Source organism: Avibacterium sp. 20-132 (assembly GCF_023611925.1).
Classification (GTDB): Bacteria; Pseudomonadota; Gammaproteobacteria; order Enterobacterales; family Pasteurellaceae; genus Avibacterium.
Genome location: NZ_CP091456.1, coordinates 1,265,584 through 1,496,269, shown reverse-complemented (window position 1 = coordinate 1,496,269; position 230,686 = coordinate 1,265,584). Strand labels below are relative to the sequence as shown.

Here is a 230,686-nt window from a genome sequence, read left to right as displayed (position 1 = left end):
CAATAATACGATTGACCATATACACATAATCTTTCGCCAGCTGTTCGAGATCAAAGCCACGCGCTTGATAAGCTTGGCGTTTTTCTTCAGAACATAGTTCGCCCCAGCTTGTGTCATCTAATTGCAAGTTGCGACAGCCCAACGCATAGAATTTTTGCATTGCACGAATATAAGCCTCAGCAATATCATCAAGTAGCTGTTGATTATTGTTTTTATAACGCTCAATGGGGTGATACGCCGTTTCCCGCACCGTACAAATTAAATGTAGCATTGACGGTGATGGAATGGTGAATTTCACAGGATAATCCCCTGCAATTTGCTGTAAAGAACGGTAATGTTCAAGGAATGGATGATGATCGGAAAAACCAATTTTATCGACAATTTTCAACGTTTTAGGACGAACATTATGGTGTTTAAATTGAACAGAAAATTTTTCTGCTTCAACTTCTTCCACGCCTTCTAAAGCACTTAAAAAATCCAAATGCCAAAAAGTACGACGAAATTCGCCATCAGTTACCGCAGGCAAGCCTACTGCTTTTTGTTTTGCCACCAAATTGGCAATTTCTTTGTCTTCCACTTCGCTCAGATCTGCACAAGAAATATCACCACAGCTACATTGTTGGCGTGCTTGTTTTAAGCTTTCAGGACGTAAAAAACTTCCCACAATATCAAAACGATAAGGGGCATTATCTCGAAGTTGTGCATTAGGAAATAGTTTGCTCATAATCACTCTCTTTTAGTTATAGTTAGATAGGAAGCAACGATTTTAACAAAAAATTCACACATATCCTAAAAAATGCGAAAAAAACCACCGCACTTATAAAACGAAAAAATTCTTACGATCGGGATCGCAAAACTGCGGTTAATTTTCCACGATGGCAGAAAAGTCGCTTAATATCCGAACAAGTTTTTATATGGGAGAAAAATGATGTCTTATATTATGTGTAGTTTGTTCACCTTATTCACACTCTGGTCACTTTTTGCTTATGCCAATCCACCTGATTTAATGTTGCTTGGTACTTACCATAATCAAAACGTGCAAGGTTGGGTGATGAGCGAAAAATTAGACGGCATCAGAGGATATTGGGATGGTAAGCAGCTTTTTACAAGGCAGAATAAAATCCTCACACCGCCTGCTTATTTTATTAAAGATTTTCCTCCTTTTGCTATTGATGGTGAACTGTTTAGTCAGCGTAATGAATTTGAGCAAATTTCCTCCATTGTGCGTTCACAAAAAGACAAAGGCTGGGAAAAATTAAAGCTCTATGTATTTGATGTCCCCAATGCCAAGGGCAATCTATTTGAACGCTTAGCAGTGTTAGAAAATTATCTGGCACGGCATCCTAGCCAACATATTGAAATTATTAAACAAATTCCCATTAAGGATTATTCTCAAGTACAAGATTTTCTGCACCAAGTAGAACAAAATCAAGGAGAAGGTTTGGTGTTGCGTAATCCTAATGCCCCTTATGAAAAGAAACGTAGCAACCAAATATTGAAATTAAAGACCTCACTTGATGAAGAATGTGAAGTGATTGCACATCATAAAGGTAAGGGGCAATTTGTCGATAAGCTCGGTGCCATTACCTGTAAAAATCAGCGCGGCGAATTCCGTATCGGGTCAGGTTTTAAATTGACAGATAGAGAAAATCCTCCACCCATCGGTTCAATCATTACCTATAAATATCGTGGTTTAACGCAAAAAGGGTTGCCGAGATTTGCCACTTATTGGCGGAAGAAAGAATAAAAAAATCCCCTTAAAATCAAGGGGATTAATAAAGTGCGGTGGAAATTAAGCCAAAATTTTATCTAATTCTGCGCTCACTTCTTCCACTTTTTGGGTACCGTCTAAGCGGAAATATTTCGTATTCCCCGCTTTAGCTTCTGCTTGGTAGTAATCCACCAGTGGCTTGGTGGTATTGTGATACACTTTCAAGCGATCTAATACCGTTTCAGGCTTATCATCAGCACGAATAATTAACGCTTCGCCTGTCACATCGTCTTTTCCTTCCACTTTTGGTGGGTTATACACAATATGGTAAGTACGCCCTGACGCTTGGTGAACACGGCGACCGCTCATACGTTCTACGATGACTTCATCTGGCACATCAAATTCCAGCACATAATCAATGCTAATACCCGCACTTTTTAAGGCATCAGCTTGTGGAATGGTGCGTGGGAAGCCGTCTAATAAAAAGCCTTTTGCACAATCATCTTGCGCAACACGTTCTTTTACTAAAGAAATAATTAAATCATCTGGCACAAGTTGCCCTGCATCCATTAAGGTTTTCGCTTGTTTACCTAATTCCGTCCCCGCTTTAATCGCCGCACGCAACATATCACCGGTTGAAATTTGCGGAATACCAAATTTGTTCATAATGAATTGTGCTTGCGTCCCCTTACCAGCACCGGGTGCACCTAAAAGAATAATTTTCATAGTAACCTCATTTTTAGAAAAATTTGCCTTACCATACCGTTAATAACGTTAAAACTCAATACTCAACAAATGATGAACATTAAATTTGTACTATTTAATGAAAAATTAAGCAAAAAATGACCGCACTTTCACTTTAGTTCACTTCATCAATGTTGATTTGTTTAATTTGTTCCAAATGTTGTGGTGATTTACGGTATTTATCTAGCCATAATAAAAAATTAGCATAGACAGTTCCTGCCACAGAATGCCACACGCAAGCAACGGCACAAACCACCGCAGATTCTGGAATGGTTGGGAAGAATTTCATACTTAAGCCCGTGGCTAACCCTGCATTTTGCACGCCAACTTCCAAGGAAATGGTTTTCTTTTTGGCTAAGCTCATACCAAATAATTTCCCTGCGGAATAACCTAGCGCATAGCCAATCACATTATGTAGCACAATACAAAGTAAGATCATTAAACCTGACTGTAAAAAATAATTGCCATAAACGGCCACAACGCCTCCCACAATAAAGGCAAAATTTATCACCGCAACGCCGGGCATTAAGGCTTTAATATCTTGGAACCATTGTTTACGATGTAAAGTAATATTTAAAATTGACCCCACTGCCACAGGTAATACCGTAACCAAAAGCATAAATTTGAACATTGCCCAAGCATTCATTTCTACGCTTTGCCCAACAAGGTAGTTAAGTAACAAGGGTGTCATTACTGGTGCAAGCAAGGTTGAAACCGTGGTCATTCCCACTGAAAATGCCACGTCGCCTTTACATAAAAAAGTCATAATGTTAGATGCCACGCCACCGGGGCAAGATCCCACAAGCACTAAACCAAGTGTCAAGGCAGGCGAAAGGTCAAAACTTTTTGCAATGGCAATCGCGACAAAAGGCATAACGGTATATTGCACAAAGGTGCCAATTAAAATATCCAAAGGGCGTTGCGCAAGCACCTGATAATCTTGCTTACCTAAGGTCATTCCCATTGAAAGCATAATAATACTGATAATAAAAACTTGTGTATCGCCTTTGACCCAAGTAAATAAACTCGGTTGATAAAAGGTAATCAGTGATAGCACAATAATAAAAAGTGCGGTGAATTTTGCTAATAAAAAACTGAGCTTCTTCAAAAATTGCATTACTTTCTCCTACATTTCTCTATCAATAAACGCGCTAGCTCCCCTCATTCCAAGGGGCAACTTTGACTAAGCATAACATACCGGGGATTGCCAGCCAGAAACAAAGCCAGAAATAATCATAGTAGCCTAGCCAATCGATCAATGCCCCTGCTTGGGTATTGAGCGTAGCCCTTGGTAATGCGGCAAGGCTGGTGAATAAGGCAAGCTGAGTGGCGGTGTAAAGTGGGTTGGTTTCCCTTGCCATAAAGGCAACAAAGGCAGCGGTACCTAAGCCGATGCCGATATATTCCGCCGCCACAACAAGGGAAAGCGACCACAAGGCACGGCTATCTACAAGCTCAAAAGGCCCTTGTTTAGCTAGCCACGCAAAGCCAAGAATGGTGATAATTTGCACAAAGCCAAATAACCATAAGGCACGGTTAATACCGACTTTCAGCATTAAAATTCCACCTAAAATGCTCGCGATGACCATTGGCCATAAAGAAGCGTTTTTCACGACCAAGCCAATCTGCGTTTTGCTAAATCCCATATCTAAATAAAAAGGTGAAATTAACGCCGTTGCCATACTGTCGCCCAATTTATACAGAAAAATAAACGCTAAGATCCCTAAGGCAGACCAGACGCCTTTGCGTTGAAAAAATTCACTAAAAGGGTCAATCACACTTTCTTTTAAAGTGCGGTGCTTTTTGAGTGTGATGTTAGGTTCTGTACTTAAAAATAGACACATTAAAATCCCCGGCAACATAAACATCGCGGTGATAATAAATACCGTTTGCCACGGAAAATGATCAGCCAAAATTAGTGAAAGCGAACCGGGAACAAGCCCAGCTATACGGTAAGCATTAACGTGAATAGAATTACCTAAACCTAATTCCTTATCAGTTAAAATTTCTCGTCGATACGCATCTAGCACAATGTCTTGCGTAGCAGAAAAAAACGCACAAAGCACACCCAAGGCTGCAATCAAACTCAACCCAGCCTGCTTGCTTGGATCTAAAAAGCCAAATAATGCAAGACTGATTAATAATAAAATTTGTGAAATAAACATCCAGCCACGACGACGTCCTAAGAAAGGCGGCACAAAACGATCGAGCAACGGCGCCCAAATAAATTTCCACGAGAACGGAAGCATCATCAGGGTGAAATAGCCTAAGGTTTTAAGATCCACATTTTCTGCACGCAACCAAATAGGTAATAAAGACACAAGAACATAAAGAGGCAAGCCTGAGCTAAATCCGGTAAATAGACAGATCAGCATATTACGGCTGAAAATTTGTGAAAATAAGTGAATTTGTGTAGTCATAGCCATCGAGTGCGGGGTATTTTTCAAACAAATTGTGCTGTAAGTTTCCTTACAGCACAATGATATTAAGGATTAATCACGGTACCCTTGAGGGTTCTTTTTCTGCCAATTCCACGTATCCTGCATCATTTCCGTTAAGCCACGTTCTGCTTTCCAGCCTAATTCTTTTGCGGCAAGCGATGGATCGGAATAACAAGTCGCAATATCCCCCGGACGGCGCGCCACTAACTGATAAGGAATGTGAATATTATTGGCTTGTTCAAAGGCATTCACCATATCTAACACAGAATAACCTGTGCCTGTACCAAGGTTATAGATGTGTAATCCTGCATCGTTTTGGTGACGATCTAAGGCTTTCAAATGCCCAACGGCAAGATCCACAACGTGAATATAATCGCGTACCCCTGTGCCATCGTGCGTGTCGTAATCGCTACCGAATACAGAAAGTTGCGGTAATTTACCAATTGCCACTTGGCTAATATAAGGCAATAAATTATTTGGAATACCTGTTGGATCTTCACCAATTAGCCCGCTGTGGTGCGCCCCTACTGGGTTGAAATAACGCAAAATAGTAAAACTAAATTTGTCTTCTGCTTTAGCAACATCCGTTAAAATTTGTTCCACCATTAATTTGGATGTGCCGTAAGGATTGGTTGTGCCGCCTACTTTGCACTGTTCGGTGATTGGCACAATTTCAGGATCGCCATAGACGGTTGCCGATGAGCTAAAGACCAAATTCCACACACCTGCCTTACGCATTTCATCGACTAAGACTAACGAGCCAGTGACATTATTCATATAATATTCAATCGGTTTACGAACGCTTTCGCCCACTGCTTTCAAACCAGCAAAATGAATCACCGCGTCAATGTGATTCTCCGCAAAGATTTGCTGCAACATTGCCCGATCTAACACATCGCCTTGATAGAATTTCACCGCTTTGCCTGTGATTTCCTCAACACGCTGCAAGGATTTCGCCGAAGAATTGGATAAATTATCCAGTACCACCACGTCTTTTCCCACATTTAATAATTCTACAACAGTATGAGAGCCAATGTAGCCCGCACCGCCAGTGACTAAAATCGCCATTTTTTCCTCACTTAGGTTATTTGTATTATTTGACGGCATTATAAACCATTTGTAAAACAAGCCCAAAAACTTCCGCAAAAATCACCGCACTTTCTATCAAGCAAACGTTTACTATTCTTTTCTTTTCTGTAAAATAGCGCCATTTTTATTTCAACAAGGCTTTTTATTTTAACTTCATTAACGAAAGGAAATTTATGTTCGCAGAAAAACTTTTTGAGATCACCAAACGTGGCTCAACGGTACGCCAAGAAATTATTGCTGGTCTCACCACTTTCTTGGCAATGGTGTATTCCGTGATTGTAGTACCAAATATGTTGAGTGCCGCCGGCTTCCCACCAGAAAGCGTATTTATCGCCACTTGCTTGGTATCAGGCTTAGGCTCAATTCTGATTGGCTTATGGGCAAACGCCCCAATGGCAATTGGTTGCGCCATTTCATTAACCGCCTTTACGGCATTCAGCCTTGTACTAGGGCAAGGCGTGAGCGTTCCTGTTGCACTGGGTGCAGTATTTTTTATGGGGCTTGTTTTTACCTTAATCTCTGCAACAGGCATTCGTGCGTGGATTTTACGCAACTTGCCTGCAAGCATTGCGCAAGGTGCGGGAATTGGGATTGGTTTATTTTTATTATTAATCGCAGCCAATGGCGTGGGGATTGTGGTTGGCAACCAAGCTGGTTTGCCGGTAAAACTCGGTGATTTCACCACCTTCCCTGTGCTAATTTCCCTTGCGGGGTTAGCGGCAATCATCGGCTTAGAAAAAATGCAAATCAAAGGCGGCATTTTGTGGGTAATTATTGCTATCACGCTTATCGGTTTAGTGATTGATCCAAATGTAAAATTTAGTGGTGAATTATTCAAAATCCCCACTTTTGGTGAACAATCCTTATTCCTTGAGCTGGATTTAATGGGCGCATTACAACCTGCGATCTTGCCCGTTGTTTTTGCCTTAGTAATGACCGCCGTTTTTGATGCCACTGGCACAATCCGTGCCGTAGCAGGGCAAGCAAACTTGTTAGATAAAGACGGGCAAATCATCAATGGCGGCAAAGCCCTCACTTCAGATTCAGTGAGTAGCTTATTTTCAGGCTTATTTGGAACAGCGCCAGCAGCGGTATATATTGAATCCGCCGCTGGTACCGCAGCGGGCGGTAAAACAGGGATCAGTGCGATTGTTGTGGGTCTCTTATTCCTTTTAATGCTCTTTTTCCAACCCCTTGCCAGCCTTGTGCCTAGCTACGCCACGGCACCTGCGTTAATGTATGTCGGCTTGCTAATGTTAAGCAACGTAAACAAATTAGATTTTTCTGATTTTATTGGTGCGATGAGCGGTTTAGTTTGTGCGGTATTTATTGTACTAACTGCAAATATCGTAACAGGCATTATGCTAGGTTTTGCCACACTGGTGATCGGACGAATTATCAGCGGTGAAGTGAAAAAACTGAATATCGGTACGGTATTAATCGCCGTGGCATTATTAGCCTTCTATTTAGGTGGCTGGAATATTTAATCTCTCACTAAAAAGAAGTGCGGTGGAAATTTTTCGATTTTTCCACCGCACTTAAATTTACACATCTTACCCGTTTAATTGACTTCCACCGGCTTTACAATCTCACTTGGGTAGCAGCCGAGTATTTTAAGATAATTACTGTATTCTCTTAACTCCTCTAGCGCTTGTTGTACGGCAGGATTATGGATATTCGCATCAATTTCCAAATAGAACATTTCATCCCAAGGCTGACCATAAATCGGACGAGATTCTAACTTCGTCATATTAATATTGTGCTTTTTAAATACCAATAACGCGTCCACCAATGACCCCGCTTGTCGTTTATTGGTTGTCATCAGCAATAAGGTTTTTGCCTGAATTTGAGGCGATACCGCAACAGGTGCTTTCGCTAATACAATAAACCTTGTAATGTTATTTTCTTGGTTGGCAATGTTGTTTTTGAGTACACGCAAGCCGTACAGATGACCGCCATCTTCATTACCTAACGCAGCAATATTTGGCTTGTTCAGGCTCGCTACAAGCTGCATTGCGTGAGAGCTACTTTCGCAATATTCAATATGCACACGGTCAAGGCGACGAATAAATTGACTACATTGTTGAATGACTTGCGGGTGGCTGTATAACGTGTCAATTTGACTTAATTCCCCCTGCTCTGTGGCTAATACACAATGTTTTATCGGATACGCTAATTCTCCGATTAAAGAAAGATCCGTATGTTGCAATAAATCGTAAACTTCATTAATTGAGCCTGATGTGGTGTTCTCTAGCGGTAAAATGCCGTAATCCGCCTCGCCATTTTGCACTTTTTCAAAGACTTGCTCAAAAGAACTACAACTTAGTTCAATAAATGGCTTTTGATAGCGTGTTGCGTAACTACGCGCCGCAAGGTGAGAATAAGAACCGCGTTTGCCTAAGAATGCAATATGGCTATTTTGCTCACGCTGTTCATTGAGTTTCTTTTGTAGATAAGCTTGTTGAGTGAGTACAGAATCTTCAATAATTTTTTGGAAAATTTGCGTAATATATTGCGGATCAAGCTGATAATTTTGTGTTTCTGCAAACTGAATCAGCTCTTGTAATAATTGCTGTTCACGTTCTACATCACGCAACGCTTTTTGTGTGATTTCCTTACTACGCACAACATCATAAGCTAAACGATGACGTTCCGAAAGCAGTTTTAATAAACTGCGGTCAATTTGAGTGATCTGTTGTCTGATTTCTGCTAAATCCAATGCCATTTTATTCTCTCGGTTATGGGGAATGGAGGTAGGATAAACAAGATTGTTAAGGAGATCAAATGAATATCGTATTAATCATAAGGAAATAATGAGGCTTTTTAATGAATAAGGGTTAACACTAATGAATTAATATTAAAAGTCAGAAAAAAGAAGTGCGGTGCTTTTTACACAAAAAAACTAAATCATTTTCACCGCACTTTATTTTATAGTTAAATAGTTTGCGTTTTATCAAATGCAAGCATTATCTTGCCAATATGCGTTCCTTTATCCATTTCTTGGTGTGCCTGTTTAACCTCTTTAAAATCAAACAATTGATGAATAATGGGTTTGCCAATTTGCTCGTTTTCTAATTGATGCCACACATTCTCTTTTAACGATTGTGCGATTTCAGCTTTTTCTTCCTTGGTGCGACTACGCATTGTTGAACCTGTAATATGGACACGCTTTAACGCGATTTGCAATAAATCCACGTTTGATGCCACTGCTCCGCCCATAAAGCCGATCAAAAATAATCTGCCATTTTGTTTTAAGCAATCTAAATTGCGTTGGAAATAACTGGCACCAACCACATCTAAAATAGCATCAACACCGCCTGCCTGTTTGATGACTTCTGCAAAATCTTGCGTTTTATAATTAATCGCAACCGCACCGTATTGTTCAACAATAGTACATTTTTCTGTATTACCTACGGTTGCGTAGGTTTTGATACCAAGACTTTTGGCAATCGCTAAGGCAGTTAAGCCAATACCACTTGTCCCACCGTGAACCAATAAGTGTTCTCCAGCTTTAACCTGTTGTTGCATAAATAAATTTACCCATACAGTAAACAATGTTTCAGGCAAAGCAGCCGCCTCTACTAAAGAATAATTTTTCGGAATAGGCAAAGCTTGACTGGCTGGTACGAGACAATATTCCGCATAAGCGCCGCCATCAGTTAAGGCACAAATCTTATCACCTAGCTGAAATCCACTTACGCCTTCGCCAATGGCAACGACCGTACCTGAAAGCTCTAACCCCATAATGGGGGTTACCCCTTTCGGCATTGGGTACAATCCTTGACGCTGCATAATATCAGGGCGATTTACCCCAGCGTAAGCCACTTTCACTAACAGTTCACCCGCTCGTGGTGTTGGAATGGTAGCTTGTTGAATAAATAAAACGTCGGGTGCTCCCGCTTCTCGCATCGCAATTTGTTGCATTGTCATCCTTTATTCCTTAATTTAGAACTCCTGTACAGTGGGGCGAACAGTAATTTCATTCACCGCCACATTATCTGGCTGTTCCACCGCATAAGCAATGGCTCGCGCAATAGAACTAGCAGGAATTTCGTGAGCAGCATAAAATTTTTGTACACGCTCACGAGACTCAGGGTCACTACTGCTGAATTTTAGCTCACTTTCAATCGCACCGGGGTAAAGGGTGGTAACACGAATATTATGCCCCGCCATTTCAGCACGCAAACCTTCGCTAATGGCTTTCACCGCAAATTTTGTTGCACTATATACTGTGCCGCCACCTGATGATACTTTCAAGCCCGCGACTGAGGATAAATTGATAATATGCCCCGCATTCTGGCTTAACATTGTCGGTAACACAGCGGCAATACCATAGAGTACGCCTTTAATATTGACATCAATCATTCGATCCCATTCATCCACTTTTAACGCACTCATTACCGCTCCCGGCATAATACCTGCGTTGTTAATTAGCACATCAATACGACCAAATTCCTGTAATGCGGTTTGTGCTAGTTTTTCTACCTCTTCACGTTTTGATACATCCATTTGCACCACAACAGCTTGTCCACCTTGTTGTTTAATGTGCGTTGCTAACTTTTGTAAGCGTTCTAAGCGTCTTGCACCTAAAACTACTTTCGCACCTAAAGCGGCTAGATGGCGAGCCGTTTCCTCACCTAAGCCACTTGATGCACCTGTAATTAATACGACTTTATCTTGAATGTTGTTGTTCATTATCGTTCCTTTGTTTGGCTTAATTTATTGATAAAACAGAAATAGAAAAAGAGCGGTGAAAATTTCCTCAATTTTTACACCGCTCTTTTAAAAATTATTTCACTGCTTTCAATAATTCATCAGCAGCTAAAATCCCTAAATTATTTGATGCCAATGGGCTATCACCAGTAAGCAATTTACGATCTTTATGAACTTGTCCTGTGATGCCTTCATTCATAATTTTCACACCTAATTTAGCTAAATTTTCACCCACTAACCATTGTAATTTACCCGGCATATAACCAATTGCTTGGTTTGCACCTTCATCTAATGCATCAGGGAAAACACAAAGCTCATAGCCTTTAAATGGAAAATCTTCTGCTTTTTCGCCGACACCTGCTGCTAACAAAGAAGCTGGTCCGTGACATAAAGTAATCACGTGTTTATCTTTCGCTAATGCCCAATCTAATACTTTCTTCACCTCTTTACTGTGTGGCACCCCAGCTAATACACCGTGACCTCCCGGAATAAATACGGCGATATAAGGTGAATTTTCAGCCAATACCTCAGGTAAAATCTCTTCTAATTTTTTTGGATTTACTAATTTTGGCAAATATTGATTATATAAATCCATAACGGCTTTATCTTCTTCTGGCATTGCCCAAATTTCTAATTTCACAGGGTTACCTGATAACGTTGCCACATCAATTTCAAAACCAGCGTGGTGCATATGCAACATCGGTAATAACATTTCAACGGGGTGGTTACCTGTTGAGAATAATTTGCCGTTTTGCATTTCAATATAGCGCTCATCAGTACCAATCATTAATACTTTGTGTTTACCGCCCGTATATGGTTTATCGAATTTGAAGCCATCGAAGTCCGTTTTTTTGCTGGTATATTGGGTTAAAGAATATTCTGATGGGAAGAATGCATTGTGTTCAGCGCGATCTGCTACTGGATTTTTACTTAAATCTGTCATTATTTACTCTCCAAAAGTATTTATATTGTATAAAGTTCACAATGAAAAACCGTTTTAGCGTTTTTTCTGGCGTGCATTTTACCCCTAGATAATTGGGTTGAAAAGGAATAAAATTGGAATAGACTATTCGCAAAAAAGGAATAATATGAATAAACTTGATGCGCTTCGTTATTTTAGTGTCGCGAGTGAAACCTTAAATTTTCGTGAAACGGCACAACGGCTTGCCGTATCGCCACAAGTGGTAACACGCATAATAGCCGAGCTAGAAAATCTGCTAGGCGAACCCTTATTTCAACGTAATACACGTAGCATTAAACTGACAGAATTTGGCGAACAATTTCTCCCTCAAGCACAACAATTATTAGCAGATAGCGAACGATTGTTTTCTTCACAAAAAATTAATGATAAAGCAATGCAAGGCATTGTGAGAATTACCCTGCCACCAATGCCTTATAACGATCAACTTTTGTATGAATTATTGCTTGCCCTCGAGCCTTATCCTGATTTGGTAATTGATTGGCGTGTATCCTTAGATAAGCTAAAAACGATTGATGATCAAATTGATATTGGGTTGCGCGTATGCCTTGAACCAGAACAAGATTGGATTGCTCATCACATCTTTACTATACAAGAAAAAATTGTCGCTTCGCCAAAATTATTACAGCGTTTAGGAACACCTGAAAATCTGCAAGATCTTGCATTAAACTATCCACTCAGCGGTTTGATCAACCCCAAACTTAAACGTATTTGGCACTGGCAAATTAACTCTCAACAACATTTTATTCCAACCCACCCAAAATTTTTGGCTTCTGATATGTATAGTGAATTACAATCTGCCTTAGTTGGACGCACTTGCTCGCAGTTAATTGATATTTTATGCCAACCTTATATTGAGCAAGGAAAATTAGTAGAGCTTTTCCCTGAAATAGAAAAACAAAAATGGCAACTTTATTTATATCGACCTTATCAAAGTGTGGTGAGTGAGCGAGTATTATTTGTTTTTGAAAAATTAAGTACTATTTTAAAAAGTATTGTCCATCAGATAGAAATGAAAAAAAGCAAATAAAATAAAAAGTGCGGTAAAAAATAAAGCCATATTTTTCAATATGGCTTTATTCCTTTTAATATTTAGATAAATACTTGATTTGGTGCGAGATAACCTTGTGGTACTTGCTGTTTATCTTCAAAGGTAACAAACTCCCACGCCTCTTGATCTTCAAGCAAGGCTCTTAATAATTTATTATTTAAACCGTGTCCTGATTTATAGGCTTTGAAATCGCCAATGATGTTATAACCACACATATATAAATCACCAATCGCATCTAACATTTTATGACGAACGAGTTCATCTTTAAAACGTAAACCATCTTCATTTAAAATGCGATAATCATCAAGCACGATCGCGTTATCTAGGCTACCACCGAGTGCTAAACCTTGTGATTGTAAATATTCGATGTCTTTCATAAAACCAAAGGTTCTTGCACGGCTAATCTGTTGCACGAATGCTTGAGCTGAAAAATCCATCACATAATTACGCACATCTTTGCTAATCGCTGGATGATTAAAATCAATGGTGAAATCCAGACGGAAACCATTATAAGGTTTAAATTCTGCCCATTTATCACCATCTTCTACGCGAATTGGCTTTTTCACGCGAATAAATTTTTTCGCGGCATTTTGTTCTTCAATACCAGCATCTAATAAAAGATAAATAAATGGGCTAGCACTACCGTCCATAATTGGAATCTCAGGTGCGTCCACCTCAATAATCACATTATCAATCCCTAATCCTGCTAATGCGGCATTTAAATGCTCAACCGTGGAAATTCTAATTCCTTCTTCATTTATCAAGCAGGTACAAAGCATCGTATCACGCACTGCATTGGCGTTGGCAGGGAAAGTTACTGGCGGATTTAAATCCGTACGGCAATAAATAACACCGGTATTTGCCATTGCTGGGCGTAAAGTTAGTGTGACTTTGTTTCCACTATGTAACCCAACACCCGTTACTTTAATACTTTGTTTTAAGGTTCTTTGTTTAATCATAATATTTCCTAAATCCATTGAATAACAATAAGATTTATTCCTTTATTTATCTTCCGGTTTACGCATAAAACTGTTCGCATTCACTAAGCCTTCTTCTCTTTTAAGTGAATTTAAACGATCAGTAATTGGCGTATCTAAAATATTTCTATGTGTTAAATCAGCAGGACGATTTGGCATTTGCCCCACTTGTGAATTATGCGTCTGATAGCCTGTTGCTTGCTGTTGTCCAAATGGTTCTTGATTAACTTTTTGCATTGGCTGACCTAATGGTACGGTACGTGGTGCAATTTTAATATCTGGTGCATCAATATCACCAATCCCCGTTGCGACAATGGTTACACGGATTTCATTCGACATATCTGGTACTAACGTTGTTCCTACCACAACCGTTGCCTCTTCTGATGCAAAGGCTTTAATCGTATCCCCCACTATGGTAAATTCATCTAAGGTTAAATCAAATCCAGCAGTGACATTAACTAACACGCCTCTTGCCCCAGATAAATCCACATCTTCCAATAATGGGCTAGCAACCGCTTCCTGTGCAGCTTTCTCTGCACGTCCATCACCCGCTTCACCTTCAACCACACCAGATCCCATCATCGCGCGCCCCATTTCAGACATTACGGTACGAACGTCTGCAAAGTCCACGTTAATTAAGCCGGGAGAAGTAATCATATCGGAAATACCCGTTACTGCATTACGGAGAATATCATTTGCAGCAGCAAAGGCATTTACTAAACTGATGTTTTTACCTAATACTTTTAATAATTTTTCATTTGGAATGATAATCAAAGAATCAACGTGTTTAGAAAGCTCTTTAATTCCCATTTCGGCAAATTGCATACGCTTTGGACCTTCGAATGCGAAAGGCTTGGTTACTACAGCAACAGTAAGGATACCCAAGTCTTTTGCGATTTGCGCAACAATTGGAGCGGCACCTGTTCCTGTACCACCGCCCATACCTGCGGCAATAAATACCATATCCGCCCCTTCAAGCATTGCACGAATCGCCTCTTGATCATCTTCTGCGGCTTTACGACCAACATTTGGATTAGCACCTGCTCCCAGTCCTTTGGTTGTTGAACCACCAATTTGAACGGTTTGTTGTACTTTGCTTTTACGCAAGGCTTGTGCATCAGTATTTACCGCATAGAAAATAATTCTATCGTGTTCGTCATTTGCAGTTGGGAAAGCTAATTCATCAGCCCCCACTAATGTGCCGCCAATATCGTTTTTTATCATATTAGCAACCATATGATCCACAGCGTTACCGCCACCACCGCCAACGCCAACGACTTTAATAAGTGCGCCGTTCATATCACCAAGATCATAATCCACTGGTTCAAACATAGTTATTCTCCGTTAATGCCAGGGTTTTGCTGGCACAAAATTAAAACCTAAATTGCTCTTATTGTAGATGAAAAATGCAAATTCTCAAAATTCAGACCGCACTTTATTAATAAAAATTCCAAAAAAATAATAAAAGAAACCAAAAAATCGTAAATTTTTCACCGCACTCTATTTTAGGCAACAAAATGTTTTTCAGCAAAACTCAATACGAACTCAACCGCTTCACGATCCATTTGTGCAAATGCCTCATTCAAAGGCTGATGATTTAGTACTGAGATCAAGTTATTATTATCTAATACCTTAAGCGTTGTAGCTAATTTTTCCACTTTGCTGATCGCAATTTCTGCATTTACACTACGTTTGCTTCCTTCAAAATCAAAAGGCTTCACTACCACTGCTGCCAATGGGATTTTAATCTCATTAAGACTCTCTACAATCGCAGGAATCACCATTGAGGATGTGTTACCACCAGCAGCTGAAACTAAGATAACCAAATCACTATTACCAACCATTTGGCGTAATTTTTCTTCTACTTGTTGAGCAACTAATGTTTCTTGATTTAACTCATCACTTAGCAGCAAGCTATCTTGTGCCTTGCTCGTATTGAGTACATCTTTATCGTTATCTATAGCATAAAAAGCAAACTCATTGCTATGGGGGGAACTAATGAACGTATCGTCTTGAGCATTTTTTTGCATTTTATCCATAATCATCTGGAGTTTTTTTGTACCATAACTTCCAACACCCAGCACACTAATCAATAATTTATCACCCACTTTTCTTTCCTCTCAGCTTAAATAAAAATTGATTAAAATTCAGACCGCACTTTATTCATAATTTTTTTCACCCCAGCCCAAGCAGCGCCTAAAAAGCTTTCTCCTGAGCCATATTGATCATTAATAGGGCTTTCATCTTCATCATTATGATTATACTGTAACAAACCAACAACGGTAGAATATTGGGGTTTATTTACATAATCCGTTAGCCCAGTTATATTTAATGGGCTACCGACACGTACTTGCATTCCAAATACTTTAGTGGCACATTGTTTTAAATCTTCAATTTGTGCGCCCCCACCGGTAATCACAACACCAGCAATTAATTCAAACTTCATTTGTTTGCTTTCAAGTTCATACTGCAATTGGTTTAATTCTTGGCGAACTAAGCCGAGTAATTCTTCATAACGCGCTGAGGTGGCAACAGATAATTGTTCTTTGGTTAGCACGCGTGGCGCTCGTCCGCCAATTCCCGCTACTTCAATCCGTTTTTCTGGGTGTGAAGAAGGGGGATTCCACGCACTGCTATAATTCACTTTGATCCGTTCAGCTTCTGTTCTTGATGTTTCACAAGCATAAGCAATATCATCGGTAACACGATTTCCTGCATAAGGAATGACTTTACTAAAACGTAATGCCCCATTAGTGTAAACGACAATATCCATTGTGCCTGCACCAAAATCAATTAAGCAAACACCAAGATCTTTCTCATCTTCGGTTAACACAGAGCAACCTGATGCAACGCCTGAATAAACGATTTTATCCACTTTTAATTTACAACGCTCTACGGCTTTTTTAAGGTTGTTTTGCCAATCTTGGTGACAAGCAATCAAATGCGCTTGCGCTTTTAAACGTACACCTTGTAAACCAAGGGGATCTTTAATATTTACCTGCTTATCTACCGCATATTCTTGTGGAATAATGTGCAATAAGGAAAGCCCTTCGCCCATTCTCACTGAGCTAGCAGTGTGCATTGCGGAATCAATTTCATCTTGCGTAACTTCTCCTTCGGCAATAGGAACAAAGCCACTTTCATTCAGACTTTGGATGTGATCGCCCGTAATTGCTAAAGTAACGCTCATAATCTGGCAATCTGCCACTGATTCGGCTGCCTCAATCGCACGTTGAATAGAGGTCACCACTGCATTGAGATCAGTAATGCTGCCTTTATCAATCCCTTTAGAAGGGCAACTTCCTACACCTAAGATATTTACTACGCCGTCTGGCAACACTTCACCCACAACAGCGACAACTTTAGAAGTACCGACTTCCAATCCGACAATCGTTTTTGATTCCACAATCTTTGCCATTTTCTAACTTCTTATCAGGTAAAATTATTCATTTATATCAATCATTCCTATTGCTGCCCCTACTTTATAGCGTAGATCAACATAGGATAACTTTTTATTTTCAGGAACTTCAATTTGCGGATAAATAGTAGCAAAACGATCAAGTTTGCTTTTCCATTCTCCGCGTCCTAATTTTAATAATACGCCATTATCAAGTTCTAATTGCCAAGCTTCGCGATCATCAATTGCAACAGATTTTAACGTTAAGCCTTTTGTTTTAAGATCTTGATAAATCTTTTTCCACGCATCCAGTACGACTAGACTTTGATAATCAGGCCCTGCTAAATGCGGTAAGTTTTTATCTTGCAACTTATCCATTGGCAATTTAAACACCACGCCATCACTAGATAAAAATTCATTATCGTTCCAAACTGCGACAGGTGTATACTCACTCACTAAAATATTAAGGCGATCAGGCCAAATTTTTCTCACTACGGCTTGTTTGACCCAAGGCATTTTTTGAATTTGCTCACGAACTAAACTTACATCTTGTCCAAAAAAACCTTTAAGATCGCCCATTTTTATCAGCATATCACGCACATCTTCATCGGTGGTGAATGCTGGCGTTCCTACCAGATTAAAAGCACTAATTGGACGATCATCTAATTTTTCCAGCCAGTTTTGCCAATTTGAGTAAACATAAAACAGTAACCCTAGACATAATAGCACAATTAATGGCTTGACCTGCATAAAAAAGCGAGATCTTGGCTCCCCCGTGCGTATGCTTTGTATCGCTTTATGCCGCCATAACTTCATTAAACACTCAGCTCCAAAATTTTCTCTACTAACTGTTCAAAAGAATAACCAACGCTCGCCGCTGATTTCGGGAATAAACTATGGCTCGTCATTCCCGGGTTAGTGTTGACTTCCACTAAGCGGAATTGCCCTTCACCGTCCATCATTACATCAATACGGCTCCACCCACGGCAACCTACTGCATCATAAGCACGCTTGACTAATTGACGTAATTCCTGTTCACGCTCATCAGTTAAACCGGCTGGACAAAAATATTGCGTATTATCAGAAACATATTTTGCTTCATAATCATAAAATTCGCCTTCAGGAACAATTTTAATGGCAGGTAGCACTTCATTGTCTAAAACAGGCACAGTAAATTCATCGCCAGCAAGCCATTCTTCAATCAAAATCGTCTCATCAAAACCTAACGCAAATTCCACCGCACTTTGTAATTCATCAAGATGATTGACTTTCTTTAAACCTACACTTGACCCCTCCAACGAAGGTTTCACCATTAATGGCAGACCTAATTTTTCGACAACAGCGGCAGGATTTAGTTCAGAGACTGTTGATTTCGTTACGATTTCCATATTCGCCACAGGTAAACCAAAGGCTTTCCACAGCATCTTAGTACGCATTTTATCCATTGTTAAAGCGGATGCCATTACCCCACAGCCAGTGTAAGGAAGACCTATTTGCTCAAGCAATCCTTGCATTGTGCCATCTTCGCCACCACGTCCGTGTAAAATATTAAATACGCGATCAAATCCTTGTTGTTTTAATTCCGCCACGGGAAACGTTTTAGGATCAATTGGGTGAGCATCATAACCTAGACTTTTTAAGGCATTAAGCACCGCTTCACCGGAATTAAGCGATACTTCACGCTCTGCAGAAGTTCCCCCAAGTAATACGGCAATTTTTTCTTGTTTTAATGTTTTCTTCATACTGCTTCCAATTAATTTTCTGCCCAATTTGTTGCTAATTGACGGGATAACTTACTCACATTACCCGCCCCTTGCGCCAAAATCAGATCTCCATCTTGAATCACCTGATCTAAGATTTCCGCAAGACTTTCCTGTTCAGCGACAAAAATCGGATCGACTTTACCTAAATTACGAATCGAACGACATAATGAACGACTATCAGCTCCTGCAATAGGGGCTTCACCTGCAGCATACACATCAAGCATTAATAGCACATCCACTTGCGATAATACTTGTACGAAATCATCAAACAGATCTCGAGTACGCGAATAACGATGAGGTTGGAAAATCATCACAATTCGCTTATTTTCCCAACCTTTTTTCGCTGCTTCAATGGTTACGCCCACTTCAGTCGGATGATGTCCATAATCGTCCACTAACATTACTTTTCCATTTGGACGAATAAATTGACCAAGCTGATCAAAACGACGTCCTGCCCCTTGGAAATCGGCTAAGGCGGCTAAAATAGCCTCATTGCTAATCCCTTCTTCTTTTGCCACGGCAAAGGCTGCCGTTGCATTTAACGCATTATGTTTACCCGGGACGTTAAGCAATACATTCACCCGTTCACCTTGCGGTGTAACAACCGTGTAATGGCCTTGAAAACCTGTTTGCTGATAATCTTCAATGCGATAATCGGCATTTTCATTAAAGCCATAAGTGATCACCTGACGCCCCACTTTTGGAATAAGTTCAAGTAACACAGGATCATCTGCACACATTACCGCTAAGCCATAAAACGGTAAATTATGTAAGAAATTGACATAGGTTTGTTTCATTTCTTCAAAATCACCGTGATAGGTTTCCATATGGTCGGGTTCAATATTTGTTACCACAGAAACCATTGGCTGTAAGTGTAAAAAAGAGGCATCACTTTCATCTGCTTCAGCGATTAAATAACGGCTTGCCCCTAAATGTGCATTTGTCCCTGCTGATTTCACTAATCCGCCATTTACAAAGGTAGGATCAAGCCCTGCTTGTGCATAAATCATTGAAATCATTGCTGTTGTTGTGGTTTTTCCGTGTGTTCCTGCAATAGCAATGCCGTGACGGAATCGCATAATCTCCGCTAACATTTGCGCACGTTGAATAACGGGAATGCGGTTATTATGCGCTTCCACAACCTCAACATTATCTTCTTTAATCGCACTGGATACCACCACCACGCTGGCGCCATCTACATTAGCGGGTTGGTGAGAAAAATAAATTTTTGCCCCCAATGCACTTAGGCGTTGAGTTACCGCATTTTCCGCAATATCAGATCCTGTTACTTGATAGCCTTCATTTAATAATACTTCCGCGATACCGCCCATTCCCGCACCACCAATACCGACAAAATGAATTTGTTTCACGCGACGCATTTCTGGCACGGTTTGTCTTACTCGTTTTTGAAATTCTTTCATTGCTCTGCCTCTTGCTTTTATTCTTATTTTGCCACCGCCATAATCACCTCGGCCACCTGCTGAGCAGATTGAGGTGTGGCCATTGCTTTGGCTTTTTCTGCCATTGTTAATAATTGGCTACGATCAAATTGGTTCAACATCTCAATAAGTGCTTCTGCGCTGAGATCTTTTTGTTCAATAATTTTGGCTGCGCCCACATCAGCTAAATATTTTGCATTCAAATATTGCTGTCTATCTTTATGTTGGAATGGCACAAAAATCGCAGGTGTCCCGACAGCCGCAAGTTCACACACGGTTAAAGCACCGGAACGGCAAATAACAATATCTGCCCAGCCATAGGCCTCCGCCATATCATCAATAAAATCAGTTACTTGTACATCAGCCCCTGGCGGATAAAGTGCGGTGATTTTTTCTGACATATTTGCCCCAACTTGGTGACGAACGGTCAATTTATCCCCTAATGCCTCCACCACTTTTGGTAAAGTGAGATTTAATACGCGTGCGCCTTGACTTCCCCCCACCACAAGCACATTTAATTTTCCTGAACGCGCGGCAAAACGCTCGGCGGGGCTTGGCATTGCAAATAAAGATTGGCGAACAGGGTTGCCCACGACTTCAGTATTCGGGAAAGTGTTAGGAAAGGCTTGCAATACGCGCGTTGCAATTTTAGCCAGCCAAGAATTGGTCAATCCCGCCACCGCATTTTGTTCGTGTAACACAATGGGAACCGCACACAATTTTGCTGCCACCCCACCCGGGCCAGAAACATACCCTCCCATACCAAGCACGGCACTAGGCTGATAATCTTGAATAATTTTTTTCGCTTGGAAAATTGCCCGCACAATTTTAAATGGCGCGGCAAGTAAGGCTTTTATTCCTTTACCTCGCAAACCAGAAATTTGAATAAATTTAATCGGGATACCGTGCTTCGGCAATAATTGGGCTTCCATACGATCTTGCGTACCAAGCCAACAGATCTGCCAACCTTGTTGCTGTAAATATTGTGCAACCGCAATAGCTGGGAAAACGTGTCCGCCAGTCCCCCCCGCCATCACCAATAAACGTTTTTTTTGTTGTGCCACAATTTATCCTTTTGTCTTAATCATCACGCAAGCGTGCGTGTCCACTTCGCATCAGTCGATTTTCGTGATCAATGCGCAATAAAATGCCGATACACACCGACATAATAATCAAACTTGATCCCCCATAACTTACCAAGGGGAAGGTTAATCCTTTGGTCGGTAATAAACCTAATGCCATTCCTAAATTCACAAAGCCTTGGAAGAAAATCCAAAAACTGATACCGAAGGCGAAAAACCCTTTGAAACGTTGCTCTAGTTGTAATGATTCTCGCCCAATTTTCATTGCCCTAAACACCAATAATGCTAACAATGCAATGACAAATAAAATGCCGATTAAACCAAATTCTTCTCCGACTACCGCCATCACAAAGTCAGTATGGGCTTCGGGTAAATATTCTAATTTCTGAATGGAGTTTCCTAATCCTTCACCTGTAATTTCGCCTCGACCAAATGCCATTAATGAGTTTGAAAGCTGAAATCCCGTACCATAAGGGTCTTTGAAGGGATCGGAAAACCCCGTTAAACGTTTAAAGCGGTAAGCTGATGAAATCGCTAGCCATAATACAAGCAATACGCCAGAACAACCCAACGCTAAGAATTGCCAGAGATTTGCTCCGACAATCCAAAGCAAGCCAAAAGTAATCACAAATAATACAACGGTACTTCCTAAATCGGGTTGCAACAATAATAAAGCGCCCAATACTCCCATTACAATGAATGGCTTGAAAGCACTGAGTTTGCGGCTGCGCACTTCATCGTAACGACGGGTAAAATAGCTCGCCAAAAAACAAGTGAGCGCCAACTTCGCAAATTCAGCGGGTTGGAAATTAAAGAAAATCATTGGAATCCAGCGTCTCGCACCGTTAATTCTTGACCCAATCCCCGGAATAAGCACCATTACGAGCAAAATGATTGCGATCCAAAAAATATAGCCATAATATTTTTCCCAAAATGTCATTGGAATATTTAAGACGGTGTAGCAAGCAAAAATAGACAACACCACATAAATGGCATCACGTTTTGCAAAATAAAAAGAATCATTGAATAATCTCGCCCCCACAGGAATAGATGCTGAGGATACGGCGATCAATCCAATCACGAGCAAACTCACAAACAACCATAATAATGCTCTATCGTAGAGCAAATTATTTGGTGTGATTCTTAACTGGGCTTTTAACTTTTCAATAAACTGCATTGATGATTCTCTAACTTAGTTTCGCTAAACGAGTAAATTCCTCACCGCGTTTTTCAAACGAGGCAAATTGATCAAGACTCGCGCAAGCAGGGGAAAGTAACACCATATCGCCCTCTTTTAGTTTTGCACGAAAATCCTCTATCGCCTGTTCCATTGTGTCAAATAAATGACTTTGCGTAGAAAGTTGTGCCAGTTTTACACCATCTTGCCCAAAGCAATAACATTCAATATGCGGTTGATTAATAAGCGCAGCGAGTTCAGAAAAATCAGCCCCTTTGCCGTCTCCACCGAGCAATAAATAAAGTTTGCCCGCCACTTGCAAGCCAGTGAGTGCGGCAACGGTGCTACCGACATTAGTGGCTTTGGAATCGTTAATCCAACGTACCCCCTGTGCCAAATGAGCTAATTGAAAGCGGTGATCTAAACCGGTAAACTCACGCAGTGCGGTGCAAATTCCTTGCAAATTTATCCCCGCACTTTGTGCAAGGGCAATGGCAGCAAGCGCATTCATATAATTATGGCGACCTGTCAATCTGATTTCATCGCAAGGTAATATCACCTCATCATATGCCATTAAATATTGTTTACCGTTTTCTGTTTTTAACCAATAATCCGCATTATGTTCGGCGAAACTGACTTGTTTTCTCGCTCGCAAGCTCCCTTCTTGTTGAGTGAGTGGATCTTCGGCGTTAATTACTGCAGTTTGGCAATGATGATAAATTTTTAACTTTGCTTGGCGATAATCTTCTAAATCCACATAGCGATTCATATGATCTTCACTCACATTCAGCACTGTGGCAGCAACGGCTTTTAAGCTATAAGTGGTTTCTAGTTGAAAGCTTGATAGCTCCAACACATAAATATCGTGATGTTGTTCAAGTAAAGAAAGGGCTGGGATACCAATATTACCGCCCATTCCCACTTTCAAGCCCGCTGCTTTCGCCATTTCAGCTACCAGTGTGGTAACGGTACTTTTTCCATTTGAACCGGTAATCGCAATAATCGGTTTATCTGCGGCACGGCAGAACAATTCAATATCGCCCACCACTTCAACGCCAGCTTGAAGTGCGGTGTAAATTTCTGGTGTTTTTACTGCAAGCCCGGGGCTTATCACAATCATATCGCTTTCCAGCAACCATTGTGAGTTCAGGCTCCCTGTATGCACGAGGACATTTTTCCCCAACTGCTCTACACCAGCAGGTGATTGGCGGGTATCCATCACTCGAACCTTTGCTCCTTGAGCAAGTAAATATTCCACACAAGATAGACCGGTTTTCCCCAAGCCAACCACACAGATATTTTTATCTTGATATTGATTCATTGTTTGCTTTCACCCTTTTCTAACGTAATTTCAACGTAACCAAGCCAAGTAATACAAGCATTAAGGAAATAATCCAAAAGCGGATAATCACACGCGGCTCAGGCCAGCCTTTTAATTCAAAATGGTGATGAATGGGTGCCATACGAAAAATACGTTGTTTACGCAGTTTGTAAGAACCCACTTGCAAAATCACTGACAGCGTTTCCATCACAAAAACCCCGCCCATAATCACTAATAGAAATTCTTGTCGCACAAGCACTGCAACCACGCCTAATGCGCCACCTAGCGCAAGTGATCCCACATCGCCCATAAAAACTTGTGCTGGGTAAGTATTAAACCAAAGGAAACCTAATCCCGCCCCAACAATCGCAGTACAAAACACAACCAATTCAGAAGTATATTTTATGTGCGGAATATACAAATAATTCGCCCATTCTATGTTACCCGTTGCCCACGCAATCAAGGCAAATGCCCCAGCAACAAATACCGTTGGCATAATGGCAAGCCCATCTAAGCCATCGGTTAAATTTACCGCATTACTTGTACCAACAATAACAAAATAGGCTAACACAACATAGAATAAGCCAAGCTGTGGCATCACTTCTTTAAAAAATGGCACAACAAGGCGTGTTGCATCAGTATCTTTGCCGACTGCATACATACCAAACACTGCCACTAAGGCAATCGCAGAAAGCCAAAAATATTTCCAGCGTGCAATTAAGCCGTCTGTATTTTTGCGGGTGATCTTACGGTAATCATCCACAAACCCCACCACACCATAGCCGAGCAAAACAAGTAAGCTAAACCAGATATAAGGATTGGCTAAATTCGCCCAAAGTAATGTACTGACGGTAATGGCGAATAAAATCATAATCCCCCCCATCGTTGGGGTACCTTTTTTGCTTAAATGGCTTTCTGGCCCGTCATTACGCACTTCTTGCCCAAATTTTAGAATTTGTAAGCGGCGGATCACTTTTGGTCCAATCCATAAAGAAATTAACAATGCCGTTAATAATGCCAAGATCGCACGTACGGTAATATAAGAAATAACATTAAAACCACTCTGGTATTGTTGCAGATATTCTGCGAGCCAAACTAACATTGAAAGCTATCCTTTAATAATTCAATCACATTTTCTAATTGCATTCGGCGAGAGCCTTTGGCTAACACCACGACAGATTGATTTTGTGCTAATTTTTCTTTAACTAATTCAGTAACAAAATCAGCTAATTGATTTTGTTGAGAAAAATGCGTTCCGCCACATTGGGCTGAAATTACGGCACTTTCCTTACCATAACTTGCGACAAAATCTAATTGTGCGGCTTGTGCAGCCTCTGCCACTTGCTGATGACAAAACTGACTATTTTCGCCTAATTCTGCCATATCGCCAACAATTAAAATGCGAAAAGCGGGATATTTTTGTAACACTTGAATCGCCGATTGCAAAGAATCCACATTGGCGTTGTATGTATCATCAAGTAACAATAAATTTTTGCAAGGCTGAATGGGGAATAAACGCCCTTTCACTTTTGTCCCTGTTGCCAAACCTCGTTGCACATCAGAAAGCGTTGCCCCCACATTCATTGCCAAAGCAGCAGCGGCTAAGGCATTACTGATATTATGTTCACCTAAATAAGGTAACTGAATTGCAATATCCCCTTGCGGACTGTGTAAGACAAATTGCGATCCTTGCTCGTTGAGCTGAATTTCTGTGGCATAAAAATCAGCTTGTGAATTTGTTAAAGAAAACGACCGCACTTGGTGATCGGCGATATTCTTTTGCCAATCAGATAAATAATTGCAATCTAAATTAATTAACGCAATGCCTTGCGGTGCTAAGCCTTGATAAATTTCCCCTTTGGCTTGTGCTACCCCAGCAAGGCTACGAAAACCTTCTAAATGTGCGGCGGCAACATTATTGACCATTGCTACATTAGGACGCACTAATTCGGTGGTGTAAGCAATTTCACCAAGATGATTCGCACCTAATTCGATCACCGCAAATTTATGTTGTGGCGTAAGACGTAATAGGGTTAATGGCACGCCAATATCGTTATTAAAATTACCGTTGGTAAATAAAACCTGAGAAAAATCCCCCGCACTTTGTTGCAAAATGGCAGCCGTCATTTCTTTTACCGTGGTCTTGCCTGATGATCCTGTTATTGCCACAGTTAAAGGGTTAATTTCTGCTTTTAACCATTTGCCCAATTGTCCTAAAGCAAGGCGAGTATCAGCCACAATGATCTGTGGTACGTTAATTTCACATAGGTGATCCACAATCACCGCCAATGCCCCTTGTTCTACGGCATTGGCTAAATATTGATGGCCATCAAATCGCTCACCTTTCAAGGCAAAGAATACGCCTTGTGGATTGGCTTGACGGGTATCCGTGCTGATATTTTCAATCACCACACCACTTTCACCAGAAAGTGTGCCATTGAGAATATTCGCCAATTGTTGTGTCGTTAATTTAATCATTTTGTTTCACTAAAATATTGTTTTACTGTGGCTTGATCGGAAAATGGCAATTTGCTTGTGCCAATAATTTGATAATCTTCGTGGCCTTTACCCGCAATCAGCACCACATCTTGTGGTTGCGCCATTGTAAGTGCTTGTCTAATTGCTTGATCACGCTGATGAATAATCTTCACCTTGGTTAAATCAACAAATCCAGCTTGAATGTCTTGAATAATTTTCGTTGCATCTTCAGTGCGTGGGTTGTCATCAGTAACAATCACGAAATCAGCAAACTGTTCTGCAACGTGTGCCATTTGTGGACGTTTGCCCGTATCTCGATCGCCACCGCAACCAAAAACACAGTAAAGCACGCCATCACAATGTAAGCGTGCGGCTTGCAACGCTTTTTCTAACGCATCTGGCGTGTGGGCATAATCCACAATAGCGGTTGCTTGGTTTGGGGCATTCAAACGCTCCATTCGCCCACAAACGCCCCGTAATTTTGCCACACTTTGGCAAAGTTCGGTTAAGGAATAACCTAAAGCAAGGAGGCTTGCAAAAGCGAATAATAAATTGCTGACATTAAATGCACCGATCAATGGGCTATGTAATTCCCCCTTGCCCCAACTGGACGCAAAATGAATGACCGCGCCTTGATGATGAAATTGGATTTGCTCTGCTTTTAACCATTGTTGATGCGTTGGTTGATAATCAGCTTTTACACTTACTGCAATGGCATTCGGCAATGCCTGCAACCATTGTGCACCAACGGGATCATCAGCATTAATCACTTTATGCTGAGTCGCTAATTCGCTGAATAAACGATATTTCGCCGCTGCATAATTTTCCATTGTATGATGATAATCAAGATGATCACGGCTCAGATTGGTAAAAATCGCCACAGCAAATTGCAAAGCTTCAACACGATGTTGTACTAAGCCGTGTGAAGATACTTCAATCGCTGCAAAATCTGCCCCAGCTTGCACAAAATGATCCAACGCAGATTGAATTTCAATGGCTGAACCGGTGGTGTTTGTCGCTTCCTTTATTTGCCCAAGCACCCCATTCCCAATCGTCCCCATTACCGCGCTGCGATGCCCAAGCAAGTTCGCCCACTGCGCCAAAAGCTGAGCTACCGTGGTTTTACCATTCGTGCCTGTTACACCGACTAATGTTAAATGATGAGAAGGATCATCATAAAATTGCCCTGCAAGATGAGATAAATGTGATGCTAACTCATAATAAGCGATAAGCGGAATACCTTGTTCCATTTTGACGGCTAAATGTTGTTGCGGAAAATCTGCCTCAAAAAGCACCGCACTTGCGCCATTGGCAATAGCTTGTGGAATATAATTTCTGCCGTCTGTTTGATGCCCTTTTATCGCAACGAAAAGACAGCCAGTCTTTACAGAGCGGCTGTCTAAGGTCATTTCGGTCAGCTCAACCTCTTGAGGCAAATGGTTTATCCCCAAAAGTGCGGTGAGTTTTTTCATTCTTTTTTCCTCTACCAGAAGCTAGTTGGTTTTTTCATCTTTTTTCTGATCACTTAAACGAACAGTGCGTTTTGCGACTTTTTGTTGCGCGATGCCATCCGGCGTAACATTATTCATTCGTAGTGCATATCCCATAATATTTGAGAATAATGGGGCAGAAACCGCACCACCATAATATTGTCCTGCTTTTGGTTCATTAATCAGTACAATCAAGGCATAACGGGGATCAGAAATTGGGGCAATGCCTGCGGTATAAGCAATATATTTATCCACATAGCGACCTTTCTCCAGTTTTTTTGCCGTCCCTGTTTTAATCCCGACACGATAACCTTCTACCATTGCGCGTTTATTTTTAATTGCCACTTTTTCCATCATATTGACCACTTCACGGGTAATTTTTTCGGAAAACACACGCTGACCAATCACTGGCGGATCAACCTTAGTAATGGAAAGTGGACGATAAATCCCAAAGCTTCCTAACGTTACGTAAGCACGCGCAATTTGTAGTGGTGTCGCATTTATCCCATAACCATAAGCCACGTTAGCGCGTTCAATATCTGCCCAGCGTTTACGACTTGCATTTAAAATGCCTGATTGTTCACCAATCAACCCTAACTCTGTTGGCTTCCCTAACCCCGCATTTTGGTAGGTTTCCATTAATGCACTCGGTGGCATACGCAAAGCTAAACGACTTACCCCTCGGTTACTGGAATTTTCGAGAATTTCATCAAGGGTTTGGCGATCTCTAGGGGCAACGTCTTTCACTTCGTGTCCATTTAACACCAAAGGCCCTGTATTAATCACTTCGTTACGCCCTACCACACCGTTTTGAAGTGCGGTCAAAACAACGAAAGGTTTTACTGTCGAACCGGGTTCAAAGGTGTCTGTAATCGCTCGGTTTCGCATTAAATCTGCTTTCACACCAACACGGTTATTTGGGTTATAGGAAGGGGCATTGACCATCGCTAACACTTCACCAGTGCGAATATCCACTAATACTGCGGTACCTGATTCCGCCTTATTCTCTGCCACCGCTTTTTTGATTTCACGGTAAACCATTGATTGCAGTTTTTCATCAATACTCAAGGTAACGTCGTGGGCATCATATTTTTTTACATCTGCAATGTCTTCTACAACGTGTCCAAATTTATCCTTGCGGTAAGTACGAGAACCCGATTTTCCCACCAATAACGCGTTAAAACTTTTCTCAATCCCTTCAATGCCTTCACCATCAATATTGGTATAACCAATTAAATGAGCTGTCTCCTCGACTCTAGGATAAAAACGGCGAGCCTCTGTTTTCAGTACAACGCCTTTAATTTTTAGTTGCTTAACATAATCCGCGACGGTTGGTGAAACCTGACGAGATAAATACACGAAACGCGAAGAAGGATCTTTTTCCACGCGTTTAACTAACTGGCTATAAGAAACACCGAGGGCTTTGGCTAAGGCTTGCCAACGATCTTTATCCTGTAACGAATTCTCTTCAAACACAAATTTTGCGTCAGCCACCACGGAATACATTGGCACGCTTACAGAAAGTAATTGTCCATTACGATCTAAAATTGAACCTCGAACTGAAAGCACCTGTTGTGTTCGCACTGAACGCTTATCTGCCTCATCAGCAAGGGGATCCGCATTTACCACTTGCACATAAGCCGCTCGGGCAATCAATGCAGTTAACAAAAGCATAGTGAAAAAAACAGCAACACGAAAACGTATCAGCAAAAAACTACTATCGTAAGAAATTTTAGGTTTATTGCGTTTAATCGCACTGCCTGTGCTAGTGCTACGCTTTGCTTTATTATTTTTCTTAATCATCCTTGCCCCTCAAATTATTCTAATAATAAAATTTCTTGTTCTGGCGAGATATGTTGCATTTGTAATTTCCCAGTTGCAATCGCCTCAACACGAGTATTATCACTTTGGGTTGCTTCTTCTAACTTTAAGTTTAAAAATTCATTTTCTAAGGCTTGGTGTTGTAGTACTAATTCGCCTTTTTCTGCAATCAGCCCACGCGTTTGGTGAGTAATCCAAATTGTGCTTAGCGCACTCACAATCACTAATGCCATTAACGCCATCAAGAGTTTGTTTGAGGCAAAAAGATCCTCGACAATAATGCTACGCAATGGATAGCGTTCTGAATTTTCAATCATTTTTATACCCTCTCCGCAATGCGCAGTACTGCACTCCTAGAGCGTGCATTTTGTGCAATTTCTTGTTCTGTTGGCATAATTGCTTTACCAATGGTTTTTAAGGTTTGACTACGCTGAATTTGATCTTCGCGCAATGGAAGGCCTTTTGGTAAACTTTCCCCCTTACTTTGCTTACGCATAAAATGCTTCACCATACGATCTTCTAGGGAATGGAAACTGATGATTGACAAACGTCCTTGTGGCGCTAACACTTGTAAAGCCCCGGTTAAAACACGCTCTAGCTCTTCGAATTCGGCATTAATAAAAATACGAATTGCCTGAAAACTGCGTGTTGCAGGATGTTTATGTTTATCCTTAAAAGGTACTGATTGAGCGATTAATTCAGCTAATTGCAAGGTACGATGCAGTGGCTCTGTGCCATTTTGACGTGCGTTTTTATTATAATTAACAATAGCTTGCGCAATACGCTTAGCGAACCGCTCTTCACCAAAGGTTTTCAGTACCCAAGCAAGATCTTGCTCTGAAACCTGTTGTAACCACTCTGCCGCTGATAAACCTTGCGTAGTATCCATTCGCATATCAAGTGGCCCATCTTTCATAAAGCTAAAACCGCGTTCTGCTTCATCTAATTGCGGTGAAGAAACGCCAAGGTCGAGCAAAATCCCATCAATTTTCCCAACTAAACCGAGTTTCTCGCAGATCTCAGGGATCGCTGAGAAACTCTGATGCTCAATCTGAAAACGCGGATCTTGAATTTGCTGTGCTGCTGCAATGGCGCGAGGATCGCGATCAATGGCTATTAATCTGCCATCTTGTGATAAGCGAGATAAGATCAGACGAGAATGACCACCACGCCCAAAGGTACCATCAATATAGATGCCTTTTTCTTTCAATGCCAAGCCGTCCACCGCTTCATTCAATAAAACGGTAAAATGTTCAGGTGAAGAAAAAAGGTTCTGCGCGTTCATAACTCGTTGTAAAATAATAAAAAATTAAATATTAAAATGAGATAATGCGGTGTACTCAAGTACACCGCTTATCTCTGCTAGTGCCGCTGCGCTTGCTGGAAGTTCATCTTCTCTTATAACGACAGCGTAATTAATTCAGGGGATTGAGCAAGCTGCCCACTTGCACCGAGGGCCATATCTTGTTGAATTTGAGCTTGCCATTCTACATCGCTCCAAATTTCAAATTTATTTAACTGACCCACTAACATTGTGCTTTTTTCCAGTTTTGCGTGCTGGCGTAATGGCGCGCTAATCAAAATTCGCCCTACGCTGTCAAGCTCACATTCCGTAGCATAACCGAGCATCACACGCTGTAAACTGCGTTGCACAGGATCAAAATTCGACAAACTTAATAACTTTTGCTCAACAATTTCCCATTCATCTAGAGGATAAAGTAGCAAGCAAGGTTGGCGAATATCTACCGTGCAAACCATTTGACCATTATTTTTTTCTAGGATCTCTGCGCGATAACGGGTAGGAATGGCAAGCCGTCCCTTTGAATCCAAATTTACCGATGATGCGCCACGAAACATTGTTTGAGATCTCTTGGTTAAAAATAAGTGCGGTTGTTTTTTACAGATTTTTTGCAGTTTTTACCACAAAACACCACTTTTTACCACTTATGCGTAAGTTTAGTATTAGTTTGACTAAGTTGCAAGCAATTTGATCCTGCCTTATGTAAAGATTTGTCTATTTCAGGCAAAAAGAAAGCCATTTGAGAAAGCCCCAAATGGCATTGTAAAAAATGCAAGATCGCGATCGGATCTTAAGAATTGGTTTTCTGATCCTTTTCTACTTTTTTCGGTGGTTCATCATCAAATTTCACCACCGGCACACAACTACGACAAGCCCCTTGATCAACCCCCAATTCTTTGCAAAATTCGCTATATTTATCCCATAATCTGCGTAACACGCCTTTTGGCTGATTATCCATTTTTCCTCCTATATCGCTATTGTTCCTTGGTGTGATTTATCTCTTATCATAAAAGAATTTTTTGCTTTTGCAATAACCGTTTTATTTCTTCCCGACAACCTTGCAACCATTTTTTTTTACCGGTTAAAGGCAACATTTTCATTTCACAATAATGCGCTAACAATGGCATATTTTGTGGGCTAACTTGTGCAAGTAAACGCTGAATAGCTGGTACTGTGCTGGCAAGATTTCGCTGATAATAAGCAAAATAATATAATGCTTTCTTATCTGCTTCCGTTAATTTCTTATCCTGTTCTACACTTATAAATTGCGCTGCTAAAGGATGAAAAGATAGCCCAATATTACGCTGAAATGCTAGCACCAATTCGTTACAAAACTGTTTTCCTACCACACTCTTTCCTTTTAGTGCTATTGCGGTATAACAACCGCTACTCGCCTCTTTATGCTCGCCTAAATAAACCAGCTCAAAACCACATTTTTGCCAAAAATAAGCTAATTCTGCTGAATAACCAAAACTTACAGAAAGAAAATCGCTCTCACTATGCGCTATCACTTGTGAAATTAATCTCGTACCGATCCCTTGATGTTGCCATTTTGGTTGTACCGCAATGCGTGAAATGCGGGTAGAAGTCAGTTTACAGGCGGCTTCATTCAAACTAGCTTGACACAATATTTGCGCCACTAAATTCCCTTTTGGACGACGAATACCTTGCATTATTCCTTCAAGCACAGCCCTATCTTGCATTCCGCCTTCCTGCAATAACCAAACCGCCCCTAACAAATCGTCCTTTGCTTTCGCCAATAAAAATTGCTGATCTTTACCATCAAGTAAACGCCGTAAATCAGTGGGAGAGGTTTTGTAATGCGCAAGAGTAAGCAAGCCATAGAGCGCTTGATATTGCGCTTGTTGGAAAAGGCTCAAGCTATTATGCCAATAAAACTGTAACGCTGAATTTGGTTGGAAATTTGGCTGTACTAAGTTGTTTTCTGCCTCTAATAAAAGAAGATCAGCAATAAAAGGCTCAATAAGATCATCTTCACGCCAGCGTAACGGCGTGTTTAGCTCAAAATGTTGCAAAGTGCGGTGATTTTTTTGCATAAATTTAAACAAAAAACCACGTCCTGTTCCTTCATAGCTTTGGATTGTCGTCGTGCATAAAATCGCGTGAAAATGAGAGGTTAGCTGCATTAATAACGGCAGAGGGATCATTGCGGCTTCATCAATAATCAGCCAATATTGGGTAAATTTATCTGGATTTTGTTGTACTTGCTGAGCGAGATCATCTGGGGCAATAAAAGGCAAATCCTTCTGGGCAAAATCTTGTAAAATTTGCACCGCACTTTTATTCGGTGCGGTGAGAATAACCTTGTCTAAATGAGTAGCAAATAATCCCGCCAATGCCGATTTTCCTCGTCCACGTTTGGCGGTGATGACATTGATCTCTTTTGGTTGATCCAATAACCGCTGTAAAATATGTTGTTGATCTTGGGTAGCTGAATAAACCAGTTCTACCACTTCGCTCACTGGCTTATAGGGCTCTGGTAAAAATAACGCGTTATTGTGCTGCTGGTAAACAGGAAAACCATACTCTCGCACTTTTTGTTGCATAAATTGTACAAAATTTGGCGTGGGAATACCTTGTGGAACCCCGCTCCAACGTAGGCTATCTAAATCAATTTGGGTGGCTAAATGTTGCCAATGATGACACAATATATAAAGCTGTCCGTCTGCTTGTAGGGTGCCAGCTGCAATCGCAAGCGTATCCAAATTTAGGCTTTGTCTAGCATCATAAATAATCAGCGAATGTTCACGTCCAAGCTGATTTTTCGCTTTACTAAAAGGAATTAACTTAATCTTTTCAATGGCGAAAAGTGCGCTAGAATTTTCATCGAAAAAAAGCACCGCACTTTGCGTTTCAAAGCGTTCTAAATAAGAGAATAACGGAGAAAGTTGTGCCTGTAACCACTCATTTTCTCCAACCAAGAAACAAAGCTGACGGGGTTGCAAGGCTAGCCTTTTTCCATTAAATAAGGATCGGCAAAGCCCAATTCTTGCATTATTTCCGTTTCAAGGCTTTCCATTTCTTCTGCCTCATCATCTTCAATATGATCATAACCAAGTAAATGCAAACAACCGTGAACCACCATATGCGCCCAGTGAGCCATTAAAGGTTTGTCCTGTTCTTTGGCTTCACGTTCCACCACTTGACGGCAAATCACTAAATCGCCGAGCAATGGCAATTCCACTTCTTCAGGACATTCAAAAGGAAAAGAAAGCACGTTAGTGGGATAATCTTTGCCACGATAAGTAGCGTTTAACATTTGGCTTTCGGCTTCGTCCACCACACGAATGGTGATCTCTGGTTGTAGGTTTTCTGCTTGTACTGCCGCCGTTGCCCATTGTTGAAATTGCTGTTCTGTCGGCAAATTTTCTAGCTCTTGTGAGGCAATTTGTAAATCAACGATCACATCTTTCATTCTGTTTCTTCTCGTTCTAAAGCTTGTTGTTTGGATTGTTCTTGCTGACGCTGTAAGGTGCGTTCTTGGCGGCGAATTTCTTCTTGTTCGTCCCATTTATCATACGCCTGTACCACTTTAGCGACCACTGGATGACGCACAATATCTTTACTATCAAAATAATTAAAGCTCAATTCCGGCACATTTTCTAGCACTTCAATGGCGTGGCGTAAGCCTGATTTTTGGCTACGTGGCAAATCAATTTGCGTAATATCGCCCGTAATTACCGCTTTAGAATTAAACCCAATACGGGTTAAAAACATTTTCATCTGCTCTGTTGTGGTGTTTTGGCTTTCGTCTAAAATAATAAAACTATCATTTAGCGTACGTCCACGCATATAGGCAAGCGGTGCAATTTCAATGACATTGCGTTCCATTAACTTTTGTACTTTTTCAAAGCCTAACATCTCAAACAAGGCATCATAGAGCGGTCGTAAATATGGCTCAATTTTTTGCCCTAAATCGCCGGGTAAAAACCCCAATTTTTCCCCAGCTTCCACTGCTGGACGAGTGAGCAAAATACGGCGAACTTCTTGTCGTTCTAAGGCTTCTACCGCCGCTGCGACAGCTAAGAATGTTTTTCCGGTTCCAGCAGGCCCAATCCCAAAGCTAATGTCGTAACGTAAAATATTATGCAAATACTGAATTTGATTTGCGCCACGCGGTTTAATCAAACCACGTTTTGTTTTAATGGTGGTTTGATACACTTTTGGCACCGCATTCTGCTCTGCTAGCTCCGTATCTTCTTGTAATAATATTCGATTTTCCTGAATAGCTAAATGCACATCAGACAAATCAATTTCTTTCACTACGCCACGTACTGGAGCGGTTTCCAAATACAAGGCTTGGATCAATGTCGCTACTTTATCTAATAATTTAGCGTGGTGAGATTTAGGGTGAGAATCTTTCGATTTTAGCGTAAAAGTAAAATTACGCCGTGCAATATCTAAGAAAAATTCTTTTTCAATTAACTGGATATTTTCATCAAATGTCCCACACAGTGCCTGTAAACGGGCATTATCTTGCGGTTCAAGGGTAAAAGTTTCACTTATTTCGTTTATTGGATTGGACAAATTGTGTTCCTTTCTATTTTTGTTTTTCAGGTTACAGCCAACATCATTTGATTGTTAGTTGGCATATTATCACGTTTTAAATACAGGCTCTAATGCTCTTTGAGAAATTCTCGCTTTATAGAAATGCGAGAGATCTCTCATTTTTAATCGAAAGTAAAGATGATTCTGTGAAGAGCATCACGAAGTAAAATGTTATTGATTTACTTCATTACGGAGTGAAAATATCATCTGGTTTGAGCTATTTTCTCTTCCACTCAAAATAAGGATGCCCTATGAAAAAAACAACATTGGCAGCTTTAATCTCTTCGTGCTTTATCAGCCAATATGCCATGGCGAGTAGCGAAGGAATCTTAGATTTCAAATCCAATACTGAACTTTTCAAACCGCTTAATATCACGGAAACCTTTGCTAAAAATGACGTATTCAATTTAGAAAATGGTTCATTAACTTTTGGTTTTAAAACTAATGGTGGTGATAATGTTTATTCTCTCTTAGGCGCCTCAACATTAGGCGGGCCTGCAAACCACTACATTAATTTCTATATGTTAAGGAAACAGGGTACGGATACCTTTGGCTTGGAGTTAAGAAATAATAACCACTATCTAATTCAAAATGCTTTACTTGCTGCCAATGTCAATAATCAAAATAAAGATTATCAAACGATTACTTACACTTTTGATAAAACAAATAATCAAATTAAAATTTATGTCAATGGTGAATTAAAGCAAACACACAATAATTCTAAATTTTTCAAAGATATTGAAAATTTAAATATTGCTTATTTAGGGAAAACCCCAAGAAGTACTGGTAATGAAATGCAGTTTAGTGGAAACATTTATTCTGCTGGAGTGACCGAACACGTCTTGTCAGAAGAAAAAATTAAAGCGTTACACCAAGAATTAGCAGATACTTATCACCGAAACGAAATTGAAAATGTGGATAAATATCGTGCTTCAGGCGCAATGCTAACGGAAAAAAACGCCCTCTTTCAACCCAATCAAGATGACGCAAGAAACTATCGTATTCCCTCTTTACTCACCACACAAAATGGCGTTGTGATTGCAGCAATTGATAAACGTTGGCAACATTCTGCGGACTGGGGAAATATTGATACCGCAATCCGCCGCAGTTTTGATGGTGGTTTAACTTGGCAAAAAAGCCAAACCGTGATTGACCTTGCTAGTCAGTCTTATGGTGATCAAAATTCCGCATTCTTAATCGATCCTCTTATGGTGCAAGATAAACGCAATGGACGTGTCTTTATGATTGTAGATATGTTTCCTGAAACACGCGGTTTCTTTGGGATCAAAAATCAAAATGCAGAAGGCTCAGGTTATAAAAATATTAATGGGAAATATTATCAATTATTAACTGATGAATATAATAATCGTTATACCATTCGTGAAAACGGTATTGTTTATAATGATAAAAATAAACCAACTGATTATCGTGTAGTAATTAATGGCAATCCTGAACTGGCATTTAAAGATCTTGGTGATTTATATCAAGGTAATACACGCTTAGGCAATATTTATTTACAGACTAAAAATCCAGATAATGACAGCGCACCACTTAAATCAACCATCACCAGCAATTTATGGCTAACTTATAGTGGTAATGATGGTGAAACTTGGTCTAATCCTGTCAATATTAATGCTCAAGTAAAAGCGGATTGGATGCGTTTTATGGGAACAGGTCCAGGAACAGGAATTCAACTGAAAGATGGTTCTTTAGTAATGCCTGTTTACTATACGAATAATAACAATAAACAAGCGGCTGCTGTCATCATCAGTAAAGACGGCGGAAAAACTTGGGAACGTGGCGAATCACCAATTGATAGCCGATTTGCAGCACAAGGCGGATCCCGTCTTCTTGACGGTACTTACGGTTATGAAATTACCGAATCCCAAGTGATTGAGTTAGACAATGGACAATTAAAACTCTTTTCCCGTGTCACACCACATAATCGTGTTCATATTTCCACTAGCTATGACGGTGGTTACACTTGGGAAAAAGAGGCTATTTTAGACGATGTGCTATTAGAACCTTATTGTCAACTTTCAGTGATTAAATATTCCAAACGAATTAATGGCAAAGAACATATCCTTTTTGCCAACCCACACTCAAACAAACGCGCCAATGGGAAAGTCTGGCTCGGAGAAGTGCAAGAAGATGGCTCTATCGAATGGAAATATACCACCACGATTACACCAAACAATTATGCTTATAGCAGCTTAACGGAATTACCAAACGGAGATATTGGATTACTCTATGAAGGTGCAGAAGGTAAAATCGAATTTGTGCGTTTAAATATTCAAGAGCTTGTATGGCAAAATAATATCCTACACCGAGATAAACGAAATACGCCATTTGAATATGATCGTAATAGCACGGTGGCGGAAACGTTCTATAAAATTGGTGATGGAGAAATAATTAAAATTGGTGAAGGAATTAATCCGGCTAAAATCATTGTTAATGAAGGCACCTTAGGTTTAAAACAGCAGGAAAAAGATGGTAAAGTTCAAGCCTATTCTGAAATCATTGTAAATCCTGAAGGTACAGTCAAATTATATGGAGAAAACCAAATTAAATCCGAAAGCCTCAGCTTGAATAAAGGCACATTTGACTTAAATGGAAATAATTTCACCATCGCAAATGGCGATGATAACGGGCTGCAAGCTAGAACAATTAACGGTAATATTATAAACAGCAATACAAGCAAAACCAGCACACTCAACTATTTACAATCTGGAATAAGAAAAATTAAGGGTGAAATACTCGGTGATGAGCAGGGTAAATTAAATTTTTCTTATAAACCGACCGCACTTAATAATAACCAACTGACCTTAGAAACGAATTCGACATTAAATGAACTTAACATCAATCAAGGTAAAATAATTTATGCCTCAAACACGTCACATTTAACGCATAATGCAAATTTAGCAAATAATGCAACATTAAGCATAAAAGATAATGTGATTGCTCGTTTTAATACAATTACACTTGATGACACAAGCCAAATTAATGCCGACATTAACACCAACCAAACAAGCCATTTATTTGCTGATACACAAGGCACAGGTACACTCAGCAAAAATGGAGATGGAACATTATATTTAATTGGACAACTCAATCACACAGGAAAAACTTTGTTAAATCAAGGGGTAACTATTTTAGAGGGAGAATTAAATCATTCTCCATTATATATCCAAGAAAATGCGAGTTTAATGGGAAATGGCGTAATTCATTCACATACGTATTGGAAAACCAATGCCCACATTATGCCAAATAATACCCCACAATTAAATCACACGACAAACGGAGATAAATCCACCAATACTGATTTCCAACCTAAAACACTCTCCTTTGCAGATGTAAACAATGAAGGCGCGGTTATTACGTTAAATGTAGATAACGTTTCCGAAGATATGACAAAATGGCGCTCTGATCAGGTTCTGATTAATGGTGATTTAACTACCACACAAGCAATTCCAGTGAACATTAACTTACGTAATAGCCATATTGGTCGCTCAGATACCAATGAAAATAATCGTTATGATGCGAATGAGGGGATCTCGCTAATTCAAGTAAAAGGAGAAACCAGTCGTATTGATGCCTTCAACTTGGCTAAAGTGGTTCACAATGATGAAAGCCATATTCATCGCTATGCCTTAGTCAGCATTGAAAAAGGTGCGACTACGGCAAGTGAAAATCACTTTGGTACAAATAATAATGATTTCTACGATTATCGATTGCAAACCTTATTAGTTAATGAAAAAGGCGAAACACTATCACCAATCATAAAAGCATCTCAAAAACCACCAAAAGGGGTAATAACTAAACCTGATCACACCACAACACCTACTTTGCCAACGGCAAGTACTAATACGGCAGTAACACCGTCTGCAAATCAAAATGAGGAATTAACAGGAAGAACAGCAACCTATCGCGCTGCACTAAATAGTCAAGTCCCTGCCTATTTGATAACTAATTTAGCTTTGCTAGAGCATAGTTATATGCAGACTCAAACCTTTACACAGAACATTACGCAAGACACAAAAAACTTCTATGTTTTACAGCAACATCGTAAAGCTTCTTATGATAGCAATCTTGGCTTTACTGATTATGGATATGGATACAAATCCACTACGAACAGCACGTTATTTGGGGGAAAACTTGATCTCAATGATAAACACCCTCTTCACTTAGGGCTTGCGTTGAGTAAATTCTCAATCGAACCAAAAACCACAAAAATTGAAGGAAGCAGCTCTGCAAAATACAAGTCTGTCGGCTTATTGTTCACATTAGAAAATAAACTTACTGAGCAAAGCTATATTAATATCAGTGGAAACTATCAATATGTAAGAGGTAAAATTTCGACTTCACAACATAAAGATTTAGCTAAAGTGAGAGGTCATTCCTGGGGGATTGGAACAGAAATGGGTTATCATTTCTTATTAAATGAAATCCGTTTAACGCCAATTATGGCTTTACAATACCAACGTAGTAAAGCCAAGATTGAAGATCATACTTTCAGTTGGAATATTAATAATGATCGACAAGCTATTTTCACTCAACAAATCGGTGGTGAAATTGCGTGGAAATTATTAAAGTTCCGTGCGATGTATGAACACAATACAGGAAATACCCCAACTTTAACCCTCAATGATGGAACAACCCAGCAATATAAAACGGGTAAATTAGGTAACGCATTATTATTCTCTGCCAGTGCAGGTTATGATATTACGCAAAATCTAAATATCAGTGCACAAATTAGCCATAGAACATCGCTTTCTGATTATGGGCTAAAACAAACTTATTTTGCGGGTAAATTAACCTATCGTTTCTAATAGACTAACCTCTGAAGTGAGAGAAAAGCTATCATTTCTCTCACTTTTTTTATTTATCCATCCGTTTCCCTAATACTCGTTCTACCTCAGCTAAATCTGTTATTCCTTCTTTTACTTTCTCCAATCCACTTTCTCGTAGGGAAGCATAATCCGTTTGATAGGAACGTTCCCCATTATAAAAGTGCGGTTGTAAAAATTGGTAAATGCCACTGCGCCCTTTATAGCCTTGATAGCAATCGCAATCTTTAGTCAAATGATGACATTTCTTTCGTACCAATCGCTGTGCAATAACAAGCAATAGACTATTGTCAATTTCGTGCTGTTGGATACCAAGTTGCAACAAACGAGAGATCGCTGAATGTGCATCATTCGTATGCAATGTAGAAAGTACTAAATGCCCTGTTTGTGCGGCACGCAAGGCAATTGAAGCACTTTCTGCATCACGAATTTCACCAAGCATAATGATATCGGGGTCTTGCCTTAAAAAAGTGCGTAATAGGCGATTAAAGTCAAGCCCAATTTGGGGATTAATTTGTGTTTGGATAATGCCCGGTAGCTCGATTTCAATGGGATCTTCTGCGGTGAGAATATGTTTTTCTGACTGATTTAACCACTCAAGTGCGGTATAAAGGGTGATACTTTTTCCGCTCCCTGTTGGGCCTGTAACCAAAATCAAACCTTGGGGTTGAGAAAGTGCTTGCTGTAACGTTTGCTGCTGTACACTAGTCATACCTAATTCAGAGAAGTCAAAATTTACTGGCTTATTTTTTTGTAATCGGAGTACAGCTTTTTCTCCTTGATGCGTTGGTAAAGTAGATAAACGAAAATCTAATACATCAGAAAAAGTAGTTTTAAAATGAAAACGTCCATCTTGTGGTAGACGCGTTTCACTAATATCTAATTTCGCCAGTAGCTTCAAACGTGAAATTAACCGCTTTGCTAAGGTTTTAGGTAACGCCTGTTGACATTGCAAAACCCCATCAATTCTAAAACGAACTTGTAACGCCATTACTTGAGGTTCAAGATGAATATCAGAAGCATTGTGTTGTAATGCAAGTTCAAAAAGATGATCTAGTTGCCTGATGACCGGCTCATCTAGCTCTGCTTGATTTTGCTCCATTTCTTCATTATTTACGACATAAAAACTAGATACATCTTCTACATTATGATTCTGTACTTGTGGCGTAAGTTTTTGCAATATTGCTTTTAGCTGAGCATTGTCTAACAGTATAGGCTCAATGAGTTTTCCAGTTAAAAAGGAAAATACTTCACATGCCGAGATATTTTTTAAATCATCAATAGCAAGCCATAGCGTTTGTAAATCTTCTTGAATAGGGCAAGCAAAATAACGTAATAAAATTTCCTTATTTTGTTTATTCTTTTGCCATAACTTTGGTGATAATCTAAATTCTTCCCCATTATTAGATATAACTAAAATCTCTTCTTCTCGAATTTGTTCTTCAACACTCATCATTAGCCTTAAATATTATTGACAGAAACCTGCTGGAAATAAGTCTGCTGATGAACCACAGTCAACAGTCCAAGAAATTCCCGAACTTACATCACCATCAACAGTAAGTGTATAACTGATTTCTTCTAAAGCTCCTTGCCCCGTTACTGTTATAACGCCACTCTTCACATCAATTGATTTAACCTTTCCTTTATTTTCTAATTTATTCTGAATACCATTTGTACCAGCATTACAATGTTGTTTTTCACCTGTATTATAAATACATAGTTCCACATCTGCTCTGTAGGGGGCGGCAGCTTGTAGTAATTCGGAAATTGCCGCTTTTTTGGTATAATTTTGATACGATGGAATTGCAATAGTTGCCAAAATTGCAATAATAGCAATAACAATCATTAGCTCAATAAGGGTGAATCCTTTCTTATTAATACGTATTACGCTGGATCTTTGCATAACATCTCTCCTATATAAGTTTTATTAAAGTTAACGTAAAATTAAGATAAAATATGGATAATCAATAACCTCTGTGAATAAGTGTGGCTCAAATTAAAAATAAAGCCAAAAAGCACCGCACTTTTTCTCGATCACGATCGCAAAAAATATATGAAATCAACATATTCCATTAATCAATCAGGCTGGTTGGCCAACCAAAAACATTGTCCTTCTCCCCATTGTGATTTACGTCCCGATCCACAAGATATTTCCTTGCTCGTCATTCATTACATCAGCTTGCCCCCCGAGCAATTTGGTGGAAATTACATTGATGCGTTTTTCCAAGGGCGTTTAGATCCTGCTATTCACCCCTATTTTGACGAAATTAAAGATCTTCGCGTTTCAGCACATTGCTTAATTAATCGTGAGGGGAAAATAACGCAATATGTCAGTTTCAATGATCGCGCTTGGCACGCAGGTGTCTCTTGCTTTCAAGGACGTGAAAAATGTAACGATTTCGCCATTGGCATTGAATTAGAAGGGAGTAACAATCAGCCATTCACCGAACAGCAATATGCCACGCTGACAAAACTCACACAAAGCATAATGCAACACTATCCCAAAATAGGAAAAGATCGCATTGTGGGGCATAGCGATATTTCCCCCGGAAGAAAAATCGATCCGGGTCAATATTTTGATTGGGAAAAATATTTAACTTGCCTATAACATAAGTGCGGTGGAAATTTTTCGATTTTTCCACCGCACTGTATTCCACTTTAACAATATATTGCCTAATGAGAATGCCCTAAATACCGTCCGACCATTACCGCTTTTATTATCCCCCCACCACTGCGTAAAATGAACACACTTAAAATGGCACTGGCAACAATATCTAACCACTGAATTTGCCATAACCACGCGCTCACCCCTGTAATAATAGCGATGACAGAGCCAAATAAATCTGCCAAGACGTGTAAATAAGCCGCACGAATATTTAAGTTTTCTTGATCGCTTTTCAGCATTAACCACGCCACAATGATATTCACCAACAATCCCATAACTGCCACACCTAGCATTGGTAACGCATTTATAAATAAGGGATTTTTCCAGCGTTCAATAGCTTCAAGTAAAATCCAAATCGCCACCACCATTAAAGAAATTCCATTAAATAGGGCGAAATATTTTTGTGTTTTATGGGGGAAAAATAATGCGATAAAAGCCAGTAATAAGGAAAGGCTATCATTTGCCATATGGCCTGCATCCGCCATTAACGTTAGGCTATTAAAATAATAGCCGCCCAAAAATTCAATCACCATATAAGCGGTGATAATAACAAAGCTAAAGGCTAAAATGCGCTGGTTTTGCCAGCCCTGCTCGTGATTGTGGTGCATAAATGTTCCTAGAGAAAATTTGCCATAGTATAAAGTTTAACGGGTGGTTAAGGTCAAGTCTTATGAAAAAAACGAGAGAAAAGCACCTCACTTTTGTCTTTGATTAATTAATAACCACTCTTTTTATCCGCTGTAATTCACAATATAACAACGCTTCTTTTTTATCTATCTTTTTGATTTTAAATAATTTTATTATTCTAAACCAATACAGACACACCAAGTTTACTATTTAATTCCCACCTATTCTGCATAAAACCACAATTTTATCCACAAAAATACTGAATAACTCACAGCTTGAGAGAAGAAATGGGGTTAAAATCCTGATAAAAATACAGTGTGATTTTTTTCTAGGCGAGAATTGTAATAAAATAATGCGATCTCGGATCTCAACTTTAGATCTTAATAAGATGCAATGATCTTCTTTAATTTACTTTGAAATAAGGATTTTGTTATCTTTATACACAAATAATTTAATATTACTCCCTCACTTTTCACAAGGTTATACACAGCCTTGTGGTTTTTATTCAATTTATTAACAGATGATAACGATTTCATATTTGTAAAATTCTCATAGAAAAGCGGCTTAATGCTTGTTTTCGGTTGTTAAAACCTTAAGTTTGTGAAACAATTCACCAATTCAGAATTTAAAATAGTTAAAATGAAGGTAAACGATAGTGATCGATTTCGATGGCTACCGTCCGAATGTAGGAATTGTCATTTGCAATCGTAAAGGTCAGGTTTTGTGGGCGAAACGCTATGGGCAAAACTCGTGGCAGTTTCCACAAGGCGGTATAAATGATAATGAAACGCCTGAACAAGCAATGTATCGTGAGCTTTTTGAAGAAGTGGGTTTAACTCGTAAAGATGTTAAATTACTTTATGTATCAAAACAATGGCTTCGCTATAAACTTCCTAAACGCTTATTACGCTACGACAGCAAGCCAATGTGCATTGGACAAAAACAGCGTTGGTTCTTATTACAATTAGTCTCGGACGAAAAAGATATTAATATGCAAACCACCAAATCGCCAGAATTTGATGGTTGGCGTTGGGTGAATTTTTGGTATCCTGTGCGTCAGGTTGTTCCTTTTAAAAAAGAAGTGTACCGCAAAGCGATGAAAGAATTTGCGGGGGTATTGTTTAATCCGAAAAATCAGCCAAATGCGGCGCCTCAAGAGCAGAAAACTTCACTCACACATTCTGCAACTAATACACCGAACAAACATTCTGGCAAAAAATATTCATCAGGCAAATATTATAAGCGTTCATTTCATCGAACAAGGGGAGCATAATGCTGAGTTTTTTTCTTATTTGTTTAATTGTCGGCTGTGTGGTCGGCTTTTTAGCAGGCTTATTTGGCATTGGAGGCGGACTGATTATTGTCCCGGTATTGGTTTATTTATTGCCAATGGTTGATGTGCCTAGTGAGCTTTTGATGTCCACAGCATTAGGTACTTCTTTTGCCACGATTGTGGTAACTGGATTTTCTTCCGCACAACGCCATCAAAAACTCGGCAATATTGTATGGAATGCGGTAAAAGTGCTAGCGCCTGTGATTATGGTAACCACGTTTATTTCAGGGCTTTTTGTAGGTCATTTAGATAAAAGCATTTCGAGCAAATTATTCGCCTGTTTGGTGGTGTATCTTGCATTGAAAATGTTGCTTTCCATTAAACCAAAAGAAGCGAAAAAAACATTAACCACGACTTCTTCTGTCATTGGCGGTATCTTGATTGGCATTGCCTCTAGCATTGCTGGCATTGGCGGTGGTGGCTTTATTGTGCCATTCCTTAATGCGCGTGGGATCGAGATGAAAAAAGCCATTGGTTCATCTGCATTCTGTGGAATGTTACTGGGTCTCTCTGGAATGCTAAGTTTTATCGTGGGTGGCTGGGGACAACCGAATATCCCAAGCTATTCATTAGGTTATGTGTATTTACCCGCTGTCGTGGCAATTACTGCAACGTCATTTTTTACCTCTAAATTAGGGGCAAGCACCACGGATAAATTGCCTGTAAAAACCCTAAAACGTTATTTTGCTGTATTATTGATTGTGATTGCTATCAATATGATTATGAAATAAAAGGAAATATATGAATTCTAGTTTTATCCCTTTTCCTCACTTTGATCCTGTGATTTTTCAGTTAGGTCCTGTTGCCTTGCGTTGGTACGGATTAATGTATTTAATCGGTTTTGTCTTCGCACGTTGGCTTGCAGTTCGCCGAGCCAATCGCCCAAATAGTGGCTGGACAACAGAACAAGTGGACAACCTCTTATTTAACGGCTTTCTTGGTGTATTCCTAGGTGGGCGTATCGGTTATGTGCTGTTCTATCAATTTGATTATTTCTTACAAGATCCGATGTATTTAATTCGTGTCTGGGAAGGGGGAATGTCTTTCCACGGCGGATTAATTGGTGTGATTTTAGCTATGTTTATCACCGCCAAATTACAACACCGTGGCTTTTGGGCAACGGCAGATTTTGTTGCACCGCTTATTCCTTTTGGTTTAGGAATGGGGCGAATTGGTAACTTTATCAATGATGAACTTTGGGGACGTGTAACAGACGTACCTTGGGCAGTGTTATTCCCCTCTGGCGGTTATTTACCTCGCCACCCTTCACAACTTTATGAAGCCGTGTTAGAGGGTCTCGTGCTATTTGTCATTCTTAATCTGTTTATCAAAAAACCACGCCCTACGGGATCAGTGGCAGGATTATTTTTAGTCGGTTATGGCACATTCCGTTTCATTATTGAATATTTTCGTGAACCTGATGCACAGCTTGGCTTATTCTTCCAACAGCACATTTCAATGGGGCAAATTCTCTCATTGCCAATGATTCTGCTGGGGGCATTGATTATGCTGATCGCTTATAAAAGTGCGGTGAAAAAATAGGGGAAATTTATAATGCGTCAATATTTAGATTTATGCCAAAACATTATTGATAACGGCACTTGGGTAGAAAATGAACGGACAGGAAAACGTTGTTTAACCCTGATTAATGCAGATCTCACTTATAATGTCGCGGACAATGAATTTCCTTTAATCACTACCCGAAAAAGTTACTGGAAAGCCGCAATTGCAGAATTTTTAGGCTACATTCGTGGCTATGACAACGCCGCTGATTTCCGTAAGCTTGGCACTAAAACGTGGGATGCCAATGCAAATGAAAATCAAGCGTGGTTGAATAACCCACACCGTAAAGGCACTGATGATATGGGGCGCGTTTATGGTGTACAAGGACGTGCTTGGCGTAAACCGAATGGTGAAACCCTCGACCAATTGCGTAAAGTGGTGAATGATTTAACCAAAGGGCTAGACGATCGTGGCGAAATCATCACCTTTTACAATCCCGGAGAAATTGAGCTAGGCTGTTTGCGTCCTTGTATGCACACCCACACCTTTTCTTTACTTGGCGATACCCTTTATTTAACCAGCTATCAACGTTCTTGCGATGTGCCATTAGGGTTAAATTTCAACCAAATTCAAGTGTTTACTTTCTTGGCATTAATGGCTCAAATTACTGGGAAAAAAGCAGGAATGGCGTATCATAAAATCGTCAATGCACATATTTATGAAGATCAGCTTGAGCTAATGCAAAATGTACAACTCAAACGAGAGCCATTGCCTCTACCAAAATTAGAAATTAATCCTGACATCAAAACCCTTGAAGATCTCGAAACTTGGGTAACAATGGAGGATTTCAAGGTTATTGGCTATGAATCTCACCCTGCGATTAAATATCCTTTCTCGGTGTAAGCATAAAAAATAATAAAATGAAAAACTTCCACAAAAAGCACCGCACTTTATGTTACCAATCAGCCAATTTGTGGCTGATTTTTCACACGAATTAAATATTGAGGGAATAAAAGTGCGGTCAGATTTTGATGAAAAAATGATGCGTTACGCCCTAAGCCTTGCTGATAAAGCAGAAGCCTTAGGGGAAATTCCTGTAGGTGCGGTGTTAGTTGATGATGAAGGAAATATTGTGGCAGAAGGCTGGAATCTATCTATTCTTCAGCACGATCCCACCGCCCACGCAGAAATTGTCGCACTCCGCCAAGCAGGACAAGTGCAACAAAACTACCGCTTACTCAATACCACCCTGTACGTTACCCTGGAGCCTTGCACAATGTGTGCAGGCGCAATTTTACATAGCCGAATTAAGCGTTTAGTATTCGGCGCTTATGATCTAAAAACAGGGGCAGTAGGTTCGCGTTTTCACTTTTTTGATGATTATAAAATGAATCACAATCTTGAAATTACTGGCGGTGTACTGCAAGAAGAATGTAGCCAAAAACTTAGCGAATTTTTCCGCAAAAGGCGTGAACAGAAAAAGCAGCAAAAGCTGACGCAAAAAAATTCCCTTCAAATTTAGACCAAAAAAATAGGCGATACACTCGCCTATTTTTATGAGACTTATTGCATTTGATTGATTACGCAGCCACCATCACCATTGCAGGGCGAATCACTCTACCATTCAGCAAATAGCCTTTTTGTAGTACAGTGGTGATTTGATTGCTTTCAAAACCTTCTGCCGGCTGCATTGAAATGGCTTGGTGTAAATCGGGATTAAAGGTTTCTCCCACCGTCCCAACCGCTTCTACGCCAAAACGTGCTACTGTTGCCAACAATCCTTTTAAGGTTAATTCCACACCATCTAACACGCCTTTTAAACTCTCGTCTTCCGTGCTAACTGGGGTTGCCAAGGCTCGCTCAAGATTATCAATGGTTTCAAGCAAATCTTTGGCAAATTTTTCTAAAGCAAATTTGTGTGCTTTTTCCACATCTTGTTCGGCACGACGGCGAATATTATCAATTTCTGCACGGCTACGTAATAGAATATCTTGCTCTTTCTTCGCCGTTTCAACAAGTTGCTCTTCAAGTTCTTGAACACGGGCTATGGCTTCTTCTAACGCATCACCTTCAAGATTTTCAGCATTTTCTTGTTGTTGTGCTGTTTCTTGCACATTCTCCGCCTGTTCTACTTGTTCTTGTTTTACTTCTGTTTTTTCCACTTGTTGTTCTTGTTCTGACATCGTTTTCTCCATCTGTTCAAAAATTTGCGTTATTGTAACAAAAAACGTAAAAATTGACAGTTGCTAAACTTGGCTAGCCACTGACATAGTTTATGTGTAATATAGCCATAAATTTCTTGAATTCAAGTGCGGTCTGTTTTCCGCATAAAAATAAATATGATGTCCACAACCCATTTAATCGACAACAAAAGTTTGCATAATTCCTTCCATACCATCGGATTGGTGGGGCGTCCGCGCAATGATGTAAATTTGCAAATGCACAAAAATTTATTTCAATGGCTTTTAGAAAAAGGCTATCAAGTACTTGTGGAAAAAAGTGTGGGCGAGCGTTTAGGCTTACCTATTCAACATCTTGCAGAATTAGATGAGATTGGTACACAGGCGCAATTAGCCATTGTTATCGGTGGTGATGGCAATATGCTTGGGCGAGCAAGAATCTTAGCTAAATATGATATTGCTTTAATTGGTATTAACCGAGGTAATTTAGGCTTTCTCACGGATATTGATCCGAAAAATGCCTATGCCCAACTTGAGGCTTGCTTAGATCGTGGTGAATTTTTTGTGGAAGAACGCTTTTTATTAGAAACTGCCATTGAACGAGACGGACAAATTATTGCCACCAGCAATGCAGTAAATGAAGCGGTGATTCACCCTGCCAAAATTGCGCATATGATCGATTTCCACGTTTATATTGATGATAAATTGGCCTTTTCACAGCGTTCTGATGGCTTAATTATTTCTACACCGACAGGCTCAACGGCCTATTCGCTTTCCGCTGGTGGCCCGATTCTTACTCCACAACTTAATGCAATCGCGCTGGTACCAATGTTTCCACACACCCTTTCTTCTCGCCCTTTGGTCATTGATGGCGAAAGCAAAATCTCTATTCGTTTTGCAGACTACAACACCCCGCAATTAGAAGCGGGTTGCGATAGTCAAGTCGCGCTGCCGCTCACCCCTGATGACGTGGTACATATTTATAAAAGCAAACATAAACTGCGTTTACTTCACTTAAAAAGTTATAATTATTACAATGTGTTAAGCACAAAATTGGGCTGGTTGAGAAATTCCGCGTAAAAAATTTGCATAAACCCCTTTACTGTATATAAAATCAGTTATAAACTGATATATATACAGTTAAACAGGAGTGTATTATGCTTACTCAACTTACGATTAATAATTTTGCGATTGTTCATCACCTTGATATTGAATTTGCGCAGGGAATGTCTGTCATTACTGGTGAAACGGGGGCAGGTAAATCTATTGCCATTGATGCCCTTGGCGTATGCTTAGGACAACGTACAGAAAGCGCGATGTTACGTGAAGGGCAAAACCGTGCAGATATTTGTGCCACATTCCAGATTGAACCAAACAGCCCCGCTGATGAATGGCTTAAAATTCAAGAATTGCAAGATGAAGATAATCCAGAAAACTGTATTTTACGTCGAGTAATCAACGCTGATGGACGTTCCAAAGGCTTTATTAATAGCATTCCTGTCTCTGCTAGCCAACTCAAAGAACTAGGGCAATATTTAATTCAAGTCAATGGACAACATTCCTCACAACGTTTGCTAAAAAATGACTATCAGCTCACCTTATTAGATGACTATTGCGCGCATACTGATCTGCTTACCAAGGTACAAAAGCAATATCGTCAATGGAAAGCGTTGCAACAACAAGTCGCGAATTTCCAACAAAAATGTGCCGAAAATGAGGCGAAAAAACAACTACTACAATATCAAGTTGAAGAGCTTGATGAATTTAATTTACAAGAAAATGAATTTAGTGAGCTAGAGGAAGAATATAACCGACTTGCTAACAGCAAAGAACTCACTGCACTTTCTCAATCTGTCTTAAATTTATTAAGTGAGAATGATGAACTGAATGTGGATAGCTTGCTCTATCGTGCGGTGCAAAATTTAGAAGAACTACACAGCCTTGATCCGCACTACAATGATGCACTCACAATGTTACAAGAAGCGTTGATCCAAGTACAGGAAGCAAGCTCTGAGATCCAACATTTATCCTGCAACATTGACCCCGATCCGTATCGTTTACAGGAAGTGGAAAGCCGAATGAGCCAAGCACTACAACTTGCACGTAAACACAATGTAAAAGCGGAAGAATTGGTTGCATTGCATCAATCTTTAAGACAAGAACTCCATCAGCTTGTAGATTTTGCTGACAGCGAAGATGTACTGATTGAACAAGAAAAAGCGGCTTATGCACAGTTGTTAGCAAATGCACAGACCTTGAGTGCAAGCCGTCAAAAAGGGGCTGAAAAACTCTCAGCACAAGTGACTAAAGGCATTAAACAACTGGCAATGGAAAATGCCGAATTCTCTATTAGTGTGGTACAGGCGGAAAGTAAACTGACTGCCCAAGGTATGGATCAGGTGCAATTTATTCTACAAGCAAACCTCGGACAATCCGCTCAACCATTGGCAAAAGTGGCATCGGGTGGTGAGCTTTCACGTATCGCCTTGGTGTTACAAGTGCTGACCTCTGATAAATCCGCGATACCAACCCTCATTTTTGATGAAATTGATGTAGGAATCAGTGGTGCAACCGCAAGCGTAGTGGGAAAATTATTACGCAAATTAGGCAAAAAATGCCAAGTGATTTGCGTTACCCACTTACCACAAGTCGCCTGTTGTGGGCATCAACATTTTTCTGTCGAAAAACAAACCATTGATGGAAAAACGGAAACAAAAATGACCGCACTTTCCCAGCAACAACGTGTGAAAGCCTTAGCTAAATTGCTTGGCTCAACCAAAGTCACTGAAAGTGCCTTAGCAAACGCAGAAGAAATGCTCCGTTTAATTGCCTAAATTTCTCTAAAGCCTTTCGCGTTCCGCGAAAGGTTATTGCAAGCTATTTTTGAAATGATGACGTAAAAAATCTGTTTCTTTTACTTTTTCTAGGCACTGTTTATGACGTTTCTGGCTCTATCTAAGTAATCGGGTTACTCGAGCTAGGCAAATAGGGAAAAATTGCTGACAACGCTCACCTAGATGATTTTTAGTAGATAGGGTTATCATTTAAAAAATAAAAAGAACCTTCGCGATTTAGCTAAGGTTCTTTAGCTCATTTGAAAATACTTAATCAAACCATTAGTCAATTTCTTCGTTTTTTTCCACCGCACTTTTAATTGTAAGTCTGACTTCGGCAGAAATCATCTGCGCAAGAATTTCACTGAGTTCATCAAGCAAGGAGGCATTCACTTGATTGTTGTCATCAAAATAACCATATTGTTTTAGATTTCCAACAAACGCAGAAAACACGGCTTTATCAAAAAACTCTGGAGCATTAATACCGTGCAGCACAGATAAACGTTGTGCCACAGATTGGCTTTCTTTTTCTAATGTGGCTCGAGAAATCGTTGGATCATTTTGTAGAATGCTTACCGTAATGTAATAACGCTGCAAAATTTCTCTCACGCCCGATGACCAAAGCTGTAACATTCTGACTTGAGGTTTGTGGATCGCGAGCAAATTCTCATTGCATTGAATAATATTTTGCCGTTGCAATTCCTGAATAATATTTTCGACATAATCTTTTAATTCACCATCGCTGAAATGTAAAAATAATTCACCACGCAAGAACGGATAAATTTTTTCAACCGCCTCAAGGACGAGATCTTTTTGCATTGCACCATAGTGCAACACAATGCTCGCCACCAGAGAAGGCAAGGCGAATAAATGCTGAATATTGTTGCGATAATAAGTCATCAACACCGCTGAATTACGCTCTAAACGAATGATTTCGCCAAAATTATCTTTTTCAACCAAGACGCCCACACGATCTAAATTTAAAACGTGATCGAGCATTTCTTCTGGTGTTTCGCTTGGCACAATGACATCATCAGAATAAGGGACATTCTGTAAAAATTGTTGATAACTTGCCAACTGCTCTAATAACTGTTTCCGCGTTAATGCACGCTGGCGAGATGATAGCAATGCAGTTCCTGTTAAATTCATCGCATTGACTGCGGCGGCATTATTAATATTCACCATAACTTGGTTTGACACCGCATCAACGGCTTTATTAAACCATTGTGAACGCTCATCGTCTAAATGCAATTCTTTCCATTCTGGAAAATGTTGGTTCAAATAACTGCTTAATACGATTGGCTCACCAAAATTCACATAGCCTTTACCTAAATTACGCAATTTTTTAATGACGCGTAATACAAGCCCTGCATTTTCTTTCTCTTTTGCCGCACCACGCAATTCTTTGGCATACGTATCCACTTCCAAAACGTGTTCGTAGCCCACATAAACAGGCACGACAGAAATAGGACGTGTTTGGCGTTGTTGTAATGCTTGCAAGGTCATCGACATCATCCCCGTTTTAGGGGCAAGTAAACGTCCGGTGCGCGAACGCCCCCCTTCAATAAAATATTCAACCGAATAACCACGATGGAATAATTCTGCTAAATACTCACGGAAAATCGTTGAATAGAGGCGATTGCCTTTGAAGGTTCGGCGAATAAAAAATGCCCCTCCTCGGCGGAACATAGCCCCCACAGGCCAGAAATTAAGATTAATTCCCGCTGCAATATGTGGTGTAACCAAGCCCTGATGATATAACACATAAGAAAGTAACAAATAGTCAATATGACTACGGTGGCAAGGCACATAAACAATTTCGTGACCTTCAAGTGCCAGCTTGCGTACCCGATCCGCGTGTTGCACATCAATCCCTTGATAAAGTTTATTCCATAGCCAACGTAAGAAACGATCTGCTACACGTAACCCTTCATAGCTCACATTTGCAGCAATTTCATCTAAAATTTTATACGCCTCTTTTTGTGCTTTTTCAATGGGCATTTTCTTACTTTTTGCTTCATCTTCAATAGCTTTGAGAATCGCCGGAGATTGCAGCAATTTATTAAACATCGCTTGGCGATTTGGCAAACGTGGTCCTGTTGCAGAAATACGTTGTTTAGAAAAATGAATTTTAGCAACGCGCGCTAATTTCGCCGCAATTTTTTCATCTGAACCGTGTTCATTCACCATATAACGTAGCGAAACCGCTTGTGAAAAACGCACAAACGTATCACGCCCAAACCAAATTGCTGCTGCAAATTTTTGAAGACCATTTAATAAACGTAAATTTGGCAACCCTGATTTATTTTCGTGTCCCGGTGAACGTCCCCATAATACCGAAACAGGAATAAGCTGCACATCAAGATCCAAGAAAGTGCGGTGTAATTCTAGGTATTTATTAAAAATTGTGATGGTTTCCTTTTTTGCCCCTTTAGATTTAAAAATGCGACGCCCTTCATCTAAAAACACAAAACGAGGTAACGAAATACCGCCAATTTCATTTTTCTCGAAAGGATCAGGCAAGCCAACATTTAAGCAATTTTTGCGGAAAATCACTAAATCCGTTTGCGAGGTGTAAGGCAGCACATACACAATAGGTTGCTGCACATTTAAAGCTAATTCTTCAATAGGATGATGAGGAATCGGATTATTTTTAACTAATACAGAAAGGGGGAATTCTAATAATTTTCTATATAAATTAAGCATACTTGCCATATAAATTCCGTAATTTATTTATCCAGATAAAAAGTTACGCCATCTTACCACAAATTTTTGGCATTTTTTTTTCAATTTAGCCTGATATAAATTAATTAAAGCAAAAATTTCGTACAAATCTAACAAAAATCAAACAAATATCACAGAGAAAATAAAAGAAGATTGCAACAATTCTCTTTCTGTATATAATACCAGTAAATATGGATATAAAAACAGGGGAGATATATGACAATGATGAAAGCCCTCACAGCCCGTCAGCAAGAAGTTTATGACCTATTAAAACGGCATTTGGAAACCACCGGAATGCCGCCCACCCGTGCGGAAATTTCTCGTGAATTGGGATTTCGATCACCGAATGCGGCGGAAGAGCATCTAAAAGCCCTTGCAAGAAAAGGGGTAATTGAAATTATTCCCGGTGCATCGCGCGGTATTCGGTTACTGCTTGAAGAAAATGCAGAAGAAGAGCCTGAAGGCTTACCACTCATCGGACGCGTAGCCGCAGGCGAACCGATTTTAGCCGAACAACATATTGAAGGCACTTATAAAGTTGATGCCAATATGTTCAAACCGCAAGCGGATTTCTTACTAAAAGTGTATGGTCAATCAATGAAAGATATCGGTATTTTAGACGGTGATCTCCTCGCGGTACATAGCACCAAAGATGTGCGAAATGGGCAAGTGATCGTCGCAAGAATTGAAGATGAAGTTACTGTAAAACGCCTTGAACGCAAAGGCTCAATGGTTTATCTTCACGCCGAAAATGAAGAATTTGCCCCAATTGTCGTCGATCTCACACAAACAGAAAGTTTTGAGATTGAAGGTATTGCAGTGGGGATTATTCGTAATAATGCGTGGATGTAACTTATTTACGTTCTAGCCATTAAACATTAAAAAAATTACACCGCACTTTGATTTACCCATCTCGGTTCACGATAGCGTTCACTGTATAAGTTATCTTGAAGCTTTACGGTTAATCTCTGTTACGCTTTTAAAAAGTGCGGTTGTTTTTTTCTAAATTTGTTTGGGATAATTCACCATTTTCATCCACATTAAAAAATTTACCGTTTGCGCCTAATATTTCCTCATAAAATAACCTCATTTTCCCTTGTGCTTTTTCATTAATCCTGTATAATTGCACGCCTTACAGCTACATCATCATTTTCGTTCCTTGCTTCCGCAAGATTGGTAGCTGGTCTTACAGTCGGAGGCTGATTAACCCGTAAGGAGCAGTAATGCGTCACTACGAAATCGTGTTTATGGTTCATCCGGACCAAAGCGAACAAGTACCAGCGATGATTGAGCGCTATACCAATTCTATTAAAGAAGCGGGCGGTCAAATCCATCGTTTAGAAGATTGGGGTCGCCGTCAATTAGCTTACCCAATTAACAAATTACACAAAGCACATTATGTGCTAATGAATGTAGAAGCGCCTCAAGAAGTCATCGACGAGCTAGAAACAACATTCCGTTACAATGATGCAGTTCTTCGTAACGCAATTATTCGTACTAAGCACGCCGTAACAGAAGCGTCCCCAATGGTTAAAGCACGCGAAGAGCGTAAACCTTTAGCTGAAGTTGAAAACAACGATTTTGAGGATGCTGAAGAGTAATTCAAAAATTGATAATCGCTTCTCATTAATAGGGCAAGTCAGCGACTTTCCTAAGCGAAGCAAAAGCCCTAACGGAATTGAACATTGTCGTTTTTATTTGGAACACCGTTCCGAACAGCAAGAGGCAGGATTACCTCGCCAAGCTTGGTGCAAAATCGCCGTTCAAGTTAGTGGTCATCAGTTAATTGCAAAAACTCAAAGCATTACGGTCGGCAGTAACTTATTGATAGTGGGGTTTATTACTTCACATAAATCAGCAAATGGTTTAAGTCAATTAGTATTACACGCCGAGCAAATCGAATTTATAGATTAGGAGACTAGCCAAATGGCACGTTATTTCCGTCGTCGTAAGTTCTGCCGCTTTACAGCGGAAAACGTTCAAGAAATCGATTACAAAGATATCGCAACGTTAAAGAACTATATTTCAGAGAGCGGCAAAATTGTTCCAAGCCGTATTACCGGTACTCGTGCGAAGTATCAACGTCAATTAGCTCGTGCAATTAAACGCGCGCGTTTCTTAGCGTTACTTCCGTACACTGATAATCAGTAATTAAGGAGAATACGGTAATGCAAGTAATTCTTTTAGATAAAGTTGTTCACCTTGGTAATGTTGGTGATCAAGTTAATGTTAAATCTGGTTATGCTCGTAACTTCTTAATCCCACAAGGGAAAGCGGTTATGGCAACCAAAGCTAACGTTGAATATTTTGAAGCACGTCGTGCAGAATTAGAAGAAAAAGCAGCAAAAGCACTTGTGGCAGCAATGGATCGCGCAGAGCGTCTTGAAGCCCTTGAGTCTGTAACTATCGCAAGTAAAGCGGGTGATGAAGGCCGTTTATTCGGTTCTATCGGTACTCGTGATATTGCTGATGCTATCACAGCTCGTGGTGTTGAAGTTGCGAAAAGTGAAGTTCGTTTACCAAACGGATTAATCCGTACTACAGGTGAACACGAAGTACGCTTCCAACTTCACGGTGAAGTATTCGCAAACTTACGTCTTATCGTAGTTGCTGAATAATCGCCGCTTTTTATAAGATAAAAAACCCAGCTAATGCTGGGTTTTGTTTTTAAAAGTCAGTTATCGCGTTATTCGCTTATAGATACAAATAATAAAAATCGCTTTGCCTAAAATATCTCCAATTCTTTCCTTGCTTTCCCTTTCCTGCAATGTCAAACTTACAGCAATCTATGCCACATAAGGAAATCATTATGGCTAAAAAAATAACAAAAAAAACCACCGCACTTTCCGATCCGAATTATCAACAAGAATTAAAAAAATACAGTAATCCTGTACCAAGTCGTGAATTTATTCTCAACATCATTCGTGAACATAATGCGCCAATGTCAAAAGAGGAATTATTTTCCGTTTTAGCTATTCGCGATGAAGAACGCCAAGAGGCAATGCGTCGCCGTTTACGAGCAATGGAAAACGAGGGGCAACTTATTTTTACTAAGCGTAAGCGCTATGCCTTGCCAGAAAAATTAGACTTAATCAAAGGAATGGTGATTGGGCATAAAGAAGGTTATGGCTTTTTACAAGTGGAAGGTGTAAAGCAAGATTTATTCATTCCAAATGGACAGATGAAACAGGTAATGCACGGCGATTATGTTCTTGCCCAGCCAAGCGGTTTTGAGCGTAAAGGACGTCAAGAAGTGCGTATTGTGCGTTTATTGGAAGGGCGTAAAAAACATATTGTCGGACGCTTCTTTTTAGAAGAAGGCATTGGCTATGTTGTCCCCGATGATAGCCGTATCAATTATGATATTTTAATCCCTAATGAATATCGCCACGGTGCGCGAATGGGGCAAGTTGTCGTGGTTGAACTCAAACCACGCACTGCAATGTTCACCCGTCCAGTGGGGATGATTATTGAAGTACTAGGCGAAAATATGGCAAAAGGAATGGAAACCGAAATTGCTATTCGCAATCACGATATTCCCCACGTTTTCCCAAGTGCGGTGCAAAAACAAGTCAAAAAATTCACTGAAGAAGTGCCAGAAGCCGCCAAAAAAGGACGGGTTGATTTACGCCAACTTCCTTTGGTTACGATTGATGGGGAAGATGCACGAGATTTTGATGATGCCGTGTATTGCCAACGTAACGCAAAAGGCGGTTGGAAACTTTGGGTTGCAATTGCGGATGTGAGTTACTATGTTCGCCTGCGTACTGCATTAGATAATGAAGCCTATAATCGAGGCAATTCCGTGTATTTCCCAAATCGTGTTGTGCCAATGTTGCCAGAAGTCCTATCTAATGGCTTATGTTCGCTCAATCCACAAGTTGATCGTCTATGTATGGTGTGTGAACTGTCTATTTCTGCCAAAGGAAAAATGACCGATTATCGTTTTTACGAAGCGGTGATGAATTCTCACGCCCGTTTAACCTACACTAAAGTTGCGCGTATTTTAGACGGTGATGAAGAATTACAACAGCGTTATGAACCTCTTGTTCCTCATTTGCAAGAATTACACCATTTGTATCAAGCCTTAGTAAAAGCCCGTCAGCAACGCGGTGCAATTGATTTTGACACGATAGAAAGTAAATTTATTTTCAATGAAATGGGACGCATTGAGCGCATTGAACCCGTAGTACGTAATGATGCCCATAAAATCATCGAAGAATGTATGATTTTAGCTAATATCGCCGCGGCAAATTTTATGGAAACGCATAATGAACCCGCATTATATCGTATTCATGCTGGTCCGAGTGAAGAAAAGCTGAGCGCTTTCCGTGCTTATTTAGTCGAACAAGGATTAAGTTTGGGTGGTGGAGCAAAACCGACAACAGAAGATTATGCCAAATTGCTCGTGCAAGTGAAAGAACGCCCCGACCACGAACTTATCCAAACTATGTTACTACGATCCTTGAGCCAAGCCATTTATTCCCCTGATAATATTGGGCATTTTGGCTTAGCCTTGACGCAATATGCGCATTTCACCTCGCCAATTCGCCGCTATCCGGATTTAACCTTACATCGTGGAATCAAATATTTACTGGCTAAATTACAAGGTTCAAAACGTAAAACCACGGATTCTGGTGGTTATCATTATGCACTTGATGAAATGGATAACCTAGGTGAACATTGTTCAATGACTGAACGCCGTGCCGATGATGCAACCAGAGAAGTAGCAGATTGGCTCAAATGTGAATATATGCAAGATCACGTTGGCGAAGCATTTAGTGGCGTGATTTCTGTGGTAACCGGCTTTGGCTTATTTGTGCGTTTAGATGAATTATTCATTGATGGGCTTGTGCATATTTCAACCTTAGATAATGATTATTACCAATTTGATGTAAATCGCCAGCAATTAATCGGCGAAAACAGTGGGCGAATTTACCGCCTAGGCGATAAGGTTACTATTCGTGTAGAGGCGGTTAGCCTTGAGCAACGACAAGTGGATTTCTCACTCATTAGCACTGAACGTAAACCTCGACGAGAAGGAAAAACAGCCAAAGATAAAGCGAAAAAAGGCTTTCGTTATGCAGAAAGTGCGAAAAAGCAAAAAGAGAAATCGGCGAAAAAATCGAAAAATCGAAAAATCAAAGTGCGGTGAAAAAATCAGCCATTTCTGCCAAGAAAAATAAACGTAAATCGCCCCGCACTCAGTAAAAATGAGTTTGCGAAAAACTGGCGGAAGGAAGACAAACAAGCGTATAATTCCGCCTTATTTTATCTATCAATGTAAAGGATAACAATGTCTGAAAATATTTATGGAATCCACGCAGTTAATGCTTTTTTGGCAAATGCTCCTGAACGAATTATTGAAGTTTATGTGCTAAAAGGGCGTGAAGATAAACGCTTACAGCCCGTTCTCAATGCGCTTTATGAGCTTGGTATTTCTGTTCAATTTCTTAACCGTGAAACCCTTGATAAAAAAGCGAATGGTGAAGTACATCAAGGGATCATCGCCCGTGTACAACCTACAAAAGAATTAAATGAAAATGATCTCGATCGCATTTTACGTGATCAACCAACACCGCTTGTCTTGGTTTTAGATGGGGTTACCGATCCGCATAATCTCGGCGCTTGCTTGCGAACAGCTGATGCGGCTGGTGTATGTGCCGTGATCGTACCAAAAGATAAATCTGCCCAGCTTAATGCTACGGCACGCAAAGTGGCTTGCGGTGCTGCGGAAGTTGTTCCCCTTATTCGGGTGACCAATCTCGCTCGTACACTAAGAGAATTACAACAAAATTATAATATGTGGGTGATTGGCACGGCAGGTGAGGCAACAGAAACCTTGTATCAAACAAAACTGACGGGGTCACTGGCTTTGGTGATGGGCGCAGAGGGGGACGGAATGCGTCGCTTAACCCGTGAAACCTGCGATCAATTGGTGAGTATTCCAATGGCGGGATCGGTTTCTTCCTTGAATGTTTCCGTTGCGACGGGCGTTTGTTTATTTGAAATTGCGCGACAACGTTTAGCAGGCTAACAATGAAAAAATCAGTCTTCACCCTTTTTATCAGCTTGATGACGGCTTGCACTTGGCATACCGCCACAACGCCTATTCCAGCCCAATTTGCTGGGGCAGATTATGTATTATCGGATAAAGATGCACAACGCTGGGTTGCCGCAAGTCGCCAAGCAGAACAATGTATTTACCCGAATTTAACTCGCATTCAACAAACCCATTTTAGTAAAGAAGATGCTTATATCCACGCGCAATATGTGTTCTTCTATCCGTTAGAAAATATCATCGGTGAAGATTATCTTAAAATCATTCAAGATGATGAAAAAGCAATGGGTTATGCGCAATATCAGTTCAAAAAATTCAAACAAACTGAGTTTGAACCTTTAACTCAAGCTGAATGCAATGTGTTACGTCTTAAAGCACACGATGATTTAGCGGTTGTGAAAGGGCAATATAAAAGCGGTATGGCAGAAGTCAACAAAGAAGAAGATAGCAAAGCAAGCAACGGCGTTGCCACTAATGATAATAAATTCTTCTTTGATATTATTAAGTGGGGCGCGACGCTACTGCTATAAAAATGCGTAAAATTTACACCGCACTTTATTTTGGGTAATACGCTAAACACAAAGAAAAAGGCGAGAAATGCTAGCCAAAATCATTGCTGACTAAAAAGAGCGGAGATTTTCCGCTCTTTTTTCTTGAATAGAAAATTATGATAAAAACTTCGCTTTCAATGCTTTTGCCACAGCAATTTGTTGTTCAGTGGCTTTGGCTGTCATTGGTTCGCGACAATAACCTGCATCCACGCCTTCCAATTTAAGTAATTCTTTAATGGTGAGGTATAAGCCATTTGCTAAAATACCTTCAATCAGATCATTGGTAACCTGTTGAATTTCACGCGCTTCGGCAAGTTTGCCAGCTTGAGTTAATTCAAAAATTTGTCTTGCTCGGATACCGTTTACATTAAATGTACTACCAATTGCACCATCCACGCCAAGAGCAGCGGCAGGTAACATCATTTCATCAAAGCCTGCCCAGATAAGATGATCGGGATAGGCTTTTTTCAAGCGTTCTAAGAGATAGAAATCACCTGCGGTGAATTTCACCCCTAATACTTTTGGATTTTTATAAAGTTCCCCAAATTGTTCCACGCCAATGTTTACACCCGTCAAGAATGGAATGGAATAAACGATCATATTATTGCCCGTTTCCTCAATAATGGTATCGTAATAATGTTTGATTTCCGCAAAACTAAATTTGTAATAGAACGGGGTTACCGCAGATAAACAGTCATAACCAAGTTCGGTGGCATATTTACCTAATTCTACGGCTTCGTGTAAATTCACGCTGCCTACTTGAGCAATCAATGCCACTTGGTCTTTTGCCTCATCTTTGGCAATGCGGAAAATTTCCTTTTTCTCAGCAGTGGAAATCATAAAGTTTTCCCCTGTGCTACCGCCCACATACAAGCCATCGACTTTCATTTTATCAATGTTATGGCGAATAATTTCACGCAACCCTTTTTCATTGATTGAGCCGTCTTCGTTATAAGACACAAGCAATGCGCTAAAAATGCCTTTTAAATTTTTCATTGGTTTCTCCTAAACTGATTTATTTGATCCGCTGTTCTAAAATCACATTCACGGTTTTTTGCTTCATTTCTGTTGCATTTTCTTCTTCGGCTTGCACGATCAAGGCATAAATTAAATCTAACACAAAGAGTTGTGCAATTTTTGTTCCGATAGAATCTCCTTGTAGCTGCCCCTGTCTATGCCCGTTAATGAGGACATAATCGGCAACTTGCGTAATTGGTGAGCGTAAATTGTGGGTTAATGCGACAGTGGTTGCTCCATTTTTTTTCGCAATACTCAATGATTGTGTGGTTTCTTTGGAATAGCCTGAATGGCTAATGCCAATGACCACATCCTCTTTATTCATTAAAGCCGCTTGCATATACATAAAATGATTATTACTAATTGCATCAACCTGTAAACCAATACGCATTAACTTATGTTTCGTATCTTCCGCAGTAAGCCCTGAAGAGCCAACACCAAATAGAAACACGCGTTTTGCTTGTCGCATTGCCAACACCACTTGTTCTAGCTGCTTTACATCAAGTAAATTAATGGTTTCTTTAATCACATTATTTATAGAATTATGTAATTTTTCTGCGATGCTTTGCGTATCATCATTTTTGCTAATATCGCTTTCTAACAACGAATTTGGCTGTTTTTCTTTAGTTGCCAATTCAATAGAAAGCTGTAATTTGAAGTCTGTAAACCCTTTGAAGCCGAGAGTTCGACAAAAACGAATAAAGGTCGCCTCGCCCACATCAAACTGTTGTGAAATTTCTGCTAATGAAAATTGGCTTAACAAATGTGGAGAAGATAAGATCGTAGTCGCAATTTTCTTCTCCGTTTTTGTCAGGCTGTTATACAACGCCCCAATGGTATCCAGAATATTCCCACTTGTTGCAACCATAAAACTTCTCCCTGTGTTTGTTTAACTCACTAACGCCACTGGTACTTTTACCACTAATTTTTTAATAAATTGCCCATTCTCCCCTGCAATACACCCCGGTTTATGAGGTTCATAAGGGAAAAATACGGCAAACATTTTTGACAATAAATGCACCGCACTTTTATTTGGAATATCAGGCGTTAGTTGATAATCATCTGCCTCGTTATACTCATTATAAGTACTCAGATCAGGCTCATTGACGCCATATTCAATCACTTCATTACCGCTGATTAGCAGTTGAATATCGATGTATTTATGATGAAGTTCTGCTTGTTTACTGTCGCTTGGTGTGGTGTCAAATTCCATCACATTCATATAAATTTGATCCGTAAGATCGTGGCGTCCAATCGTTAATTTTGCCAGATCCATCCGTCTTAATTGATGACAAATTTCTGCCAGCACCATTGGTAAACCTCTGGCAAAGTCATCACGGGTTAAATCACCTAAAATCATTGTATTCTCCTCATTTTATTCTTTATATTGTTGAGTAAGCCAATAAGCCGCCCCTAATAAACCAGCATCAGCCCCCGATCTCGCGGGTTCGACAGGGCATTGATAAAAAGCGGGCATTGCCTGTAAATATTGTTGAACTAAGGGTAAATAGCCTTCCGCCAAGCCTACACTCCCCCCCAACACCACTTTTTGAATGTCTAGGCTAATCACCATATCGGCAATTAAATTGGCAATCGCTCGTGCGGAGCGTTGCACAAGTGCGGTGGCTTTTTCATCATTTTTTCTAAAGCGTTCAAATACTTCTTTGGGGGAACAAGGTTCCGTCCATTGAGAGGCAACTGCTTCAATGGCTCGTCCAGAAGCAATAGCCTCCACGCAGCCTTGACGCCCACAACCGCACATTGGCCCATTAGGATCAGCAAGGCTATGCCCAATATGCCCTGCAATGCCATTCACCCCAGTGGTTAATTCGCCATTTAGAATAATTCCACCGCCGACACCCGTGGAGACGGTAATAAATAAGAAATTTTGCACCGCACTTTTATTTTGAGCCTGATCTTGTAATTGGTATTCGGCACACACCGCCGCTTGTACATCGTTCAGTAATCCGATCGGCTTGTCAGTATAACGCGCAATGCAATCTTTCAATGGAAAATTCGCTAATCCCCCTAAATTTTTCGGGTTAAGTGCGGTCAGTACACCACGATTAATAATCCCTGTGGATGCCACTGCCACTGCATCAAACTGCCCAGCATACTGGGTAATTAATGTTTTTAACGCCTGCGTCATTCCTTGTGCAGACTGATCTTGCGGAGTGCTAATTTGCTGGCGCTGGGAAATGACGCCATTTTCCACCAATGCGGCTGCAATTTTTGTGCCACCAATGTCTAATGCCAAACAACGCATATACCATCCTTGTTCTGGTTAGGATTTTGCTGATTTCACCGCACTGGCAAACCAACTCACAATATGTTCTAAACGCGTGAGCGCCGATCCTACGGTTACCACATCCGCCCCTATTTCAATGGCTTTTTTCGCCAATTCTGGGCTGTTATAGCGCCCTTCTGCCATCACATAGCAGCCTGCCGCCTTAAGATCTTTCACCAGTTGATAATCTGGCTCATCAGGAACTTCACCACCGGTATAGCCCGACATTGTACTGCCCACAATATCAAAGCCTAATTGCTGGCAATATAATCCTTCTTCCAAGTTCGAGCAATCCGCCATCGCCAAGCAGCCTAATTCTTTAATTTTTTTCACCGCACTTTCAAGTGCTACTGGACGAGAACGCAATGTGCCATCCACCGCAATAATGTCAGCCCCCGCCAGAGCCAGATCTTCAATATCTTGCAAAAATGGGGTGATTCGCACAGGGCTATCAGGCAAATCGCGTTTTACAATCCCAATAATGGGCTTATCCACTACGGGACGAGTTGCTTTTAGATTTTCGATTCCTTCAATTCGCAATCCCGCTGCACCGCCTTGTACAGAAGCTTGTGCCATTGCTGCCACAATTTCAGGCTTATCCATAGGGCCATCATCAACGGGTTGACAAGAGGCAATAAGCCCATAGCGAATCTGATCTAGCACATCTTGATGTGATAATTTTGACATAGAAACTCCAAGATATTTTTAAGAAAGGAAGTTAATTTTCGCTGGGTGCTAGGATAGACCTCTGAAAATAAAATACAAGAAAAATAGTTCAAAAGTGAGATCTAGATCTCAAACTGGAGTAAAATTTCATAAAACAATTTGAAAAAACGCCATTAGCCTTGTATTTTAAAAGGGAAATACCGTTTTTGCTAAAAATGATGTTGTTCTCATCTTAAACAAAAATCAGGATTATCTTGAAATATTACTTCATTAAAACTTGAGAACGAAAGCATTACAAAGCAAATCCGTTTCACATTTCATTATAGACAAATATCACAATGTTTAGTTGGACATCTTTGGAGTTCCTATGAAATATTTCAATAAATTAGAAGAATGGGTGGGGGGTGTTTTATTCCTCACCATTTTTATCATTCTTCTTGCCCAAATCATCGCCCGCCAAGTGTTTGACTCTCCATTTATTTGGAGTGAGGAACTGGCGCGTTTACTCTTTGTTTATGTTGCTATGTTTGGCATTAGTATGGCAACGCGTGCGCAACAGCACGTTTATATCGACTTTCTCACCAATTTAATGCCAGAGAAAGCACGAAAAGCAATAAACTCATTTGTTCAACTAATTATTTTTGCTTGTATTTTCTTATTTATCTATTTAGGTTTTAAAGTCTTTTTAGATGCCAGTTTTGAAATTGTTTCCTTGCAGATTTCGGAAAAATGGCTTTATGCGCCCTTGCCATTCATTTCAATGTTAGTGTTTATCCGCTTTCTGCAAGCGCAAAGCGAGAATTACAAAAATCAACTTAGCTATTTGCCTGCCACTTTGTATATTATTCTTGCTTTGCTCCTGTTTATCATTTTAATGACCCACCCAGAATGGTTTAAAGCCTTACGCATTAGTAACTATATCAAGCTAGGTAGCAATGCCGTGTATGTCTGCTTGATTGTGTGGCTTGTCATTATGTTTCTTGGTACACCTGTGGGTTGGTCGTTGTTTATTGTTACCATTTTATATTTTGCAATGACGCGCTGGAATGTCGTTAATTCTGCCTCCTCAAAATTAGTCGATAGCCTAAACAGCTTCCCACTGCTTTCTGTCCCCTTCTTTATCCTAACGGGAATCTTGATGAATACAGGGGGAATTACCGAGCGAATTTTTAACTTTGCGAAAGCCTTGCTAGGGCATTATTCTGGCGGTATGGGACACGTAAATATCGGCGCAAGTTTAATTTTCTCTGGAATGTCAGGTTCAGCACTTGCCGATGCTGGGGGATTGGGTCAGCTTGAAATTAAAGCGATGCGTGATGCAGGTTATGACGATGATATTTGTGGTGGGATCACCGCAGCATCTTGTATTATTGGGCCTCTCGTGCCGCCAAGTATTGCGATGATTATTTATGGCGTCATCGCCAATGAATCTATTGCTAAACTCTTTGTAGCAGGCTTCGTACCCGGTGTGTTACTAACCATTGCATTAATGGCGATGAACTATGCCATTGCGAAAAAACGCCATTATCCGAGAACGCCAAAAGCCTCATTGCAACAACGTTGTGAAGCATTCAAAAAAGCGATTTGGGCGATCTTAACCCCCATTCTCATTATTGGCGGTATTTTCTCTGGCTTATTCACACCAACAGAAGCTGCGGTGATCGCCGCTGCCTACTCCATTATTATTGGAATGTTTGTTTACCGTGAACTCACATTAAAAATGGTGTTCAAAAGTTGCGTTGAAGCAATGGCAATCACAGGGGTGACTGCCTTAATGGTAATGACGGTAACTTTCTTTGGCGATATGATCGCCCGTGAACAAGTGGCAATGCGTATTGCCGATCTCTTTATGGCAGTGGCAGACACACCAACAATGGTGCTAATTATGATCAACTTGCTACTATTATTCTTGGGAATGTTTATTGATGCCCTCGCACTGCAATTCTTAGTGCTACCAATGCTCATTCCAATTGCCGTACATTTTGGTATTGATCTCGTGTTCTTTGGGGTAATGACCACATTAAATATGATGGTGGGGATTTTAACGCCGCCAATGGGAATGGCATTATTCGTGGTCGCTCGTGTGGGTAATATGCCAGTGAGTACGGTAACCAAAGGGGTATTACCGTTCTTAATCCCCGTGTTTACCACCTTGGTGCTTATCACCATCTTCCCACAAATTATCACCTTTATTCCAAATCTGTTAATGCCATAACAGAAAGGAAAAAACAAAGTGCGGGTGAAAATTCACCCGCTTTTTTATCACGAAAAATGTCTTAAAAAACTACCGCACATTAATTTCTAGAGAAACTTTTTACAAAAAAATGGAGTATCATTTCATACCCTAACATATTCCAACACATTTAAACTTAAGTGAATTCAAGATAAAAGCGGTTAAAAAGTTTTTTAATCTTTTTTCAATTTTGTGATATAGCTCTCAGTAATGAAATATTACTTCATTTATTATATAGCCATTAGGTCGTTCCCTCCGTTATTTGGTCTCGTCGTATCCCCAAAGAGAATACGCCCTAACCATTTAGATTGAAATGTTCTACTCTGCAAATCAATGAAAGGAGAATTGCAATGAAATTAAATAAACTTGCTCTTGCTACATTATGTTTAGGTCTATCTACTTCGGTGTTTGCCGCAGACTATAACCTAAAATTTGGTATGGTTGCTGGTACAAGCTCCAATGAATACAAAGCGGTTGAGTTCTTTGCGAAAGAAGTAAAAGACAAATCTCAAGGTAAAATTGAAGTAGCAATTTTCCCAAGCGCTCAACTTGGTGATGACCGTGTAATGCTTAAGCAACTTAAAGATGGTGCATTAGACTTCACGCTCGCAGAATCTGCACGTTTCCAAATTTTCTACCCAGAAGCAGAGGTATTCGCACTGCCTTATATGTTGAAAAACTTTGATGTGGCGAAAAAAGCGGTGTTAGAAACCAACTTTGGTAAAAACTTATTCGCTAAAATTAATAAAGAATTAGGCGTAAGTGTACTTTCTATCGGTTATAACGGTACGCGTCAAACCACGTCAAACCGCCCAATTAATAGCATTGCAGATATGAAAGGCTTAAAACTGCGCGTGCCAAATGCCGCAACAAACCTTGCTTTCGCTAAATATGTCGGTGCAACGCCAACACCAATGGCGTTCTCTGAGGTGTATCTTGCACTACAAACTAATGCGGTAGATGGGCAAGAAAACCCATTACCAACCATTCAAGCGCAAAAATTCTATGAAGTACAAAAATACTTAGCATTAACTAACCACATTTTAAACGATCAACTTTACGTTATCAGTAATGAAACCCTTGATGAATTACCTGATGATTTAAAAGCGGTAGTAAAAGAAGCCGCACTTAAAGCAGCCGATTATCACACTAAATTATTTGTGGACGGTGAAAATGACTTAATTGCTTTCTTTAAAGAAAAAGGCGTAACGGTCACACAACCCGATCTTGCCCCCTTCAAAGCGGCATTACAACCGTACTATGATGAATATTTGAAAAAGAATGGTGAAGTTGGAAAACAAGCTGTAAAAGAAATCTCTGAGTTAGCTAAATAAGCGGTTTGCTTGCTCACTTTAAGCAATAACCTTAACGACAAGAGGTCAATATGAAAAAAACAGCATTACACAGTGCATTATTTGCAGCAATTGCAATGACAGCTTTTGCTACACAAGCAAGCCAATATCCTGATTTGCCAGTCGGGATTAAAAGTGGAACAGGGGCATTAATTGGCGATACCGTTTATGTTGGTTTAGGAACAGGGGGAGATAAATTTTATTCTCTTAACCTAAAAGAGAAAAATGCTAAATGGCAAGAATTACCTGCTTTCCCCGGTGGAAAACGTAATCAACCCGTTTCTGCGGGCGTAGAGGGCAAGCTCTATGTATTTGGCGGTTTTCAAGATACGGATGTAGCAAAAAATCAAGTGATTAATGATGCTTATCGCTATGATCCAGAAACAAACTCGTGGACAAAATTGCAAACCCGTTCCCCACGCTCTGCAGTAGGGGCAAGTGTTGCTGAAACTAACGGTAAAATTTATTTTGTCGGCGGCATTAACCAAGAAATTTGGAATGGGCTTTTCCAAGATATTGCTGCCGCAGGTGGCGATAAAGACAAAGAAAAAGCCATTTTTGATCCTTATTTCAATTTACGCGTACAAGATTTCTTCTTCTCACCAGAAATTGTCAGCTATGAGCCAGCTACTAACACGTGGCGTAATGAAGGCATTTTCCCCTACTCAGGACGAGCAGGAGCTGCGGTGGCAATTAAGGATAACAAACTTCTTGTTGTAAACGGAGAAGTAAAAGCAGGATTGCGAACCCAAACCACGGAGCTTGGTACGATCGGTAAAAATGGAGTGACTTGGAAAAAATTGGGTGATTTACCAACACCGAAAGGGCAAAAACAACAAGAAGGGATTGCGGGCGCAATGGGGGGCTACAGTTACGGTAACTATATTGTAACAGGTGGGGCAAACTTCCCGGGCGCACGTGCAAATTATCAAAATGGTATCAACGATGCACACCGCACTGGTGGGTTGAAAAAAACGTGGCATAGTGATGTTTATGCACTCAATGCCAAAAAAGGGACTTGGAAAATCATTGGTAACTTGCCAGAACCAATTGGTTATGGCGTGAGTGTAAGCTATGACAACAAAGTGCTATTAATCGGTGGTGAAGGTCAAGGAGGAAAAGCCCTCACCTCAGTTCAAACAATGAGTTATGATGGAAAAAAACTGGTTGTTGAATAACACAGACCGATAAATGTAAGACAAGGCCCCGCTTGCGGGGCTTTTTTCATAAAATGTGAAAAAATTACACCGCACTTAATCCTATCCATTTCTACAAATTTTACGCATTTCAAGGTAAACTATGGCAATTTTTACTGAACGAGAAAAATTATGCGTTTATTAATTTTTATTTTGGCGGGGTTTGCCTTACTTTTTCAATATGATTTTTGGTTTGGAAAAAACGGCTATGTAGATTATAAAAATACAGAAAAAGAAATTGCCTTGCGCCAACAAGAAAATGAAAAACTATCCCAACGTAATCAAGCGATTGCGGCTGAAATTAAAGATCTCAAAGAAGGCGTGGATGCCATTGAAGAGCGTGCCAGATTACAACACGAGATGGTAAAACATAACGAAACCTTTTATCGTATAGTAAAAGAGCATAAATGATGAAATCATTACCACGTGAAATTATCGCTGTTGTCCCTGCTGCAGGGATCGGCAGCCGTATGCAGGCAGATAAACCAAAGCAATATTTAACCATTCAGGGAAAAACGATTCTCGAACATACGCTTGATGTATTAATTCACTACCCTGCAATTAACCACATTATTGTTGCGGTAACCCCAAGTGATCCGTATTTAGCGGAAATTGATTTACTCAATCATTCAAAGATTCAGCTTGTTGAGGGAGGAAAAACACGCGCAGAGTCGGTACTAAATGGCTTGCAGCACATTGAAAGCAAAGCAAACACTTGGGTTATGGTACACGATGCGGCACGTCCTTGTCTTACTCATCAAGATCTGGATAAATTATTACAAATCAATGATAACAATGGGGCAATTTTAGCGATTCCTGCCGTGGATACGATCAAACGCACAAATTCAACCTTACAAATTCAACAAACGGAAGATCGCTCACAACTTTGGCTTGCGCAAACGCCCCAATTTTTTCCTGCTCAAACACTCAAACACGGCTTGCAACAAGCCTTAGCCAATCATCTCTCTATTACTGATGAAGCCTCTGCGATGGAATTGATGGGCTTTCAGCCTCATCTTGTAGCAGGCAGAAGTGATAATCTCAAAATCACTCGCCCTGAAGATTTGGCACTGGCGGAATTTTATTTAAGCAGAAGAAAACCCATTTCTTAAATTATCGCCAAAAATAAAGGGCAATGTTTGCTTTGCCCTTTTACTAAAAATCCCGATTATTTCAACCGCGCTTTTGCCTCTGCAATGGCTTCGGCAACACGCAATGGGGATACCCCGCCTTTAGCACAACGTTTATCAAGGCAAGATTGTAACGAGAGGATGTCATACACATCATCACTGATCACATCGCTGAATTGACGGAACTCTGCTAAGCTCAGATCTTCTAAACCTTTGTGAACACTAATTGCATAAACCACAGTTTCTCCAACAATATGGTGAGAATCACGGAATGGTACGCCTTTAGCAACCAGATAATCCGCTAATTCCGTGGCATTAGAATACCCTTTCAATGCCGCCTCACGTGTACGTTCAACATTGACTTTAATGTCATCTAATACAAAGGTCGCCATATCTAAGCAATCTTGCCAAGTATCTAACGCATCAAAAATGCCTTCTTTGTCTTCTTGCATATCTTTGTTATAGGCAAGCGGTAAGCCTTTTAGGGTCATTAACATTCCTGTTAAAGCGCCCATCACGCGCCCTGCTTTTCCACGGATTAATTCACAGGCATCGGGGTTTTTCTTTTGTGGCATTAATGAGGAACCTGAAGTAACGCGATCAGAAAGTTCAACAAAATCTGCTTCACCGCTATTGAAGATAATCATATCTTCGGCAAAACGAGAAAGATGCGCCATGCTTAACGAAGCAGTCGAAAGCAATTCGATAATATGATCACGATCAGACACACTGTCTAGGCTGTTACGAGTGGCACTTGCAAAGCCAAGATCCTGTGCTAATTTTTCACGATCTATGGCATAGGCTGTTCCCGCCAATGCGCCACTACCAAGTGGGCAAGTATTCATTCGTTGGTAAGCATCAGATAAGCGAGAATAATCACGTTCTAACATTTCCACATAAGCCATACACCAATGTGCAAAGGTAATCGGTTGAGCGCGTTGTAAATGGGTATAACCCGGCATTACTGCGTGTTGATTGTTTTCTGCGGTATCCACTAATTTAGTTTGCAAGGCACGAATAGAATATTGCAGCTCCGTAACACGTTGCTTACACCACATTTTTATATCTAATGCCACTTGATCATTACGGCTACGCCCAGTGTGTAATTTTTTACCTAAATTCCCAACTTTATTGATCAGCTTACTTTCTACCCAACTGTGGATATCTTCCGCATCATCTTGCAAAATACCCTGTAAATTTGACCGCACTTCAATTAAAAGCGCATTTAATGCTTGTTCTAATTGTTGTTGCTCTTGCTGGCTTAATACGCCAACACTGACCAAGGCTTTTGACCAACCAATTGAACCTTCAATATCTTGTTCGGCAAGGCGATAGTCAAAACGTAATGAATCATTAAAATCTTTAAAACGTTTATCCGCGGCTTGTGTAAAACGTCCACCCCAAAGTGCCATAGTTTATCCTTATCTTTTTGATTTTTATCATTAAAAATGTAGAGGCGAACGTAAATGTTCGCCCATACCAAATTGCTTTACGCTTAAGGTAAAATTCTGGTGCCGATTATCTCACCTGCAAAAAGTGCGGTCAATTTTTCTGGATATTTCCAGTTGGCAATATCCACTCCCGTGTTAAGTATTTTTGCTGCCTCCAATGCGGCATTGACCTTAACGATCATTCCGTCTGTAATCACACCTTGCTGAATAAGCTGTTGAATTTGCTCGCTATTAAGCTGTGGTAGGCGTTGTTTATTGGCATCTAAAACCCCATCCACATCAGAAAGCATCACCAGATCGCCCCCCATTAATGCCGCAATCGCCGTTGCTGCTTGATCCGCATTCACGTTCATTAAACGCCCTTGCGCATCTACCGCAATAGAACTAATAATAGGCAAAAATGCCTCGCTTAATAATGTATGTAATAGTTGCGGATTATTGGGAAATACGTTCGCAACGTGTCCTAATTCAACATCAATTTGTTTCGCGCTTGTTAATTGCCCATCCGCTAAACAAAGCCCAACAGGATTAAGATTAAATTTCGTCGCTTGCGCCAACAATGTTTTATTTGCAATCCCCGCCAGTGCGCCTACAATAATTTCAATTTGATCAGAAGGGGTAACCCTTAACCCATTTTTCTTCTTGACTGGCAACCCAAGACGTTGCATTAATTCATCAACGATACAACCACCACCGTGTACAATAAGCAGAGGACGAGCAAAATTTTGCTGATAATTTGCTAATGCGGTGAATAAATTTTCCATTGCTTGTGGCGTATCTAACAGCACACCACCTAATTTAATCACTAAAGGTTTCATTCTTTTTTCCACTAAATCAAGCCTAAGGTTTCTGTTAAACCATAACGAATATTAGCACATTGTACCGCTTGTGCTGCTGCACCTTTGAGTAAGTTATCTTCTGCGCCAACAATGATGATATAACCGTTTTGAGTGGCAAATCCAATATCACAATAAGGCGTAAATTCTACGGACTTAATACTTGGTAATCCTTGTTTATAAACACGCACCAGTGGTCGATTCGCATAATATTGCTGATAAGCGTCGTGAATTTGAGCGTCTGTTACATTTGCGTTTAATTTTGCGGTGATTGTCGCCAAAATACCGCGTTTAAAATTGCCGAGATGTGGCGTAAAAATGACATTTGTGCCTAAATGCGTGGCAATTTCAGGCTGATGCCGATGGTTAAATACGCCATAAGCATTTAAGCTCACCTCACAAAAACTGTTCGTCAGTGAAGCTTTACGCCCCGCTCCGCTTACCCCACTCACCGCATTGATAATTGGCAATTGATTGAGATCTAATAAATTATTTTCAATCAACGGTTTTAAGCTCAGTTGTGAAACCGTTGGATAACAACCTGCCACCGCCACTAAATCGGTTTGTGCAATGGCGCGATCATTCCATTCCGCTAACCCATAAACCGCTTTTTCTAATAATTCAGGATGGCGATGTTCAAAGCCATAATATTGTGGATAAAATTCTGCGTTGTTTACGCGAAATGCGCCGGATAAATCAAAGACTTTACATTGATTTTGCAAGAAAATTGGCGCAAGATCGTGGCTCACTTCGTGTGCGGTGGCTAAAAATACCAGATCATTTTCTTGGGCAAGTGCGGTTAAATTTTCCCCCAAAGGTTGTAACGGTAAATCCACAATATGCTTAAGCTGTGGATAAATATCGGAAATGGCTTTATGTGCATCTTGGCTTTGCGCAGAAACATATAATCCATTAAGTTGAAATGCGGGGTGCAACGTTAAAATACGAGCCAGTTCAGCCCCAGTGTAGCCACTTGCACCAATAATGATGGCTTTTTGCATAGAACACATAGAAAATTTGCCTCATAGAAAAAGATAACCCTTGATTAATTATGCTATTGTTATGCATAATTAATCAAAAATCAATCTTTAATTTAATACAGGATAAACTTAATGAAAAAATTGCCTACTTTTCTTGAAATGTATTCTCAGCTTATTGCCTTGCCTACCATCAGTAGCGTAGAAGCAGAATTTGACCAATCAAATAAAACGTTAATTGAACTTCTTGCCACTTGGCTTAATGAGTTAGGTTTTAAAACGAACATTATCCCCGTGCAGGGCAGCCGAGAAAAATTCAATTTACTAGCCACTTATGGCGAAGGAGAAGGGGGACTGCTCCTTGCAGGACATACAGATACCGTACCTTTCGATGAAGGACGCTGGCATTTTGATCCTTTCAAACTCACCGAAAAAGACGGTAAATTTTACGGCTTAGGCACAGCAGATATGAAAGGGTTCTTCGCGTTCGTATTAGAAACCTTACGCCATATTGATCTCTCTAAACTAAACAAACCATTACGCATTCTCGCCACCGCCGATGAAGAAACTACCCTACTTGGGGCAAGAACGTTCAGCCAACACAGCCATATCCGCCCAGATTGTGCGATTATTGGCGAACCAACATCATTAAAACCCGTTCGCGCGCACAAAGGACATATTGGGCAAGCAGTAAGAATTACAGGTAAAACAGGGCATTCGAGCGATCCAGATAAGGGCATTAACGCCATTGAATTAATGCACGAAGCAACAGGCTATTTAATGGAGATACGTAACGAGTTAAAGGAAAAATATCATCATTCCGCCTTTGCCATTCCTTATCCGACAATGAATTTTGGTGCAATCCACGGGGGGGATGCAGTAAATCGTATTTGTGCATGCTGCGAATTGCATTTCGACATCCGCCCCTTACCACAAATGCGTCTAGAAGATCTCAATGAAATGTTACAAGAAAAACTTCGCCCAATGTTTGAAAAATGGGGCGATCTGATTTCACTCCGCGCCTTGCATGAACCCACCCCGGGTTATGAATGCGAACACAGCGCCCAAATTGTCCAAGTGGTGGAAAAATTACTTGGCGAAAAATGCGAAGCGGTGAACTACTGCACCGAAGCCCCTTTTATTCAACAACTCTGCCCAACCTTGGTGCTTGGACCGGGTTCAATCGAACAAGCCCACCAGCCAGATGAATACCTATGTGCAGAATTTATTAAACCAACGAATGAATTATTGAGTAAGTTGATTAAGCATTTTTGTTAAAACGTTATCTATAATTGGATTAATTTAGAAATGGCGGGCGTTACTTCGCTTTGTCAATGCGAATGATAAAGCGCTTTACCTTAAACAGCTATCCATTTAAGTGATAACGCGTAAAAAAGCATTCCAGTCCTTCTTAGCCACATAGTTGTGGCTATCTCTTAACTCAGTCATCGGATCAGTTCACCCGCAACTATTCAATAAACAACTTGTCTAACAATCAAACAATATATAAATCTTGTCATTTAATTTTAGAATAAAATGACGGCGCCTCCCTCACTTTATTATTTATATTGTCTGCGGTGTGTTGCCTTATCTTAAACATCAAACAGGCTCCCTTTCAGCTTAGGAGGATAATAGCATGAAAAAGCAGATATTAACTGAAAACGATGTAACGCCAGAAGATGTATTTTTAAACCGCAGAAAATTCTTGATTGGCGTTGGTGCAGTAAGTGGGAATATGATACTCCCAAATACAAGTATTGCTAACCCTGTAATAGATAGACGAAAGCCTCTTAATGCGATTAAAGATACACCGAATACATTACCATTGACGCCAGAAAATAAAGTCATCGGTTATAACAACTTCTATGAATTTGGTGTTGATAAAGGCTCCCCTGCGCAATACGCGAAAAATTTTAAAACGGATCCTTGGAAAGTTGAAATTACGGGTGAGGTACAAACTCCATTAACTTTAGATTTGGATGATCTTTATCATCGTTATCCACTACAAGAACGCATTTATCGATTTCGTTGTGTTGAAGCCTGGGCAATGGTGATTCCTTGGATAGGCTTTGAATTAAAAGCCTTACTTAATGATGTCAATCCCACCAGTAATGCCAAGTATGTTATATTTGAAACCCTATATGATCCTGAACAAATGCCGGGACAAAAAAATTATTTTTTCGGGGGAGGAATTGAATATCCTTATATTGAAGGATTAACCATCGCAGAAGCGATGCACCCTCTAACTTTACTTTCCGTTGGATTATATGGAAAAACGCTTTCTCCCCAAAGTGGTGCGCCAATTCGCCTTGTTGTGCCGTGGAAATACGGCTTTAAGAGTATAAAATCCATTGTAAAAATTCGTCTCAGTGCCACGCGTCCGCTAACAACTTGGAACAAGCTTGCTCCTCAAGAATATGGTTTTTATGCGAATGTTAATCCAAATGTCCCTCATCCCCGTTGGTCACAAGCGAGTGAACGCATTATCGGTCGTGGTGGATTATTTGATAATAAGCGCCAACCTACTTTACTGTTTAATGGCTATGATGAAGTCGCTTCACTTTATAATGGGTTAGATTTAAAGGTGAATTACTAATGAAGCAAATCCATCTTATCGCTCACCTTTGTGCCTCTTCTCCCCTACTATGGTTGGTTTATGAGTTAGGTATCAATAATGGTGAATCTTTTGGCGCAGATCCTACTAAAGAGCTTATTCATTTTCTTGGCTGGATTTCATTAAGTTTATTTCTAGCATTATTTCTTTTCCGTCTTATCATTCAATTATTAGGGAGAAAATCACTTTCTCCCATACATAAAATAATCGGTTTATGGGCTATTGGGTGGGCATTTTTGCATATTCTTGCCTATTTATACCTAGAATTAGGTTTCAATATGGAATTATTCCTCAGCGAGATCCTCACTCATCCTTATTTATGGGTTGGCGTCACTGCGCTTTTATTATTCTGCGTTAGTACTACTGTGATGCTACCTGCACTTCGTCAATACTTAAAACAAAAAACGTTTATCCTTCACCAGTTTAATTATCTTGCATTAGGGTGTGCATCAATCCATTATTACTGGTCAACGAAAAGCTATAACCTCAATGCCATCATTTACTTACTCTTTGCTTTCTCTATTGTGGCTTATTTTCTCTATCAACGAAGACCACTAATAACTATGAGAGAAAAAAATAGGACTGGGAAGAATTAACCTATATGGCTTTCCTCGCCACGACTAACGGCACATTATAGCTATTTAAATTTATCATCAATGCGTTTAAGAAAAATCAACACCTCATAATGCGCAGTATGAGGAAACATATCAAAAAGTTGAATTTTTTGAGCTTGATAGCGAGATAATTCGCGCAAATCTTTGCCCATTGAAACGGCATTGCAACTGGAATACAAAATAAAGTGCGGTTGTAATTTGTTGAGAAATTGCGCTAGTTCTTTGCCGATGCCACGGCGTGGCGGATTGACGATCAGCAAATCTGGTCTTTCATTTTGTACTAAGGCGAAATTTGCTGCATCTAAGGATTGAAACTTCACTTGGATTAAGCCCAATTTTTCTGCTGATGAGCTGGCGCTTGCAATAGCTGATGGAGAGATTTCAATACCCGTTAATTGCACATTTCGCCCTTTTTCTTGCAAGATCGCCGCACAATGTAAGCCAAAGCCACCTGCGCCGCAAAACAGATCCCAGATGTTGCTAATGGGAAGATTTTTAATCCATTGCTGTGCCGTGCCGTATAAGCTTTCTGCTACCTTAGGATTGGTTTGGAAAAAGCCTTGTGGACGAATAAATAAAGGAATTTGGTTAAAATTTTCTTCTAATTGTTTTTGTTCTGTGAGAAAAATTTCTTCCTCACCTTCTAAAATTGCCGCGTGTTTGGGTTGAATATTTAAACTCACCACTTTTATTTGCGGTAAATTTGCTAATAACTGTGGTAATTCTCGTTGAATTAACGCAAGTTTTGCCGTTGAACGTAACACAAAACGCAACATTAATGTGCCGTTAATTTGGCTTTCAGTGAGTAAGATGTATTTCAGCTCACCTTTGCGTTTCGTAATGTGATAAGGCACTAAACCGGCTCGTCCGATAAAGATTTTTAATTGATGAAAAATATGCGCAAAATGAGAAGGATAGAGTAAACAGTCTGATAAATCTACCGCACTTTGTGGATCATTAGGATTGCTAAGAATGCCTAAAATCGGGCGTTCCACTGAACCACTTACCACCATTTTGGCTTTATTACGAAAACCTTGCTGCGCAGAGGGATAAGTTGGTAGCCATTCAAGCTGTGAAAGATCAAGCCCAACAAGTTGTTGAACTAAATGGGCTTTTTTTTCATCAAGCTGCTGTGAATAGGGCATTTCAAGCCATTGGCAAGAACGGCATTGCCCCGCGATAAAGTGCGGACAAACAGGCATTACTGACATTTAAGCTCTCGCTAACCAATCTTGTTGAAGTGCGGTCAATTTTTGCTGATTTTCTTTCCAACGCGTTGAGTTTTCAAGGGTTTTCCAATCTAATTGACTACGTTTAAATAAACTTTGTAAACGTTGTTGGCGAAGTGCATATTGTTCCGTGGTTTCTTGCGGTTGGAAATGATCAAGAACTTGGATTACACCTTCACGTTCATTACATAGTAGTAATAAATCACAACCCGCATTCAATGATTGCTGACAACGTGCAACAAAATCACCCATAAAACCTGCGCCTTTCATACCTAAATCATCAGAAAAAATCGCACCGTTAAAACCAAGCTGATGACGTAAAATTGTTTGCAACCAATAAGCTGAACCACTTGCAGGCTGACTATCGCATTGGCTATAAATCACGTGTGCTGGCATTACGGCATCAAGCAAATTTTGTGCAATAAGCTGTTTAAAGGGTTGAATATCTTGCGCAAAAATTTGCGCTTGTGGACGTTCATCATAAGGGGTTTCTAAATGGCTATCAGCGATCACGCGTCCATGACCGGGGAAATGTTTGCCTGTGCTTGCCATACCCGCTTGTTTCATACCTTGAATAAACGCTGTAGCTAGGCGAAGTGTTGGATCGATTTCAGCGTGAAAACTACGATCACCAATAGCACGGCATTGATGACCTAAATCCAGCACTGGGGCAAAACTTAAGTCAATATCCAGTGCGGTCATTTCTGCTGCCATTTGCCAACCCGCTTGGTGCGCGAATTCTTGTTGTTGTGCGGTATGGCTGATAAGTTCGGCAAACGCTTGCATTGCGGGAAGCTGGGTAAAGCCTTCACGAAATCGTTGTACCCGTCCGCCTTCTTGATCTACCGTAATCAATAAGGGTTTCTTCACTTTTTGCCGTAAGGTGGCGACAAGATGTTGAATTTGTTCACGATCATAAAAATTACGTGTAAACAAAATCACGCCAGCAACCAATGGATGTGCAAGTAATTCTAATTCTTCTTGGCTAACTTCTTGTCCAGTAAGATCGATAAGTAAAGCTGACATTGAAATCCTTATTGCAATTTATTCAAACGAAGGTATAAGCGGTAATTAACGCTTTGTTGTGTTGGTGGAACAGGGGTTAAATTGGTTTGTTGGTTTGGTTGTAGAAGCAAGCTAGAAGGCGAATGTAAATTCGGTTCTTCCCCTTGTGTTACGCCATTTTTGTCATACCAAAAGAAATAATAAGCGACATCAAGCTGATGTGGGCTAGTATTCTTTAGCCAAACATTATTATCGCGCAACTTTGTCTCAATCAACGGCGCTAAATTTGCTTCTACATTTAAGATCGGATCATTCTCGCTTACAATATTTTGCGAGGGCGTTGAGCCACAAGCTGCAAGCAGTAGGCTTAATCCGCATAGAACAAATAGTTTTTTCATTATTTTGCCAACATTTTTCCTAAAGATTCACCACCAAGTAAGTGCATATGTAAATGATACACTTCTTGTCCACCGTGTTTGTTACAATTGACGATAAGGCGATACCCATCTTCCGCAATGCCTTCTTGCTGCGCCAATTTAGCCGCCACGGTAAATAAACGCCCTAATGTCAGCTCATCTTGCTCAGTTACTTCGTTCACTGTTGGGATTAATTTATTTGGAATAATCAAAATATGCGTAGGCGCTTGGGGGGAAATATCACGAAATGCCGTTACTCGCTCATCTTGATAGAGGATATTTGCTGGAATTTCTTTACGAATAATTTTGCTGAAAATGGTTTCTTCTGCCATAGCAATTCCTTATATTTTAAAGGGATATTGAGAGATAAATACAATCCTTATTGTACGCTTTTTATCCGCATATTGATTGATATTTTGCGGTATATAAAGTGCGGTTATTTTTATCAGAAAAGTTCTAAAATAGCAATTTGCAATCCATTTGTTAAATTTATGTTAATGCAAAACTTGTTTTTTATTTCAATATGTTACACAAATGTAAATAAATTTGATCTTGAACAAATTTTATAAAAAATAAACTTTTTTTTAGTTTTAAGTTACGGGTTTATACCTTAGAATAGGGACAGTTAATTTTTGTAGGGTGTGTGATGAAAACAGAAAACTCCGTCAGCTTTATGGCAACGCCAACAGAAATGGCGCAATTAGCCGAAAATATCGCGACCTATAAAGCGACTAAAAATCAATTCTATTCTTTTCTTTCCGCAATTTCTGCAGGCGCATTTATTGCCCTTGCTTTTGTTTTTTATACAACAACACAAACCGGTCTCTCCAATGTGTCTTGGGGTTTAGCCAAGCTCGTAGGTGGTTTAGTTTTCTCTGTTGGGGTGATTATGGTGGTTGTCTGTGGCTCGGAATTGTTTACTTCATCAACAATGACGCTGGTTGCACGTGCAGGGCAACGCATTAATACAATTCAAATGTTACGCAACTGGATTGCCGTTTATACTGGTAATTTTTTAGGTGCTATCGTCATCGCTGGACTTATTTGGTTTGCTGGGCAAACAATGGCTGTGAATGGACAATGGGGGTTAACCATTCTAAAAACCGCACAGCATAAGATTCATCATAGTTGGTTTGAAGCCTTTAGTTTAGGTATTTTGTGTAACATTATGGTATGTATTGCAGTTTGGATGAGCTATGCCGGAAAAACCTTGACTGATAAAGCATTCATTATGATCTTGCCAATTGGCTTATTTGTTTCTTCTGGTTTTGAACATAGTGTAGCGAATATGTTTATGATTCCCCTTGGTATCATTACAGCGCACTGCAGTTCTGTGGAATTTTGGCAAGCTATCGGGTTGAATGCCGAGCAATTTGCTGATTTAGATGTATATCATTTTGTCGTAAAAAATCTTATCCCTGTTACGCTTGGTAATATTGTTGGTGGCGGGGTATGTATTGCATTAATGCAGTGGTTTACTAATAAACCACATTCACATTAGTTTGGCGTAAGAGCGGTTGTTTTTTTCATCGTTTTTACATAATTAAATTTTATTTACGTTAAAGGAAAATAGTAATGACTCAATTAACTGAAGCGCAACAAAAAGCGTGGGAAGGATTTACCCCAGGCGATTGGCAAACAGAAGTCAATGTACGTGACTTTATCCAAAAAAACTATACCCCTTATGAAGGTGATGAATCATTCCTTGCTGGTGCGACTGAAGCAACAACCAAATTATGGAATGAAGTAATGGAAAAAATTAAGGTTGAGAACAAAACTCACGAACCTTATGACATTGATACAGATACTCCATCAACAATTACTTCACATAAACCGGGTTATATCGATCAAAATTTAGAAAAAATTGTGGGTTTACAAACAGATGCCCCATTAAAACGTGCCATTATGCCTTATGGTGGAATTAAAATGGTAAAAGGCTCTTGCCAAGTTTACCGTCGCGAATTAAAACCTGAAATTGAACATATCTTTACGGAATATCGTAAAACCCATAACCAAGGGGTATTTGATGTTTATACACCAGATATTTTACGTTGCCGTAAATCAGGTGTTATCACTGGATTACCAGATGCTTATGGTCGTGGTCGTATTATCGGGGATTATCGTCGCTTAGCACTTTATGGTGCGGATTTCTTGATGAAAGATAAATTTAAACAATTTAATTCATTACAAGAAAAATTAGAACGTGGTGAAGATATTCAAGCTACTATTCAACTACGTGAAGAAATTGCAGAACAACACCGTGCATTAGGTAAAATTAAAGAAATGGCGGCGTCTTACGGTTTTGATGTATCTAACCCAGCAACGAATGCACAAGAAGCCGTACAATGGACCTATTTTGCCTACCTTGCTGCAGTAAAATCACAAAATGGTGCCGCGATGTCTTTCGGTCGTGTATCAAGCTTCTTAGATATTTATATTGAACGTGATCTAAAAGCAGGAAAAATTACTGAACAAGAAGCACAAGAATTAATTGATCATCTTGTCATGAAATTACGTATGGTGCGTTTCTTACGTACACCAGAATACGATCAATTATTCTCTGGTGACCCAATGTGGGCAACCGAAACATTAGCTGGTATGGGCTTAGATGGTCGTACATTAGTAACCAAAAACAGCTTCCGTATCTTGCACACACTTTATACAATGGGACCTTCACCAGAACCAAACTTAACCATTCTTTGGTCTGAACAATTACCAGAAGCATTCAAACGCTATTGTGCTAAAGTGTCTATTGATACTTCTTCTGTCCAATACGAAAATGATGATCTGATGCGTCCAGACTTCAATAGTGATGATTATGCGATTGCTTGTTGTGTAAGCCCAATGGTCGTTGGTAAACAAATGCAATTCTTTGGTGCGCGTGCAAACCTTGCAAAAACCTTATTATACGCAATCAATGGTGGTATTGATGAAAAATCAGGTATGCAAGTTGGCCCTAAAACAGCACCAATTACTGATGAAGTGTTAGATTTCGATACCGTAATGGCGCGTATGGACAGCTTTATGGATTGGTTAGCAACGCAATACGTTACCGCATTGAACATTATTCACTTTATGCACGATAAATATGCTTATGAAGCAGCCTTAATGGCGTTCCACGATCGTGATGTATTCCGTACAATGGCTTGTGGTATTGCAGGGCTTTCTGTTGCAGCAGACTCTTTAGCCGCAATTAAATATGCTAAAGTGAAACCTGTGCGTGGGGATATTAAAGATAAAGACGGTAATGTGGTTGCCTCTAATGTGGCGATTGATTTTGAAATTGAAGGCGAATATCCACAATTCGGTAACAACGATAGCCGCGTTGATGATTTAGCAGTTGATCTTGTTGAGCGCTTTATGAAAAAAATTCAAACGCATCATACTTACCGCAATGCAACTCCAACACAATCCGTGCTTACTATTACGTCTAACGTGGTTTATGGTAAGAAAACAGGTAATACACCTGATGGTCGTCGTGCAGGTGCGCCATTTGGACCGGGTGCAAACCCAATGCACGGACGCGATCAAAAAGGTGCAGTAGCGTCATTAACTTCTGTGGCGAAACTTCCATTTGCTTATGCGAAAGATGGTATTTCTTACACCTTCTCAATCGTACCAAATGCATTAGGTAAAGATTACGAAGCACAAAAACGTAATCTTGCAGGCTTAATGGATGGTTACTTCCACCACGAAGCCACTGTTGAAGGGGGACAACATTTAAACGTGAACGTAATGAACCGTGAAATGTTGTTAGACGCAATGGAAAATCCAGAAAAATATCCGCAATTAACCATTCGTGTTTCTGGTTATGCTGTGCGTTTTAACTCTTTAACGAAAGAACAACAACAAGATGTAATTACACGTACATTTACACAATCAATGTAATTTAAATCTTTCTAGGGTAAATGGTCGGTATCAATATATACCGACCATTTTTATGTTTTATTTCATCAAAAACTATGCGTCAATACTTATATTCTTTATATAACGATTTATGCATTGCAATAAAAGAACTGCCAAGAGAACTAAATTGGCTCACCATTAAATATCAATATTATCTCAGAATAGCTATTTTATTTGGCATATTCATTTTTCTAATGACCGCCAAACCTAAAAAGCCTATTGATCTTAGTTTATTACTGCTAACAATTGTGATTTGTCTATCTTATTGCTATTTAGACAATAAGCAATTCGTTGATAAATGTAAAACAACGTTTAATAATAAACCGCTTGTTTTTATTATTTCAACGCCTTACCTCATTTATATTAACTGTGTCGTCTCAGAAGAGGTTTGTGTTAGAACTGGCTTCACAATTAGCTTCTTTCACACCTCTACTCAGGTATTATTTATCCTGATCAGTGGCATTATCTTATTTTTATTTATTGTATCGGCATTAATGGGGATACTTGCGGTGTACTATCAAATTTCTTTATGGCGAAATCTGATTTGGCTAGATAAAAGTGCGCAGAAAAAACAAAAATTATGCTACCAGTTACTAATGAGTTTGATTGCAATAAAATTTATTTTTGCCGTATCTTGCAACTATAAACCCATTATCGGTCAATTTTATTATTTAACCTTTGAGCAAGCATTGGTAAAAACCAGTTTTAACGCAATACTCAATAAACATTGCTTAAATAATGCAGACTTATACCATAAATATGGTAACAATATTCGGTTTGCTATTATTGATAGCCATATTATTTCTGTCGCAATCCCCAATAACAACGGACGATATGAATTTAAAACAGATTTTTGTGAAAGAGTGAAATCTTATAACTAATGAGGCTAAATAGCTAAAAATAGTTGTGAGATAAAATTTATTTGCGATAATAAGTGCGGTAGTTTTTTTGCAAAAATTTATCCCTCACTCATTAGGAGATCTTATGAAAACAATGAAATTGGCACTCTCTATGCTTACGCTTTCATCCATACTTGCGCTCACAGCTTGTTCTTCATCGCAACAAAATGCAGAACAACAACTACAAGAGCAAGCCGTATTAGGCTTGAATTGGGTGCAACAATCAGGTGAATATCAAGCACTGACTCATCAAGCTTTCAATATGGCGAAACTTGTCTTTGATCAAGCTAAGGCTGCAAAAGGTAAGAAAAAAGCGGTTGTCGTTGATCTTGATGAAACAATGATGGATAACAGTGCCTATGCAGGCTGGCAGATACAAACAGGTACAGGCTTCAATGGTGATGATTGGACTCGTTGGGTAAATGCACGAGAAACCGCAGCTGTACCGGGAGCGGTAGAATTTAATAACTATGTTAATAGCCACAACGGTAAAGTATTCTACGTTTCTAACCGCAAAGATGCTACAGAAAAAGCGGCAACATTAGATGACCTTAAAACGCTTGGCTTCATCGGTGCGAGTGAAGAGGTTCTCTATTTGAAAAAAGATAAATCTAGCAAATCAGCACGCTTTGCTGAAATTGAAAAATTAGGTTATGACATCGTACTTTATGTTGGTGATAATTTAAATGATTTTGGTGATGCCACTTACCACAAATCTAATGCAGAACGCCGTGCATTTGTACAACAACATAGCAAACAATTTGGTAAAAAATTTATTATGCTACCAAATCCAAACTATGGTGACTGGGAAGGCGGTTTAGCCAAAGATTATTACAAAGGTGATAATCAAAGCCGTGTAAAAATTCGCCATAATGCGATAAAAGCTTGGAGCGGAAAATAACTTTTTTCCTTAATATTACGCTATAATACCCAATCTGCCTCATCGTGAGGCAGATTAATTTCTATTTAATCCTTTTCGCAAAGCCTTAAATAGAAATTAACGATTTTACATTCTCTAACAAAGGAACATTATGTCAGTTTTAGCTCGCTATCATTCTTATGAATCTTGCGGAACCGTTGATGGCCCGGGGATTCGTTTCATCCTGTTTTTGCAAGGGTGCTTAATGCGTTGCAAATATTGCCACAACCGTGACACTTGGGATCTACACGGTGGTAAAGAAATTTCCGTAGAAGAACTGATGAAAGAAGTCGTCACTTATCGCCATTTTATGAATGCTTCTGGTGGTGGCGTTACCGCCTCAGGAGGAGAAGCTGTATTGCAAGCGGAATTTGTACGGGATTGGTTTCGCGCCTGTAAAAAAGAAGGTATTCACACTTGTTTAGACACCAACGGGTTTGTTCGCCATTATGATCATATTATTGATGAATTACTTGATGTGACGGATTTAGTGTTGTTAGATCTCAAAGAACTCAATGATCGCATTCACCAAAATCTTATCGGTGTTCCCAATAAACGTACCCTTGAGTTTGCGAAATATTTGCAAAAACGCAATCAAAAAGTTTGGATTCGCTACGTGGTTGTCCCCGGTTGGACGGATAGCGATGAAGATGTCCATCTACTCGGCAACTTTATCAAAGATATGGATAATATTGAAAAAGTGGAGCTTCTGCCTTACCACCGATTAGGGGCGCATAAATGGGAAGCAATGGGGGAAAAATACGAACTAGAAGAGGTAAAACCACCAACAAAAGAATCGCTTGAACACATCAAGCAAATCTTAGAAAGTTATGGGCATAAAGTGAATTATTAATAAGGAAGATTATCCTTCCTCCTCCCCTTGTATTTCTTACCTATGCGGGCGGAATGTATTTTGTTCCTCCCGCTGGATTATTCTCTTTCCCGCCTCTCTTTCTTCTCCCCATAAGGATATTGGCAAGCCTTATTGCCATTTGTAGCCTTTGGCAATTTCATCAAGCTAAAACAACCATAAGCCCACTGGCAACGGAAAAAACCTCCCGTCTTATCACAAAAGGCATTTACGCATACAGCCCTAACCCAATGTACCTTAGCTTATGACTGGTGTCGTTAAGCCAGTTTTTGAGGCTAGGAAAAGGATTGGCAATTTTAGAACCTATTTGCTTTATTATAATTATAAATCAGTTCCAAATTAAGTAGGAAGAACGAGTATTATTACCACTTTTGGGCAAGCCATATCAACAATATTGCCAACGAGTTAGGCTCTCGATATAACTAAAGAAAGTGCGGTGTTTTTTTACTATTTTTTTCTACGCAAAAATTGTTTCAGCTTTTCTTTCGGCAAGCGGTAGAACATTAACGCCAGAAAAATTAACCCACAACCTAATGCCTTATGTGATGTAAGCGGTTCGTGAAAAATCATCATACTTAAAAAAAGTGTCCACACTGGCTCAAGCAACATAATTAATGCCGCATTCCCTACACTGGAATACTTCTGACCAAGGGTTTGCAATAAAAAACGAAAATTGGTTGCAATCAGCACACTGGCTGCCAGCCAGCCCCAAGTTTCATTCGGAATATCCTCTCGCCAAGTTTCCATAAAAATCGAATACAAGCCACATAAAATACCAACCATTGCTAGCTGAATGGTGGTGAGAGACAACACAGGAATATGGCGAACATAATGATGATTAAGCACAAAATAAGTCGCGGCTAGCAGTGAAGTGAGTAAATACAAGCTATTCTCTGAAGAAAGATTAAACCCATTATCACCTAAAGCAAGAAAATACAAGCCTGAAATCGCAATGGGCAAGCTGAGCCAAAAACGAGATTGCGGCTTTTGTTTGAACAGCAGCCAAGCGAGCAACGGCGCAATTAACATTGATAAACTGGTGAGAAATGCCCCTTCACCAAAATTGGTATTATTGGTAATCGCCAAAATCCAAACACCAAGAAAAACCGCAAAAACGCCCCCAATTAGCAAGGCATTAAGCACCTGCCGATGACTCAAACGGCGTAAATGAGGATAAGCAAAAGGCAGGAAAACCAACGCAGCAAGAAAAAATCGCAAGCCGATAAATCCCACCGAGGGCAAGGCATCAATAGCATATTTTGAAAAGAACCAGCCAATGGCAGCAGAAATGGTCACAAATAAAAGGATAATTTCCCCACGATAACGTTCTAGCATTGTTGTTCCTTATAAATAGCACGCCATTACCACAGCATTTTCTCGTCTGCCGTCTAACGTCGGATAATAATTTTTGCGAATATCCACTTCGTTAAAGCCGCATTGTCGATAAAGCTTTTGCGCGATTTCATTGGATTGACGTACTTCCAACCATAATGTCAAAATGCCCTGCTCGCGCAATTTATCGATTAAAGAATGCAATAATTGCTTTCCTAAGCCTTGCCCTTGATAAGCAGGATCAATGGCAAGATTGAACAAGGTAGCTTCATCAACCACTTTCTGACAAATGGCAAAGCCGATAATATGCTGCTCTTTCTCTAATTTTAAATTGAAATAGCGTTCACCTTGATTATTTTTTAATGTCCCTAAAGACCAAGGCACAAGATGCGCTTGCTGTTCGATCGAAAATAATCGATCAAAATCTTGTGATTGAATCGGTGAGATCTTTATCATTATGGATTAATTCCTTGAATTTGCTGCCATAATTGACGCTTTTCTTGCGGGCTTGCCATCAAGGTTTCCCAATTTGGCGATAGCCATTGGCTCAAGGCTTTTTGACAATACGGCAAAGTGCGGTGGATTTTTTCTGAATTTTCACTTAATAGCCAATAATGTACTTCGTGGCTGACGTGCAAATGCGGAATAAAATCAAAATGAATCGTTAAATATTCATTTTGCTTCACATCTAAGCTACGCAAAATATCCTGTAATAACGCAATAGGGGGATTTTCAGCCTCACTAATGATCACCAACCGTACCCGCTCATCAATAGGAATATTAACTACACCTTGCAAGCTTTCAGGGCGAACCAGTTGCCATTGGGAAAGCCCCATTTCTTGTAACAGAAGTTGATGCCGTTTCATTATGTTACCGTTCATTAAGAAAATTGCTGTATTGTAAACATTTAGAAAGGCTTCATCAAATAAAGCTAAACGATTTCAGCATAAAAAATGCGGTGGAAAACCACCGCACTGACAATAAAACATTGATTAATTAGAATTCGTAACGAAGACCCACTTTTAAGCCATATTGGTTTACTTTGGTATCTTCCCAAGAACCTAGGCGGTTATACTCAACCCCAGCGTTCAAAGTAAGATTAGAATCTAAATCATAAGAAACCCCAGCTAATGCACCGTAACCAAATTTAGTTTGAGTTTTTTCTTCAAATGCGCCAGGGAGAGAATTTTCGATACGGAAGATGTTGGTTGCTAAACGTACTCCAACATAAGGTTTTACAGTAAGATTAAGATCTAAATCGTAAAAACCAGAAAGACCAAATCCATAGCCTTTTGCACTAATATACTCACCATTAGAAGAATCTGAAGTTTTTCCGTAATGAGTATAATCAGCTGCAAAGCGCCAATCATTCAATTTATACCCTACAGAAATTCTAGGTTCAAATTTATTTTTATCTAAAGCAGAATATTCTGTGAATTTAAGTTTTGAATAACCTAAATCCCCTTGTACATACCAATTTGCATTGGCTGCTGATGAAATAGCTAAAGCACTCATTGCTACTGCTAATGCTAAGAATTTTTTCATATTATCCTCCAATAAAGGTGTTAAAAACTGCTTGATTCTAGCATAGTTTTTAACTCACGGTAAATGAATTAAGGGCTGTTTACATTCGCGGCAAAAATACACCGCACTTTGCTTTTGCACTTTATTATGACGACGTACGCTGAGATTGTGAGTGCGACAACCGCAGCGATAAGCAAAGGTTTTACCTTGCACGTTTTTAATATCTAAATGATGATAAATTTCAGCAGGTTGCTGAAAAACCGTTTCCATCACAGCTTTCCATTCTTTACCGTGTGGCGCTACTCGCCCAAAAACGTGATAAACAATTAAATGTGCCAATTCGTGAGGGACAATTTGCTGCAAAAAATATTCGGGATTTTCCAGTAGTAACGTGCGGTTAAAACGGATTTCGTTTTTCTGCAAATATGCCACGCCTGCTTTCACACCTCGTAACTGATAGTTTATTTCAGGCATTGGGAAAGCACGTTGAAAATACCTTTCTGCAAGTAATAGATAATGGCGTAATTGACGCAATATTTGCATATTAAGTATGCGTAATGAAGGATCTGTCTCTGACATAAATCAAAAATCTAATTCTATACTTATTCAGGAGATTAAACTGACATATTTTTTACATTAGGTAATTCATCCATATGCCTAGTAATGACTAGGCAAGCTTATTTTATGAATACTAATTTAAACTACTTTTCTATTAGTTATTCCAAATCACCTGAAACTTTTAGCTGTGCTTATTACAATCATTTAATTTTTAAATGAGATCTTCATTATAATTCAATTATCTAAAGATATTTCTTGTTTGCTCTAAACGTTTAAATTGACTGATTAATAACACCGCTAGTAATAAACTATAAAATGCAAAAATTACGATAATCCATTGCGCCATTGAAAAACCTAAAAATGACCACGTAATATCTGCACAAGATCCGGTTGGGTTAAATATATAAGGTAGCCAGCGATCCAAAGGCAATGTCTGTGGAAACTCCGCCATATAAGAACATTGATTCCAAGGCGCAGGATGAAGTTGATAATCAACGTGTTTGATTGCCAGTAATAAGCCTTTTACCGCACTCCCCAAGCCCACTAATAATGCCAATACGCGCAAAATGAGTGAGCGAGGGTAAAGCAAGCCAATTAATGCTGAAAATGTAATGCCAAGCAATGCAACACGCTCATAAATACACATCACGCAAGGCGCTAATCCCATTCCGTGTTGAAAATAAAGTGCGGTGCTTTCTAAGGCGATTGTTGAGATCAATAAAAGCAACCAACCGCCACGATTTAGCGATAACTGTTTGAAATATTTCAGCATTTTAAATCCTTCTTATACTGGAGTAACTAATCCTAGTTGAGTTAAAAACTGTGTTAATGTAGGCAATAAAAATTCTACTGCAGCTAATCCAACTAAAGATAGCACAATTGTATAAGGTAGCGCCATATAAACCATTCTTCCGTAAGACAAACGAATTAACGGCGCAAGCGAGGATGTGAGCAAGAATAAAAATGCGGCTTGTCCGTTTGGTGTTGCGACAGATGGCAAGTTTGTCCCCGTGTTAATCGCCACAGCAAGTAATTCAAATTGTTGTGGTGAAATAATATGTTGTTCCAACGCTGCTTTTGCTTCATTAATATAGACCGTTGCGACAAAGACATTATCTGAAATTGCAGACAATACTCCATTAAAAATATAGAACAGCATTAACTGAACATTTTCGGAGGCAGAGAGTACAAAATGAATAATCGGTGCGAAAAGGTGTTGATCAACAATAACAGCCACCACCGAGAAAAATACCACAAGCAAGGCTGTAAAAGGTAACGATTCTTGGAATGCCTTACCCAATGCGTGTTCACTCGTAATACCACAAGCGGAAGTACATAAAATGATGACACTTAAACCTATTAATCCTACTGCGGCAAGATGGAAAGCCAGCCCAACGACAAGCCAAATTCCCACAAGGGCCTGAATAATAAGTTTAATGCGTTCTTGATTGTTCATTTTACGTTGGCGATTACGATCAAATTTTGCCAACACGCCCCAAACTTTACGTGGAAGTTTTGCACCGTAACCAAATAAGTGAAATTTTTCGACAGCAATACAAGTTAATACACCACAGATTAAGATTGGAATCGTAACAGGCGTCATTCTGAAGAAGAATTCACCAAAACCCCATTTCGCTTGTTCGGCAATAATTAAATTTTGTGGTTCTCCCACCATTGTCATTACACCACCTAACGCCGTTCCCACCGCAGCGTGCATCATTAAGCTACGTAAAAAGGCACGAAATTCTTCCAAGGTGTCTTTACGATTACCAATATGTTTATCATCATTAATATCATCAGAATCATCAAAGTGTTTCCCTGAAGCCACTTTATGATAAACACCATAAAACCCCATTCCCACACTAATAATCACTGCAACAACAGTTAGCGCATCTAAAAAAGCAGAAAGAAATGCCGCACTTAAGCTAAATGAAAGCGATAAAACCAATTTAGAGCGAATATTGAGTAGCAACTTAGTAAAAATAAAAAGTAGCAGTTGCTTCATAAAATAAATGCCAGCCACCATAAACATTAAGAGCAAAATCACTTCAAAATTTGCCATAATTTCTGCCTTAACGTGTTCAGGGCGAGTCATTCCAATCATTACCGCTTCAATGGCTAATAGCCCGCCGGGTTGTAACGGATAACATTTTAACGCCATTGCAAGGGTTAAAATAAATTCAGCCACTAACACCCAGCCTGCAATAAATGGGCTAACACAAAAAAACAAAATTGGATTTAAAACTAAAAATCCAACGATGGCTAATTTGTACCAGTCAGGACTTGAACCAAGAAAATTTTTTAGAAATGCTTGATAATAGTTCATATTACGACCTTTACCTTAAAATGAAAAAATACAACTGTGCCAATTGTAATATATCCACCTTTCAAGGATAATAACAAATCTCTATTTTGTTATCTATGTCACAAATTTTTCAAAAAATAATTGCGCAAAAGTATGAATAATCATCAGTCGCTTCTTAAAGCCCAAAGCCCAGCGGGATTAGCTGAGGAATATATTGTAAAAAGCATTTGGAATAACCATTTTCCGCCGGGTTCTGATCTACCCGCAGAACGGGAATTAGCCGAAAAAATCGGGGTAACCAGAACGACATTGCGAGAAGTGTTGCAACGCCTTGCCCGTGATGGTTGGCTAAGTATTCAGCACGGCAAGCCAACCCGCGTGAATAACGTATGGGAAACCGCCGGACCAAATATCATCAGCACACTCATTCAACTCGATAAATCCACGATTCCTGTGATTATTACCAATGTTGTTTCATTACGTACAAAAATGGGCGAACAGTATATCCCTGAAGCCATTCAAACCGATCCCGTGACTTCATTAAAATTATTTGAAAATCTACCGCACTTGGCAGACACGCCACAGGCGTACGCTGAATTTGACTATCATTTATACCGCGCGTTTACCTTTGTCGCAAACAAACCTGTCTATGGTTTAATTTTAAATAGCTTTAAAGATCTCTACCACCAAGTGGCCTCTTTATTCTTTTCTGAAGCAAAATCGCGTCAATTCACGATGCAATTTTACCAAGCTCTGCGCAAAAGTTGTGAGCAAAGCAATGTTGAACTGGCTATTCAATGCCTCGCTGAAAACCGCGAACGTAGTAGCAGCATTTGGAAAGCAATGCTACATCACTTACCCGAGGATTTTGGCGAATAAAACAATTTAAGGGGAAAACGCCAGCCGCGAACTGGCGTTTAAATTGATAGATTACTGACGATAATTAGCTAGAAAACGTCCTAATCGCCCAAGCGCATCTTCAATTTGATTTACATAAGGCAAGGTAACAATGCGGAAGTGATCCGGGGAATGCCAGTTAAAACCGCGTCCGTGTACTAATAGCACTTTCTCTTGACGCAACAAATCCAGCACCATTTTTTCATCATCGTAAATATTGAATTTTTTCACATCAATTTTGGGGAACATATAAAGCGCGCCCATTGGTTTCACGCAACTCACTCCCGGAATTTGATTAATCAGTTCATAGGCTTTATTGCGTTGTTCTAATAAGCGCCCACCGGGCAGAATAAATTCATTAATGCTTTGATAGCCCCCTAATGCGGTTTGAATGGCGTGTTGCATTGGGTGATTTGCACATAAACGCATTGAAGCGAGCATATCTAGCCCTTCAATATAACCTTTTGCGTGCTGTTTCGGGCCATTTAAAATCATCCAGCCTTGACGGAAACCTGCAACGCGATAAGATTTAGACAACCCATTAAAGGTAATGGTTAATAAATCCGGCGCAAGTGCCGCAATATGATGATGAACCGCATCGTCATACAAAATTTTGTCATAAATTTCATCGGCAAAAATAATCAATTTATGTTCACGAGCAATATCCACAATACCTTGCAATAAGTCTTTGCTATACACCGCCCCCGTTGGATTATTTGGGTTGATAATCACAATAGCCTTAGTTCGAGAGGTAATTTTGCTTTTAATATCAGCTAAATCAGGAAACCAATCTGCCTGTTCATCACATAAATAATGCACCGCTTTTCCGCCCGCTAACGTAGCAGCAGCTGTCCATAATGGGTAATCAGGCATCGGGATCAACACTTCATCATCATTATTCAATAAGGCTTGCATTGACATCATAATCAGCTCAGACACGCCATTACCGATATAAACATCATTCACATTTGCGCCCTGAATGCCTTTTGATTGGTAATATTGCACAATGGCTTTACGTGCAGAATATAACCCTTTGGAATCACAATAACCTTGTGCTGAGGTCAGATTACGCAAAATATCCACCAAAATTTCATCTGGGGCTTCAAAACCAAAAGGCGCAGGATTGCCGATATTTAATTTTAAGATTTTATGTCCATCTTCTTCTAAACGTAGCGCCTCTTTATGCACTGGCCCACGAATATCGTAACAAACGTGTTCTAACTTGCTTGATTTAGGAAAGGTTGTCATTGTTATTATCCTTTTGGTTGCAATATCAATAATGTTGCGTGCGGTTATCATTTGGGGTAAAAAATTGCCGATAAAAATCGGCTTATTTTTTACCGCACTTTACGCTTATTTTACAAAGATGAAAAGATTTTATAAAAAATTTTCATAAAGTGCGGTAGAATTAGCCCTTATTTTTAACTGATTTTTTTGCCAAAAACAACGCTTTTTAAATGGATAATTTACGCACAATAAAACAACAGCTTTTGGCGCAACTCCGCCCTTCTCTGCTTGAACATAAGAAGATCGCTTGTGTGCAGGCAGAAATGGTTACGAACCTCAATTTATTAAGCTGGCTAAAAGCGCAAAAAACCTATCCGCAGTTTTACCTTAATTTCCGTGATAGCAAGCAAGTTGTCGCCGCTATCGGACAAGTGCGGTGCTTTTGGGAATTAAATCTGGCACAAACTTTTATACAAGAAAACCATTATCCCTTAGTGGGCGGTGTGCAATTTTATGGTGACAGCCAATTTTTCTTGCCGCGTTTGTATTTGCAACAGCAAGAAAATAAGCTAAAAATTCAACTATTCATCGATCAAACAAAAGATTTTGCACAAGAATACCAAGCCTGCTTAAACGCATTAGAAACTTTTGAAAAAAGCAACGCACTTTGTCCAATTCAACAATCCATTCATTTTGGGCAAAAACGGGCAGCACAAGCACAATGGTGTGAATGGGTAGAACAAGGTTTACAGCAGATTAAGCAAGGCTTACTAAATAAAATTGTATTGGCGAATGAAACACTTTTCCACTCAGAAGGAAAACTGAACGCCTATGATTTTTTGGCTGAAAGTGAACGCTATAATTTCGGTTGCTATCATTTTCTATTTGCTGAAACGGAAGAATGTATTTTTATTGGCTCAAGCCCTGAACGCCTGTATCAACGGCAAGGCACACAACTGCAAACCGAAGCATTGGCGGGGACAGCCTTAGTGGGCGAAAATGCACAAGAAACCGCACAACAAGCCCAATGGCTTCTGCAAGATAAAAAAAATATTTATGAAAATCAACTCGTTGTTGATGACATTAAGCAACACCTTGCACCTTATAGCCAATATATTGAGGTTTCGCCCTTAGGTCTGAAAACCTTGCGCCAAGTGCAACATTTAAGACGTAAAATTTCTGCACAGATTTCCCCCGAATATGGTGATAACCTTTTCTTAAATGCCATTCATCCTACCGCGGCGGTAGCTGGCTTAGGACGAAATGAAGCCATCGCATTTTTACGTCAAACGGAAACCTTTGACCGCCGTTGGTATGCAGGAACATTAGGCGTAATGCAAAAAGAATGGGCAGAATTCTGCGTGGCGATTCGCTCAGCGTTCATTGAGCAAGAACAAATTCGCGTTTTTGCCGGTGCGGGGATTGTTGAAGGCTCTATTCCCTTGTTAGAATGGCAAGAAATTGAGCGTAAAGCCTTAGGATTAATTTCTTTATTACAAGAATAAACATAGAAAGAACGAACAAAATCAATGGAGAACCCTATGTCAGTGAGTGTATTTAATCGTTGTTGGTCAAAAGTGATCTTGGAAACCCTGATTCGTCAAGGGGTTAGCCATTTTTGCATTGCACCTGGTTCTCGTTCTACCCCACTCACGTTAGAAGCCGCTCGCCTTGAACAAGGTGGCAAAGCCAAATGCCATACCCATTTTGATGAGCGTGGTTTGGGTTTTCTCGCCCTTGGTTTAGCTAAAGCAAATAAAAAGCCTGTGGCGATTATTGTAACTTCTGGCACGGCAGTGGCAAATCTTTATCCCGCGGTGATTGAAGCGCGCCAAAGTGGGGTAAATCTCATTGTATTGAGTGCCGATCGCCCGCCTGAATTATTGGAGTGCGGTGCAAATCAAGCCATTTTACAGCACAACATTTTTGCTGATTATCCTGTCGCAACAATAAATTTACCTCGTCCTAGCCAAGATTATTCACCTAACTGGCTGATTTCGCTTGTGGAACAGGCTTGTTATCGACAAAGCCAGCACGCTGGTGTCGTACATATTAATATGCCATTTGCTGAGCCGTTATATGAAGCCAATGCAGAGCAAATTGATCAACATCCTTGGCTTATGCCAATTCAGCGTTGGTTAAGCCAAAACAAACCGTGGCATAACCATCAAGCCCCACAAAAAGAAGTGGTAATGCACGAACATTGGGATCATTGGCGTACAAAACGTGGGATTATTTTGGTTGGAAAACTCCCCACAGAGCAAGCTATGGGCATTCGCACTTGGGCTGAAACGCAAGGCTGGATTATGCTCACAGATATTCAATCTGGCGTTGAGCCAACCCTACCTTATGCGGATATTTGGCTGGCAAATCAAACCGTTAAACAAAAATTGCTTGAAGCAGATATTGTGTTGCAATTTGGCTCGCACTTTATTAGCAAACGTATAAATCAATTTATGGCGGCCTTTAAAGGGGAATATTGGATCATTGAACCTTCAGATAATTCGGTTGATCCAAACCATCACGCACACACCCGTTTTAATGGAAAAATTCATCATTGGCTACGCGCCCATCCCCCTTTACGCCAGAAACCTTGGCTATTAGAGCCAATCGCACTGGCTAAGTTCTGTGCCAGCTTTGTGGAACAGCAAGTGGGCGGTAATTTGAATGAGGCCTCTTTAGCTCACCATTTAGAGCGTTTATTACCCAATAATGGACTGCTCTTTTTGGGCAACAGCCTCTTTGTACGCTTGGTTGATGCCCTAACTAAATTGCCAGAAGGCTACCCGGTGTACACCAACCGTGGCGCAAGTGGCATTGACGGCTTACTTGCCACCGCAACAGGCTTAAGTTTAGGTTCAAACCAGCCTGTGGTAGCAATGCTTGGAGATACTTCCGCCCTCTATGATCTCAATTCTTTGGCCTTGCTCAAAAAGGTGAATCAGCCAACCATTATTTTTGTGATCAATAATAATGGCGGCGCAATTTTCGATATGCTGCCTGTGGATGCGGAAATGAAAAATAAATTCTATCGTATGCCGCATAATTTAGAATTTTCTCACGCGGCGTCAATGTTTGATCTCAAATATGCACGTCCTTACACTTGGGCGGATCTCAGCTCCGTGCTTAAACAAGCTTATTTCCGCCGCGAAGCCACCTTAATCGAAATTAAGGTGAACAATAGCGATGGCAGTAATATTTATAAACGTCTGATTGAACAAATTAGCCACGCTGTTATTGGCGCTTAAATAAGAAGCTTAAGTAATGGCAAAACCCCATTTAGTTTTTCTGCACGGTTTACTTGGTACAAAGGCGGATTGGCAAAAAATCATCGAAAAACTACCGCACTTTTCCTGTCTCGCTCTTGATCTCCCCTTACACGGGGAGAATAAACATATTAACGTGACAGATTTTGACAACGCAGCAAAAATACTCGCTCAACAAATTCAAAGTGCGGTGCAAAATCAGCCCTATTTTTTAATAGGTTATTCACTAGGTGGACGGCTTGCTCTTTACTATGCCTTACAAGCCGAAGTAGAAAAAGGTGATTTACAAGGGTTGATTTTAGAGGGGGCAAATTTAGGGCTAACCTCCGAGCAAGAACGCCAACAACGCTGGCAAAATGATTGTGATTGGGCTGAACGTTTTGCCACTCAGCCAGCTCATCAGGTATTAGAAGATTGGTATCAACAACCCGTGTTTGCCCACTTAACCGCTGAAAAACGGCAGGCCTTGATCAAACTTCGCCAAGCTAATTGTGGTGAAAATATTGCTCAAATGCTTAAAGCCACTTCTCTTGCCAAACAACCTGATTTTCGCTCACAAGTGCGGTCAAATTCCTTGCCAATTTTTTATCTTTGCGGTGAAAAGGATGTCAAATTCTGTCAAATGGCGGTGGAAAACCAACTCAACTTACATTTCATTCCCAATGCAGGACATAATGCTCATCAAGAAAATCCACAGGCTTTTTCGCAATGTTTGGCACACATTCTCGCTAAAATTCATTCTATTTAAGTGAAAAGCTCAGTATTTATAAGATGTTAAGTAAGCACTAGGTTGGAAAAATGCTGATTAATACGAAAATCTAATGACAAATTTGTATGGATAAATCCGCCAGTTTTTCCCATACATCATCACTAAATTCAAGTTTTACCAAACGTTCTAATTCGGCGAGCTGTTGAATAATTTCATACAGTTTACGATAGTTTAAGCGTTGAATCGCTTGTAAGAAAAGTGGGCGACGTGTTTGCCAAATTTTGAGTTGATCAAATTTTTCACGCAATTTCGCCGTAGAAAGCCCTTGATCAATATTGCTCATTCCTTGTTGTGGTTGAGTGAGTGTCAAAAGGGTTATTAACTCACGTTGCAAGGTACGCAATAAAATTACAGGCTGAATTTCCTCACCACGCAACCCAGCTAAAATTCGTCTGGCACGCTGGCTTTTTCCCTCAAGTAAGGCATCAACCCATTGAAATACGGTAAACACGGAGGATTGTTCCACCACATTTTGCACGCGAGATAAGGTGATTTTATCCTTTGGATAAAGCAATGCCAGTAGCTGCAAGGTCTGTTTTAAGGCAAGAAGATTATTTTCGTAGCTATAACACAAAAGCTGGATTGCCTCTGGCTCAATAAAGATTTCTAAGGTTTTACTACGCCCGACAATCCAACGAGGTAGTTGTTCAATACTTGGTGTTTGACAATTTACGAGAGAAAATTGCGGATCAAACTGACTGGCTTGCACAAACCAATCTTGTTTTTCCATTGGTTTGGTGAGTTTTGCCATTTGCAAAATGAGTAGCACATCTTGATTTAACAAACTTATTAATTCAGCGATACGCTTTTGTAAAAGTGCGGTGAGATTTTCAGGAAAATTTAACACTAAAATTTGACGACTGAAAAATAATCCCATTGATTGCACTTGTTCGTTTAAGGCGATCCAATCGGTGCTATTATCAATAGTCATTTCATTTTTTTCATCAAAGTCTTGCTGTTTTGCCGTTGTGCAAATGAGATCCTTGCTTTCTTGTAAAAGCAAAGGATCTTGCCCCACTAAACAATAAATTGATGCTAACTTTTTATCTAGCGAGGCACTGAGCTGATCGGCAAACAGACGTTGCATTATTGGCTTTTCACCTGCTGTTTTAACGCCACCATTTTGCTGATAAGTTGGCGCGCTGCTTGCTCACGCATATCATTCCAAATTACCTCTTTTTCCGCCGATTTAGCTAATGCTGCACGTGAGTTATCAAAGAAAGTGCGGGTTACTTGCGTATTAATTGGATAACGTTGCTTGTTTTTAAGCTGAATGTTCGCCTCCACTTGTAACACTAATACTTTTTCAGCCTCACGTCCTTGCTTGAAAATAGATGCCACTTCACTGTTCTCACGCACATTATTTAAGCGAAATACCACCACATCGCCTTGCTCAACAAGTTGGATATTATTGGCTCTTAACTGCTTACGCATTGCAATCGTCATCGCATCATAAGGATCACGGCTTTCTAGACGCAATGTTCTTAGTTCTTGCGGAATCAATTCGCCATTTTGGAAATGAAAACCACAAGCCGTGAGTAATGCGACAGCACTGACGAGAGATAATTTTTTAAGTAAGTTCAACATTTGATTTTCTCTTAATAATTCGCCCCACCTAATGCGTGGGGCATAGGATCATTTCGCTACAAAGCTAAATAACTTACCGGGTACATAGATGGTTTTCACAATGTTTAGACCATCTAAGAATTTTTGTACATTCGGATCAGCAAGCGCAATGTCTTTAATCACCTCTTCTGTCATATCCGCAGGCACAGTAATTTTAGCGCGCACTTTACCATTAACTTGCACCACCACCAGTTTTTCGTCATCAATCATTGCTTGCTCATCGGCTTTCACCCAAGGAGCAAAGTCAATCGCCTCTTGATTTCCAAGCTCTTTCCATAATTGGAAACAAATGTGCGGAGTGATCGGATAAAGCATTTTAACGACCGCATTTAACGCTTCAGCCATTACCGTACGATCTTGTTCATCTTCTAATGGGGCTCTGGTTAATTTGTTCATTAACTCCATCACCGCAGCAATCGCCGTGTTAAAGGTTTGACGACGACCGATATCATCGCTCACTTTCGCAATAGTTTTATGCACATCACGGCGTAAGGCTTTTTGAGCGTTAGAAAGTGCGGTTGGATTTAGCGCCGTTTTTGCAGGATTTTTACTGTACTCAAAGACTAAATTCCATAAACGGCGTAAGAAACGGTTTGCCCCTTCCACGCCAGATTCTTGCCATTCTAAGGTCATTTCAGCAGGGGAAGCAAACATCATAAATAAGCGCACGGTATCCGCACCGTATTTTTCCACCATTTCTTGTGGGTCAATACCGTTGTTTTTCGATTTTGACATTTTTGTCATTCCGCTGTGGACTAACTCGCGTCCTTCATCATCAATGGCACGGATAATGCGTCCTTTCTCATCGCGTTCAAGGGTTACTTTAGTTGGTGATACCCAAATGCGCTCGTTGGTGTCACTGGTGTAATAGAACGCATCAGCTAATACCATTCCTTGGCACAATAATTTGTTTGCTGGCTCGTCAGAGTTTACTAAGCCCGCATCACGTAATAATTTGTGGAAGAAGCGGAAGTAAAGCAAGTGCATTGTGGCGTGTTCGATCCCACCGATATATTGATCCACAGGTAGCCAGTAATTGGCTTCTTCTGGGTTGAGCATTGCTTGGTGGAAATCTGGGCAAGTGTAACGCGCGTAATACCACGAAGATTCCATAAAGGTGTCAAACGTGTCGGTTTCTTTCAATGCGGGTTGTCCGTTATAAGTGGTTTTTGCCCAATTTGGATCCGCTTTGATCGGGCTGCGCACACCGTCCATTACCACATCTTCAGGTAACACGATCGGTAAATCAACCAATGGAGCAGGCACAACTTCACCGTTTTCCAGTGTTAGCATTGGAATTGGTGCGCCCCAATAACGTTGGCGTGATACCCCCCAATCGCGTAAGCGATAATTCACTTGACGCTTGCCCACACCCATTTGTTCTAATTTATCCGCAATCCCTTTGAATGCAGCATCAAAACCTAAACCATCAAATTCTGCTGAATTAATCAAAATACCGTGTTCAGTATAAGCCTGCTGTGATAAATCTAACGGGCTACCGTCTTCTGGCGTGATAACAGGGTAAAGCGGTAAATCATATTTTTTAGCAAATTCATAATCACGCTCATCGTGCGCTGGTACGGCCATTACCGCCCCTGTGCCATAGTGCATTAACACAAAATTCGCGACCCAAACAGGCACTAATTTCCCTGTAATCGGGTGAATGGCGTGAATGCCCGTTGCCATTCCTTTTTTCTCCATTGTGGCAAGCTCTGCTTCCGCCACTTTCGTGTTTTTGGCTTCTTGAATAAATTGGGCAAGTGCGGGGGTATTTTGTGCTGCTTTTTCCGCTAATGGGTGTGCTGCGGCAACAGCCAGATACGACACACCATAGAACGTATCTGGACGTGTCGTATAAACCGTTACGGTTTCATCAGAATTTTCAATATTAAAGGTTATTTCTACCCCTTCTGAACGACCGATCCAGTTACGCTGCATCGTTTTCACCATATCAGGCCATTCTGGCAGTTGATCTAAACCGCCCAATAATTGCTCAGCATAGTCAGTAATCTTAATAAACCATTGTGGGATCTCTTTTTGTTCCACAGGGGTATCACAACGCCAGCAACGCCCTTCGTGAACTTGCTCATTAGCAAGCACAGTTTCATCATTCGGACACCAGTTTACGCTAGAGGTTTTTTTATACACTAAGCCTTTGCGGTAAAGCTCCGTGAAGAACCATTGCTCCCATTTATAATATTCAGGTTTACAAGTGGCAATTTCACGATCCCAGTCAAAACCGAAGCCCAAAATTTTGAGCTGATTTTTCATATATTCAATATTTTCGTAGGTCCATTTGGCAGGCGCGGTTTTATTTTTCACCGCTGCTCCTTCCGCAGGTAAACCAAATGCATCCCACCCCATTGGCTGTAACACATTTTTACCGTTCATTCGCTGGTAACGAGAAATGACATCACCAATGGTATAATTACGAACGTGCCCCATATGCAAGCGACCAGATGGATAAGGGAACATTGAAAGGCAATAATATTTCTCTTTACTCGGATCTTGCACCGCTTTAAATGTCTTATTTTCAGCCCAATATTTCTGCACTTCACTCTCAATCAAATCAGGGCGATATTGTTCTTGCATAATGTTACCTTCAAAAAATTATCAAAAAATTGACCGCACTTTTCCCCCTTTACCAGAGGCGATTTTAGCGGTATAGATGAATAAGAAAATGTGGTATAGGATAGCGTAAAATAAGGGAAATTGATAGAACTTTAAATACGCCTATTGCTTTAGGTTTTATGGAGAGAATCAAGAAAATTGATTAAATTGCGTTTTTGATCATTACTCAAATGCCCCCAATGATAATCTAGGCGCATTTTTAGGGCGTCATTCCGAATAGGGACATATTCATCTTGCAAAGAAAAAGTGAGATTTTCTGATTTTACATCTGCAAAGAACCAACTAATCGGGGTATTCAAAATCACGGCAATATTCACAAGATGCGAAACATTAATCTTAGTTACGCCACGTTCATAGCGTGAAAATTGTTGCTGAGAAACGCCAATCTGTTCAGCCAGATTTTCAGCTGTAAAGCCCACTTCTTTCCGTCTTTGTTGAATTTTTCTACCAATCGCGGCATCAACCTCAGCAGCAATAAATTTGCTCATTCTTTTCTCCGTAGCTTAATACTCTTTGAATGATATTTTTTGCCATTTATACGCTTGAGTTTATATCTTTGATGTTGTATATTTTTACTTATACTCATTAAAAGAGTATTTGAGGATTTAATTTAACTATTAGGAGAACAATATTATGAAAAAAGTTTTAATGACATTAATGATTTTAATGGCAACGAGTTGTGCAATGCATCCCTATCCTCCTATGCCAGAAGAACAATGGTATAAACAAGGAATAAGCCAAGAAGAAGTCAGAACTAGCAAGGCAAAGTGTATTTATGACGTAGGGATGAATAAAGTTGCTCCAACAGAAAAAGATATATTAATCATCAGCTGTATGCAGGCAAAAGGATTCATATGGGGAGTATCTCCAGATGACAAAGAAAAATGGGAACGGAAAGTGGAAATGCTTAAAAAGCAAGGTTATAAGCTATTTTGAGGTAGGAATATCATTAACTAATATGTCCCCAGCATCTTTATTATTTTATTAATAATGATAAATTTTTTGGAGAAAAAATGGATAAACTTATTTTACTGCTATTGGGGTGCACTTTATTAATTACATCTTGTGCAACACAGGATAAAACTCCCCATAGCGAGAAGTTCGTTACTATTGATGGTAGCACCATAAATATCTATTATGGTGTGGGTAAACCAGGATATGAACTACAAAAGCCAACCCCCTCACAAGATAATCTTCGAGTCATAACAAGAGGACATACTGCTGGTAAGGTGGCGATTAATAGTACTCTAGGGGTGATTTTATGCAATCCATTTTCTTTATTGCACTGTAATTGGACAGATCTTGGTTTTTCAAAAGAAGAACTTGAAGGAAGCATAACTAAGATTCCCAATATAAGCCATAGTTATGCCTATCCTAAATATATTGAAGCAATAAAACAAAATATTCGCTTCTCGACTACTCAAGATTATTCACCCACCCCAATTTATTTTTACGTAAAGCCTAATTATCTTGTCTACGATGATCAATACTTTAAATTAAAAGTAGGATTTGAAATTTATTTGAACCATTCTCGAGTTGATGGGGCTTTTAAATGTGAGGAAGAGAAAACAGGTATTACTTATGAAGAATGGATTGCTAATGATTATACTTTAGCAATAAATGAGGGAAAGAAATTGATAGATAAATGTTTCCAACGTCTAGATAAAAATCATTTTGAGCATTTACGCAACTTGATGGAACAAAAGAGAAAAGAGTTTTTATAATATAAAAATAAATTGAACGTTTCTTTTCTGAGAAAATGTATCTAAAAGAGGGAGCGTTCATATTTTATTTAGTGATTTATTCGCTAAAGGTGCTTTCAAAATAATAATATATATTTTGTTAAAGTTATATTGATTTCAAATGACATTTTTCATACAACGGCAGTAAATCTTGAATAGTTTGTACGATAAATTCCACCGCATCAATGTGATCTAATTCAGCTTTTTCAATATTTTTTCCTATACAGAAAAAATCTTCATCATTGTTGAGTAAAAAATCCTGTGCAGAAAGCGACCGCACTTTGCGGAAATCGGCGTATTCGCTTTCATCACCACGCCAAAAATCAAAATCGGCATACTGTGCTTGATCCAACTGTTCAACCCATTGGTTGTATTGTTGCACATTGATTTGCGAGCGATCAGCGCGGTAGCAATGCCAATCAAGACTCACTTGTAAACGGCGACGATTTAAGATAACCGATAAAATCGCTGCAGAATTTTTGTTAAATTCATATTTAAAATAAGCAAAAAAATGCGCCCGCACTTGCCACCCGTTACACCATTTTTCAATATGAGGTTCAGCAAAAGGTGCGCCAAGCTGTTGTGCCACTCGTAAGATGGCGGTCTTCCATAAATTCCAGTCCCGTTTGTAATCCGCTTTAATTTGTGGGATTTGTTCAGGGCAAAATTTTTTCATTTGTGCGAACTGAAAAAAAGGCAAATTAAATAGATCGCAACTGGCAGAGGTAATCAGTTTTGCTTTCATTTTTTAGGTATATTGTTTCATTGCTGGTTGAGTAAAATAACGCTTATCTTCCCAGCGTAGCATTGTCATTCGATTGCCCCACACGCAGCCGGTATCAAGGGCATAAATATTAGCTGGCGTAGGCGTATCCACTAAACTTGCCCAATGGCCAAAGACGATATTTTGTGTTTTAAACAACGGATTATTAAGCCTAAACCAAGGTGTCAGTTCAGCGGGGGCTTCATCAACAGGGGCTTTGCAATCAAAGTCAAGGCGGTGATCATAATAGCAAAAACGCATACGGGTAAACACATTAATAATGTAACGTAAACGGTCGATACCGTGCAAATCAGGCGACCAGCGATCTGGCTGGTTATCATACATTTGCGCGATCATTGCATAATAATCACCGTGACGTAGCACTTGTTCCACTTCGCTAGCACAAGCTTTCGCGGTGTCAAGATCCCAATCAGGTGAAATGCCGGCATGAGTAAGCAAGAAATTGGCTTGCTCATTATGAATAAGTAAGGGTTGCTGGCGAAGCCAGTCAATCAACTCGTGAAAATCAGGGGCGTTGAAAATGGCATCCACACGATCTTTGCGCTTCACTTGCTTAATTCCAAGTGCGGTAGAAATTAAATGCAAATCGTGATTGCCTAGCACAGTGTGAGCCGCCTTGCCAAGCGATTTGACTAAACGCAAACATTCGAGCGATTTATCCCCTCGCGCCACCAAATCACCAACCAAATAAAGGATATCTTGGCTTGGATCAAACTTTACCTTTTCCAGCAAAGCGTGCAGTTCATCATAACAGCCTTGCAGATCGCCGACTAAATAAGTTGCCATTGTCTATTCCACTTCACTCTGTTCATTTTCCAGCACGGGATTATCACACAGCCAGTTTGCCAATCTTACATAATCGGCAATGGAGAGATTTTCCGCTCGTGCGTTCAAATCAATACCAAGTGCGGTGAGATGTTCTGCAGAAAATAATGTAGAGAGCGCATTGCGCAAGGTTTTTCGACGTTGATTGAAGGCTTGCGTACAAACACGGTTGAGCCAATATAAATCCTTCACTGGGTGTGGCAACGTGCTATGCGGAATTAAACGAACCACCGCAGAATCCACTTTTGGTGCAGGCTTAAATGCGCTCGGCGGTACTTCCAATACAGGCATTACTTGGCAAAAATATTGCGCCATAATGGTTAAACGGCCATAAGCCTTGCTATTTGGTGCAGCACAAAGGCGTTTTACTACTTCTTTTTGTAGCATAAAATGCATATCTTGAATTTGTTCGCAATAGTTGAACAAATGGAACATTAATGGCGTTGAAATGTTATAAGGAAGATTGCCGAAAATACGTAATTTCTGATTTTTTTCTGCCAGTTTTTCATCTTGATAAAGCTGAGCAAAATCAAACTGCATTGCATCTGCTTCGATCACATTCAATTTTTGGTGTAAAAAGGGATGATGGCGTAAACGTTCAGCCAGATCGCGATCTAACTCAACCACCGTTAAACGTTCAACACGTTCCGCCACAGGTTCTGTTAATGCCCCTAAACCGGGACCGATTTCCACCAAATATTGATCTGGCTGTGGATAAATAGCTGCCACAATACTTTGAATAATATTATCATCGGATAAAAAGTTTTGCCCAAAACGCTTACGGGCGGTATGACCTAAATGTTTTCTTGAATTCATAATGATTGATACTGTTAAAAAAGACGCACTATTATAAAACAAAAATCCCAGCATGGGGGCTGGGATTTTACGATTGATTAGTTGAAATATTTTATATCTGCTGTTTTTCGTAATGCTTTTACCCAATCTTTAGAAGCAAATTCAATTTGTTGATTAACAAGTTGCTGATAGGCTTTTTGCATATAAGCTGCCTGAGTCCTATCGCCTTTACGAGTATCCGTTACTTCTAAAATATGCCAACCAAATTCAGTTTTAAATGGATTAGAAATAACGCCTTTTTTACTTTTTACAATAGTTTTCGCAAAAGGCTCAACATAGGCTTCGGGAAAAGCAAAGCCTAAATTTCCACCATTTGCACCAGATAAATAATCTTTTGAATAATTAAATGCTGCCTCAGCAAAGCTAGTCTTACCCGATAGGATTTCAGCGCGTACTTGTGCCAATTTAGCTTTAGCTTGTGAATCATTTAAAAGTGGGTTTAATTTCAATAAGATATGACGAACTTGATATTCAGTTCCCATAACTTTCTTTTCAGTACCATTCGCTTTTGCTTGTTCAAGTAATTTTAAGCCAAGAGCTTGAACTTCTTCGCGAGAAACATTAATACTTTTACCAATTGCTTGATTTCTAACTTGCGACATTAATAATTGATCAGCAATTTGACGACGATATTGATCATAATTAATACCCTGATAATCTAGTGCATCTAATAATTGACCAAAAGTTAAGCCATTCTGCGCTGCAATGCTTTCAATGACTTGATCAACTTGTGCATTAGTAATTTTTATCCCTGACTCTTGCACCGCTTGTCTAGTTAAAATCTGATCAATAATCATATCTAACGCATTCTGATAATTTGCTTTATTATTTGCTTTCTTACCAATGACAGATTTGACTTGGCTTTCTAATATTGGTGCGCCATTGACTGTTGCCACAACTCGTTCCACTGCATTCGCATTACTCACAATAGCTAGCATACCTACTACGCTAAATAAAAAAGCTTTTATATTAAATTTTTTCATAGATTTCCAGTATCAAATTAGTTACATAATTATTTTATTACTACTTTAGAGCTTAAATGATAAAAAAGGTTCCATATTTAATAGTAATTAAACAGATAAAATGATTCTACCTATTTTTACCTAATAATGCTACTTCATAACATTGATCAAACTTCATTGTGCGCACTTGCACTTTTTCTGTGCGACTGGTTGGCACATTTTTGCCCACATAATCCGCACGAATGGGTAATTCACGGTGTCCGCGATCAACAAAAATAACTAATTCCACTTTTGCTGCACGTCCAAAATCAATTAACGCATCTAATGCGGCCCGAATGGTTCGCCCGGTAAATAAGACATCATCGACTAAAATCACGATTTTATTTTGAATGCTGACATAATTTGATGCACCGCTATAAACGGGCGATTGACTTTGTGGCTCAACATATTCTAAATCATCGCGATAAAAAGTAATATCCAAATCAAGGGAAGGGACTTCTTTCCCCGTTAAATCATTAATTTTACGCTTAATTAATTCTGCGATCTCTGCCCCACGGCGTTTAATGCCGACGATCACTAAGTCATCAAGATGTTGATGTTTTTCTATGATCTCGTGTGAAATCCGAGAAATGGTTCGCATAAATCGATCTTCATCAATAAGAATTTTTTCTGCCATTTATAAATCCTAGGTTGTGATAAATTTTTTCGCTACTATACCAAAAACTCACAAAAAAATGACCGCACTTAATAAAATTCTTTCTCGCTCAACATAACGAAAAAGCACAAACGGGCGTTTGTGCTTTGTATCGTTAATCGATGGCATACCCTGCATTCGGCAAGCGCTTGCCATCTAAATAAGCCTTGCCAGCCTCAAGCGTTAACCGATCGGTAACAAACCATTTAATCACCAAAGGATAAATTTGTTGCTCTTGATATTTCACTCGCTGCTCAATATCAGCCACTTCATCATCAGGAAAAATCGGCACTTTCGCTTGTAGCACAATTGCCCCGCCATCTACCTCTTCATTGACAAAATGCACCGTTGTGCCGTGTTCTTGTTCGCCCGCCTCTAAAGCTCGCTGATAAGTATGTAAACCGGGGTATTTCGGTAACAATGAAGGATGAATATTGAGAATTTTACCTGCAAAACGTTGGGTAAATTCAGCAGTCAAAATTTTCATATATCCAGCTAGGACAATCAAATCCGCCCCTAATGTGGCGATATAATCACCAATAGCCTGATCCATTTGCTTATTATCTGCATAATCTTTTCGCTCAAAAAGTGCGGTAGGAATTTCAGCCATTTTTGCCCGTTGTAACCCATAAGCCGTTGCTTTATTAGAAATGACAGCACAGATTTGTGCGGGGATATCGCCAACCTTGCAGGCATCAATAATGCTTTGCAAGGTTTGCCCCTCACCAGAAATGAATACAGCGATCTTTTTCATTAACGAATAATAACCTGCTGTTCACCTTCACTTAGGCTTTCAATATGCCCAATCTGCCACGCCGTTTCGCCCGCTTGGTGTAATAATGCTAAAGCGGTTTCCACTTGATCTTGTGGCAAGGCAATGATCATTCCCACACCACAATTGAAAGTGCGGTACATTTCATAACGTTCAATATTGCCCTGTTCTTGTAGCCAGTTGAAAATAGCAGGCCATTGCCAGCTTGATTCATCAATCACCGCTTTCACATTATGTGGTAACACGCGTGGAATATTTTCCCAAAAACCACCGCCTGTTAAGTGAGAAATGGCGTGAACAGACACGTGTTTGATTAATTGCAAAATGGATTTTACATAAATTTTTGTTGGCGCTAACACTTGATCGGCGAAAGGTTTTCCGTCTAATTGTGCCGTAGCTGGCTCAATGCCTGAACGTTCGATTACTTTACGGATTAATGAATAGCCATTGGAATGCGCCCCACTTGAGCCTAATGCGATTAAGGCATCGCCCACTTTCACCCGACTACCGTCAATAATTTCAGATTTTTCTACGACACCGACGCAGAACCCCGCCAAATCATAATCACCTTGATGATACATACCTGGCATTTCAGCAGTTTCACCGCCGACTAAGGCACAACCTGCTTGCTCACAACCATTTGCGATACCTTTAATCACACTCGCTGCCACATCAACGTCTAATTTACCTGTGGCATAATAATCAAGGAAAAATAGTGGTTCAGCGCCTTGCACCACTAAATCATTCACGCACATCGCTACCAAGTCAATGCCAATGGTATCGTGTTTATTCAAATCAATGGCAAGGCGTAATTTTGTCCCAACACCATCTGTGCCTGACACCAAAATTGGCTCTTTATATTTACTTGGCAATGCACAAAGAGCGCCAAAGCCACCCAATCCCCCCATCACTTCTGGACGCGTAGTGCGTTTTACATCGGCTTTAATTTTTTCCACTAACGCATTGCCAGCGTTAATATCGACACCTGCATCTTTGTAACTTAATGATTGTTTGCTCACGATTTTTTCCTATATGACTTGAGTTACTAAAAATCGCGCGTATTGTATCACGCCTACGCAATCGTTTGCGATAAATTTTCTCTTGTCTCATTATTTTCATTCTTTAGACGCATTTTGATTTGTGCAACAGCTCACAAAATTGGCTTTTTTTGTTAGAAATTGCCCCCCAAATATGCAAGAATAATTTTAACCTAATCAACATGCATTCTTCCTCAGAATGTAAGGAGGTCAAAATGAGAAAATTAGGTTTATCACTGAGTGTAATGCTACTCGCTGCTTGTTCTGCCACCCCAACTTCACCTCCTCCCGAAGTCAAACTCGTGCTACCAACCTTAACCAAAGCGGGCTATTTCAAGTTAGCACCGAATGCCGAATATTATGTGGATACCCAATCGGTTTGGGTGGATAACGAAGACAAACATTTAATTCATTTTGATGTCGTGATTAATTCAGATAAAGGCTTATTCGTGTATAAAGACCGTCCTGAACTTTACGCGCGATCCGTGCGTCAATATAAAATACTCAACTGCGACACTTATCGTCTGACACAAGTTAGAACAGATTATTACAGTGAATTTTGGGGCGATGGTATCCGCGCAGCGCTACGCAAACAACAACGGCATACGGTAAAATTGCAAAAAAATTCCACCCTTTATGTATTGGGTCAAGTGATGTGCGCCAATATGTATCGAAAATGGTAAATGAAAAAACAGGCTCACTAAAATAGAAAAAACGAGAAGAAAAAAAGTGCGGTGCAAATTTTCAGCATTTTTGCACCGCACTTCTTATTTAAGCATTACGGGCGTTTAATCAAACGCTTACGCATTTTTATATTGATCATTTCAACCACAACAGAAAAGCCCATCGCGAAATAGATATAGCCTTTTGGAATATGGAAATCTAAGCCTTCGCCAATTAATGCTACGCCCACTAAAATCAAGAATGAAAGCGCTAGCACTTTTAGCGTTGGGTGAGCTTCCACAAAATCGCCAATCGGTTTTGCCGCAAGCATCATCACTCCCACAGCAATAATGATCGCTAAAATCATTACGCCAACTTGACTTGCCATTCCCACTGCGGTGATCACGGAATCAAGGGAAAACACAATATCTAAAATGGCAATTTGAATGAGTACGCTGAAAAAATTCACTTTTTTCACCGCACTTTGTTCTTCTTCCTCTTCTGGCGTCATTGCGTGGTGAATTTCGTGGGTACTTTTGGCAACGAGGAACAATCCCCCTAAAATTAAAATGAGATCTCGTCCTAAAATTGATTGTGAAAATACCTCAAATAATGGGGTGGTTAATTTCATCAGCCAAGAAAGGGAAAGCAGTAATAAAATACGCGTTGCCATTGCTAAGCCTAACCCAATCAAGCGTCCAGATTGGCGTTGTTGTGCTGGTAAACGTCCAACTAAAATGCTGATAAAAATGATGTTATCAATGCCTAACACAATTTCTAATGCAGTTAGGGTAAATAAGGCCACCCACGCCTCTGGGCTGGCAATCCAATCAAACATAATCCGTTCCTTAAAGAAAGTAGAGATAAAGCGAGCAATAATATAGATTTCTCACTTTAATGCAAAGGGAAATCAGCTATTTCGCTGAAATTGTTGCAAGATTTCGTGTGTGAAATTTTTGCGTAAATAAAAACCGAGTGGCAAGGTGTCAATCATCTCACCGTTTCGCCCAATGCCTTTCGTGAGCGATTTCCGATTTGCGCCTTTAGGACGAAGTTGTAACACTTCACCCAGACGTGCGGTAATTTCATCAAGGCGGCCAAATACGATATATTCCATTAATTCTTCCCAATCTTGTTGTAAGCGTTGTTCTTGTTCATAAGAAGGTTGCCACAAAATAGGCTGTCCGATATGACGCTCAGCAAGAGGAATATTGCGTTCGCCTTCAATGGGTATCCACAGCACTTTAGATAATTTATGCCGAACGTGGGAAGATTGCCACGTAATGCCACTATTTTGCACTAGTGGGGCAAGGCTGACAAAGGTGGTTTCTAAAGGTTTGCCCTGACGGTCAATGGGAATGGTTTTAAGTTCAATGCCAAGGTGGGCAAAATCTTGTTCTGCTTTGCTTCCTGCGGTTGCGCCTAAGGCGCTTTCCAGCAACATACCTACCCAGCCTTTATCCCGTTTCAAATTGGCTGGCACAGCAATATTCAGCCCTTTGGCAACTTCACCAAAGGTGAGACCAGCGAGAGATTGCGCGAGGGAAAGAAGGGCTTGTTCGGAGTGCGGACTATTCGGACTATTCATAAAGTGCGGTACTTTTTTATCTGGTTTTTACTTAGCTTTGATACTTTTTCAATAATTTTTGTTTGACGTATTCCACGCCTTTATCCACATAAGCAATATTTTCTAACTGTAATAAATAGCGTTTGGCTGGTAATCCACCACCAAACCCTGTTAGCTGACGTGTTTTACCTAACACACGATGACAAGGAATGATAATGCTAATTGGGTTACTCCCCACAGCACCGCCTACCGCTCGCACCGCTTTAGGGTTATTAATGTGATGGGCTAACTCGCCATAACTTGAGGTTTCGCCATAAGGAATTTGGCACAATTGTTGCCAAATGCGTTGCTGAAAGGGCGTACCTTGTGGATTAAGCGGAATATCCGCAAAGGTTTCTTTTTCGCCATTGAAATAACGTGTTAGCGCCGCTGAAACCTGAGTAAAGAGCGGGTGATTTTCTCGCAAAATCCATTTTGGATTTGGGGCAATTTGCTCGGCTTCAAAATCCAAATTGGTCAATTTATTATCTTGGCTAATCATTAATAATCGCCCTATCGGGGAATGATAATAACAATAGTAGATTTCAGGCATTGGTGAGTTCTCTAAAAATCATATAAAAAAAGACCGCACTTGCATTTTATACAGAAAATGTAGGGCGATAGTTAGCAATTTTTACTTTGTCTAAACGTTGCTGAAAACGTGCATTATGCTTCAACTCCCACAAATCTAAGTTGTGTTGTAAATTAATCCAAAACTCAGGACTCGTTCCAAAAGCCTTTGCCAATTTAACCGCCATTTCTAAGGTCACTTTAGAATGATTATTTACCAAGCTACTTGCAGTATTACGATGAACATCAAGAATTTCAGCAAGATCACTAATTTTAAGATTAAGTGGGTGTAAAAATTCCTCTTGCAAGACTTCCCCTACTGATGTGGGTTTACGCTGTGTTGAGAACATCATTTCTCCTTATAAATCATAACGATGAGGATCAAGATAAAGCTGAGAAAGTTCGCCATTATCAAAATGAAAAATCAGACGATATTGTTTATTAACCCGAATAGAATAGCGTTTATTTTCTTTAGGCTCTAGTAACTCAAGACGATTTGCAGGCGGAACGCGTAAATCATTCAAATTTTCTGCTGCATTTATCATATCTAATTTTCTCGCTAATACTTTTGCTAAATTTGCAGGAATTTTGCTATGCAATTCTCCATACTGAAAAAAACGATAAAGATAATCGTCTTTAAAATGCTTAGCCGTTAAATTAAACACTTTATTTGCTCTGTTTATCCCTTATTATGAAAAATATTCTAAAGAATTAAATTGCACAGCACAAGTATGCAATTTAAGAAAAAGCCTATCCGATTGGATAGGCTTATTATAATGAAATTTGCGTAAATGCCTAGTTTCTCAAATTAGAAGCTGTAATTTACGTTTAAACCATAAAGGTTAGCACTGGATTTTGAACGATAGTCGGCTTTAACTTTAACTTCAACTAAACCACCACCAAGGCTTTGTGTTTCGGTGAAGTTTACTTTCTTACCACGTAGGTGAGCAAAACCGAAATCCACAGAAAGATTTGGGGTAAATTTATAGGTTGCCCCTAAGCTGTACCAAGTGCGATCTGTATCAGGAATTGAAGCACTTGCGTGTTCTGTTGGTGCAGCGGCTTCATCATAAGCAATCCCTGCGCGTAAAGTTAATTGGTCATTAACAAGATAACTTACCCCTAAAGCTACGCGTGTATTATCGCGGTATCTTTCTTCCTTATGAAGTGCAAGATCCCCATTACGAGAGCCTGCTGGCACACTGTCATAGGTGGCGTGTAAATTCTTTAAACGGCTCCATTCTGTATATTTGTAACTATAATGCACAGCGAAAGCATCTGTTAATTGGTGGAAACCTGAAATTTCCCAATATCCCGGTAAATTTAATGTTAATGATCCTGCACCAACATAAGGCTTAACCCCATAAGGCATATAACTTACCGCATTACGATCTTTAAACTCAATATCAATTTTTGAATGATATGCCACACCAATACGGTTTCTTTCATTAAATTCATAAACAAGACCAGCATTCCAACCAAAGCCCCAAGCACTTCTATCTTCAAGGTGAGTAAGAACTGTACCTTTCTCAACGCCTGCACCAACTTGTGCCGCCATTGGCGCATAAGGGCTAGGACTTGCTGCAACAGCATTTAGTGCATCATCTAAAATCCCTGCTGTGCGTTCAACTTCAGCTTTAGCATAAATAGCATTTAACCCCGCACCAATACTAAATCCTTCGCTAACACGGTAAGCACCACTTAAATTTAAGTTAATTGCGCTTAAATCAGTTTTTCCACCAAAAACACCCGCACTATAATCGCTACCATATTCACTTCTTAAACCAAAGTTTACATTCATTCCTCCACCAATTGCGAACTTATCATTAATTGGTGAGACGAAATACATATTCGGTACTAATGAACCTGGTACAACATCGTTATTATCCGCAGATTGTGGACGAGTAACTGGACGTCCTCCTGCTGTGGCTGTTACTGTGCCATCAACACGAATTTTAGAATCCACATAAACGCCACCAGCACTAAATTGGTTGGTTTTAAATAATGTCATTAACGCTGGGTTGGTCGCTACCACAGAAGCATTATCAGCAATCGCGGCTTCACCCGCATAAGCTCGCCCTAAGCCAGAACTTGACACTTCTGCTAATTGGAATGCTGCTGCTTGTGCGCCGCCTGCAACAGCTAATAATGCAGAAGAAAGTAATGTTCTTGAAAAAATTGTTGTTTTAGTCATTTGTAACCTTTTTTCGATTAAATTGATAAAAATTGATTAAAAAAGCCGTTGGATTGTAAAGAAAGCCCCCCACTAGTGCAAACAAATTTGGGCAAACTAATCAGAGTTCAGACCAGTTGAGAAATCTAAAAAGAAAACAAAGGGATGATAAGTGACAACATCGTAATAAACGTTGAGAGTGTATAGAAAACAGAAATAAAAATACCCAGTTTAACTGGGCATTGCGAAATTTCGGACTATTAGAAAAAAGACCACAACAAAATGGCTAATAACTGCGGCGAGAGTATTCGCAAGAACATTACTAAAGGATAGACCGTTGCATAAGAAAGCGCCGCGACCCCACTATCTTCTTTAATCGCATTGGCAAAGGCTAGCGCTGGCGGATCCGTCATTGAGCCTGCAAGCAAACCGCATAAAGACAAGTAATTCAGTTTTAGATATAAGCGAGCAAATAGCCCTACCGCCATTAATGGGAAAAATGTGATGATAATGCCATACCCCATCCATTCAAGCCCTGAGCCGTTCACTAGGGTATCCACAAAATTACCGCCTGATTTCAGCCCGACTACCGCTAAAAACAGCACAATACCAATTTCTCTTAAGGCAAGGTTTGCACTTGGTGGCATAAACCAGTAAAGTTTTCCAATGCTGCCTATTCTTGCCAAAATCAAGGCAACAACAAGTGGCCCACCTGCAAGCCCAAGTTTTAACGCCACAGAAAGCCCCGGAATATAAAAAGGAATTGACCCCACCAGCACGCCTAAACCAATACCAATAAACACTGGCAGCATTTGTACCTGTTGCAATTTTTGTTGTGCATTCCCAATAAGGGCAATGGCATTATCAATTACATCTGTTCGTCCGACAATATGTAATACGTCCCCAAATTGAAGTGTAGTATCCGCACTAGGAACTAGCTCTACCCCTGCACGGTTTAAGCGAGAAATTACCACGCCATATTTTTGATGAATACCAAGTGATTTTATTTTCTTTCCTAGAACTTTCTCATTTGTTACAACGATACGTTCAGAGCGTAAATCCCCTGTCAGAGTTGAACGTGGCACATCAATGGCTTCACCAATGACTAACTTCATTTTATGCAGGACGTGAACATCACCGACTAAATGCAAAATATCATCAAGAAGAATTTCCGTATCGGCACTTGGCACACTCACATTCTCGCCACGTTTTAAACGAGAACAAACCACATCCTCACTTTCAAATCCGGGAATTTCAATTAAGGTTAAGCCATTTAAATTCTGATTTGTAACCCGAATATTCATTGAGCGTAAACTGTCTTTATCTTGCCCACTTTCACGTTGGAAATTTGCCTCTTCTTCCTCTACTTTTATCTTAAAAAATAACCGCACTAACCACATTGTGAGTAAAATCCCACAAATCCCAAAAGGATAGGCCACTGCATATGCCATCCCCATATTACTTGTGGTATGGCTCATTCCCAATTCAGCAAGAATTTGTTGCCCAGCCCCCAATGATGGCGTATTTGTAACTGCGCCAGAATAGATCCCCAAAATAATATCAAGTGGAACCTCAGCCGCTTTATATAATACAACCACACTGGCTGCCCCAAGCAACACGATCAATACGGCTAATCCATTGAGCTTTAAGCCAGATTCTCGCAATGAAGCAAAAAAACCGGGACCGACTTGAATCCCAATTGTATAAACGAAAAGAATTAACCCAAATTCTTGAATAAAATGTAACGTATGTGCATCTAAGTGCACGCCATATTGGTTGGTAAAATGGGCAACAATAATTCCCCCAAACAAAACACCTCCAATACCTAACCCAACGCCACGAACTTTGAAATGCCCGATCCATAATCCGACGACCGCAACAAGGGCTAAAATGCTAATCGTCACCGCAATATCACTCATCACAACCTCGATAATTTCATTTAACTAAAAAAATTATAGCAACCTCTAAACAGAAAGAATGGATTAAAGTCTAAAAGTTTAATCTACATCACATTTTTCTTGCGTGCGGACTAAATTTCTTTAACAATCTTTGAACAAATTTTTAATTCTGCACTCTAAACAAAGACGATTTAACCTTTTATTTTCACATATTTACTCGGACGGTATTATGAATTGGTCAGAAGAATTACTCAGTTCATTTTTATGGATAATTCAAAGTCTTGTTATTACAAGCATCGCATTTTCTATTATTTTAGCCATTTTGGTGAAAACAACCCGTTGGGCAAGACAATTTTGGCTCATCACCCAAACTTACCTTTCGCCGAAACAGCATTTAAAACCACTCTGTTATTTTTGGGTGATTATTTTCTTTAATTTGCTTGCGGTACGGTTAGATATTCTCTTTTCTAACTGGTATAACGCAATGTATAGCGCCTTACAAGAAATGAATGCAAACGTATTTTGGCAACAAATGATCATTTTTTCTTTGCTCGCGACGGTACACGTTTTAAACGTCTTGTTTACCTATTACCTTTCGCAACGTTTTAAAATTCAATGGCGAACTTGGCTTAATCAACAATATCTCAACCAATGGACAGCAAACCAAGCCTATTACAAAACCTTGCACGGCACTAGCCAACTAGACAACCCCGATCAGCGAATTCAGCAGGATATTGACTCTTATGTGACCAGCTCGCTTGGCTTTGCCACTGGCGTCATTTCCTCAACCGTATCACTGGTTGCCTTTACCGCAATTTTATGGGATTTATCCGGTCCAATGGTGATCGCAGGCTATGAAATCCCACATATGATGGTCTTTCTGGTTTTTGTTTATGTGCTAATTACGAGTCTTATCGCTTTTAAAATTGGACGACCATTAATAAAACTTAACTTTGCCAATGAAAAGCTTAACGCGAACTACCGCTATTCCCTCATTCGTTTAAAAGAATATGCCGAAAGCATCGCCTTTTATCGTGGTGAAAAAATGGAAAGCCATATTTTATTTAAACAATTTAACAACATTATTAGCAATATCTGGCAATTGGTTTATCGAATGCTAAAACTGTCCGGATTTAATCTTGCGGTATCGCAAGTTTCCGTTATTTTTCCTTTTATCATTCAAGCGACACGTTACTTTAGTGGACAAATTAAATTAGGGGATTTAATGCAAACTTCACAAGCGTTCGGTAAAGTGCAAGAAGCCCTTTCTTTTTATCGAAATTCTTATGATGACTTTACCGCTTATCGTGCAGTACTTGATCGTTTAACGGGTTTCCACAGTGCGCTCCATTCTATTAATCACAACACAAATGTGGAAATAGAAAATAGCGATGGCGAAGTGATTTTTCAACATTTAACGATTAAACGCCCTGATAATCAAAGCCTGATTGAAAAACTTAATCTCACTCTCCCTTTAGGAAGTCGCCTACTTATTCAAGGTCCTTCTGGCTCAGGAAAAACAACCCTATTACGCACCATAGCCGGACTTTGGCCATATTCTGAAGGCAAAATATATTGCCCGCAAACACAGGCATTGTTCCTCTCACAAAAACCGTATTTACCGCAAGGTCGGTTAATTGATGCGCTTTATTATCCTACGCTTGCACCTCAAGAACCGGATTTATCCCATATTCAACAAATTATGCAACAGGTCAATTTAGGTCATTTAAGCGATAAACTTGAACAACAAAAAGATTGGACGCGTGTACTTTCTCTCGGCGAACAACAACGCCTTGCTTTTGCGCGTTTATTTTTACATAAACCACAGGTTGCCTTCCTTGACGAAGCCACCGCAAGTATGGACGAAGGATTGGAAGAAGCAATGTATCAATTATTAGATAGCATATTGCCAAATACCACTATAATTAGTGTAGGGCATCGTTCTACCTTACTGAAACATCACGCATTGCATTTACAAATTCAGCCAGACAAAAGCTGGCGTTTATGCTAACTAATAAAAAATCAGAATAAACAAAAGTGCGGTGTAAAAATAGGAAGTTTTTACACCGCACTTAGCTTTTTATTTAATCTTATTAACTAATTACAACTAGGTTTGCCTGTTTTATGATTAATTGCGCCATTTTGAATAAGCAGTTTTTGCATTTCAGGTAAATTACGCTCACAGGCATAAGACAAGGCACTTTGGTTATAAGAAAACATTGATGGCTCTTTTGTGGTGGTCACTAAATTCACATTTGCTCCCTGAGAAATAAGGAATTTTACTGTTTCCAAGCGGTTATTGCTGGCTGCAACCATCAGCAAGGTTTCACCATCACTTTCAATACTTTGATCGTTTAAATCTACAGGGCTTAAATTCCCATAGATTTTTTTCACTATATGGGTATTTTTGCCTAATACAGCTGATTTCAGCACGTTATAAACATCACCTGAATCAGTAGCAAAAAGGCTTGCACCTTGTGAGATTAAATATTCTACAATATCTTCATAACCAATAAATGCAGCCCAACCAAGCGCGGTTTGCCCAAGGCTTCCTGTATCTTTTACCTCAAGATCTTGCCCTTTTTCAACCATCGCTTTAATTTCAGCTAAATTACCTTGTTTGACGGCATCAAACCAGTGTGCATTTTCACCTTTAGAGGGTTCTGTATAGAAAATACGCCACGCAAGCTTATTTGGATTCGCAATATCGTGCATTTCTTCTGCACTAAAACGAAATGCGGAGGTATAAGGCTTCGCCTGTTCATTTTCTGTTGCAGAGGCGAACATTGATATGCCAAGGGTTAAGGTAAAAGTAAAAAGTTGGGTTAATTTTTTCATTATCTTCTCTCTAATAAAGTAGGGAGCAAGCATTATAAAGAGAAGTGCGGTGTAAAAACAGGGAATTTTTTCACCGCACTTAAGAATGGTTTTACTGAATACTAAATCGTAATGGCACACTTGCCGAGGAGCTAACACTTGCGGGTTTTGGTCCAATAGAACGCGCGCGTTTTACGGCATCAAGGGCGGCATTATCAAGATCATTATTCCCTGATGATTTTGCTAATTGTACATTATTCAATGAACCATCATTTGCGATGGTGAAACTAACAGTAACGATTCCCTGTTTTCGCATCATTTTGGCGCGTTGCGGATAACGTTGCTGACGCTCAATTTCCTTCCTTATGGCACTAAGATAGGCTTTGGCTTCATCTGAACTGGTTCCTTTCCCAACTAAATTCGGATTAGTTACCGTTGCTTTGCCTAGGCTCGTTGCATTGGAGGTGATCTTCGCCGCTGAATTAATATTACGATCGCCTTTTTCTAATTCTTTATTTGCCAACGGTTTTTCTTTTGGTTTTTGCTTTGGCTTCTCTTTTGGGATTTTTTTTGGCTTTTCCTTTTTAACCTCTTTTTCCTTTGGTTTTTCAGGCTTTGGCGGTTCTGGTTTCACAATAGGATCAGGCACGCTTTCTTTCACTTCTGGTTCTGGCTCTATTGGCTGTGGCTCTGGTGTCACTTCAGGCTCTTCCACGGTCATTCCCATTAGCATTTCCATTGAAATGCTATTATCAATGATTTCTGCCTGATAACCATTTGCCGTGCCATCATCTCGTATTGCATAAAGAATTGCCCCAATAAGCATTACGTGGAACAGCAAAGAAAAGAAAAAACCAAACCAAGAACGATGTTTATTTGCCATTTAGTTGCCTTTCTCTTTCATTGTTACAATGGCAACATTTTTGATGTTATTCTTCGCCATTAAATCCGTGAGGCTAACAAAATCTTGGAAGGTTGCTTTCGCATCGACTTTTAGGGTAACTTTTTGATCTTTCGCCCAGCTTGCGACTTCTTTTTCCATTTGGGCGAGATCCGTAGGTTTATCGTTAAAAAAGATTTCCCCTGTTTCGGTAACCGTTAATAATTTAGCCAAATCGTCCGACTTAAATGCGACGGTACTGCTTGCTTTTGGCACATTGACTTGGATTTTTCCTTGAGAAATAAAAGACGCGGTAATTAATACAATCGCCAGCAACACTAACATAATGTCAATGAAAGGGATAATATTGATTTCATCAAACTTTTTCACATTATGCCCCTAGATTTTTTTGTCCGTTTAAGGCTTTCCATTTCAAGCGATTCACTTCTACTTTGCGTTGTAAACCGTTGTAAAACACCATTGATGGAATGGCAACTAAAATCCCTACGGCAGTGGCTTTGAGCGCAAGAGAAAGATTAAGCATAATGGCGGCTGCATCAATATCTCCCCCTGAATTTCCCAATTCATAGAAGGTTAATAGAATACCGATAACTGTGCCAAGCAAGCCGACATAAGGGGCATTCGATCCAATAGTGGAAATAATAGTGAGATTACGGTTGAGATCGATGTCTAATTCGTGAATATTGGTGTAGTGTGAAACATTCACACGGCTCAAAAAGATAAAACGTTCAATGACGAACCATACCATCATAAAGCTCATTAAGCCGAGTAACCCTAAAATAATGTAATCAATATAATGTTGTAAAAATGCGAATAATTGTGGCATTGGGAAATCCTTAACGCTGACGTTAAATAAAACTGAGGCAAACTGCCCTTAATTGTTATTGAGAATGAATTTCAATTAGGTTGCAAATTGTAACAAATTAAAAATTTTCGGTCAAAGTGCGAATAAAAAATGCGGTGAAAAATCACCGCACTTGTTAAACAGATTAGAATGTGTAATTTACATTCATTCTAAAGTCGCGTCCAGCGCCCGTTAAACTATTTACCCCTGCACGCTGGCTATGGCTTTTGTAGTTTTTGTTGAATACATTATCAACTGCAACGTTAATCGTGAGATTTTCATTGGCTTCCCAGCTCGCATAAAGATCATTTACGCCATAACCCGGTTGTTTCACACTTGTGCTTCCACCTGAACCACGGCTCGGTGTTCCTGTTTCGCCCTCAACAAAACGTCCTTTCCAACCGATAATTAAGTTTGGATTAGCGAATTTGTACGACACTTCGGTTGTCCAAGTACGCCCTGTTGCCACAGCAAATACTGTATTATCCGCCACATTACCATAAACTTCAGGTTTACTTTCTGCCACACCTGCGCGTAGTGTTAAGCCCGCGTGTTTATAAGCAGCGGATAGTTCATAACCTTGGTTACGCAATAATGCGCCATTATAAATAACCTTATAAATAACATTATCAATAACATTATTTTTCAATGACATCGCATCTTTTACTTTTTGCCAGAAGTAACTTCCACTTAGTGAAATACGATCATTTAAATCATAATTGAAACCAATTTCTGCATTGCGTGCTTTTTCTGCACGGATATTGCTATCGATTCCAATTGTGCCAGAACCAGCAATCATTACCTCATATAAACGAGGGCTACGGGTTGCATAGTTCAAACTGGTGTTCAAGCTTAAATCATCAGAAACTTGCCAAATTAAGCCCGCACTTGGGTTGAAATGCCCTTTGCTTGCCTTAGAGCCATTTGACGCTTTAAAGTTAAAGTAATCATAACGCGCCCCTGTTGTTAAGATGACAGGTCCCATTCCCCAAATGCCTTCTACATACACACCGAGATCGTCTTTGCGTTGATTATGCGCACCTGCGGCAAGTTGATTTGGTTTTCCTACTTGTTTACGATAATTTACGCCGTATTTCACTAGGTGATTTTCACCAATGGCGCTGTCTAAATTTAAGTTAGCTCCCGCAGTGAGAATTTGGGTTTTACTGCTTCCTTCTTCACGTACACGTTTTGTATGATAAACATTGGCTTTCGCTTCGGTAACAAAGCCCATATTCTTACCTGTCCACTCCAAATTGGTGGTATCTTGCGTAGTGGTACGGTAACGTGGGTTATTATTCTCTTCATTCACCACATAATTCCCATTACCATCTAATACATAGTATGCGTTCTTCCCACTTCTATCTTTGCCGGCATAAACGTTACTTAATTGATAGCCTTTATTGATTTGTGCTGAAGATAAGTTTGCCGCAGAAACATAAGAATTAGAAAAATCAAATTCTTCACGCAATGCACGCACACCATAGTAACGTTCTTGGCGATGGCTTAGTACCACACGTTGATTTTCAGTAATATCCCAACCCAATTTAGCCAATAAGCCACGCTCACCTAGTGCGCTGTTTTGTACGATATCTGATCCATTAAGATTTTTATAATCTTTACCGCCTTTATAGTTTTCTTTGTGATTCCAGTTACCTGAAACTAACGCATCAAATGCCCCTACTTTGCCATATACACTCGCGCCTTGCGTATAACCTTTATTGCTACGCACGCCGCCGGTAAGTTTAAACCCAAAATCTTGCCCTTCTCTTAATAAATCTTGCGCATCAACAGTTGTTGCAATAATTGAGCCACTGGTTGCACCAATCCCAGCACTGGCAGAACCCGCTCCTTTTTGTACATCAATACGTTTAATTAAGGCTGGATCCAATAAGAAACGGCCTTCGTGGTGGAAGGATTGGGTATCTGAATAAGTATTGTCCACTTTGAAATCAATTTGATCTTGCCCCATTCCACGAATTGTTACCCATTGCGATGTTCCGCCATTTCCACCACCAAAATTAATCGCAGGCTCATTAAATAACAAACCACGTAAATCCGTTTCCGTACTACGCTCCATTTGTTTTAGGGTAACGACATTGGTTTTGCTTTTCGCCCCGGTATTTTCAGTAACAACATCAATCACACCTAAGGTTTCCGCTTGCACCGCCGTTGCCACAAGTGTTGCGAGAGGTAAAAGAACAAATTTTGCTTTCTTCATAATGAACTTCCTTTATTACACATTATTAAAATATTGAGAATTATTATCGTTTTTTTTTGCATCTTTAGTCAATCGTCAGAAATGGAAAAAAGCAAATTTTTATCTACCAACGATAAAATATTTAAAAATAAGGAAAAACTTATAAAAAAAACACCGCACTTTTATAAATAAATTAGATAACATTTAAAAATAAAAAGTAAATGCAAGGCAAAAGAAAAAGACGAAAGGCAATTCACCTTTCGTCTTTCTGCTTTTATGATAAGAAAACGCGTTTAGTTTGGCTGTGTTGCTGATGAAATCTTTTCTACTCTCGCTTGTTTCACCATATTATCTGCGACTTCTAAAATCGTGATTTTTAAGCCGTTAATTTCACATTCTGTTCCTTCATCAGGAATTTCTTCTAAATGCTCTAAAATAAGTCCATTGAAGGTTCGGGCTTCATCGGTATCCAAATGCCAGTCAAATAATTTATTTAAATCCCTGATATTTGCTGATCCTTCAATAATCATTGAGCCATCTGATTGCTGGGTAACTTCTTCATCAATGGAAGGGGCGGTAGAAGTGGTAAATTCACCCACAATTTCTTCCAAAATATCTTCCAATGTCACCAAGCCTTTGATATCGCCATACTCATCAACCACTAAACCTATACGTTCTTTTTTATTACGGAAGTTGACTAATTGTGCATTTAATGGCGTGCCTTCAGGGATAAAATAGGCCTCATCAACTGCTCGAATTAATGTCTCTTTACTAAATTCATTTTTATCTAACATTAAACGATATGCTTCACGCACACGTAAAATACCTAACACATTTTCGTCCATACTTTCTTTGTATAGCACGATTTTACTGTGTGCCGAGTGATTGAGCTGACGCATAATGGCTTTCCAATCATCGTCAATGTTGATCCCGCCAATATCGTTGCGTGGCACCATAATATCGTCCACCGTCACTTTTTCTAAATCCAAAATAGAAAGCAACATTTCTTGGTGAGCGGAAGGAATGAAATGCCCTGATTGATTCACAATAGCACGTAGCTCTTCCGTGCTTAATGAACTGACTTTTTGTTCATTTTTAACACGGAATAATTTCATCAGGCCACGAATAATCAGGTTCATTAAGAACACGATTGGGCTAAAAATTTTCAGCAATGGCGTAAGAATATGACTTGATAAAAATGCCACTTTTTCGGGGTAAAGTGCTGCAATGGTTTTGGGGAAAATTTCAGCGAAAATCAGCATTGCAAAAGTTAATGCCCCAGTGGCAATCGCCACCCCCATATCGCCATACAAACGCATTCCAATAATGGTTGCAATCGCGGAAGCGGAAATATTAACGAGGTTATTACAAATTAAAATAAGGCTAAGTAGAATATCGGTTTTCTTGAGTAATTTTTCTGCCTTTTTTGCGCCTTTATGTCCCTTTTCAGCAAGGAACCGCATTCGATAACGATTGGCAGAAAGTAAGCCCGTTTCTGAGCTAGAAAAATAAGCGGATAAAATCAGTAAAATAATTAACGTGATAAATAATGTACTAAGGGGGATACTATCCAAAATCAAATCCTTTTATCAAACCATCGTTCTTGGGCGCTCAAATTAAAGCCCTAGCCCAAACGCAACACGACTGCCAAAATAAGCAATTGAGAGCAAAATCATACCCGAAATACTATAAATAATCACCTTTTTTCCACGCCAGTGCCATTTCCAATGCCCAATTAAAGCAATGGCTAACACAACCCACGCTAAAAAAGAAAAAATCGCTTTTTGTACATTTTGCATACCAAAAAAGTCGGGTAAATACACCGCGCCAGAGATTAATGTTAAAGTCAGTAAGAACTCACCACTTAACATCAAACGGAAAAAATGCCGCTCTACCGTCATTAATGGCGGAATAATAGGCGATAATGCTAATTTTTTACTTTTTAAGTTCCTATCAATCCACCACAATTGAACGGCATATAAGGTCGCAATAAAACATACCGCATAAGCCAATAAGGCCAAACCGATATGTAAAAATAAGCCCACATTATGGATTAAATGTTGCACAAGTGCGATAGGTAAAAATGTCTGTAAAATCAAATTAATTATCGCCAAACAATACACAATAGGTAATAAGAACCACAGGGTATTCACTCGAAAACCAAGCGCAAAGGTTGCCAAAGCAGCCACAATTACACTTAGCAGAGAACTAATATCCATCAGGGTAAATTGTTGGGCATTCGCTAAATGAGAAAACAGGGGGACAAGACTAATGCAATGTGCCACAACTGCCAAAAGTGCGGTGCAAAAAAACAATGTTTTATTCGGTTTTTTCGTTTGTTCTCCCGAGTGTGCTTTTAATAACATTGGGGTAATGAACAAAATACTGATTATGTATAAAAAAATCGAAAATATGGCAAACCACATTTTTACTCACCTTAAAGCCAAATCAAGAATTATTTTTATTCTAGCCTTGCCGCACTAAAATCGCTATAAATTTCTTGCAAATGATGAAAATCTGTGGGATTTCAGTATAATTGGCACAATTTATTTCATTTCATTCCACTCAAATTTAGGAAAAACGATGTTTGAAAACCTTTCTGATCGTCTCTCGAAAACCCTGCGTAACATTACGGGGAAAGGACGTTTAACCGAAGATAATATTAAAGATACCCTGCGTGAAGTGCGTATGGCATTGCTTGAAGCAGATGTTGCTTTACCCGTCGTGCGTGAATTTATTAATAAAGTCAAAGAACGTGCTATCGGTGAAGAAGTCAATCGTAGCTTAACGCCGGGACAAGAATTTCTCAAAATTGTGCAATCTGAGCTTGAAAAAGCAATGGGTGAAGCCAATGAGAGCCTCAACCTTGCGACTCAACCGCCTGCGGTGATTTTAATGGCAGGTTTGCAAGGGGCGGGGAAAACCACGAGCGTAGGTAAGCTCGCTAAATTCTTACGTGAACGTCAGAAGAAAAAAGTGATGGTGGTCTCGGCGGACGTCTATCGCCCAGCCGCGATCAAACAACTTGAAACCCTTGCGCAAGCCGTTGGGGTAGATTTCTTCCCGTCTAATAGCCAACAAAACCCCGTAGAAATTGTGCAAGCCGCCCTTGCTGATGCTAAACTCAAATTCTACGATGTGTTGATTGTGGATACCGCGGGTCGTTTGCACGTTGATAGTGAAATGATGGAAGAAATCCAAAAAATTCACACCGCACTTAACCCAGTGGAAACCCTTTTCACCGTCGACGCAATGACCGGACAAGATGCCGCAAATACTGCAAAAGCCTTTAATGAAGCGCTACCGCTTACAGGGGTTATTCTTACCAAAGTAGACGGCGATGCTCGTGGCGGTGCGGCCCTTTCTATTCGCCAAATCACTGGCAAACCAATTAAATTCTTAGGGGTTGGGGAAAAAACAGAAGCCCTCGAACCATTCCACCCTGATCGTGTTGCTTCACGCATTTTAGGAATGGGGGACGTACTTTCGCTAATTGAAGATCTACAACGCTCAGTGGATCAAGAAAAAGCGGAAAAAATGGCAAAAAAATTCCAAAAAGGCGATGATTTCACATTGGAAGATTTCCGTGATCAGCTTATTGAAATGAAAAAAATGGGCGGAATGATGACAATGCTGGAAAAATTACCGGGTGCGAAAAACCTGCCTGATCACATCAAAAATCAAGTTGATGACAAAATGTTTATTAAAATGGAAGCCATCATCAATTCAATGACCTTAAAAGAGCGAGCTAAACCTGAAATCATCAAAGGTTCACGCCGCCGCCGTATCGCCTTAGGCTCTGGCACACAAGTGCAAGACGTGAATAAATTACTGAAACAATTTGATGAAATGCAACGTATGATGAAAAAAATGCGTAAAGGTGGAATGGCAAAAATGATGCGTGGAATGAAAGGAATGATGGGCGGAATGGGCGGTTTAGGCGGCCTTGGCAATATGTTCAAACGCTAATTAATCGTAAAAAACGGAAGAAATAACCGCGCTTTCAAAGTGCGGTTATTTTTTATTAGAAATTTTATTGTGCAGATAATTTCTTACGTTCTAATGCAATTACTCCTCGATGAGTCATATAACAACAAAAAATACAAGCGACAACAGCAAATATTAGAAGATAGAACCCATAATCCCATCCATAATGTTTTGCTACAAATCCGATCAATGCTGTACCACTAAAGCTGCCTAACACATAGCTTAAAAATCCTCTTAAGCCTGTAGCTGAACCTGCTGCAAAACTCGGCACTAATTCAATCGTTTGTAAAGAACTAAGGAACATTGGCACATAGATTAAGCAGCCAATAATTCCAGCCCCTAATGTTACCGTACCTAAAGTTTCTCCTCCCCAGTAGATAAACATAGCCATACCAACACCAACGAGGCAGATAATAGATAATGGCATACGTCTTCCCTTAAAAAACGAATCGGTCAAATAACCAGCAAATAAAGTAGAAATAATCGCAGACCATTCAAAAATCGCAAAAGCAATTCCCATATCTTTTTTGCTAAATCCTTTAGTTTCCAATAAATAAAGTGGTAGCCACGTTAGTACACCAAACCGAATCATATAAGTAAATACATCAATAAAAGAGACAAACCAAACATTTTTATCATTTAACACATAATTTTTAAGAATTTGCCATGACGATAAATGCTGATCGTCTGATTTTGTAACAACTAATTCTTCTTGATCGTTATGTAAAATTTGGTGTAATGGAGGCAATCCTTCATTGTAGGTTTTACCTGCACCAAAAAAATAAAAAATTAATGCAATGAATAATACGACTGTAACTGGCACAATAAAATTAGCTGTTTGCCAATGTTCTTGCCCCAGCCAAGCCATTGCTCCGCCTGTAATAGGCGCAACTAATCCTCCGCCTACATTATGTGAGCTATTAAAAATAGAAGTAATAAATCCTCTTGACTTACGTGGATACCAATTTGCTAGCACGACATAAGCAGGTCCTGCCCCCATTCCTTGGAATAAGCCATTTAAGCAGACTAATAGAAAAAACAACCAGAATGCAGAGCTAAATCCCATCATCAAATTAACTAATGCAGAAAGCACTAAACCTAAAATCATAAAATGTTTTGGATTGGCTTTATCCGCTAATACACTCATAAAACCTTTACTTAAGCCATAGATAACTAAAGATGTACCAGAAATTAGTCCAATCATATCTTTGTCAAAGCCTAATTCTGATTTCAAGTAAGGAGTCGATAAAATAAAATTATTACGAATAATATAATAAGCTGCGTAGCCAATAAAAATACCAAATAATGCATTCCAACGTTTACGATTATAAGTGTTTAACACGTCATTCTCTGGTATAGGTGAACCCGCTTGGGATTTTAAAAAACTCAGCATTCTTTCTCCTAAAAAAACATAAATTAAAGGAAGGATGAAAAAAGATATTTAATGACATTCCGGTATATGTCAATAAAATAAAGTTAAAATCGTGAAATGAATCACTAATTTTATTAATTTTTCTAAGAACAATCTCTTTATAAGTACTCAATATCTAGTTTTTTTGAAGTAACTCAAAGTGCGGTTATTTTTTGGTGCGTTTATTCTAACGTACCTTGCTGTCTTAAATATTCCAATACTTTTTGTGTGGCCAAAGAGCATTGTTCTTTATCTTTGTAGCTAATCCAAGCCAGTTCAGCAATTTCACTTTCAGGGCGATAATCGCCGATGAAATCGGCTTTATAGCAAAGGAGTGTTACGATGCAATCACTGTTTTTGCCATCTGCTTGAGCTGAAAATTCACCAATTCTTTCAAGACTAGATTCAATTAAGGTAATACCCAACTCTTCTTTAATTTCCCGCAACAACGCTTGTTGATCCGTTTCGCCTTGCTCTCTTTTCCCACCGGGTAGATAAAATTTTTCTTTTCCTTTGGAACGCGCCATTAATACGTGATTGTCTTTAATATATAACCAAGCTAATTTATCAATTTGCGTTTTCATTTTTTGCCTCATTGAAAATAAAAATCTGCACCTCAAACGCAGAATATTGTATTCCTGTTTAGGGTGCAGATCAAAGTACGGTGCTTTTTTACGAAGTTTTATGCAATATTATCTTTTAGCTTACGATTATCCTTTAGCTTGCGCACGTTTTACTAAAATCACAGAAAGCGTGAAAGCCACCGCGAAAGAAATAACCATTCCCACGCTATACATTGCAAGGCTGTCAGGTTTAATCGACGGAATACCTAAGAAGCCTGCCGCGCCCAGCGCTTGTGCTTTCACATTGAAGAACGCAATAAATGCACTTGATAATCCCGAACCAATCATTGCCGCTAAGAAGGCTTGACGATAGCGTAAGTTTACCCCAAACATTGCTGGCTCGGTGATGCCTAATAAGGCGGAAATCCCTGAAGGCACGGCTAAACCACGTACTTTTGGATCTTTCAATGCAAAGGCTACACCTAAACAAGCCGCCCCTTGTGCGATATTTGACATTGCAGCAATTGGGAAAATGAAAGTACCACCTGATAATGACATATTAGAAAGGAGCTGGGTTTCTACTGCAATAAAGGTTTGATGCATACCTGTAATGACGATTGGTGCATAGAATGTCCCGAAAATACCACCACCGATAAAGCCAAGTTTGTCATATAACCAAGTTAAACCAATGGTGATTAAATCCCCCGCTTCACGTCCGATTGGGCCAATCACGGTAAAGGCTAATAACCCCGCGATAAATAACGAGAACATTGGCGTAATAAGATTATCTAGATAAGACGGCACAAATTTACGGAAAGTTTTCTCTAAGGTAGCAAGAACCCACGCCGAAATTAAGGTTGGAATTACCGTGCCTTGATAGCCGACTTTTTCAATTTCTAAACCAAATACATTCCAGTGCGTGATTTTGCCTTGCGCGGCGGTCAGGGCATAGTTCCAACCATCTGCCAGTGCTGGGTGAACCAATAACATCCCCAATGCGGCGCCTAAGAACGGGTTTCCACCAAATTTGCGCGTTGCCGAAAAGCCCAGTAACACGGGCAAGAAGACGAAAGGCGCATTGGCAATAGTATTAATAAAATCAACAAGATCGGAAAGATTACTAAAGCGATCGACAACGGAATACCCCGTGATAGGCTGCCCAGAATCGCGCAGGGCTTGTGGCACATCCCAGAAGAATCCTTGTGCAGTAAGCATACTGTGGATCCCCATTAATAAACCGCCCGCGACAATGGCAGGGATAATTGGCACAAAAATATCTGCTAAGCCTTTCACCAAACGCATAATTAGCCCTTGGTTATTGTCTGAAGCTTGTTTTGCAACCTCATTTTTCGTCATATCCCCGATGTTTAATAATGTTGCCATTTCATCGTGTACTTTATTTACGGTTCCCGAACCAAAAATAATTTGATATTGTCCTGAAACAGAAAATTGACCTTTTACGCCATCAATATTTTCGATCGCTTCTTTATCAATTTTGCCTTCATCTTTGACCACAATACGTAAGCGAGTTGCACAATGGGCAAGCGCACTGATATTCTCTTTACCGCCCAACTTCTCAATAACTTGCTTGGCAATATTTGGAAAATTCATCGGTTTCTTCCTCTTGTTGATGTCGAATTAAAATTGCACAGATTCTAGCTAAAACCTTTAAGCGTGGCTAGTCTGAAATAAGAAAAATTTGAGTTAGCTCAGATAATCAACATCCATCTTAAAAATTTTATGCAGTTAGCAATTTATCTGTAGCAATTTGAGCTAAAAACCCACTACGGCTCTTATATTCTGGGTGAGTTGCCACATAACGATCAATTTTATTAATTAAACGCTTTGGCAAAGTCACATTAATTTTCTCTGTTTTTCCCATTAAATGGGTAAGATCAACATCCACCACAGTGAAAGTAAAGGCTTCGTATTCTTTATTTTTCATATGTCTTTGCAGATCTGTTGGCAGCGGAATATCTTCGCCGTCCTCGATCATTCCTTCGATATGAAAAGTAATAGCTTCTTTTGCATTCGCAAAGGCTTCTTCTAAGGTATCTCCCGCAGAAAAGCAGCCTGGCACATCAGGAACAATGACACCATAAGCGTGATTTTCATCACCCATTTCAATTCCAATTGGATATAACATTATCTACCTCTTATATCAAAAAGGGTTATTTCAACCCAGCTTGTTTTAAAATTGAATGAACAGTTTTGAGCGGTAAATCTTTTTTCGGATGGGGAATTGTTACTCGCCCTTTTTTTATAGAATGCTTAAATTGATGATGACTACCTTTCACCGCAATCAGTTGCCAGCCATCATTCTCAATTTGTTTGATTAAATTTGCACTATTCACGTTCTCTCGCCCATCTAATTAGAGTTATTATACCCCCGCCTTTCCAAATAACAACTTTTGCTATTTTTATATAAAGGTATAAGGGCTAGTCTAAAAATTAATGATCGAGAGAATCTAACCAAAAAATAAGTTTGTCCAAATCTTTCTGCCAATTTTGCGATAGTTGTTCCAAATAATTGGTGATCTCACTTTCCCAATCAGGGTTTTCGCTATGCTGGGCTTGTTCGGCGATTTGTTGGATACGTTTTAACCCCACGGCGCCTGCTGCCCCCTTTATTTTATGGGCAATATTTGCCACTTCTTTTTGATATTCAGGTTGAAGTTTGTACATTTCATAAGCAGAGAACAACTCTTTCACATAATCAGGCATCATTTGTTGGAAAAGTGCGGTGTTATTTTTTACCGTTTTTACGCCTAATAAGGCGACAAGTTCCTGTAATGTAGCCAGATCTAAGATCTCATCTTGCGCAATATCGTATTGTTTCGTGGTTTCTGGGATAGGCGAAATATCCTGATTAAAAAACTGATATAAACATTGCGTCAGTGCCTCTAAAGAAAGGGGCTTGCGTAAAATATCGTCCATTCCTTGTTGGAGATATTCTTGTTTATCGTGCATTACGTTGGCGGTAAGGGCGATCAGTGGCGGTAAATACTCATAATGATCATTTTCATATTGCTGACGTAAATACTGAGCGATTTCAAAACCCGACATATCAGGCAGTTGAATATCAATGAGTAACAAGTCATAACTATTTTGTTCAAATTTTTCAATGGCTTGCTGCCCCGTCATCGCGACATCTACCTCATAGCCTAATTTTTCCAAAACAGATTTTGCGACAATTACATTGACCTCAATATCTTCAATGAGCAAAATACGCAGTTGGCTTGGCAAATATTGCTGATAGTCTAACGGTTTACTGACAGGTTTAGCTTGGATAGTTAAGGTAAAAATTGAGCCTTTTCCCACCGCACTTTGCACGCTGAGATCGCCCCCCATTAAATTGGCAATGGTTTTGGAAACGGCTAGACCAATGCCACTGCCCGCGTGCTGATATTGGTTGGATTGCACACGATAATACATTGCAAAAATATTGGCTAATTCGCTTTCTGCAATGCCAATACCTGTATCAGAAATCGCGAAAGCAAATTGTTGTTCAGCAATTCGTGTAACTTTGAGCTTGATCACGCCTTTTTGTGTAAACTTCACCGCATTATTAATTAAATTCCATAAAATTTGACTCAATCTTGCGTTATCTAACATCAGCCATTGCGGTAAATCAGATTCATAGTCTAATTCAAATTTTAGGTGATTTTGCTCCGCCATTAAGGTGGCGAAATTGGCAATATCATTAAGAAAGGCATAAAAATCCGTTTCTTTGCGGTTCAATTCTATTTTATGCGCATCAATTTTTTCCAGATCGATAATATCGCTAAAAATATGCCCTAAAGACACCGCACTCATATTGATTGTTTTGAGATAATTTTGCTGCTCGGCGGTTAAATTACCGTCTAATAAAATACGGCTCAACCCAATAATGCCATTTAGTGGGGTGCGTAATTCGTGGCTAATGGTTGTCATTAATGCGGTTTTATTTCGGCTATTTTGTTCAAGATCATTAAGCGCAATGGATAGTTTCTTTTCTGCTACCATTCTTTCCGAGACTTCACGGCGTAAATTTTCCACTAATTTGGCTAATTCAAGGCGAGATTTTTCCAGCTTTTCCACTAACAGCGTGAAGAAATAGATCACAAAAGGGGCAGAAATCAAGCCAAATACCACAGAACGCACGACATCTGCCCAATAAACCGTTCCTACAACAAAAAGGCTTAATAGCATTTGTGTACAGAGTGCCAGTACAGCTAGCACCAGCACACCAAGCAGGGAAAACCGCACGCGCCCAAGACGGATCACCCAATCCACATAGCGTTGTGCGAAATGTTTGATATTTCTCATTTTTATGCTCTTTATCGGTAAATAGCGTGATAATTGCGATCACATTATAAAAAATAGATAAAAATTTGCCCTAAGCATCACTTAGGGCAAATCTCAATAAATAAGAAGAATAAAAATTAGCGACTACGGAAAATAATACGTCCTTTGCTTAAATCATACGGCGTCATTTCTACAGTAACTTTATCGCCTGTTAAAATACGAATATAATTTTTACGCATTTTTCCTGAAATATGTGCAGTAACTACGTGCCCATTTTCTAATTCCACACGGAACATTGTGTTTGGCAAGGTTTCTAAAATTGTGCCTTGCATTTCAATGCAATCTTCTTTAGCCATTAATTCCTCTAATATTAGTTAATAAATAAGTCAAAAAACGGGCAAATTATACTCCTATCAAGGGCATTCACCAAGTTTTTTCTAGAAATTTAGTCTAATGCACAAATTTTAATAAACTATGGTAAAATCTGCCGCCGTGAAATTCACTTCATTTTTTTATTTCAATTAAGGACATTTTATGAATATTGCGACACCACAAGCGGTGCTGGATTTTTGGTTCAGCGAGGAAAATCAACCTTTTTGGTTTGTAAAAAGTGAAGACTTTGATAATAAAATTCGTGAAAAATTTGACCGCACTTTAAAAGCGGCAGCACAAGGTGAATGCGCAAGCTGGCGCGAAAGCATTGAAGGACGCTTAGCAGAAATTATTGTATTAGATCAATTTTCTCGTAACCTATACCGCAATACCCCTGCGGCATTTGCACAAGATCCGATGGCATTAGCCTTAGCCCAAGAAGCGATTAAACAAGCTGATTTTACTCGCCTGCCAACAGTATGGCGTAAATTTATGATTATGCCTTATATGCACAGTGAATCAGCCTTTATTCACCAACAAGCAGTTGATTTATTTCGTTCGCTAAATGATGAATACACGCTGGATTTTGAGTTACGCCACAAAGCCATTATTGATAAATTTAATCGTTATCCACATCGTAATGAGATTTTAAATCGCCCATCGACAGCGGAAGAAATTGCGTTTTTAAATCAACCGAATTCCTCGTTTTAATCTGGAGTATTAAATGATTCATAAATTAATGAAAGCCCGCGATCACCACGAAGTCCATCGTGTCGCCACCACGCTTGAGCTTTATTTTGATTTAGTTTTCGTAATCGCCATTGCGGCTACCGCAAGTGGTTTACACCACGCCCTAGCTGCACATCATTTCAGTGAAGGCTTAATCCATTTTGCCATGTCGTTTTTCTGTGTGTGGTGGGCTTGGATGAACTTTACTTGGTTTGCCTCTGCTTATGACAATGATGATTTTAGTTATCGTATTGTTACAATGGTACAAATGTTCGGTGCAATTATTCTTGCCATTGGCATCAATAATGTCTTTGAACATAATGATTTTACGATGATCTTAATCGGCTATATTGTGATGCGGGTCGCGATGGCATATCAATGGTTCCGTGCAGCCAAAAGTGATCCTGAACGTCGGATAACCTGCTTGCGTTATGCCTTCGGGATTATTTTCACCCAAATTTGCTGGACTATTAGTGCATTGAATTTTCCTTATTTATTCAATAATCTCTTTCCATTCTTGGCATTATTAGAACTTTGCGTGCCAGCTTGGGCGGAAAGTGCAAATAAAACTGCTTGGCACCCACACCATATTGCTGAACGTTACGGATTATTGGTTATCATCGTATTAGGTGAAGGTATTTTAGGCGCCACCAACGCCATTACGCCATTATTCCATAGCAATGAAGCAATGCTTACTGAAGCATTCCCGCTCGGTTTGGGTATCTCTGCCCTAATGTTTTCTTTATGGTGGCTTTATTTCAAAATGCCTTGGGGTGAATTTTTACATAATGAACGTACCTTAAATAATGCGTTAGTTTATGGCTATGGACATTTATTGATTTTTATCGCGCTCACTGCATTAGGCTCAGGTCTTGAACTGTTAGCCGACGCCGTAAAAGAATTTGGCACGATGGCAGAGGTTGTTGAACACGCAAGCAATGCCCATTCTATTTCACCGCTATTTGCGATGACCGCCCTAAGCATTTGCACTGCGATTTATCTTATTGCGTTAGCCTTCTTACGCTGGTATTTAGATAAAGATACGAATTACAGCGTAATTGGTTTCGTACTTGCTATCGCAGCCACCTTCCTCGGCGTGCTATGCGTGTATTTAGGTATGCCACTGCAATGGTCAATTTGGTTCACCGTAATAGCCCCAATCGCAATGATTTCTTTCTATAAAACAAAACCGATCGGTTAAGTTTTTGCTGCCCCTCCCCTCGCTAAAAAAGTGAGCGAGGAGAGATTTAACATTTTGATTTTTCTCACACTTGTATTAGGATAACTAAATCTAATTTGGATGAGGATAATCATTATGTTAATTCACCTTTCAACACAACCTGCCAGCCCAGTCTGGGGCGAAAATGCGTTGCTGAGTTTTTCCAATGATGAAGGCACGGTTCATATCAAACAAAACTCCCCAAATTCTGACCGCACTTTAATTCAGAAAGCTGCGCGCAAATTACGTAATCAAGGTATTAAAGAGGTAGAATTAGTCGGTGAAGATTGGGATCTAGAAAACTGTTGGGCATTTTATCAAGGTTTTTATTCCGCAAAGCAAGATTACGCTATTGAATTTCCTCATTTAGATGACGAACCGCAAGCAGAACTATTTGCCCGTATTCAGTGCGGTGATTTTGTTAGAGAAATCATTAATTTACCCTCTGATGTGATCACCCCAAAAAAATTGGCTGAGCGATCTGCACAATTTATTGCCGAACTTGCTGCGGAATACGCCTGTGAAAGTGCGGTAAGTTTTGAGATTATTTCTGCGGAAGCCTTATTAGAGAAAAATTATCAAGGCATTTGGAATGTAGGCAAAGCGTCTAGCCATAAGCCTGCGATGCTACAACTGGATTTTAATCCAAGCCAAGATCCGAATGCCCCCGTTTTAGCCTGTTTAGTGGGGAAAGGCATCACATTTGACAGTGGCGGATATAGCTTAAAACCGAGTGATTCAATGTCCACAATGCGTACGGATATGGGCGGTGCAGCGTTAGTGACGGGCGCATTAGGTATGGCGATTGCAGGAGGGTTAAACCAACGGGTGAAACTCTATCTCTGCTGTGCCGAAAATATGGTAAGTGCCGAAGCGATGAAATTAGGAGATATTATCACTTATCGTAATGGCATCACTGCCGAAGTGCTAAATACCGATGCCGAAGGGCGTTTAGTACTAGCCGATGGTTTAATCGATGCCGATAAACAAAATCCGCAATTTATTATTGATTGTGCCACCTTAACGGGAGCGGCAAAAATCGCCGTAGGAAATGATTACCACTCGGTGCTTTCAATGGATAACGAACTTGTTGCCGACCTCTTTAACGCGGCACAAATCAGCAATGAGCCATTCTGGCGTTTGCCTTTTGAAGAATTCCACCGTCATCAAATTTCATCATCATTTGCGCAAATTGCCAATATCGGTACCGTGCCAGTGGGCGCTGGTGCAAGCACGGCAACGGCGTTTTTATCCTATTTCGTGAAGAATTATCAACAACATTGGTTGCATATTGATTGCTCTGCCACTTATCGTAAATCAGCCAGTGATTTATGGGCTGCGGGGGCAACAGGCATTGGTGTGCAAACACTCGCTCATTTACTCTTAAACAAAGCAAATTCATAGGAGGAAAGATGGAACGGACATTATCTATCATTAAACCGGATGCGGTAGAACGTAACTTAATTGGTAAAATTCTTAACCGTTTAGAAAGTGAAGGTTTCCGCATCATTGCAATGAAAATGGTACATTTAACCCAAACACAAGCAGAAGGTTTTTATGCGGAACATCAAGGCAAACCATTTTTTACTGATTTAGTCGATTATATGACTTCCGCCCCTGTGGTGGTTTCCGTACTAGAAAAAGAAAATGCGATTAAAAATTACCGCACTTTAATGGGGGCAACAGATCCAGAAAAAGCAGAAGAAGGGACAATACGTAAGCAATTTGCACTTAGCCAACGACAAAACTGCGTACACGGTTCTGATAGCCCTGAAAGCGCTGCCCGTGAAATTGCCTATTTCTTTGTCGAAGGGGAAATTTGCCCGAGAGCAGAATAATTTTGTTATTTCAAAACGCAAAAGAGCCAATAAAAATTGGCTCTTTTTATACGGATAAAATCGAGGAAATTAATCCAAACGTGCCGCCATTTTCAACCAGTCCGCTTTAAATTCACGGCGCATATTATTGATCGCATCAATAATATCGTGATGCACAAGCTGCTCATTTTGAATACCTACGCAGTAACCGCCTTTACCTTGTAATAACAGATCTACCGCATAAACACCCATACGAGAAGCTAAAATACGGTCAAACGCACAAGGTGTACCACCACGTTGAATATGACCTAATACTGTTGCACGCGTTTCGTGTTTAACGCGTGCTTCAATTTCTTTGGCAAGTTCATTCACATCACAGATTAATTCTGTAATCGCAATAATCGCGTGACGTTTTCCTTTGATGATACTGCGTTCAATTTGTTGAATAAGCTCTTCACGGTTAAATTCCACCTCAGAAGCCACAATATATTCACAACCACCAGCAATCCCCGCTGAAATAGTCAGATCACTACAATGTCTGCCCATAATTTCTACGATTGAAATACGTTGGTGAGAGCTTGAAGTATCACGCAAGCGGTCAATCGCTGTTACCGCCGTTTCTAATGCAGTTTGATAACCAATGGTGTAGTCTGTTCCTGCCACATCATTATCAATCGTCCCCGGGATACCAACACAAGGGAAACCGTGTTCTTCGGTGAGCAATTTTGCTCCCATATAGGAACCATCTCCCCCAATCACGACTAAGGCATCAATACCGTGTGAGCGTAAAATTTCCGCACATTTTGCCCGCACTTCAGGTTTCTTAAATTCAGGGAAACGCGCTGATCCTAAGAAAGTTCCCCCGCGGTTAATCACATCGGATACGCTATAACGCGTTAATTGCTTAATTTTATTGTTATACAACCCGTGGTAACCATCATAGATACCATACACTTCTAAACCTTCTCCTAAGGCTGAACGAACGACGCCACGGATCGCAGCATTCATTCCCGGTGCATCACCACCACTGGTTAATACGGCAATTTTTTTAATCATAATAGTCAATACCTTTATTCAAAGTTAATAATATAAAAACTGTGCGTAGCTTACACTATTCACCAAATCCGCTCTAGAAAAATTTCGTGAATTCTATCACATTTTGATTTAGGTCTAATTATTTTGCTGTAAGCTATCAGCTTGCGCCTGTTCTATTTGTACCACACTGGTCGGTTCGTGATGAATCACAATATCCACCTGTGGAAAACATTGGCGTAAACGTTGTTCAAGATGATCGGTAATTTGATGCGCTTCCACAAAAGAAAGATGATCATCTAATTCTAAATGGAATTGAATAAAACGAATCGCCCCTGAGCGGCGAGTACGCAAATCGTGAAAGCCTAAAATATTCGGTTGTGATTGGATAACCTGTTCAATTTGCTCAATTTCTGCTGGGGGTAAGGCTTGATCGAGCAACAACTGAATGGCATTGTAAAACATTTTTGCTGCATTCAATAAAATATATAACGCAATAAAAATAGCAAACACTGCATCCGCCCACAGCACGCCCCATAAGCTCAAGCCTAAAGAACATAAAATCGCCATATTCATTAGTAAATCTGTTTGATAGTGCAAACGATCCGCCTTAATCGCAGGACTATCCGTTTGTTTTATAATATGGCTTTGATAAAGTACCAGTAACAATGTTGCCACAATGGAAAACAGCGTTACCATAATACCGAGAGCGGTTTGATTTAACGGCTGTGCTGAGGTTAAACGGTAAATACCTTGTAATAAAAGGAAAATCGCACTGCCTGAAATAAACGCACTTTGAATAAGTGAGGCGAGAGATTCTGCTTTGCCGTGTCCAAAAGAATGATTATGATCTGCTGGCATTAAAGCAAAACGCAAGATCAGCATATTCATAAAAGAGGCTAATAAATCTAGCGTAGAATCTGTAATAGAAGCCAGCATACTGACAGAATCCGTTTTCCACCACGCGAAGCCTTTCACTAAAATTAATAGCAACGCGGTGAAAATCGCACAGTTTGCTGCCCGCTTCACCTGTTTGGAATAGACTTCTTGCATTAGCTATTACAACTCCAAGCGAAAGGGGTACGGTTTAATTTTTGCATTTCTTTATCAACAATATATTTTTTCAAATAACGAATTACTCTGCGATGCGCCATATTCATCAATTTGCGATCCTTGGCAATTTTCACAGAATATTGATATTGTACAAACCCACAAAATGGAATGTTTTTCCCCCGCGCCACATTTACCTGCCAATCTGGATTTTGTGCGCTAGGATCATAAATCACAAAAGCAAAAAGTTCATTTTTTCTTGTATAAATATCAAAATGTTGCACGCCAGTATTACGATAAACACGTTTACGCAAGGCAATGCGATCGGCTAAAGAAAGCTTATCCTTATTGCGGTCTTGCAACAGCTCAATGGCACTGTGCCATTGCTCAGCAGTTTCACCTTTTGGGACATAAACATAGCGCGCAATCGTACCGAGATCCTGCTGCGAAGCAAGATAATAAGTTTGCCCTCCGTGATTAATCGCTTCTGACACAGCAAGCTGCGGGGAAATGCTACACGCCGTGATACTCAGTGCGGTGAAAAAAATACCCATTTTTTTTACCGCACTTCTCTTTTCCTTAATCCATTGAATTAGCGCTTTCATTTTATTCACTCAAATCACGTTTAAACACAAATTCCTTTTCTGTTGATGAAGTGGCATCAAACCAGTAACCTGCGAGATCGAACGCTTTTAATTGTTCTACTTGGGTGAGCCGATTTTGAATAAGGTAGCGACACATCAAACCGCGCGCTTTTTTCGCATAAAAGCTGATGACTTTATATTTCCCATTTTTATTGTCTAAAAAAACTGGTTTCACAATATGTGCATTCAATTCACTTTCGTTGACGGATTTATAGTACTCATCCGAAGCAAGATTAATCAAGACATTATCCCCTTGTTGATCTAACGCGTGTTGTAGCGTCGTCGTGATAATATTGCCCCAAAAATGATATAAATCTTTGCCTTTCGGGTTGGCTAATTTCGTTCCCATTTCTAAACGGTAAGGCTGCATTAAATCTAAAGGGCGTAACAAACCATATAAGCCTGACAACATTCTCAAATGCTGTTGCGCGAATAAAATATCCTCACGAGATAAATGTTCTGCATCTAACCCCGTGTACACATCACCTTTGAAAGCAAAAATCGCTGGGCGTGAGTTTTGTTCGTGGTGAACCTTATCCCATTGGGCAAAACGAGCCACATTTAATGCGGCTAGTTTATCGCTAATTGACATTAAAGACGCCACCTCATTTGGTGCAAGCTGGCGACAAATATCAATAAGCTGTTCGCTATATTGCGTTAAATCAGGCTGAGAAACGTCAAATTTTTCTACCGCACTTTCAAAATCAAGGGTTTTAGCGGGAGAGATAATTGCTAACATAATGAAATCCTTATAAATATGCTAAACCATTAAGGGGAGCTGCCATTCAATTGGCGATAATTGATGTTGTTGTAAATAGGCATTCGCTTGAGAAAAATGCTTGCAGCCAAAAAAACCACGATGTGCCGATAAAGGTGAGGGATGGGGTGCTGTGAGAACACAGTGTTTTTGTCGATCAATAAACTGCCCCTTTTTCTGTGCGTGACTGCCCCATAAGAGAAACACAAGATTTTCTCGCTGTTCATTCAAGGCTGAAATAACACGATCAGTAAAGGTTTCCCAACCAAAGTTTGAATGGGAATGGGCTTTGCCTTGTTCCACCGTTAAAACCGTGTTCAATAATAGCACGCCTTGTTGCGCCCAGCTGACTAAATAGCCGTGCTGAGGAATTTGAAAGCCCACATCATTGGCTAATTCTTTATAAATATTCACTAACGAAGGGGGAGGCGCAACACCGGGCTTCACCGAAAAAGATAGCCCGTGCGCTTGATTTGGACCGTGGTAAGGGTCTTGCCCTAAAATCACCACTTTCACTTGATCAAATTCGGTTAATTTGAAAGCATTGAAAATCTCATTCGTTGGTGGATACACAATTTTACCCACCGCTTTTTCACGCTGGATTTGCTGTAAAATTTGCTGAAAATAAGGCTGGCTTTTCTCGCCACCAATCACATCTTTCCACGTTTTCATTTTGTTTTCCTCAGCGTTAAACTTAGAATGAGATTATAAATAACCTCCCCCCAAATTAACAGCCTCTATTTTGATTTAATTATTTAACCATTCTTTAAATAAATGTTAATTAAATGTTAAATTTAAAATAATGATTTCATTTTATTTTTGATGTATATCAATTTCACTATTTTTGTTTGGCAAATTCAATCTGATCCATATCAAAATAATTGAATTGGTCAAATTTTTTGATAAAATCCCTACCAACTTATGATTAATTAACACACAAATTTAGGAGTTCGTATGATTAAAGGTATTCAAATCACTCAAGCCGCAAATGATAACTTATTAAATTCATTTTGGTTATTAGACAGTGAAAAAGGTGAAGCACGTTGTTTATGTGCAAAAGGTGATTTCGCAGAAGATCAAATCGTAGCAGTAAGCGAATTAGGTCAAATCGAATATCGTGAATTGCCAGTAAATGTTGCCCCAACAGTAAAAGTGGAAGGTGGTCAGCACTTAAACGTGAACGTTTTACGCCGTGAAACCTTAGAAGATGCGGTGAAAAATCCTGAAAAATACCCACAATTAACAATCCGTGTTTCTGGTTACGCAGTACGTTTTAATTCATTAACACCAGAACAACAACGTGACGTAATTACTCGTACTTTCACTGAAAGTTTATAATTTATCTGATTGTAGTTTAGACGCAAAAAATCGCCCTATACTTTAGGGCGATTTTTTTCTAACTGTATTACTTTCAAATAATTTTCAAAAAACTCAAGGGAATAAAAAATCTTTTTATCCCTTTCCCCAAAAAACTTTGTTGAGATAAAATTATTTATCTCCACAAAATTTTTATTCAAAAGTAAAACAGATACGGGAGATTTTAAAATGTTCTTCTAGTGAGAAATGTTATGCATTGGCGATATTTCCACGCTAAGAACGCTCCACTTCTAATCTTTCAAACATCAGCACTTTGCTTTCTAACTTGCGTAATAATAATGTCGCAATGCCTGTGATGGCAAGGTAGATAACACCTGCAATTCCATAAATAGTGAGTGCATCATATTCTGTGCCGTAAAGTTGTCTTGCGTAACCCATAATATCCAAAATGGTAATGGTTGACGCAAGAGACGTGCCTTTAAACACCAAAATGATTTCATTGCTGTAAGAGGGCAAAGCACGTTTTAAGGCATAAGGAATTAAAATTTTGAGGGTTTGCCAACGAGTTAATCCAAGTGCCGCACAACTTTCCCACTGCCCTTTGGAGATCGCTTTGACTGCGCCATAAAATAACTGTGTAGAATAAGCCGCACTGTTTAAAGCAAGGGTGAGCATTGCACAAAACCACGCATTAGACAATAGCGCCCAAGCTGGGCTTTCTACGATCCATTGGAATTGTCCGGGGCCGTAATAAATTAAGAAAAATTGCACTAATAGCGGTGTGCCGGTGAATAAAGTGAGGAAAATATTTACCGCACTTTTTAATAGTTTATTTTCCATAGCAAGAATAAAGGTCAATGCAATGGCTAAAATAAACGCCAAAAAGAGGGCCGAAATGGTAAGCAATAAGCTTGTTGGAATGCCTTGTGCGATGGTGATGAAATAATCGTGAATCATTATTCCACTCCTCTTTCAAAACGGGTAAAGCGCCATTCAAGCTTGCGGATTAGCATTTGGCTGATTAGTGTAATCACTAAATACATCAATGCGGCAAAGCCATACCAAGTGAAGGGTTCGTGTGTTCTTGTGTTGATCAATTCAGCTTGACGCATTAAATCGTGTACCCCAATTAATGAAACTAAGGCAGTATCTTTCAATAGCACTAACCATTGATTACTCAACCCCGGTAAGGCGTGTCGCCAAACTTGTGGCATAATGATATGCAAAAAGGTGTAACCACGGCTTAAACCAAGGGCAGCGCCCGATTCCCATTGTCCTAATGGAATTGCTTTAATTGCCCCACGCAGAGACTGTGAAGCATAAGCAGCAAAAATGATAGAAAGTGCAAGCACGCCACAAAAGAACGGGCTAAGTTCTAAATATTTTCCTGTGATTAATTCCAAAACTTCGGGAATACCAAAATAAATTAAGAACACCACGAGAATTTCAGGTAAGCCGCGCAATAACGTGATCACAATAGCACTCGGTTTACGCACAGATTGCCATTTGCTCATTTCTAAGCTAACAAAAATGAGTGATAAAATAAGCCCGAAGAATAAAGAACACACCGCTAACCCTAAGGTCATTAGGGTTGCGGTGTACATTAAAGGAAGATAATCCACAAACATAGCGATTATTTAGTCATCCATTTGTCGTAAATTTTTTGGTATTCACCGTTTGCTTTAATGGCTTCGATACCTTTGTTTAAACTTTCCACTAAAGCTGTGTTAGATTTATTTACGGCGATACCTAAACCATTGTTAAAGTAACGCTTATCCGTAACACGCTCGCCCACAAAAGTTAACTCTGGATTTTTCTCGAACATATCACGCAATACATCGGTATCACCAAAGATCAAATCAATACGTCCATTTTTTAAGTCTAGAATTGCATCTTGCAAACTTGCATAAGATTTTGTTGTGTATTGTTTTGCTTCAGCGTTGGCATATTGTTGATAAGTTGTCCCATTTTGCACACCAACGGTTTTCGCTGTGGCTAAATCTGCTTTCCCTTTCACCGCGATAAAGCTTGCAGAGCTTTCATAGTAAGGCTGGCTAAATGCCACTTGCTTAGCGCGCGCTTCCGTAATATCAATGGCGGAAATTGCTGCATCAAACCCACGTCCTTTAATTAAACTTGGAATTAACGCATCAAAAGCTTGGCTTTTAAAATGGCAAGTGGCTTCAATTTCTTTACAAATTGCGTTAGCAATATCGACATCAAAGCCCACAATTTCGCCTTTTTCATTGGTTAATTCAAAGGGTGGATAGCTCGGTTCCATTGCAAAGGTAATATCTTGTGCTTGCACCATTGCGGCTGAACTTGCTAAAAGTGTAGCTAAAAGTAATTTTTTCATTGTGTAATTCCTTAATGTGAATGAGATAAGTATTGTTTAAATTGTTCCGTTTTCGGTTGGGTGAAACAGCTTGCATCCCCCATTTCAATGATATGACCTTTTTCCATATACACCACTTTGGTCGCAACTTTCTGTGCCACAGAAACTTCGTGCGTTACGATCACTTGAGTAATGCCTGTTTGTTGCAGTTCCTGAATAATTGACACCACTTGCGCGGTGATTTCAGGATCTAGTGCTGCCGTAGGTTCATCAAATAATAAAACCTGTGGTTTCATCATTAATGCGCGCGCAATCGCTACACGCTGTTGTTGCCCGCCAGAAAGATGTAATGGAAAACGCTCAGCAAATTCTTCCAAGCGTAAACGGGCAAGCAATTCAAACGCTTGTTTTTTCGCGGTTTCTTTATCCAAACCTAGTACTTTTACGGGGGCTTCAATCAAATTTTCAATCACGCTTAAATGTGGCCACAAATTGTACTGCTGAAATACCATTCCCACATCTTGACGTAATTGACGCATTTGTTTTGGGTTTGCCCTTGCCGCAGAAAGATCAAATTTATTATTGGCAATAACGAGTTCGCCTGATTTTGGCACTTCTAGCAGGTTTAAAGTACGAATCAGTGTACTTTTTCCTGCACCACTTGGCCCTAATAAAACCACGGTATCACCATCTTCCGCCGTTAAATTAATGTCAAACAGGGCTTGTGATGAACCGTAGAAAAAATTGAGATTTTTTACACTAATGGTCATTTTTGTTGTTAGCTCTACATTCAAAGTTGAAATAATATTAATATTTTTTGCATAAGTATGCAAATAAAAAGTTAAAAATTTTCACCGCACTTTTGTTTTAAGGGGAAAATTCGCTTAACTTTGTCCCGCACTTTCATCAGAAGGCCAAGAATGCACCACTGCTTTGACTAAAGTAGCAAGGGGGATCGCAAAAAACACGCCCCAGAAGCCCCATAATCCACCAAAAATAAGTACGGCAACAATGATAGTCAGTGGATTGAGGTTTACCGCTTCAGAAAATAAAAATGGCACAAGCAGGTTTCCATCTAAAATTTGACTTACCACATAAGCAGCGATTAATGACCAAAAAGTCGGCGTAATACCAAATTGCGACATCGCCACTAAAGCTACCGGAATACTCACTAACACCGCCCCCACATAAGGCACAAGGACAGAAAGCCCCACGGTAACCGCAAGCAATAAGGCATAACGCAGATCAAAAAAGAGGAAGATTGCATAAGTAATCACACCAACGACAAGAATTTCAATAATTTTGCCACGAATATAATTGGCAATTTGTTTTTGCATTTCTTGCCATACTTCATCAGCCAGTTTGCGATTGCGAGGTAAAAACCCACTGATATAAGTGAGTAATTCTTGTTTATCCTTTAATAAGAAAAATACCATTAATGGCACAAGGAAAGCATAGATGCCCAAGCTAACAAGGCTGATAATAGAAGAAATTGAAAGTTTGAGCGCCGATTCGCCAAAGCCTAAAATTTTGCTTTTCACACTGGTGAAAAAGCTGTCGATCATTTGATAATCCACTACTTCAGGATAATGTTCAGGCAAAGAAAGTAGCCAATCGTTAAGGGAATTAAACATATGTGGCAATTCACTGAACAAATTAATCGTTTGATTCACTAAGGTGGGAATGAGTACCAGCGCAATAATCAGCACAATGCTAATAAAGCCACCAAGCACAAGAAGGGTTGCCAGTAAGCGAGGGAATTTGACTTTCTCATTTAACACGCGAATAGGCATTTCCAACAAATAAGCCAATACGATCGCCACCAACAACGGCGCAAGTAAATCACTAAAAAAATAAATGGCGATAAAACCAAACAGTAAAATGGCAAGTAACGCCATCGCCTGCGGATCACTAAATCGGCGTTTGTACCAATTTTTCAACATTTCTAACATAAAGCCTCCTTTCAGTGAGAATTTGTGCCGATTATAAGGTAAAATCAGGGGGATTTATATTAGGGGCTGTTGATAATTTATTGTACATTTGAGTTATCGTTTAAAATTAGCACAATTGCAGTGGCGTCCAAAATCAAGAATGCTTTCCTTGATAAGAGCGACAGCAAAGAGTGTGCTAATCTAATACAGCCCCAAATGAATTCTCAACAGCCCCTAATAAAAGGAATTTTCTATGACCGTCAAAATTTATCACAACCCACGTTGTTCAAAAAGTCGCGAAACCCTTGCGTTATTAAAACAGCAGGGCATTGAGCCGGAAATTGAGCTTTATTTAGAAAAGCAATATTCCGTTGATTTCTTGCAACAATTAGCACAAAAGTTACAGCTAAACAGTGTGCGAGAAATGATGAGAACGAAAGATGAGTTATACCGCACATTGCATTTGGGTTCACACACCGTTACCGAAACGCAGTTACTTGAAGCAATCGCACAGCATTCCGCCTTGCTTGAACGTCCGATTGTAGTCAATGGAGAAAAAGCAAAGATTGGTCGCCCACCAGAAAGTGTTTTAGCAATTTTATAATTTCTTCGCTATAATAACGCCCGCTCCGCCATAATCATTGAGCGGGCATTATTTTTACCCATTTTATTTATTAAGAGGCAATGATGAAAAAGAAAAAATCTTTTGCGCCCGTTGCTGAGGTGCAAGGTTGCACCACCTATCAGCATAACAAAGGGACAATTCGAGATAACGCCATTCAGGCATTATTATCCGATAAATTATTTCGCCAACGCATTGAAAAGAAACGAAAAGGCAAAGGCAGCTATCAGCGTAAGGCAAAACATCAAGGGAAATATATTGAAAAGCCCGATTATCAAGTTTTTGGCAACAGAGATTTTATAATCGGGTTTTTCTTAACAAAAATAGCAAATAGAGGAAGTCATTATGTCAATCAGAACAGAATGTTTATTTAGCAACGAATGGAATGTACGCATTAGCGATCCCGGTGAAGAAGGCGCCCACAGTCATTTTTTTGAGAAAATTTATATCACCCTTGATGCCCATATTGAAGGTGAACATATCACCTATGAATTTACACGCAAAGTAGAAGATCAAGTAAACATTAATCGCACTTTCACCGAATTAAGCGAATTATTCAAATTTTTAGGCGAATACCTTGATCCCGTAGCGCTAGGATTTTTAGGGGTAAAAATAGGTCATTTAGGTGTAACGGCTTAATCTAATTAGGAACTAAAGCTAAAAAAAGAGCGATTTTTCAACCGCTCTTTCTTTTATCTAGATTTAAGCATAATACATTTCAAATTCCACTGGGTGTGGGGTCATATTTAAACGTTCTACTTCTTTACGTTTCATTGCAATAAAGGCATCCACAAATTCTTTACTGAATACGCCACCTTGGGTTAAGAAGCCATAATCTTGTTCGAGGGCGTTTAATGCTTCTTCTAACGAACCTGCAACCGCTGGAATTTCTTTTAATTCTTCTGGTGGAAGATCATAAAGGTTTTTATCCATTGCATCGCCAGGGTGAATTTTATTCACAATACCGTCTAATCCAGCCATTAATAATGCTGAGAAAGCTAAGTATGGGTTCGCCATTGGATCTGGGAAACGAGCCTCAATACGAATTGCTTTCGGGCTAGTTACCGCCGGAATACGAATTGAAGCTGAACGATTACTTGCTGAATAAGCCAATAATACAGGCGCTTCAAAGCCCGGTACTAAACGTTTATATGAGTTGGTTGAAGGATTAGTAAAGGCATTTAATGCTTTAGCGTGTTTGATAATGCCACCAATGTAGTAAAGTGCGGTTTCAGAAAGCCCTGCATATTTATCGCCTTGGAAAATATTTTTGCCGTCTTTACTTAAAGACATATTACAGTGCATACCAGATCCGTTATCGCCTGTGATTGGTTTTGGCATAAAACAGGCGGTTTTGCCGTGTTCTAATGCGACATTTTGTACGACATATTTATAAATTTGGGTTTCATCCGCTTTTAGGGTAAGTGAGTTAAATTTGGTCGCGATTTCATTTTGTCCTGCGGTCGCCACTTCGTGGTGATGTGCTTCAACGACTAATCCCATTTCTTCTAAAATCAAGCACATTTCAGAGCGAATATCGTGCGCGGTATCATTTGGCGCAACGGCACAGTAACCGCCTTTGGTTAGAGGACGATAACCATTGTTGCCCCCCTCATAGGCTTTATTCGTATTCCAAGCGCCCTCAATATCATCTACAACATAAGAATTACCATTCATTGCTGAGCCAAAACGCACATCATCAAATAAGAAAAACTCTGGTTCTGGGCCGAAAAAAACATCGTCTGCAATACCTGTTGAACGCATATAATTTTCTGCACGGATTGCAATAGAGCGTGGATCACGATCATAGCTTTGCATTGTGGTGGGTTCATAAATACTGCAGCGAAGGGATAAGGTTGGAATTTGTGCGAAGGGATCAACTACGGCGGTTTCAGCAATTGGCATTAATAACATATCCGCTTTATTAATCGCTTTCCAGCCTTCTACCGAGGAGCCGTCAAACATTTTACCATCCTCAAATAAGTCTTCATCAATGAGACTAACTGGTAAAGATACGCCGTGCTCTTTTCCTTTTATATCCGTAAAACGCAGAAGAACGAATTTAATGTCATTCTCTTCAATTAATTTAAACACATTGGCAACGACCGCTTCATTTGACATAGTGATAATCCTCATAAATATGATTGCTAGAGTTGAGATAATGGGTGTGCAATGCACGTTGGCTAAAATATCACATCACTTGCAAAATTCAAGGGGCGAGCGAGATTTTAATTTTACTCAAGTGCGGGGAAAAAATTCGACATTTTTACACCGCACTTTATAAAATGCTCTCCAAAAGACAGCACACCACTTATTTCTAATTATTCATAGCTCAAGCCGATAAAACGTTGTATAATCTGCAACCTTTTCGTGCAATCTTGCGAATAAGATTGCACATTATTCAAACATCATTATTGATAACAAAAGACTTTTCAAATGACAGATACCATTGATATTAACAAATTGCGTAACATCGCAATTATTGCTCACGTTGACCACGGAAAAACGACCCTTGTTGATAAATTATTACAACAATCAGGCACCCTTGAAGCAAGCCGTGCGGACGCAGATGAGCGTGTAATGGACTCCAACGATCTTGAGAAAGAACGTGGCATTACCATTCTTGCAAAAAATACCGCAATTAACTGGAACGATTACCGTATAAATATTGTTGATACCCCGGGACACGCTGATTTTGGCGGTGAAGTAGAACGCGTGCTTTCTATGGTGGATAGCGTATTACTCGTTGTTGATGCCTTTGACGGTCCAATGCCACAAACACGCTTTGTTACACAAAAAGCCTTTGCTCACGGGTTAAAACCCATCGTGGTGATTAATAAGGTAGATAGACCGGGCGCACGCCCTGATTGGGTGGTGGATCAAGTCTTCGATCTTTTCGTCAATCTTGGGGCAACCGATGAACAACTTGACTTTCCAATTATTTACGCCTCAGCATTAAATGGCGTAGCAGGCTTAGAACACGAAGAGCTGGCAGAAGATATGACGCCATTATTTGAAGCCATTGTAGAACACGTTGAACCACCAAAAGTCGAGCTTGATGCCCCATTCCAAATGCAAATTTCACAGCTTGATTATAGCAACTATGTAGGCGTAATTGGCATTGGGCGTATCAAACGTGGTAAAGTCAAACCAAATCAAGCAGTGACCATTATTGACAGTGAAGGTAAAACACGTAATGGCAAAATTGGTCAAGTATTAGGGCATTTAGGCTTACAACGCTATGAAGAAGATCTTGCGCAAGCGGGCGACATTGTAGCAATTACAGGATTAGGTGAACTCAATATTTCCGACACCATTTGCGATGTGAACAATGTAGAAGCCTTACCAGCATTAAGTGTTGATGAGCCGACGGTAACAATGTTCTTCTGCGTAAACACCTCGCCATTCTGTGGAAAAGAAGGGAAATTTGTTACCTCTCGCCAAATCTTAGAACGCTTAAACAAAGAGCTTGTACATAATGTGGCATTGCGTGTAGAAGAGACCCAAAACCCTGATGAATTCCGTGTTTCAGGGCGTGGTGAATTGCACCTTTCTGTGTTAATTGAAAATATGCGCCGTGAAGGCTATGAGCTTGCGGTATCTCGTCCAAAAGTTATCTTTAAAGAAGAAGACGGTCGTAAACAAGAGCCATTCGAGCAAGTTACCATTGATATTGAAGAACAACATCAAGGTGCAGTAATGGAAGCCTTAGGTATCCGTAAAGGTGAAGTGAAAGATATGATCCCAGACGGCAAAGGACGTACCCGTTTAGAATATATTATTCCAAGCCGTGGTTTAATTGGTTTCCGCAATGAATTTATGACGATGACCTCAGGAACAGGGCTACTCTATTCCACATTCAGCCATTATGATGACGTAAAAGCCGGTGAAATCGGTCAGCGTAAAAATGGTGTATTGATTTCAAATGGTACAGGGAAAGCCCTTGCTTATGCACTATGGGGCTTACAAGAGCGTGGTAAACTGATGATCGATCACGGTGTGGAAGTGTATGAAGGTCAAATTATTGGTATTCACAGCCGCTCAAACGATCTCACAGTAAACTGCTTACAAGGGAAGAAACTCACCAATATGCGTGCTTCAGGAAAAGATGATGCGATCGCCTTAACCACACCAGTACGTTTCTCTCTTGAGCAAGCCATTGAGTTTATTGATGATGATGAATTAGTGGAAGTAACGCCAACTTCAGTACGTATTCGTAAAAAATTACTGACTGAAATGGAACGCAAGCGTGCTAGCCGTACCACAACCAGTACGAGTACGCATTAATTCCATTATTCTTAAGCAAAAAAGTGCGGTGTTTTTTTACAAATTTTCCACCGCACTTTTTATCGTAAACCTTGCTGTTCCCTTTACTTTAGCCTAGTTTTATTAAGTCAGTCTTCGCAAAAGTTCAAACTAACGTTACACAAAAAAGCCGAATGAAAATCCATTCGACTTTTAATACAGTATAAGCTAAATAACTAAGTGCTAAGCAAGATCATCAATCACTACATACACTTTGGTAGTCGGTCCGTGAACGCCCACCACTTTTACTAACTCAATATCTGCTGTGGAACTTGGGCCTGAAATGATATTCACACAAGAAGGCATTCTTTCCCCTAACACGGCTTTATCGTGCAGAATTTTAGCAAGTTGTGCGACGCGAGGTAAAACAAGGCTTTTTCGTACTACCACAATGGATTTTTCAGGCAATAAACTTACTGAACGGCCTTTATCTTTACCTGAAAATAACACAATCCCCCCTGACTCAGCTAAGCCATATTCTGCATAAGCAATACCGATATTCGCTTGTTCTGCGTGTTTTAGGTTTTCTTCGCCATTTTGTGGTAGCCAGACCGTAGTGTCGTAATGTGCTTGTACCGCTTGAGTAATACCAAGTTGCACTAAACGCTCATCTCCCGTGAGAATAACTGGCCCACCACCATATTTTTCACACACAGAAAGCACCGCACTTTGTATTTCTGCTTCATTTGTTTCAATCACATCAACCATCATCGCTTTTGCTGATTCGATAAATGCTTGGCATAAAGCTTGCGGGTTAAGATCAGTTAAACGTGTAGTGGCATAATCATTCAGCGGTGCAGGCATTGGTTCTGGCACAAGCTGGCGTGGACGCCCCATTTTTTCCGCAAGTTTGTTCAGAAAGTTTTCTCTATTTTGTACGTCCATTATTTTGCCTCTCTTTTGTTAAACCATTCACGGAAACTTTCGCCATCTGCACTTGGTAGATCGCGTGCTTTTGTCCATTCTGCTAATGCCCCAAATTCAAGCGGTGCTTTACCATTTTTGATGAACTTACTGGCAACTTTCGCCCCAACATTCACGCCCACTTTCCATAACGTTGGGTGGGAATTTGCAAAATTGAAGCCAAAGATAGATAAACGCTCTGCTGCAGGCGTCATACCACTTTGAGCAATATGCTCACGGTGTTTTAGGATAAGCTGTGCCAATGGAATTTTCACTGGGCAAACGGAATTACAAGCTGTGCATAACGAGCAGGCGTATGGCAGTTCTTTAAAATCTTCATAACCGCCTAGTAATGGGGAAATGACTGATCCGATTGGTCCCGGATAAATTGAGCCATAACCGTGTCCACCAATTTGGCGATATGCTGGGCAAGTATTTAAACAGGCTCCACAACGGATACAACGTAATACCTCTTTAAATTCACTTTCAAGAATTTTTGAACGGCCATTATCCACGATAACTAAGTGGAATTCTTCAGGGCCATCTGTTTCCCCCGTAAGACGCGGACCTGTTAGCCAAGTGTTATAGCCGGTTAGTTTTGCACCGACTGCACTTCTGGCAAGCATTGTGATTAAAACATCCACTTCCTCAAAGGTAGGCGCAATACGTTCCATTCCCATCACGGCAATGTGCGTTTTCGGTACCGTGGTGGCAAGACGCAAGTTTCCTTCGTTGGTGACCAAGCAAAGGCTGCCCGTTTCTGGCACGGCAAAGTTACATCCACTCACACCGATGTCCGCCTCTAAGAAATCTTGGCGGATTTTTTCACGAATAAATAAGGTCATTGCTTCTGGCGTTTCTGGCCCGTCATAGCCTAATTTTTCGTGTAAATCTTTACGGATTTGGTGGCGATCTTTGTGGATGGCTGGCACCACAATATGAGAAGGACGATCTCCGGCGATTTGTAGGATATATTCGCCTAAATCTGTTTCCACCACTTTAATGCCTTCGGCTTCAAGCACTTCATTCATACCGATTTCTTCGGTAACCATTGATTTGGATTTGACAATTTTCTTGGCATTTTTCTCAAGGGCAACTTGACGGATATAATTGGTTGCATCTTCTGCCGTTTCAGCAAAATACACTTTTCCACCATTTTCGCTCACTTTTTCGCTTAATTGATATAAATAAGCATCAAGATTAGCTAAAACGTGGTTACGAATATGTTTTGCCTCATCACGCCATTCTTCCCAATGGCCCAGTTCGTCCACCATTTTTTGGCGATTTGTGCCAATACGTTCTTGCGCCATAACAATGGCTTTTCGCATAATGTCGTTGTGAATTTCATTATCCACACGTTTTTTAAATGCAAGATTACTGGTTTTTAATGACATCTTATTTTTCCTCCTGCATTAATACTTCGGCAATGTGCATCACTTTCACCTTTTTGCCTTCACGGCTTAAACGTCCGCCTATATTGAGCAAACAACTCACATCTGCACCGATTAAATAGTCTGGCTCAACCTCAGTAATATGCGCCACTTTTTCTGTAACCATTTCGCCAGAAATTTCTGCCATTTTGACGGAAAACGTTCCACCGAAACCACAGCAAGTGCTTTGATTATGAATTGGCAATAATTCTAGCCCTTTCACATTTTGTAATAAGGTTAAAGGTTCGTTCACAATGCCTAATTTACGGCTTAAACTACAAGAAGGGTGATAAACTGCTTTTCCCGTTAATCTCGCACCCACATTGGTTACGCCTAATTTATTAACGATAAAATCCGTTAAATCATAAAAACGATCAGACACTTTCTGCGCGCGTTCAGCCCACTCAACCTCACCAAAACGGTTAAAATATTCAGGATAATTTTTAATTGCGTAAACACAAGAACCGGCAGGGGCAACGATAGGGTAATCATTCACTTCAAAGGTCTCTACCAAGTTTTTCATTCCTGCTAAGGCTTGTTTGGTATAACCACTGTTAATCGCAGGCTGTCCACAGCACCCTTGTTTTTCAAGGAAAACAATATGACAGCCCAATTTTTCTAGTAATAATACTGTATTTTTTGCAACGCCGGCTTTCACAACATCAGCGATACAAGTAACGTAAAAATTTACGTTCATAAATTACTCCAACATAATCAAATAGAAATGAAGAAATCAGGCAAAGTTGCCTCTGCCTGATTTGTAATAATTCGCACTAAACGTTAAAGAAAAGTGGAATAATAAATAATGCAACAAGTGCGGCAATGATACCATAAACAATCATTGGTATAATGGTTTTCTTAATGATCGTGCCTTCTTGTTTATCAATATTTAATACTGAGCTTACCGCAACGATATTATTAATACATACCATATTCCCCATTGCGCCGCCCACAGATTGTAAGGCAAGCACAAGGGTGGCTGACAAGCCCGTAATTTCTGCTGTGGAAAGTTGAACACTACCAAAGGTCAGGTTAGAAACCGTATTTGAGCCAGAGAAGAATGCCCCTACCGCGCCTAAGTAAGAAGCAAATAATGTCCAGTATTCCCCTGTGGCTTCAGCGAAACTTCGACCGATAATTTTCACCATTGAATTATCGCCACCCACAAGCATTAAATTCACCATAATTAATGCCCCAACGAGTGCTAAAAATGGATTGCGAGTTTGTCTTAAGCTTCCCATAAAAATCTCTTTGGTTTTACTTGCCGACAATGAAAATAATGGGATAGAAATTAATACGGTTACCACAAATGGAATTAATGCTGGCACATAAAGCAATTTATAGCTTGCATTAACTGATGTGCCAAAAATGTGTTTTAAGCTGAAAATCAAGCCGTGGCTAATTTCAAATAAACCTAATGAGCCTAATTGCACGCTAAGCCAAGTTGTCGCATCGTTCATCATTGCTTTGAATGGTAATTGTTGCAAACGTGTTACAATCAAAATCGCAATGAGTAACCCTGTTGGCAATAAGGCTTTTACCACTTGCCCCATACTTACTGCATTGTCGTCAAGGTTATTTTCCACTTTTGCTAAACCGATGCCTTTATTCGCCACGAATACAGACACCAACAAGCCAATTGCCCCACCCACTAATGATGGAAATTCATAATTCACTTGTGCTAATAAGAAATAAGGCACCACACAAGCAAAAATACTGATATAAATAAACACAAGATTTTTACGAATTTCACTCCAGCCGACAATTAAACGTAATGCCATTAATGGAATAATTAATGCCGCAAAAGAATGAATTAATGCTGACATTGAACCAATTTCTAAAATTTGCCCTTCATTAAGGTGTAAAGGCCCAAATCCAAACCAAGTTGGCGTACCTACCGCCCCGAAAGAAACGGGAACCGAGTTCATAATTAAGGCTAACATCGCCACTTTTAATGGCGGAAAACCTAGTCCCACTAAAATTGGGGCAGCAATTGCGGCGGGTGTTCCGAAACCACTAGCTCCTTCAATCATAAACGCGAATGCCCAACCGATAATCATAATTTGTGCAACAGGGTTTGGATTAATGTTTCCCAACCATTTACGTAATGTATTCGTTACCCCTGAGGTTTCAGAAAAACGATTAAATAAAATTGCCCCGAAAATCACCGTAATTGGCGTTTGAACCGCCACCAATGCCGCAGTAATATTGGCACTCACAGTGGCAATATCTGTACCGAAGAAAATAAATTGAATAATTAATACCACTACCGCAATCCACGGCAAAGCAACATAAGATGGCAACGCATTACGTTTTACCATTAAATAAATTAATAAAACAATAGGAAAAATACTCAAAAAAAGAGCCATACAAACTACTCCATCAATAATTAATTTTATGACTTAACTGGGTCGCCATTCTATGCTGATTTAATCGATTTAGTAAAATATTTGTTAAGAAATTATGACAGCGATCACAAAAAATTTTAACATTTTGCTAAAAATACTTCCTTCTAGTTAGCCTTTAACCTATCCAATAAGCCATTTCTCATTCAGGGTAAAATCCGCTATAATTAGCCAATTTTGCAAAAAACTTGTTATTTTTTCACCGCACTTTGTTTTTGCCGTGAAAATTTGCCCTAACGAAGATAGAGGTTTTTTATGACAACTCCTGTTGTTGCCCTTGTGGGTCGCCCAAATGTGGGGAAATCCACCTTATTTAATCGCCTAACACGTACTCGTGATGCCCTTGTTGCCGACTTCCCGGGGCTAACACGCGATCGTAAATATGGTCAAGCCAATATTGCTGGTTATGATTTTATCGTGATCGATACGGGCGGTATTGACGGTACCGAAGAAGGCGTTGAAGAAAAAATGGCTGAGCAATCCTTACTTGCCATTGAAGAAGCTGACATTGTATTGTTTCTTGTTGATGCACGTGCTGGACTAACTTCTGCCGATATTGGCATCGCCCAATATTTACGCCAACGTCAAAATAAAACCACCGTGCTGGTTGCCAATAAAACTGACGGTATTGATGCCGATTCACATTGTGCTGAATTTTATCAGCTTGGGCTAGGCGAAATTGTACAAATCGCCGCTTCACAAGGGCGTGGCGTGAACGCGTTAATGGAACAAGTGCTTGCCCCCCTTGCTGAACAGAATGCGGAAAAAGAAGCAGCGCAAAACCAAAGTGCGGTGAAAAATAACGAAGAAAACCAAGAAGATGAATGGGATCACGAGTTTGATTTCAACAACGAAGAAGATAGCCAGCTTTTAGATGAAGCCCTTGAGGAGGAAGAAGAAAGCGAGCAAGAGCAAAATATCAAAATTGCTATTGTAGGGCGTCCTAACGTGGGTAAATCTACCCTCACGAACCGTATTTTAGGTGAAGATCGCGTCGTGGTTTACGATCTCCCCGGTACAACACGAGATAGCATTTCTATTCCGATGGAACGTGATGGTCAGCATTACACGATCATCGACACCGCTGGGGTACGTAAACGGGGAAAGGTGCATTTAACGGTAGAAAAATTCTCTGTAATCAAAACCTTACAAGCAATTCAAGAAGCCAATGTGGTACTACTCACCATTGATGCGCGTGAAGGGATTTCCGACCAAGACCTTTCCTTACTTGGCTTTATCTTAAATGCTGGGCGTTCTTTAGTTATCGTGGTAAACAAGTGGGACGGTTTAGATCAAGAGGTTAAAGATCATGTAAAATCAGAATTAGATCGTCGCCTAGATTTTATTGATTTTGCAAGAATTCACTTTATTTCCGCATTACACGGTAGCGGTGTGGGTAATCTCTTTGATTCCATTAAAGAGGCTTATGCTTGCGCCACGCAAAAAATGACCACCTCAATGCTCACTCGTATCCTACAAATGGCAACTGATGAACATCAACCGCCGATGATGAGTGGTCGCCGAATCAAATTAAAATACGCTCATCCGGGTGGCTATAATCCGCCAATTATTGTGGTACACGGCAACCAAATTGATCGCCTGCCAGATAGCTATAAACGTTATTTATCAAACTATTATCGTCGCAGTCTAAAAATCATTGGCTCACCAATTCGCTTACTGTTCCAAGAAGGCAGTAACCCATTTGCAGGGAAACGCAATAAATTGACTCCAAATCAGTTGCGTAAGCGTAAACGTTTGATGAAATTTATAAAAAAATCAAAGAAATAATTAAAATAAAAGGCGATCAACCATCGCCTTTTTTATTACCTACAGAAAAATGAGCTATTTTTCCACCGCACTTAATTATTGCGTTATCTGGATTGGCAAATAACGATAACGTAAATGAATAAATAAAAATAACAGTATGCTAAATAATGCCAGTATTCCACCAACCACGCCGATATAAGATAATCCCAAATGTTGCATCACTTGATTCCCTAATAATGCGCCGCCACCAATGCCGATATTATAAATCCCTGAAAATATTGCCATTGCGACATCTGTTGCATCGGGAGCAAGTTGTAAAATACGGATCTGTAAACTTAATCCAATCCCTGCAATACCTATTCCCCATAATAAAATTAGTGGATAGGTAAAGGCAGAATGCTGTTTTAATAATAGCAATGAAAACAAGGAAAGGCTTAAACTTACCATTGCAATAAGTAAAAATTTTGCGGGCCCAAAGCGATGAAAGCGACCAAATAAAAAACTTGCGATCATTCCAGCACAACCAAACAGCAATAAAATCAGGGTCGTTTCTGTTGGCGCAATAGTCACTTCTTGGATCATAAAAGGTTCAACATAGCTATATGCGGTGAAATGAGCTGAAATCACAATGGCGGTAAGAACAAATAATCCGACTAAGAGTGGACGTTTAAATAAAATCGGAACACTTTTCAATGAACCGGCATTTTTACTCACTAAGTGCGGTAATAATTTATAGAGAAAAATCAATACGATAAATGCCACCACGCCAATCACGCCAAAGGTGGTTCGCCAACCCAGCCATTGTCCAATAATACGCCCTAAAGGTAAACCTAACACCATTGCTAATGCACTGCCCATTGCTAACAAACCGAGCGCTTGTGCTTTTTTATCTTTCGGTGCAAGGCGTACTGTAAGCGAGGCGGTAATTGCCCAGAACACGGAATGAGAGATTGCAATGCCAATGCGAGAAATCAGCAATACGTGAAAATTCCACGCCACACAGGACAGTATGTGGCTCAAGATAAACAGAATAAATAGTTTAATCAGCAAGCTACGCCGTTCTAGCTTTGCGGTTAGTAACATAAAGGGCAAGGAAAGTAGGGAAACAATCCACGCATAAATGGTGATCATCAGCCCAGTTTGGCTGACGGGCATTTGGAAACTTTTCGCGATATCCGATAATAGTGCCACTGGGATAAACTCGGTGGTGTTAAAAATAAACGCGGAAAACGCCATGCAAATAACGCGCCATAATTTTACACGGCGAACAATTTTGGGAGATAACATTGTTAATTGGGGTTAGCAAAAAAAGGGGGCTATTTTAGCATAGAAGTTTGGTTTTTTCTCAATGGGAAAAATGTTGTTTTAACAAATTCCTTAATTGGTTTTTCCAATTATCTATTGATTTAATTTCATACTGTGGTGATGTGCAGTTTCCAAAGAAATGTAAAGGTAGTTTTATTGATTGATATTTTTTCTCTTGCAATCCTAGATTAAGTAAGAAATCACATTGTTGATTCACAGGAGACATAACTCCTTCACCCACCAATCGAAAATAGCCACTCTCTAGCTGTAAATCTTTCCATTGTATTTGTTGAGGCTCCCAATGCAAGTTTGCTTTTAATTGTGTAAAGTCAGTGTGCATATTTTGTAACGCTTGCTCGTCAAAATTAATTGGAAATCGTTGTGCAATAATCGCTAATAGATTAAGATTTTTTACTTTGCCATTGGTAACGATAGCCTTAAGGTTTCCTTCCGTCATGCTATGCTGATTAAAAAATAATTTTCCTTCTAATTGAGCTATCCCTGTTGCCACACTAGGAAGTTGTAACACATTGAGCCATTGTTCAAATAATACATTCTGTGCAATAAATTCTAGATGTGATGGCATCTGTGAAAAATAAAAATTAAACTTTCCCTGTGATAAAAGATCGGCTTGTCCGTAAATAAAATGCGGTTGAAAAGCTAGCTGAATTTTTCCTTTTGAAAACAACGTATTATTTACTGTTAAATGGTTAAAGCTTAAGAGATAACGCTCCTCTTCTAAGCTCAAACGAGCTTTTGTATTGCTAAAAGTAAATGCTTTCACATTAGCATATAATGGTTGTGCAAATTGCCATTGTCCTTGTAAAGCAGAAAATATCAAATAACCTTTTTCTACCTGAAGTTTTCCTTGCAATTTCAGGTCGCTAGCTTCTTTTTTTGCTAAAACAATAATTTCCATACTTTTTGATTGCGACAAATTGGGAATTTCATTGCGTTCCCATAATGGCGATAAATCGGAAATATCTTGCAAAGAAAGTGCGGTATTTTTTAAAGTTAAATTAATATTTTGCCCTGAAAAAGAAGAGAATTGGCCGTTTGATATCTGAATTTGATTAAACTCAATATTCCCCCCAAACAATGCCGTAAAATTAATATCTAGCACTATTTTTTCGATAGAAAATGCTTGTTTTTGCTCAGAATGGATTTGATAAAGAGATAATTGAATAGGAAAAATATGGTTTTCTATTTTTCCGATATGGATTTTATTATGTTCAAGATGAGCAAGCAATTTGTCGCTTAGACGGGCATACTGTTGCCATAAAAGAAAGCAAAACCCAATACATATTAACAACGCAACAATGAGTATTGCTTTCTTTTTCATTGCTTATTTATCCTTATCAATACGGCTGGCTACCGCATTTTGCTGATCCTTATATTTCGCATCTTGACGGCGATTATAAGGACGGGCAGCCTCACCACTTAGCACTTCAAAACTTAATGCGCCAATCACCATTTTTGGACGCAGTGCTAAAGGCAATTTACCTGAATTATAAAATTCCAACACGATTCGCCCATTCCAACCCGGATCAATGCGATGTGCTGTAACGTGAACCATCAATCCTAGACGAGCAAGGGAAGAGCGTCCATCTAGCCAACCGATAATATTTGCGGGCAAAGATACGGCTTCAAAAGTGGTCGCAAGGGCAAGTTCCCCCGGGTGAAGAAAGAATGCCTCACCGTCATCAATGAGAATTTCATCACTCATCACCGCTTCAAGCTGGGCGGAAACCTCTTCTTTTTTGCCACTTAAATCAATATAAGGCGCTGTATGCTCACGAAATACACGGAAAGAATTGCCTAAGCGTACATCAACGGTTGCACCATTGATTTTGTCATTATCTGGGCGTGGCGTTAAGCTGATAATACCTTGCTCTAAATAACGTTCAATGTCAGTATCACATAATCTCATTGTTATCCCCTATTTGCCTTTCAGTAGATGCAAAATCTGTGCTTTTAACATATTGATTGCAATACGGTTTTTCCCACCACGAGGAACAACAATATCCGCATATTGTTTCGACGGTTCAATAAATTGCAAGAACATTGGACGAACCGTTGCTCGGTATTGATCCACGACCGATTGTAAAGAACGACCACGTTCTTCCATATCGCGTTTTAAACGACGGATAAAACAAATATCTAATGGTGCATCAACAAACACAGAAATGCTCGCCTCTTGGCGAATGCGTTCATCTGTGAGCAACAAAATCCCTTCTAAAATAATCACTTTCTTTGGTTTGAAATGGGTGGTCTCACCAGTACGCGTGTGTTCTACATAGCTATAAACGGGAATATCTACCGCCTTGCCTGCTTTTAATGCGCGCAAATGTTGCAATAATAAATCACGATCCATTGAATTTGGGTGGTCGTAATTGGTTTTAATGCGCTCTTCAAAAGCAAGGTGGGTTTGATCTTTGTAGTAGCTATCTTCGGAAATGATGCCAATGTCTTCGCAACTGAGTTCATCACGAAGTTCTTTATGAATGGTCGAAGCAATAAGGCTTTTTCCTGATGCGGAAGCCCCTGCAATAGCAATAATAATGCAATCTTGATCTGACATAATAGGATTCAATTAAGCGAATGAGTAATTTGCGAATTATAAAGAAAAAATTCACTTTTTGATAATAGTTTCCCCCTTTTAATGAAATAAAACGAAAGAAATCTTCTATTTTGTGATATTGCTCACAGCATTTTTTATCCCATTCAGATAGGATTAACCGCATTTAATTAAGATTAATCAATAAGATAGCCGATTTTCTCGACAAACCATAAGGAGTACGACAATGAAAGGTAACGCAATTTCCACCGCACTTGCCACGTCAGCCTTAATATTCAGTGTGCAAGCACAAGCCAAAGGACGCTTAGTGGTATATTGTAGCGCAACGAATGAAATGTGTGAGGCTGAAACCCAAGCCTTCGGTCAAAAATATGATGTTAAAACCTCTTTTATCCGTAATGGTTCAGGCAGCACCTTTGCCAAAATTGAAGCCGAGAAGAAAAATCCTCAAGCGGACGTATGGTACGGTGGTACGCTTGATCCGCAATCTCAAGCAGGAGAACTTAGTTTATTAGAAGCCTATCGTTCACCTAATGTCGAGCAAATTATGCCAAAATTCCAAGATCCCGCGAAAGTCAAAGGGAATTATACCTCTGCGATTTATATGGGTATTTTAGGTTTTGGTGTGAATACTGAACGCTTGAAAAAATTAGGCATCAAAGATGTCCCTAAATGCTGGAAAGACTTGACCGATCCTCGCTTAAAAGGTGAAATTCAAGTGGCTGACCCACAAAGCTCAGGTACGGCTTACACGGCAATTGCGACCTTTGTACAATTATGGGGAGAAGATCAAACTTTCAATTTCTTTAAACAACTTCATCCGAACATCTCCCAATATACCAAATCAGGCATCACACCTTCACGCAATACGGCAAGAGGCGAAACCACCGTAGGGATAGGATTCTTACACGACTATGCCCTTGAAAAACAACAAGGTGCGCCAATTGAATTAGTTGTCCCTTGCGAAGGAACAGGCTACGAACTAGGCGGTGTGAGTATCTTAAAAGGTGCGCGCAACTTGGATAATGCGAAATTATTTGTGGATTGGGCCTTGTCGAAAGAAGGTCAAGAATTAGCCTGGAAAAAAGGGCGTGCTTTCCAAACCCTCACGAATATCACCGCAGAACAATCCCCTACGGCGTTTGATCCAACTAAACTTAATTTAATCAATTATGATTTTGAAAAATACGGTGCCTCCGAAGAACGCAAACGCCTAATTAACAAATGGGTGAATGAAGTGAAATTAGCGCAGTAAGCGATAAAGCAGACAACCGCCTTTATTCTCCTAAAAGTTTTTGTTATAACAAGAAACTCTAAGTCATCTCTTATGGAAAGATTATGAATAAATTGGTACAGATGTTTAATTGTAGCCTATTTTGGATTTTGCTCGCGCTGTTGGGTTTTATCTGTTTGCCTTCGATGGCGTTGTATTATGGCTTAGCAGAATCTACTGCGGATGAAATTTATGAAGCAATGGGCTGGGCAAGCTTTAATTTAAGTTGGTTTTGGTTTGCATCATTAGCATTCGTACCCATCTTTTCAGCTGTTTTCAAAGGAAAAGGCGAACGGCAACAGGGCATTGCCGAATTTATGGCAGTTTTGGCAATTTTCCTATTCGTATTTATTTCTGCCACCATAGAAAAATTCAATCTCGGCTATGCTATTTTTATTCTAATGTTAAGCCTTATTGCTCTTGCAACTCAAAGTTTAGCAAAAATGAAGGTGATGCAAGGGGATAAATTTATCATCGCCTCGCTAATTAGCATTGTCTTGCTGATTTTCTTTTTTATTGTTTATCCAACTTTGGCAATTTTTGTCTCAATGTTTTATGACAATGGGGACTTTGTGCCAAGCCAAGTGATCAGCATTATCGAAAAACCTTATATTATTCGGATTATCGGTAACTCGCTCAGTGTGGCAATCACGGTGGGGGTTTTCGCGACATTATTTGGTTTAATTTTCGCTCTTTATACGACACGTATTGCGAAACGCACCGCAGTCATCGGAAAAATTTTCTCCATTTTGCCTATTGTTACCCCGCCTTTCGTGGTAGGGTTAGGCGTAACCTTAATGCTTGGGCGTTCAGGTTATGTGACTGAATTTTTGGTAGAATATTTTGGCTTTAGTAGCAACTGGTTATATGGGTTTACCGGGATTATCATTGCTCACACCCTCGCGCTGACACCTATGGCATTTATGATTTTAGAAGGTGCGCTAAAATCTATTCATCCCTCTATTGAAGAAGCAGCTTACACGCTACGCTCGAATCGCTACCAAGCCTTTTTTAATATTATTTTTCCCCTACTCAAACCTGCACTCGCCAATGCGTTTTTAGTGGTCGCAATCCAATCCTTGGCGGATTTTAGTACCCCACTTGTATTGGGCGGTAGTTTTGATGTGATTTCTTCACAAATTTATTTCTATATTGCTGGTTCACAGTTAGATTATGCTTCAGCAAGTACTTTAGGAAGTCTCTTATTAATTTTTTCCTTAGGTATTTTTATTATCCAATATTTATGGATAGGTAATCGTTCATACGTTACGGTTTCGGGTAAATCTTATCGTGGCGATGTGCAAGATTTACCGAGTGCGATGAAATTTTTCATTATTTTTACCCTTGCTTTCTGGGTACTGTTTAATGCGGTGTTATACGGCAGTATTTTCTACGGCAGTTTCACAATGAACTGGGGAGTGGATTACACCTTCACCTTTAAACACTATCTCACCTTGTTTGGACAAGGCTTTAGTGACGGTGCTTGGCCATCACTTATTCATACAGTGATTTTTGCCGCCACCGCAGCCCCAATCACCGCAATTTTTGGTTTGCTGATTGCCTACATTACGGTACGCCGTGATTTTAAAGGTAAGAAAACCCTTGAGTTTTTAACCTTACTTTGTTTTGCCGTTCCCGGAACCGTGGCAGGGGTTTCCTATATTCTTGCCTTTAACAATGCCCCAATTTACCTTACAGGAACGAGCATTATCATTGTGCTATCAATGGTTATGCGTAATATGCCTGTGGGTATGCGCGCCGCTGTGGCAGGCTTAGGACAGCTTGATAAATCCCTTGATGAAGCATCACTTTCCTTAAAAGGAAGCTCATTAAAAACCATTTGGTATATTGTCTTTCCATTACTTAAACCCGCCTTATTATCTGCGTTAGTAACGAGTTTCGTACGAGCAATGACCACCGTCAGTGCGATCGTATTCTTAGTGACCGCAGATACAAGAGTGGCGACCTCTTATATTTTGAACCGTGTAGAAGATGGCGAATACGGTGTAGCCATTGCTTATGGCTCAATTTTAATCGTAGTAATGATGGCGATTATCTTGTTATTTGATTGGTTAGTGGGCGATACACGCATTGCACGTTCTAAAGCGAAAAAAATGAATTAATTAGGTTGTCAAAATGAAGAATAATGATTTTTTAGTATTAAAAAATGTCACCAAATCCTTTGGTAACGCGGTGGTGATCGATGATCTTAATCTTTCCATAAAACAAGGCTCAATGGTTACCTTACTTGGCCCTTCGGGCTGTGGCAAAACCACCGTGCTACGCCTTGTCGCGGGGTTGGAAAGCCCAACCTCAGGGCAGATTTTTATTGATGGCGAAGATGTAACCAAATCTTCCATTCAAAACCGTGATATTTGTATCGTGTTTCAATCCTACGCGCTGTTCCCGCATATGTCTATTGGCGATAATGTGGGCTACGGTTTGCGTATGCAAGGCGTCGGATCGGCTGAGCGCAAACAACGTGTAAAAGAAGCGTTGGAATTGGTCGATTTAGCCGGCTTTGAAGATCGTTATGTGGATCAAATCTCGGGCGGTCAGCAGCAACGCGTTGCCTTAGCTCGCGCCCTCGTATTAAAGCCGAAAGTGCTATTATTTGATGAACCACTGAGCAATCTTGATGCGAATTTACGCCGTAGTATGCGTGAAAAAATCCGCGAACTGCAACAACGCCTTGGCATTACCTCCCTTTATGTGACTCACGATCAAAGCGAAGCTTTTGCGGTGTCAGATGAAGTGATCGTAATGCACAAGGGGAAAATTATGCAAAAAGCGTCTGCGAAAGAACTTTATCAACACCCTAACTCATTATTTTTAGCGAATTTTATGGGGGAAAGTAGCATTTTTGACGGAAGACTTGAAAACGGCAAAATCACCGTCAATCAATATGCATTTTCCTTACCCAATGTGCAATCTTTCGGTTTAGCTGACGGGGAATGCTTAGTCGGTATTCGCCCTGAAGCAGTACGTCTTTCGCAACAAGGAGAGGCAACACAACGCTGTGAAATTCAAAGTGCGGTATATATGGGTAATCACTGGGAAATTGTCGCACTATGGGGCGAGAAGCCGTTACTCATTAATTGCCAGCCAGATAGTTTTGATCCCACCATCAGCCAAGCCTATGTGCATTTTGCTGACTATGGTGTGTTCTTACTGAAAAAAGAAACGTAGCGCAAGGAATCACTCGCAAAACCAAAGTGCGGTGGAAAATTTGAAATATTTCTACCGCACTTTATCTTAATAATAAACAGAATAAACTTTAAATTTATTCGTTTTGGCTAACACTTGGTGCGAACCAAAATGCTGATCCAATAAATCCGCATAAGGTAAGAAAGCATTTGCCACAATGCGCAGCTCTCCCCCTTCGTTTAAATGCCATTTAGCTTGTGAAATAAGTTCTGACACGGCACGAAATGCGGTATCCACCCCATCGTGGAAAGGCGGATTAGAAATGATCAAATCAAATTTTCCTTCAATTTGAGAAAAGACATCATTTGCAAAAATCTCTGCCTGCAAATTATTTTCTAAGAAAGTCCGCTGGGCTGAAGCAACCGCTAAAGCGTGAATGTCCGTCATTGTCAGTGCAACCGTTGGATTATGCTGCTTAATATAGCTCCCGATTACCCCTGCTCCACAGCCCATATCTAGCACACGACCTTGAATTGGGTGATCTAATGTAGAAATCAATAACGCCGTTCCCACATCTAACTCCGTTGCACTAAACACCCCAGGTAAACTGAAAATGGTCAGATCACCCAATTGAGCGTGCTGATAGGATTTCCAATATTTCGCTAAATCAAAGTGCGGTGATTTTTTCAAACAAAAATGATAAAGCCCACAACGTCTTGCACTATCAATCTTGCCAATTTCACCAAACGGAGAAAGCATTTTTTCCGCTGAACGCACACCGCTACGATTTTCGCCAATAATCAATACTTCTTGCTCAGGTGGGCATTGTGATAAAAGCTGCATTAATTGCAACTGATTTTCTTGTTTGTTTTTTGTCCAGTAATAAACAATAAGATCCACGGTCGGCACAAAATCGACGGAAAAATCCACCACACTTTTGTTTTTTGCATAATCAAAATACCACGTCCAACAATGCACCGATTTTGCGCTGCTGCATAATTGTTGTGGAAAATCATCATTCAACGCCCCAGTAAATAATACATTTCGATTTTCAAATAAAGAAAGATGGCGTTCTAGCACTTGGCTTTCAGGTGAAATCACGGTTTTATCCTATTCATAAAAATATCAATAAAATCCTGCTTTTATAAAAGCAAGAATGAGGTTTCTCAATTCTATAATGCGAAATCAGACAAGACAATCATCTCTTTGCAAATAAAATTTCTCGCTGCATTTGACTTTGCCGACGATTAAATTTGATATTTAGTCTTATCCCCAATATCAAAATGTAATGGCATTCGCCATTTTTGAATGGCAAGCAGTGCAAAAAGCAATGCAGAAATCACCGATAACCCATTGAGAAGTAAGGAATAATTTAAGACTTTCGCAAGCCACAATAAGGCGAGAAAGAGAGGTTGCAAATTTAATCCAAAAATACGAAAACAAAAATACTCTTTAAATGACAACCCACCCAGTGTCAGCAACGCGCCGCCTATTGCTAATTGTGGCATTCCAACTAAATGGCATAACAATGCTGTCCAAGTGGCAAATTGCAATAGAAAACGGATATTTTTCAGATAGATATGCAATGATGAGGCACAACATAACGCCGCACAGAGTAAGCCTAAATAGGCAATTTCTGGAAAATAAGGTAACAGTGCCGTCATTATTGCTGCTAAGACAAAACCGCAACGATAAATGATGACCGTAAAATAATCACACCAATCCATCGGTGATTGAATATGTGGATCAGCCATTCGTTTCTCCTTGTTTACGATATTGATTTGGCGAAATGCCATAATATTGCTTGAAGACGCGACTAAAATAAGCCTCTGACTGATAGCCTATATCTAAAGCAATAGTCAGAATGTTTTTCTGCGTCGTTTTGAGTAACATTGATGCCTGTTGCATACGAACTTGAGCCAGAAATTTTCCCGGCGTAATCGCCATTTTCTTTTGAAAAACGCGAATAAAATTGGCGCGCGACATATTCGCAATTTTCGCGAGATTTCCCATATTCCAATTCTGCTCAGGCTGCTGCAAAATTGCACGCACCGCGACGGATAAACGTTTATCTTGCAATACCGCAAGTAGCCCCATTTTGCTTTCGTGTTTTTCAATATAATCGCGTAAAATGTAAGAAAACAGCACAGATGAAAGGGCATTAATAATCGATCTGCCAGCAAATTGTGTATCCCCTTCTGCCTCAAAACGGAATAATGCCATAAGTTGTTCAATTGGTGTTTGATATATCGAAAAATGCAAAATATGCGGCAGAATTTTGAATAAAATAGACTGTTTATCATAATAAAACGCCCCACAGAACATTTCAAAATCACTTTTATCTAAGCCATTACTTGCCCTTTGAAATAAGCCATTTTCACGCTTTTCAATTGACGCTGGTGTCTTTTCTGCAAATTGTCGGCTTTGAATATAGTGCAAATCACCCTCCGGTAAAAAGAAAATATCCCCGGCTTTTAGGAAAATTTTTTCTTTATTTACAATCACTTCACATTCGCCCTGCACGATAATATGGAAAACGCCCATATTTTGTGCCGCACTTGGCTGAACTGATTGCCACTCACCTTGAAATAAACAATGGGTATGAATTTCCCCTTTAATCTGCGCCAACTCAATTAAATGATCTAAAATATCCAATATTTTTACCTCACGATTATTAAGCAATCATCATAAAGTATTTTGTTAGACTTTTTAACCACAAATTGAGATGATTTTACAAGATAGCCCGAATAAATCATCTCATAATAACACAAGCTAAACAGAGATGATTTGATTAAATAGGAGTAAACAATGTTTAAAGACTGGAAACAAGAAAAGACCCACGTTAAGCAATCTTTCGGCGAACTTGGTAAAAAATATCCGAAAATGTTACAGGCATACGGTGCATTATCAAGTGCAATGGAAGCCTCAGCACTAGATGCTAAAACACGTGAACTCATCGCCCTTGCGGTTGCTGTTACCACACGTTGCGAAAGTTGCATTGCAGTACACGCAGATGAAGCAGTCAAAGCAGGTGCGACGGAAGAAGAAGTTGCTGCAGCATTAGCCACCGCCATCGCCCTTAACGCGGGTGCTGCTTATACTTATTCATTAAGAGCCTTAGAAGCATTTAACGTTAATAAATAGTCAATAAAAAAACCTAGTATTATTGCTAGGTTTTTTACCATAAAGGCGTTAGCTCGTTCCCCCCACCGTAATTTGTTCGATTTTTAATGCGGGCTGACCAACCCCAACAGGAACACTTTGCCCCTCTTTTCCACATACGCCAATGCCGTGGTCGATTTCTACGCTGTCGGCGACCATTGAAATATTTTGCATCACGTCAATACCACTACCAATTAGCGTTGCCCCTTTCACGGGTTTCGTAATTTTGCCATTTTCGATCAAATAAGCTTCCGAAGTTGAGAACACAAATTTTCCTGAAGTGATATCCACTTGCCCTCCACCAAAGTGCGGTGCAAAAATCCCACGATCTACGGAAGCTATAAGATCATCAAATTTACTTTTACCAGCTAGCATATAAGTGTTGGTCATTCTTGGCATAGGTAAATGGGCATAACTTTCACGGCGACCATTGCCCGTAGGGGCAACGCCCATTAAACGCGCATTCATTTTATCTTGCATATAGCCTTGCAAAATCCCCTCTTTAATCAATACGTTACATTGGCTTGGTACCCCCTCATCATCAATGGTGAGCGAACCTCGGCGATTTGGCAGTGTACCATCATCAACAATGGTGCAAAGTGGGGAAGTGACTAATTCACCAATTTTTCCAGTAAACAAAGAGCTTTCTTTTCGATTGAAATCGCCTTCTAAACCGTGTCCGACTGCTTCGTGCAATAGCACACCGGGCCAACCAGCGCCAAGCACAACGGGCATTAATCCAGCGGGGGCTGGAATGGCGTTAAGATTGACTAAGGCTTGACGGACTGCCTCTTTTGCAAACGCCACTGCGCGCATTTCACCGTTATCTATCTCAAAAAACCAATCTAACCCAAAACGCCCCCCACAACCTGCACTACCACGTTCACGCTTGCCATTTTCTTCAACTAATACAGAAATAGACAAACGCACTAAAGGGCGAATATCCGCGGCTAATGTGCCATCTGTTGCGGCAATAAGCACTTCTTCATAAATGGCACTTAAACTAGCGGAAACTTTGGTGACGCGCGGATCAGCCGAACGCGCAGTACGATCCACCAGATGCAATAATTCAATTTTCTTTTCTTTGCTTAGGCTTTCCAGTGGATTAATCGCTGCATAGCGATGCACTGCAGAAACTGACATAAACTGCTGTGGCAAAATAAAACTTTGCTGCATAGGCTGAGCGATGCCTTTCACTGCGTTGGCACATTGTTGTAAACTTGCTAAGTTGATTTGATCGGCATAGGCAAAACCTGTTTTCTCGCCACTCACTGCACGCACGCCTACCCCGCGATCAATATGAAAACCGCCTTCTTTAATAATACCGTCTTCTAACACCCAGCTTTCATCTTGGCTAAGTTGGAAATATAAATCGGCATAATCAATATTGCGGTGATCCATAAGGTTAAAGACATTTATTAAATCTTGCGTCGCCAACTGGCTTGGCGTAAGTAGGGATTGGGTTACTTTGTTTAGCATTGTTTTCTCTTATAAAGATAGGGGCGGACAAAACTGAGCGCCATTGTGTTGAAAAAAATTCTAATATTCAGACCGCACTTCATAAGCAAAGTGCGGTGCTTTTTAGTGAAGTTTTACATTACCACAACATCAAATTGTTCCTGATGGTAAAAAACCTCGGTCTTAATTTGAATTTGTTTACCCAAAAAGACTTCTAATTCTGCAATTAATCCGTGGCTTTCTTCATTAATTAAATAGTCTGCAACTGCTCTTGAGGCATATACGACAAATTTTTCGCTATCAAAAAGATGATGCACGCGGATAATTTCACGCATAATTTCGTAACAAATGGTTTCTACGGTTTTCACTCGTCCACGTCCGCTACATTCGGGACATTCATCACATAAAACGTGTTCTAGGCTCTCACGAGTTCGTTTGCGTGTCATTTCCACTAAACCGAGCTGGGTGAAACCATTTACACTGGTTTTGACGCGATCTTTCGCTAAGGCTTCTTGCAACGATTCCAATACACGAGTTTGATGCTCTTCTGACTGCATATCAATAAAATCAATGATGATAATGCCCCCCAGATTGCGCAGTTGAAGCTGTTGGGCGATCGCTTTGGTTGCTTCAATATTGGTATTAAAAATCGTTTCTTCAAGGTTACGATGCCCTACGAATGCCCCCGTATTAATATCAATGGTGGTCATTGCTTCCGTTTGCTCAATGATAAGATAACCGCCCGATTTCAAATTAACGCGCTTATCTAATGCGGTATGAATGGCATTTTCTACTCCATACACATCAAATAGTGGTTGATTGCCAGAATGAAGTACTAATTTTTCTGTTAAACTCGGGATAAATTCTTCGGTAAATTCTTTCACTTCATTGAAACAAAGATTAGAATCAATGCGGATTTTTTCTAGATCGACGCCGATAAAATCGCGCAAAATACGTTGCGGAAGCGCAAGTTCACCATAAAGCATTGAACGTGTTGGGTATTTTGCACGGCGTTCCATTACTTTACGCCATAAGCGTTTTAAAAATTCTGCATCTTGTAAAAGTTCTTCTTCCTTTGCGCCTTCCGCCGCGGTACGGATAATAAAACCACCTAATTCATCACAAAAAGGCAATACCAGATCTTTTAATCGCGCACGTTCTTCTTCACTTTCAATACGTTGCGACACGCCAACGTGGCTGTTTTCTGGCATAAACACGAGGTAGCGAGAAGGCAGAGTAATATCCGTAGTCAGTCTTGCTCCTTTTGTGCCAAGGGGATCTTTCACCACCTGCACCACAATATCTTGCCCTTCACGCACTAGCTCTGCAATATCTTTCACGATAAACTGTTTTTTCTCGTTTTCATCCACACATTCTGTGTGTGAAACAATGTCAGAGGCGTGCAAAAAGGCTGCCTTCTCCAAACCAATATCCACAAAAGCCGATTGCATTCCCGGCAATACTCGGGTTACACGACCTTTATAAATATTGCCAACAATGCCACGTTTAGCTTGCCGTTCTATATGTACTTCTTTCAAGATTCCTGTATCTACAAGGGCAATACGCGTTTCACTCGGCGTTACATTAACTAATAATTCTACGGTTTCCATATTAATCTTGTTTGCTTGTTTTTCTGTTGGCTAGTCTAACGAAAAGGGAAATAGAATAACAGTACCAAATCAGGTAAAATATGACCTTTCTCAAATTTTAACCTTTTCTTTTGGAATGTTCCGTTTATAAATTATGATCGATTTTCGTCCTTTTTACCAACAAATTGCCACAAGCCCACTTTCAGCTTGGCTTGAAACGCTCCCCGCTCAACTTAAACAATGGGAAAAACAAACCCACGGCGATTATACCAAGTGGGCAAAAATTGTGGATTTTCTACCTGATTTACACGCCAACCAAATTAATTTAAAAAGTGCGGTGCAATCTGAGGGCGATTTTGAACTTAGCGCAGGCGAGCGTCAGCGCATTGTGTATCATCTTAAGCAATTAATGCCTTGGCGCAAAGGGCCTTATCACCTTTTTGGTATTCATATTGATTGCGAATGGCGTTCTGATTTCAAATGGGATCGCGTGCTACCTCACCTTGCACCATTAAAAGATCGCTTAATTTTAGATGTGGGCTGTGGCAGCGGCTATCATATGTGGCGAATGCTAGGTGAAGGTGCCAAAATGGTGGTAGGCATTGATCCAACAGAACTCTTTTTATGCCAATTTGAGGCTGTGCGTAAATTGTTAAATAATGATCGCCGAGCCAATTTAATTCCCCTTGGTATTGAACAAATGCAACCTTTAGGGGTATTTGATACCGTGTTTTCAATGGGGGTGTTGTATCATCGCAAATCCCCTTTTGAGCATTTCGCTCAATTGAAAAATCAGCTGAGGGCAGGTGGGGAATTAGTACTTGAAACGTTAGTCATTGATGGTGATGAAAACACCGTACTTGTACCGCAAGATCGTTACGCAAAAATGAAAAACGTCTATTTTATTCCTTCTGTCAATGCCTTGATTTTATGGCTAGAAAAGAGTGGATTTCACAATGTGCGTTGTGTTGATGTGGCCGTAACCCGCCTTGAAGAACAACGTAAAACCGAATGGCTAGAAAACGAAAGCCTGATTGATTTCCTTGATCCACAAGATCACAGCAAAACGATTGAAGGCTATCCCGCCCCAAAAAGAGCGGTGATTTTGGCGAATAAATAATGAATGAAAAAAGCACTGCACTTACAAAATCGCTCAAATATGACTTATTTGAGCGATTTTGATATTCTTTCTTAAGAATATAAGCTATTCATTCTCAGTGATGCTTATCTGCTTTTATTCCCTAAAAAAACAAAAAACGCCACTGAGTTCCCTCAATGGCGTTCTTCTCTCATTCAAAACCTGGCGGTGCCCTACTCTCACATGGGAAACTCCCACACTACCATCGGCGTTACAGCGTTTCACTTCTAAGTTCGGCATGGATTTAGGTGGGTCCACTGCACTAACGCCGCCAAGATAATTCTTTCGCTTATCTAAAGCTTATCTCTCTTATCTACAGACTTCAAAGCATTCCGCTCTAAAATCTCTACTCTCTCAATCAAAAACAAGCCAAAACCCTTGAGTGTTGTATAGTTAAGCCTCTCGGGCAATTAGTACTGGTTAGCTCAACGACTCACATCGCTTACACACCCAGCCTATCTACGTCTTAGTCTCAAACAACCCTTACCAACTTAAAGTCGGGGAGAACTCATCTTAAGGCAAGTTTCGTGCTTAGATGCTTTCAGCACTTATCTCTTCCGCATTTAGCTACCCAGCAGTGCCTCTGGCGAGACAACTGGTACACCAGTGATGCGTCCACTCCGGTCCTCTCGTACTAGGAGCAGCCCCTCTCAATTCTCCAACGCCCACGGCAGATAGGGACCGAACTGTCTCACGACGTTCTAAACCCAGCTCGCGTACCACTTTAAATGGCGAACAGCCATACCCTTGGGACCTACTTCAGCCCCAGGATGTGATGAGCCGACATCGAGGTGCCAAACACCGCCGTCGATATGAACTCTTGGGCGGTATCAGCCTGTTATCCCCGGAGTACCTTTTATCCGTTGAGCGATGGCCCTTCCATTCAGAACCACCGGATCACTATGACCTGCTTTCGCACCTGCTCGACTTGTCTGTCTCGCAGTTAAGCTTGCTTATACCATTGCACTAACCTGACGATGTCCGACCGTCATTAGCAAACCTTCGTGCTCCTCCGTTACCCTTTGGGAGGAGACCGCCCCAGTCAAACTACCCACCAGACACTGTCCGAACACCCGTTTCAGGCGCTTCGTTAGAACATCAAACGTTAAAGGGTGGTATTTCAACAACGACTCCACGATAACTGGCGTTACCGCTTCATAGTCTCCCACCTATCCTACACATCAAAATTCAAGGTTCAGTGTCAAGCTATAGTAAAGGTTCACGGGGTCTTTCCGTCTAGCCGCGGGTACACCGCATCTTCACGGCGATTTCAATTTCACTGAGTCTCGGGTGGAGACAGCCTGGCCATCATTATGCCATTCGTGCAGGTCGGAACTTACCCGACAAGGAATTTCGCTACCTTAGGACCGTTATAGTTACGGCCGCCGTTTACTGGGGCTTCGATCAGGAGCTTCTCTTTCGATTACACCATCAATTAACCTTCCAGCACCGGGCAGGCATCACACCCTATACGTCCACTTTCGTGTTTGCAGAGTGCTGTGTTTTTAATAAACAGTTGCAGCCAGCTGGTATCTTCGACTGGTTCATGCTCCATTCGCAAAGAACTTCACACTACGCCAGCGCACCTTCTCCCGAAGTTACGGTGCTATTTTGCCTAGTTCCTTCACCCGAGTTCTCTCAAGCGCCTGAGTATTCTCTACCTGACCACCTGTGTCGGTTTTCAGTACGGTTTAGTAAAGCCTGAAGCTTAGTGGCTTTTCCTGGAAGTGTGGTATCAGTTACTTCAGCTCCGTAGAGCCTCGTCATCATCTCTCTGTGTTGACAGTAGACCGGATTTGCCTAGTCTACCCACCTACCAACTTAAACGTACATTTCCAACAGTACGCTAACCTAACCTTCTCCGTCCCCACATCGCAGCTTTACCAAGTACGGGAATATTAACCCGTTTCCCATCGACTACGCTTTTCAGCCTCGCCTTAGGGGCCGACTCACCCTGCCCCGATTAACGTTGGACAGGAACCCTTGGTCTTCCGGCGAACGGGTTTTTCACCCGTTTTATCGTTACTTATGTCAGCATTCGCACTTGTGATACGTCCAGCAAACCTCTCAATTCACCTTCTTCCGCTTACACAACGCTCCCCTACCCAACAATCTTTCGATTGATGCCGCAGCTTCGGTACTATATTTTAGCCCCGTTACATCTTCCGCGCAGGCCGACTCGACTAGTGAGCTATTACGCTTTCTTTAAATGGTGGCTGCTTCTAAGCCAACATCCTAGCTGTCTAAGCCTTCCCACTTCGTTTCCCACTTAATATAGATTTTGGGACCTTAGCTGGCGGTCTGGGTTGTTTCCCTCTCCACGACGGACGTTAGCACCCGCCGTGTGTCTCCTGTGCAGTACTCTTTGGTATTCGGAGTTTGCATCGGTTTGGTAACCCGGGATGGGCCCCTAGCCGAAACAGTGCTCTACCCCCAAAGGTATTCACACAAGGCTCTACCTAAATAGATTTCGGGGAGAACCAGCTATCTCCCGGTTTGATTGGCCTTTCACCCCCAGCCACAGGTCATCCGCTAATTTTTCAACATTAGTCGGTTCGGTCCTCCAGTTAGTGTTACCCAACCTTCAACCTGCCCATGGCTAGATCACCGGGTTTCGGGTCTATACCTTGCAACTCATCGCCCAGTTAAGACTCGGTTTCCCTTCGGCTCCCTTATTCAGTTAACCTCGCTACAAAATATAAGTCGCTGACCCATTATACAAAAGGTACGCAGTCACCCCAAAGGGCTCCCACTGCTTGTACGTACAGGGTTTCAGGTTCTATTTCACTCCCCTCACCGGGGTTCTTTTCGCCTTTCCTTCACAGTACTGGTTCACTATCGGTCAATCAGGAGTATTTAGCCTTGGAGGATGGTCCCCCCATCTTCAAACAGGATTCCTCGTGTCCCGCCCTACTTCTCGTAAGCTTAGTACCACACGCGATTTTTTAGATACGGGGCTATCACCCTGTTTCGCTTGACTTCCCAGTCAATTCTCCTAAATCACTTGCTATCACTTACTGGCTACTCCGCTTTCGCTCGCCGCTACTCACAGAATCTCGGTTGATTTCTTTTCCTCGGGGTACTTAGATGTTTCAGTTCTCCCGGTTCGCCTTGTTTACCTAGTTTATTCAGTAAACAATGATAGGTTCTTCACCTATCGGGTTTCCCCATTCGGACATCGTGGGTTAAACGCTTCTTATCAACTCACCCACGCTTTTCGCAGATTAGCACGTCCTTCTTCGCCTCTGATTGCCAAGGCATCCGCCCTGTACGCTTTCTCACTTAACTATACAACCTCAAGGATTTTTTCCTTAAAGCTATCATCGTCATTCGTTGAGAATCGCTTACTTGCTTTTGTTCAAGTAAGTCTTCTTCTACTCAGACTTCTTCAATTCAGTGATAAACTTTATCCTTTATCACCGGCTTGAAAGTCTCTTCAGTTTTCAGCTTGTTTTTACATTGTTAAAGAGCAAATAGGATAATACTGATTTTGTGTACTATCATTACTAAATTCTCTGACTAAAATCTATCTTAAGTACACTTACTTAAGACAATCTAAAAGAACTTACTAATGATTTACATCTCATTAAATGATTTGGTGGAGATAAGCGGGATCGAACCGCTGACCTCCTGCGTGCAAGGCAGGCGCTCTCCCAGCTGAGCTATATCCCCAATCATTTCTTCTTCATCACTTGAGTGGTGGGTCTGAGTGGACTTGAACCACCGACCTCACCCTTATCAGGGGTGCGCTCTAACCACCTGAGCTACAGACCCTCAAGGATTCGGGTATTCCTTTGCTTCTCATTGTCTAACATCAATCAACCAATCTGTGTGAACATTCGTCTTCTCTTCGGTAAGGAGGTGATCCAACCGCAGGTTCCCCTACGGTTACCTTGTTACGACTTCACCCCAGTCATGAATCATACCGTGGTAAACGCCCCCCTCTCGGTTAAGCTATCTACTTCTGGTACAACCCACTCCCATGGTGTGACGGGCGGTGTGTACAAGGCCCGGGAACGTATTCACCGCGACATTCTGATTCGCGATTACTAGCGATTCCGACTTCATGGAGTCGAGTTGCAGACTCCAATCCGGACTTAGATGCACTTTCTGAGATTCGCTCACCCTCGCAGGCTCGCTTCCCTCTGTATGCACCATTGTAGCACGTGTGTAGCCCTACTCGTAAGGGCCATGATGACTTGACGTCATCCCCACCTTCCTCCAGTTTATCACTGGCAGTCTCCTTTGAGTTCCCATCTCTACATGCTGGCAACAAAGGATAAGGGTTGCGCTCGTTGCGGGACTTAACCCAACATTTCACAACACGAGCTGACGACAGCCATGCAGCACCTGTCTCAAAGCTCCCGAAGGCACAAACTCATCTCTGAGTTCTTCTTTGGATGTCAAGAGTAGGTAAGGTTCTTCGCGTTGCATCGAATTAAACCACATGCTCCACCGCTTGTGCGGGCCCCCGTCAATTCATTTGAGTTTTAACCTTGCGGCCGTACTCCCCAGGCGGTCGATTTATCACGTTAGCTACGGGCGCCAAGCTCAAAGCTCAACCCCCAAATCGACAGCGTTTACAGCGTGGACTACCAGGGTATCTAATCCTGTTTGCTCCCCACGCTTTCGCACATGAGCGTCAGTATCTCCCCAAGGGGCTGCCTTCGCCTTCGGTATTCCTCCACATCTCTACGCATTTCACCGCTACACGTGGAATTCTACCCCTCCCTAGAGTACTCTAGTAAACCAGTCTGAAATGCAATTCCCAAGTTAAGCTCGGGGATTTCACATCTCACTTAATTTACCGCCTGCGTGCCCTTTACGCCCAGTTATTCCGATTAACGCTCGCACCCTCCGTATTACCGCGGCTGCTGGCACGGAGTTAGCCGGTGCTTCTTCTGTGACTAACGTCAAATCAACGTGCTATTAACACGTCCACCTTCCTCATCACCGAAAGAACTTTACAACCCGAAGGCCTTCTTCATTCACGCGGCATGGCTGCGTCAGGGTTCCCCCCATTGCGCAATATTCCCCACTGCTGCCTCCCGTAGGAGTCTGGGCCGTGTCTCAGTCCCAGTGTGGCTGGTCATCCTCTCAGACCAGCTAGAGATCGCAGGCTTGGTAGGCCTTTACCCCACCAACTACCTAATCCCACTTGGGCTCACCTTATGGCTAGTGGCCTTGCGGTCCCACTACTTTAATCCTCAGATATTACGCGGTGTTAGCCATCGTTTCCAATGGTTATCCCCCTCCATAAAACAGATTCCCAAGCATTACTCACCCGTCCGCCACTCGTCAGCATCGAAAGCAAGCTTTCAACCCGTTACCGTTCGACTTGCATGTGTTAAGCCTGCCGCCAGCGTTCAATCTGAGCCATGATCAAACTCTTCAGTTTAATCTCGCTCAATGAATACATAACGTTATATTCTATTTGAATTTTAAGTTAAGCATCATTGATTTCTAAATTTTAAATCTTTTTGAAAATCAACGAATGCCCACACAGATTGTCTGATTGATTGTTAAAGAGCAAAAAAGAACGACGCGATTTGTATCATCTTCAGTTCTACAACGTCGCGTCGTTGTGTTCGGCGTATTATAGACATCTCGAAAATCTTTGCAAGTGTTTTTTTGTAAAAAATAATAAAAAAACACAAAAATGATGACAACTGATTATTTTAAAATCACACTGATGATTTCTTCTGCAAAGTGCGGTGAAAATTTAGTTAATTTTTATACCGCACTTAATTATTGGCGATTTATCTAAAATAAGCGTGCGTAAGCTTGAAAAGCCAAATTGTTTAAATACCTTTAATAAAGAAGGCTGTTCTTTACTTTCTTTTGTACAATACACCAAATTCTGTTTGACTGTTTTTTGCGTTGGTTCTCCAAGCAAATCCTTGACTCGTTTAGCAATTGCTTTACTTGGATCTAAAAAATATTTCACCTGTGGTAAACAGGCTTTTAGTTCTGCTTTTAGGAATGGGAAATGGGTACAACCTAAAATCACCGTATCTAATGATAAATTCCGTTGCCATTCTTTGACTTCAAATAAAAGTTTTATGGGATCAATGGGATTTCCTTGTAATTTTTCTTCTGCCATTTTCACCAATTCCGTGCTTCCTAGCTTTTCAACAGAACAATGCATTGCGTAATCTTGAATCAGCTTATCTACATAAGGCCGTTTTACTGTACCTTTAGTGGCAAGTAATCCGATAATCCCTGTTTCTGTTTGCTGGGCAGCAGGTTTTACTGCCGGTACTGTACCAACAACTGGGCAAGAAAATTTTTCTCGTAATGCTGGCAAAACGACTGTGCTTGCGGTATTACAAGCTATCACAATTAAATCAATCGGATGTTGTTGCGAAATTTTCTGACAAATCAAGACACAACGTTCAATAATCGCCTGCTCTTCTTTTTCAGAATAAGGAAAAAATGCGTTGTCTAAACAATAAAGGTAATGGCAATAAGGCAAAAGTGTTTTAACTTCACGATATACACTCAAGCCCCCAATGCCAGAATCAAAAAATAAAATGGTAGGCGGATCAGATAAGGTTGTCATTTATTATTAAAAAGCAATTTAAGTTGAGGTGATCTTATACCTTAGTATAGGATATCTCAAGGTAAAGTTTACGCATTGGAATAAATGGTTTTCTCGTCAAGCCAACGCTGAATCAAGGCGTCCGAAAGTTGTGGATATTTGTGAATTATTTCTCTGGCATACTGCTGAACCATTGGGATCATTTTGCGATCGCGCATTAAATTTGCCACTTTAAATTCGGCTACCCCTGTTTGTTTTGTTCCCAACACTTCCCCCGGCCCACGGATTTCAAGATCTTTTTCTGAAATATAAAAACCGTCTTGACTTTCACGTAACACTTGCAGACGTTTTTTTGATACCTTTCCTAATGGTGGTTTATACATTAGTACACAAAACGAGGCCGTACTTCCCCGCCCTACACGTCCACGCAGTTGGTGGAGTTGAGATAAGCCAAGCCGTTCAGCATTTTCGATAATCATCAAACTTGCATTAGGTACATCAACCCCGACCTCAATCACCGTTGTGGCCACAAGAACATCTAGCTCTGCTGCTTTAAAACTTGCCATAATGTCTTGCTTTTCTGTCGGCTTCATTCGTCCATGAACTAAACCAATGCGTAAATTAGGTAAAGCGCTTGTCAGATCTTGCCAAATTGCTTCTGCGGCTTGCGCCTCTAAGACTTCACTTTCATCAATAAGCGTACAAACCCAATATGCTTGACGTTTTTCATTCACACAAGCCTGATACACGCGCGCAACAATTTCAGCACGGCGTTCTTCTGAAATCGCAACCGTTGTAATGGGCGTTCTTCCCGGTGGCAATTCATCAATAATAGAGGTATCCAAATCAGCATAAACTGTCATCGCTAAGGTGCGCGGAATCGGGGTTGCTGTCATTATCAGTTGATGTGGATAATTTCCTGATTTTTCACCTTTTTCCCGTAACATTAAACGCTGATGTACGCCAAATCGGTGCTGTTCATCAATAATCACTAAAGCGAGATCATTAAATTCTACATCCTGCTGAAATAAGGCGTGCGTACCAACAATCATCTGCACTTCACCTGATTTCATCTGTTCTAATACGGTTTGGCGTGCCTTACCTTTCACTTTTCCAGCAAGCCAACCGACCTTGATACCGAAAGGCTCAAGCCAATGTTGAAAATTGACAAAATGCTGTTCAGCCAAAATTTCCGTCGGTGCCATTAATGCCACTTGCCTTTGGTTATCAATTGCGACGAGTGCGGATAACGCTGCAACCAAGGTTTTCCCTGATCCCACATCACCTTGCACCAATCGCATCATTGGATAAGGCTTTTGTAAATCTTGCTCAATATCCTGCACAACACGATGTTGTGCATTAGTTGGGGTAAATGGCAAACGCTGTAAAAAGTGCTGTTTTAGATCCGTTTGATAGTGCAAGGGCAAAGCAAAAAATTGCTGAATATTTGACCGCACTTTTTGCATTGCTAAATTATGAGCTAATAATTCTTCAAAAATTAATCGCACTTGCGCTGGGTGCTGTCCCTTTTCGAGCATTTCCAGCGAAACATCGGGTGGCGGACGATGCAAAAATCGGATCGCCTCTTTCAAACTGTATGGATAAGGATTAAATTCATCAGGCAGAATTTCTGGCAACTGGATTTTATCTAACAACGCCAGCGCTTGATCGGTAAGTTTTCGTAAAGCGTTTTGCTTTAAACCTTCAGTAGTAGAATAAATGGGGGTAAGCGTTTCTGCCATAACTAAAGGAGCATCATCACGAATAATTTGATATTCAGGGTGATGAATTTCCGCCATAAAACGACCACGCTTAATTTCACCGAAGGCTTTTACCCGTGTTCCTACCTGAAAACTGTTACGCATTGCAACGTTAAAATTGAAAAAACGTAAAGTTAATTTTGATGTGCCATCAGACACCACGACGATTAGAATTGGGCGACGTCCAAACTGCACTTCACAGAGCTGAACTGTCGCACTGATCGTCGCATATTGCTCAGGACGAAGATCAATAATAGGCGTAATGCGTGTACGATCTTCATAACGAGTCGGTAAATGAAAGAGAAGATCTTGTAGATTATTAATACCAATTCGGCTTAATTTCGCCGAAACTGCCGCTCCCACGCCTGATAGAGTAGTAAGCGGTACAGCCCCAAGAATATCTGTTGTCATTAGCGATTAATATTACGTTCAATACTGACAAAACCCGGCGTTGTCTTGATTTTTCGCATAATTTGGCTTAAATGATGGGTATCTTTTGCGGTAAGCAATACGACAATTTGATATAAACGTCCGTCTTGCTCTTCCGTCCAAATGCTATGAATATTACTGTCCATTGCGGAAATATTCGATGTCAAATTAGGCAACGCCCCTTGCTGATTAATCATTTCAATGCGTAATTCTGTTTCGAAATCGACTTTATTCTCACTATTTTCCCAAGTAACAGGTGTATAATGCTCTTTATTTTCTTCATGATTACGCAAATTTGCACAAGCTTCATGATGTACAACAAGTCCTTTGCCGGGACTCGCATAAGCCATAATTGGATCGCCCGGAATAGGATGGCAACATTGTGCGAATGTTGTTAATAAATTTTCTGAACCATTAATGGCAAAAATGCTTTTATTATTACTTAGATCGCCATCGGTATCAATTTCAATGCTTTCACCAAGTAAACGATAGGCAATGACTGCACTCATCTGATTGCCTAAGCCAATTTCAGCTAATAAATCCTCAAAACGATTAAGTTTAAGTTCATTTAGCAACGTATTAATACGTTGTGGTGAAATCTGTTCTAATTTATGTGGCAATAAGGCATTCGTGAGCTGACGTTTACCTAATAGAATAGCGGTATCTGAACGCATATTTTTCAAGGCATGACGAATATTAGAACGTGCTTTTGCGGTAACCACAAAATTAAGCCAAGCCACATCAGGACGCGCATTTAACGCGGTGATAATTTCTATTGTTTGTCCTGATTGTAACGGTTGAGAGAGTGGGTAAGGTTTGCGATCAACATTTACTGCGACACACGCATTACCAATATCAGAATGAACCGCATAGGCAAAATCAACTGCTGTTGCCCCTACAGGCAATTCAACAATGCGTCCTTTCGGGGTAAAGACATAAATTTCTTTCGGGAAAAATTCTGATTTTACGCTTTCAATAAATTCAAAAGAATTCCCCGCACTTTGTTGCAATTCGATCAGGCTTTGTAACCAACGTTGTGCGCGAATTTGTGCCGTGGTGCTATCATTCTTACCGCCTTGTTTATATGCCCAATGAGCAGCCACCCCCATTTCTGCCATTTGATCCATTTCTTCTGTACGAATCTGCACTTCCACCGGCACGCCGTGTGGACCAATCATAGAAGTATGTAAGGATTGATAGCCATTTGCTTTCGGCACAGCAATATAATCTTTCACTCGACCGGGACGTGGCTTATATAAGCTGTGCATTTGTCCTAGCACACGGTAGCAAGTATCGACATCTTTCACTACCGCACGGAAAGCATAAATGTCCATAATGGAATGAAATTGCTGATCTTTGAGGCGCATTTTTTGGTAAATGGCATAAAGGTGTTTTTCTCGCCCAAAGACGCGTGCATCAATACCCACATCCCCCAGACGTCCTTTAATTTCATCGGAAATCCGCTCAATCATATCTTTGCGGTTACCACGCGCAATTTTTATTACTTTTTGTAATACCGCATAACGCTGCGGGTGCATCGCTTCAAAACCGAGATCTTCTAGCTCATTTTTAATATGTTCTATCCCTAAACGATGAGCAAGAGGAGCGTAAATTTCAAGGGTTTCTTTCGCAATCCTACGCCGTTTATCCGGGCGTAATGCGCCAAGTGTGCGCATATTATGGGTGCGATCAGCCAATTTAATAAGCACAACACGAATATCTCGTGTCATTGCCAAGATCATTTTACGGAAGTTCTCTACTTGCGCCTCTTGGCGGGTGCGAAATTTGAGTTTATCTAATTTAGAAACACCTTCTACAATTTCAGCAACACTCGTACCAAATTCAGCTTCAAGCTGAGCCTCGGTATAAGGTGTATCTTCAATCACATCATGCAACAACGCTGCCATCACCGCTTCGTGATCTAAACGCATTTCCGCAATAATGGAGGCCACCGCAACAGGGTGTGTGATGTAGGGCTCACCGCTAGAGCGAGACTGTCCTTCGTGCGCATCTCTTGCGATAATATATGCACGTCTTACTAATTCAATTTGTTCAGCAGGCAAGTAGCCGCGAATAATATGCTCTAAACGTTCAAATAAGTACAAAGGACACCTAACTTTTTATTCAAATTTTATTGCGAAGGATAAAAATAAAACAAAAAACTACCGCACTTTTATCGCTTATGAAGATAATAAAGATACTGCGTGATGTTCTGTTGCCTCTTGCTCTAAGGCATCTTGACGCTCGTGCGCATTCATAATTTCATTATTGATCAAGCCTTTCTCAATCTCACGCAATGCAATGACTGTTGGCTTGTCATTGTCTTCTGGCACCAAAGGTTGGCGAATATGCAATTGTAATTCTCTTGCACGGCGTGCTGCGGTTAAAATTAAATCAAAACGGTTACCAATTTGTTCTACCGCATCTTGCACTGTTACACGAGCCATAAATTTACTCCAATCAGTTAAACTTCTTCAATAAATAAAAGGGATCTAATGATACTAAAATGTCAATTATTTTGCCAGTAATTGATGAATTAAAGCGATATTTTGCGTTTGTTGATAGCTTTTGGTTAAACATTCGGCGCGTAAAATATGCTGTAAATCTGCCACAGCTTGTTCAAAATTATCATTAATAATCACATAATCATATTCATCATAATGAGATATTTCACTGGTGGCTTTTGCCATTCGATCGGCAATCACTTCTGCGCTATCCTGTCCACGTCCAATTAAACGGCGCTCTAATTCACTCACAGAAGGAGGCAAAATAAAAATACTTTTTACACTCGGTAATTTGGCACGAATTTGTTGCGCCCCTTGCCAATCAATATCTAAAAAAACATCAATGCCTTGCGCCAAACTTTTTTCAATCGTTGGTAAGGAGGTGCCATAATAATTTCCGCCAAATACGTTGGCATATTCTAAGAATAAATCTTGTTCAATTAAATGCTCAAATTCCGCTTTACTCACAAAATGATAATGCACGCCATCCACTTCGCCTGGGCGTGGTGAGCGGGTGGTATGGGAAACAGAAACCATCATTTTACGCCCTGTTTCTTTTGCTAATAATGCGGCGATTAAAGATGATTTTCCCGCACCACTTGGGGCAGAAATAATATAAAGGTTACCTTGGCTCATTGTTTATCCTCAATTTTCATCAAATTATGCTCATTATGCCGATAAATCAGAAAAAAATCATTAGGGGCAGGGGATATTTTTCGTGATAACTGCGTTGAATGTGGTTCATTTAGCATAACTCAACTTCGCCACTTTCGCCTTGCTCTCACAAAAATAGCCCCCCGCTCAACGGCGAAATAAATTATCAACAATCCCTAAAAGTGCGGTGTTTTTTTACTTAATATTGACAAAATAAAAACAAGCTAACTGGCTGATCCGCAAAGTTTTGATGTAGATCACAAATGTTTTACGGTTTTCTTGCGAGTTAGTTTCACCCTATCTAAAAAGCGTGCTATAATCCGCAGCGAACGGAAAATAGAAATTCTTTCTATGCACCGTAACCCTTTTGTTTAACTTAAATTATAGGTGAAAAACTTATGGCAATTAAAATTGGTATCAATGGTTTTGGCCGTATCGGTCGTATCGTATTCCGTGCAGCACAACAACGTGATGACATCGAAGTAGTAGGTATCAACGATTTAATCGACGTTGAATATATGGCATATATGCTAAAATATGATTCAACTCACGGTCGTTTTGATGGCACAGTTGAAGTAAAAGATGGCCATTTAGTGGTAAACGGTAAAACTATCCGTGTTACCTCTGAGCGCGATCCTGCAAACTTAAAATGGAACGAAATTGGTGTTGATATTGCTGTTGAAGCAACAGGTATCTTCTTAACTGATGAAACTGCTCGTAAACACATTGAAGCGGGTGCGAAAAAAGTTGTATTAACCGGTCCATCTAAAGATGCGACACCAATGTTTGTAAACGGCGTAAACTTTGATACTTATGCAGGTCAAGATATCGTTTCAAACGCCTCTTGTACAACAAACTGTTTAGCACCATTAGCGAAAGTAATCAACGACAAATGGGGAATCAAAGACGGTTTAATGACCACTGTTCACGCAACCACAGCAACCCAAAAAACAGTTGATGGCCCTTCAGCGAAAGACTGGCGTGGTGGTCGTGGTGCGGCTCAAAACATCATTCCATCTTCAACAGGTGCAGCAAAAGCAGTAGGTAAAGTTATTCCTGAGTTAAACGGTAAATTAACAGGTATGGCATTCCGTGTTCCAACACCAAATGTTTCTGTTGTTGATTTAACTGTAAACCTTGAAAAACCAGCAACTTACGCTGAGATCTGTGCAGAAATCAAACGTGCTTCTGAAAACGAATTAAAAGGCGTTTTAGGCTACACTGAAGATGCAGTAGTATCAACAGACTTCAACGGTTGTGCATTAACTTCTGTATTTGATGCAGAAGCAGGTATCGCATTAACTGATACTTTCGTTAAATTAGTATCTTGGTACGATAACGAAACAGGTTATTCAAACAAAGTATTAGACTTAGTAGCTCATATTCACAACTACAAAGGCTAATTAGAAATCATTTAAAATTAAGCCGCACTTTTAAAGTGCGGTTTTTTTTCACCAAATTTTTCTCGCTGATTTATTCTTGCTTCTCTCTATTTGCCTTTCTCTGGAAAAACATTTCTTTTCTTCATAGCAAAAAATGAACAACTGTTCGCTCGTTAAAACTGTTACATCGCTCACAAAATCACTGATTATCCGCATTTTTCAGCGGATTTTTCTCGCTTTTTATTGGATTAACGATTATATTTAGCCTACAACTGTACGCTAAAAAATCATAATTAGGTAAATAGGATAAAGAAGAATGACAAATACCCTTGATTTTCATTTTGTGAGCCGTTTTCAACAGCAAGCAAAAACATTAAAAAGTAACACCGCACTTCGTTATTTTGAAAATCAACAATGGCACGATATTTCTTGGGCTGACTTTCAACAGCAAGTAAACGCGCTTTCTCTTGCGCTGCTTGCTCATCATATTGATGTACAAGATAAAATTGGTATTTTTGCACACAATATGCCGCGCTGGACAGTCGCTGATATTGCCACTTTGCAAATTCGCGCTGTTACCGTGCCTATTTACGCCACAAACACCGCGCAACAAGCGGCATTTATCATTAATGATGCTGATATTAAAATTCTGTTTGTTGGCGATCAAGAACAGTACGATCAAGCCCTACAAATTGTTGCAGATTGTCCGCAGTTACAACATATTGTGGCGATGAAAGACAGCATTCAGCTGCACGATCACCCACAGGCTTGCCGTTGGGCAGACTTTGTCGCAACAGGCTCGTGCACGAATCCCGCAGAATTACAACAGCGTCTTGATGAAAAACAACTCAATGATCTATTTACCCTGATTTATACTTCTGGCACCACAGGCGAGCCAAAAGGCGTAATGTTGGATTATGCCAACCTTGCTCATCAGCTAAAAGCCCACGATCAAGCATTGAAGCCGATTACAGAACAGGACGTTTCTCTTTCTTTTCTGCCGTTCTCTCATATTTTTGAACGTGCGTGGGTGGCCTATGTGCTACACCGTGGCGCAGTGAATTGTTATATTGAAAACACCGATCAAGTGCGTGCGGCATTAAGTGAAATCCGTCCGACATTAATGTGTGCCGTACCACGTTTTTACGAAAAAATTTACACCGCTATTCACGATAAAGTGCAGCAAGCACCCAAACTTCGCCGTACGCTATTTAGCTGGGCGATGAATGTGGGGCATCGTTATTTTGATCGCAAAAGCCAAAAACTGCCTATTCCATTTGGGCTTAAACAGCAATTTTTCTTAGCGGATAAATTAGTGTTGAGCAAATTACGCCACTTGCTCGGTGGACGTATTCGTATGATGCCCTGTGGCGGTGCAAAATTAGATCCCACTATTGGGCTATTTTTCCACAGCATTGGCATTAACATTAAGCTGGGCTATGGTATGACAGAAACCACCGCTACCGTTTCTTGCTGGGAAGATGATCATTTTGAGCCAAATTCTATCGGCAAGTTAATGCCCGGCGCCGAGGTTAAAATTGGCGAAAACGATGAAATCCTAGTGCGTGGCGAGATGGTTATGCGTGGTTATTACAAAAAACCAGCGGAAACTGCTGCCGCCTTTACCGCTGATGGTTTTTTGAAAACTGGTGATGCTGGTAAATTAGATGAGCAAGGACATCTCTACATCACGGATCGCATTAAAGAGCTGATGAAAACCTCAAACGGTAAATATATTGCCCCTCAACATATTGAAGGAAAAATTGGAAAAGATAAATTTATCGAACAAATTGCCGTGATTGCTGATGCGAAAAAATATGTTTCTGCCTTGATCGTGCCTTGTTTTGCCTCTTTAGAAGAATATGCGAAAAAACTCAATATTAAATATCAAGATCGAATGGAGTTGCTCAAACATTCTGAAATTATTCAGCTTTTTGAAAAACGTTTAAATGAATTGCAAAAAGAGTTAGCAAGCTTTGAACAAATAAAAAAATTCACCTTGCTACCAGAAGCCTTTACTACCGCGATGAATGAAATTACCCCCACATTGAAACTACGTCGAAAAGTGATTTTGGAACGTTACAAAGCGCAAATTGAAGCAATGTATCAATAAGAAACCAAGTGCGGTGATTTTTCACCGCATTTTCCATTCTTTATTTCTCTTCACAACAGCAAAAACTCGCAAATTTTCCACCGCACTTTATTTTTATAAACTTTGATCTACATCAATAAAACTGACAATTTATTGAGAACAATTCTCATAAACAAAGATGCAAATTGCCTAGTAAAATCAACTTCCCCACGTCATTTCGCTCAAAAAACAAGCTAAAAAACCTTATTTTTTATCAGTTGAATTTGGTAAAAATCTATATATAGTGCTTTTCAAAACATAAAAACACAATATATAGGGGTTATACAATGAGTTCGTTTTTTGTCATCAAACGCGATAGTTCACGCGCGCAATTTGATATTCAACGCATCATCAATGCAATTCGTAAAGCAGCCTTAGCCGTTGGCATTCATAATGAGGATTATTGCCACACAATGGGACAACAGATTGCCAATGACATTTTTGCACAATATCAGCAAGACATTGATATTAACGAAATCCAACAATTGGTTGAAAATCAGTTAATGACAAGTGCTTATCCGCAAGTCGCACGGGCTTATATTGAATATCGCCACGATCGAGATTTAGCACGCGAAAAACGTAGTCAGCTCACCCAAGATATTGAAGGACTGATTGAACAAAGTAATGTGGAATTACTCAATGAAAACGCGAACAAAGATGCTAAAGTCATTCCTACGCAACGGGATTTACTTGCCGGTATTGTGGCGAAGCATTATGCAAAGCGTTATATTCTACCTCGTGATGTCGTAGAAGCGCACGAAAAAGGCGAAATCCACTACCACGATTTAGATTATGCCCCATTCTTTCCAATGTTTAATTGTATGTTGGTGGATCTCAAAGGAATGCTCACGCACGGTTTTAAAATGGGCAATGCGGAGATTGAACCACCTAAATCAATTGGCACCGCTACCGCAGTAACCGCCCAAATTATTGCACAAGTGGCGAGCCATATTTATGGCGGAACCACAATTAATCGTATTGATGAAGTACTTTCCCCTTATGTTCAGCTGAGCTATGAAAAGCATTTAAAAACCGCCCAACAATGGAATGTCCCTGAACCAGAAAATTATGCGAACGCCTTGATTGAAAAAGAATGTTTTGATGCCTTTCAATCATTGGAATATGAAGTCAATACCCTACATACCTCCAACGGACAGACCCCTTTTGTTACCTTTGGTTTCGGTTTAGGAACAAGTTGGCAAGCCCGTTTAATTCAACAAGCCATTTTGCGTAATCGTATTCGTGGCTTAGGAAAAAATCACAAAACCCCCGTCTTTCCTAAATTGGTTTTCACGATTAAAAAAGGAATAAATCAGCAAAATAACGATCCCAATTATGATATTAAACAACTGGCTTTAGAATGTGCTTCCAAACGGATGTATCCTGATATTCTTAACTATGATCAAGTGGTTAAGGTAACGGGATCATTTAAAGCACCAATGGGCTGTCGCAGTTTCTTAGGCGCTTATGAGGAAAATGGTGAGCTTATTCACGATGGGCGTAATAATCTCGGTGTGGTTAGTCTAAATTTACCGCGTATTGCACTCGAGGCTCAAGGTAATGAACAACGTTTTTACGCATTACTTGATGAACGCCTTGCTATTGCGAAAAAAGCCTTAATGACACGTATTGCACGTCTCGAAAACACCAAAGCACGGGTTGCCCCTATTCTCTATATGGAAGGGGCTTGCGGGGTTCGCTTAAATGCGGATGATAATGTCGCCACTATCTTTAAGCAAGGACGCGCTTCCATTTCCCTAGGTTATATTGGTATCCACGAAACCATTAACGCCCTTTATCAAAAAAGTCATATTTATGATGATGAATATCTACGTCAAAAAGGCATCGCTATTGTAGAATATTTAAGCAATGCTGCAAAACAATGGCAACAAGACACAGGCTATGCCTTTAGCCTTTATTCCACACCAAGTGAAAATTTATGTGATCGCTTCTGCCGCCTAGATACCAAGCAATTTGGCATCATTCAAGGGGTAACGGATAAGGGATACTACACCAACAGCTATCATCTTGACGTAGAGAAAAAGGTCAATCCCTACGATAAACTCGACTTTGAAATGCCTTATCCCCCATTAGCAAGTGGAGGCTTTATTTGTTATGGCGAATACCCAAATATTCAACACAATCTCAAAGCCTTAGAAGATGTTTGGGATTATAGCTACGACCGCGTGCCTTATTACGGGACAAACACGCCCATCGATGAATGCTATGAATGCGGTTTCACGGGCGAATTCCATTGCACCAGCAAAGGCTTTACTTGCCCTAAATGTGGTAATCACGACAGTGAAAAAGTCTCTGTTACTCGCCGTGTTTGTGGTTATCTCGGTAGCCCCGATGCACGCCCGTTTAATGCGGGTAAACAAGAAGAGGTGAAAAGAAGAGTGAAACATTTATAATTGGAGAATGGAGTGAGAATTTTGTTTAAGGTTAAATTGCTTTTTTCTTTATGATTGATAACGGATTTTGCCGTTGGCAACTTCCTTTCTTTTGCTTACCCAAAAGAAAGGAAGCAAAGAAAAGGGAACCCCGATCAAACCGCTTTTTCCTCATTCCAATAAAATTTTCTTAACGAAAAATCAGCCTGATGTTCGCTTCGCTCTCGCTCGGCGTGATTTTTCTAAAAATTTTATCTCCATTCGGGCGGTTTGGACGGGGAATGCGGTTAGGGCGAATTTTAAAGTGCAGTGGTAATTTTGAGATTTTTTACACCTCGTGAAAAATCACCGTGCTTTTCCTTTAAAAACGGAAAAATATAAAACTGTTTCCTATATCAATTTTAAATAAAATGAGTAAAAGTGAAAGAATTAACTTCCCGTGTAAATTGCCTTCATTTTTAACAAATTTTTAGAAAAGTAACGCCTGAACGCAGCGTAGCGAGTATGGGCTTACTTTTCGTTAAGAAAATTTGTTAAAAATGAAGAACAGCAATTTAGTCGGGGGCTTTTTTCTTTGCCTACTTTCTTTTGAGCAAACAAAAGAAAGTAGGTCGCTCAACGAGCGAAATCCGTTATTAATCACAAAGAAAAAATTAATTATTCAAGATAAACAATAAAATAAAATGAACTATCTCCAATATTACCCCGTTGATATCGTAAACGGTGAAGGCACACGTTGCACACTCTTTGTCAGTGGTTGCGAACACGCTTGCAAAGGTTGCTATAACCAAAAAAGCTGGTCATTTAGTGCTGGTGTGCGATTTGATAAAGCAATGGAAGATCAAATTATCCGTGATCTTCAAGATCAACGTATTAAACGGCAAGGACTCAGTTTATCAGGCGGAGATCCCCTCCACCCACGCAACGTGCCAACTTTACTCGACTTAGTCAAACGCATCAAAACAGAATGCCCTGACAAAGACATCTGGCTTTGGACAGGCTATCAACTTGCGGAACTCAATGAATTACAACGCGAAATGTTACCTTATATTGACGTACTGATTGATGGTAAATTTATTCAAGAACAAGCCAATCCCTCTTTAATATGGCGAGGATCGGCTAATCAGGTCATTTATCGCTTTAAACTGAAGTGAAATAATGAGTAAGTGTAATAAATAGTTACTATTTATACATTTAGCTAAACTACTCTATGCTCTTTAATATCAAGCTGTTCCCTTGCTTCCCTAATTGATTGATACGAACAGGCAGTCCCTCTTTCTTCTCTATCATCTTCGCAGTCTCCGCTAAATATTCTTGAAAGTGCGCTGTTTTGCGGTGCTGTTCATAGGCTTTGGCATCAGCATAAATTTCAAAAAACAGCCATTGATTTGGCGAATTTCTCTCTGTTCCTGCTGCAATTAGCCAACTCTCCTCTTCTTTTTCTATTGCAATTTGCATTTCATTTTTCACGATTTGAGCAAACTCAACTTGATACTCGGGTTTAACACGAACTTTCACCAAGTTTGTTTGCATTGCTTTGTGAGGTATAAAGGCTTCATCAGCCCAAAACTGCAAGGTTAATGGTGTAAATTTTTTATGGTCGGTCAGAATTTTTGGCGATTGCGCTAAAAAATAATGGTATTGTGGCGAATTTTTATGTATTTGATAGGCAGTTTCATCAGCATATAACTCTAGCATATAGCCTATTTGAGGATTATCTTTGGATTGTAGGGCAATCATCGCTAAAGTGCCTTTTTCATTTTTGATGGAAGTTTCAATATTATGCCGTGCCACTTGATCATAAGCGGAGTTTTGCCCCCTGACGATACCAAGCTCAAAGAAGTTCATAATCGGAACAGCCTCAACATTTAAGCTTGTAAAAAGGGTCAGTACGATGATTAATTTTTCCATTTCTTATTCCTTAAAAAAGACGGCGAAAAATCCACGTTTTCCGCTGTCTTTCATTTTATTTATAAAATCCAATTACCAAGGCTGCGTGCTTGGACCAATAGTAATTTCACTGATTGCGGTATCTTCAGGCTGGCTCAAGGCAAACAACACGGCATTTGCTACACGTTCAGCGGGAATTTCATAAGTGTCATACAGCTCACGATAGCCTTTGGAAACCTGTTCATTAGTGATGCCTGCCAGCAATTCCGACTGCACAGCGGCGGGATAAATGGTAGTGGTGCGGATATGAGTACCAGCTTGCGCTGATTCCATTCTAAGGGCTTCCATAATGGCTTTCACCGCCCATTTAGTGCCACAATACACTGCTGCGCCTGGATAAATTTTCAACCCTGCCACAGAGGAGGTAGTGATGACTTGCCCTGATTTTTGTGCTTCAAAAGTGGGCAACACGGCGGCAATACCGTTCAACACACCTTTTATATTCACGTCCACCATAGTATCCCAATTGTCTGTTTCTAAAGCCGAAAGCGGCGAATTGGGCATTAAACCCGCATTTAAAAAAATGGCATCGACTTTGCCAAAACGGTCTTTGGCAAGTTGCACAAGAGATTGATTGCTTTCAGGTTTGACTACATCAATCACTCGATAGACTGCCTCACCGCCATTTTCTGCAATTTTATCAACAATGGCTTTAAGTTTGTCTTCACGACGAGCGCCCAAAACGATTTTTGCACCGGCTTCTGCCAATTTATAGGCTGTGGCTTCACCAATGCCTGATGATGCCCCCGTGATGATAACGACTTTATCTTGAATATTGTGCATTTTTTGCTCCTATTTTAGTAACAAAATACATTGACCTTATATTAAGTGTGGTCAAATTTTATGAGATTTTTATCTCTTTTATTTTCAAACAATATAAGCATTTTATGCTACCCTCTGAAAAACTGGATTTTCCACTATTCCGCTTAATTCACCATTTCAATTAAAGCATTTGCGATAAATTTGGCAGTAAACTCACGAACCTGATAATCCGCTAACTTTTTATGAAAAAACACATCTTCTGCCAAAATCTTCTGCAAAGCGGTTTTATTTTCTACTTGGGCAAGAATGACTCCCCCTTTGTGATCAGCATATGGCCCAAATAAAAGAAACACGCCAGTCTCTGCATACTTTTTCAGCCAAACTCGATGCGCCTCTAACAAAGCATTCACCACATTATTTGTGGGATCTAATGAAATTTGTACTAAAAACATACCGCACTTTCCTTAATTCTGGGCTTGAATAATTTTGGATAAACGCGCTGCGTGAGCAAAGGCTTTTTCACGCACCAATGCAAGCTGTTCCGCTGTGCTGACATTAGGAATCGTCATCATTCCATTAGAATATACAGGAGGTAACCACTGCATTTGACAAAGGTTCGCTAGCTGTTTAAATGCAGGTAAAAATTGCTCTATACTATGACACATTGCACCATCAGGTTGATACTGTTCCGCTGCGGCTCCCGTGGTAAAAGAAATGAGCAACTTTTTACCAGCTAATTTGCCACCTGTACTGCCGTGTGCAAAGCCATACACAAATACATCATCTACCCATTTTTTCAACAGCGCTGGATAGCTATACCAATAAAAAGGAAACTGCAATACAATGGTGTCAGCATTAAGCAAGCGGTTTTGTTCCGCTACCACATCAATTTGATAATTTGGATAAACTAAATCTAGACGCATAACTTCTGCCTGCGGTAAGGCTTTTTCTAGCTGGGTGAGAATTTCACGATTCGCCACGGAATGATCTAAATTAGGGTGGCCTGAAATAATTAATACTGGGTTCATTATTATTCCTTATTATTTTCTGAATTAATTTGATGCGTAGTATAGACTTACCTCATTGGTTAAACTAGACTAATAATAAATAAAACAGAATTAGGTAAAAACTAATAATGGATAGCTCAACCTACCAACAATTACGTATTTTCCACGCTATCGCTCGTGCTGGTAGCATCAGCGCAGCAGCGCGTATATTAGGAATAACGACCCCTTCTGCTAGTCAAGCCTTGAAACTCCTTGAACAAAAAATGGATATGCCGCTGTTTTGGCGGAATACTCGCCGTGTGATACTAACAGATGCAGGACAACGATTACTTAGCCAAACAGGTTCATTAATAACACAGCTAGAACACAACTTTAACACCCTTATCAGCGAAGAACACGAACCTACTGGAGTGGTGAAAATTACCCTTTCTCGTTTTGCTTACCGCCTGATTATTCAGCCTTATTTAGCCGAATTTAACCAACTTTATCCACATATTTGTTTAGATATTTCTATCTATGACGGTACCGTAGATTTGGTGCAAGCAGGCTATGATTTTGGGATCCGCTTTAGTGATAAAATTGATGAAAATATGGTGGCACGGCAATTATTACCGTCCTTTCAAGAAGGATTATATGTTTCCAAAGACTACCTGAAAAAATACGGCGAACCACAAAGAAATAATTTGCATCAGCACCGTTTGATTGGATACCGCTTCATCACCACTGGACAAATCTTACCGCTGATTTTGGAACAGGATGGCGAAAGTGTGAGCGTGGAAATGCCTATATCAGTTATCTGTAACGACATAGACGCTATTGCCGATGGTATGCGTGCAGGTTTGGGTATTGGCCGCTTATTCACTCCAATTTATCAACAATTACCCGATAAAAACAACTTTATTCCCATATTACAAAGTTACTGGAGAAACTACCCGCCTGTATATCTCTATTACCCACAAGCCAGTCAGAAAATAAAACGCGTGGCAGCGGTGATTAAGTTTTTAGTGGACAAAATGACAGATAGGGTGAAATAAACAGTTTCATATGGGAAATTTTAATATAAAAAAGCACCGCACTTCAAAATTCCCCAATCCAAACGTTTTGCCAAGAAAATTTTATCGAAATGAAGAAAAAGCTTTTCAGAGTTCCCTTTTCCTTGCTTATTTTCTTTTCGGTACACAAAATAAAGTAGTTTCTCAACGAACAAAATCAGTTATTAATTACCAAGCAAATTAACGCTAGAAAATTATCCAAACATCTCACAACTAGTTTGCCAAATTCGCTCGGCAATGACTTCGGGACGTTCTGATCTTAATTCACATAATGCATTGAAGGTTTCTCGGATACGAATTGGGCGATTGGGCTGACCTTGAAAACCAAATACGGGCATATCCGGGCTGTCGGTTTCAAGCAATAAGCTATCTAAAGGCAGACGTTTAATGGTTTCACGAGTTTTGTTCGCACGCGCATAGGTAATCACACCGCCTACGCCAATTTTATAGCCTAAATCGACAAAGCGTTTGGCTTGTTCATAACTGCCTGAGAAACCGTGTACCACGCCCGTAATGCTAAGTTGGGCGTTTTTTAAAAAACGATAAAGATCCTCGTGAGATTTGCGTGAATGTAAATTCACTGGTAATTGATTGTCTTTCGCTAAATGAAGTTGAGCTTCTAAAAATTCGCATTGTTTTTGCCATAATGCAGGCGTTAATAGCTCAGGTACGCCTTTTTCTAAGCCAATTTCAGCTACCGCAGTCAGATTGTTAGAACGCTGAGCAAGCCGCTGCGCCAATAGGTCTAAATCTGCTAAGCGATGCCGAGCAATATATAATGGATGTAAACCCAAGCCATAATAAAGCTGTTTAGGATAAAGTGCGGTGAGTTTTTCAATATTATTAAAATCTTCTGCTTGCACTGCCACCACTAACATTTTCTCAACGCCAGCTTGTTGGCTTTCTTCAATCAGTTCCGCCAAAGGCTGTTGAGTGCTAGCCAATAAATAATCAAGATGAGTGTGAGTATCAAAAAATGGCACGAGAATTCCTAAAGTAAGTCTATAAGTTAAAAAGGAGGCAAGCCTCCTTTTATTTCGTCAATCTTATTCAACTGTAACAGACTGAATGACAATATCGTCCACAGGAACATCTTGGTGGAAGCCTTTATTGCCGGTTTTTACACCTTTGATTTTATCTACGACATCCATACCGTCCACAACTTCACCAAATACGGCATAGCCCCAATCTTGTACCACTTCTTTACCAAACATTTGTTTAGAACGGTAATCCAAGAACGTATTATCTGCTACATTAATAAAAAACTGTGCTGTTGCAGAATGCGGATCAGAGGTGCGAGCCATTGCGATAGTCCCACGTTTATTGCTTAAACCGTTATTGGCTTCGTTTTTGATGGGCGCATTGGTATTTTTTTCCTTCATTCCCGCTTCCATTCCACCACCTTGGATCATAAAGCCGTTAATAACACGGTGGAAAATTGTGTTATCATAAAACCCATTTTTACAATAGGTTAAAAAATTTTCGCTGGTAAGTGGCGCTTTTTCGCTATTTAAAGTAAGTTTGATATCACCCAAATTGGTGTGTAAAGTAACCATTGTCATCGTTATATTCCTCTAACTGATAAAGGCGGTTATTATTTCATAAAAGTGCGGTATAATTCCAGCTCATTTATTTTGTCTAATTCATCATTTCAAGAGAAACAAACAAATGCTAAAAATTTTCAATACATTAAGCCGAGAGAAAGAAATTTTTACTCCCATTGAAGCCAATAAAGTAGGAATGTATGTGTGCGGTGTTACCGTTTATGATTTATGCCATATCGGACACGGACGCACTTTTGTTTGTTTTGATGTGATTGCGCGTTATTTACGCTATTTGGGTTACGATCTCACTTATGTACGCAACATTACCGATGTGGATGACAAGATCATTAAACGCGCATTAGAAAATAAAGAAACCTGTGAGCAATTAGTGGATCGAATGGTCGCTGAAATGTATCGTGACTTTGATGCGCTCAACATTTTACGCCCAAATATTGAACCAAGAGCCACCCATCATATTCCTGAAATTATTGATATTGTTGAAAAATTAATTCAACGTGGCCACGCTTATGTAGCAGAAAATGGCGATGTGATGTTCGATATAGAAAGTTTCCCACAGTATGGCAAACTTTCTCGCCAAGATCTCACTCAATTACAAGCCGGGGCAAGGATTGAAATTTCTGAAATCAAGAAAAACCCAATGGATTTTGTGTTATGGAAAATGTCTAAACCCAATGAACCAAGTTGGGATTCTCCGTGGGGAAAAGGTCGCCCGGGTTGGCATATTGAATGCTCAGCAATGAATAGTAAACAACTTGGGGATCATTTTGATATTCACGGTGGTGGCTCAGATTTAATGTTCCCACACCACGAAAATGAAATTGCGCAATCTTGCTGTGCGCACGATGGCGAATACGTCAATTACTGGATTCACTCAGGAATGATTATGGTGGATAAAGAAAAGATGTCGAAATCCCTCGGCAACTTCTTTACCATTCGCGATGTATTAAATCATTATCACGGCGAAGTGGTACGTTATTTCTTACTCACTGCCCATTATCGTAGCCAGCTCAATTACAGTGAAGAAAATCTTAACCTTGCACAAGGCGCATTAGAGCGTTTATACACGGCATTACGTGATACCGATCCGAATGTTACCCCGCAAGGTGGCGAACCATTTGTCGCACAATTTAAAGAAGCGATGGATGATGATTTCAACACACCAAATGCCCTCTCTGTACTCTTTGAAATGGCGCGTGAAATCAATAAATTGAAAGGGGAAGATAAAATCAAAGCCTCTCAACTTGCCGCCCGTTTGCGTGAGTTAGGCGATATTTTAGGCTTATTACAGCAATCCCCTGAACGTTTCTTACAAGCTGGCGCTGACGATGACGAAGTCGCCAAAATCGAAGCCTTAATTAAACAACGCAACGAAGCCCGAGCAACTAAAAACTGGGCTGCCGCTGATGAAGCCCGCGATCAACTCAATGCAATGGGCATTGTATTAGAAGACGGTGCAAATGGCACAACGTGGCGTAAGCAATAAACCTTGATAATCACATCCGCACGTAAAACGTGCGGATTTTTAGACTTTATCTCTAAATTGTTATGTCCTCAACAGAGGCAAGTGAATAATTTTTCTCAGCTTATCCTTATTCACTCACCTTTGCCTAAAAGGCTACAAATCGTTTTTGTTTAAAAACTATATACTATTTATAGTTCGATTTATTGTATGGTCGATTTTTATCATCATTCAATTTGCTTATCATAGCTTACCTTCCTATATGTTGAATTTTAGTTATTAATAGCATTTTCCCACAGCTTAGGCTCTTTCGTCCCATACAATAGATAAATAACATACCATTTTTTATAACCAGATAAATCAGCTATAAAAAAATAAGGCTGGATATTCCTATCCAGCCCTATATATGTATTAACGCCAAAATATTAGTCTAACTTGACACCGCCCGTATTAAATGCCTCAAAATGAATTTGCGCTACTGGCACGCCTAACTCAACTAAAGCATTGTACTGTGCTTGCATAAATGCCATTGGACCGCATAAATAGTAATCCGCCTCTTTAGGTAAAAGTGCGGTTGGAATTTGGCTTAAATTTAGACGACCTGTTGCATCAGCTTGTTCGTCTTCCACTTCATAAACGGTAAACGTACTGACATTCGGATACTGTGCTTTTACACTATCAATATGATTTTTCATAGCATGCACATCAGCATTACGACAGGCGTGGATAAAGCTTACTTTTTCAGGTACATTTTGTTCTACAAGCTGGTTAAGCATTGCAATCATAGGGGTTAAGCCAACACCACCACTAATAAATACATTCGGCTTATGGCTATCAACCAAGAAGAAATTACCTGTTGGAGCAGTGGCTTCAATCTCATCGCCTTCTTTTAACTGATGCAAGGTGTTTGAAACCCAACCGCCTGCAAGTTCACCTTTTGGATCTTCACGTTTTACAGAAATACGTAAATAATCTGTTTTTGGATTATCTGAAAGCGTATATTGACGAGGTTGTTTTAACCCTAATTCTTCGACAAAAACACGCACTGAAATATATTGCCCCGCTTTATAAGTTGGCAATGCGCCCCCATCGACAGGCTGTAAATAAAAAGACGTAATTTCACTGCTTTCTGCCACTTTTTTCGCAATTTTAAATTTACGCCAACCTAGCCAACTTCCTTTTGTTTGTTGGTGTTCATCATAAATGGCTTTTTCTGTGCTAATCAGAATATCTGCTAATTGGTTATAAGCTACAGTCCAAGCTTCAATTAATGGATCGTCCATTGAAATTTGCAACACTTCACTAATAGAATGAAGTAAGTTGTTACCTACAATAGCATAGTCAGGTGCTTGAATATCCAAACTCACGTGTTTATGTGCCATTAATTCAACGGCAGGCAATAACACAGCGGGATTTTCAATATTTTCTGCATAAGCTAATACCGCATTAGCTAAAGAACGGGCTTGTGCGCCACTGCGTTGATGACCAAGATTAAATACTTGTTTTAATTCTGGGTGATTGGTCAGCATTCTGTTGTAAAAATAAGAAGTCAGTGCAACACCATTTTCACGTAGCACTGGCACAGTCGCTTTCACTAATTCAATTTGATTTGCTGTTAATGACATAAACATTCCTTTTTCGTTTATTAAAAATGTATTTAAAATACATTTTTAATGTTAGGCTGGCAAGCGATTATTTATGAATACGCGATAATCTAGCGAGAAGTGGTGAAATAGACTACAATAATCCACCTAAGGAGTTGAAATGCAAATTAATAAATTTACTGATTATGGTTTCCGTGTGTTAATTTACCTTGCTCGTCAGCAAGCGCAAAGCCACACAATCGCAAGCCTTGCTAATGCGCTTCAACTCTCACAAAATCATTTAGTGAAAATTGTGCATTTTATGGCGAAACAGCAATGGCTCATCACTAGTCGTGGTAAAGGGGGCGGAATTCGCTTAGCAGAAAATACGCTTGATCTTCCTCTCGGTGAAATGCTACGCACTTTTCAAGGCAATGATCCCCTTGTAAATTGCCTCTCACCAAAATGTGGATTACAGCCCCAATGCCAACTGAAACATTTGCTTGATAATGCGTTAGAACAGTTTTACCAAAGTCTGAATCAGTATCCATTACGGAAAGTCATTCGCGCCCACTCATCAGAAAACATTCCTTTTATTTCTTATTTATAATATCAATAAGATAGGGATATGACCTGCTTATGGATAATTTAAAGTGCGGTGATTTTTTTAGAAAAATTTAGAAAAAAAGCCCCGCACTTTAGAAAGCGGGGCGACATTAAAAAGACAAGTTATTGCAATAAAGAAATATCTGCTACTTGTAAGAATAACCCTTGCAAGGTTTTCAGAATGGCTAAACGATTTTGGCGAAGTTGCGGATCTTCGGCATTTACCATCACTTTCTCAAAGAAGTTATCCACTGGCTGGCGTAAATTTGCCAATTTATCTAACACCGCTACGTAGTCTCCCTCCGCAATAAGTGGTTGCACTTCACTTTGTAACGCGAGTACGCTTTGCGCTAATGCTTTTTCTTCTGGCTCAACACAACGATCTAACTGGATTTCACCAATTTCACCCTCTGCTTTAGCCAAAATATTGCTTACACGCTTATTCGCGGCGGCTAAGGCTTCTGCTGCCTCAAGGGTACGGAAATGTGCCACTGCTCTTACTCGCGCATCAAAATCAGCAGGACGGGTAGGGCGACGGGCAAGTACTGCTTGAATGACATCAACAGCGATGCCTTCTTCTTGATACCAAGCACGGAAGCGACCTAGCATAAAGTCCACAACATCCTCTACAACATTGCCATTGGTTAATTTATCGCCGAAAAGTGCGGTGGATTTTTGCACTAAATCGGTTAAATCAAGAGGTAATTTTTTCTCTACAATGATACGTAACACACCCAATGCCGCACGGCGTAAAGCAAATGGATCTTTATCGCCCTTTGGATGCTGACCAATGCCAAAAATCCCCGTTAAGGTGTCTAATTTATCCGCTAATGCCACAGAACAGGCCACTAAGGAATGCGGTAATTCATCACCGGCAAAACGTGGCATATATTGCTCATTTAACGCAACGGCCACCTCTTCATCTTCACCATCATGACGTGCGTAATGCATTCCCATTACACCTTGTGTATCAGTAAATTCAAACACCATATTGGTCATTAAATCACATTTTGATAGTAAGCCTGCACGCTCTGCTTTGCTTACATCAGCACCAATTTGTGCCGCAATTTCACCGCTCAATTTTTCAATACGTTGTGTTTTATCAAATAACGTCCCGAGCTGCTGTTGGAACAAGACGGTTTTCAAACGAGGTAGATTATCTTCTAAACGCTGTTTTAAATCGGTTTTGAAGAAGAATTCTGCGTCAGTTAAACGTGGGCGTACCACTTTTTCATTTCCTTCAATAATCTTGCTTGGATCGTTTGGATTAATGTTAGAAACAAAAATAAAGTGCGGTAATAATTTGCCGTTTTTATCGTAAATTGGGAAGTATTTTTGATCCCCTTTCATTGTGTAAACCAAGGCTTCTGCTGGCACAGCAAGAAAACGTTCTTCAAATTTCGCGGTCAGCACATTTGGAAATTCTACTAATGCGGTAACTTCGTCAAGTAAACTTTCTTCAATATCCGCTACACCACCAAGTGCGGTGGCTTTTTGTTGTGAATTTTCCAAAATAATCGCTTTACGGCGTTCAAAATCGGCGATGACACTGCCTTTTTGTTCTAAAATTTGCGGATACTGATCGGCATTTTCAATGGTAAATTCTTGCTCACCTAAAAAACGGTGTCCACGAATGGTTTTACCACTGGCAACGCCAAGAATTTCGCCCGCAATCAGCTCATCTCCCAATAACAGGGTTACAGTATGCACAGGACGAACAAATTGCTCGCTTTTATCTCCCCAACGCATCGTTTTTGGAATAGGCAATTTCGCAAGGGCATTGCTGATAATACCAAGCAGAAGATTTTTAGTTGGCTGACCTTCAATCACCGCACGATGGACTAACCATTCGCCTTTATCAGTTACCAAACGATCCGCCTGTTCCACACTAATACCACAACCACGCGCCCAGCCTTCTGCGGCTTTGGTTGGCTTGCCTTCTGCATCAAAAGCAGCCGAGATTGCCGGCCCACGTTTTTCCACTTCTTTACTTGGCTGTGCTTCCACTAATCCCAACACTTTCACCGCTAAACGGCGTGGGGCGGCAAACCACTGAACTTCATCAAAGGCTAAACCTGCTTGATGAAGCTCTTGCTCCACATTCTCTTTAAATGCCACCGCTAATTTTTTCAGAGCCTTCGGTGGTAGCTCTTCTGTGCCGATTTCGGCGAGGAAATTTTTTGTCATTTTGTTTCTCTAATTACATTTTAATTTAATTAAGTTTTAGGCTCTCTTGTCTTGCTTTTTCAAGCTGTTTTTCTAACTTTACCGTTTGGCGAACCTGATGACGTGCCTGTTCAATAATTTGACTGATTTGCTGTAATAAACCCGTATTTTTTGTGGTTAATTGCGTCATTATCGTTCCTTAATCAGTCATTAAACCGCAATTTCGCTTTTTCTACCGCTAAATGCAATCGCTGTGCTAATATTTCTTTGCTCGGTAACACCGTCATATATTCAGCGATATGAATATCCGATTGCTTTAAATCTAATAATTCAACTTGTTCCTGCTTTTTAGAAGTACATAAAATAATACCCAAAGGAGGATTTTCCCCTTCTTCTTGTTCATATTTTGCAAGCCACGCCAAATAAAGTTCCATTTGGCTTTTATGTGAATGTTTAAACGCTTCGGTTTTTAATTCAATGGCAATTAAGCGTTTTAATTTACGATTATAGAACAATAAATCAATATAGAAATCATCATTATCAATTTGAATTCTTTTCTGCCGTGCGATAAAAGTAAAACCAGCACCTAATTCTAAAAGAAATTGTTCAACTTCTCTTAAAATCGCATCTTCGAGATCTTTTTCTAAATAACGATCATTGAGATCTAAAAAATCCAAGACATACGGATCTTTCAGCACAAGCGACTGATTATATTCGCCTTTTTCTCTCAATAAGGTTAATTCTTGGCTAATGGTTTCGTCAGGCTTTTTCGATATTGCCGTGCGTTCAAATAGCAAAGAACCAATACGCTCTTCTAGCGTTCTTGTACTCCAACGCTCTTGTGCCGCCATCGTTGCATAAAAATCGCGTTTGAGCGGATCATCAATTACAAATAACTTTGTGAAATGCGTCCAACTTAATTTTGCAATCAGTGATTGCACAATTTGAATATCAGGAAAAGCCGTAGCAAATTGCACCATATAACTTAAATTTCGCCGTCCCCAACCTTTGCCAAATAGCTCCGTTAGGCTTTTAGACAAATTCTTAACCACTTCCTTGCCATATTCCGCCCGTTCATTATTGAGAATATATTGATTAATCCGCTGTCCAATATGCCAATAAAGTAAGGTAAGTTCTGCGTTGACTGTTACCGCAACACGCTGTTTACTGGTTTGAATAAGTTGGCTAATTTCACCCAATAATTGCTGTTCGTTGATTGCTATGTGGTTTTCTTTTTTCATTTAAAACTCCTGCAAAACTTACCGCACTTTTAGCTATCACTTAGTTCGAAAAACATCAGCCAATTTTTCAATTTCTAGCACAACATCGCCGTTATCTAATAACAACGCAGGAATGCCAATCGATCCGCGTGCTTTCACTGCTTCAAACTCTGCACGGCTATCACGCAAAGCAAGAAAACGTTTGAGGTTACCTAATGAGGATTGTATTTCCACCGCTTCATATTGCACACCTAATTCTTGCAAGCGTGCCACAAAAGGGGCGGTATCAGGGCAAGTTTCGGCGAAAAATAACACGGGTTTTGTCATATGCTACTCCTAATACAAAATCTTATATTGTTGGTTTTGTTATTTGTAAAAATATATATTTTTTATTCATTTTTGCCGCCCATTCTACTAAATTAGGGAAGTGTTGCACTAAATTGAAACCTGTGCCATCTATGCGAAATTGCCACCAATCAATTAAACACACCGCACTTAATGTACCGATATTAATTTCGTCACCAAATGTTGCTAATTTCTGTTCTAATTGCTTAAATGTACGAATATTTCTTTCCATTAATTGCTGATGTCTGCTTGTCCACCATTCATTTTGTGGACGGAAACGGCGTTCGGCAACAATGGTTGGCGTGGTATTCTCTAAAATCCCTTCAACTAAAGCATGTAACTGCAAGACTTGCCAACGTTTAGCATTTATCGGAAATAATGTTGGTTGTGAACCTATGCTATCTAAATATTGGCTAATTAATAAACTACCAAATAGCCATTCACCATTTTCCATTTGTAATGCAGGAATTCTCCCTAGCGGGTTATCTTGATTATGTGGAGAGTTAGAATCAAATGAATTAGTAATTCTCAATAATTCAACTTGTTCTTCAAGCTGATGATATTTCAATGTAGCAACCGCTTTACGAGCAAATGAACTCGTCGTGGAATACCAAAGTTTCATTTTCCCTCTCCTTAATTCTCTAAAATTATTTTTTACAACCAGGAAAACCTAACGCCTCACGGCTGGCATAATATGCCTCTGCCACGCCTTTAGTTAAAGCACGGATTCGTAAAATATAGCGTTGGCGTTCAGTAACGGAAATGGCTTTGCGTGCGTCCAACAAGTTAAAGCTGTGTGCCGCTTTTAAAATGCGTTCGTAAGCAGGCAATGGCAACGGTTTTTCCAGTGCTAATAACTCTTGTGCTTCTTTTTCATATTGCTCAAAGGCGTTGAATAAGAAATCAATATCAGCGTATTCAAAGTTGTAAGTGGATTGCTCTACTTCGTTTTGATGAAACACATCGCCATAAGTTGTTTTGCCTAAAGGGCCGTCTGACCACACCAAGTCATAGACACTATCCACGCCTTGAATATACATCGCTAAACGCTCTAAACCGTAGGTAACTTCCCCCGTAACTGGGCGACATTCTAAACCACCGACTTGTTGGAAATAGGTAAATTGGGTGACTTCCATACCATTTAGCCATACTTCCCAGCCTAAGCCCCATGCACCAAGGGTTGGGTTTTCCCAGTTATCTTCCACAAAACGAATATCGTGTTGTGTTGGATCAAAACCAAGCATTTTTAATGAGCCAAGATAAAGCTCCTGAATGTTATCAGGGGAAGGTTTAATCACCACTTGGAATTGGTAATAATGCTGTAAACGGTTTGGGTTTTCGCCATAACGCCCATCTGTCGGACGGCGTGAAGGTTGCACATAAGCAAATGCCATTGGCTCAGGCCCGATAGCACGTAACGCAGTCATTGGGTGAGAAGTCCCCGCGCCCACTTCCATATCAAAAGGTTGCACAATAGTACAACCTTGCTCTGCCCAATAAGCTTGTAGGGCAAGGATCATACCTTGAAAGGTTTTTACATCAAATTTTGTATTCATAGCTAGCTTTATTCAAATTAAGTAAACGAAATGGGGCTATTGTACTGGATTATGGGAAATTATCCTAGTTTAGAATAATCTTCTCTCAAGGAAATTCAGACAAAAAATAAGCCCTACAATATGTAGGGCTTAAAAACAACAAAAATCTCACCGCACTTTATAAATTAAACAAAACTAAAGTGCGGTACAATTTTCAAATGATTACCATTGATAGCCGACAGAACCACCCACAATGTAGTTATTGCGCGTATTTGCCGATGCACCAACTTTAATCACCCATTTCTCATTGTCAGATACACGAGAAACACCTAACGCCACTGCTGACTCGTTGCGGTAAGTTGTACCACCCACAGAAACCATTGATTTACCCGGTCTCGTTGGTTGAGGCAACATACCTAATGCCGCTGCACCTGCGATACCTGCACGGAGTTTTTTATCCATACGTTTCATATCGCCAGCAACTTTATTGACTTTATTATCAAGATGGTTCGCAACATTGCTAAGCTGTGCTACATTTACTGCATCTGTTGGCGCGGTACCTGGTGCCACATTAGTAATTCGATTACCACCATTATTCAAGCCATTTTGCGTTAAGCTTACCGCATTATTGCCACTGCCAATGGTTACCCCCTCGTTATTCACAACGGTGTTACCCGCAGTGATACTATCAACTTTAAGGTTTTTATTTAATGCAACTTTCACACCTGAAGATGTTACAGAAGTTTTAATGTTTTCATCACCATTAACAGCGACTGTATCACCTAATTTACGGTTAAGTGTTTGACCATCATCAGCCGTAAAATTCAAGCCCTTGTTGATCGTTGCAGTGTTGTTTGCAATATTTGCAGCATTTTCCGCTACATTTTGGTTAGTTTCGTGTAATTGACTACCATTTACTGCATCAGTGCTATTCGCATTAATATTACCGGCTGATACGCCTGTTACTTTGTTGTTACCTGCGTTAATTCCAGTATCTTTGTTAATGCTCACACCGCCAACATTGACCTTATCAAAGTTTACCTCTTTCTTAGTTGCAACAGTATAAACAGTTTGACCATTACCACCAGTTTTTGAAGTTACTTCAATATTATCACCAGCTTCAACTTCTGTTTTCGCCGCTTTCGCTGCTTGTTGAACAGTGTAGAGTTGACTACCGTTTACTGCATCTTGACTTGTTGCACTAATATCACCATTGGCAACACCAGTTACTTTCTTGTTACCTGCATTGATGCCATCAGTTGAGATATTCACATCTCCCACTTTCAAGCCATCTTTGGTGAGAGCAACCTTATCGCCAACTTTAACACCGTCTTTATTCAGTACGGTATCGCCAGCTTTCACACCCTGTTTATTCAATACTGTATCACCAGCTTTTACGCTATTCACATCAAGATCATTTGCAGTCGCAACTGTATAGGTTTTGCTACCGTCAGTATTTTTTGTTTCAGTGACTTTGATGTTTTTACCTTCAACCACTTTTGTTGTTGCGGCTTTTTGTGCTTTCTCTAGTTGGCTTACATTTACAGCATCTGTTGGTGCTGTACCAGCAGCAACATTAGTAATTTTGTTACCGCCGTTATCTAAACCATCTTTCGTTAAGCTAACTGGCTTACCTGCTTTACCATTATTGATAGTTACACCATTGTTATCCATCAAGGTATCGCCTGTTGCAACACTGGTTAAATCTGTCAGGGCTTTTGCCATTTTGATAACAAGCTCACCATTTTCGCTATCTACACGAAGGTTTTTGTCTGTTACATCAGCATCTGCCTGAGCTTTACCTTTGATTGTCACTGTTTCATTCAGTTTCTTAATCAAGGTATCGCCTTTGTCCCCAGCAAACTTCAAGCCATCGTTTAAGGTCGCAACGTCTTCACCATTGATGTCTAAACGCGGTTTCTGTTCGCCATCTTTACCATAAACGCCCGGCTTACCTTGTTTCACGGTAATTGTGCCGTTTGCACCATCTTTACCATTCAAGCCAATTGAACCGTCTTTACCGTTGAGGCTTACGCCGTCTTTACCGCTTTCACCTTTCACTGTAATGGTTCCTGGCTCCTTGTCATCACCTACCGTTAAATCTTTATTTAACGCAAGTTTGATTTCATTATCTGCCACAGTAGTCACAATATTTCCATTAGGGTCGGTGAATTTCACTGTTTCTCCTAATTTCACATTGTCTTCATTTCCATTATCTGCTGCGATATTAAAACCTTTGTTCACAAGGTTGCTGGTTGCATTTTTCAAATCACCAATATTCGCTGCGTTGGTATCTACATCACCACCGCTTGCTACATTTGTGATTTGGTTGCCACCGTTATCTAAGCCAGCATCCGTTAAAGATACAGGTTTTTTCTGACCATCTTTTGGTGTAATCGTCACCCCATTATTATTGACAACAGTTGTATTACCATCTGGGGTTGTAAATGTTGCACTCGTCAAGTCAGTTAGCGCTTTTGCCATCTTGATGATTAACTCAGAACCGCTGTTTTCTACATACATATTAGTAGCAGAAACATCATCTCCCGCATTTTCCCCTTTGATGGTTAAGGTCTCATTCAGTTTTTTCTGAATTGCTGCAGTTGTGTCATTATTACCTTGGAACTTCAAGCCATCATTTAAGGTCGCTACTTCCTCGTTATTCACTTCTAAGCGAGGTTTAGTTGGCCCTCCAAAAACATCTGGTTTACCATCTGTTTTTGTCGTTAAGGTTATGCCATCTGCACCATCTTTACCAGCAATACTGATACCCGGTTTACCGTCATTGCCTGTATCGCCTTTAATGGATACGCCATTCTTACCATCTTTTCCAACCACATTTATTGTGCCTGCCTTTTTCGGAGCATTAGGATTTGATAGGTTTTCAGGATCCCCAATGGTAATCTCATTGCCAAGAGCAATTTTAAGCTGTTTACCCGGTTCATTTGCAGTAACTGTAATTCCTTTCTCACCTTTCAACTGGATAGAATGACCTAAGTCTTGTGCCACTTTTTCATTATTGTCATCTGTTAGAATAAAACCACCACCTTTAGTTGCATCAGTAATGTTACCTGCCACTGCATAAAGTTGCGAGCCGTTAATCGCATCAGTTGAATCTTTGCTAATGCGTCCTGCTGCAACATTCGTGATAGTACGTTCCTTACTAGCTGATCCAACACTTAATGTTGCAATTGGTGAAGTTCCTGCAAAGCCATCATAGGTAATACCATTTATAACTGCCTCTGTTGTTCCAACCGCAGTTTCGCTGATTGCCCCCGCACCTAATGCAATATCATTCTCATTTTTCGCTTGGCTATCCAAGCCAATGGCAACCGCTTTATCTTTTAAGGCCTGAGCATTATTTCCTAAACTAATTGAGTCGCTTACTTCACGCGTATCAGAAGCACCCGATTTAAATATTAGCTCATTAGGATCATCATTTACAACAACGGCTGTACCTGCTTGACGACCAATCGCAATATTATTACTACCATTTAAATTAGCCCCTGCTGTATTACCTAAGGCAACATTATCATTACCAGTTAGTGTACTACCAGTTGAAGTGCCTAAAGCAAGGTTATTTGAACCGTTGATTCCCCCACCAGCAGAAACTCCCATTGCAACATTATAGTTAGAATTATCGCCAATCCCTGAGCCAGCGGAGTCTCCAATTCCTATATTTGATATTCCCGAAGCAGAATTTCCTGCATTCACACCAATCCAAACACTATTTGGAGCAGTACTATCGCTTCCCGCTGAGTATCCCATAGAAACCATATTATTAGCTTTAGCCTGTGCTACAGGGCCAATTGCAACTGCACCAATCTTTGTTGCTTTTGCCTGATAGCCAACAGCGACAGCAGCTTGATCATCAATATCGCTACCAGACTCAGCAAAAGCACTCTCCCCTACAGCAATATCCCCCTTACCGGTAGCTCGAGCTCTTACTCCTGCTGCAATAGCATCAACTCCTGTTGCACCATCATTATTATAATTTTCATCATTAGGATTATTAGCACCTACACTATAATAATGCGTTTTTGTGGCTTTAATTGCTTCATCAATAGTGTTTTTACCCGTTCCGCCAATATTGTTCATCGTAATATTGCCCGTATTAGGATCAATCGCGGCATTTCCTCCTAAAACTGTTTGCACACTGTTTGCAATATTGCCAACCGTATTCGCCACCATATAGAGTTGCGAACCATTAATCGCATCGGTTGAACTAGCAGTAACTTGCCCAGCTGCCACATTTTTGATTTGACGTTGCTTACCTTCTTCCGTTGTTCCCACAGAAACAACACGAGCGCTTCCAATTTTATCGCCAGCAAAGCCTGAGTAAGTAATACCATTCACTTTCGCACTTGAGGTTTTAACTGCTGCCGCTACCGTATTACTTCCTTCACCTAATGCAACGGCTCCTGCTAAAGTTGCTTGTGCGTTATAACCCAGTGCAAGCGCCCCCGTTCTTTCAGCTTTAGCTTGATAACCTAGTGCCGCAGCATTATTTGCACTAGTCAACGCTCCCTGACCAACCGCTGTACTAGAAGCTCCTACTGCCTGGCTATATTGTCCCACTGCCATTGAGTTATCGCCTGTGGCTTTTGCTCCTGCACCTACAGCTAATGCAACATTTCCTGTTGCTTGTGCCTCTTGTCCTAAAGCAGTAGATGATTTGGTGGCAAGTGTATTTGAACCAACTGCAAGTGCCTGATCGCCACTTGCACTTGCTTTATTACCAATTGCAGTAACAAAATTACCATCAGTATGAGAGCTAGTACCAATTGCAATAGAATCATTGTCATTTACCGTAGCATTACTACCAATACCGATCGCTCTTGCACTTGTTCCAGCTTTATCTTTTTGCACTTTAACATTATTACCGAGAACAAAAGCCTCTTGTCCATTTATAGAGTTATTATTACCCAGAATACGACTTTTTCCTGCATTATTAGTGAGAATATTGCTATCACCAAACACCCCCACTTGTTTGCCTTGAACGGTATTTGAATTACCAATAATTTCGCTATCAGTTGCACCGGAAATCGTATTACGCGCCCCCATTACCATATCGCCACTTGCTTTATTTTGTAGCGTATTATAATTGCCAATGACACGGTTATTATCTCCAGCCGCATCAAGGTTATTGTTATTACCAAACACGCCAGAATCACTTGATGCGATCGTGCCGTTGTCATTACCGAGAGAATAGGTGCCTGCGCCTGTAATGGTTGTTGGATCCCCAATCGCGCCAGAGTTTTTCCCCGTAACTACGTTGCCGTTACCAATAGAAATGGCATTTGAGGCTAAAGCTTGTGCGTTAATCCCCAAGGCAATGGCATTTTCAGCTGAACCTTTAGCGCTTGAACCAATGGCGATTGTGTCATTTGCGGTTGCTTGTGCTGCACGCCCAATTGCGGTTGATTGAATACCTGAGGCATTTGACTGTACGCCACTTGCTACTGCATATTTACCCGAAGCAGAAGATGCATTCCCTAATGCGGTTGCTCCTTCACCGCTCGCATTGGCATTGGAACCAAAGGCGGAAGCCGAACCAGCGGTTGCTTGAGATTGACGCCCTACGGCAGTGGTTGCCCCTGTGGTAATAGGTGAACCCTCAGTAATAGGCGCTCCCGCAGAAGCTAAAGCAGCTTCACCAATTGCCACAGATGCCACACCTAATGCTTGTGCAGAAACCCCTAATGCAGTCGCGGCATTTGCCAAGGCATTTGCGTTAGCACCAATAGCGGTTGCTGCATTGCCGTTTGCCCCTGGGTTGGCTTTGGTGTCTGTACCAATGGCGATGTTATTATTCGACGTTAATTTTTCCGCTTCGGTATATTTACCCGCATTTTTACCAATGGCGATATTGGAGCTACCTTTGATATATTGCCCTGAATAATAGCCTAATGCGATATTTTGGCTTCCTTCAACATTTTGCCCTGCGTTGATAATGGCAGCAAAGTTATCAGCACCTTTAACATTATTCCCCGCGCTGACACCAATGGCATAGTTTGTGTTGCCCTCAACATTCATCCCTGCCCATCGACCAATCGCCACGTTTTCTGTGCCTGAAATTACATTTTGACCTGCACCGTTACCAATGGCAATTCCGTGGGTGTTCTTTTTGCTCTCATCCGTCGCCCCACCTTTACCTGCGTTGATACCAATGGCAATCATATTCTGTGCTTTCGCTTCTGCCCCTGAACCAATGGCAACAGAGCCTGTCCCCGTTGCTTTCGATTTAAAACCACTTGCTACGGCGTTATAAGCAGCTTGTGCTGCCGCCCCAACAGCAACATTATCTGCACGGTTTTGCGAAGCTAGGCTTGCAGGCAAACCTGCTGTGCTTGCTTCTGCCCCTGCACCGATTGCAACCGCATTACGCCCCGTAGCATTAGCCCCTGCCCCCACTGCCACTGCTGCTGAGGCTCTTTCTGCATAAACATTTGCATTAGTCATTGCTGCAGTATTATTAGTAGTAGTTGTGCCATTTGCCACCGCACCAAGCCCCATTGCCATATCAGCACGTGAAAGGGCATTGGCTTCTGAACCTAAAGCCACCGCGTCAGTAGCAGTTTGTGCAGTACGCGCTTTAGCCCCAAAGGCAATAGAACGATCAGCTAAGGCTTGTGTATTGGTATTCGCATCATAATTGGTTACGCGAGGTCCTGTTGACTCTGTATCACCCACATTGGCACTACCAATTGCAATAGCGCGATCGCCTGCTGCTTGAGAAGATTGCCCCATTGCAAGGCTTCCTTTTCCCGCAGCCCAAGACACGTTACCAATTGCCATTGCATAATCATTGGTTGCCGCAGATTGACGCATCATTGCTAAAGAGTTAAAACCTGACGCACGAGAGGCTGTACCAATCGCCGTAGCCCCTGTATCGCTAGCAATAGAATAGCCCCCTAACGCAAAACTCAATGCACCGATTGCCTTTGAATAATCACCAATAGCAATCCCCGAGGACTCGCCGGGTAAATAAGTACTTTGCCCTGTTGCTCGTGCATCTGCCATTGCCCCAATCGCAATCCCTGTTGCCCCTGCTAAAGTACCAGAATAAAGTCTATTAGCACTTACTTGATTAGGATCATTATAACTCCTACTACCTGGGTTGAGATAATCTAATGCTTTATCCCCCATATCATCACTAGCAAATGCTTGCTGTTTTTTAGACACTCCACTAACGCTTGTCGTTCCCGCATTTTCTTGTGCAATTCCGCTATATTCTGCTGTTCCCCCAATTGCCACATAGGCATTTGCGGCAAGCGGTAAGCTCATTAATACACTTAATGAAATAAGATTTAAAAAGAAATTTTTGCTTGATTTTGTTGGCTGAATGGAAGAATCCACAAGGCTGTTTGATTTACCTTGTCGAGAAGCTAATTCTGAGGTTACAACCCAATTTTGCTGAGCGTGGTTCCAAATAATACGGAATATTTTATTCATAAGTTATACCTAATTTTGGTTGGTGAAGAAACAACTATCGTTTAAAAAACGAACAAAGATAAAAATTTCAGGATGCAAATATAGCATAAAACCGCTACATTACTAACCAATTTAGCGTAATTAATTGTAAATTTAATGTAAAGTAACCCCAGGTTAATGATTGAAAAGAAGTTCTTATAACTTATTGCACTTTTTAAGCAGCTATTTATAACAATCAACAATTAAATCTACAAAAAAGTTATTTTTCTTCAAAAAAGGATTGGGAGAAATAGAAAATTTATAACAAGATAAATTATTACCTAAGCAAAATGTTCAAGCTGCTTGACTGTAATAATGTAGCATTCATTAAAGATTTGTCCGATAACCACAATGCTAATGCAACATTGCTTCACATATTTAATGTAGGGGCAGACCGATGTGTCTGCCCGTTGGGTGTGAAATGAAATTCGTCTATTTCGGGCGAACACATCGGTCCGCCCCTACCTGTGGGATAGCACCTTATTGTTCATAAAATCAAATCGTATGATTCTCTTTTGTTTCAATAACCAGAATTGTTGCAGCAATGTAGGGGCAGACCTATGTGTCTGCCCGTTGGGTGTGGAATGAAATCCATCTTATTTCGGGCGGATACATCGATCCGCCCCTACCTGTGGGATAGCACCTTATTGTTCATAAAATCAAATCGTATGGTTCTCTTTTGTTTTAATAACCAGAATTGTTGCAGCAATATAGGGGCAGATCGATGTGTCTGCCCGTTGGGTGTGGAATGAAATCCATCTATTTCGGGCGGATACATCGATCCGCCCCTACCTGTGGGATAGCACCTTATTGTTCATAAAATCAAATCGTATGATTCTCTTTTGTTTCAATAACCAGAATTGTTGCAGCAATGTAGGGGCAGACCTATGTGTCTGCCCGTTGGGTGTGGAATGAAATCCATCTATTTCGGGCGGATACATCGATCCGCCCCTACCTGTGAAACAACGCCTTATCCTTCATAAAATCAAATCGTATGGTTCTCTTTTGTTTTAATAATCAGAATTGTTACACCAATGTGTCTGCCCGTTGGGTGTGAAATGAAATCCATCTATTTCGGGCGAACACATCGCTACGCCCTTACCTATGGGATAACACAATCAACGTCTATTTAGATCGTATAATACAAATGAAAATCCCCTCTTAGGAGGGGATTTTCATCTATTTAATGATTTTTGTAAGCGGATAAAATAATTTTCTATGCTTTATCTCGAGATCTTTAAATTCGATAAAACCTAATTTTTTATAAAATAAAAAAGCATTATCATCTTTTGCCTCAACAACTAAAATTGCAGCACCTACATTCGTGTTTTTTATCTTGTACATCGCATCTACAACCAAAAATTTTCCGTATCCTTGCTTTTGAAAATAATCAGCAATGGCTAATCGCCCAATTAACACCCCCGGAATATTAGGGTATGGAATACCTTTAACTCTTTCTTGCGGAATATCTGAAACAGATACAGACAATGCAGATAAGGTGTAGTATCCAATAATATTGGATTGTTTTTCATCTATAAGTACAAAACATTTTGCCAATCCCTTTTTTACATCTTGAGAAGCATACTGGTAAAAATATTTTTCTAATTCTTTATTACAACAAGAAAAAGTATTTCTCTTAATCTATAATTCCTCTAAGGGAAGCACTCGTAAATCTTTTAAGTTCTTATTTATCATTTCACTTTAACCTCCTTGGAGGTAGATAAATATTCTTGATACAAATCAAGTGCGTTTTTCATTGATTGATTAGGCTCAAATGGTTTACTTAAACTTTCAATAAGTAATGCTTGATCATTTAATGTTAAATGTAAAACTTGATGCTCTGAAATCGTTTTTTTAGCTTCTTCGTAAGCAACACTCACAACAAAGTCAGTTAATGTTCGCCCTGAAATTGCTGCTGCTTGCTTAATTATTTGATATATATCTAAATTTACTTTAGCTTCCAATCTTGCTTTTGCCATTGCTTTCATCATTTTTCCTCTCCATAAATTAAATCTCCAACAAGAATTATACGGCTGATAGACGTACAAATCGACGAAGATATTGCCAACTCAATCAGTGCAGTAAATCGGCACAGTGATACGGTTCGTTATTCCTAAAAATAGCTTCCCCTCTTTTATAAAGAGGGGAAGAGAAGAATTAAGTGCGGTGATTTTTTCACAAGTTTTTTCTGCACTGTCGCTATTTTTTCTTCGCATATTTAAGCGAGTCAATGGCGACGGCGAAGATGATGATGCTCCCTTTGATAATATATTGCCAGTAAGGGTTTACGCCGATGTAGGTTAAACCATAATTGATGACAGTAAAGATAAGCACGCCGGTAATAACGCCCATTACGGTACCCACCCCACCTGCGAAAGAAACCCCTCCTACGACACAAGCAGCAATGGCATCAAGTTCATACATAAAACCAAGGTTATTGGTTGCACTGCCGATACGTCCTGCCTCCAGCATACCACCAAATGCGTAAAATATTCCTGCAATCATATAAATGGCGACAAGGTTACGGGTTACATTCACCCCTGACACACGAGCGGCTTCTGGATTTCCCCCAATGGCAAAAATATTTTTACCAAAACGCGTTTTATTCCATAGCACCCAAACAAAAGCGGCACAAATTGCTGCATAGATGGTGATATAGGATAATTTGAAACTTCCTATTCTGAAAAAACCTTGAGCAAAGGTTGAAAATTGTTCATTAAAGCCCGCGATGGGTGATGAGCCAACGGCATCGTAATAAAGCGAGTTGATGCCATAAACAATGATCATCGTTCCCATTGTGGCAATAAATGGGGTAACATTCAGGTAAGCAATGACTACGCCATTGACCAAGCCAATGATTGCGCCAACAAAGCAGACAACTAAAATCACCACAGGAATCGGGATTTCACCTAAATCAGGGAAAACACGGTTCATATTATCCATTGCTTGCAGAAGTGTGGCAGAGATTACCGCAGCCAAGCCCACTTGACGCCCAGCGGATAAGTCGGTTCCCTGTGTAACCAATAAGCCTGCAACACCGAGTGCAATAATTAAACGAACCGAAGATTGGGTCAGAATATTACTGAAATTTCGTAAGCTTAAGAAGCTTGGATCTTGCATAATAATAATGCCAAGCAAGACTAAGAGGACAAAATAAATGGCATTTTGTTTGAGGAAATCAAGCGATTTATTCGATTTTAAAGCTGACATAATTCATTTCCTTCTAAATTAGAGATATTTCGCTGCAAGTTGCAGAATTTCTTCTTGTGAGGTTTTGGCGGTTTCTACAATGCCCGCCACTTTTCCGTTACTCATCACTAAAATTCGGTCGGTTACGCCTAACAGTTCGGGCATTTCGGAAGAAATCATAATGATGCCTTTCTCTTTTTTGGCAAGTTCCATAATCAATTGGTAAATTTCAAATTTTGCACCAATATCAATGCCTCGAGTGGGTTCATCAAGCATTAAAATTTCTGGCTGGGTGAGCAACCAACGCCCAATCACCACTTTTTGTTGATTTCCGCCAGACAGCGAACCAATGGTGGTTTTGTGTGAAGGGGTTTTCACATTCATTGCATCAATCACCCATTGGGTGTCGCTTTTCATTTTGTTGCCACTTAATAAACCTAATCGACCTAAATAGGATTTCATATTTGAAATCAACGAGTTAAATTCAATATTTAGGTTGGCATAAATGCCCGTAGAGCGGCGTTCTTCTGTAACTAAAGCAAAACCATTGTTAATCGCTTCAAGTGCGGTGCGATTTTTCATTGTTTTTCCGTATAATTTAATTTCACCCGCTTTACGTTCGCGTACCCCGAAAATGGTTTCCACAATATCGGTGCGTTTTGCCCCTACCAGCCCTGCAATCCCTAGAATTTCCCCTTTACGAAGCTGAAAACTCACATCTTGAATAGACGGTTGATTGAGAGCAGTGAGATGTTCCACGTCTAAAATGACTTCTTGTGGTGTGTTGGTTTTTGCAGGAAAGCGTTGAGTTAGCTCACGCCCTACCATCATTGCCACAATTTCGTCCATTGTACTGCCTTTGACTGGCACGGTGTTGATCCATTTGCCATCGCGCAGAATAGTGATTTCATCGCAAATTTTAAAAATTTCGTCCATTTTGTGCGAAATGTAAATAATCCCACAGCCTCGTGCTTTGAGTTTTTCGATGATTTTAAATAAATGTTCCACTTCTTTTTCTGACAAGGAGGAAGTGGGTTCATCCATAATCACAATTTTTGCGTTGTAAGAAAAAGCCTTTGCAATTTCAATCATTTGCATTTGTGAAACAGAGAGATTTGCCACTTTTTCTTTCGGATCTACATCAATATCCAATTCATCAAAAATCGCTTTGGTATCGTGATACATTTTAGCGTGATCGACAAAAATGCCTTTTAGCGGATAGCGTCCTAACCAAAGATTATCCATTACATTGCGTTGTCGAACTAAATTGAGTTCTTGATGAACCATTGAGATGCCATTTTCTAGCGCTTCTTTTGATGTTTTAAAATTAACAGGTTGATTTAAAAAGAGAATTTCCCCTTCATCTTTGGCATAAATGCCAAATAGGCATTTAAGTAAGGTGGATTTGCCCGCCCCATTTTCTCCCATTAAGGCGTGAACAGAATGTGAACGGACGGTGAGATTTGCCCGATCGAGGGCTTTAACACCGGGGAAGGTTTTACTTACATTGGTCATTGTCAGTAAAATCTCTTGGTGTTGTGGCATTGGTGTATGTTCTTTCATAGCCAACCTCATAGAAAAGGGGAGCCATTCTCCCCTTATATATAATGCATATTATTTTAGAAATTCATTTAGATTATCTGCATCGACACCCACATAAGGAATACGCACAACCTTACTTTCTAATTTCCATTGTGTGCCTTCTGTCGCGGGTTTTTCGTTAGCTAAGTTATTGGCTAATTGCACCACAGCTTTACCTTGGTTTACGCCATCATTTAACACGGTGCCTGCCATTTCCCCTTTTTTGATCAGTTGCAACACTTCAGGCAGGGCATCCACACCGAAGATCGGTAATTTTTTACCGTGTGCTTTGGTGGCTTCCAATGCACCCATTGCCATACCGTCATTATTAGAAATAATCACTTCAATATCATTCGCTTTAGAGCTGGATAACCACGCATCCATTTTGTCTTTCGCTAATGCTGCGTCCCACATTCCTGTGTCAATAAAGAGCTGTTCGGTTTCAATGCCATTTTTATTTAATTCTTCAATCACATATTTGGTTCGTGCTTCTGCATCTGGGTGACCGGGTTCACCTTTTAACAGTACATATTGAATTTTACCGTCTTTATTTAAGTCAAAAGCTGGATTAGCTTTCCAGTGCTTGGTGATAAGTTGCCCTTGAATGACGCCTGATTCTTTTGGATCTGTCCCCACATAATAAGCCTGTTCATAACTTCCGATGGCTTTTGCGCCCGGATCTTTATTGAAGAACACCACCGGAATATCCTCCGCTTTTGCTTTGCCAATAATGGTTGGCGCAGCCGCGGGATCGACAAGGTTAATGGCAAGAGCTTTCACCCCTTTAGAGATCAACACATCTACTTGGTCATTTTGCACGGATTGGGCATTTTGTGAATCGTTCATTAATAATTCAACGTCTTTAAGTGTTTTTGCTTCTTTATCAATTTCTTGACGCATTAAAGACATAAAATTATCGTCATATTTGTAAATCGTTACACCAATTCGGTTCACCGCTTGTGCTGTTGTCGCAGCAAGACCTAAGCCCACAGCAAGTGCGGTGGTTTTTAATAGTATTTTTTTCATAGATAGCTCCTTAAATGGATTAAACAATCGCAAAGAGGTTGTGCATACTGCTAAATTTATTTCATACAGCACAAGGATTTGTTATGAAATAAATTCAATAACAGAACAGAGCATAACGAAAAATAATTGTTAAGACTGTGATCCCTCTCACATTAATGGAAACGATTACAAAAAAATGTTTAAAAATGTGACGGTGATCATAAATTAATCACAAGGTTCTGTGGAAAATCGTCTGACTAGGGTTGGATTAAATTGCGTATGAATCGGTGTATTAATGCGGTTATCCACCAAGCTTAACGCTAAGTTAGCCGCATAAGTTGCCATTAAATCAATCGGATAGCGAATGGTAGTAAGTTTAGGGATCAAATAGCGGGCAATGGGCATATCATCAAACCCGATAATGGAAAATTGTTTCGGCACGTTGATATTGTTTTCATTTAATACGGAAATTGCTCCTGCTGCCATTGTATCGTTATAGGCGACGACGGCGGTTAAATCAGAATTGTAACTCAATAAATGGATCATCGCCTGCTCGCCCCCTTCAAAATCAGGCGAGCTATGTGCAATACGATGAGTAACGGCAGGTAAATGATGTTGCTCAAGGGCATTTAAATAGCCCTGAATACGTTCCGCTTCATCACTGATTTGATGATTTGAACCAATATAGCCAATATTTTTATGCCCAAGGCGAATTAAACTTTCTGTGGCAATAAATGTGCCTTTGGTGTTATCAAGGCTCACACAACGATTTTCATAGCCTTTCACCACGCGATTAATCACCACCATTCCCGCAATGCGACTTAAATATTGGCTTAATTCTTCATCACTCAAGGCTTTGGCGTGCACCACTAAGCAACTACAACGCTTGCGTAGCAAGGTTTCAATAGCACGGCGTTCTTTTTCTGCATTATGATAACCAATGCCGATCAAAATACTTTTTTGATGCTGTTCTGCCACTTTATCCACCGCTTTAACTAAAATCGCAAAGAACGGATCGGTAACATCGGTTACCACCACGCCGATGGTCTCCGTGTTTTGCAGGGCGAGCGCTTGTGCATTCGCGTTGGGATGATAACCCAGTTCCTGCACTGCTTTTTGTACCGCCAGACGGGCTTTCTCACTGGCGGAAGAATGATTATTCAGCACACGAGAAACCGTTGCGACGGAAACCCCCGCTTGTTTTGCCACATCACGAATTGTAATCATCTTCTCCCCTAAAAATGCAAAAAATTTATACCGCACTTATCATATAAAGAATTTTTTCTAATTGAAAACGCTTACTTTAAAAAATGAAAACTCCATCACAAAAAAAGACGACTTATTTCTCAATTTGTGATCTAGTTAATAGTTTATTTTTGGCAATCTGCTATTTTATAGCAGTTTCTTTTTGTAACCGCTTTCATCTTTTTGATAAGGGAGAATAATTATGTCTGAACAATTTGTTGCGGCAGATCATCCACACCGCCGCTATAATCCATTGATTGACCGTTGGGTACTGGTTTCTCCCCACCGCGCAAAACGTCCGTGGCAAGGTCAGCAAGAGAAAAATGAAGAAGCGCAAAAACCAAGCTATGATCCTAACTGTTATCTTTGTCCGCGCAATAAGCGTATTACGGGTGAGCAAAATCCTGATTATCACAAACCTTTTGTCTTTAAAAATGATTTTTCTGCCTTGTTAGAACAAACACCTAAGCCCGCACCTAGTGATGATCCATTGTTTCAAACAGCCGCGGCAGAAGGGGAAAGTCGTGTCATTTGTTTTTCACCTGATCACAGCAAAACCTTACCCTTACTGAGCGTAGAAGAAATTGCTGATGTAATTGATGTATGGCAAGCTCAACTCAATGAGCTAGGTCAGCGTTACCCTTGGGTACAAATTTTTGAAAACAAAGGGGCGGCAATGGGCTGTTCAAATCCACACCCACACGGGCAAATTTGGGCGAATAGTTTTCTTCCCAATGAAGTGGCGCAGGAAGATCTGGCTCAACAGCGTTATTTTGAAAAATACGGTTCAGTGCTATTGGTGGATTATGTACAACGAGAATTGGCACTGAAAGAACGTATTGTGGTGGAAACCCAACATTGGGTTGCCCTTGTGCCTTATTGGGCGGTATGGCCATTTGAAACCTTATTACTCCCTAAACAACATCGTAAAAATTTTGCACAACTCTGCCCTGAGCAACAGCAAGATTTGGCACTTGCCTTGAAATTGCTGACCACCAAATATGATAACCTGTTTGAAACCTCTTTCCCCTATTCAATGGGTTTTCATTTTGCGCCATTTAATGGCAAAGAAAATGAACATTGGCAACTACACGCCCATTTTTATCCCCCATTATTACGTTCTGCTACGGTGCGAAAATTTATGGTGGGCTATGAAATGCTCGGAGAAAGCCAACGTGATCTCACCGCAGAACAAGCCGCAGAAAGATTACGGGCTTTAAGCGATATTCATTATAAATTACGCTAAATCAAAAGAAGGAGACAGTCAATGACCCCACAACAACGTGCAGAACACTTATTTTCTGAAAAATTTCACCGCACTTTTGATCTCCGTGTTTATGCTCCCGGGCGCGTTAATATTATTGGTGAGCATACGGATTACAATGACGGTTTTGTGATGCCTTGTGCCATTAATTATGGCACGGCAGTATGTGGCGCAAAGCGTGATGATAGTTTATTTCGGGTTTATGCCGCTGATCTCGATGCGTTTGATGAATTTGATCTCGCCAAGCCCATTGAAACAAATCCTGCACATAAGTGGACGGGCTATGTGCGTGGGGTGGTGAAATTTATTCAAGCACAATGTCCTCATTTCCAGCAAGGGGCTGATTTGGTGATTAGTGGTAATGTGCCACTTTCTGCTGGGCTAAGTTCTTCCGCTTCATTGGAAGTAGCTATTGGCAAATTTTGCCAACAGCTTGCCCAGCTTCCGCTTAGCGATACTCAATTGGCGTTGATCGGTCAGCAAGCAGAAAACCAATTCGTTGGGGCAAATTGTGGCAATATGGATCAACTGATTTCCGCCCTTGGGCGAAAAGATCATTTACTGATGATCGATTGTCGCAGCCTTGAAACCCAACCCACACCTGTACCAAATGATGTAGCTGTGATGATTGTTAATTCTCACGTTAAACACGATTTAGTCGCTGGTGAATACAATACTCGTCGCACACAATGTGAAAAAGCCGCCACGTTTTTTGGCGTAAAAGCCTTGCGAGATGTGTCAGTGGAACAGTTCAATAAAATGGAAGAAAAACTTACCGCACTTGATCCTATCGTCGCTAAGCGAGCCAAGCACGTTATTACTGAAAATGCCCGTGTGCTTGCTGCTGTTGAGGCTTTAAAACAAGGCGATCTCAGTAAACTGGGGCAATTAATGGCACAATCCCACGAGTCAATGCGTGATGATTTTGAAATTACCGTGCCACAAATTGATTACTTAGTCGAACTCGCTCAACTTGCCGTTGGCAACACAGGCGGGGCGAGAATGACAGGGGGCGGTTTTGGTGGCTGTATTGTGGTGGTTGCGCCACAAGAAAAAGTCGCCGCGGTACGCCAACTTATTAGCGAAAATTATGAAAAACAAACAGGGCTAAAAGAAGATTTCTATGTTTGCACCGCCTCACAAGGGGTTTCAGTATGTTAAGACAATCGCACACCGGGCTTGCGCCAGATGGCAAGCCCTTTAAGCTATTTACGCTAACCAATCAACAAGGAATGTGCATTCAATTAATGGATTGGGGGGCGACGTGGCTTTCTTGTAAAATCCCCGTGAATAATCAATTACAAGAAGTACTGCTAGGTTGCCATATACAGGATTATCTCACACAGCAAGCCTATTTAGGGGGCACGGTGGGGCGTTATGCTAATCGCATCGCCAATAGTCGCTTTCGCTTAAATGGTAAAACGATTTATCTCGATGCTAATCAAGGCAAACATCAACTTCACGGCGGTAAAGGGTTTGACAAAGGTCGCTGGCAAGTGGAAAAGTGCGGTGATAATTTTGTTCAATTTTCTCTTTTTTCTGCTGATGGCGATCAGGGCTTTGTCGGTAATTTACAGGTGAAGGTGACTTATCGTTTAACTGAAAAAAATCAAGTACGTATTGAATTTGAGGGCATTTGTGATCAAGATACACCACTTAATTTAACCAACCACGCGTATTTTAATTTAGATGATGCCAGCGCTGGCGCAGATGTACGCCAACATTGGTTGCAACTTAATAGTGAGCAATTCTTACCGGTTGATCAACAAGGTATTCCGAATGCCCCTCTCAAAGCGGTGCAAGGTACAAGTTTTGATTTTCGCCAAGCAAAAATGATTGCTCAAGATTTTTTACAGCAAGAACAACAACTTACTAAAGGCTACGATCACGCCTTTTTACTCAATGGCATACAGCCTTGTGCCATATTGCATTCTAGTAATCGCCAAATTTCCCTTAGCGTTTCCACCTCGCAGCCAGCGTTACAAATCTACACAGGAAATTATCTGGCTGGCACGCCAAATCGTTTAGGGGGAACTTACCAAGATTATCAAGGTATCGCCCTTGAGCCAGAATGTTTGCCTGATACCCCTAATCATCCAGAGTGGCAAAAATACGGTGGGATAAGCAAGAAAAATCAGCCTTATCGGCAGTGGATTGAGTATCAATTTAAGATTAAAAACTAAGTAGAGGGAGATTAACCGTTCCTGAAATACTATATTCGTAAACCTTAGATCCAGTTGGGCAAAACGATTAAAGGGACTAATAGATAAATACCCTCAACCCGCTTTGTTTAGTATGGGAATGCCTGAGAATTGGCATCAAGATAGCTTTTGGGAAAATGCCTTAGAATAAAAAACGTGATAACACTACCGCTCTTTTCTAAGTGCGGTAGTTTTTTCCAAAATATCTCTACAACACCACCATATCATCACGATGTACCGCGACAGCGCCGTATTCATAGCCCAAAATGTGTGGAATCTCTTGTGATTTTTTGCCTTTAATTAAATTTAACGCATCGCTGTTGTAGCGAGGAATTCCAAGGGCGATAACGTTGCCGTTAGACTGTTGGATTTTCACCACTTCGCCACGAGAAAAACGCCCTTCGATTTGTGCAATGCCTGCTGGAAGTAAGGATTTATGCTGAATTAGCACCGCACTTGTTGCACCTTCATCAATGATAATCGTGCCTGCTGATGGCGCGGCAAAAAGCCATTGTTTACGGCTTTCAAGGCGATCTGTTTGCACGGTAAATTTGGTGCCGATATTTTCGCCGTAAGCCAGATCCACAATTACATTTGGGCGATTACCCGGTGCGATAATGGTTTCCACGCCTGAACGGGTGGCAACATCTGCGGCGATCACTTTTGTGGACATTCCGCCTGTACCAAGATTTGTGCCACTTCCGCCTGCGATTTGGCGAATCGCATCGGTGATTTTTTCCACCACTGAAAGCAATTTCGCTTGCGGATTGTTTCTTGGATCGCTATCAAATAAGCCTTGCTGATCGGTGAGCAAATAAAGTTGTTCGGCTTGTGCCAAAATCGCCACAAGCGCCGATAAATTATCGTTATCACCAACTTTAATCTCGGCAGTGGCTACTGCATCATTTTCATTAATCACGGGAATAATGCCGTTATCTAACAAGGCGTTAAGGGTGTCTCGTGCATTGAGAAAACGCTCGCGATCTTCAATATCGGCACGACTAAGCAAAATTTGCCCAATATGAATATCATAAATAGAAAAAAGCTGTTCCCACGTTTGAATAAGCTGGCTTTGCCCCACGGCGGCTAATAATTGTTTTGAGGCAATGGTAGGCGGAAGTTGCGGGTGGTTGAGATAATCTCGTCCTGCCGCCATTGCGCCAGAGGTAACAATGATAATGTGAAAGCCTGCTTGGTGTAGTTGGGTGATTTGTCGTACAATTTCCATCATATGTGGGCGATGAAGTTTGGTCGTGCCTTGTGTTAAGGTACTTGTGCCAAACTTCACGACAATGGTTTTCTTTTGTTCCATAAGGGAGTTTCCTGTTACTGTTGAATGCGCAAAACCCTATCATTAAATGCGAAAAATTTCATTAAATTTTCACCGCACTTTGTATGATTTAAAACAATTTTTATTACTCAAAACAGGGTATAATAGCATCATTTTTTAATCAACCCAGCGCAATTGAAATGTCAGAACAAAATCATATTGAACGCCAACGTGAAGTAACACGATTATGTATAAAAGTGGCATTAATGCTACTTCAACACGGTGCAGAAAGTGCGGTTGTGGTACAAATGTCGCATAGATTAGGGCGAGCTTTAGGAATGGATAGTGTTGAATGTGCCTTAACGCCGAATGCGGTGATTATTACCACGCTATATCATAATCATTGCATTACCACTGCACGCAAGAATGTGGATCAAGGCATTAATATGCATATTGTTACGGAAGTGCAACGCGTAGTGATTACGGCGGAGCATCGTATTTATGATTTGCACCAAGTAAAAAAGCGCCTTGAGCAAATTAAACCGTTTAAATATAACCGCTCTCTTGTGGTGCTAATGATTGGGTTATCTTGCGCTTGTTTTGCCCATTTATCTGGGGGCGATAGTAGGATTGCGATGATAACATTTGTTGCTGCTGCAATTGCAATGTTTATTCGTCAATCCCTTGCTCATCGCCATTATAATCCGATCATTGTCTTTTCAATTACCGCCTTTATCGCCTCAATTATTTCAGGAATGGCGTTGAAATATCAATTAGGCAATGATCCGCAAATTGCCCTTGCTTCGAGCGTGCTTTTACTTGTGCCGGGTTTTCCATTGATTAATTCCCTCGCGGATATTCTCAAAGGCCACGTTGGAATGGGCTTAGGGCGTTGGACCATTGCCACCATTCTCACCTTTGGTGCTTGCTTAGGTATTGTCTTTGCCCTTGCACTGTTAAATATTCCCTATTGGGGAGAATTGAAATGACCTTGTTGCTGAATTTATTAGATGATATGTTTTTCGCCGCTATTCCTGCGGTGGGCTTTGCCTTAGTCTTTAATGTTCCCCCTAAGGCATTGAAATATTGTGCAATTTTAGGCGCATTAGGACACGGCTTGCGTACCTTATTGGTACATTTTGATGTGCCGTTAGTATTTGCGACCTTTGCTGGAGCCAGTTTAATTGGTTTTATTGGCGTGCATTTATCGCATCGCTATCTTGCCCATCCTAAAGTATTTACAGTTGCGGCAATTATCCCGATGATTCCCGGCGTTTATGCCTATAAAGCGATGATCGCGATTGTGCAAATTCACCATTATGGTTTTTCTGATGTGTTATTTGCACAAATGATTGATTATTTTATTAAAACGGGATTTATTCTAGGGGCATTAGTTTTTGGTTTGGCATTGCCGGGCTTATTGTTCTATCGACAAAAACCTGTAATATAATAGCCAAAGCAAGGTAATCAAAAGGAAAGCAAATGACCCTCAGTTTAATTGTGGCAATGACGAAAAATAATGTGATTGGTAAAAATAACCAAATGCCGTGGCACTTGCCTGCCGATTTGGCGTGGTTCCGCCAAAACACGCAAGGCAAACCCGTGATTATGGGGCGGAAAACCTTTGAAAGTATCGGTCGCCCATTGCCAAAACGCACCAATATTGTGCTTTCTCGCTCTCCTTTTGTGTACGATGGCGTCATTTGGAAAAGTGATTTTACAAGTGCGCTGGATTTTGTGAACGAGTTTCCTGAGATAATGCTGATTGGTGGTGGCGAGTTATTTAAACAATACCTTCCCCACGCAGATAAACTCTATCTTACTGAGATTCAAGCAGAAATTGATGGGGATACATTTTTCCCACAAATTAATTGGGCTGACTGGCAAATTGAATTTGAACAATATCATCCCGCCGATGAAAATAATCCCTATGATTGCCGATTTTTGATTTTACAACGGATTAACCATTCGCGTTCCTAATGAAAAAGGAAGGCTTACTTGCCTTCCTTCGTTTGTTTAATTGATTTTATACGAGTGCATTTTTTCCTATTTTCCGCTTTTTTCTGACATTTTGGGCAGAAAAAACTATTACGTTGTCCGATGACTAAACTTTCAATTTTTGTACCGCACTTTGGACAAGGCTTGTCTTTATTGCCATAAACTCGCAATGCTTGAGCAAAATACCCTGGGCGACCATCAGGTTGTAAAAAATCTTTTAAGGTTGTGCCACCTTGTTGAATCGCGCTGGCAAGCACTTGTTTAATGGTTTGAACCAACAATTCACATTGCGCTTTAGTCAAATTTTTGGCTAATTTTAGCGGATGTAATCCGCATAAAAATAAGGTTTCATTCGCATAAATGTTACCTACACCAACGACTACGGCATTGTCCATTAAGAAAGTTTTAAGTGCGGTCTGTTTTTTGCGAGATTTTTTAAACAGATATTCCCCGGTAAATTCTTCCGACAGGGGTTCAGGGCCAAGTTTCGCAAAAAGGTGGAAATCCGCCAAATTATCCGTATATAGCCACGCACCAAAACGGCGAGGATCGTTATAACGCAAAACTTTGCCATTATTCATCACAATATCTAAATGATCGTGTTTATCAATGGGGCTATCTTGTGGCACAACACGCAAAGAGCCTGACATTCCTAAATGCCCAATGATTGCCCCTTTTTCAGTATGAATGATTAAATATTTTGCGCGACGAGAAAGGTGGCTCACTTTTACTTGCTTAAACTCACTCAATTGCGGACTCACTTCCCAGCGTAATCTAGGGTTACGCACGACAATTTTTTCAATGGTAAACCCTGTCAAATAAGGTGAAATGCCATTTTTGGTCGTTTCAACTTCGGGTAATTCAGGCATTTTTCCTCCTTACGAATGCTATATTGTTTCTAATGGAAATCGCTATAATTCACTAGGTAGATAAATAGAGGCAATCAATAAAAATCCAAGAAACGCAGATAGAAAAAAACCCGAACAAGTCGGGTTTTTCTAATTCATCAAAATCAAATTATTTGATTTTTGCTTCTTTATAAATAACGTGTTTACGCACAACAGGATCAAATTTTTTGATCTCCATTTTTTCTGGCATATTACGTTTATTTTTGGTTGTTGTGTAGAAATGACCGGTTTCAGCTGTTGAAACTAAACGGATTTTTTCACGAGCACCTTTAGCTGCCATTTTTTAGCTCCTTAGATTTTCTCGCCACGAGCACGGATTTCAGCTAACACTGCATCAATGCCTTTTTTATCAATAATACGCATACCTTTTGCTGTTAAGCGTAAAGTTACGAAACGTTTTTCAGACTCAACCCAGAAACGGTGAGTGTGTAAGTTAGGAAGAAAACGACGACGTGTCGCATTCATTGCGTGTGAGCGGTTGTTACCAACTGCTGGACGCTTGCCTGTTACTTGACAGACTCTAGACATATTAATCTCCAATAAATCAAATATAAGCTCGAGCTTAGGGTTCGGATTACTGCAAACTAAGTTTGCAAGCTACCTCGTCAGGTCGCTGTAACCGACCCGCATACTATATTAAAGGTGGCAAATTATACTCACTTTATTCGCTATACTCAAGCCTAAATCACTTAATTAACGCAATAAATGACAAAAAAATCAGCAATTCTGTTACATTGCGCTGGCAAGACTTCAGCTATAACCAGCCTTTTTCACTAAAAGAAACATAACAACCTTTACCGATCACAAAATGATCCAATACCCGAATCTCCACTAATTCTGCCACTTTTTGGATCTTTTCAGTAATGCACCGATCAGAATGGCTCGGCTCTGCAATTCCAGAGGGATGATTATGGGCTAAAATAATCGCTGCCGCATTGCAAAATAATGCTGTTTTCACAATTTCTCTAGGATACACAACGGCACTATTAATTGTCCCTAAAAACATTTCTTC

The 230,686-nt window shown here is 40.2% G+C and carries 210 protein-coding genes, 2 tRNA genes, 3 rRNA genes and 1 pseudogene (2 of these 216 running past the window's edge); 70 read left to right on the top strand and 146 right to left on the bottom strand.

Annotated elements, in window-relative coordinates:
- Nucleotides 1–724, bottom strand: partial view of a 5-methyltetrahydropteroyltriglutamate--homocysteine S-methyltransferase gene (locus L4F93_RS07125; protein WP_250349653.1) — the 5' portion only. The gene continues 425 nt to the left of window position 1, outside the view; the window shows 724 of its 1,149 coding nt (coding positions 1–724); the start codon lies at nucleotides 722–724; the stop codon falls past the left edge of the window.
- A 204-nt stretch (nucleotides 725–928) separates the two neighbouring features.
- Between L4F93_RS07125 and L4F93_RS07120 the strand changes: the two genes are divergently transcribed.
- Entirely contained in the window at nucleotides 929–1,747 is an 819-nt protein-coding gene (locus L4F93_RS07120) for a DNA ligase (RefSeq protein WP_442778834.1), read from the top strand.
- 45 nt (nucleotides 1,748–1,792) lie between these two features.
- On the opposite strand, the gene adk is transcribed toward L4F93_RS07120, so the two are convergent.
- The 4 genes from adk to galE form a co-directional block, all read right to left on the bottom strand.
- Nucleotides 1,793–2,437 carry an adenylate kinase gene (adk, locus tag L4F93_RS07115; protein ID WP_250349652.1) on the bottom strand — a complete coding sequence of 215 codons (645 nt, stop codon included), beginning with the start codon at nucleotides 2,435–2,437 and terminating at the stop codon, nucleotides 1,793–1,795.
- Nucleotides 2,438–2,570: 133 nt separating this feature from the next.
- Entirely contained in the window at nucleotides 2,571–3,572 is a 1,002-nt protein-coding gene (locus L4F93_RS07110) for a bile acid:sodium symporter family protein (RefSeq protein WP_250349651.1), read from the bottom strand.
- Between the two features lie 34 nt (nucleotides 3,573–3,606).
- Nucleotides 3,607–4,875, bottom strand: coding sequence for an AmpG family muropeptide MFS transporter (locus L4F93_RS07105; protein ID WP_250349650.1), 1,269 nt, complete (start codon nucleotides 4,873–4,875; stop codon nucleotides 3,607–3,609).
- A 72-nt stretch (nucleotides 4,876–4,947) separates the two neighbouring features.
- Nucleotides 4,948–5,964 carry a UDP-glucose 4-epimerase GalE gene (gene galE, locus L4F93_RS07100; RefSeq protein WP_250349649.1) on the bottom strand — a complete coding sequence of 339 codons (1,017 nt, stop codon included), beginning with the start codon at nucleotides 5,962–5,964 and terminating at the stop codon, nucleotides 4,948–4,950.
- Between the two features lie 194 nt (nucleotides 5,965–6,158).
- Here galE and L4F93_RS07095 point away from each other — a divergent pair, with 194 nt between their 5' ends.
- On the top strand, nucleotides 6,159–7,472 hold the full coding sequence (locus L4F93_RS07095; protein WP_250349648.1) for an NCS2 family permease: 1,314 nt from the start codon (nucleotides 6,159–6,161) through the stop codon (nucleotides 7,470–7,472).
- A gap of 74 nt (nucleotides 7,473–7,546) precedes the next feature.
- Here the strand turns inward: L4F93_RS07095 and pheA are convergent, their stop codons facing one another.
- From pheA to hchA, 4 genes are all read right to left on the bottom strand, one after another.
- Nucleotides 7,547–8,710: a prephenate dehydratase gene (gene pheA, locus L4F93_RS07090; protein WP_250349647.1), complete on the bottom strand. Its 1,164-nt coding sequence runs from the start codon at nucleotides 8,708–8,710 to the stop codon at nucleotides 7,547–7,549.
- A gap of 209 nt (nucleotides 8,711–8,919) precedes the next feature.
- Nucleotides 8,920–9,915 (bottom strand): NAD(P)H-quinone oxidoreductase, encoded by a 996-nt coding sequence (locus L4F93_RS07085; protein WP_250349646.1) that lies wholly within the window; start codon nucleotides 9,913–9,915, stop codon nucleotides 8,920–8,922.
- 15 nt (nucleotides 9,916–9,930) lie between these two features.
- Entirely contained in the window at nucleotides 9,931–10,680 is a 750-nt protein-coding gene (locus tag L4F93_RS07080; RefSeq protein WP_250349645.1) for an SDR family oxidoreductase, read from the bottom strand.
- A gap of 94 nt (nucleotides 10,681–10,774) precedes the next feature.
- Nucleotides 10,775–11,641 carry a glyoxalase III HchA gene (gene hchA / locus L4F93_RS07075; RefSeq protein WP_250349644.1) on the bottom strand — a complete coding sequence of 289 codons (867 nt, stop codon included), beginning with the start codon at nucleotides 11,639–11,641 and terminating at the stop codon, nucleotides 10,775–10,777.
- A 145-nt stretch (nucleotides 11,642–11,786) separates the two neighbouring features.
- Between hchA and L4F93_RS07070 the strand changes: the two genes are divergently transcribed.
- Nucleotides 11,787–12,707, top strand: a complete 921-nt coding sequence (locus tag L4F93_RS07070; protein ID WP_250349643.1) for a LysR family transcriptional regulator — start codon at nucleotides 11,787–11,789, stop codon at nucleotides 12,705–12,707.
- 62 nt (nucleotides 12,708–12,769) lie between these two features.
- Here L4F93_RS07070 and lpxC read toward each other — a convergent pair whose 3' ends face one another.
- The 21 genes from lpxC to L4F93_RS06965 form a co-directional block, all read right to left on the bottom strand.
- Nucleotides 12,770–13,687, bottom strand: a complete 918-nt coding sequence (lpxC, locus tag L4F93_RS07065) for a UDP-3-O-acyl-N-acetylglucosamine deacetylase (RefSeq protein WP_250349642.1) — start codon at nucleotides 13,685–13,687, stop codon at nucleotides 12,770–12,772.
- Between the two features lie 42 nt (nucleotides 13,688–13,729).
- Nucleotides 13,730–15,037 carry a cell division protein FtsZ gene (gene ftsZ / locus L4F93_RS07060; protein WP_250349641.1) on the bottom strand — a complete coding sequence of 436 codons (1,308 nt, stop codon included), beginning with the start codon at nucleotides 15,035–15,037 and terminating at the stop codon, nucleotides 13,730–13,732.
- Nucleotides 15,038–15,210: 173 nt separating this feature from the next.
- Nucleotides 15,211–15,813 carry a hypothetical protein gene (locus L4F93_RS07055; protein WP_250349640.1) on the bottom strand — a complete coding sequence of 201 codons (603 nt, stop codon included), beginning with the start codon at nucleotides 15,811–15,813 and terminating at the stop codon, nucleotides 15,211–15,213.
- A 32-nt stretch (nucleotides 15,814–15,845) separates the two neighbouring features.
- Complete coding sequence (gene ftsA / locus L4F93_RS07050) at nucleotides 15,846–17,123, bottom strand: cell division protein FtsA (protein ID WP_250349639.1); 1,278 nt, start codon at nucleotides 17,121–17,123, stop codon at nucleotides 15,846–15,848.
- Between the two features lie 24 nt (nucleotides 17,124–17,147).
- Nucleotides 17,148–17,918 carry a cell division protein FtsQ/DivIB gene (locus tag L4F93_RS07045; protein WP_395895920.1) on the bottom strand — a complete coding sequence of 257 codons (771 nt, stop codon included), beginning with the start codon at nucleotides 17,916–17,918 and terminating at the stop codon, nucleotides 17,148–17,150.
- Nucleotides 17,918–18,844: a D-alanine--D-alanine ligase gene (locus L4F93_RS07040; protein ID WP_250349638.1), complete on the bottom strand. Its 927-nt coding sequence runs from the start codon at nucleotides 18,842–18,844 to the stop codon at nucleotides 17,918–17,920. The genes L4F93_RS07045 and L4F93_RS07040 overlap by 1 nt, the downstream gene beginning before the upstream one ends.
- Nucleotides 18,845–18,855: 11 nt before the next feature.
- Nucleotides 18,856–20,286, bottom strand: coding sequence for a UDP-N-acetylmuramate--L-alanine ligase (murC, locus tag L4F93_RS07035; RefSeq protein WP_250349637.1), 1,431 nt, complete (start codon nucleotides 20,284–20,286; stop codon nucleotides 18,856–18,858).
- Nucleotides 20,287–20,309: 23 nt separating this feature from the next.
- Nucleotides 20,310–21,368 (bottom strand): undecaprenyldiphospho-muramoylpentapeptide beta-N-acetylglucosaminyltransferase, encoded by a 1,059-nt coding sequence (murG, locus tag L4F93_RS07030; protein WP_250349636.1) that lies wholly within the window; start codon nucleotides 21,366–21,368, stop codon nucleotides 20,310–20,312.
- 16 nt (nucleotides 21,369–21,384) lie between these two features.
- Nucleotides 21,385–22,563, bottom strand: coding sequence for a putative lipid II flippase FtsW (ftsW, locus tag L4F93_RS07025; protein ID WP_250349635.1), 1,179 nt, complete (start codon nucleotides 22,561–22,563; stop codon nucleotides 21,385–21,387).
- Nucleotides 22,564–22,573: 10 nt separating this feature from the next.
- Nucleotides 22,574–23,884, bottom strand: coding sequence for a UDP-N-acetylmuramoyl-L-alanine--D-glutamate ligase (gene murD / locus L4F93_RS07020; RefSeq protein WP_250349634.1), 1,311 nt, complete (start codon nucleotides 23,882–23,884; stop codon nucleotides 22,574–22,576).
- Nucleotides 23,885–23,903: 19 nt separating this feature from the next.
- Nucleotides 23,904–24,986, bottom strand: a complete 1,083-nt coding sequence (mraY, locus tag L4F93_RS07015) for a phospho-N-acetylmuramoyl-pentapeptide-transferase (protein WP_250349633.1) — start codon at nucleotides 24,984–24,986, stop codon at nucleotides 23,904–23,906.
- Complete coding sequence (gene murF / locus L4F93_RS07010) at nucleotides 24,980–26,362, bottom strand: UDP-N-acetylmuramoyl-tripeptide--D-alanyl-D-alanine ligase (protein ID WP_250349632.1); 1,383 nt, start codon at nucleotides 26,360–26,362, stop codon at nucleotides 24,980–24,982. Before murF ends, mraY begins: the two co-directional genes overlap by 7 nt.
- On the bottom strand, nucleotides 26,359–27,834 hold the full coding sequence (gene murE / locus L4F93_RS07005; RefSeq protein WP_250349631.1) for a UDP-N-acetylmuramoyl-L-alanyl-D-glutamate--2,6-diaminopimelate ligase: 1,476 nt from the start codon (nucleotides 27,832–27,834) through the stop codon (nucleotides 26,359–26,361). Before murE ends, murF begins: the two co-directional genes overlap by 4 nt.
- 21 nt (nucleotides 27,835–27,855) lie before the next feature.
- A complete protein-coding gene (ftsI, locus tag L4F93_RS07000) occupies nucleotides 27,856–29,655 on the bottom strand; it encodes a peptidoglycan glycosyltransferase FtsI (protein WP_250349630.1) in 1,800 nt (599 codons plus the stop codon).
- Between the two features lie 14 nt (nucleotides 29,656–29,669).
- A complete protein-coding gene (gene ftsL, locus L4F93_RS06995; protein WP_250349629.1) occupies nucleotides 29,670–29,990 on the bottom strand; it encodes a cell division protein FtsL in 321 nt (106 codons plus the stop codon).
- A 2-nt stretch (nucleotides 29,991–29,992) separates the two neighbouring features.
- Complete coding sequence (gene rsmH, locus L4F93_RS06990) at nucleotides 29,993–30,958, bottom strand: 16S rRNA (cytosine(1402)-N(4))-methyltransferase RsmH (protein WP_250349628.1); 966 nt, start codon at nucleotides 30,956–30,958, stop codon at nucleotides 29,993–29,995.
- Between the two features lie 113 nt (nucleotides 30,959–31,071).
- A complete protein-coding gene (gene mraZ / locus L4F93_RS06985; protein WP_115250036.1) occupies nucleotides 31,072–31,530 on the bottom strand; it encodes a division/cell wall cluster transcriptional repressor MraZ in 459 nt (152 codons plus the stop codon).
- Between the two features lie 233 nt (nucleotides 31,531–31,763).
- Nucleotides 31,764–31,931 (bottom strand): DUF5363 domain-containing protein, encoded by a 168-nt coding sequence (locus L4F93_RS06980; RefSeq protein ID WP_250349627.1) that lies wholly within the window; start codon nucleotides 31,929–31,931, stop codon nucleotides 31,764–31,766.
- Between the two features lie 46 nt (nucleotides 31,932–31,977).
- Complete coding sequence (locus L4F93_RS06975) at nucleotides 31,978–33,939, bottom strand: GNAT family N-acetyltransferase (protein WP_250349626.1); 1,962 nt, start codon at nucleotides 33,937–33,939, stop codon at nucleotides 31,978–31,980.
- A 2-nt stretch (nucleotides 33,940–33,941) separates the two neighbouring features.
- A complete protein-coding gene (ybeY, locus tag L4F93_RS06970; protein WP_250349625.1) occupies nucleotides 33,942–34,409 on the bottom strand; it encodes an rRNA maturation RNase YbeY in 468 nt (155 codons plus the stop codon).
- On the bottom strand, nucleotides 34,406–35,509 hold the full coding sequence (locus L4F93_RS06965) for a PhoH family protein (protein ID WP_250351653.1): 1,104 nt from the start codon (nucleotides 35,507–35,509) through the stop codon (nucleotides 34,406–34,408). Before L4F93_RS06965 ends, ybeY begins: the two co-directional genes overlap by 4 nt.
- Nucleotides 35,510–35,793: 284 nt before the next feature.
- On the opposite strand from L4F93_RS06965, the gene L4F93_RS06960 reads away from it, so the two are divergent.
- Nucleotides 35,794–40,371, top strand: a complete 4,578-nt coding sequence (locus L4F93_RS06960) for an exo-alpha-sialidase (RefSeq protein ID WP_250349624.1) — start codon at nucleotides 35,794–35,796, stop codon at nucleotides 40,369–40,371.
- Nucleotides 40,372–40,420: 49 nt separating this feature from the next.
- Here L4F93_RS06960 and L4F93_RS06955 read toward each other — a convergent pair whose 3' ends face one another.
- Both L4F93_RS06955 and ppdD read right to left on the bottom strand, forming a co-directional pair.
- Complete coding sequence (locus L4F93_RS06955) at nucleotides 40,421–41,845, bottom strand: GspE/PulE family protein (RefSeq protein WP_250349623.1); 1,425 nt, start codon at nucleotides 41,843–41,845, stop codon at nucleotides 40,421–40,423.
- Nucleotides 41,846–41,857: 12 nt separating this feature from the next.
- On the bottom strand, nucleotides 41,858–42,292 hold the full coding sequence (gene ppdD / locus L4F93_RS06950) for a prepilin peptidase-dependent pilin (protein ID WP_250349622.1): 435 nt from the start codon (nucleotides 42,290–42,292) through the stop codon (nucleotides 41,858–41,860).
- A gap of 150 nt (nucleotides 42,293–42,442) precedes the next feature.
- Here ppdD and ampD point away from each other — a divergent pair, with 150 nt between their 5' ends.
- Nucleotides 42,443–42,997 (top strand): 1,6-anhydro-N-acetylmuramyl-L-alanine amidase AmpD, encoded by a 555-nt coding sequence (gene ampD / locus L4F93_RS06945; protein WP_250349621.1) that lies wholly within the window; start codon nucleotides 42,443–42,445, stop codon nucleotides 42,995–42,997.
- A gap of 65 nt (nucleotides 42,998–43,062) precedes the next feature.
- On the opposite strand, the gene L4F93_RS06940 is transcribed toward ampD, so the two are convergent.
- A complete protein-coding gene (locus L4F93_RS06940; protein ID WP_250349620.1) occupies nucleotides 43,063–43,662 on the bottom strand; it encodes a cation diffusion facilitator family transporter in 600 nt (199 codons plus the stop codon).
- Nucleotides 43,663–44,336: 674 nt separating this feature from the next.
- Between L4F93_RS06940 and rppH the strand changes: the two are divergent.
- The 5 genes and pseudogenes from rppH to tadA all read left to right on the top strand — a co-directional run.
- Nucleotides 44,337–44,808: pseudogene (gene rppH / locus L4F93_RS06935) on the top strand (RNA pyrophosphohydrolase); the annotation flags it as partial.
- A gap of 145 nt (nucleotides 44,809–44,953) precedes the next feature.
- On the top strand, nucleotides 44,954–45,745 hold the full coding sequence (locus tag L4F93_RS06930) for a sulfite exporter TauE/SafE family protein (RefSeq protein ID WP_250349618.1): 792 nt from the start codon (nucleotides 44,954–44,956) through the stop codon (nucleotides 45,743–45,745).
- Nucleotides 45,746–45,755: 10 nt separating this feature from the next.
- On the top strand, nucleotides 45,756–46,556 hold the full coding sequence (lgt, locus tag L4F93_RS06925) for a prolipoprotein diacylglyceryl transferase (RefSeq protein ID WP_250349617.1): 801 nt from the start codon (nucleotides 45,756–45,758) through the stop codon (nucleotides 46,554–46,556).
- A gap of 12 nt (nucleotides 46,557–46,568) precedes the next feature.
- Nucleotides 46,569–47,420: a thymidylate synthase gene (locus L4F93_RS06920; RefSeq protein WP_250349616.1), complete on the top strand. Its 852-nt coding sequence runs from the start codon at nucleotides 46,569–46,571 to the stop codon at nucleotides 47,418–47,420.
- 97 nt (nucleotides 47,421–47,517) lie between these two features.
- Nucleotides 47,518–48,039 (top strand): tRNA adenosine(34) deaminase TadA, encoded by a 522-nt coding sequence (gene tadA / locus L4F93_RS06915; RefSeq protein ID WP_250351652.1) that lies wholly within the window; start codon nucleotides 47,518–47,520, stop codon nucleotides 48,037–48,039.
- Nucleotides 48,040–48,097: 58 nt separating this feature from the next.
- Here the strand turns inward: tadA and grpE are convergent, their stop codons facing one another.
- Complete coding sequence (grpE, locus tag L4F93_RS06910) at nucleotides 48,098–48,700, bottom strand: nucleotide exchange factor GrpE (RefSeq protein WP_250349615.1); 603 nt, start codon at nucleotides 48,698–48,700, stop codon at nucleotides 48,098–48,100.
- A gap of 159 nt (nucleotides 48,701–48,859) precedes the next feature.
- Between grpE and L4F93_RS06905 the strand changes: the two genes are divergently transcribed.
- Both L4F93_RS06905 and recN read left to right on the top strand, forming a co-directional pair.
- Nucleotides 48,860–49,777 carry an NAD(+) kinase gene (locus L4F93_RS06905; RefSeq protein WP_250351651.1) on the top strand — a complete coding sequence of 306 codons (918 nt, stop codon included), beginning with the start codon at nucleotides 48,860–48,862 and terminating at the stop codon, nucleotides 49,775–49,777.
- A 77-nt stretch (nucleotides 49,778–49,854) separates the two neighbouring features.
- Nucleotides 49,855–51,531, top strand: coding sequence for a DNA repair protein RecN (gene recN / locus L4F93_RS06900; protein ID WP_250349614.1), 1,677 nt, complete (start codon nucleotides 49,855–49,857; stop codon nucleotides 51,529–51,531).
- Between the two features lie 282 nt (nucleotides 51,532–51,813).
- On the opposite strand, the gene plsB is transcribed toward recN, so the two are convergent.
- Complete coding sequence (plsB, locus tag L4F93_RS06895; protein ID WP_250349613.1) at nucleotides 51,814–54,246, bottom strand: glycerol-3-phosphate 1-O-acyltransferase PlsB; 2,433 nt, start codon at nucleotides 54,244–54,246, stop codon at nucleotides 51,814–51,816.
- A gap of 225 nt (nucleotides 54,247–54,471) precedes the next feature.
- On the opposite strand from plsB, the gene lexA reads away from it, so the two are divergent.
- From lexA to L4F93_RS06855, 8 genes are all read left to right on the top strand, one after another.
- Nucleotides 54,472–55,107 (top strand): transcriptional repressor LexA, encoded by a 636-nt coding sequence (gene lexA, locus L4F93_RS06890; protein WP_250349612.1) that lies wholly within the window; start codon nucleotides 54,472–54,474, stop codon nucleotides 55,105–55,107.
- A gap of 371 nt (nucleotides 55,108–55,478) precedes the next feature.
- Complete coding sequence (rpsF, locus tag L4F93_RS06885) at nucleotides 55,479–55,856, top strand: 30S ribosomal protein S6 (RefSeq protein WP_103854031.1); 378 nt, start codon at nucleotides 55,479–55,481, stop codon at nucleotides 55,854–55,856.
- Nucleotides 55,843–56,169, top strand: coding sequence for a primosomal replication protein N (gene priB, locus L4F93_RS06880; protein WP_250349611.1), 327 nt, complete (start codon nucleotides 55,843–55,845; stop codon nucleotides 56,167–56,169). The genes rpsF and priB overlap by 14 nt, the downstream gene beginning before the upstream one ends.
- Nucleotides 56,170–56,181: 12 nt before the next feature.
- Nucleotides 56,182–56,406: a 30S ribosomal protein S18 gene (gene rpsR, locus L4F93_RS06875; RefSeq protein WP_035687245.1), complete on the top strand. Its 225-nt coding sequence runs from the start codon at nucleotides 56,182–56,184 to the stop codon at nucleotides 56,404–56,406.
- Between the two features lie 17 nt (nucleotides 56,407–56,423).
- Nucleotides 56,424–56,873, top strand: coding sequence for a 50S ribosomal protein L9 (gene rplI, locus L4F93_RS06870; RefSeq protein ID WP_126371816.1), 450 nt, complete (start codon nucleotides 56,424–56,426; stop codon nucleotides 56,871–56,873).
- 191 nt (nucleotides 56,874–57,064) lie between these two features.
- Nucleotides 57,065–59,410 carry a ribonuclease R gene (gene rnr / locus L4F93_RS06865; RefSeq protein WP_250349610.1) on the top strand — a complete coding sequence of 782 codons (2,346 nt, stop codon included), beginning with the start codon at nucleotides 57,065–57,067 and terminating at the stop codon, nucleotides 59,408–59,410.
- A gap of 141 nt (nucleotides 59,411–59,551) precedes the next feature.
- Complete coding sequence (gene rlmB, locus L4F93_RS06860; RefSeq protein ID WP_250349609.1) at nucleotides 59,552–60,292, top strand: 23S rRNA (guanosine(2251)-2'-O)-methyltransferase RlmB; 741 nt, start codon at nucleotides 59,552–59,554, stop codon at nucleotides 60,290–60,292.
- Between the two features lie 38 nt (nucleotides 60,293–60,330).
- Complete coding sequence (locus tag L4F93_RS06855) at nucleotides 60,331–60,846, top strand: DUF5358 domain-containing protein (protein ID WP_250351650.1); 516 nt, start codon at nucleotides 60,331–60,333, stop codon at nucleotides 60,844–60,846.
- A 135-nt stretch (nucleotides 60,847–60,981) separates the two neighbouring features.
- Here L4F93_RS06855 and nanA read toward each other — a convergent pair whose 3' ends face one another.
- The 5 genes from nanA to L4F93_RS06830 are packed head-to-tail and all read right to left on the bottom strand — an operon-like array spanning nucleotide 60,982 to nucleotide 64,858.
- Nucleotides 60,982–61,863: an N-acetylneuraminate lyase gene (gene nanA, locus L4F93_RS06850; protein WP_250349608.1), complete on the bottom strand. Its 882-nt coding sequence runs from the start codon at nucleotides 61,861–61,863 to the stop codon at nucleotides 60,982–60,984.
- A 19-nt stretch (nucleotides 61,864–61,882) separates the two neighbouring features.
- Nucleotides 61,883–62,752, bottom strand: coding sequence for a MurR/RpiR family transcriptional regulator (locus L4F93_RS06845; RefSeq protein WP_250349607.1), 870 nt, complete (start codon nucleotides 62,750–62,752; stop codon nucleotides 61,883–61,885).
- Between the two features lie 21 nt (nucleotides 62,753–62,773).
- A complete protein-coding gene (nanQ, locus tag L4F93_RS06840; protein WP_250349606.1) occupies nucleotides 62,774–63,244 on the bottom strand; it encodes an N-acetylneuraminate anomerase in 471 nt (156 codons plus the stop codon).
- Nucleotides 63,245–63,259: 15 nt separating this feature from the next.
- Entirely contained in the window at nucleotides 63,260–64,150 is an 891-nt protein-coding gene (locus L4F93_RS06835; RefSeq protein ID WP_250349605.1) for an N-acetylmannosamine kinase, read from the bottom strand.
- 18 nt (nucleotides 64,151–64,168) lie between these two features.
- Nucleotides 64,169–64,858 (bottom strand): N-acetylmannosamine-6-phosphate 2-epimerase, encoded by a 690-nt coding sequence (locus L4F93_RS06830; protein WP_250349604.1) that lies wholly within the window; start codon nucleotides 64,856–64,858, stop codon nucleotides 64,169–64,171.
- 346 nt (nucleotides 64,859–65,204) lie between these two features.
- Between L4F93_RS06830 and L4F93_RS06825 the strand changes: the two genes are divergently transcribed.
- The 5 genes from L4F93_RS06825 to ispD all read left to right on the top strand — a co-directional run bounded on the left by L4F93_RS06825 (nucleotide 65,205) and on the right by ispD (nucleotide 70,730).
- Entirely contained in the window at nucleotides 65,205–67,052 is a 1,848-nt protein-coding gene (locus tag L4F93_RS06825; protein WP_250349603.1) for a TRAP transporter large permease subunit, read from the top strand.
- A gap of 368 nt (nucleotides 67,053–67,420) precedes the next feature.
- Entirely contained in the window at nucleotides 67,421–68,404 is a 984-nt protein-coding gene (locus tag L4F93_RS06820) for a sialic acid TRAP transporter substrate-binding protein SiaP (RefSeq protein ID WP_250349602.1), read from the top strand.
- 50 nt (nucleotides 68,405–68,454) lie between these two features.
- Nucleotides 68,455–69,600, top strand: a complete 1,146-nt coding sequence (locus tag L4F93_RS06815; RefSeq protein ID WP_250349601.1) for an N-acetylneuraminate epimerase — start codon at nucleotides 68,455–68,457, stop codon at nucleotides 69,598–69,600.
- A gap of 150 nt (nucleotides 69,601–69,750) precedes the next feature.
- The gene (ftsB, locus tag L4F93_RS06810) at nucleotides 69,751–70,029 is read left to right on the top strand and encodes a cell division protein FtsB (RefSeq protein WP_250349600.1); all 279 of its coding nucleotides are present in this window, start codon (nucleotides 69,751–69,753) and stop codon (nucleotides 70,027–70,029) included.
- On the top strand, nucleotides 70,029–70,730 hold the full coding sequence (ispD, locus tag L4F93_RS06805; protein WP_442778833.1) for a 2-C-methyl-D-erythritol 4-phosphate cytidylyltransferase: 702 nt from the start codon (nucleotides 70,029–70,031) through the stop codon (nucleotides 70,728–70,730). Before ftsB ends, ispD begins: the two co-directional genes overlap by 1 nt.
- Before the next feature lie 56 nt (nucleotides 70,731–70,786).
- Here ispD and argH read toward each other — a convergent pair whose 3' ends face one another.
- The 3 genes from argH to argC all read right to left on the bottom strand — a co-directional run bounded on the left by argH (nucleotide 70,787) and on the right by argC (nucleotide 74,036).
- The gene (argH, locus tag L4F93_RS06800; RefSeq protein WP_250349598.1) at nucleotides 70,787–72,160 is read right to left on the bottom strand and encodes an argininosuccinate lyase; all 1,374 of its coding nucleotides are present in this window, start codon (nucleotides 72,158–72,160) and stop codon (nucleotides 70,787–70,789) included.
- Nucleotides 72,161–72,243: 83 nt separating this feature from the next.
- The gene (gene argB, locus L4F93_RS06795) at nucleotides 72,244–73,017 is read right to left on the bottom strand and encodes an acetylglutamate kinase (protein WP_250349597.1); all 774 of its coding nucleotides are present in this window, start codon (nucleotides 73,015–73,017) and stop codon (nucleotides 72,244–72,246) included.
- A gap of 11 nt (nucleotides 73,018–73,028) precedes the next feature.
- Entirely contained in the window at nucleotides 73,029–74,036 is a 1,008-nt protein-coding gene (gene argC, locus L4F93_RS06790) for an N-acetyl-gamma-glutamyl-phosphate reductase (RefSeq protein ID WP_250351649.1), read from the bottom strand.
- Nucleotides 74,037–74,147: 111 nt separating this feature from the next.
- Between argC and argE the strand changes: the two genes are divergently transcribed.
- From argE to L4F93_RS06775, 3 genes are all read left to right on the top strand, one after another.
- A complete protein-coding gene (gene argE, locus L4F93_RS06785) occupies nucleotides 74,148–75,290 on the top strand; it encodes an acetylornithine deacetylase (protein ID WP_250349596.1) in 1,143 nt (380 codons plus the stop codon).
- A 358-nt stretch (nucleotides 75,291–75,648) separates the two neighbouring features.
- Nucleotides 75,649–76,608: a protein-methionine-sulfoxide reductase catalytic subunit MsrP gene (gene msrP, locus L4F93_RS06780; RefSeq protein ID WP_250349595.1), complete on the top strand. Its 960-nt coding sequence runs from the start codon at nucleotides 75,649–75,651 to the stop codon at nucleotides 76,606–76,608.
- A complete protein-coding gene (locus L4F93_RS06775; protein ID WP_250349594.1) occupies nucleotides 76,608–77,222 on the top strand; it encodes a sulfite oxidase heme-binding subunit YedZ in 615 nt (204 codons plus the stop codon). The genes msrP and L4F93_RS06775 overlap by 1 nt, the downstream gene beginning before the upstream one ends.
- Nucleotides 77,223–77,263: 41 nt before the next feature.
- Here the strand turns inward: L4F93_RS06775 and rlmC are convergent, their stop codons facing one another.
- From rlmC to hinT, 4 genes are read right to left on the bottom strand one after another with little or no spacing between them, the layout of a single operon-like run.
- On the bottom strand, nucleotides 77,264–78,442 hold the full coding sequence (rlmC, locus tag L4F93_RS06770) for a 23S rRNA (uracil(747)-C(5))-methyltransferase RlmC (RefSeq protein WP_250351648.1): 1,179 nt from the start codon (nucleotides 78,440–78,442) through the stop codon (nucleotides 77,264–77,266).
- Nucleotides 78,443–78,451: 9 nt separating this feature from the next.
- A complete protein-coding gene (gene nagZ, locus L4F93_RS06765; protein WP_250349593.1) occupies nucleotides 78,452–79,495 on the bottom strand; it encodes a beta-N-acetylhexosaminidase in 1,044 nt (347 codons plus the stop codon).
- An 8-nt stretch (nucleotides 79,496–79,503) separates the two neighbouring features.
- Nucleotides 79,504–79,872 carry a YcfL family protein gene (locus L4F93_RS06760; RefSeq protein ID WP_250349592.1) on the bottom strand — a complete coding sequence of 123 codons (369 nt, stop codon included), beginning with the start codon at nucleotides 79,870–79,872 and terminating at the stop codon, nucleotides 79,504–79,506.
- Complete coding sequence (gene hinT / locus L4F93_RS06755; protein WP_250349591.1) at nucleotides 79,872–80,222, bottom strand: purine nucleoside phosphoramidase; 351 nt, start codon at nucleotides 80,220–80,222, stop codon at nucleotides 79,872–79,874. Before hinT ends, L4F93_RS06760 begins: the two co-directional genes overlap by 1 nt.
- A 314-nt stretch (nucleotides 80,223–80,536) precedes the next feature.
- Here hinT and focA point away from each other — a divergent pair, with 314 nt between their 5' ends.
- The 5 genes from focA (at nucleotide 80,537) to pflA (ending at nucleotide 86,467) form a co-directional block, all read left to right on the top strand.
- Nucleotides 80,537–81,391, top strand: a complete 855-nt coding sequence (gene focA / locus L4F93_RS06750; protein ID WP_250349590.1) for a formate transporter FocA — start codon at nucleotides 80,537–80,539, stop codon at nucleotides 81,389–81,391.
- A gap of 74 nt (nucleotides 81,392–81,465) precedes the next feature.
- Nucleotides 81,466–83,778, top strand: coding sequence for a formate C-acetyltransferase (gene pflB / locus L4F93_RS06745; RefSeq protein ID WP_250349589.1), 2,313 nt, complete (start codon nucleotides 81,466–81,468; stop codon nucleotides 83,776–83,778).
- Nucleotides 83,779–83,852: 74 nt separating this feature from the next.
- The gene (locus L4F93_RS06740; protein WP_250349588.1) at nucleotides 83,853–84,677 is read left to right on the top strand and encodes a hypothetical protein; all 825 of its coding nucleotides are present in this window, start codon (nucleotides 83,853–83,855) and stop codon (nucleotides 84,675–84,677) included.
- A 112-nt stretch (nucleotides 84,678–84,789) separates the two neighbouring features.
- Nucleotides 84,790–85,596: a 5'-nucleotidase, lipoprotein e(P4) family gene (locus L4F93_RS06735; protein ID WP_250351647.1), complete on the top strand. Its 807-nt coding sequence runs from the start codon at nucleotides 84,790–84,792 to the stop codon at nucleotides 85,594–85,596.
- Between the two features lie 130 nt (nucleotides 85,597–85,726).
- Nucleotides 85,727–86,467 carry a pyruvate formate lyase 1-activating protein gene (gene pflA / locus L4F93_RS06730; RefSeq protein WP_250349587.1) on the top strand — a complete coding sequence of 247 codons (741 nt, stop codon included), beginning with the start codon at nucleotides 85,727–85,729 and terminating at the stop codon, nucleotides 86,465–86,467.
- 465 nt (nucleotides 86,468–86,932) lie between these two features.
- Here the strand turns inward: pflA and L4F93_RS06725 are convergent, their stop codons facing one another.
- The 7 genes from L4F93_RS06725 to nhaB form a co-directional block, all read right to left on the bottom strand.
- Nucleotides 86,933–87,820 (bottom strand): DMT family transporter, encoded by an 888-nt coding sequence (locus tag L4F93_RS06725; RefSeq protein WP_250349586.1) that lies wholly within the window; start codon nucleotides 87,818–87,820, stop codon nucleotides 86,933–86,935.
- 9 nt (nucleotides 87,821–87,829) lie between these two features.
- On the bottom strand, nucleotides 87,830–88,273 hold the full coding sequence (rimI, locus tag L4F93_RS06720; RefSeq protein ID WP_250349585.1) for a ribosomal protein S18-alanine N-acetyltransferase: 444 nt from the start codon (nucleotides 88,271–88,273) through the stop codon (nucleotides 87,830–87,832).
- On the bottom strand, nucleotides 88,273–88,683 hold the full coding sequence (locus L4F93_RS06715; protein ID WP_250349584.1) for a DNA polymerase III subunit psi: 411 nt from the start codon (nucleotides 88,681–88,683) through the stop codon (nucleotides 88,273–88,275). The genes rimI and L4F93_RS06715 overlap by 1 nt, the downstream gene beginning before the upstream one ends.
- A 130-nt stretch (nucleotides 88,684–88,813) precedes the next feature.
- Nucleotides 88,814–89,362 (bottom strand): opacity family porin, encoded by a 549-nt coding sequence (locus L4F93_RS06710; RefSeq protein ID WP_250349583.1) that lies wholly within the window; start codon nucleotides 89,360–89,362, stop codon nucleotides 88,814–88,816.
- Between the two features lie 54 nt (nucleotides 89,363–89,416).
- On the bottom strand, nucleotides 89,417–89,920 hold the full coding sequence (locus L4F93_RS06705; protein WP_250349582.1) for a SprT family zinc-dependent metalloprotease: 504 nt from the start codon (nucleotides 89,918–89,920) through the stop codon (nucleotides 89,417–89,419).
- A 217-nt stretch (nucleotides 89,921–90,137) separates the two neighbouring features.
- Nucleotides 90,138–90,671, bottom strand: a complete 534-nt coding sequence (dsbB, locus tag L4F93_RS06700; protein WP_250349581.1) for a disulfide bond formation protein DsbB — start codon at nucleotides 90,669–90,671, stop codon at nucleotides 90,138–90,140.
- A gap of 12 nt (nucleotides 90,672–90,683) precedes the next feature.
- On the bottom strand, nucleotides 90,684–92,225 hold the full coding sequence (gene nhaB / locus L4F93_RS06695) for a Na(+)/H(+) antiporter NhaB (protein ID WP_250349580.1): 1,542 nt from the start codon (nucleotides 92,223–92,225) through the stop codon (nucleotides 90,684–90,686).
- 132 nt (nucleotides 92,226–92,357) lie between these two features.
- Between nhaB and fadR the strand changes: the two genes are divergently transcribed.
- A complete protein-coding gene (gene fadR / locus L4F93_RS06690) occupies nucleotides 92,358–93,083 on the top strand; it encodes a fatty acid metabolism transcriptional regulator FadR (protein WP_250349579.1) in 726 nt (241 codons plus the stop codon).
- Between the two features lie 51 nt (nucleotides 93,084–93,134).
- Here the strand turns inward: fadR and L4F93_RS06685 are convergent, their stop codons facing one another.
- Nucleotides 93,135–94,349 (bottom strand): pyridoxal phosphate-dependent aminotransferase, encoded by a 1,215-nt coding sequence (locus tag L4F93_RS06685; protein ID WP_250349578.1) that lies wholly within the window; start codon nucleotides 94,347–94,349, stop codon nucleotides 93,135–93,137.
- A 209-nt stretch (nucleotides 94,350–94,558) separates the two neighbouring features.
- Between L4F93_RS06685 and L4F93_RS06680 the strand changes: the two genes are divergently transcribed.
- Genes L4F93_RS06680 through menH form a run of 3 tightly spaced genes read left to right on the top strand, consistent with a single transcriptional unit; the run spans nucleotide 94,559 to nucleotide 98,342 of the window.
- Nucleotides 94,559–95,833, top strand: a complete 1,275-nt coding sequence (locus L4F93_RS06680) for an isochorismate synthase (protein ID WP_250349577.1) — start codon at nucleotides 94,559–94,561, stop codon at nucleotides 95,831–95,833.
- Between the two features lie 36 nt (nucleotides 95,834–95,869).
- On the top strand, nucleotides 95,870–97,576 hold the full coding sequence (gene menD / locus L4F93_RS06675; protein WP_250349576.1) for a 2-succinyl-5-enolpyruvyl-6-hydroxy-3-cyclohexene-1-carboxylic-acid synthase: 1,707 nt from the start codon (nucleotides 95,870–95,872) through the stop codon (nucleotides 97,574–97,576).
- 16 nt (nucleotides 97,577–97,592) lie between these two features.
- Nucleotides 97,593–98,342, top strand: coding sequence for a 2-succinyl-6-hydroxy-2,4-cyclohexadiene-1-carboxylate synthase (menH, locus tag L4F93_RS06670; RefSeq protein ID WP_250349575.1), 750 nt, complete (start codon nucleotides 97,593–97,595; stop codon nucleotides 98,340–98,342).
- Nucleotides 98,343–98,412: 70 nt separating this feature from the next.
- Here menH and holA read toward each other — a convergent pair whose 3' ends face one another.
- The 4 genes from holA to L4F93_RS06650 all read right to left on the bottom strand — a co-directional run bounded on the left by holA (nucleotide 98,413) and on the right by L4F93_RS06650 (nucleotide 103,108).
- The gene (holA, locus tag L4F93_RS06665; RefSeq protein ID WP_250349574.1) at nucleotides 98,413–99,450 is read right to left on the bottom strand and encodes a DNA polymerase III subunit delta; all 1,038 of its coding nucleotides are present in this window, start codon (nucleotides 99,448–99,450) and stop codon (nucleotides 98,413–98,415) included.
- Nucleotides 99,450–99,950 carry an LPS-assembly lipoprotein LptE gene (locus L4F93_RS06660; protein ID WP_250349573.1) on the bottom strand — a complete coding sequence of 167 codons (501 nt, stop codon included), beginning with the start codon at nucleotides 99,948–99,950 and terminating at the stop codon, nucleotides 99,450–99,452. The genes holA and L4F93_RS06660 overlap by 1 nt, the downstream gene beginning before the upstream one ends.
- A 48-nt stretch (nucleotides 99,951–99,998) precedes the next feature.
- Nucleotides 99,999–102,581: a leucine--tRNA ligase gene (leuS, locus tag L4F93_RS06655; protein WP_250349572.1), complete on the bottom strand. Its 2,583-nt coding sequence runs from the start codon at nucleotides 102,579–102,581 to the stop codon at nucleotides 99,999–100,001.
- A gap of 149 nt (nucleotides 102,582–102,730) precedes the next feature.
- Entirely contained in the window at nucleotides 102,731–103,108 is a 378-nt protein-coding gene (locus L4F93_RS06650; protein ID WP_250349571.1) for a helix-turn-helix domain-containing protein, read from the bottom strand.
- Nucleotides 103,109–103,253: 145 nt separating this feature from the next.
- Here L4F93_RS06650 and L4F93_RS06645 point away from each other — a divergent pair, with 145 nt between their 5' ends.
- Both L4F93_RS06645 and L4F93_RS06640 read left to right on the top strand, forming a co-directional pair.
- Entirely contained in the window at nucleotides 103,254–103,556 is a 303-nt protein-coding gene (locus L4F93_RS06645; RefSeq protein WP_250349570.1) for a hypothetical protein, read from the top strand.
- A gap of 77 nt (nucleotides 103,557–103,633) precedes the next feature.
- Complete coding sequence (locus L4F93_RS06640) at nucleotides 103,634–104,344, top strand: hypothetical protein (protein ID WP_250349569.1); 711 nt, start codon at nucleotides 103,634–103,636, stop codon at nucleotides 104,342–104,344.
- A gap of 124 nt (nucleotides 104,345–104,468) precedes the next feature.
- Here the strand turns inward: L4F93_RS06640 and L4F93_RS06635 are convergent, their stop codons facing one another.
- From L4F93_RS06635 to purM, 7 genes are all read right to left on the bottom strand, one after another.
- Nucleotides 104,469–105,095 carry a glucose-6-phosphate 1-dehydrogenase family protein gene (locus L4F93_RS06635; protein WP_250351646.1) on the bottom strand — a complete coding sequence of 209 codons (627 nt, stop codon included), beginning with the start codon at nucleotides 105,093–105,095 and terminating at the stop codon, nucleotides 104,469–104,471.
- A gap of 15 nt (nucleotides 105,096–105,110) precedes the next feature.
- Nucleotides 105,111–105,932, bottom strand: coding sequence for a bis(5'-nucleosyl)-tetraphosphatase (symmetrical) ApaH (gene apaH, locus L4F93_RS06630; RefSeq protein ID WP_250349568.1), 822 nt, complete (start codon nucleotides 105,930–105,932; stop codon nucleotides 105,111–105,113).
- Between the two features lie 3 nt (nucleotides 105,933–105,935).
- On the bottom strand, nucleotides 105,936–106,787 hold the full coding sequence (rsmA, locus tag L4F93_RS06625) for a 16S rRNA (adenine(1518)-N(6)/adenine(1519)-N(6))-dimethyltransferase RsmA (protein ID WP_250349567.1): 852 nt from the start codon (nucleotides 106,785–106,787) through the stop codon (nucleotides 105,936–105,938).
- 77 nt (nucleotides 106,788–106,864) lie between these two features.
- On the bottom strand, nucleotides 106,865–107,809 hold the full coding sequence (locus L4F93_RS06620; protein WP_250349566.1) for a peptidylprolyl isomerase: 945 nt from the start codon (nucleotides 107,807–107,809) through the stop codon (nucleotides 106,865–106,867).
- A 106-nt stretch (nucleotides 107,810–107,915) separates the two neighbouring features.
- Nucleotides 107,916–108,464: a bifunctional pyr operon transcriptional regulator/uracil phosphoribosyltransferase PyrR gene (gene pyrR, locus L4F93_RS06615; RefSeq protein ID WP_250349565.1), complete on the bottom strand. Its 549-nt coding sequence runs from the start codon at nucleotides 108,462–108,464 to the stop codon at nucleotides 107,916–107,918.
- A 133-nt stretch (nucleotides 108,465–108,597) separates the two neighbouring features.
- Nucleotides 108,598–109,236 (bottom strand): phosphoribosylglycinamide formyltransferase, encoded by a 639-nt coding sequence (purN, locus tag L4F93_RS06610; RefSeq protein WP_250349564.1) that lies wholly within the window; start codon nucleotides 109,234–109,236, stop codon nucleotides 108,598–108,600.
- Complete coding sequence (purM, locus tag L4F93_RS06605; protein WP_250349563.1) at nucleotides 109,236–110,273, bottom strand: phosphoribosylformylglycinamidine cyclo-ligase; 1,038 nt, start codon at nucleotides 110,271–110,273, stop codon at nucleotides 109,236–109,238. Before purM ends, purN begins: the two co-directional genes overlap by 1 nt.
- A 233-nt stretch (nucleotides 110,274–110,506) precedes the next feature.
- Here purM and L4F93_RS06600 point away from each other — a divergent pair, with 233 nt between their 5' ends.
- Nucleotides 110,507–110,974 carry a surface-adhesin E family protein gene (locus L4F93_RS06600; RefSeq protein ID WP_250349562.1) on the top strand — a complete coding sequence of 156 codons (468 nt, stop codon included), beginning with the start codon at nucleotides 110,507–110,509 and terminating at the stop codon, nucleotides 110,972–110,974.
- Nucleotides 110,975–111,069: 95 nt separating this feature from the next.
- Here L4F93_RS06600 and L4F93_RS06595 read toward each other — a convergent pair whose 3' ends face one another.
- The 7 genes from L4F93_RS06595 to L4F93_RS06565 form a co-directional block, all read right to left on the bottom strand.
- The gene (locus L4F93_RS06595) at nucleotides 111,070–111,792 is read right to left on the bottom strand and encodes a TerC family protein (protein ID WP_250349561.1); all 723 of its coding nucleotides are present in this window, start codon (nucleotides 111,790–111,792) and stop codon (nucleotides 111,070–111,072) included.
- Nucleotides 111,793–111,864: 72 nt separating this feature from the next.
- A complete protein-coding gene (gene mutH, locus L4F93_RS06590) occupies nucleotides 111,865–112,542 on the bottom strand; it encodes a DNA mismatch repair endonuclease MutH (RefSeq protein WP_250349560.1) in 678 nt (225 codons plus the stop codon).
- Between the two features lie 31 nt (nucleotides 112,543–112,573).
- Entirely contained in the window at nucleotides 112,574–113,113 is a 540-nt protein-coding gene (locus tag L4F93_RS06585; RefSeq protein WP_250349559.1) for a methylated-DNA--[protein]-cysteine S-methyltransferase, read from the bottom strand.
- A gap of 46 nt (nucleotides 113,114–113,159) precedes the next feature.
- Nucleotides 113,160–113,480 carry a HigA family addiction module antitoxin gene (locus tag L4F93_RS06580; protein WP_250351645.1) on the bottom strand — a complete coding sequence of 107 codons (321 nt, stop codon included), beginning with the start codon at nucleotides 113,478–113,480 and terminating at the stop codon, nucleotides 113,160–113,162.
- 9 nt (nucleotides 113,481–113,489) lie between these two features.
- Entirely contained in the window at nucleotides 113,490–113,795 is a 306-nt protein-coding gene (locus L4F93_RS06575) for a type II toxin-antitoxin system RelE/ParE family toxin (protein ID WP_250349558.1), read from the bottom strand.
- Nucleotides 113,796–113,938: 143 nt separating this feature from the next.
- Complete coding sequence (locus tag L4F93_RS06570; RefSeq protein ID WP_250349557.1) at nucleotides 113,939–115,324, bottom strand: outer membrane protein transport protein; 1,386 nt, start codon at nucleotides 115,322–115,324, stop codon at nucleotides 113,939–113,941.
- Nucleotides 115,325–115,563: 239 nt separating this feature from the next.
- Complete coding sequence (locus L4F93_RS06565; RefSeq protein ID WP_250349556.1) at nucleotides 115,564–117,222, bottom strand: putative transporter; 1,659 nt, start codon at nucleotides 117,220–117,222, stop codon at nucleotides 115,564–115,566.
- Nucleotides 117,223–117,430: 208 nt separating this feature from the next.
- On the opposite strand from L4F93_RS06565, the gene L4F93_RS06560 reads away from it, so the two are divergent.
- A complete protein-coding gene (locus L4F93_RS06560) occupies nucleotides 117,431–119,212 on the top strand; it encodes an ABC transporter ATP-binding protein/permease (protein ID WP_250349555.1) in 1,782 nt (593 codons plus the stop codon).
- Between the two features lie 86 nt (nucleotides 119,213–119,298).
- Here L4F93_RS06560 and L4F93_RS06555 read toward each other — a convergent pair whose 3' ends face one another.
- The 7 genes from L4F93_RS06555 to L4F93_RS06525 form a co-directional block, all read right to left on the bottom strand.
- A complete protein-coding gene (locus tag L4F93_RS06555) occupies nucleotides 119,299–120,039 on the bottom strand; it encodes an ankyrin repeat domain-containing protein (RefSeq protein ID WP_250349554.1) in 741 nt (246 codons plus the stop codon).
- Nucleotides 120,040–120,130: 91 nt separating this feature from the next.
- Nucleotides 120,131–120,901 (bottom strand): energy transducer TonB, encoded by a 771-nt coding sequence (locus tag L4F93_RS06550; protein ID WP_250349553.1) that lies wholly within the window; start codon nucleotides 120,899–120,901, stop codon nucleotides 120,131–120,133.
- The gene (gene exbD / locus L4F93_RS06545) at nucleotides 120,902–121,288 is read right to left on the bottom strand and encodes a TonB system transport protein ExbD (protein ID WP_250349552.1); all 387 of its coding nucleotides are present in this window, start codon (nucleotides 121,286–121,288) and stop codon (nucleotides 120,902–120,904) included.
- A gap of 1 nt (nucleotide 121,289) precedes the next feature.
- On the bottom strand, nucleotides 121,290–121,745 hold the full coding sequence (gene exbB, locus L4F93_RS06540; RefSeq protein ID WP_250349551.1) for a TonB-system energizer ExbB: 456 nt from the start codon (nucleotides 121,743–121,745) through the stop codon (nucleotides 121,290–121,292).
- 163 nt (nucleotides 121,746–121,908) lie between these two features.
- Complete coding sequence (locus tag L4F93_RS06535; RefSeq protein ID WP_250349550.1) at nucleotides 121,909–123,984, bottom strand: TonB-dependent receptor domain-containing protein; 2,076 nt, start codon at nucleotides 123,982–123,984, stop codon at nucleotides 121,909–121,911.
- 272 nt (nucleotides 123,985–124,256) lie between these two features.
- A complete protein-coding gene (locus tag L4F93_RS06530; protein ID WP_250349549.1) occupies nucleotides 124,257–125,537 on the bottom strand; it encodes an HlyC/CorC family transporter in 1,281 nt (426 codons plus the stop codon).
- A gap of 42 nt (nucleotides 125,538–125,579) precedes the next feature.
- On the bottom strand, nucleotides 125,580–126,389 hold the full coding sequence (locus L4F93_RS06525; protein WP_250349548.1) for a cytochrome C assembly family protein: 810 nt from the start codon (nucleotides 126,387–126,389) through the stop codon (nucleotides 125,580–125,582).
- A gap of 157 nt (nucleotides 126,390–126,546) precedes the next feature.
- On the opposite strand from L4F93_RS06525, the gene ffh reads away from it, so the two are divergent.
- Nucleotides 126,547–127,932, top strand: coding sequence for a signal recognition particle protein (gene ffh / locus L4F93_RS06520; protein WP_250349547.1), 1,386 nt, complete (start codon nucleotides 126,547–126,549; stop codon nucleotides 127,930–127,932).
- A 64-nt stretch (nucleotides 127,933–127,996) separates the two neighbouring features.
- Here ffh and L4F93_RS06515 read toward each other — a convergent pair whose 3' ends face one another.
- The 7 genes from L4F93_RS06515 to infA form a co-directional block, all read right to left on the bottom strand.
- The gene (locus L4F93_RS06515; RefSeq protein ID WP_250349546.1) at nucleotides 127,997–129,343 is read right to left on the bottom strand and encodes an MFS transporter; all 1,347 of its coding nucleotides are present in this window, start codon (nucleotides 129,341–129,343) and stop codon (nucleotides 127,997–127,999) included.
- Between the two features lie 200 nt (nucleotides 129,344–129,543).
- Nucleotides 129,544–129,945, bottom strand: a complete 402-nt coding sequence (locus L4F93_RS06510; RefSeq protein ID WP_250349545.1) for an NUDIX hydrolase — start codon at nucleotides 129,943–129,945, stop codon at nucleotides 129,544–129,546.
- Nucleotides 129,946–130,071: 126 nt separating this feature from the next.
- A complete protein-coding gene (locus L4F93_RS06505) occupies nucleotides 130,072–131,535 on the bottom strand; it encodes a sucrose-specific PTS transporter subunit IIBC (protein WP_250349544.1) in 1,464 nt (487 codons plus the stop codon).
- 127 nt (nucleotides 131,536–131,662) lie between these two features.
- Nucleotides 131,663–132,070: a type II toxin-antitoxin system HicB family antitoxin gene (locus tag L4F93_RS06500; RefSeq protein ID WP_250349543.1), complete on the bottom strand. Its 408-nt coding sequence runs from the start codon at nucleotides 132,068–132,070 to the stop codon at nucleotides 131,663–131,665.
- Nucleotides 132,071–132,095: 25 nt separating this feature from the next.
- Nucleotides 132,096–132,278 (bottom strand): type II toxin-antitoxin system HicA family toxin, encoded by a 183-nt coding sequence (locus L4F93_RS06495; protein ID WP_250349542.1) that lies wholly within the window; start codon nucleotides 132,276–132,278, stop codon nucleotides 132,096–132,098.
- A 97-nt stretch (nucleotides 132,279–132,375) separates the two neighbouring features.
- The gene (locus tag L4F93_RS06490; protein ID WP_250349541.1) at nucleotides 132,376–134,232 is read right to left on the bottom strand and encodes an ATP-binding protein; all 1,857 of its coding nucleotides are present in this window, start codon (nucleotides 134,230–134,232) and stop codon (nucleotides 132,376–132,378) included.
- 116 nt (nucleotides 134,233–134,348) lie between these two features.
- The gene (gene infA, locus L4F93_RS06485) at nucleotides 134,349–134,567 is read right to left on the bottom strand and encodes a translation initiation factor IF-1 (RefSeq protein WP_005627617.1); all 219 of its coding nucleotides are present in this window, start codon (nucleotides 134,565–134,567) and stop codon (nucleotides 134,349–134,351) included.
- A 178-nt stretch (nucleotides 134,568–134,745) separates the two neighbouring features.
- Here infA and L4F93_RS06480 point away from each other — a divergent pair, with 178 nt between their 5' ends.
- From L4F93_RS06480 to ndk, 4 genes are all read left to right on the top strand, one after another.
- Nucleotides 134,746–135,294: a DUF924 family protein gene (locus L4F93_RS06480; protein WP_250349540.1), complete on the top strand. Its 549-nt coding sequence runs from the start codon at nucleotides 134,746–134,748 to the stop codon at nucleotides 135,292–135,294.
- A gap of 13 nt (nucleotides 135,295–135,307) precedes the next feature.
- A complete protein-coding gene (locus L4F93_RS06475; protein ID WP_250349539.1) occupies nucleotides 135,308–136,513 on the top strand; it encodes a low temperature requirement protein A in 1,206 nt (401 codons plus the stop codon).
- A gap of 114 nt (nucleotides 136,514–136,627) precedes the next feature.
- Nucleotides 136,628–137,935, top strand: a complete 1,308-nt coding sequence (pepB, locus tag L4F93_RS06470; RefSeq protein ID WP_250349538.1) for an aminopeptidase PepB — start codon at nucleotides 136,628–136,630, stop codon at nucleotides 137,933–137,935.
- 8 nt (nucleotides 137,936–137,943) lie between these two features.
- A complete protein-coding gene (gene ndk, locus L4F93_RS06465) occupies nucleotides 137,944–138,369 on the top strand; it encodes a nucleoside-diphosphate kinase (protein ID WP_250349537.1) in 426 nt (141 codons plus the stop codon).
- A 69-nt stretch (nucleotides 138,370–138,438) separates the two neighbouring features.
- Here ndk and pfkA read toward each other — a convergent pair whose 3' ends face one another.
- The 5 genes from pfkA to ung all read right to left on the bottom strand — a co-directional run bounded on the left by pfkA (nucleotide 138,439) and on the right by ung (nucleotide 142,503).
- Nucleotides 138,439–139,404 carry a 6-phosphofructokinase gene (pfkA, locus tag L4F93_RS06460; RefSeq protein WP_250349536.1) on the bottom strand — a complete coding sequence of 322 codons (966 nt, stop codon included), beginning with the start codon at nucleotides 139,402–139,404 and terminating at the stop codon, nucleotides 138,439–138,441.
- Nucleotides 139,405–139,518: 114 nt separating this feature from the next.
- Nucleotides 139,519–140,433, bottom strand: coding sequence for a cation diffusion facilitator family transporter (locus L4F93_RS06455; protein ID WP_250349535.1), 915 nt, complete (start codon nucleotides 140,431–140,433; stop codon nucleotides 139,519–139,521).
- Nucleotides 140,433–140,984: a hypothetical protein gene (locus L4F93_RS06450; RefSeq protein ID WP_395897875.1), complete on the bottom strand. Its 552-nt coding sequence runs from the start codon at nucleotides 140,982–140,984 to the stop codon at nucleotides 140,433–140,435. The genes L4F93_RS06455 and L4F93_RS06450 overlap by 1 nt, the downstream gene beginning before the upstream one ends.
- Nucleotides 140,985–141,036: 52 nt before the next feature.
- A complete protein-coding gene (gene yaaA, locus L4F93_RS06445) occupies nucleotides 141,037–141,813 on the bottom strand; it encodes a peroxide stress protein YaaA (RefSeq protein ID WP_250349533.1) in 777 nt (258 codons plus the stop codon).
- A gap of 21 nt (nucleotides 141,814–141,834) precedes the next feature.
- Complete coding sequence (ung, locus tag L4F93_RS06440) at nucleotides 141,835–142,503, bottom strand: uracil-DNA glycosylase (protein ID WP_250349532.1); 669 nt, start codon at nucleotides 142,501–142,503, stop codon at nucleotides 141,835–141,837.
- 282 nt (nucleotides 142,504–142,785) lie between these two features.
- On the opposite strand from ung, the gene grcA reads away from it, so the two are divergent.
- Nucleotides 142,786–143,169: an autonomous glycyl radical cofactor GrcA gene (grcA, locus tag L4F93_RS06435; RefSeq protein WP_103854707.1), complete on the top strand. Its 384-nt coding sequence runs from the start codon at nucleotides 142,786–142,788 to the stop codon at nucleotides 143,167–143,169.
- A 252-nt stretch (nucleotides 143,170–143,421) separates the two neighbouring features.
- Here grcA and artM read toward each other — a convergent pair whose 3' ends face one another.
- The 5 genes from artM to L4F93_RS06410 form a co-directional block, all read right to left on the bottom strand.
- Nucleotides 143,422–144,105: an arginine ABC transporter permease ArtM gene (artM, locus tag L4F93_RS06430; protein WP_250349531.1), complete on the bottom strand. Its 684-nt coding sequence runs from the start codon at nucleotides 144,103–144,105 to the stop codon at nucleotides 143,422–143,424.
- The gene (gene artQ / locus L4F93_RS06425) at nucleotides 144,105–144,776 is read right to left on the bottom strand and encodes an arginine ABC transporter permease ArtQ (protein ID WP_250349530.1); all 672 of its coding nucleotides are present in this window, start codon (nucleotides 144,774–144,776) and stop codon (nucleotides 144,105–144,107) included. The genes artM and artQ overlap by 1 nt, the downstream gene beginning before the upstream one ends.
- Nucleotides 144,777–144,781: 5 nt before the next feature.
- Nucleotides 144,782–145,504, bottom strand: a complete 723-nt coding sequence (locus tag L4F93_RS06420; protein ID WP_250349529.1) for a lysine/arginine/ornithine ABC transporter substrate-binding protein — start codon at nucleotides 145,502–145,504, stop codon at nucleotides 144,782–144,784.
- A gap of 11 nt (nucleotides 145,505–145,515) precedes the next feature.
- Nucleotides 145,516–146,253: an arginine ABC transporter ATP-binding protein ArtP gene (gene artP / locus L4F93_RS06415; protein WP_250349528.1), complete on the bottom strand. Its 738-nt coding sequence runs from the start codon at nucleotides 146,251–146,253 to the stop codon at nucleotides 145,516–145,518.
- A 114-nt stretch (nucleotides 146,254–146,367) separates the two neighbouring features.
- Nucleotides 146,368–147,435 (bottom strand): AI-2E family transporter, encoded by a 1,068-nt coding sequence (locus L4F93_RS06410; RefSeq protein WP_250349527.1) that lies wholly within the window; start codon nucleotides 147,433–147,435, stop codon nucleotides 146,368–146,370.
- Nucleotides 147,436–147,667: 232 nt separating this feature from the next.
- Between L4F93_RS06410 and arsC the strand changes: the two genes are divergently transcribed.
- From arsC to L4F93_RS06395, 3 genes are all read left to right on the top strand, one after another.
- Entirely contained in the window at nucleotides 147,668–148,018 is a 351-nt protein-coding gene (gene arsC, locus L4F93_RS06405) for an arsenate reductase (glutaredoxin) (protein ID WP_250349526.1), read from the top strand.
- Nucleotides 148,019–148,098: 80 nt separating this feature from the next.
- A complete protein-coding gene (locus L4F93_RS06400; protein ID WP_250349525.1) occupies nucleotides 148,099–148,410 on the top strand; it encodes an alternative ribosome-rescue factor A in 312 nt (103 codons plus the stop codon).
- Entirely contained in the window at nucleotides 148,382–148,675 is a 294-nt protein-coding gene (locus tag L4F93_RS06395; protein WP_250349524.1) for a DUF5377 family protein, read from the top strand. Before L4F93_RS06400 ends, L4F93_RS06395 begins: the two co-directional genes overlap by 29 nt.
- Nucleotides 148,676–148,738: 63 nt before the next feature.
- Here the strand turns inward: L4F93_RS06395 and glnA are convergent, their stop codons facing one another.
- Nucleotides 148,739–150,157, bottom strand: coding sequence for a glutamate--ammonia ligase (gene glnA / locus L4F93_RS06390; RefSeq protein WP_250349523.1), 1,419 nt, complete (start codon nucleotides 150,155–150,157; stop codon nucleotides 148,739–148,741).
- Nucleotides 150,158–150,472: 315 nt separating this feature from the next.
- On the opposite strand from glnA, the gene typA reads away from it, so the two are divergent.
- Nucleotides 150,473–152,323, top strand: coding sequence for a translational GTPase TypA (gene typA / locus L4F93_RS06385; protein ID WP_250349522.1), 1,851 nt, complete (start codon nucleotides 150,473–150,475; stop codon nucleotides 152,321–152,323).
- A 201-nt stretch (nucleotides 152,324–152,524) separates the two neighbouring features.
- On the opposite strand, the gene L4F93_RS06380 is transcribed toward typA, so the two are convergent.
- The 4 genes from L4F93_RS06380 to L4F93_RS06365 all read right to left on the bottom strand — a co-directional run bounded on the left by L4F93_RS06380 (nucleotide 152,525) and on the right by L4F93_RS06365 (nucleotide 157,043).
- On the bottom strand, nucleotides 152,525–153,226 hold the full coding sequence (locus L4F93_RS06380; RefSeq protein ID WP_250349521.1) for a LutC/YkgG family protein: 702 nt from the start codon (nucleotides 153,224–153,226) through the stop codon (nucleotides 152,525–152,527).
- Nucleotides 153,226–154,638 carry a LutB/LldF family L-lactate oxidation iron-sulfur protein gene (locus tag L4F93_RS06375; protein WP_250349520.1) on the bottom strand — a complete coding sequence of 471 codons (1,413 nt, stop codon included), beginning with the start codon at nucleotides 154,636–154,638 and terminating at the stop codon, nucleotides 153,226–153,228. Before L4F93_RS06375 ends, L4F93_RS06380 begins: the two co-directional genes overlap by 1 nt.
- Nucleotide 154,639: 1 nt before the next feature.
- Nucleotides 154,640–155,371 (bottom strand): (Fe-S)-binding protein, encoded by a 732-nt coding sequence (locus L4F93_RS06370; protein WP_250349519.1) that lies wholly within the window; start codon nucleotides 155,369–155,371, stop codon nucleotides 154,640–154,642.
- Between the two features lie 76 nt (nucleotides 155,372–155,447).
- On the bottom strand, nucleotides 155,448–157,043 hold the full coding sequence (locus L4F93_RS06365) for a lactate permease LctP family transporter (RefSeq protein WP_250349518.1): 1,596 nt from the start codon (nucleotides 157,041–157,043) through the stop codon (nucleotides 155,448–155,450).
- 291 nt (nucleotides 157,044–157,334) lie between these two features.
- Between L4F93_RS06365 and der the strand changes: the two genes are divergently transcribed.
- Nucleotides 157,335–158,867 carry a ribosome biogenesis GTPase Der gene (gene der / locus L4F93_RS06360; RefSeq protein ID WP_250349517.1) on the top strand — a complete coding sequence of 511 codons (1,533 nt, stop codon included), beginning with the start codon at nucleotides 157,335–157,337 and terminating at the stop codon, nucleotides 158,865–158,867.
- A gap of 75 nt (nucleotides 158,868–158,942) precedes the next feature.
- On the opposite strand, the gene L4F93_RS06355 is transcribed toward der, so the two are convergent.
- Genes L4F93_RS06355 through udk form a run of 4 tightly spaced genes read right to left on the bottom strand, consistent with a single transcriptional unit; the run spans nucleotide 158,943 to nucleotide 162,732 of the window.
- A complete protein-coding gene (locus L4F93_RS06355) occupies nucleotides 158,943–160,133 on the bottom strand; it encodes a sugar transporter (RefSeq protein ID WP_250349516.1) in 1,191 nt (396 codons plus the stop codon).
- A 58-nt stretch (nucleotides 160,134–160,191) separates the two neighbouring features.
- Entirely contained in the window at nucleotides 160,192–161,493 is a 1,302-nt protein-coding gene (locus tag L4F93_RS06350; RefSeq protein ID WP_250349515.1) for a hypothetical protein, read from the bottom strand.
- Between the two features lie 3 nt (nucleotides 161,494–161,496).
- A complete protein-coding gene (gene dcd, locus L4F93_RS06345; RefSeq protein WP_250349514.1) occupies nucleotides 161,497–162,081 on the bottom strand; it encodes a dCTP deaminase in 585 nt (194 codons plus the stop codon).
- Nucleotides 162,082–162,090: 9 nt separating this feature from the next.
- On the bottom strand, nucleotides 162,091–162,732 hold the full coding sequence (gene udk / locus L4F93_RS06340; protein ID WP_250349513.1) for a uridine kinase: 642 nt from the start codon (nucleotides 162,730–162,732) through the stop codon (nucleotides 162,091–162,093).
- Between the two features lie 223 nt (nucleotides 162,733–162,955).
- Between udk and L4F93_RS06335 the strand changes: the two genes are divergently transcribed.
- From L4F93_RS06335 to fbpC, 3 genes are all read left to right on the top strand, one after another.
- Nucleotides 162,956–163,984 (top strand): ABC transporter substrate-binding protein, encoded by a 1,029-nt coding sequence (locus L4F93_RS06335; protein ID WP_250349512.1) that lies wholly within the window; start codon nucleotides 162,956–162,958, stop codon nucleotides 163,982–163,984.
- Nucleotides 163,985–164,067: 83 nt separating this feature from the next.
- Nucleotides 164,068–166,125, top strand: a complete 2,058-nt coding sequence (locus L4F93_RS06330) for an ABC transporter permease (RefSeq protein ID WP_250349511.1) — start codon at nucleotides 164,068–164,070, stop codon at nucleotides 166,123–166,125.
- A 13-nt stretch (nucleotides 166,126–166,138) separates the two neighbouring features.
- Nucleotides 166,139–167,191: a ferric ABC transporter ATP-binding protein gene (gene fbpC, locus L4F93_RS06325; protein ID WP_250349510.1), complete on the top strand. Its 1,053-nt coding sequence runs from the start codon at nucleotides 166,139–166,141 to the stop codon at nucleotides 167,189–167,191.
- Nucleotides 167,192–167,257: 66 nt separating this feature from the next.
- Here the strand turns inward: fbpC and rsmC are convergent, their stop codons facing one another.
- The 3 genes from rsmC to L4F93_RS06310 form a co-directional block, all read right to left on the bottom strand.
- Nucleotides 167,258–168,250 (bottom strand): 16S rRNA (guanine(1207)-N(2))-methyltransferase RsmC, encoded by a 993-nt coding sequence (gene rsmC / locus L4F93_RS06320; protein WP_250349509.1) that lies wholly within the window; start codon nucleotides 168,248–168,250, stop codon nucleotides 167,258–167,260.
- Between the two features lie 146 nt (nucleotides 168,251–168,396).
- Entirely contained in the window at nucleotides 168,397–168,903 is a 507-nt protein-coding gene (locus L4F93_RS06315; protein ID WP_250349508.1) for a DUF2301 domain-containing membrane protein, read from the bottom strand.
- On the bottom strand, nucleotides 168,896–169,804 hold the full coding sequence (locus tag L4F93_RS06310) for a helix-turn-helix domain-containing protein (protein WP_250349507.1): 909 nt from the start codon (nucleotides 169,802–169,804) through the stop codon (nucleotides 168,896–168,898). Before L4F93_RS06310 ends, L4F93_RS06315 begins: the two co-directional genes overlap by 8 nt.
- Before the next feature lie 153 nt (nucleotides 169,805–169,957).
- Here L4F93_RS06310 and L4F93_RS06305 point away from each other — a divergent pair, with 153 nt between their 5' ends.
- Nucleotides 169,958–170,293, top strand: coding sequence for a carboxymuconolactone decarboxylase family protein (locus L4F93_RS06305; RefSeq protein ID WP_250349506.1), 336 nt, complete (start codon nucleotides 169,958–169,960; stop codon nucleotides 170,291–170,293).
- 48 nt (nucleotides 170,294–170,341) lie between these two features.
- Here the strand turns inward: L4F93_RS06305 and tldD are convergent, their stop codons facing one another.
- Both tldD and rng read right to left on the bottom strand, forming a co-directional pair.
- Entirely contained in the window at nucleotides 170,342–171,790 is a 1,449-nt protein-coding gene (tldD, locus tag L4F93_RS06300; RefSeq protein ID WP_250349505.1) for a metalloprotease TldD, read from the bottom strand.
- Nucleotides 171,791–171,903: 113 nt separating this feature from the next.
- Nucleotides 171,904–173,379: a ribonuclease G gene (rng, locus tag L4F93_RS06295; protein WP_250349504.1), complete on the bottom strand. Its 1,476-nt coding sequence runs from the start codon at nucleotides 173,377–173,379 to the stop codon at nucleotides 171,904–171,906.
- Nucleotides 173,380–173,512: 133 nt separating this feature from the next.
- On the opposite strand from rng, the gene cmoB reads away from it, so the two are divergent.
- Entirely contained in the window at nucleotides 173,513–174,478 is a 966-nt protein-coding gene (gene cmoB / locus L4F93_RS06290; protein ID WP_250349503.1) for a tRNA 5-methoxyuridine(34)/uridine 5-oxyacetic acid(34) synthase CmoB, read from the top strand.
- Nucleotides 174,479–174,656: 178 nt separating this feature from the next.
- On the opposite strand, the gene rrf is transcribed toward cmoB, so the two are convergent.
- The 10 genes from rrf to gmk form a co-directional block, all read right to left on the bottom strand.
- Nucleotides 174,657–174,772: ribosomal RNA gene (gene rrf / locus L4F93_RS06285) — 5S ribosomal RNA — on the bottom strand.
- Nucleotides 174,773–174,885: 113 nt separating this feature from the next.
- Nucleotides 174,886–177,784: ribosomal RNA gene (locus tag L4F93_RS06280) — 23S ribosomal RNA — on the bottom strand.
- A gap of 308 nt (nucleotides 177,785–178,092) precedes the next feature.
- Nucleotides 178,093–178,168, bottom strand: a tRNA-Ala gene (locus tag L4F93_RS06275).
- Nucleotides 178,169–178,193: 25 nt separating this feature from the next.
- Nucleotides 178,194–178,270: transfer RNA gene (locus L4F93_RS06270), tRNA-Ile, on the bottom strand.
- An 80-nt stretch (nucleotides 178,271–178,350) separates the two neighbouring features.
- Nucleotides 178,351–179,894: ribosomal RNA gene (locus L4F93_RS06265) — 16S ribosomal RNA — on the bottom strand.
- Together the 16S, 23S and 5S rRNA genes with 2 tRNA genes alongside form the textbook arrangement of a ribosomal RNA operon.
- A 324-nt stretch (nucleotides 179,895–180,218) precedes the next feature.
- Complete coding sequence (gene murI / locus L4F93_RS06260; RefSeq protein ID WP_250349502.1) at nucleotides 180,219–181,058, bottom strand: glutamate racemase; 840 nt, start codon at nucleotides 181,056–181,058, stop codon at nucleotides 180,219–180,221.
- Between the two features lie 68 nt (nucleotides 181,059–181,126).
- Nucleotides 181,127–183,208, bottom strand: coding sequence for an ATP-dependent DNA helicase RecG (gene recG / locus L4F93_RS06255; protein ID WP_250349501.1), 2,082 nt, complete (start codon nucleotides 183,206–183,208; stop codon nucleotides 181,127–181,129).
- Nucleotides 183,208–185,331 carry a bifunctional GTP diphosphokinase/guanosine-3',5'-bis pyrophosphate 3'-pyrophosphohydrolase gene (gene spoT, locus L4F93_RS06250; RefSeq protein ID WP_250349500.1) on the bottom strand — a complete coding sequence of 708 codons (2,124 nt, stop codon included), beginning with the start codon at nucleotides 185,329–185,331 and terminating at the stop codon, nucleotides 183,208–183,210. Before spoT ends, recG begins: the two co-directional genes overlap by 1 nt.
- Nucleotides 185,332–185,406: 75 nt before the next feature.
- Nucleotides 185,407–185,673 (bottom strand): DNA-directed RNA polymerase subunit omega, encoded by a 267-nt coding sequence (gene rpoZ, locus L4F93_RS06245; protein ID WP_250349499.1) that lies wholly within the window; start codon nucleotides 185,671–185,673, stop codon nucleotides 185,407–185,409.
- Nucleotides 185,674–185,739: 66 nt separating this feature from the next.
- Nucleotides 185,740–186,366 (bottom strand): guanylate kinase, encoded by a 627-nt coding sequence (gene gmk / locus L4F93_RS06240; RefSeq protein ID WP_250349498.1) that lies wholly within the window; start codon nucleotides 186,364–186,366, stop codon nucleotides 185,740–185,742.
- A gap of 416 nt (nucleotides 186,367–186,782) precedes the next feature.
- Between gmk and gapA the strand changes: the two genes are divergently transcribed.
- The 4 genes from gapA to nrdG all read left to right on the top strand — a co-directional run bounded on the left by gapA (nucleotide 186,783) and on the right by nrdG (nucleotide 193,444).
- Nucleotides 186,783–187,787 (top strand): glyceraldehyde-3-phosphate dehydrogenase, encoded by a 1,005-nt coding sequence (gene gapA, locus L4F93_RS06235; protein WP_250349497.1) that lies wholly within the window; start codon nucleotides 186,783–186,785, stop codon nucleotides 187,785–187,787.
- A 295-nt stretch (nucleotides 187,788–188,082) separates the two neighbouring features.
- Nucleotides 188,083–189,879, top strand: coding sequence for an AMP-dependent synthetase/ligase (locus L4F93_RS06230; RefSeq protein ID WP_250349496.1), 1,797 nt, complete (start codon nucleotides 188,083–188,085; stop codon nucleotides 189,877–189,879).
- Between the two features lie 305 nt (nucleotides 189,880–190,184).
- Nucleotides 190,185–192,311, top strand: a complete 2,127-nt coding sequence (gene nrdD / locus L4F93_RS06225) for an anaerobic ribonucleoside-triphosphate reductase (protein ID WP_250349495.1) — start codon at nucleotides 190,185–190,187, stop codon at nucleotides 192,309–192,311.
- A 662-nt stretch (nucleotides 192,312–192,973) separates the two neighbouring features.
- Nucleotides 192,974–193,444 (top strand): anaerobic ribonucleoside-triphosphate reductase-activating protein, encoded by a 471-nt coding sequence (nrdG, locus tag L4F93_RS06220; RefSeq protein ID WP_250349494.1) that lies wholly within the window; start codon nucleotides 192,974–192,976, stop codon nucleotides 193,442–193,444.
- 49 nt (nucleotides 193,445–193,493) lie between these two features.
- Here nrdG and L4F93_RS06215 read toward each other — a convergent pair whose 3' ends face one another.
- The 4 genes from L4F93_RS06215 to L4F93_RS06200 all read right to left on the bottom strand — a co-directional run bounded on the left by L4F93_RS06215 (nucleotide 193,494) and on the right by L4F93_RS06200 (nucleotide 196,030).
- Nucleotides 193,494–194,201 carry a putative quinol monooxygenase gene (locus L4F93_RS06215; RefSeq protein WP_250349493.1) on the bottom strand — a complete coding sequence of 236 codons (708 nt, stop codon included), beginning with the start codon at nucleotides 194,199–194,201 and terminating at the stop codon, nucleotides 193,494–193,496.
- A 72-nt stretch (nucleotides 194,202–194,273) separates the two neighbouring features.
- The gene (locus L4F93_RS06210; protein ID WP_250349492.1) at nucleotides 194,274–195,023 is read right to left on the bottom strand and encodes an SDR family oxidoreductase; all 750 of its coding nucleotides are present in this window, start codon (nucleotides 195,021–195,023) and stop codon (nucleotides 194,274–194,276) included.
- Nucleotides 195,024–195,166: 143 nt separating this feature from the next.
- Nucleotides 195,167–195,454, bottom strand: a complete 288-nt coding sequence (locus L4F93_RS06205; RefSeq protein ID WP_250349491.1) for a YciI family protein — start codon at nucleotides 195,452–195,454, stop codon at nucleotides 195,167–195,169.
- A 12-nt stretch (nucleotides 195,455–195,466) separates the two neighbouring features.
- A complete protein-coding gene (locus L4F93_RS06200; protein WP_250349490.1) occupies nucleotides 195,467–196,030 on the bottom strand; it encodes an NAD(P)H-dependent oxidoreductase in 564 nt (187 codons plus the stop codon).
- Between the two features lie 107 nt (nucleotides 196,031–196,137).
- Here L4F93_RS06200 and L4F93_RS06195 point away from each other — a divergent pair, with 107 nt between their 5' ends.
- Entirely contained in the window at nucleotides 196,138–197,043 is a 906-nt protein-coding gene (locus tag L4F93_RS06195) for a LysR family transcriptional regulator (RefSeq protein ID WP_250349489.1), read from the top strand.
- A 212-nt stretch (nucleotides 197,044–197,255) separates the two neighbouring features.
- Here the strand turns inward: L4F93_RS06195 and L4F93_RS06190 are convergent, their stop codons facing one another.
- Nucleotides 197,256–198,044, bottom strand: a complete 789-nt coding sequence (locus tag L4F93_RS06190; protein ID WP_250349488.1) for a TatD family hydrolase — start codon at nucleotides 198,042–198,044, stop codon at nucleotides 197,256–197,258.
- Nucleotides 198,045–198,107: 63 nt separating this feature from the next.
- The gene (locus L4F93_RS06185; protein WP_250351644.1) at nucleotides 198,108–198,617 is read right to left on the bottom strand and encodes a peptidylprolyl isomerase; all 510 of its coding nucleotides are present in this window, start codon (nucleotides 198,615–198,617) and stop codon (nucleotides 198,108–198,110) included.
- 112 nt (nucleotides 198,618–198,729) lie between these two features.
- Between L4F93_RS06185 and cysS the strand changes: the two genes are divergently transcribed.
- On the top strand, nucleotides 198,730–200,109 hold the full coding sequence (gene cysS, locus L4F93_RS06180; protein ID WP_250349487.1) for a cysteine--tRNA ligase: 1,380 nt from the start codon (nucleotides 198,730–198,732) through the stop codon (nucleotides 200,107–200,109).
- A gap of 401 nt (nucleotides 200,110–200,510) precedes the next feature.
- Here the strand turns inward: cysS and hmpA are convergent, their stop codons facing one another.
- On the bottom strand, nucleotides 200,511–201,710 hold the full coding sequence (gene hmpA, locus L4F93_RS06175; protein ID WP_250349486.1) for an NO-inducible flavohemoprotein: 1,200 nt from the start codon (nucleotides 201,708–201,710) through the stop codon (nucleotides 200,511–200,513).
- Between the two features lie 139 nt (nucleotides 201,711–201,849).
- Here hmpA and L4F93_RS06170 point away from each other — a divergent pair, with 139 nt between their 5' ends.
- A complete protein-coding gene (locus L4F93_RS06170) occupies nucleotides 201,850–202,278 on the top strand; it encodes an RrF2 family transcriptional regulator (RefSeq protein ID WP_250349485.1) in 429 nt (142 codons plus the stop codon).
- 119 nt (nucleotides 202,279–202,397) lie between these two features.
- Here L4F93_RS06170 and glyS read toward each other — a convergent pair whose 3' ends face one another.
- From glyS to L4F93_RS06105, 13 genes are all read right to left on the bottom strand, one after another.
- A complete protein-coding gene (glyS, locus tag L4F93_RS06165) occupies nucleotides 202,398–204,461 on the bottom strand; it encodes a glycine--tRNA ligase subunit beta (RefSeq protein WP_250351590.1) in 2,064 nt (687 codons plus the stop codon).
- 25 nt (nucleotides 204,462–204,486) lie between these two features.
- The gene (locus L4F93_RS06160; RefSeq protein WP_250351589.1) at nucleotides 204,487–204,630 is read right to left on the bottom strand and encodes a hypothetical protein; all 144 of its coding nucleotides are present in this window, start codon (nucleotides 204,628–204,630) and stop codon (nucleotides 204,487–204,489) included.
- Between the two features lie 13 nt (nucleotides 204,631–204,643).
- Nucleotides 204,644–205,681: a PDDEXK nuclease domain-containing protein gene (locus L4F93_RS06155; protein WP_250351588.1), complete on the bottom strand. Its 1,038-nt coding sequence runs from the start codon at nucleotides 205,679–205,681 to the stop codon at nucleotides 204,644–204,646.
- A 36-nt stretch (nucleotides 205,682–205,717) separates the two neighbouring features.
- Nucleotides 205,718–205,987: a hypothetical protein gene (locus L4F93_RS06150; RefSeq protein ID WP_250351587.1), complete on the bottom strand. Its 270-nt coding sequence runs from the start codon at nucleotides 205,985–205,987 to the stop codon at nucleotides 205,718–205,720.
- Nucleotides 205,988–206,009: 22 nt separating this feature from the next.
- On the bottom strand, nucleotides 206,010–206,627 hold the full coding sequence (locus tag L4F93_RS06145; protein ID WP_250351586.1) for a glutathione S-transferase family protein: 618 nt from the start codon (nucleotides 206,625–206,627) through the stop codon (nucleotides 206,010–206,012).
- 25 nt (nucleotides 206,628–206,652) lie between these two features.
- Entirely contained in the window at nucleotides 206,653–207,561 is a 909-nt protein-coding gene (gene glyQ / locus L4F93_RS06140; protein WP_250351585.1) for a glycine--tRNA ligase subunit alpha, read from the bottom strand.
- Between the two features lie 201 nt (nucleotides 207,562–207,762).
- Complete coding sequence (locus L4F93_RS06135) at nucleotides 207,763–214,995, bottom strand: YadA-like family protein (RefSeq protein ID WP_250351584.1); 7,233 nt, start codon at nucleotides 214,993–214,995, stop codon at nucleotides 207,763–207,765.
- 1,197 nt (nucleotides 214,996–216,192) lie between these two features.
- Entirely contained in the window at nucleotides 216,193–216,570 is a 378-nt protein-coding gene (locus L4F93_RS06130; protein ID WP_250351583.1) for a GNAT family N-acetyltransferase, read from the bottom strand.
- Nucleotides 216,571–216,704: 134 nt separating this feature from the next.
- Nucleotides 216,705–217,004 carry a type II toxin-antitoxin system TacA family antitoxin gene (locus L4F93_RS06125; protein ID WP_250351582.1) on the bottom strand — a complete coding sequence of 100 codons (300 nt, stop codon included), beginning with the start codon at nucleotides 217,002–217,004 and terminating at the stop codon, nucleotides 216,705–216,707.
- A 208-nt stretch (nucleotides 217,005–217,212) separates the two neighbouring features.
- Nucleotides 217,213–218,223: a galactose/methyl galactoside ABC transporter permease MglC gene (gene mglC, locus L4F93_RS06120; protein ID WP_250351581.1), complete on the bottom strand. Its 1,011-nt coding sequence runs from the start codon at nucleotides 218,221–218,223 to the stop codon at nucleotides 217,213–217,215.
- Between the two features lie 18 nt (nucleotides 218,224–218,241).
- Nucleotides 218,242–219,747, bottom strand: a complete 1,506-nt coding sequence (mglA, locus tag L4F93_RS06115) for a galactose/methyl galactoside ABC transporter ATP-binding protein MglA (RefSeq protein ID WP_442778776.1) — start codon at nucleotides 219,745–219,747, stop codon at nucleotides 218,242–218,244.
- A 69-nt stretch (nucleotides 219,748–219,816) separates the two neighbouring features.
- On the bottom strand, nucleotides 219,817–220,809 hold the full coding sequence (gene mglB, locus L4F93_RS06110) for a galactose/glucose ABC transporter substrate-binding protein MglB (protein WP_250351579.1): 993 nt from the start codon (nucleotides 220,807–220,809) through the stop codon (nucleotides 219,817–219,819).
- A 204-nt stretch (nucleotides 220,810–221,013) separates the two neighbouring features.
- Nucleotides 221,014–222,015, bottom strand: a complete 1,002-nt coding sequence (locus tag L4F93_RS06105; RefSeq protein ID WP_250351578.1) for a substrate-binding domain-containing protein — start codon at nucleotides 222,013–222,015, stop codon at nucleotides 221,014–221,016.
- 220 nt (nucleotides 222,016–222,235) lie between these two features.
- Between L4F93_RS06105 and galT the strand changes: the two genes are divergently transcribed.
- The 3 genes from galT to galM are packed head-to-tail and all read left to right on the top strand — an operon-like array spanning nucleotide 222,236 to nucleotide 225,480.
- Complete coding sequence (galT, locus tag L4F93_RS06100; protein WP_250351577.1) at nucleotides 222,236–223,279, top strand: galactose-1-phosphate uridylyltransferase; 1,044 nt, start codon at nucleotides 222,236–222,238, stop codon at nucleotides 223,277–223,279.
- A gap of 21 nt (nucleotides 223,280–223,300) precedes the next feature.
- A complete protein-coding gene (gene galK / locus L4F93_RS06095) occupies nucleotides 223,301–224,458 on the top strand; it encodes a galactokinase (protein WP_250351576.1) in 1,158 nt (385 codons plus the stop codon).
- A complete protein-coding gene (gene galM / locus L4F93_RS06090; protein WP_250351575.1) occupies nucleotides 224,452–225,480 on the top strand; it encodes a galactose-1-epimerase in 1,029 nt (342 codons plus the stop codon). Before galK ends, galM begins: the two co-directional genes overlap by 7 nt.
- Before the next feature lie 226 nt (nucleotides 225,481–225,706).
- Here the strand turns inward: galM and proB are convergent, their stop codons facing one another.
- The gene (gene proB, locus L4F93_RS06085) at nucleotides 225,707–226,810 is read right to left on the bottom strand and encodes a glutamate 5-kinase (protein WP_250351574.1); all 1,104 of its coding nucleotides are present in this window, start codon (nucleotides 226,808–226,810) and stop codon (nucleotides 225,707–225,709) included.
- Nucleotides 226,811–226,968: 158 nt separating this feature from the next.
- Between proB and L4F93_RS06080 the strand changes: the two genes are divergently transcribed.
- The 3 genes from L4F93_RS06080 to folA are packed head-to-tail and all read left to right on the top strand — an operon-like array spanning nucleotide 226,969 to nucleotide 228,748.
- Nucleotides 226,969–227,757: a threonine/serine ThrE exporter family protein gene (locus L4F93_RS06080; protein WP_250351573.1), complete on the top strand. Its 789-nt coding sequence runs from the start codon at nucleotides 226,969–226,971 to the stop codon at nucleotides 227,755–227,757.
- The gene (locus tag L4F93_RS06075) at nucleotides 227,754–228,218 is read left to right on the top strand and encodes a threonine/serine exporter family protein (protein ID WP_250351572.1); all 465 of its coding nucleotides are present in this window, start codon (nucleotides 227,754–227,756) and stop codon (nucleotides 228,216–228,218) included. Before L4F93_RS06080 ends, L4F93_RS06075 begins: the two co-directional genes overlap by 4 nt.
- A 32-nt stretch (nucleotides 228,219–228,250) precedes the next feature.
- Nucleotides 228,251–228,748, top strand: coding sequence for a type 3 dihydrofolate reductase (folA, locus tag L4F93_RS06070; protein ID WP_250351571.1), 498 nt, complete (start codon nucleotides 228,251–228,253; stop codon nucleotides 228,746–228,748).
- A 14-nt stretch (nucleotides 228,749–228,762) separates the two neighbouring features.
- Here folA and mutM read toward each other — a convergent pair whose 3' ends face one another.
- The 4 genes from mutM to radC form a co-directional block, all read right to left on the bottom strand.
- The gene (gene mutM / locus L4F93_RS06065) at nucleotides 228,763–229,635 is read right to left on the bottom strand and encodes a bifunctional DNA-formamidopyrimidine glycosylase/DNA-(apurinic or apyrimidinic site) lyase (protein WP_326938202.1); all 873 of its coding nucleotides are present in this window, start codon (nucleotides 229,633–229,635) and stop codon (nucleotides 228,763–228,765) included.
- A 148-nt stretch (nucleotides 229,636–229,783) separates the two neighbouring features.
- Complete coding sequence (gene rpmG / locus L4F93_RS06060; protein WP_005542835.1) at nucleotides 229,784–229,954, bottom strand: 50S ribosomal protein L33; 171 nt, start codon at nucleotides 229,952–229,954, stop codon at nucleotides 229,784–229,786.
- A gap of 11 nt (nucleotides 229,955–229,965) precedes the next feature.
- Nucleotides 229,966–230,202, bottom strand: a complete 237-nt coding sequence (rpmB, locus tag L4F93_RS06055; protein ID WP_011608297.1) for a 50S ribosomal protein L28 — start codon at nucleotides 230,200–230,202, stop codon at nucleotides 229,966–229,968.
- Nucleotides 230,203–230,428: 226 nt separating this feature from the next.
- Nucleotides 230,429–230,686, bottom strand: partial view of a RadC family protein gene (radC, locus tag L4F93_RS06050; protein WP_250351570.1) — the 3' portion only. The gene runs 399 nt beyond the window's last position; only the last 258 of its 657 coding nucleotides appear in the window; its start codon lies beyond the right edge, outside the window — the gene reads right to left on this strand; its stop codon occupies nucleotides 230,429–230,431.

What these genes read in the sequence shown, in the direction of transcription:
- L4F93_RS06660 (WP_250349573.1), bottom strand. Translation starts at nt 99,950, where the DNA reads ATGTTGAACTTACTTAAAAAATTATCTCTCGTCAGTGCTGTCGCATTA.
- L4F93_RS06305 (WP_250349506.1), top strand. Translation starts at nt 169,958, where the DNA reads ATGTTTAAAGACTGGAAACAAGAAAAGACCCACGTTAAGCAATCTTTC.
- argB (WP_250349597.1), bottom strand. Translation starts at nt 73,017, where the DNA reads ATGAAACCTTTAGTGATTAAATTAGGTGGTGTGCTGTTAGATACGCCA.
- L4F93_RS06595 (WP_250349561.1), bottom strand. Translation starts at nt 111,792, where the DNA reads ATGTTTGATTGGATTGCCAGCCCAGAGGCGTGGGTGGCCTTATTTACC.
- rpoZ (WP_250349499.1), bottom strand. Translation starts at nt 185,673, where the DNA reads ATGGCTCGTGTAACAGTGCAAGATGCGGTAGAACAAATTGGTAACCGT.
- mglB (WP_250351579.1), bottom strand. Translation starts at nt 220,809, where the DNA reads ATGAAAAAAATACTATTAAAAACCACCGCACTTGCTGTGGGCTTAGGT.
- rsmH (WP_250349628.1), bottom strand. Translation starts at nt 30,958, where the DNA reads ATGAACGCGCAGAACCTTTTTTCTTCACCTGAACATTTTACCGTTTTA.
- artP (WP_250349528.1), bottom strand. Translation starts at nt 146,253, where the DNA reads ATGACCATTAGTGTAAAAAATCTCAATTTTTTCTACGGTTCATCACAA.
- cysS (WP_250349487.1), top strand. Translation starts at nt 198,730, where the DNA reads ATGCTAAAAATTTTCAATACATTAAGCCGAGAGAAAGAAATTTTTACT.
- L4F93_RS06940 (WP_250349620.1), bottom strand. Translation starts at nt 43,662, where the DNA reads ATGCACCACAATCACGAGCAGGGCTGGCAAAACCAGCGCATTTTAGCC.
- murD (WP_250349634.1), bottom strand. Translation starts at nt 23,884, where the DNA reads ATGAATCAATATCAAGATAAAAATATCTGTGTGGTTGGCTTGGGGAAA.
- menD (WP_250349576.1), top strand. Translation starts at nt 95,870, where the DNA reads ATGTCAGTGAGTGTATTTAATCGTTGTTGGTCAAAAGTGATCTTGGAA.
- ftsA (WP_250349639.1), bottom strand. Translation starts at nt 17,123, where the DNA reads ATGGCAAAGATTGTGGAATCAAAAACGATTGTCGGATTGGAAGTCGGT.
- ampD (WP_250349621.1), top strand. Translation starts at nt 42,443, where the DNA reads ATGAAATCAACATATTCCATTAATCAATCAGGCTGGTTGGCCAACCAA.
- cmoB (WP_250349503.1), top strand. Translation starts at nt 173,513, where the DNA reads ATGATCGATTTTCGTCCTTTTTACCAACAAATTGCCACAAGCCCACTT.
- L4F93_RS06620 (WP_250349566.1), bottom strand. Translation starts at nt 107,809, where the DNA reads ATGAAAAAATTTAATATAAAAGCTTTTTTATTTAGCGTAGTAGGTATG.
- L4F93_RS06195 (WP_250349489.1), top strand. Translation starts at nt 196,138, where the DNA reads ATGGATAGCTCAACCTACCAACAATTACGTATTTTCCACGCTATCGCT.
- mutM (WP_326938202.1), bottom strand. Translation starts at nt 229,635, where the DNA reads ATGCCTGAATTACCCGAAGTTGAAACGACCAAAAATGGCATTTCACCT.
- mutH (WP_250349560.1), bottom strand. Translation starts at nt 112,542, where the DNA reads ATGAATAGTCCGAATAGTCCGCACTCCGAACAAGCCCTTCTTTCCCTC.
- L4F93_RS06505 (WP_250349544.1), bottom strand. Translation starts at nt 131,535, where the DNA reads ATGAATTTTCCAAATATTGCCAAGCAAGTTATTGAGAAGTTGGGCGGT.
- L4F93_RS06480 (WP_250349540.1), top strand. Translation starts at nt 134,746, where the DNA reads ATGAATATTGCGACACCACAAGCGGTGCTGGATTTTTGGTTCAGCGAG.
- mraZ (WP_115250036.1), bottom strand. Translation starts at nt 31,530, where the DNA reads ATGTTTCGTGGCGCATCATCGGTAAATTTGGATTCAAAGGGACGGCTT.
- folA (WP_250351571.1), top strand. Translation starts at nt 228,251, where the DNA reads ATGACCCTCAGTTTAATTGTGGCAATGACGAAAAATAATGTGATTGGT.
- mraY (WP_250349633.1), bottom strand. Translation starts at nt 24,986, where the DNA reads ATGTTAGTTTGGCTCGCAGAATATCTGCAACAATACCAGAGTGGTTTT.
- L4F93_RS06535 (WP_250349550.1), bottom strand. Translation starts at nt 123,984, where the DNA reads ATGAAGAAAGCAAAATTTGTTCTTTTACCTCTCGCAACACTTGTGGCA.
- priB (WP_250349611.1), top strand. Translation starts at nt 55,843, where the DNA reads ATGCTGAAGAGTAATTCAAAAATTGATAATCGCTTCTCATTAATAGGG.
- L4F93_RS06825 (WP_250349603.1), top strand. Translation starts at nt 65,205, where the DNA reads ATGAAATATTTCAATAAATTAGAAGAATGGGTGGGGGGTGTTTTATTC.
- gapA (WP_250349497.1), top strand. Translation starts at nt 186,783, where the DNA reads ATGGCAATTAAAATTGGTATCAATGGTTTTGGCCGTATCGGTCGTATC.
- nagZ (WP_250349593.1), bottom strand. Translation starts at nt 79,495, where the DNA reads ATGTCAGCTTTACTTATCGATCTTACTGGACAAGAAGTTAGCCAAGAA.
- L4F93_RS06355 (WP_250349516.1), bottom strand. Translation starts at nt 160,133, where the DNA reads ATGTTATCTCCCAAAATTGTTCGCCGTGTAAAATTATGGCGCGTTATT.
- L4F93_RS06715 (WP_250349584.1), bottom strand. Translation starts at nt 88,683, where the DNA reads ATGAAACGGCATCAACTTCTGTTACAAGAAATGGGGCTTTCCCAATGG.
- L4F93_RS06395 (WP_250349524.1), top strand. Translation starts at nt 148,382, where the DNA reads ATGTCAATCAGAACAGAATGTTTATTTAGCAACGAATGGAATGTACGC.
- galE (WP_250349649.1), bottom strand. Translation starts at nt 5,964, where the DNA reads ATGGCGATTTTAGTCACTGGCGGTGCGGGCTACATTGGCTCTCATACT.
- L4F93_RS06075 (WP_250351572.1), top strand. Translation starts at nt 227,754, where the DNA reads ATGACCTTGTTGCTGAATTTATTAGATGATATGTTTTTCGCCGCTATT.
- L4F93_RS06370 (WP_250349519.1), bottom strand. Translation starts at nt 155,371, where the DNA reads ATGAACGTAAATTTTTACGTTACTTGTATCGCTGATGTTGTGAAAGCC.
- L4F93_RS06335 (WP_250349512.1), top strand. Translation starts at nt 162,956, where the DNA reads ATGAAAGGTAACGCAATTTCCACCGCACTTGCCACGTCAGCCTTAATA.
- ftsB (WP_250349600.1), top strand. Translation starts at nt 69,751, where the DNA reads ATGCGTTTATTAATTTTTATTTTGGCGGGGTTTGCCTTACTTTTTCAA.
- L4F93_RS06815 (WP_250349601.1), top strand. Translation starts at nt 68,455, where the DNA reads ATGAAAAAAACAGCATTACACAGTGCATTATTTGCAGCAATTGCAATG.
- lgt (WP_250349617.1), top strand. Translation starts at nt 45,756, where the DNA reads ATGAATTCTAGTTTTATCCCTTTTCCTCACTTTGATCCTGTGATTTTT.
- arsC (WP_250349526.1), top strand. Translation starts at nt 147,668, where the DNA reads ATGACCGTCAAAATTTATCACAACCCACGTTGTTCAAAAAGTCGCGAA.
- L4F93_RS06330 (WP_250349511.1), top strand. Translation starts at nt 164,068, where the DNA reads ATGAATAAATTGGTACAGATGTTTAATTGTAGCCTATTTTGGATTTTG.
- exbB (WP_250349551.1), bottom strand. Translation starts at nt 121,745, where the DNA reads ATGCCACAATTATTCGCATTTTTACAACATTATATTGATTACATTATT.
- der (WP_250349517.1), top strand. Translation starts at nt 157,335, where the DNA reads ATGACAACTCCTGTTGTTGCCCTTGTGGGTCGCCCAAATGTGGGGAAA.
- dsbB (WP_250349581.1), bottom strand. Translation starts at nt 90,671, where the DNA reads ATGCTGAAATATTTCAAACAGTTATCGCTAAATCGTGGCGGTTGGTTG.
- ffh (WP_250349547.1), top strand. Translation starts at nt 126,547, where the DNA reads ATGTTTGAAAACCTTTCTGATCGTCTCTCGAAAACCCTGCGTAACATT.
- L4F93_RS07120 (WP_442778834.1), top strand. Translation starts at nt 929, where the DNA reads ATGTCTTATATTATGTGTAGTTTGTTCACCTTATTCACACTCTGGTCA.
- pheA (WP_250349647.1), bottom strand. Translation starts at nt 8,710, where the DNA reads ATGGCATTGGATTTAGCAGAAATCAGACAACAGATCACTCAAATTGAC.
- L4F93_RS06960 (WP_250349624.1), top strand. Translation starts at nt 35,794, where the DNA reads ATGAAAAAAACAACATTGGCAGCTTTAATCTCTTCGTGCTTTATCAGC.
- argH (WP_250349598.1), bottom strand. Translation starts at nt 72,160, where the DNA reads ATGGCACTTTGGGGTGGACGTTTTACACAAGCCGCGGATAAACGTTTT.
- L4F93_RS06315 (WP_250349508.1), bottom strand. Translation starts at nt 168,903, where the DNA reads ATGGCTGATCCACATATTCAATCACCGATGGATTGGTGTGATTATTTT.
- rnr (WP_250349610.1), top strand. Translation starts at nt 57,065, where the DNA reads ATGGCTAAAAAAATAACAAAAAAAACCACCGCACTTTCCGATCCGAAT.
- pyrR (WP_250349565.1), bottom strand. Translation starts at nt 108,464, where the DNA reads ATGGCAGAAAAAATTCTTATTGATGAAGATCGATTTATGCGAACCATT.
- rsmA (WP_250349567.1), bottom strand. Translation starts at nt 106,787, where the DNA reads ATGAATTCAAGAAAACATTTAGGTCATACCGCCCGTAAGCGTTTTGGG.
- L4F93_RS06705 (WP_250349582.1), bottom strand. Translation starts at nt 89,920, where the DNA reads ATGTCAGAGACAGATCCTTCATTACGCATACTTAATATGCAAATATTG.
- grpE (WP_250349615.1), bottom strand. Translation starts at nt 48,700, where the DNA reads ATGTCAGAACAAGAACAACAAGTGGAAAAAACAGAAGTAAAACAAGAA.
- L4F93_RS06835 (WP_250349605.1), bottom strand. Translation starts at nt 64,150, where the DNA reads ATGCGTTGTTTGGCATTAGACATTGGTGGCACAAAAATTGCAGCCGCA.
- L4F93_RS06215 (WP_250349493.1), bottom strand. Translation starts at nt 194,201, where the DNA reads ATGGAAAAATTAATCATCGTACTGACCCTTTTTACAAGCTTAAATGTT.
- artM (WP_250349531.1), bottom strand. Translation starts at nt 144,105, where the DNA reads ATGATTCACGATTATTTCATCACCATCGCACAAGGCATTCCAACAAGC.
- L4F93_RS06450 (WP_395897875.1), bottom strand. Translation starts at nt 140,984, where the DNA reads ATGGGTATTTTTTTCACCGCACTGAGTATCACGGCGTGTAGCATTTCC.
- L4F93_RS07070 (WP_250349643.1), top strand. Translation starts at nt 11,787, where the DNA reads ATGAATAAACTTGATGCGCTTCGTTATTTTAGTGTCGCGAGTGAAACC.
- L4F93_RS06510 (WP_250349545.1), bottom strand. Translation starts at nt 129,945, where the DNA reads ATGAAAACGCAAATTGATAAATTAGCTTGGTTATATATTAAAGACAAT.
- L4F93_RS06135 (WP_250351584.1), bottom strand. Translation starts at nt 214,995, where the DNA reads ATGAATAAAATATTCCGTATTATTTGGAACCACGCTCAGCAAAATTGG.
- L4F93_RS07085 (WP_250349646.1), bottom strand. Translation starts at nt 9,915, where the DNA reads ATGACAATGCAACAAATTGCGATGCGAGAAGCGGGAGCACCCGACGTT.
- L4F93_RS06160 (WP_250351589.1), bottom strand. Translation starts at nt 204,630, where the DNA reads ATGACGCAATTAACCACAAAAAATACGGGTTTATTACAGCAAATCAGT.
- L4F93_RS06845 (WP_250349607.1), bottom strand. Translation starts at nt 62,752, where the DNA reads ATGGTTGCAACAAGTGGGAATATTCTGGATACCATTGGGGCGTTGTAT.
- grcA (WP_103854707.1), top strand. Translation starts at nt 142,786, where the DNA reads ATGATTAAAGGTATTCAAATCACTCAAGCCGCAAATGATAACTTATTA.
- glyS (WP_250351590.1), bottom strand. Translation starts at nt 204,461, where the DNA reads ATGACAAAAAATTTCCTCGCCGAAATCGGCACAGAAGAGCTACCACCG.
- mglA (WP_442778776.1), bottom strand. Translation starts at nt 219,747, where the DNA reads ATGCCACAACACCAAGAGATTTTACTGACAATGACCAATGTAAGTAAA.
- L4F93_RS06735 (WP_250351647.1), top strand. Translation starts at nt 84,790, where the DNA reads ATGAAATTGGCACTCTCTATGCTTACGCTTTCATCCATACTTGCGCTC.
- rlmC (WP_250351648.1), bottom strand. Translation starts at nt 78,442, where the DNA reads ATGCCTGTTTGTCCGCACTTTATCGCGGGGCAATGCCGTTCTTGCCAA.
- L4F93_RS06645 (WP_250349570.1), top strand. Translation starts at nt 103,254, where the DNA reads ATGAAAAAAGTTTTAATGACATTAATGATTTTAATGGCAACGAGTTGT.
- rpmG (WP_005542835.1), bottom strand. Translation starts at nt 229,954, where the DNA reads ATGGCAGCTAAAGGTGCTCGTGAAAAAATCCGTTTAGTTTCAACAGCT.
- hchA (WP_250349644.1), bottom strand. Translation starts at nt 11,641, where the DNA reads ATGACAGATTTAAGTAAAAATCCAGTAGCAGATCGCGCTGAACACAAT.
- L4F93_RS06210 (WP_250349492.1), bottom strand. Translation starts at nt 195,023, where the DNA reads ATGCACAATATTCAAGATAAAGTCGTTATCATCACGGGGGCATCATCA.
- recN (WP_250349614.1), top strand. Translation starts at nt 49,855, where the DNA reads ATGCTTACTCAACTTACGATTAATAATTTTGCGATTGTTCATCACCTT.
- L4F93_RS06350 (WP_250349515.1), bottom strand. Translation starts at nt 161,493, where the DNA reads ATGAAAAAGAAAGCAATACTCATTGTTGCGTTGTTAATATGTATTGGG.
- argC (WP_250351649.1), bottom strand. Translation starts at nt 74,036, where the DNA reads ATGCAAAAAGCCATCATTATTGGTGCAAGTGGCTACACTGGGGCTGAA.
- L4F93_RS07045 (WP_395895920.1), bottom strand. Translation starts at nt 17,918, where the DNA reads ATGAAGTTATGGCGGCATAAAGCGATACAAAGCATACGCACGGGGGAG.
- gmk (WP_250349498.1), bottom strand. Translation starts at nt 186,366, where the DNA reads ATGAGCCAAGGTAACCTTTATATTATTTCTGCCCCAAGTGGTGCGGGA.
- purN (WP_250349564.1), bottom strand. Translation starts at nt 109,236, where the DNA reads ATGAAAAAGATCGCTGTATTCATTTCTGGTGAGGGGCAAACCTTGCAA.
- glyQ (WP_250351585.1), bottom strand. Translation starts at nt 207,561, where the DNA reads ATGAATACAAAATTTGATGTAAAAACCTTTCAAGGTATGATCCTTGCC.
- proB (WP_250351574.1), bottom strand. Translation starts at nt 226,810, where the DNA reads ATGGAACAAAAGAAAACCATTGTCGTGAAGTTTGGCACAAGTACCTTA.
- L4F93_RS06725 (WP_250349586.1), bottom strand. Translation starts at nt 87,820, where the DNA reads ATGCTAGAACGTTATCGTGGGGAAATTATCCTTTTATTTGTGACCATT.
- nrdD (WP_250349495.1), top strand. Translation starts at nt 190,185, where the DNA reads ATGAGTTCGTTTTTTGTCATCAAACGCGATAGTTCACGCGCGCAATTT.
- L4F93_RS06380 (WP_250349521.1), bottom strand. Translation starts at nt 153,226, where the DNA reads ATGGACGTACAAAATAGAGAAAACTTTCTGAACAAACTTGCGGAAAAA.
- pflB (WP_250349589.1), top strand. Translation starts at nt 81,466, where the DNA reads ATGACTCAATTAACTGAAGCGCAACAAAAAGCGTGGGAAGGATTTACC.
- murI (WP_250349502.1), bottom strand. Translation starts at nt 181,058, where the DNA reads ATGACAACCTTATCTGATCCGCCTACCATTTTATTTTTTGATTCTGGC.
- L4F93_RS06150 (WP_250351587.1), bottom strand. Translation starts at nt 205,987, where the DNA reads ATGACAAAACCCGTGTTATTTTTCGCCGAAACTTGCCCTGATACCGCC.
- L4F93_RS06475 (WP_250349539.1), top strand. Translation starts at nt 135,308, where the DNA reads ATGATTCATAAATTAATGAAAGCCCGCGATCACCACGAAGTCCATCGT.
- L4F93_RS06650 (WP_250349571.1), bottom strand. Translation starts at nt 103,108, where the DNA reads ATGAGCAAATTTATTGCTGCTGAGGTTGATGCCGCGATTGGTAGAAAA.
- nanQ (WP_250349606.1), bottom strand. Translation starts at nt 63,244, where the DNA reads ATGATTTTAGGTGATTTAACCCGTGATGACTTTGCCAGAGGTTTACCA.
- rpmB (WP_011608297.1), bottom strand. Translation starts at nt 230,202, where the DNA reads ATGTCTAGAGTCTGTCAAGTAACAGGCAAGCGTCCAGCAGTTGGTAAC.
- rng (WP_250349504.1), bottom strand. Translation starts at nt 173,379, where the DNA reads ATGGAAACCGTAGAATTATTAGTTAATGTAACGCCGAGTGAAACGCGT.
- L4F93_RS06820 (WP_250349602.1), top strand. Translation starts at nt 67,421, where the DNA reads ATGAAATTAAATAAACTTGCTCTTGCTACATTATGTTTAGGTCTATCT.
- artQ (WP_250349530.1), bottom strand. Translation starts at nt 144,776, where the DNA reads ATGTTTGTGGATTATCTTCCTTTAATGTACACCGCAACCCTAATGACC.
- nrdG (WP_250349494.1), top strand. Translation starts at nt 192,974, where the DNA reads ATGAACTATCTCCAATATTACCCCGTTGATATCGTAAACGGTGAAGGC.
- murC (WP_250349637.1), bottom strand. Translation starts at nt 20,286, where the DNA reads ATGAAAGAATTTCAAAAACGAGTAAGACAAACCGTGCCAGAAATGCGT.
- L4F93_RS06365 (WP_250349518.1), bottom strand. Translation starts at nt 157,043, where the DNA reads ATGGCTCTTTTTTTGAGTATTTTTCCTATTGTTTTATTAATTTATTTA.
- rlmB (WP_250349609.1), top strand. Translation starts at nt 59,552, where the DNA reads ATGTCTGAAAATATTTATGGAATCCACGCAGTTAATGCTTTTTTGGCA.
- L4F93_RS06200 (WP_250349490.1), bottom strand. Translation starts at nt 196,030, where the DNA reads ATGAACCCAGTATTAATTATTTCAGGCCACCCTAATTTAGATCATTCC.
- L4F93_RS06455 (WP_250349535.1), bottom strand. Translation starts at nt 140,433, where the DNA reads ATGCAAGAAGTCTATTCCAAACAGGTGAAGCGGGCAGCAAACTGTGCG.
- L4F93_RS07110 (WP_250349651.1), bottom strand. Translation starts at nt 3,572, where the DNA reads ATGCAATTTTTGAAGAAGCTCAGTTTTTTATTAGCAAAATTCACCGCA.
- L4F93_RS06205 (WP_250349491.1), bottom strand. Translation starts at nt 195,454, where the DNA reads ATGTTTTTAGTACAAATTTCATTAGATCCCACAAATAATGTGGTGAAT.
- L4F93_RS06955 (WP_250349623.1), bottom strand. Translation starts at nt 41,845, where the DNA reads ATGATGAGTGTTGAAGAACAAATTCGAGAAGAAGAGATTTTAGTTATA.
- L4F93_RS06410 (WP_250349527.1), bottom strand. Translation starts at nt 147,435, where the DNA reads ATGTTAGAAATGTTGAAAAATTGGTACAAACGCCGATTTAGTGATCCG.
- pfkA (WP_250349536.1), bottom strand. Translation starts at nt 139,404, where the DNA reads ATGATTAAAAAAATTGCCGTATTAACCAGTGGTGGTGATGCACCGGGA.
- yaaA (WP_250349533.1), bottom strand. Translation starts at nt 141,813, where the DNA reads ATGTTAGCAATTATCTCTCCCGCTAAAACCCTTGATTTTGAAAGTGCG.
- ispD (WP_442778833.1), top strand. Translation starts at nt 70,029, where the DNA reads ATGAAATCATTACCACGTGAAATTATCGCTGTTGTCCCTGCTGCAGGG.
- murF (WP_250349632.1), bottom strand. Translation starts at nt 26,362, where the DNA reads ATGATTAAATTAACGACACAACAATTGGCGAATATTCTCAATGGCACA.
- recG (WP_250349501.1), bottom strand. Translation starts at nt 183,208, where the DNA reads ATGACAACAGATATTCTTGGGGCTGTACCGCTTACTACTCTATCAGGC.
- L4F93_RS06400 (WP_250349525.1), top strand. Translation starts at nt 148,099, where the DNA reads ATGATGAAAAAGAAAAAATCTTTTGCGCCCGTTGCTGAGGTGCAAGGT.
- ybeY (WP_250349625.1), bottom strand. Translation starts at nt 34,409, where the DNA reads ATGAAAGATGTGATCGTTGATTTACAAATTGCCTCACAAGAGCTAGAA.
- L4F93_RS06170 (WP_250349485.1), top strand. Translation starts at nt 201,850, where the DNA reads ATGCAAATTAATAAATTTACTGATTATGGTTTCCGTGTGTTAATTTAC.
- L4F93_RS06600 (WP_250349562.1), top strand. Translation starts at nt 110,507, where the DNA reads ATGAGAAAATTAGGTTTATCACTGAGTGTAATGCTACTCGCTGCTTGT.
- L4F93_RS06710 (WP_250349583.1), bottom strand. Translation starts at nt 89,362, where the DNA reads ATGAAAAAATTCTTAGCATTAGCAGTAGCAATGAGTGCTTTAGCTATT.
- L4F93_RS06555 (WP_250349554.1), bottom strand. Translation starts at nt 120,039, where the DNA reads ATGAAAAAATTAACCCAACTTTTTACTTTTACCTTAACCCTTGGCATA.
- L4F93_RS06740 (WP_250349588.1), top strand. Translation starts at nt 83,853, where the DNA reads ATGCGTCAATACTTATATTCTTTATATAACGATTTATGCATTGCAATA.
- argE (WP_250349596.1), top strand. Translation starts at nt 74,148, where the DNA reads ATGAAAAAATTGCCTACTTTTCTTGAAATGTATTCTCAGCTTATTGCC.
- msrP (WP_250349595.1), top strand. Translation starts at nt 75,649, where the DNA reads ATGAAAAAGCAGATATTAACTGAAAACGATGTAACGCCAGAAGATGTA.
- L4F93_RS07040 (WP_250349638.1), bottom strand. Translation starts at nt 18,844, where the DNA reads ATGAAGAAAACATTAAAACAAGAAAAAATTGCCGTATTACTTGGGGGA.
- plsB (WP_250349613.1), bottom strand. Translation starts at nt 54,246, where the DNA reads ATGGCAAGTATGCTTAATTTATATAGAAAATTATTAGAATTCCCCCTT.
- L4F93_RS06980 (WP_250349627.1), bottom strand. Translation starts at nt 31,931, where the DNA reads ATGGATAATCAGCCAAAAGGCGTGTTACGCAGATTATGGGATAAATAT.
- pflA (WP_250349587.1), top strand. Translation starts at nt 85,727, where the DNA reads ATGTCAGTTTTAGCTCGCTATCATTCTTATGAATCTTGCGGAACCGTT.
- L4F93_RS06125 (WP_250351582.1), bottom strand. Translation starts at nt 217,004, where the DNA reads ATGATGAAAGCAATGGCAAAAGCAAGATTGGAAGCTAAAGTAAATTTA.
- galT (WP_250351577.1), top strand. Translation starts at nt 222,236, where the DNA reads ATGTCTGAACAATTTGTTGCGGCAGATCATCCACACCGCCGCTATAAT.
- L4F93_RS06080 (WP_250351573.1), top strand. Translation starts at nt 226,969, where the DNA reads ATGTCAGAACAAAATCATATTGAACGCCAACGTGAAGTAACACGATTA.
- galK (WP_250351576.1), top strand. Translation starts at nt 223,301, where the DNA reads ATGACCCCACAACAACGTGCAGAACACTTATTTTCTGAAAAATTTCAC.
- L4F93_RS06855 (WP_250351650.1), top strand. Translation starts at nt 60,331, where the DNA reads ATGACGGCTTGCACTTGGCATACCGCCACAACGCCTATTCCAGCCCAA.
- ftsZ (WP_250349641.1), bottom strand. Translation starts at nt 15,037, where the DNA reads ATGTTTGAACCAGTGGATTATGATCTTGGTGATATGAACGGCGCACTT.
- fbpC (WP_250349510.1), top strand. Translation starts at nt 166,139, where the DNA reads ATGAAGAATAATGATTTTTTAGTATTAAAAAATGTCACCAAATCCTTT.
- L4F93_RS06680 (WP_250349577.1), top strand. Translation starts at nt 94,559, where the DNA reads ATGGATAATTTACGCACAATAAAACAACAGCTTTTGGCGCAACTCCGC.
- L4F93_RS06760 (WP_250349592.1), bottom strand. Translation starts at nt 79,872, where the DNA reads ATGAAAAAACTATTTGTTCTATGCGGATTAAGCCTACTGCTTGCAGCT.
- glnA (WP_250349523.1), bottom strand. Translation starts at nt 150,157, where the DNA reads ATGTCAAATGAAGCGGTCGTTGCCAATGTGTTTAAATTAATTGAAGAG.
- murE (WP_250349631.1), bottom strand. Translation starts at nt 27,834, where the DNA reads ATGAAAAAACTCACCGCACTTTTGGGGATAAACCATTTGCCTCAAGAG.
- ftsI (WP_250349630.1), bottom strand. Translation starts at nt 29,655, where the DNA reads ATGATTAAGAAAAATAATAAAGCAAAGCGTAGCACTAGCACAGGCAGT.
- L4F93_RS06185 (WP_250351644.1), bottom strand. Translation starts at nt 198,617, where the DNA reads ATGGTTACTTTACACACCAATTTGGGTGATATCAAACTTACTTTAAAT.
- focA (WP_250349590.1), top strand. Translation starts at nt 80,537, where the DNA reads ATGAAAACAGAAAACTCCGTCAGCTTTATGGCAACGCCAACAGAAATG.
- L4F93_RS06830 (WP_250349604.1), bottom strand. Translation starts at nt 64,858, where the DNA reads ATGTCAAAATTATCACATCAAGATGTGCTAGATCAGATTCGCTATGGG.
- L4F93_RS06905 (WP_250351651.1), top strand. Translation starts at nt 48,860, where the DNA reads ATGTCCACAACCCATTTAATCGACAACAAAAGTTTGCATAATTCCTTC.
- holA (WP_250349574.1), bottom strand. Translation starts at nt 99,450, where the DNA reads ATGCAACGTCTGTTTGCCGATCAGCTCAGTGCCTCGCTAGATAAAAAG.
- menH (WP_250349575.1), top strand. Translation starts at nt 97,593, where the DNA reads ATGGCAAAACCCCATTTAGTTTTTCTGCACGGTTTACTTGGTACAAAG.
- L4F93_RS06525 (WP_250349548.1), bottom strand. Translation starts at nt 126,389, where the DNA reads ATGTGGTTTGCCATATTTTCGATTTTTTTATACATAATCAGTATTTTG.
- infA (WP_005627617.1), bottom strand. Translation starts at nt 134,567, where the DNA reads ATGGCTAAAGAAGATTGCATTGAAATGCAAGGCACAATTTTAGAAACC.
- L4F93_RS07095 (WP_250349648.1), top strand. Translation starts at nt 6,159, where the DNA reads ATGTTCGCAGAAAAACTTTTTGAGATCACCAAACGTGGCTCAACGGTA.
- leuS (WP_250349572.1), bottom strand. Translation starts at nt 102,581, where the DNA reads ATGCAAGAACAATATCGCCCTGATTTGATTGAGAGTGAAGTGCAGAAA.
- ftsL (WP_250349629.1), bottom strand. Translation starts at nt 29,990, where the DNA reads ATGATTGAAAATTCAGAACGCTATCCATTGCGTAGCATTATTGTCGAG.
- L4F93_RS07080 (WP_250349645.1), bottom strand. Translation starts at nt 10,680, where the DNA reads ATGAACAACAACATTCAAGATAAAGTCGTATTAATTACAGGTGCATCA.
- L4F93_RS06230 (WP_250349496.1), top strand. Translation starts at nt 188,083, where the DNA reads ATGACAAATACCCTTGATTTTCATTTTGTGAGCCGTTTTCAACAGCAA.
- lexA (WP_250349612.1), top strand. Translation starts at nt 54,472, where the DNA reads ATGACAATGATGAAAGCCCTCACAGCCCGTCAGCAAGAAGTTTATGAC.
- rplI (WP_126371816.1), top strand. Translation starts at nt 56,424, where the DNA reads ATGCAAGTAATTCTTTTAGATAAAGTTGTTCACCTTGGTAATGTTGGT.
- L4F93_RS06560 (WP_250349555.1), top strand. Translation starts at nt 117,431, where the DNA reads ATGAATTGGTCAGAAGAATTACTCAGTTCATTTTTATGGATAATTCAA.
- nhaB (WP_250349580.1), bottom strand. Translation starts at nt 92,225, where the DNA reads ATGAACTATTATCAAGCATTTCTAAAAAATTTTCTTGGTTCAAGTCCT.
- fadR (WP_250349579.1), top strand. Translation starts at nt 92,358, where the DNA reads ATGAATAATCATCAGTCGCTTCTTAAAGCCCAAAGCCCAGCGGGATTA.
- L4F93_RS06775 (WP_250349594.1), top strand. Translation starts at nt 76,608, where the DNA reads ATGAAGCAAATCCATCTTATCGCTCACCTTTGTGCCTCTTCTCCCCTA.
- L4F93_RS06515 (WP_250349546.1), bottom strand. Translation starts at nt 129,343, where the DNA reads ATGCTGAGTTTTTTAAAATCCCAAGCGGGTTCACCTATACCAGAGAAT.
- L4F93_RS06550 (WP_250349553.1), bottom strand. Translation starts at nt 120,901, where the DNA reads ATGGCAAATAAACATCGTTCTTGGTTTGGTTTTTTCTTTTCTTTGCTG.
- L4F93_RS06565 (WP_250349556.1), bottom strand. Translation starts at nt 117,222, where the DNA reads ATGAGTGATATTGCGGTGACGATTAGCATTTTAGCCCTTGTTGCGGTC.
- ung (WP_250349532.1), bottom strand. Translation starts at nt 142,503, where the DNA reads ATGAAAACGTGGAAAGATGTGATTGGTGGCGAGAAAAGCCAGCCTTAT.
- L4F93_RS06490 (WP_250349541.1), bottom strand. Translation starts at nt 134,232, where the DNA reads ATGAGAAATATCAAACATTTCGCACAACGCTATGTGGATTGGGTGATC.
- hinT (WP_250349591.1), bottom strand. Translation starts at nt 80,222, where the DNA reads ATGGCAGAAGAAACCATTTTCAGCAAAATTATTCGTAAAGAAATTCCA.
- tldD (WP_250349505.1), bottom strand. Translation starts at nt 171,790, where the DNA reads ATGCTAAACAAAGTAACCCAATCCCTACTTACGCCAAGCCAGTTGGCG.
- L4F93_RS06420 (WP_250349529.1), bottom strand. Translation starts at nt 145,504, where the DNA reads ATGAAAAAATTACTTTTAGCTACACTTTTAGCAAGTTCAGCCGCAATG.
- L4F93_RS06685 (WP_250349578.1), bottom strand. Translation starts at nt 94,349, where the DNA reads ATGACAACCTTTCCTAAATCAAGCAAGTTAGAACACGTTTGTTACGAT.
- L4F93_RS06585 (WP_250349559.1), bottom strand. Translation starts at nt 113,113, where the DNA reads ATGCCTGAAATCTACTATTGTTATTATCATTCCCCGATAGGGCGATTA.
- L4F93_RS06640 (WP_250349569.1), top strand. Translation starts at nt 103,634, where the DNA reads ATGGATAAACTTATTTTACTGCTATTGGGGTGCACTTTATTAATTACA.
- pepB (WP_250349538.1), top strand. Translation starts at nt 136,628, where the DNA reads ATGTTAATTCACCTTTCAACACAACCTGCCAGCCCAGTCTGGGGCGAA.
- adk (WP_250349652.1), bottom strand. Translation starts at nt 2,437, where the DNA reads ATGAAAATTATTCTTTTAGGTGCACCCGGTGCTGGTAAGGGGACGCAA.
- udk (WP_250349513.1), bottom strand. Translation starts at nt 162,732, where the DNA reads ATGTCAGATCAAGATTGCATTATTATTGCTATTGCAGGGGCTTCCGCA.
- L4F93_RS06375 (WP_250349520.1), bottom strand. Translation starts at nt 154,638, where the DNA reads ATGTCATTAAAAACCAGTAATCTTGCATTTAAAAAACGTGTGGATAAT.
- L4F93_RS06570 (WP_250349557.1), bottom strand. Translation starts at nt 115,324, where the DNA reads ATGACTAAAACAACAATTTTTTCAAGAACATTACTTTCTTCTGCATTA.
- ppdD (WP_250349622.1), bottom strand. Translation starts at nt 42,292, where the DNA reads ATGCAAAGATCCAGCGTAATACGTATTAATAAGAAAGGATTCACCCTT.
- ftsW (WP_250349635.1), bottom strand. Translation starts at nt 22,563, where the DNA reads ATGCAGTTTATTGAAAAGTTAAAAGCCCAGTTAAGAATCACACCAAAT.
- L4F93_RS06930 (WP_250349618.1), top strand. Translation starts at nt 44,954, where the DNA reads ATGCTGAGTTTTTTTCTTATTTGTTTAATTGTCGGCTGTGTGGTCGGC.
- galM (WP_250351575.1), top strand. Translation starts at nt 224,452, where the DNA reads ATGTTAAGACAATCGCACACCGGGCTTGCGCCAGATGGCAAGCCCTTT.
- L4F93_RS06580 (WP_250351645.1), bottom strand. Translation starts at nt 113,480, where the DNA reads ATGTTCTCAACACAGCGTAAACCCACATCAGTAGGGGAAGTCTTGCAA.
- lpxC (WP_250349642.1), bottom strand. Translation starts at nt 13,687, where the DNA reads ATGATTAAACAAAGAACCTTAAAACAAAGTATTAAAGTAACGGGTGTT.
- apaH (WP_250349568.1), bottom strand. Translation starts at nt 105,932, where the DNA reads ATGGCAACTTATTTAGTCGGCGATCTGCAAGGCTGTTATGATGAACTG.
- nanA (WP_250349608.1), bottom strand. Translation starts at nt 61,863, where the DNA reads ATGAAAAATTTAAAAGGCATTTTTAGCGCATTGCTTGTGTCTTATAAC.
- L4F93_RS06145 (WP_250351586.1), bottom strand. Translation starts at nt 206,627, where the DNA reads ATGAAACTTTGGTATTCCACGACGAGTTCATTTGCTCGTAAAGCGGTT.
- L4F93_RS06105 (WP_250351578.1), bottom strand. Translation starts at nt 222,015, where the DNA reads ATGATTACAATTCGTGATGTGGCAAAACAAGCGGGGGTTTCCGTCGCA.
- L4F93_RS06920 (WP_250349616.1), top strand. Translation starts at nt 46,569, where the DNA reads ATGCGTCAATATTTAGATTTATGCCAAAACATTATTGATAACGGCACT.
- ndk (WP_250349537.1), top strand. Translation starts at nt 137,944, where the DNA reads ATGGAACGGACATTATCTATCATTAAACCGGATGCGGTAGAACGTAAC.
- hmpA (WP_250349486.1), bottom strand. Translation starts at nt 201,710, where the DNA reads ATGTCATTAACAGCAAATCAAATTGAATTAGTGAAAGCGACTGTGCCA.
- rpsF (WP_103854031.1), top strand. Translation starts at nt 55,479, where the DNA reads ATGCGTCACTACGAAATCGTGTTTATGGTTCATCCGGACCAAAGCGAA.
- mglC (WP_250351581.1), bottom strand. Translation starts at nt 218,223, where the DNA reads ATGTCAGCTTTAAAATCGAATAAATCGCTTGATTTCCTCAAACAAAAT.
- L4F93_RS07105 (WP_250349650.1), bottom strand. Translation starts at nt 4,875, where the DNA reads ATGACTACACAAATTCACTTATTTTCACAAATTTTCAGCCGTAATATG.
- dcd (WP_250349514.1), bottom strand. Translation starts at nt 162,081, where the DNA reads ATGAGATTATGTGATACTGACATTGAACGTTATTTAGAGCAAGGTATT.
- rpsR (WP_035687245.1), top strand. Translation starts at nt 56,182, where the DNA reads ATGGCACGTTATTTCCGTCGTCGTAAGTTCTGCCGCTTTACAGCGGAA.
- typA (WP_250349522.1), top strand. Translation starts at nt 150,473, where the DNA reads ATGACAGATACCATTGATATTAACAAATTGCGTAACATCGCAATTATT.
- L4F93_RS06500 (WP_250349543.1), bottom strand. Translation starts at nt 132,070, where the DNA reads ATGTTATATCCAATTGGAATTGAAATGGGTGATGAAAATCACGCTTAT.
- L4F93_RS06155 (WP_250351588.1), bottom strand. Translation starts at nt 205,681, where the DNA reads ATGAAAAAAGAAAACCACATAGCAATCAACGAACAGCAATTATTGGGT.
- rimI (WP_250349585.1), bottom strand. Translation starts at nt 88,273, where the DNA reads ATGATAAAGATCTCACCGATTCAATCACAAGATTTTGATCGATTATTT.